The following is a 228,390-nucleotide window of genomic DNA, read 5'->3' on the forward strand; positions in this document are numbered from 1 at the left end:
CGGTCGGCGTACCCGGCCAGCCCGACCAGCTCCAGCAGCTCGGCCACCCGCGCTGCGACCGTCGCGGGGGGCACCCGCCGCAGCCGCAGCGCGTAGCCCACGTTGCGGGCCACCGACAGGTGGGAGAAGAGCTGCCCGTCCTGGAACATCAGCGCGAACCCCCGCCGGTGCGTGGGACGCCCGGCCAGGTCCTCGCCGTCGAAGCGGACCGTCCCGGCGCTGACCGGCTCCAGCCCGGCGATGCTGCGCAGCAGGGTGGACTTGCCGCAGCCCGAGGGACCGAGCACGGCCAGCACCTCGCCCCCCGGCAGGTCCAGGGAGACGGAGTCGACGGCGACCAGGTCGCCGTAGCGCACGGAGACGTCGCGGAGCGAGAGGAGGGCAGCCATGTCGCTAGAAGGCTCCCACGGCCGGCACCCGCAGGCGCTCCACGGCGAGCATCACCACGGCCGTGACGCCGGCCAGCACCACCGACGCGGCCAGCGCCATGCCGTAGTTCATCTCGCCGGGGTTGCCGATCAGGCGGAAGATCACCACCGGCACGGTCGGGTTCTCCTCCCGGGCCAGGAAGGAGGTGGCCCCGAACTCCCCCAGCGACGCCGCGAACGCGAAGCCGGTGGCGGCGAGCAGCGGCTTCCAGACCGCGGGGACGTCCACGGTGAGGAAGGAGCGCAGCGCGCCGGCCCCGAGCGAGGCTGCGGCCTGGCGCTGACGGTCGTCCAGGCCGGCCAGCACCGGGACCAGGGTGCGGACCACCAGCGGCAGCGCCACCAGCGCCTGGGCGATCGGCACCAGCAGCGCCGAGTCCCGCAGGTCCACCGGCGGCCGGTCCAGGGCGATCAGGAAGCCGAAGCCGAGGGTGACCGCGGAGACTCCCAGGGGGAGCATGAACAGGCCGTCGAGCCAGGACCGCAGCCGGCGCTCGGCCCGGGTGTGGGAGCGGCGCGTGACCATCACGGCCAGGACCAGCCCTAGGACCAGCGCCATCGTGGTCGCGTCGGCCGCGGTGCGCAGCGAGGTGGCCAGCGCCTGGGTCACCGGGACCAGCAGCGCCCGGTCCTCGCCGGTCCCCGAGAGGGCCCGGTAGTTGCCCAGGCCCCACTCGCCCCCGACCCGCAGCGAGCCCACCACGAGGGTGACCAGCGGCGTCGCCACGAACACCACCAGCACTCCGGTCATCGCCATCGCCGGGAGGTCGTGCCGGGTCGGGCGTCTCGGCGCCACGGCGCGACGCGACACGGTCGTGGCACCGTTGCGGGTGCGGCCGGTGAGCACCAGCAGTGCGGTGATCAGCACCAGCTGCAGCACCGAGAGCGCGGCGGCCGCCTGCAGGTCGAACAGGGTGGTGGTGAGCAGGTAGATCTCGGTCTCCACCGTGGCGTAGCGCACCCCGCCGAGCACCAGCACGATCCCGAAGGCGGTGGCGCAGAACAGGAACACCACCGAGGCGGCGGAGACGATCGCCGGTCTCAGGGCCGGGAGGGTGACGGTGCGCAGCACCTGCCACGGCGAGGCCCCGAGCGCCGCCGCCGCCTCGCCCGGCCGCGGGTCCAGCCCCTCCCAGGCCGCCCCCACGGAGCGGATCACCACGGCTGCGTTGAAGAACGCCAGGCCCGCGACGATCGCGACCGGGGTGCCGTCCAGGCCCAGGAAGCCCAGGGGCCCGGACTCGCCGAGCAGCTGTCGGAAGGCGACCCCCACCACGACCGTGGGCAGCACGAACGGCACCAGCAGCGCAGCTCGCAGCACGGCGCGTCCGGGCAGCGCGAGCCGGCTCAGCGCGTACGCGGCCGGCAGTCCCAGGAGCAGCGAGAGCGCGGTACCGGCCAGCGCGGAGCCCAGGGTGAAGGCCAGCACCCGCCCCACCCGGGGCCGGGCCAGGACCTGGAGCACCCCTGGGACGTCGAGGTGTCCGTCGACGACGAAGCCGCGGCCCACCATCGCGGCGACGGGCAGCACGAAGAAGACGCCGAGGACCAGCAGCGGCCCCGTTGCCAGGGCGCCCAGGACCAGCAGCCGCCGGGGCGGCCGCACCCCGCTCGCCGGGTGAGGAGTCACTCGGTGGTGAGGTCGGTCCACTGCTGGAGCCACTTGTCCCGGTTGGTCGCGATGTCGGCGGGGTCGACCGTGTAGGGGTCCTCGGGGCGGGCGGCGTACCGGGCCCAGTCCTCGGGCAGGTCCACGCCCGTGACCACCGGGAAGACGTACATGCTCTCCGGCAGCGCCGCCTGGGTCTTCGGCTCCTGCAGGAACGCGACCAGGTCCCTCGCACCCTCGGGGTTGGCCGCACCCTTGAGCACCCCGGCGTACTCCACCTGCTGGAAGCAGGTCTCCAGCAGCGCGCTGGTCGTGGACTTCTCCGCCCCCTCGGGCACGGTGAACGCGGGTGAGGAGTCGTAGGAGACCACGATGGGCCGCTCCCCGCCCTCGCCGCCCTGGGTGAAGTCGGTGTAGTAGGCGTCCGACCAGCCGTCGACGACCTTGAGGCCGTTGTCCAGCAGCTCCGACCAGTACGCCGGCCACTCCTCGCCGAAGGCGGCGACCGTGGTCAGCAGGAAGGCCATGCCCGGCGATGAGGTCGACGCGGCCGGGGTCACCATCAGGTCCCGGTACGCCGGCTTCGTCAGGTCCGCCAGCGTCCGCGGCGGGGCCACGTCCTGCTCGGCGAACCAGGTGTCGTCGATGTTGACGCAGACGGCCGCCACGTCGACCGGGGTGAGCCGGTCGGAGCCCTCGGGGAGCTCGTAGCGACCGGCGCCGGGGGCTCGCGGCGGGTCGTAGGGGGCGAAGACCCCTTCGTCCAGGACCCGGGAGGCGAAGGTGTTGTCGACCCCGAACGCCACGTCGCCGGTGGGGTTCTCCTTGGTCAGCGCCAGCTTGGCGCTCAGCGCGCCGGCGTCGCCGGAGGAGCGCACCACCACCTCGTGGCCGTACTCCTCGCGGAACTCCGCGAGCAGCTCCTCGGGCAGCGAGAAGGAGTCGTGGGTGACCAGCACCACCTCGCTCGCCCCGCCGGCCTCGGCGGCCTTGTCCTCACCCCCGAGCAGGCTGCAGGCGCCGAGCAGCGCACCGGTCAGTGCCAGTGCCGTCGCCCGGTGGAACGTGGTGAGCCTCGGGCTCGTGCAGGCGTGCGTGTTCACGTGATGACTCCCTTCGCCGGTGCTAACCGGAGCAGGTTCTTAGGGTCTGCGGCGGATCCGCACTCTCAGCACCCGAGTCCTCGCGGACGAAGTGCTCCCCTGTCTTGTGCCGGCCAGCCTACAGATAGCCGAACCGCTTCAGCAGCGGCCACGCGATCGCGGTCACCACAGCCCGGTCCGAGCGCGACATCCGGGTGCGCCACGCGTCGTCGGCGCGCAGCTCGGTGATCCCGGTGCGGAACCGCATCGGGTTGCCCGCCACCGAGTGGCTCGGGTGCAGCTCGATGCTGTGGTCGTCCACCATCGGCAGCTCCGGCCGGCCCGGCAGCCCGAGCGCGTCCCAGGCCCCGGCAACGGCCTCGGCCGGGGAGGCCACCAGGTCCTCGTAGCGCAGCCGGGTCACCGGGACGCCGCGCCAGGCCAGCCCCTGGACCGTCAGGTTGCCCGACATCCACAGGGCGGTGCTGCGGGCCGGGGAAAAGCGCGGCATCGGCTCGCCGTCCGCCTCGGGGCGGGCCACCACCTTGGCCCAGGAGTGCGCCACCCCGCGGGCGTCGCGCACGATGTGCAGCACCCGCAGGTCCAGGTCCTCAAGGTGGCTCAGGGTCACGGCCGTGGGGATCTCCTTGCTGGAGTCGACCAGGATCCGGGCGCCGCTGACCTGCTGGGCCGCGGCGTAGACGGCGCGGAACCAGCCGGCGTACTCCTCGATGGCGGCGCGAGTGGCGGCGTCCGGTCGGCGCCGTACCGTGCGCGGCAGCCGGCGCTGGCGGTCCACCTGCGACTTGAGCTCGGCGATCCGGTCCACCTCGACCCGCTCCCACCCATCGAAGGCGAGGCGCCCCACCTCGCTCCAGAAGGGGCACTGGTGGAACGGGCACTGGCACGCGCACAGCTGGTCCTCGCGCACGCCCCGCTCCCACAGGTGCACGACCTCCCCGAGCAGGGTGACGCCGTCGATCTCGGCGAGCAGCCGCTCCGCCAGGGTGGACCCGCTGCGTCCCCAGCCGGCGATGTAGAGGACCAGCGGGTCGCCGGGCTGGCCGCCCATCTCAGGCCTGGCTGACGCGCCGGTAGACGTCCACGCCGTCCACGTCGGCGACGGTGACGTCGCCGCGGGCCACCAGCAGCACCAGGTGGGCCCGGGTCTCCATCGTGGCCAGGGCGGTGTTGAACACGTCCAGGCTCTCCAGCCGGCGCTCGTGCCGGGTCCAGCCCAGTCCACCCGCCACCTCGTACGCCGTCCGCTCGCCCGAGCCCACGATCTCCAGGCACTGCGCCAGCCGGTGCTCGTGGTGGGCCAGCAGCTCCTCGGCCCTGGCGTGCGAGGAGGGCGCCAGGGGTCCGTGGGCCGGGAGCAGGCGCAGGTCGGGCAGGGCGCGGACCTTGGCGAGCGAGGTCATGAAGTCACCCAGCGGCTGCTCCGGGGTCCCGCCCTCGAAGCCGATGGAGGGGGTGATGGTGGGCAGCACGTGGTCGCCGGAGAAGAGCAGCCCGGCCGCGGTGTCGGCGAAGACGAAGTGGCCCTGGGTGTGACCCGGCGTGGCGACCGCGTCCAGCCGGCGCCCTCCCACGGCGATCTGGTGGTCGCCGTCCAGCCAGGTGTCGGGGTAGCCCCAGACCGAGGGGTCCGGCTCGGCCTCCCCGGCGTGGTTGCCCCAGATCTTGGCGATGTCGGTGGCACCGGCGCGCAGCAGCATCGCCATGTGCGGGTCCCCGCCGCTGAAGCCGTCCTGGATCTCGTCGAGCGACCCCTTGTCGCCGATCCCGAGGCTGACGTGGGCGCCGTGCTCGGTGCGCAGCGCGACCGCCTGGGTGTAGTGGTCGCGGTGGGCGTGGGTGACCAGGAAGGAGCGGATGTCGGCCGGGGTGTGCCCCAGCAGCGCCAGCGACCGCTCGAGCACCGCGCGGGCGGCCTCGATGGCCCAGCCGCCGTCGATCAGGGTGAGGCCGTCGTCGGTCTCCACGGTGTAGACGTTGATGGCGCGCAGGCCGTCCATCGGCAGCGGGAGCGGGATCCGGTGGACGCCGGGCGCCACCGGCCAGGCGCCCTCCTCGGTCCAGGCGGCGCCCGAGTCCGGCGACACCGCACCGGCGGTCGAGGTGGACGGGGCGGCAGGGGTGGTCTCAGTCATAGCAGCGCCACTGTAAGCGGTGCCAGACCGATCGGTCTCAACGCTCGGCTGCGGCCGGCACCCAGGGTCCGGTTGAGGCAGGCTGTCGCGGATGACGGTGCTGGCGAGGCAGAGCGGGACGGTGGCCCGGAGGCGGCCACCGGCCCTGTGGCGTCGCGCGCCCCTGGTCGCCGGAGCCGGCCTGGCCGCCACCACCGGGGCGGCACTGGTGATCGCGCTCCTGGTGCGCGCGGAGTCGATGTCGCTCGCCGAGGTGCTGACGATCACCACCCTGCTGGTGGGCGGCGCTTTCGGCGCCCAGCTCGTCGGCGACGTCAGCGGCGATGCCTTCGTGGTCTCGGGCGAGGTCTCCGGCGTCGCGCACGCCGCTCCGCTCACCCTGCTCCTGGTCGCGGCGCTGACCCTGGGCAGCGTTTTCCGGCGGGCCACCCGGTACCACGACCGGGGCCGAGCCGTAGCGGGCGACGCCCTGGCCACTGCCCTGCTCCTGGCGCTCGCCGTGCTGGCCATGAGCCTGGCCTTCCGCTCGGGTTCCGGGCCCTTCCTGGTGGCCACCGACAACCTCGAGCCGCGCGACGCCGGCAACGTGGGCGGCGAGGTGGGCGTCGCGCCGGTGAGCGGGTTCCTCGCCACCTTCGCGGTGACGCTCGCGGTCCTGGCCCTCGCCTCGGTGCGCCGCGCGGACTGGCACGGGGAGCGGATGTCCCGGTGGGCCGAGCTCTGGCGTGCCCCGCTGCGGGGCGCGCTCACCCTGCTGCTGGTCCTGCCGGTCGCCGGCGTGCTGGGCGCGCTGATGCTCGCCGGCGGTCAGGAGACCTCGCTGCCGGCCGACCCGGACCCGGCCACCGGGGTGGGCCTCGGCCTTGCCGCGGTGGCCACCTGGGGGTACGCCGTGCTGGCCCTGGGCGCCTTCGCGCGGGTCGGCTACTCGGTGGACGGGACCGCCAGCGGCGGCTTCGACGAGGTGACCCCGCTGTCGTCGTACGAACGCCTGGGCCACTGGACGGCCACCGAGCCCGGTCTGTGGGGGTCGGTCGCGGTCACCTGCGCGGTGCTGCTGCTGTGCGCCGCCGTGGTGGCGCGGCACTCCCGGGGACCGGCCCGCCTGGCCGGCGACCTGGGACGGTGGCTGCTCCTGCTGGCCCTCGGCCTGCCGGTCCTGGGCCTGGCCGCCCGGCTCCGCGGCACCGGCCAGGCGCGGGGGCAGGCCTGGGGCGAGCCCGGCGCCTCGGAGTTCTCCGGGACCCTCGGCGTCTCCGTGCTGGAGTCGGCGGGCCTGCTGCTGGTCGTCGCGGCGGCCGCCGCGCTGGTGGTCGCCGCCCTCGCCCGGCGCCGCGCGCGCCCGCCCGGATAGCTACCGGTCAGTCAGTCTTGTCCGCCGCGGATCCGCGGCTCACACTTGAACCCTCGGACGGATGAGGGCCATGGAAAGACTGCTTGCCGAACTCTCAGCATCGCGCCGGGCCCTGACACACAGGCTCGGTGAGGCGATGGTGGCGGAGCCTGATCGGGAGACCGGGTCGCACCCGAGCATCGACGCCTTCTTCTCCGCGATCAGCCGGCACGCCGCCGCCGTCATCGTGGTGCTGCTCCCGGCGGCACGCGTCCGGCTCCCCGACGGCCGGGCCCGGGCGCGGGCGTTCGTCCAGGAGACCCGCCGGATGGACCTGGCTCTGGGTCAGGTGCAGTCAAAGCTGGGAGGCCTGGCCCCGGCATCGCGCCGGAGCTGGGACTCCATCTGGGCCGACGTACGCCGGGAGCTCTACACGCTGTGTCGCCTGGAGCGCCGGATGGCCCGCGACATGGCCGACGTCTCCCGCGAGGACGACCCGGACTGGCGGGAGCTGATCCGGGAGGCGGAGTCCCAGGTGCCGACGAACCGCCGCCCGCGGCCGCCCCGGCAGCGCCTCGACCGCGTGCTGTGGCGGCCGAGCTAGCCGCGGTCGGGCTCCATCGCCCAGTTGATCTCCGAGTACGGGTCGTGGCGCTCGTTGATCTGGACCGGATCGGGCACTCCGGCGGTGATCCGGGTGCCGTCGGCACGGATCCCTCCGCTGTGCGGCTTGTCCCCGAGCAGGCCGTCGAAGCGCGGACCCTGGTCGGGCAGCGGGATCTTCAGGGTCCGGTCCGAGGTCAGCGTGTACTGCACGCCCCGGACGGTCAGCGTCACCGGACCGTCGCCCTTGACGAGCCGCAGCGAGAGAGCGTCCTGGACAACCTCGACCCCTAGCCTCGACCCCTGCCAGGCGAGCGAGAAGGCGATCGAGTCCCAGGTGCTGGGCAGCCGCGGGTCGAAGGAGAGCTGGCCGCCGTGGTCCCGCATCCCGGCGAAGCCGAAGACCAGCGCCTCCCACACCCCGCCCGAGGACGCCACGTGCATCCCGTCGACGGTGTTGTGGTGCAGGTCCCCCAGGTCGGTGTACAGGGCGCGCTGGAAGTAGTCCATCGCGACGTCGTGGTAGCCGACCTCGGCCGCCATGATCGACTGCACGACTGCCGAGAGGGTCGAGTCACCGGTGGTGATCGGATCGTAGTACTCGAAATCGGCCTTCTTCTCCTCCGGCGTGAACCGGTTGCCGTGCAGGAACATCGCCAGCACCACGTCGGCCTGCTTGAGCACCTGGAACCGGTAGATCACCAGCGGGTGGTAGTGCAGCATCAGGGGCCGCAGGTCCGCGGGCGTGCGCGAGAGGTCCCAGACCTCACGGTCGAGGAAGAAGTCGTCCTGGGGATGGATCCCCAGCCCCTCGTCGAAGGGCACGGTCATGCCGTCGGCGCAGCGCTGCCACTCCTCGACCTCCTCCTTGCGGAGCCCGAGGCGCCCGACCAGCTTGTCGTGCGCGACCGGGTCGACCTCGAGCAGCCGGCTGGTGGTGCGAGCCGCGGCTTCCAGGTTGAACCGGGCCATCAGGTTGGTGAAGAGGTTGTTGTTGACCACCGTCGTGTACTCGTCGGGACCGGTGACGCCGTGGATGTGGAACGTCGGGGCCCCGCCGTTGGTGCGCCAGAAGCCGAGGTCGCTCCACATCCGGGCGGTCTCCACCAGCAGGTCGACGCCGTCGAGGCGGAGGAAGTCGTGGTCCCCGCTCCCGGTGACGTACTGCATCAGCGCGTAGACGATGTCGCCGTTGATGTGCATCTGGGCGCTGCCGGCGGCGTAGTAGGCCGAGGCCTCCTCGCCGTTGATGGTGCGCCACGGGAAGAGTGCGCCGCTCTGGGCCATCTCCTGGGCACGGATGCGCGCGGCCGGCAGCATCCGGCGACGGAAGTGCAGGGCGTTGCGGGCCAGCTGGGGCTGGGTGTAGGTCAGGAACGGCATCACGTAGATCTCGGTGTCCCAGAAGTAGTGACCCTCGTAGCCCGAGCCCGTCACCCCCTTGGCGGCGATGCCCAGGCCGTCCGCGCGGGCGCTGGCCTGCGCCAGGGTGAAGAGGTTGAAGCGCACCGCCTGCTGGACCTCGGCGCTGGCACCGACCTCGACGTCGGCGGCCTCCCAGAACCCGTCGTACCACTCGCGCTGCTTGTCGCGGTAGTGCTGGAGCGAGTGGCGGGCCACCCGGTCCAGGGTCCGGTCACAACGGTCCCTCAGCTCGCGCGGGCGGACCCCGCGCGAGGTGTGGTAGGTGACGACCTTCTCCAGCCGGACCGGGGTGCCCTCGGTGGCCTCCACCCGGAACACCGCCTTGGCCAGGTCGTCGCTGCTGCGCATCACCACCTCGTGCCCGTCGGTGGTCTCGAAGCGGTGCTGGACCGCGACGCCGAGGGTCATCCCGGAGTGCGCGCACTGGTAGCCCAGCGAGAGCCGGTCGTCGCTCGCGTCGTGGTACCTGGGCAGCAGCACCCGACCCTCGAAGTCGGAGGCCTTGCGCGGGTCGGCCGGGCCCGAGCCGCCGCCCTCGCGGCGGTAGCCGTCCTGCCCGTCCTGGCGGTTGAGCAGCTGGGAGGAGATCACCAGCGGGGCGTCCCCGGTCAGCATCGTCACCTCCAAGGTCATGCAGGCCAGGTGCCGCTCGACCATGGAGACCATCCGCGTGGACTCGACCTTGACCCGCTTGCCCGCCGGCGTGCGCCAGATGAGGCTGCGGCACAGCATCCCGGAGCGGAAGTCCAGGCGTCGCTCGTAGTGCTCGAGCTCCGAGGTGCCCAGCATCAGCGGCTCGTCGTCGACGTAGATCTTGATCAGCTTGGCGTCCGGCACGTTCACGATGGTCTGTCCGGTGCGGGCGAACCCGAAGGCCGCCTCGGCGTGCTGGATCGGCCAGGTCTCGTGGAAGCCGTTGATGAAGGTGCCGTGCTCGACGGCCTCGCGCCCCTCCTCGGGGTTGCCGCGCATGCCGAGGTAGCCGTTGCCGACGCTGAACAGCGTCTCGCAGGCGCCCAGGTCGCCGCCCGAGTACGACGTCTCCACCAGCTGCCACGGGTCCGCCGGGAACCGGCGCCGGTCCATGGGGTCGGAGAACCCCGCGGTCGGGTGGCTCACCGGTCCTGCCCTCCGTCCTCGACGAGCGCGGCCAGGTCGCTGACGACGAGGTCGGCACCGGCGTCGGTGAGCACCTGCTCGCCGGCCCCGCGGTCCACGCCGATCACCAGGGCGAAGCCGCCTGCGGCACCCGCACGGACCCCGGAGACGGCGTCCTCGAGCACCACGGACCGGTCCACCGCGGCACCGAGCTCGTGGGCGGCGTGCACGAACGTGTCCGGGGCGGGCTTGCCCGGGAGGCCCAGCTCCTCGGCCACCGCGCCGGAGACGACCGTCCGGAAGCGCTCCGACAGGCCGGCGGCCTCCAGCACCGCGGGGGCGTTCTGCGAGGAGGAGACCACCGCGAGCGGCAGCCCCAGGTCACGCAGGTGGTCCAGCAGCAGCACGGAGCCGGCGTAGGCCTTGACGCCGTCGCGCTCCAGCACGGCGTTGAAGGCGTCGTTCTTGCGGTTGCCCAGGCCCTTGACCGTCAGCGCGTCCGGGGCGTCGTCGGCAGAGCCCTCGGGGAGCTCGATGCCGCGGGAGGCGAGGAAGTCGCGCACCCCGTCGTACCGGGGCTTGCCGTCGACGTGGTCGAAGTAGTCCTGATCGGTGTACGGCGACCGGTCGCCGCCGCCGGGGGCGTCGGGATCGGCGAGGAAGCCGTTGAACATCTCCGACCACGCTCGCATGTGCACCTCAGCCGTCGGGGTGACCACCCCGTCGAGGTCGAAGAGCACTGCGTCGAAGTCGGTCCAGGTCACGAGTGGCAGAGGGCTGGGCACTCAGCCAGCGTACGCGGCGCAGGCCCCGAAGGGCTCAGCTAGTGAGGAACGCCTCCAGCAGCGGTCCGGCGGTCCCCGAGCCCGACTCGCCGCGCTCCACGAACACGGCGACGGCGAGGTCGTCGCGGAAGGCGACCATCCAGGTGTGGGTGGGCAGCTCCTGGTCCGGTCCCGGCGTGCCCCACTCGGCGGTCCCGGTCTTGGCACCCACGTCCCCGGGCAGGTCGGAGAGGAACGAGCCGGACCCCTCGCTGACCACCGCGCGCATCAGGGTGCGCAGCTGCTCCACCTCGCCGCCGGCCAGCTCGCGGGCCGGGGCGCCGCCGGTGACCTGGTGCTCGGGGACCAGCACGGGGGTCACCGTGCGACCGGCCACCACCGAGGCCACCGCGGAGGCCATGCCCAGCGGGCTGGCCAGCACCCTGCCCTGGCCGATCTGGGACGCGGCCTGCTCGGTCTCGCCCTCGGGCGCCGGCACCTGTCCGAAGTACGCCGGGTAGCCGACGTCGCGGTCGAAGCCCAGGCCCAGCGAGCCGGCGGCGTCGGCGAGCGCCCCTTCGTCCAGGCGCGTCCCGGCGTCGATGAACGCGGTGTTGCAGCTCTGGGCGAACGCGGTCCGCAGGCTCACCGGACCGAGCTGGGACGCCGGGTAGTCGTCGTAGTTCTTGAAGGTGCGCCCGTCGACCACGGTGGTGGCCGGGCACGGCACCACGTCGGTGAGCCGGGTGCCGGCGCGCAGCAGCGCCAGCGCGGTCGCCAGCTTGAACGTGGAGCCGGGCGCGTACTGCCCGGCGGTGGCCACGTTGAGGCCATCGGTGCCGGGACCGGTGGCCGCGGCCAGCACGTGGCCGTCGGAGGGGCGCACCGCCACCAGGGCGGAGGCGGTGCCGGAGACCGACGCCAGGACCTCCTCGGCTCGCATCTGCTGGGCCGGGTCGAGGGTCAGCGCCAGGTCGCGCCCGGGGGTGCCGCCGACGGTGACCAGGCTGCGGGACTCCCCCTCCTGGCCGGTCGCCACGACGGTGGTGCTGCGGGCTCCGGCCAGCTGGTCGTCGTACCGCGCCTGGAGGCCGGAGAGCCCGGTGGTGTCACCTTCGGCCAGCCGCCCCTGCGACTCCTCGATCAGCTCCGCCGTCGCGGGACCGACCCGGCCCAGCAGCTCCAGCGCGAAGTCGCGGGTGGGCGCCAGCGGCAGCTCGGCGTCGATCGCCACCGCGCCGGGTACGTCGGCGAACGCCGGGGGCACGTCGACGGCCTCCTCGGCCCGCAGCACCACCGCCTCCACGAACGCCTTCGGCCCGTAGGCCTTCACCCGGTCGACGAACGGCTTGCGGTCCACGCCTAGGAGCACCGCCACCCGGCGGGCGCTGACCACCGCCTGACGGGGGGCGAGCTGCGCCTTGTCGAGGCCGTAGCGCACCACGGGCCGGTCGGCGACGATCGGCTCACCGCCCGCACCCAGGACCCGCCCCCGGGCACCGCGGCCGTTGCTCAGCGACACCGTGTCACCCGGGACCAGGTCCGGGTGGACCACGGCCGGCTCCCAGGACAGCGCCCACTCGTCGTCCTGGTGGACCAGCGTGGCCGACGAGGAGTACTCCCAGGTGCCGCCGGGCAGCTCCCAGGTCCAGTCCAGCAGGGCACTGGCCCGGTCCTCACCGGCCCCCTCGCCCTCGCCCTCGGGCACCTCGGTCACCTGCGCCAGGGACACCGCCACCGGGGCGTCGGCGAAGGGCTCGAGGAGGGCGGCGAGCTCGTCGGCCGCCTCGGGGCTCGACCCGGGCGCCAGTGGCACTTCGGCGAGGGTCTTCTCGGACAGGCTGGCGGCCACCTCGGCGGCCAGCGTGTCGGGACCTGCCTCGTCCCCCTGCCCGCTGCAGCCCGTCAGGGCGAGCAGCGCACCGCTGAGCACGGCGAGCAGGGGGCGCAGTCGTTGCCGGGGGTGTCGCATGACAGGTGATCCTCCCCTGTCGTCCCCAGCCTCGGGCTCAGGCCTCGGTAGCGTGGACCACGTCGCGCTCCTCGGCGAAGTGGCAGGCGCTGGGGTGGGGGTGCCCCGGACGCGGGATCAGCAGCGGCACCTCTTCGGCGCAGATGTCCTGCGCCTTCCAGCACCGGGTGCGGAACCGGCAGCCCGACGGCGGGTCGGCGGGCGAGGGCACGTCCCCCTCCAGCACGATCTCGTCGCGCATGCCGCGCAACGTGGGGTCAGGCACGGGCACGGCCGAGAGCAGCGCCTGGGTGTAGGGGTGGGTGGGGTGGTCGTAGATCTCGGAGTCGGTGCCGACCTCCATCACCTTGCCCAGGTACATCACGCCCACCCGGTCGGCGATGTGACGCACCACCGAGAGGTCGTGGGCGATGAAGATGTAGGACAGGTCGAACTCGCCCTGGAGCCGCTCGAGCAGGTTCATCACCTGCGCCTGCACCGAGACGTCGAGCGCGCTCACGGGCTCGTCGCAGACGATGATGGCGGGCCGCAGCGCCAGCGCCCGGGCGATGCCGATCCGCTGCCGCTGACCGCCGGAGAACTGGTGGGGGTAGCGGTTGATGTGGTCGGGGTTGAGGCCGACCAGGTCGACGAGCTCGCGGACCTTCGCGCGCCGATCGCCCTTGGGCGCGACGTCGGTGTGGATCTCGAAGGGCTCGCCGATGATGTCGCCGACGGTCATCCGGGGGTTCAGGGACGTGTAGGGGTCCTGCATCACCATCTGGATGTCGCGACGCGCCTTGCGCACCTGCTCCTGGGAGAGGGTCGACAGGTCCGTGCCGTTGACCACGATGGAGCCCGAGGTGGGCGTCTCCAGGCCGGTGAGCAGCTTGGCCAGGGTCGACTTGCCGCAGCCGGACTCGCCGACGATGCCGAGGGTCTCGCCGCGGCGGAGCTCGATGTTGACTCCGTCGACGGCCTGCACGGCCCCGACCTGCCGCTTGAACATGATCCCCTGGGTCAGCGGGAAGTGCTTGACCAGGTCGTGGGTCTCGAGGACGATTTCACTCACCTTCGCGGACCTCCTTCCAGAAGTGGCAGGCACTCGTGTGCTGCGCGGCGACGGCGTACTCCGGCGGCGGCGGGTCCTGACGGCAGACGTCGCGGGCATAGCGGCAGCGGGGGTTGAACGGGCACCCCTGCGGGATGTCCGTCAGCGCCGGGGGCAGGCCCCCGATGACCGCCAGGTCCTGGCCCTTGCGGTCCAGGCGCGGGATCGACTCCAGCAGGGCCTTGGTGTAGGGGTGCGAGGGCCGGGCGTAGATGTCGAGGACCGGAGCCCGCTCCACGACACGGCCGGCGTACATCACCGAGATCCGGTCCGCCACGTCCGCGACCACGCCCATGTCATGGGTGATCAGCACCAGCGACATCTTGCGCTCCTCGCGGAGCTCGGCCAGCAGCTTCATGATCTGGGCCTGCACGGTGACGTCCAGGGCCGTGGTCGGCTCGTCGGCGATCAGCACGTCGGGGTCCAGCGCCAGGGCCATCGCGATCATCACGCGCTGACGCATGCCGCCGGAGAACTGGTGCGGGAAGTCCGAGACCCGCTGCTTGGCTGCAGGGATCTTGACCAGGTCCAGCATCTCGATGGCGCGGGCCTTGGCGTCCTTGCGCGACATCCCCCGGTGGACCCGGAAGAGCTCGCCGAGCTGGTAGCCCACGGTGAACACCGGGTTCAGCGCGGAGAGCGCGTCCTGGAAGATCATCGCGATGTTGTTGGCCCGGTACTGACGGCGCTCCGCCTCGGGCAGGGCCAGCAGGTCGGTGCCGCGGTAGAGGATCTGGCCGCCGGTGATGGCCGCCGGAGGCGACTCCAGGATGCCCATGACGGCCTGGGCCGTCACGCTCTTGCCGCAGCCGGACTCGCCCAGGATCGCCAGGGTCTCGCCCTGGTCGACCCGGAAGCTCACGCCGTTGACGGCGTTCGCGACACCGGCCCGGGTGCGGAACTCCACGTGCAGGTCCTTGACCTCCAGCGGTGCCGCTGTCTGGTCGAGCGCCTGCCCGCCTGGGGAGATCGAGCCGTCGGCGCTCAGCACCTCTTTGTTGTGATCAGTCATCGGTCCCTCACTGGAGCTTCGGGTCGAGGGCGTCGCGAAGTGCGTCGCCCGCGAGGATGAACGACAGGACCGTTCCCACCAGCAGGCCGACGGGGAACAGCAGCAGCCAGGGGTCGGTGTCGAAGTACTGCTGGTGCATGTTGATCATCACGCCCCACGACGCCGAGGGCGGCTGGAGGCCGACCCCGAGGAACGTCAGCGTGGCCTCGGCGCTGACGAAGCCGCCGAGCATGATGGTGGCGTAGACGACGACCGGGGCGAGCGTGTTGGGCAGGATGTGCTTGAACATGATCCGGGAGTTGGTCGCGCCCAGCGCTCTCGCCGCCTGCACGTAGTCCAGGTTGCGCGCCTCGATCACGCTGCCGCGCAGGATCCGCGCGATGACCGTCCAGCCCAGCACGGTCAGCACCATGGCCACCGTCCAGATGTTGCGCGAGCTCACCATGGCGAGCACGACCAGGGCGCCGAGCAGGAACGGCAGCGCCAGGAAGATGTCGGTGATCCGGGACAGGATCGCGTCCAGCCAGCCGCCGAAGAACCCGGACAGCAGCCCGATGGCACCGCCGATCACGATCACAGCGGCGGTGGCCACCACGGCGATCGCGAGCGAGGGGCGGGCCCCGTAGATCGCGTGCGCGTAGTAGTCGCAGCCCAGCAGGTTGAACCCGAAGGGGTGACCGGAGGTGGGTGGCTGCCGCGACTGGCTAATGGAGCAGTTGAACGGGTCCTGGCTGGTCCAGAGCTTGGGGAACACCGCCATGGAGGTCACCACGAGCAGGTAGAGCAGCGACAGCATGAAGATCGGGCTGCGCACCAGCTGGCGGCGAGCGTCTCCCCACAGGCTGCTGGGCTTGCCCTCCTGCGACGCGCGCGTCGCGTCTTCCGGCCCCGTGCCCATCGCGGGCGACCCCGGCGTGGACGCACCCATCATGGGCGACTCCAGCGCGGGCGACGTGGTCGGAGGGTTCAGGGACGGGTCAGTCATAGCGGATCCTCGGATCGAGAACGGCGTACAGGATGTCGACCAGCAGGTTCACCACCAGGAAGACCAGGACCAGCACGGTGACGATGCCCAGGACGACCGACGGTTGGTGCTGGGTGACGGCACGGAAGATCTCTCGTCCGATCCCCGGCACGCCGAAGATCCCTTCCGTAATGATGGCACCACCCATCAAGGTCCCGAAGTCGACGCCGACGTAGGTGACGACCGGGATCAGCGAGTTGCGCAGCGTGTGGACGCCGATGACCCGCTTCTCCGGCAGACCCTTGGCCCGCGCGGTCCGGACGTAGTCGGCCCGGATGTTCTCCAGGATGCTGGTCCGGGTGAGCCGGGCGGTGGCGGCGAGCGAGACAGCGCCCAGCACCAGGCCGGGGATGATCAGGCTGGCCCAGGGGTAGTCGGGCTTGTAGACGGGGCTCAGCACTCCGAAGGCGAACCAATCTGGCCAGTCCCCGCTGTCGCGGAACCAGTTGCCCACCTTGACCAGGAACAGGTCGCGGATCACGAAGCCCAGGACGAAGACGGGCACGGAGATCACCAGCACGGTGCTGATCTTGACCAGGTAGTCGAAGAAGCCGCCGGACCGGAGGCCGGCCAGGACACCGGCGGCGACGCCGACGACGACCTCGAAGACGATCGCGATGACCACGACCTTCACGGTGTAGCTGAGGCCGTCGGCGATGATGTCGGTGACCGGGCGCCTGGTGAAGTTCGTGCCCAGGTCGAAGTGCAGGAAGATGTTGTTGAGGCGCTCGAAGTAGAGGCCGATGCATGGGTCCCCGACCCGCGTCAGGCACTCGTCGCCGAGGCCGAGCGAGTCGGCCATGGCGCTCATCTGCGCCTCACTGGGGCGACGATCGCCGAAGAGGGCCCGGACCGGGTTGCCGGTGAGCTGGATGCTCAACGACGTCAGGTAGTGCAGCAGAAAGATGGCGCCCAGCACAGTCGGGATGAACTGGAGCAGGCGCCGTATGACGTAACGTCCCACGCGGGGATCCTCCTCGAGAGCGGCCAGCGGTGGCGACGACCCCCGCGAGGGGGGCCGCCGCCACCAACTAGACCAGCCGGATGTTGAGAACTAGCTTCAGCTGCTCATCGAGAGCTGGCCGTAGTCCACGTCCGTGATCGGGTTGTGCACCATCTCGGTCACGTTGTCGCTCCACACCACGGTGGTCAGACCCCACCACATGGGGATGACCGGCATGTCCTCGGCGAGGAGGTCCTCCGCCTGCTGGTAGAACGGGATCGCGTCCTGGAGGGAGTCGGCGCCGTCGCCCTGCTTGAGCAGGTCGTCGAACGTCGGGTTGGCGTAGCCGGAGTTGTTGCTGCTCGCTCCGGTGGTGTACAGCGGCGCCAGGTAGGTCTCCATGACCGGGTAGTCCGGGCCCCAACCGAGGCGGTACGGACCGGTGAACTTCTTGTCGTCGGCGATCTTGAGGTACGCGCCGAAGTCGTTCACGTCGACCTTGAGCTTGTAGTCGATGCCCAGCGCGCTCTTCCAGCCATCACCGATGGCCTGCAGCCACTCCTCGTGACCGGCGCCACCGTTGGCCCACAGCTCCACGGGACCCGTGATGCCCTCGGACTCGTCGTAGAGAGCCTTCGCGGCGTCGGGGTCGTACTCGCAGAACTCGCAGATGCCCTCGCGAGCACCGTCGAAGTTCGGCGCGACGAAGCCGCTGGCCGGGGAGAGGGCGCCGTCGAAGATGGCGTTGATGATCGACTCACGGTCGATCGCCATGGAGAGCGCCTGACGGAGCTTCTTGTCCTGGAAGCGCTTGTCGTAGGTCGGGAGACCCAGGTAGGTGAAGCTGGAGCTCGGCTCCTTGAGCAGGGTGTCGCCGTAGTTCTGCTCGACCTCGGCCAGCTTGTTCGGCGGGACGGTGTACATCACGTCGAGCTCGCCGCCCTCGAACGCCGCGTACGCGGTGTCGACGTCGTCGAAGATGCGGTAGATGAGGTTGTCAGGCTTGCCCTTGTCCTCGCCCGCGTAGTCCTCGTTGCGGGTGAGCTTGATCTGGACGTTGTTCTCCCACTCGCCGTCGATCTTGTAGGGACCGTTGCCGATGGGGGCCTTGTTGCAGGCGTCCCAGTCGTCGAGGCACTCCTGCGCCACCGGGAAGAACCCGGAGTAGCCGAGCACGGAGACGAAGCCCGAGAAGGGGCTGGACAGCTCGATGGTGAAGGAGGAGTCGTCGACCTTCTTCAGACCGGAGAAGGTGGCGTCCTTCTTGGCGCCCTCCTTCTGCATCTCGTCGAAACCGGCGATGCGGTTCATGAAGTAGGAGTTGTTCTGCGCGTTGTTCACGTTGCCCGCGTAGTTCCAGGCGCGCAGGAAGGAGTCAGCGTCAACGGGCTCGCCGTTGGTGAAGGTGTAGCCATCCTTCAGCGTGACGGTCCAGGTCTTGTTGTCATCGGACTCGATCGACTCGGCGATGTCCATCTCGGGCTCGCCGTCCTGGTTGTACTTCACCAGGCCGCGGTACATCTGGCGGACCACGAAGATCGACGGCTCGTCGTCTGCCGCGGTGGGAACCAGGAAGGCCGGCTCCGAGCTGTAGATGCGCAGATCGCCGCCGGTCGCCGCAGCTGAGTCGCCGTTGTCGTCGTCCGAATCCGATCCCCCACAGGCCGCAGTGAGCATTCCGAGTGCCGCGACTGCTGCCGCGAGCCTCACGCTTGCTGTCCTTCGCATATTGCCTCCATCTGGAACGCCGTTCCCGGCGCACGGTCAGGACGTGTTCGTCCCGGTGGTCACCATGTCACCGAAAGGCAAAAAGAACGAGAGGGTGTTATCGACTTGTGACTGCACCGATGCCGGAGCGACGCGCCGGGCCCTCCCGGGTCCGCCAGGCGCCTTGCGCCGGTCAGGTGGGGGCGAGGTGGTGGTTGATGAGGTGGAGCTCGGCGGTGGTGGCGTGGTGGTAGCGCTGGCCTTGGTGGTTGGTGAGGGGTCGGGTGCCGTGGGGTCCGACGAGGTAGTGGTGGCCGTGGGGGGTGGTCCAGGCGTAGGTCGCGGGGGCGATCTGGCGTGAGTGGAACCCGGCGTGGGTCTTCCACTGGTGGTGGCGTCGGGACAGGGGTGCGCTGTTGTGGGTGCCGGTCTGGGGTGGGTGGCCCGGTGGTGCGCCGTGGCGGTAGGGGGTGGGGTGGTCGTGGTCGAGGCGTCTGCTGCCTCCGGTGGCGTAGGGGAAGGTGTCGCGGGCGCCGACCAGGAGCCGGATGCGTTCCTTCAGGCCTGGGGAGTGTTCGTAGGCGGTGGTGGTGATGGTCTCGGCGAGGTCGATGACGGGTTTGACGGTGAGGTGGGTGTGGGTCAGCCAGCCGGTGAGCTGGGTGGCCAGGACGGGGCCGTGGCCCTCGACGCGGGCCACCCCGGTCTCGGGGTGGGTCAGGGTGTGGTCGGTGAGGTGGAGGTAGAGCACCGCGGCGGGGCGCAGCCGGGTGGGGTCGATGCTGCGTAGCGCGGTGAGCAGGTCGGCGGGGAACGCCAACGCCCGGCTCAGCACGGGGCCGTCCTGAGGGTCGGCAGCGTCCTGGGGGTCGGTGGGTTCGGCGGGGTCCTGGGGGTCGGTGGGCTCGGTGGGTTGGTCTGGTTGGTCTGGTTGGTCGGGGGTGGTGTGTTCCAGGAGGAGCTGGAGCAGCTCCGCAGGACGGGCCAGCCATCCCAGGGCCTCGGCCCGGAGCTCGTCCCGGCTGGGCCGCGGCGCAGCCCCAGCTGTCCCTGTCTGGGCGGCTGCCTGGTCGGCTGAATGGTTGGCTGTCTGGGCGTGCTGGGTGGCCAGGATCTCTGCGACCCGTGCCACCATCGCCTCCACGTAGACCGCGTCTCCGGCCTCGACCCGGGCCACCAGGTGCCGCAGGCCGTGCTCATCGGTACGCGAAAGGGAGACGAACCGGCGCCGCCGCTGCTCCTCGACCCGGGCCGCGTGCCCGGCCGGGTCGGCCGCGATGACCGCAGCCTCGGCGACCTCCAGCACCCGCGCGGGCGCCTCCCCGCCGATGCACGCCGCGACCGCGGCATCGACCACGCCGACCTCGACCAGCCCCAACCGCCGCGACAACGACGCCACCCGCCGCGCCAGCCACGGCTCGCACCCCAACCCCAGCACCACCGCCCAGGTCCGCGGCAACCGCCACTGCAGATCCAGCACATCAGCCATCGCCGAGCGCACCGAGAGCCCGTGCACCCGACGTACCACCGCCAGCTCTCCCAGGCACAGGTCCCGCACCCGCGGCGTGCCCTCACCACCGATGTCGACCAACCGGTCCCACCCCGACGCCCCGGGGTCATCACGCGGGTCACTGCCGTGCAGCAGCGCCCACTGGGCCACCAGCCGCAGGTCCTCCACCTCCACCGACCGCCGCGCCACCAACGCACACTCAGCCCGCTCCAACACCCCCGCAGCATCCAGCTCGTCGAGAGGGAACACATCTCCCTCGATCGACCCGCAGGCACTCGGCAACGTCATGGACCCAAGCATAATCGAACAGGTGTTCGAGCGACATCGCCCAGACTGGGGATCCGATGTGTCATGTGGCAGGACAGACCTGCGCGGCTGTCAGGTCACATGGGGCGTTTCGCGCCGCTTTCGCCGGAACCCGCCACGCCGCGGGCCCGATCGGGCCAGCCTCGAAGCATGAACGGGAACCTCAGCGACGACCAGCTGGAGTCTTGGTGCCGCAACGCGGCGTACGCCGTGGCGGCAGGCTTCACCACCTTCACCCTCGCCATGTGGGGACGCACCGGCGAGGTGGACCCGGCCTTCCTGGTCGCCGCCGTGCTGCTGTGGACCGTGCTGCTCGTGGTCGGCGACCCGCCCTCCCACGAGCCCTCCTGAGGCTGTCGCGGACCGCGCCGGACATGCAACCTCTGCTCCCCCACCCGCGTCTGGGGATGCGCAACCATGAGTGGAGGTGGACGGTGGTCAGCACCCTGGTCAGCTCGGGAGGAACGGTGGGCCGTGGCGCACGCGAAGCTGCCCGGGACGCGGACTTCTCGGCGTACATGGCTGCCCGGCAGCCGTCACTGCTGCGCACGGCGTACCTGCTGACGGGCGAGCGGGCCCAAGCCGAGGACCTCGTCCAGACCGCCTTCGCCAAGCTCTACCTGTCGTGGGACCGGATCCGGGACCGGGAGTCCCTCGACGGCTACGTGCGTCGGATCCTCGTGAACGAGCACAACTCCCTGTGGCGCCGTCCCTGGCGGCGCTCGGAGCGCCCCAGCGAGACCCTGCCGGACTCCCCCGTGGTCGAGCAGTACGACGATGGGCACGGCGCCGCCGTATGGTCCTTCGTGCAGACACTTCCCCCAAGCAACGCGCCGTCATCGTGCTCCGCTACTACGAGGACCTGTCCGAGGCCGAGATCGCCACCGTGCTGGGCATCAGCTCCGGGACCGTCAAGTCACAGGCGAGCCGGGCGCTGGCAGGCCTGCGGCAGCGGGCGCCGCGGTCCCTGGACCCTCGCGAGGACGAGGAGCAGTCATGACCGACCTCGAGCACGACCTGTCCACCTCGCTCCACGACCGGGCCGAGGCAGTGCCGGCCGCTCCGCTCACCTTCGACGGGGTTCGCGGCCGTGCCCGGCGGATCCGCCGGAAGCGCCAGGGGCTGGTGGCCGCCGGGCTCGCCGCGGTCGTGGCGGTCGTGGTGCCAACGGCGCTCCTGTTCGCCCCGCGCAGCAGCGACGACGCACCCTCCCCGGCGACTCCCCCCACCGGGCAGGTCATCCCCGACCACGCGCTCGCCGGCAACCAGACGCTCGACGTCACGGGGCTGCCGTTGGGAACCCGTCCGCTGGTCGGCTACCTCGACCTCACCGGAGACCGCCCGGTGGCCGTCTCCGCGGACGGCGACGAGGTGGCCCTGACCACCGATGGCCGGCCCCTGTCGTGGACCCGGCTCGGCGACGGGAGGTACGTGGTGGAGACCACGGAGCAGGGCGCCATCTCGGTCGAGGTGCTGGCCGCCACCGGGGCCCTGGAGGGCAGCTACCCGGCCACCGGGTCACTGGTCGTCGACCAGGACCACCGACAGGTGGCCTGGCCCGAGGGCCCCGCGGTGATGGTCCTGCAGTCCGGCGCCGAGCGGCCCCGACCCCTGGGCTCCGTGGCGGACGGGCAGGAGATCCGGCTGGTGGACCTGACCGGGTCGGACTGCTTCGCCGAGCTGGTGCCGGGCGCGCCGAGCGGGGGATGCACGGCCTTCGGCACGGTCACTCGGCCGGACGGGGCGAGCGAGGGCTGGCTGGTGGGGACCGGCGGCGACGACGCCGCCAGCAGCGAGGGCCACTTCCGCAGCCTGGCGGACTGGGTGGACGCCGGCGACCCGCAGGAGACCAGCTGGGTGAGCTACCAGGCCGGCATCCGGGAGGTCCGCGAGGACCTGAGCACCTGCTCCGGCATCTTCGGCGTCGACGAGCGGTCCCGCCGGAGCCGCTGGCTCATCGAGACCTGCGAGCACCGCTTCGACTCCTTCTCCCCCGACCACGGATCGTTGCTGGCCTGGGAGTCCTACGGCGACGGCGTCGGCCACTACGAGATCGCGATGTACGACATGGAGACCCGGTCGCTGCGCTGGAGCCGCTCGGCCACCGGGCCGGGCATGGCGCACGTGAGCTCCGCCGCCTGGGAGGACGACGACCACGTGCTGGCACCGGCGTACCAGGACGGGCAGTGGCTGCTGGTCCGCTTCGGACCCGACGGCGCGATGGAGCGCGTCACGGAACCGGCCCCGGCGAGGACGTGGAGCCCGCGTACCTGCCGGAGACCCAGCACTGACGGTCAAGGACGAGACAGCTGCCAGCGCACCAGACCGCTCAGCAGGTCGACCGCGACGATGAGGACCAGCACCATCAGGATGTAGGTCATCATCTCGTCGAACCGGAAGAGCGACATGGCCTGGTTGATCGAGAACCCGATGCCTCCGGCCCCGACGAGCCCCAGCACCAGCGACGAGCGCACGTTGACGTCGAACCGGTACAGGAGCAGGCCCATCAGCTGCGGGACCACGGTCGGGAACACCGCGTGGGAGGCGATCTGCAGGTTCGACGCCCCAGCGGAGCGCAGCGCCTGGACCGGACCGTCGTCGGCCTCCTCCATCGCCTCGGCCCACAGCTTCGACATCACGCCGCTGTTGTGGCAGATGATCGCCAGCACGCCCGCGAACGGGCCGAGCCCCACCGCGGTGACGAAGACCAACGCGAACACGATGTCGGGGACCGCCCGGAAGAACGACATCAGGACGCGGGCCAGGCCGTAGACCAGCCACAGCCGCGAGGTCGTGCGCGATCCCAGGATCGCCAGCGCCAGGGAGAACGGAACCGAGAGGGTCGTGCCGAGGAGGCCGATCGCCAGGGTGGTGCCACAGCCCTTGAACCCCTGACTCACCACGTCTGCGCTCAGGTCCGGGGGGAGCGCGGAGCCGATGAAGTCGGCCATCCCCGCCCAGCCGCGCACGAGCGCGTCGAGCGCAAAGTCGGTCTGCCGCCAGGCGACGACGTGCGCCACGACCAGGACCGCCAGGACCGCGATCGTCCACGCAAGCGCAACCGACCTTCGCTGGCTGGGGGGCACCGGTAGTCGGGCGCTAGAGACCCCCACACTCCTCACAGCAGACTCGCCGCGAGGTCTGGCTCGTAGAGCTCCGCCACCAGACTGTCGTCAAGGTGCTGGGGCGAGGAGGTGAACGCGATCCGGCCCTGTCGCAGACCGACTACGCGGTCGGCGTGTCGCCGAGCCAGGTCTGGCTGGTGCAGGACTGCCGCGACGGCCATCCCCTCATCGGCCAGGGAGCGGAGCAGACGCATCACCTGCTCTGCCGCTGCCGGGTCGAGCGCGGAGACCGGCTCGTCGGCGAGCAGCACCCGCGCGCGCTGACACAGCGCACGCGCGACCGCCACCCGCTGCTGCTGGCCGCCAGACAGGCGACCCGCGCGCGTGTGCGGCCGATCAGCGAGTCCCACCCGCTCCAGACAGGCCATCGCCTCCTCCCGGATCTCGGACGGAATCGCCCACGGCGACCAGGAGCGGCTGAGCGGTATCCGAGCAAGCGCCCCGGCACACACGTTGTCGAGCACGGTGCGACGCGGCACCAGGTGGATTCGCTGGAACACCATCGCGACCGCGCGCACCGGGCGGCCCGGTAGGACGACCTGGTCGCCGACGGTGATGGTCCCGGCCGACGGCTCGGTGAGCCCGACGACGCACCGCAGGGCCGTCGACTTCCCCGAGCCGTTCGCGCCGAGCAGCGTCACCAGCTCCCCGCTTCGCACGTCTAGGTCGAAGCCGGACAGGACGGTCGTGGCGCCGTACGACTTGTCGAGCCCACGGATCGACAGGTTCAGTCCTGCCCGAGGCACCATGGTGTCGATCTCGGTCACAGGTCGTCCTCGGTCAGGCCGAGCGTCTCGGCCAGGTCCACGACCGGCTGGTAGGTCTTCTCGTCGACCTCGACCATCGGGTTCTCACCGGGGGTGAAGTCCAGGTACTCGCCGATGGGCGCCACCGTCTCCGGGTCCAGGTTGAGCAGCGCCTCCTGCACCGCCGCACGGAACTCCTCGCTGGTGTGCGGCGCGACCGTGATCGGGTCGTTGGCGATCGGCTCGGACTCCCAGATCTGGACGAAGTCCGCCGGGTCGAACATGCCTTCGGCCTCCGCGGCCGCCAGTGTCTGGGAGTTGATCTCCGCAGCCTCGACCTTGCCGTGAGTCAGGGCCAGGAGCGCCTCGGTGTGCCCCCCGGCGTAGTCCACCGTCACCTCGCCATCCACGCCGGCGTCGATCAGCGCCTTGCGGGGCACGGCATCCCCGGAGGTGGAGCCCGGCTCGGAGAGCGCCAACGTGTGGCCCGCGAGACCCTCGATGTCGGTGATCTCGGAGCCCTTCGGGACCCAGAGTCCACCGGTGTAGGAGGAGAGCGAACCGTCCTCGGCTGCGAACGACACCACAGGGATCGCACCGGCCTGCTCGTGGGCGAACACGTAGCCCAGGGGCCCGAACTGACCGATCTCCAGCTGCTCGTTCTTCATGGCGAGGATCTCGGCGACGTAGCTGTCGGCGACGCTGAGCTCGACGGGACAGTCGAGCTTCTCCTCGAGCGCCTTGCCGAGCTCCTCATAGATCGGGATCAGCGTGGCGGGGTCCTCGTAGGGCTCGATGCCGAAGCGCACCTTGCCACCGGGGCAGATGTCGGCGGCGGCGGCCTCGGCGTCGTCGCCCCCGCCGCAGGCGGTGAGCCCCAACGTGAGTGCGGCGAGACCAGCGACGAGGGCGAGCTTGCGGGACTGGAACATGACTTCTCCTTGGAATAGGGCGAGAGGGTGACGTGGGCAGGTCAGAACAGCTGGTCGATCACGGCCTGGGCGAGACCGAACGCGGTGGTCATGCCGATGCCCGAGGTGACCGACACGACCCGGACGCCGGGTTCCGGCGAGGCAGTGACGAAATCGGTGCTCGGCGAGTGCGCGTAGACGCCGCGCCAACGGCGGAGCACGGCGAGCTCGGCACCGAACAGCCGGCCGGCCTCGCGCAGCACGAGCGCGCTCACCGCCTCGTCCTCGAAGGGGGTCGACGTGCGCTCGTAGTGATGGGTGTCGCCGAGCACGATCGCGCCGTCCGGACGCTGCGTCAGCATCAGGTTCATCTCGACGTCGAGCAGCTCCGGCGTGCGCTCGACCAGCTCGGCCCGGACCGCAGCTGCGGAAGGACAGGAGGCGAGGCCGCCGTACCGCAGCATCGCGGTGCCGGTGAGCACCGCCGGGTCGATCCGGACACCGCCCGGCGGCGCGACCTCGAACATGTGCAGGCGGCACCGACGCACCTCGTGCTCGGCGGCGACCGCGGGGAACAGCCGGTCGAGATCATGGCCGGTGGCATGCACGATCCGGGACGCCCGCAGGTCACCCTGCGACGTGCGGACGAGCCCTGGCTCGATGGCTCCGACGTGAGTCCCCCAGCGGATGTCCACGCCCTCCTTCTCGAGCCAGCGCGTGAGGGCAGGGACCGCGACACGTGGGTCCACCCGCAGGTCGAGGCGCAGATGCGCACCGCCGAGGACGCCGGTGGCGAGGCCCGGGACCACGGACCCGACCCCGGAGGCGTCCAGCAGGCGGACCTGGTCCTCACCGCGTTCGGCCGCGAACTCCTCCAGCACGGCGAGCTCGGCCGCACTGCGGGCCACCACCACCGTCCCGCACTCGGTCACCGGGAAGCTCGCCTTCTCCCCGAGCCGCAGCCAGTGGTCGCGAGCCTCCCATGCGTACTCCAGCGCGGTCCCGGTCTGAGCCGTCGTGCAGACGTGGCCGAAGTTGCGCAGGGAGGCGCCGACCGCGCGCTGGTCCCGCTCGAGCACGGTGACGCGGAGGCCGCGTTCGGTGGCGGCGACGGCGTGGGCGAGCCCGACGATGCCGGCGCCGACGACGGCCAGGTCGGTGGGAGCGGAGATGGTCATGACGGCAACGCTGACCGGACGAGCCAGCCCTCGTCAATGAGGTACACCGACCTGTATGAACAAGTTCACCAGGGGTTTCCTTTGCAATCCCCGCCGTTTGGCTAGCGTCCATCACACTCGTGCCGCCACTTGTCTGTTCAAGATGTACGGTCGGGTGACATCGAGCCGAGCACGAGGAGAACGCCGGATGCCCACCCCGCTGCACTCACAGGTCGCGGCCCAGCTGCGCGATCTGATCCTCACCAGCGAGCTGCCCCCGGGGACCTCGCTCCCGTCCGAGGCAAGGCTGGGCGAGCAGTTCGGCGCCTCTCGCGGCACGATCCGCAGCGCCCTGGCAGCCCTGCGGCACGAGGGTCTGATCGGCGGTGGCCAGGGCCGTCCGCCGGTGGTCCGCGACACCGCTGTCGGCCAGCCGTTCGAGAACCTGCTCTCGTTCACCGCGTGGGCCCACCAGGTCGGGCGGACCCCCGGCCAGCGGACGCTCGAGATCGCCCGGCGAGGGGCATCCGCGGTGGCGGCCAGCGCGCTCGACGTCCCCGACGGCACCCCGGTGATCGAGGTCCTTCGACTCCGCCTCCTCGACGGCGAGCCGGCGATGCTCGAGCGCGCCACCTTCGTCGAGGCCGTCGGCCGACTGCTGTTCGACTTCGATCCCGACCAGGGCTCCATCTACGCGCACCTGGCCACACACGGTGTCGACCTCTACTCGGCCAGACACACGATGGACGCCGTCGCCGCCGACGAGATCGACGCCGACCAGCTCGAGGTCGAGGTCGGGGCGCCGCTGCTGCGCGAACGACGACGGACCACGTCCTCCGACGGCACCCCGCTGGAGTACGGCGACGACCGCTACCGGCCCGACCGGGTCACCTTCACCATCGACAACGCCCGCCCGGCATCGACCGGGGTGAACCACGACCTTCGAATCATCAAGGAGACCTCATGACCACGCCTGCGCTCGACCTCGTCGCCCTCGACATGGCCGGCACCACCGTCGACGAGGGGGGCCTGGTCTACGAAGTGCTCGCGGCGACCGTCGCCGATGCCGTCGGTGAGGCGGTGCCGGGGCCGCTGCTCGCCTCGTGGAAGGGAACCTCCAAGAGCGAGGCCATCGCCGGGCTGCTGGCCGACCTGGGCGCCGATGCCTCCGAGGGACACGTCCGCGTGGTGCACGACGCCTTCACCGAGCGGCTGATCGCGACCTACCGGGCCACGCCGCCGACTCCGTTCGCCGGGATCGTGGAGATGTTCGAGGTCCTGCGCGAGACCGGGGTCAAGGTCTGTCTCCAGACCGGCTACACGGCCGAGATCGCCGCGTCGATCCTCGATGGCCTGGACTGGCCGACCAGCGGGGACTCCGCGCTGATCGACGCCGTCGTCACATCCGACCTGGTCCCGACGTCCAGGCCTGCGCCCTACCTCGTCTTCAGGTGCCTGGAGGCGACCGGCGTCACCGACATCCGGAGGGTCCTGGTCGCAGGTGACACACCCAATGACCTGCTTGCAGGCACCAACGCGGGTGCCGGCTACGTGCTCGGCGTCGGCACCGGTTCGTTCTCGCTCGACCAGCTGGCCGAGCACCCGCACACCCACCTGCTCCACTCGGCGGCGGAGCTCACGACCCTGGCATGAGCCTTGCCTCCGGTCCGTGCGCGGCCGCTGAGGATTGTCCACATAGGTCCGGCGATCGCGTGCCCCACTCTGCCCGGGAACGGGACAACACCTTCGTAAACGGCAGTAGAACTTGTGCATACAAGTTGTTCGGAACCGTTGACCACCCGCCGCCCGCAGAGCAGGTTCACCGGTGGCGCGACCGCCTGGTCGGGCCACTCGAACCCGCATGGAGGCAAGCACATGAAACTCAATCCACGGCTCCGGGCCACAGGCGCGGCGGTCGCCACGGCTGCGGTCCTGCCCCTCGTCGTCGCGGGAGTCAGCGCTCCCGCGACGGGCGCGGAAAACGAGGGACTGCCTGGGGGCGTCCTCGTCGAGAAGTCCCTCGTCATCGGCGTCGACGGCGCGATGTTCAACAAGTGGGACGCGCTCGACCTCCCCACGTTCGAGGGCCTGGTGGCCCAGGGCACCTCATCGACCTTCAACCTGTACGCCGAGCCGTTGGCGCCCACCGTCTCCGGTCCCGCTTGGACGTCGATCGCGACCGGCGTCTGGCCCGACAAGCACAAGGTGGTCGACAACGCCTTCGCCGAGCGCGACGCGGCGGGCTTCCCCGACTACCTGACCAGGCTCGAGGCGGCGAACCCCGCGATCTCGACCCTCGTCGTCGGCACCTGGGGGCCGGTCCCCCAGCAGATCTTCACCGGTGCCGACGTGCGGATCTCGGGTGCCGACGACGCCGGCACGACCGAACAGGCCAGCGACTACCTGGCCCACGGCAACCCCGACGCGACGTTCGTCCACCTCGACGAGGTCGACGGGGCGGGCCACTCCTTCGGCAACGCCAGCCCTCAGTACGCCACGCAGCTGGCCGAGGTCGACCAGCAGATCCGGACCCTCCTCGATGCGGTGGAGGGCCGTGCGAGCTACGCCCAGGAGCGCTGGCAAGTGATCCTGACCGCCGATCACGGCCACACCAGCACCGGTGGTCACGGTGGCAGCTCCCGGGACGAGCGCAGCTCGTTCGTCATCGCGACCGGTCCCGGCACGGAGCCGGGGGTCCGGCGCCACGACGTCAAGCTGGTCGACATCGCACCGACCGTCCTCGACCACCTCGGCGTCGAGGTCGACCCCGAATGGCGCCTGGACGGTCGGCCGCTGCCCGCGCTGGAGCCGGACGCGTTCGACGCGCTGCGGCCTGCGCTGCGGACCCAGGTCGACGAGACCCGCCCCGGCGCCGACACACTGGGCTGGACCCACGAGGCTCCAGCTGGCTGGTCGATCGACAACTCCGCGATGCCCGAAGGCGGCGTCACCGAGCTGCGGGGCTGGACCTTCGTCACCGACGACTTCTGGACGAACATCGAGCTGAATCAGAAGCGCGAGACGTCGGTGCGCAACCGCGACGTGTTCGCCGTCGCGGACTCCGACGAGTGGGACGACAAGGCGCACGCACCCGGTGCCTTCGACTCCACGCTGGTCAGCCCGGCGTACCCGATCGAGGGCGGGGGCAAGGTCAAGCTGTCGTACGCGACGAACTACCAGTGGGACGGCAGCACCCAGCGCGGCGAGATCTACGCGGTCTGGGACGGCGGGGAGCCCCAGCTGGTCAAGACCTACGGCGACAGTGCCGCGAGCAACACCAACGCCAACGAGATCGTCGACATCGCGGTTCCCCGCGGCGCCTCCGAGCTGCGGCTGCGCTTCCGCTACTACGGCACCAACAGCTACTTCTGGACGATCGACCAGATCGACGTGGCCCAGCTGCCCGAGTCGGAGCTGGCGGTGTCCGCCATCGACACCTCCGTCACCTCCCTGGACGTGCCGGGACCGGCCACCCCGTGGCAGGTCGACGCCGCGGTGTCGGTCACCACGACCGCCGGCGCGCCCGTCAAGGGCGCGACCGTCTCCGCGCGTCTGCGGTTCGACGGTCGGACCACCCCGCTCGAGCAGGTCACGGACGCGGCCGGCGTGGCCAGGTTCCGCGCCTACGCCCAGTACGCGGACCAGGCGACCTTCGAAGTCGTCGACGTCAGTCAGGGGGACCTGGAGTACTTCGGGGAGAAGGACGCGGTCAGCTCCGTCACCGTCGCACGTCCGACCAAGCTGGGCACCCTCACCGCCGCGCCGCCGACGATCGTGGGTCGGCCACACCCCCGTGAGCTTCTCGTGGCCGTCCCGGGCAGGTGGTCGCCAACCGGGGTCGAACTCCACTATCAGTGGTACGCCGGTCGACGGGCGCTGGCCGGCGCGACCAGCCAGGTGCTGGAGCTGACCAAGCGGCACCGCGGTGAGCGGATCCGGGTCGAGGTGACGGGCACCAAGCCCGGCTTCGCGACGTTGACCCGGGCCTCGAAGTCCACCTCAGTGGTGCGCTGAGGCGCCGGCCGGGGCGGGGTCAGCCCAAGTCGCGCAGGGCGGAACGCGCGGCGTTCCAGCCGCACATGCCGTGCGCCCCCGCTCCGGGCGGCGTAGCCGCCGAGCAGAGATAGACCCCCGGCACTCCGAGCCGGTAGGGGTCCAGCGCCAGGCGCGGGCGGAAGACCAGCTGCCACGGGTCGTTGGCGCCGGTGACCACGTCACCCCCGACGTAGTTGGGGTTGTGCTGCTCCATCTGCACCGCGGAGCGCACGTGCCGGGCCAGCACCCGGTCACGAAACCCGGGCGCGAACCGCTCGATCTGCGCCTCGATCGCCGCCGTCGCGTCCCCGGTCCACCCGGCCGGCACGTGGGCATACGCATACACGGGTACGACGTCCCCGACGGCGCGGGCGGGGTCGGCGAGGAACTGCTGCCCGACCAGCACGAAGGGCCGCTCCGGCATCCGGCCCAGGTGCACCTCGCGCTCCGCGGCGGCGATCTCCTCGAGGGTGCCGCCGAGGTGGACGGTGCCGGCGAGGCGGGACTCCCGGTGCGTCCACGGCACCCCTTCGTCCACCGCCAGCTCGACCTTGAAGACACCGGGGCCGTGCCGGTAGCGGGTCAGCGCCCGGGAGATCCTGCGTGGCATGGCGTCCCCGACGATGCGGGCCGCGGCGGCCGGGGCGACGTCGAGCAGCACCACGTCGGCGGCGCCGAGCTCGGCCAGGGAGGTGACCTCCACCCCGGTGCGCACGGTGCCGCCCAGCGAGCCGAGCAGCGAGGTCATCGCGGCCGCGATGGCACCCGAACCGCCTTCCGCGACCGGCCAGCCGTGGCGGTGGGCGGCGGTGCCGAGCGCGATCCCGATCGCCGCGGAGACCGGGCTGCCGAAGGGACGCAGGGCGTGCGCGGCGACTCCGGCGAAGAGTGCCCGGGCCTCCTCGCCCTGCCAGCGCCTGGCCAGCACGGCGGTCGGCAGCACCGACAGCGCACCGAACCTCATCAGCGGCACCGGGTGCCTCGGCACGTGCAGCATCGGCCGCAGGAAGTCCTCGGCGATGTCGTCGAAGCGATCCGTCAGGGGGCCGAAGACCTGCTCCCAGCCCCTGCCGTCGACGCCCAGGCCGTCAGCCGTCTCGGAGACCGAGCGCCGGGCGGCGGCACCGCGGCCACCGTCGAGCGGGTGTGAGTACTGCACCTCGGGCCAGCGCCAGGTCAGGCCGTGCGCGCCGAGGTCGAAGCGCCGGGCGAGCGGGGTGTCCACGGCAAGAGGGTGGAAGCCCGAGCACTCGTCGTGCAGCAGCCCGGGCAGCGTCAGCTCACTGCTGCGGGTGCCGCCGCCGACGGTGTCGGCAGCCTCGAGCACCTCCACCTCGAGTCCCTCGGCGGCCAGGGTGAGAGCGGCAGCGAGCCCGTTGGGCCCGCTGCCGACCACGACCGCACGGTTGCTGCGCCGGTGCCCGCGGGAAGTCACGTCGCTGACCCTCCCACGCCCGGCCTCAGTCCAGCGGCAGCAGCACCGCACCCGCGTGCGCCGGCAGCTCGACGCCACCGGGCACGACCGTCGCGCCCGCCGGAGTCGCCCAGCGCAGCGTGTGGTCCTCGCCCAGGTCGACCGTCTGGGCCTCGTCGGCGAGGTTGACCACCACCGCGACCCGGCCCCGGCGCATCACGAACCAGCGCGCCTCCTCGTCGTAGGAGCAGACGGTGCTGCGCATGTCCGGGTCGGTGATCTCGAGCAGCTCCCGGCGCAACCCCGCCAGCTCCCGGTAGACCGCCAGCAGCCGGGCGTGACGCCCCTGTGCCTGCTCGTCCCAGTCCAGCTTGGAGGAGGTGAACGTCTGCGGGTCCTGGGGGTCCGGGACGGTGCTCGGGTCCCAGTCCATCCGCACGAACTCCTCGAGCCGGCCCTCGCTGACGATCCGGCCGAGCTCGGTCTCCGGGTGGGAGGTGAAGAAGACGAACGGCGTCGAGGCCGCCCACTCCTCCCCCTGGAAGAGCATCGGGGTGAACGGACCGGTCAACGTGAGCAACGCCGCCACGGCCAGCTGGTCCTCGTCCAGGTGGGCCGTGAGCCGGTCGCCCGCCGCACGGTTCCCGATCTGGTCGTGGTTCTGGTTGGCCACCACCAGCCGCCACGCGGGCATCGTCGCGGTGTCGATCGGCTTGCCGTGCTCGCGGTCCCGGAACGAGGAGAACGTGCCGTCGTGGAAGAACCCGCGCTCGCAGACCTTCGCCAGTGCCGCGAGCGGCTCGAAGTCGGCGTAGTAGCCGGTCGTCTCACCGGTCAGCGCCACGTGCACCGCGTGGTGGAAGTCGTCGCTCCACTGCGCGTCCAGCCCGTAGCCGCCACCCTCGCGGGGAGTGATCAGCGTGGGGTCGTTGAGGTCGGACTCCGCGATCAGCGTCAGCGGTCGGCGCTGGTGCGCCGAGAGCCGGGCCGCCAGCACCGCCATCTCCTCCAGCAGGTGGGTCTGGGAGGTGTCCTGCAGGGCGTGCACGGCGTCGAGCCGCAGCCCGTCGACGTGGTAGTCGGTGAACCACATCGCCAGGTTGTCCAGGATGTAGGCCCGCACCTCGTCGCTGCCCTCACGGTCCAGGTTGACCAGGTCGCCCCAGGTGTTGCGCCCCTCGGTCAGGTACGGCGCGAACTGCGGCAGGTAGTTCCCCGAGGGCCCGAGGTGGTTGTAGACCACGTCCTGGATGACGCCGATGCCGGCCGCGTGGCAGGCGTCGACGAACCGCTGGTAGGCCGCGGGACCGCCGTACGCCTCGTGGACGGTGAACCAGGCGACACCGTCGTACCCCCAGTTGTGGACGCCGTTGAAGCCGTTGACCGGGAGCAGCTCGACGAAGTCGACGCCGATCTCCTTCAGGTGCGGCAGCCGGGTGGTGGCCGCGTCCAGGGTGCCCTCGGGCGTGAAGGTGCCCAGGTGCAGCTCGTAGATGACCGAGCCGGCGAGCTGCCGACCCGTCCACCCCGCGTCGTCCCAGCGGTACGTCGTGGGGTCGAAGGTGCGCGAGAGCGCGTGCACCCCGTGCGGCAGCCGCCGCGACCTCGGGTCGGGCAGCACCTGGTCGGCGCCGTCGATCCGGTAGCCGTAGTCGGTCTCGCCCAGCGGCTCGGGTCCGACCGGGGCCCACCAGTCGTCCTCGCCCCGCTCCATCGGCACGGTCCGGGTGTGCTCGGCGTTGCCGGCATCGCCGAGCGCGACCACCAGCTCCAGGGTCTCGGCGCGCGGGGCCCAGACGTCGAAGCGTCCGCGACCCTGCTCGCCCTCGGGCACCAGCAGCGCGACCGGGTAGTCGGCCAGCAGGTGGGCCACCTCGACCTGCCCGTCGCTGTCGGGGCGGACCCGGCGGCCGGTGAGCAGGTCGCGCCACTGACCCGGCGGCACCGCGAGCGTGGTCTCGCCCCAGCCACCGCGCCGCACCAGGCCCACCGGGAGCCGGGTGGCCACGGTGATCGCGCCGCCACCCTCGGTGCCACCCTCGCTGCCTCGGTCGAAGGCGAGCACGTGGTCCTCCGCGGGGCCGCTCGCGGTCAGCGCGGTGTAGCCGTCGAACCACTCCGGGTGGTCCCGCCTGGCGGTGAGCGCCAGGTGGGTGAGCAGCAGCTTGACCGCACCGTCGTCGTCCGCGTGGGCCCGGACGTGGGGCCGCACCCCGGCACGCAGCTCCTTGAGCCGGGCGATCCGCTCCTCGAAGTCCACGGGGCGACGGTTGTCGGGGTCGACCAGGCTCTGCTCCCACAGCTCGCTGCCCTGGTAGACGTCGGGCGCGCCGGGGATGGTCAGCCCGATCAGCTTGGCGCTCAGCGAGTTGATCCAGCCGGCGGCCGCGACCGCCTCGAGCAGCTCGGAGAGGACCTGGCGGACCTGCTCGTCGTCGAAGGCGGCGTCGACGCAGGCGTGCACGGCCGCCTCGAACTCGGCCTCCGGGGCGGTCCAGGTGGTGTTGTCCCCGGCCTCCCGCATCGCCTTCTCGGCGTAGCCGTGCAGCCGGGCGCGGTAGGTGTCCTCGACGGAGCCTTCGACCATCGCTGGCCAGGCGCCGAGCACCGCCTGCCACAGCAGGCTGGCGAAGCCGGCGTCCGGCACCGGGACCAGCTCGAGCAGCCGGGTCAGGGCGGCGTCCCAGACCTCGGGGATCTCGGCGAGCACGCTGATCCGGGCGCGGACGTCCTCACCGCGCTTGGTGTCGTGGGTGGAGGCGGCCGTCATCGCGTGCGGCCAGTGCTCGGCGCGCATCGCCATCGCCTCGTGGAACGACGACGGCGCGAGCGCGAACACGCTCGGGTCGCCGCCCACCTCGTTGAGCGAGGTCAGCCGCGACCAGCGGTAGAAGGCGCAGTCCTCCACGCCCTTGGCCATCACCATGCCGCTGGTCTGCTGGAACCGCTTGGTCGGGTCGGCGGCACCGTCGGAGAGCACCGGGGTGAGCACGTCCAGCACCTCGGCCAGGTCGGGCCGGTGCGTCCGGGCACCGGCCAGGGCGTGGTCCAGGTGCTCGTGTCCCTCGGGGAGGTAGGAGCGGTAGACGGGGAAACAGGCGATGACCTCGGCGATCGCGTCCTCGACCCGGTCCAGCGCCGGGGCGGCGTGGCCCTGGGTGGTCAGCACGTGCACCGCCTCGCGGCTGATCCGCGCGACCTCGGACCCCAGGATGCCGTCGGCGACCTCGCGCTTGGTGCCGTGGATCAGCGCCGGCCAGTCCACGGCCTGGCCCCGCAGGCGGGTCTCCAGCGCGTCCAGCGGGGCTTCTCCGGCCGGGTCCACCAGCACCCGGTCGACGAGTGCCATCGCGTCGTAGCCGGTGGTGCCGGCGGTCGCCCAGGAGCGCGGCAGCTCCTCACCGGGCTCGGTGATCTTCTCCACCAGCACGTAGGCGCCGCCGGTGAGCTCGGCCAGGTCGTCGAGGTACTTCGCCGGGTCGCGCAGGCCGTCCGGGTGGTCCACGCGCAGACCATCGACCAGTCCCTCGTCGAACCAGCGCCTGATCTCGGCGTGGCTCCGCTCGAACCACTCCGGCTCCTCGACCCGGATCGCGGCGAGGGTGTTGACGGCGAAGAAGCGGCGGTAGTTGAGCTCGGCGTCGGCCCGCTTCCAGTGCACCAGCTCGTAGTGCTGGCGGGAGTGGACGTCGTTCGCGTCCTCGCCCTCCAGGCCGGTGTCGTGGGCGGTTCCGGGCGCCAGCGGGAACCGCTGGTCGTGGTAGTGCAGCTCGCCGCCCAGGACGCGCAGGTTCTCGATCCGGGTCTCGCCCGCCTCGGTCTCGGTGAGGTCGTCGTCGCCGATGACGGGGATCCGCAGCCGGCCCCCGCCGGCGTCCCAGTCGATGTCGAAGGCCCCGGCGTACGGCGACTCCGGGCCGTGGGTGAGCACGTGCCACCACCACTCGTTCTCCCACGGGCGGGCCACCCCCACGTGGTTGGGCACGATGTCGACGAGCACGCCCATGCCCAGGCGCCGGGCCTCGGCGGAGAGGGCGCTCAGGCCCGAGGCGCGACCCCGCGAGGGGTCGATCGCCCGGTGGTCGGCCACGTCGTACCCGTGGTTGCTGCCGGACTCCGAGGCCAGCAGCGGCGACAGGTAGACCCAGTCGACCCCGAGCTCGTGGAGGTAGGCCAGGGTCCGGGCGGCCTGCAGGAGGTCGAACTCCTCGGTGATCTGCAGCCGGTAGGTGCTCGTCGGCACCCGGGGCGAGCCGGCCATCACGGACGCAGTCCCGTGCGCGAGGGGACGAGGCCGCGGCGGCGGGGTCCGCCAGCGCGACCAGGGACGCCGCGACCGAGGTCTCCGGCTCGGTCTCCGGCTCGGAGTACTCGCACAGCACCACGAGGCTGCGCCCCTCGACCGTCAGCGTGGACTCGGGCCACAGCTCCTCGTTGTCGATCCGAGCGGCGGCGGTGTCCACGACCACCTCCCAGCCGGCGGCGTACTCCTCGCTGGGCAGGGTCACCTCGATCTCCTCGGCCCCCGCGTTGAAGTAGAGCAGGAAGTGGTCGTCGACCACCGGGTTGCCGGTGGCGTCCATGCCTGCGATCCCGTGGCCGTTGAGGTACATGCCGATCGCCTTGGCACCCTCCGCGGTCCAGTCGCCCTCGGCCATCGGCTCGCCGTTGGGGTGGAGCCAGATGATGTCGTTGAGCCGTTCCCCGTCGCCGGTGCGCACGGTGTTGCCGGTGAAGAACCTCTTGCGGCGGAACGTCGGGTGGTTGGCGCGCAGCTTGGCCACCGCCGCGGTGAACTCGGCCAGCGGCCAGTCCGCGTGGTCCCAGTGCACCCAGCTGATCTCGGAGTCCTGGGCGTAGGTGTTGTTGTTGCCGTCCTGGGTGCGACCGATCTCGTCGCCGTGCAGGATCATCGGCACGCCCTGGCTGAGCAGCAGCGTGGCGATCAGGTTGCGCTGCACCCGCGCGCGCAGGGCGAGCACCTCGATGTCGTCGGTCGGTCCCTCGACACCGAAGTTCTGCGACCGGTTGTGGCTCTCGCCGTCGTTGTTGTCCTCGCCGTTGGCCTCGTTGTGCTTCTCGTTGTAGGAGACGAGATCGCGCATCGTGAAGCCGTCGTGCGCGGTCACGAAGTTGATGCTGGCGAACGGACGGCGGCCGGAGTGCTCGTAGAGGTCGGAGGAGCCGGAGATCCGGCTCGCGAACTCGCCGAGGGTCGGCTCGCCGCGCCAGAAGTCGCGCACCGTGTCGCGGTACTTGCCGTTCCACTCGGTCCACTGGGGCGGGAAGTTGCCGACCTGGTAGCCGCCGGGGCCGACGTCCCAGGGCTCCGCGATCAGCTTGACCTGGCTGACCACCGGGTCCTGCTGCACCAGCTCGAAGAACGTCGCCAGCTTGTCGACGTCGTAGAACTCCCGGGCCAGCGCGGAGGCCAGGTCGAACCGGAAGCCGTCGACGTGCATCTCGGTGACCCAGTAGCGCAGCGAGTCCATGATCAGCTGCAGCGAGTGCGGGTTGCCGGCGTTGAGCGAGTTCCCGGTGCCGGTGTAGTCCATGTAGTAGTTCTGCTGGTCGTCGACGAGCCGGTAGTAGGCAGCGTTGTCGATGCCCTTCATGCTCAGCGTCGGGCCCAGGTGGTTGCCCTCGGCGGTGTGGTTGTAGACCACGTCGAGGATCACCTCGATGCCGGCGGCGTGCATGGTCTTGACCATGCCCTTGAACTCCTGGACCTGCTGACCGGCGTGGTGGTTGGCGGCGTAGTCCGCGTGCGGGGCGAAGAAGCCGAGGGTGTTGTAGCCCCAGTAGTTGCGCAGTCCCTTGTCCAGGAGTGTGGAGTCCTGGACGAACTGGTGCACCGGCATCAGCTCGATGGCGGTCACCCCGAGCTTGGTGAGGTGGTCGGTCACGGCCGGGTGCGCGAGACCGGCGTAGGTGCCGCGCTGCTCCTCGGGCACCTCGGGGTGGAGCTGGGTCAGGCCCTTGACGTGCGCCTCGTAGATCACGGACTCGTTGTAGGGCACCGCGAGCCGCCGGTCGCCCTCCCAGTCGAAGAAGGGGTTCACCACGACGCCGAGCGTCATGTGCGCGGCGGAGTCCTCGTCGTTGCGGCTGTCCTCGTCACCGAAGTTGTAGCCGAAGAGCGACTGGTCCCACTCGATCTCGCCGTACGTCGCCTTGGCGTAGGGGTCGAGCAGCAGCTTGTTGGGGTTGCAGCGCAGGCCCCGCTCGGGCTCGTAGGGCCCGTGCACCCGGTAGCCGTAGCGCTGCCCGGGCTGGACCTGTGGCAGGAAGCAGTGCCACACGTGCGCGTCGACCTCGGTGAGCTCGATGCGCGTCTCGTTGCGGTCCTCGTCGAACAGACACAGCTCGACGCGCTCGGCCACCTCGCTGAACAGCGCGAAGTTGGTGCCGCTGCCGTCGAACGTCGCACCGAGCGGGTAAGCGGATCCTGGCCAGACGTGCACTGTGGGCTCTCCTCGGAGACTCGGCTGCAGGGCACCTGGGGGCGACCTGTTGAACGTTCCAAGTTACCCAGAGGGTGATTCCGCAAACCTCGCCCCGCGGGATCTGCAGTAGGGTCTGCGGCCGTGAGCAACAACGAGGGTGGACAGCTGCGCAGGGACGCCCAGGACGCCGGGGGCATGCTCTGGGACGACGCCAAGCACATGCTGGCGATGGCGCTTCCCGTGGTGCTGGGCGCGGTGATCGGCTACCTGGTGGCCGAGGTCACAGGGCTCTTCATCGGCGCCGGCATCGGCGTGCTGCTGGTCGGCCTCTACCTGCTGTGGGGCGCGGTCGGTCTGCTCCGGGACCTCGTGCGCTGGATCCGGGGTCGGCGCTCGGCCTGAGCCCGGCCGGCTCGGCTAGACCCGTCCGCCGTCGATCGGGGCAGGCATGTTCTTGTCGAAGTGGATCTCCCCCAGGTCGAACAACGGGTCCCGCCACTTGGCGTCCAGCCCGGTGACCGCCTTGACCAGCGGCGTCTGCACAGTCGCCTTGAACGCGAAGGCCTTCTTGAAGCCCAGGGCCTTGACCCACGCCTGGTAGGACTTGATCATCGCGGCGATGTTCTTCAGCGCCGTGGCCACCTTGGTCAGCAGGGTGGCGATCTTGGCGCCGGTGACGCCGGCCTTGGCGGCGGCAGCAGCGGCACCCGCCGCGGCACTGGCGCCGAAGGTGAAGATGGCACCGGCCGCACCCACCGCCAGCGAGATCGCCGCCCACTCGATGAGCTCGAAGATGAGCTCCTTGACCAGCTGCTCGACGTTGCGCACCTCCGTGGCGGCGGAGTCGAGGAAGCCGGCGACGCCCTTCACCTGGCCGGCCATCGAGGAGATCGCCTCGGCCACCTCCTGGACCTTCGCGAGGTAGGCCTCCTGCGCCTCGCCCTGCCAGCCCCCGTCGAGGGCGGCGACGGACTGCCGCTGGTAGGACGCCAGGTTGCTCAGCGACTCCGACATGCCGCGCCACTGGGCCGCCACGTCGTTGACCGCCTCCGGCTGGCCCACCACCGAGTCCCACTTCTCCACCAGCGGGTTGACCAGCGGCTTCATGACGCCGTAGATCTCGCTCAGGAGACCCGACATCCAGCCCTCGGCCTCGTCCCATGCCCCCATGCTCAGGCCCCCAGCATCTGGTTGAAGTGGTCTGCCACAGCCTCGTCGACCTGGCTGAAGTGGCCCTTGACCATCTCCAGGGTCTCCGAGAGCGCCTCACAGGTCTGCTGCAGGGCCGCGAGGCTGACCCGGGTGGCCTCCGTGGCGTCGGCGAACCCGGTGACGATCTCCTCGGACGGCAGGATCTTGCCCAGCGTGCCGGGGACGAGGACCGCCTCCTGTCGCACCTGCTCGATCTTGCCGGTGTACGTCGCGGCCTGGGCCTGCGCCTCGGCCGCCTGCTCCATCACGGAGTAGCGCACCAGGAACACGCCGGCCATCAGCGCTGCCCCCGCAGCACGTCGATCTGCTCGCGCACGTCGGCGACGTCGGTGGCCGAGGCGGTGCCGCGCATCATCGCGTCCAGCTGCTCCTCGCCGATGACCGGTCCCACGATGGCCTTCAGCTGCTCCGACGCGCGCACGGTCGCGGTGGCCACCGCGCTCATCACCAGGGCGGCGAGCTCGCTCCCGGACAGGGACATCGCACTGTCGCTGATCTGGAGGTCGGTGGGCATCCCGGCCGGGGTGACCCGCACCCGGACGCGGCCCTGGCCGGACTCGGCCTCGCCCGACACCGCAGCCAGCCGCTGCTGCATCTCCGCGATGTTCTCCAGCTGGCGCAGGCTCTCGGCCCGGGCCTGCTCGACCCAGCCGTCGGATCCCTGTGTCATGGCGTGTCTCGTCTCCGTCCGGGTGGGCTGCTGCGGTCCCAGCCGCGTCTACCCACCCGCGAGCCGGCCGAAACGCGACCCGGCGCGGCCGGTCGGGATCAGCCGCCGTTGGGGTGCCGGTCCACGACCTCGCGGGCCACGTCGACGAGCTTGCGGTTGAGGTCCTGGGAGGCACGCTTGAGCAGGTCCAGGGCAGCGTCCTCGGACAGGTCGTGGGTGGCCATCAGCAAGCCGATCGCCTTGCCGATCTCGCGGTTGCTGTGCAGGCCGTTGAGCAGGGTGTCGGCGCGATGGTTCTGGGCCGCCGCGCTCAGGGCGACCGACGCGAACGAGGCCAGCACCACGCCGAGGTCGGCGGAGGCTCCGGCGAACCCTCCGGGAGTGTCGGAGAACAGGTTCAGCGAGCCCGCCTTCCGCGGGCCGACCAGCACCCGGTAGCCGATCATCCCGCGGACCGGGGTGTGCGCCAGGACCAGACGACTGAGCTCGGGCCAGGTCGGATTGACCGTGAGGTCCGCGTCGACCTGGTAGGAGTCGGTGACGATGGCGTCGTAGCAGGGACCGTCGCGCAGGGCGCTCTCGAAGCCGTCGATCTGCTCCGCGTACTGGTCGGTGGCGCCGTGCGGCGTCAGGGTGCCGCCGGCGGTGAGCGTGCTGATGGAGGCGTGGTCGCAGTTGGGGATGACCTGCACCGCGGTCTTGCAGATCGCGGCGTACACGCCCTCGTAGTCCGGGCTCACGTAGACGACCTCGGCCAGGGCCGCCAGGGCCGCCGCGGCGTCCGGGGGTAGTTGCTGGTTCACGCAGGCAAGTGTGCCTGATCGAGCCTGATCGGTCAGCACTCGCGCGGTGGGGGGCGGCGTAGGCGGGCACAGCGTCGCGTGAGACGATTGCCCAGTGACCTTCGGGACGAGGCGGTCGCACGACTGAGTAGCGCGCCCCCGCGGAGGATTGTTGAACCCCGAATTCACCCGACGAACGACACCGCCGGTGCTGGGGCGTGCGGGCTCGACCACCGTCCCGGGTGGCGTCGTCGACGAGCAGGCGCGGGCGGAGCACGCCCGCCGGATGGCCGGTGACCACCTCGACACCACCAGGCTCAACCGGCTCTGCGAGCTGACCGCCCGACTGCTCTCGACCGGCTCCGCCCAGATCTCCATCGTCTCCGACGTCCTGACGGTCGTGGGAGGCGCCGGCGCGTCCCTTCCGCTGGTCGGCACGAGTTCGCCTGCCTCGGACTCCCTGTGCGCGGTCACCATGCGCTCCGGCACCGGTCTGGTGGTCCGGGACGCGCCAGTCGATCCCCTGGTCAGCGGACTGCCGCCGGTGGTCTCCGGCACCGTCCGCTCCTACCTGGGAGTGCCGCTCGCCTCGGGCGGCCACGTGGTGGGGGCCCTGTGCGCCTACGGCACCGACGCACGGGACTGGGACGAGGCCGAGCTGTCCCTGCTGTCCCTGCTCGCCGAGGCCGTCACCTCCGAGCTCCACCTGGCCGTGCTGGAGGCCAGCTATGCCGAGGACCGGCGGATCTGGCAGCTCGCGGTCGACGCGGGTGGGGTCGGCGCGTTCGACTGGGACCTGACGACCGGCGAGCTGCGCTGGGACGAGCGACTGCTCGCCCTGTTCGGCATCGCCCGGGAGAGCTTCGGCGGCACCATCGAGGCCTTCAACGAGTTCGTGCACCCCGAGGACCGGGATCGGGTGGCGCAGGCGCTGCGCGGCGCGGTCGACACGGTGGGCGCCTTCACCGCGGAGTACCGGATCGTCCTGCCCGACCGCAGGGTTCGCTGGGTCTCGGCCCGGGGACAGGCCTACGGCGAGGGCGGCACCGCCACCCAGCTGGTGGGCGCGGCGTTCGACACCACCCTGGTGCAGGAGGGCGAGGCCCGGGTCGCCCGGATCCTGGAGGCGATGCCGAGCGCCTTCTTCCAGCTCGACGACGAGTGGCGCTTCACCTACGCCAACGCGGAGGCCGACAAGATCCTGGCCCCCATCGGGTCGGGGGTGGTCGGGGAGATCATCTGGGAGCTCTTCCCGGACGCCGTCGGCTCCCCGTTCGAGGACAACTACCGGCACGCCGTCCAGACCGGTCAGCCGGTCCAGTTCGAGGCCTACTACCCGCCGCCGCTGGACTCCTGGTACGAGATCAGGGCCTGGCCCACACCGGACGAGCTGTCGGTCTACTTCCTCGACGTCACCGAGCGTCGCCGCGCCCAGGCCTCGCTGGCGCGCAGCATGGAGCGCGCCGCCCTGCTGGCGCAGGTCTCGGACTCGCTGTCCGACTCCTTCGACACCATGCAGGCGGTGGGACGACTCGCCCAGCTGATGGTGCCCCGCCTCGCGCAGTGGTGCCTGATCACGCTGGTCGACGACGCCGACCCCCTCTCGGACCGCAACTGGCGCCGCCACCTGCGCGACATCGGCTACTGGCACGCCACCGAGGAGGGACGGGCGGTGGTCCAGGCCTACGGCCAGGACCGGATCGCCGCCCTGACCGACGACTCCTTCGTCGCCCAGGTGCTGCGGACCAACGCTCCCGTCCACGTCGCGGCGAACGCCACTCCCCTGGTGGCCGCGGTGCTCGTCGAGGGCGCGGCCCGGGACCACTACCTGACCCTGGCGCCGGAGTCGGTGCTGATACTGCCGGTGCGGGGCCGCGGCCGCACGGTGGGCATCCTCACCCTGGGCCGCGATGCCGAGCAGGGTCCCTTCACCGCCGAGGAGATCGGGACGCTGGAGGAGGCCGCCGCCCGCGCCGGCCTCGCGCTGGACAACGCCCGCCTCTACGCCGAGCAGCGGGAGCTGGCCGAGGGACTGCAGCGCAGCCTCCTGACCGCGCCGCCGGTCCAGGAGGGCCTGCAGGTGGCGGTGCGCTACGAGCCGGCCGCGGAGATCGCCCAGGTCGGTGGCGACTGGTACGACGCCTTCCACCAGGCGGACGGCTCCACCGTCGTGGTCATCGGGGACGTCGTCGGGCACGACACCGACGCCGCGGCCGCCATGGGACAGCTGCGGGCGATGCTGCGGGGCATCGCCGTCACCACCGGAGACGGGCCCGCGGAGGTGCTGCGCCGGCTCGACCACGCCATGCCGGTGCTGGAGCTGGACACCACCGCGACCTGCGTGATGGCCCGCTTCGACGCGACTCCGCAGGCCCCGGGCGCGGCCACCACCCGGATGCGCTGGTCCAACGCGGGCCACCCGCCGCCGATGGTCGCACTGACCGGCCCCGACGGGGAGGTCAGCGTCGAGCCCCTGTGGTCGTCCTCGCCGGACCTGCTCCTGGGCCTGGACCTGGAGACCGAGCGCTCCGAGACCGTCGTCACGCTGCCCCCGGGCGCCATCGTGCTGCTCTACTCCGACGGCCTGGTGGAGCGGCGCGGCCAGTCCCTCGGTGACGGCATCGAGGAGCTGCGACGCAGCCTGCGGGACCTGGTCTCCTCGGGTCTGGACCTCGAGGCGATGTGCGACGCGCTGCTGGACCACCTGCTGCCGCTGCGGCGCGAGGACGACGTGGCCATGGTCGCCGTACAGCTCGATCGTTGACACCAGCGCCGCCCGGCGCTTCCATGAGCCATGCCATCTCATGTGACCTACGACACGATCATCCGCGGCGCCCGCTGGTTCGACGGCACGGGAGGTCCCTCCGCGGTGCGTGACCTGGGACTGCGCGGCGGACGGGTCGCCGCGGTCTCGGCCGAGCCGCTCGACGCCACGGGCTGCCCCGAGGTGGTGCCCGCCCACGGCCTGTGGGTGCTGCCCGGGCTCATCGACATCCACACCCACTACGACATCGAGGTGCTCGCCGGACCGTCGCTGAGCGAGTCCCTGCGGCACGGCGTCACCTGCGTCTTCGTCGGCTCCTGCTCCCTGTCCACCGTGCACGTCGGGGCGGTCGAGGCCGGCGACCTGTTCAGCCGGGTTGAGGCGATCCCGCGCCACCACGTGATCGACCACGTGGAGCGGGGGAAGACCTGGCACGACGCCTCCTCCTACGTCGAGGCGCTGGAGCAGCTGGCGCTCGGCCCCAACCTGGCCGCGTTCCTGGGCCACTCCGACGTGCGCACCGCGGTGATGGGGCTGGACCGGGCCACCCGCCCGGAGGTGCGGGCCACCCCTGCGGAGCGTGGCCGGATGCAGCAGCTGCTGACCGACGCCCTGGACGCGGGCTTCCTGGGGATGTCGGCGCAGCAGCTGCTCTTCGACAAGCTGGACGGAGAGGTGTGCCGGTCCCGGACCCTGCCCTCGACCTACGCCGCAGGCGCGGAGATGCGCGGCCTGCGGCGGATCCTGCGGCGCCGGGGCCGGGCCCTGCAGGCCGGTCCGGACGCCACGCACCCGCACACCATCGTGCTCGAGGCGCTGCGCTCCATCGGCCTGCCGGGCCGGGCGGCGCTGAAGACCAGCCTGCTCTCGGCCGCGGACATCAAGGCGATCCCGTTCGTCATCCACCTGATGCGCGGCCTGGCGGCGGTGGTGAACCGCCTCGGTGCGGACTTCCGCTGGCAGCACCTCCCGGTGCCCTTCGAGGTGTACGCCGACGGCATCGACCTGGTGATCTTCGAGGAGCTCGGCGCCGGCGCCGCCGCGCTGCACCTGAGCGAGAAGGTGGCCCGCGACGAACTGATGCGCGACCCGGCGTACCGGGCGGCGTTCCGCAAGGAGTACGAGACCAAGTACACCCCGCGGGTCTGGCACCGGGACTTCTTCGACGCCGAGATCGTGGCCTGCCCCGACGAGAGCGTCATCGGCCGGTCGTTCGGCCAGGTCGGGGTGGAGCGCGGGGGCCAGCACCCGGTGGACGCGTTCCTCGACCTGGTCGTCGAGCACGGCACCGACCTGCGCTGGCGGACCACGATCTCCGGGCACCGGCCGCAGGTGCTGCGCCGGCTCGCGGCCGAGCGCGGCGTCCAGATGGGGTTCTCCGACGCCGGCGCCCACCTGCGCAACATGGCCTTCTACAACTTCGGGCTGCGGCTGCTCAAGCACGTCCGGGACGCGGAGCAGGAAGGGACGCCCTTCCTGACCCCCGAACGGGCGGTGCACCGGCTCACCGGCGAGCTCGCCGACTGGTACGACATCGACGCCGGGCACCTGCGGGTCGGCGACCGTGCCGACCTCTTCCTGCTCGACCCCACCCGGCTCGACGCGCGCGTGGAGGAGTACGCCGAAGAGCCGTGCGAGCAGTACGGCGACCTGTCCCGGATGGTCAACCGCAACGACGAGTGCGTCCCGCTGGTGATGGTCGGCGGCAGGGCGGTGTGGCGCGACGGCGCCCCGGCCGGACCGCTGGGACGCGAGCGCACCGGACAGTTCCTGCGCGCCGGGCAGGGGCCGGTGCCCCCGGTCCCGGCGTCCACTCCGTCGGCCGCTCCCGCCCCGGCGGTGCGCGCGGGCTGAGGCGGTCAGCCGCTGGTGAGCGCTCCCTTGATGGCGTCGAGCAGGAACTCGATGTCCTCCCGTGAGGCCACCAGCGGCGGGGCCAGCCGGATCGTGGAGCCGTGGGTGTCCTTGGCCAGCACCTGGCGGGCGAGCAGCCGCTCGCACATGTCGCGGCCGGTCATCAGCCTCGGGTCCAGGTCGAGCCCGGCCCACAGCCCGCGGCTGCGCACGCGCAGCAGGCCCAAGCCGACCAGGTCGGCCAGACCGGTGGCCAGCTGCTCGCCGCGCTCGCGCGCCCGCTCCTGGAACTCGCCGGTCTCCAGCATCGCCACCACCTCGCGGCCGATGGCGGCGGCCAGCGGGTTGCCGCCGAAGGTCGAGCCGTGGGAGCCAGGGGTGATGACGCCGAGCACGGAGCGGTCCGCGGTGATCGCGGAGACCGGGTAGAGGCCGGCGCCCAGGGCCTTGCCGAGCACGTAGATGTCGGGCACCACGCCCTCGTGGTCGCAGGCGAACGTCTCGCCGGTGCGGGCCAGGCCGGACTGGATCTCGTCGGCGACCATCAGGACCTGGTGGGTGTCGCAGATCGTGCGCACCTGGGACAGGAACCCCTCGGGCGGGATCACCACCCCGCTCTCGCCCTGGATCGGCTCCAGCAGGACCGCGACCACCGAGTCGTCGATGGCGGCCTCGAGGGCGGTTGCGTCGCCGTACGGCACCACCCGGAACCCGGGCGTGAACGGCGCGTAGCCGGTGCGGGCGTCCTCGTCGGTGGAGAAGCTGACGATGGTGGTGGTGCGGCCGTGGAAGTTGCCGTCCATCACCACGATCGTGGCCTGGTTCTCCGGCACCCCCTTGACCTGGTACCCCCAGCGTCGGCTGACCTTCAGCGCCGTCTCCACGGCCTCGGCGCCACTGTTCATCGGCAGCACCATCTCCTTGCCGGTGAGCCGCGCCAGGTCGCGGGCGAAGAGCCCCAGCTGGTCGTTGTAGTAGGCCCGGCTGGTCAGGGTGAGCCGGTCGAGCTGGGCGTGCGCCACGGCCAGCACCCGCGGGTGTCCGTGGCCGAAGTTCAGTGCCGAGTAGCCGGCCAGGCAGTCGAGGTAGCGGCGGCCCTCCACGTCGGTGACCCAGGCGCCCTCGCCGGAGCTGACGACCACCTCGAGGGGGTGGTAGTTGTGCGCGGCCCAGTCCTCGGTGATCGAGATGTGGTCTCGGCTGGAGAGGCCCCGGCCGTGCTCGGCGGTGGCTGCGGAAGGCTGTGGCACGCTCATGTGGCCATGGTGCCACCCGGCCGCCGAAAACCGGGGCTCGGCGAAATGCGAATTGCTGGGCCTTTTGGCGTCCCGGGCCTTGTGGTGGAGCCACGGGGCGCGGTTAGCGTGCTTCATGCAGATCCTCTCGGTTCGCGGCGCCCTGCCGCCCCACCGTCACGACCAGGCCGAGATCACCGACACCTTCGCGTCTGTGGTCGCCAGGGGCGCCGTCGACGAGCGGCTGCTGCGCACCTTCCACGCCAACGCCGGGGTGGCCCAGCGCCACCTGGTGCTGCCGCTGGACCAGTACGCCGCCCTCGACTCGTTCGGGGAGTCCAACGACCTGTTCCTCACCCATGCGGTCACCCTCGGCGCCCAGGCGCTGGAGGACGCCCTCAAGGCCGCCGACCTGGTGCCCAGCGACGTCGACCTGATCATCTCCACCACCGTCACCGGGGTGGCCGTGCCGTCGCTGGAGGCCCGCATCGCCTCGGTGGTGGGGCTGCGCCCCGACGTCAAGCGACTCCCGCTGTTCGGGCTCGGCTGCGTGGCCGGCGCCGCCGGCGTGGCCCGGCTGCACGACTACCTGCTGGGCCACCCCGAGCAGGTCGCGGTGCTCGTCGCGGTCGAGCTGTGCTCGCTGACCGTGCAGCGCGACGACATCTCCCCCGCGAACCTGGTGGCCAGCGGGCTGTTCGGGGACGGCGCCGCCGCGGTCGTCGCCGCCGGCGGTGGTCGGGGCGGACCGGTCACGGTGCTGGACAGCCGGAGCCGGCTGTACCCCGACTCCATGCGCACCATGGGGTTCGACGTCGGCGGCACCGGGCTGCGCATCGTGCTGGACGCCCAGGTGCCCGCCATCGTGGGCCGCTACGTCCGCGAGGACGTCGACGGCTTCCTGGCCGACGCCGGGCTCAGCCGGGCGGACATCGGCTGGTGGGTCTGCCATCCCGGCGGCCCCAAGGTGATCGACGCCCTGCGGGATGCCCTGGAGCTGACCGAGCACGACCTGGCGCTGACCAGGCAGTCGCTGTCGAGCATCGGCAACCTGTCCTCGGCCTCGGTGCTCCACGTCTTCGCCGACACCCTGGCCCAGCGCCCGCCGCGACCCGGCTCCTACGGGCTGCTGATGGCGATGGGCCCGGGGTTCTGCTCCGAGCTGGTGCTGCTCCGGGCCGAGCCGGTCCCGGCATGACCTCGCTGACCGCCTTCGTCGTCCTGGTCGCGCTGGTCGGGGTGGAGCGGCTCGCCGAGCTGGTGGTCTCCCGGCGCAACACCGCCTGGAGCCTGGCTCGGGGTGGCCAGGAGACCGGGCAGGGCCACTACCGGGTGATGGTGCTGCTGCACTCGGGCTTCCTGGTCGCCATGCTGGCCGAGGCGTTCCTCCGCCGCCCCGTGGTCCCGGCAGGGCTGGCCTGGTCGATGCTGGCGCTGGTCGTCGCCGCCCAGGCCCTGCGCTGGTGGTGCATCGCCACGCTGGGACGGCGGTGGAACACCCGGGTGATCGTGGTGCCGGGGATGCCGCCGGTGCGCTCGGGTCCCTACCGGCTCCTCGCCCACCCCAACTACGTCGCGGTGGTCGTGGAGGGAGTGGCGCTGCCGCTGGTGCACGCGTGCTGGTGGACCGCCCTTGGCTTCACCGTGCTCAACGCAGGCCTGCTCGCCGTGCGGCTGCGGGTGGAGGGCGCTGCCCTGGCCTCGCTGCCCGACGGGCGCCCGAGCCAGCCGGACGTCGCCGCCGATGCGTGACCTGGTGGTGGCGGGCGGTGGACCGGTCGGGCTGGCCGCTGCCCTGTACGCCGCCCGGGCCGGGCTCGACGTGGTGGTGCGCGAGCCGCGCCCCGGCGTGCTGGACAAGGCCTGCGGGGAAGGACTGATGCCCGGTGCCGTCGACCGGCTGGCGCTGCTCGGGGTGCGTCCGACGGGTCACCGGCTCGCCGGCATCCGCTACCTCGACGCCAGGCACGAGGTGGAGGCGCCCTTCCGCCACGGCACCGGGCTCGGCGTACGGCGCACCACGTTGCACGCGGCGCTGCGGGCGGCGGTCTCGGCGGCCGGTGTCGAGGTGACGGGTCCCGCGGTGCACGAGGTGACCCAGCACGGCGACCACCTGGTGGTCGACGGCGAGCCGGCCCGTCACCTCATCGCCGCCGACGGCCTGCACTCCCCGGTACGACGGTTGGTCGGGCTGGAGTCCGTCCCGGTCCGGCTGCGCCGCTACGGCCAGCGCGTGCACCTGGACCTGCCGCCGTGGACGCCGTACGTCGAGGTGCACTGGGGCGGCTGCGCGGAGGCCTACGTGACCCCGGTGGCGCCGGACCAGGTCGGGCTGGCGATCCTCACCACGCAGCGCCGCCCCTTCCTCGACCTGCTCGCGGAGTTCCCCGTCCTGGCGGCCCGGGTGGCCGGTCGCCCGACGAGCCGGGTCCGCGGTGCGGGGCCGCTGCGGCAGCGGGTGCGGCGCCGGGTCAGCGGCCGGGTGCTGCTGGTCGGCGACGCCGCCGGCTACGTCGACGCGCTCACCGGGGACGGCCTGGCAGTGGGACTGGCGCAGGCCGAGGCCGCGGTCGCCGCGGTCGCGGCCGGCCGGCCGGCGGACTACGAGACGGTGGCGCGGCGTCTCGGGCGCCGGCACGACCTGCTCACCCTGGGTCTGGTCTCCGCCACCCGGGCCCCGGTGGTGCGCAGGCGGATCGTGGGGGCGGCGCACCGGCTGCCCGGCCTCTTCGGCGCCGCGGTGGACCAGCTGGCGAGGCCGGTGTGAGCGGCCGGACCAGCACCCGGGCCAGCACCCGGACCGGCGCGCCAGGCTCTGCCGGGGCCGGGGCCGGGGCCGGGGCCGAGGCGCTGGCCCTGGTCCGCGCGACCCACCCGGGACCGGCGCTCGCCGTCACCGTGCTCGCCGCCGCGCTGGCGCTGGCGACCGAGATGCCCCCGAGCCGGGTGGTGCTGGTGACCGCCGCGGTGCTCGCCGGCCAGCTGAGCGTGGGCTGGTGCAACGACCTGGTGGACGCCGCCCGCGACCGTCAGGTGGGCCGCAGCGACAAGCCGCTGGCCACCGGCGAGCTGCGCACCGGCCTGGTGCGGGGCGCGTGCGTCGCCGCGGTCCTGGCCTGCGTCGGGCTCTCCCTGGCCTGCGGCGCGGTGCCGGGACTGGTGCACCTGGGCTGCGTCGCCGCCGCCTGGGCCTACAACCTGCGGCTCAAGGCGACGGCGTGGTCGTGGCTGCCCTATGCGCTGGCCTTCGGCGGACTGACCGTCTTCGTGAGCCTGGCCGCGCCGACGCACCAGCTGCCCGCCGCCTGGGTCCCGGTCTCGGCGGCGCTGCTGGGCGTCGGCGCCCACCTGGTCAACGCCCTGCCCGACCTGGCCGACGACGAGGCGACCGGCATCCGCGGCCTGCCGCACCGCATCGGCGCCCGGTGGACGCCCGTGGTCGCGGTGACCGTCCTGGTCACCGCCTCGGTGGTCATCGCGCTCAGCACCGCGGCCGTGCCCGGCGTCCTGCTGGCGGGGGCGGCGGTCACGGTGACGGCGCTCGCGGTCACCGCCCTGGTGGGGCGCGGCCGTGGCCCCTTCGCCGCCGCCGTGGGGATCGCACTGGTGGACGTGGTGCTGCTGGTGGCCGCCCGGTGAGCGCCCCTCCCGCCGCCGGGTGGGACGTGGTGATCTGCGGCGCCGGCCCGGCCGGCTCCGCCGCGGCCCTCGCGGCCCTGGACCGCGGCCCCGACCTGCGGGTGCTGCTGGTGGACCGGGCCACCTTCCCCCGGGACAAGTGCTGCGGCGACGGGATCGCTCCGCACGTCCTGGACGTCCTCGGCGGGCTGGGCGTCCGCGGCCTGGTGGACGGGTGGACGCCGCTGCGCCGGCTGGACCTGTCCCACGGCGACCAGGGGGTCGAGGGGCGGCTGGCCCGGCCGGTGTGGGTGGTCCCGCGGGAGGTCTTCGACGCGCGCCTGCTGGGGCGCGCCGTCCTGGCCGGTGCCGACGTGACCCGGCACCGGGTGCGGCGGCTGCGCACCACCGAGGACGCCGTGGTGCTCGACGACGACATCACCGCCCGGGTGGTGATCGGCGCGGACGGCGCGCACTCCGCGGTCCGGGACGAGCTCGGGACGGCCGGCACACCCCGGCACGGCGCGCACGCACTGGCGCTGCGCGGCTACGCACCCACTGCGGCGGCGCGCGCCGGGCAGCAGGTGATCCGCTTCGGCGACCGCCCCCAGCCGTCGTACGCCTGGGCGTTCGACCGCGGCGACGGGCTCTCCAACGTCGGGTACGGCGAGCTCGCCGCCGCCCCCGACGGGGCGGCGGGGCTGAGCCGCGAGCTGCTGCTCTCGGAGCTGGAGCGGCTGCTGCCCGGGAGCACCCGGGACGGCACGGCGTGGCGGGCCCACCACCTGCCGCTGTCGGGCTGGGGCTGGGGGCCCAGCAGCCCGACGGCCCGGTGCTGCTCGCCGGCGACGCGGCCGGGCTGGTCAACCCGATGACCGGGGAGGGGATCTTCTACGCCGTCGCCACCGGGGCGCTCGCCGGCCGCGCCGCGGCCAACGCGGTGATCGCCGGTCGACCCCAGGACGCGGGCGCCCGGCACCGCGGCGCGGTGCGCGGACTGCTGCAGCGGCACCTGAGGCACACCTGGTCGGCTTCGCGGCTGATCCGCGTGCCGCGGGTGGTGGACGCCGGCATCCGGGCGGCGCGGCGCGACCAGCGGGTCTTCGACGACCTCGTCGAGCTGGGCCTGGGCGACGGGCTGATCACGCCGCGGCTGGTGGCTCAGCTGGTGCGCTCCCTGGGCTGAGCAGCCCCGCGGGGGCGGCGGCCTCAGAGGTGGTCGGGCACGATCAGGGCGTCGGGGTCCTGCCGCGGCGGCAGGTGGTCCAGGGCGGCGCGGACCAGCGCGGCCCGGCTGGCCACGACCACCTTGCGCTTCATCCGGCCCACGTCGTCGCCCACCTGCTCCTCCACGCAGGCCAGCACCTGCTGGGTGCTGAACTCGGGGCGGGTGCCGGGCTGCACCTCGACGTCGGGCAGCGCGACGAGCACCGGGAGGATCTGGGACCCGATGGCCTCCAGCATCTGGTAGCGCTGGTAGCGGTCCATCTCGTCCCAGACCGTGTCCACGCTGGTGCGGCCCTTGCGGACGTCCTTGTTGCCCGCCGCGACCATGGTCTTGGCCGCCCCGGTCAGGGCCACGGTCAGCTCGTGCTCGGTGAAGCGCATGAGGCAAGTATCCCTCAGCGCTGCCGGGCGACGGCCAAGGCGAGCTCGGCAGGACCGTGCCCCGTGCCGACGAACCGGGGCGCGCCGCCCTATGGTCGAGTAATGAACCAGCGCTTCGACTTCGCCTTCTCACCGGCCTACCGGCTGCCCGCCCGCGCCTTCGGCATCAACCCGGACACGGCATGGGTGCAGGTCGCCGGCGGCTACCTGACGGCCCGCTTCGGGCCCTGGCGGCTGCGTACGTCGGTCGACAACGTGGTCTCCACCGACGTGACCGGGGACTACTGGTGGCTCAAGACCGTCGGTCCCCCGCACCTGTCGCTGAGGGACCGCGGCGTCAGCATGGCGACCAACCGGGACCGGGGCCTGTGCGTTCGGTTCGAGCTGCCGGTGCGGGCGCTGGACCCCACGGGCACGATCCGGCACCCGGGCGCCACCTTCACCGTCGCCGACCCCGAGGGGCTGGCGGCGGCCATCGCCGACGAGCAGGACCGCAGCGACTGAGCTCGACGGTGCGAGCCGGCTGCGGCGCCGCTCAGACCTCTTCGGTCGGCGCCACGGCCGGCGGCCGACGGACCAGGAGCGCGACCAGGGCCGCGACGGTGGAGATGACCGCGCCCGCGAGCAGCGCGGTGTGCACCCCGTCGGCGGTCGCGGCTGCGGCGGTCGCCGAGGCGTCCGCATCGGCGACGCTGCGCGACAGCAGGGTGATGAACAGCGCGGTCCCCACCGCACCGGCCAGCTGCTGGACGGTGCTGACGATCGCGCTGCCGTGGGAGTAGAGCTGCGGCGCCAGGGCACCGAGGCCGGAGCTGAACAGCGGCGTGAAGGTGAGGCCGAGACCGATGCTGAGCAGGATGTGCGCCGCCTGGACGTAGGAACGGGTGGTGTCGACGTCGACCTGCGCCAGCGTCCACATCGCGGCACTCACCACGACGGAGCCGGCGATCACCAGGGCCCGCGGACCGACCCGGTCGTACGCCCGGCCCACGAACGGGGCCATCAGCCCCATCACCAGGCCGCCGGGCAGCAGCAGCAGCCCGGTGTCGAGGACGTCGAACCCCAGCACGACCTGCAGGTAGATGGGGATGAGGATCAGGGTGCCGAAGAGCGCCATCATGCTGACCGCGACCAGCAGCACCGCGATCGAGAAGTGGCTGCTGCGGAAGGTCCGCAGGTCCAGCAGCGCGCGCTCGGTCCGCTGCAGCACCAGCTGGCGCCACACGAACAGCGCCAGGGCGACGGCGCCCACCGGCACCGTGAGCCACGGGCTGACCGGCACGTCCCCCGAGGCGGCCTCGCCGATGCTGCTCAGCCCGTAGACCAGACCACCGAAGGCCAGGGCCGAGAGCACCACCGAGACGATGTCGATCGGGACCTTGACCGGGGTGGTGACGTTGTCCAGCTTCGCGGCTCCCACGGCCAGCGACAGCAGCGCGATCGGCAGCACCAGCCAGAACAGCCAGCGCCAGTCGAGCGAGTCGAGCACCAGGCCCGACAGCGTCGGCCCGAGCGCGGGCGCCACGGAGATGACGATGGAGATCGTGCCCATCGTGCGGCCGCGCCGCTCGGCCGGCACCAGGTTCAGCACCGTGGTGAACAGCAGCGGGATCATGATCGCCGTACCGGAGGCCTGGACCACCCGCCCGGCGAGCAGGACGCTGAAGCCGGGCGCGATCGCGGCCACCAGGGTCCCGACGCTGAAGAGCGCCATCGCGGTCATGAAGAGCGGTCGCACGTGGAAGCGCTGGAGCAGGAACCCGGTGACCGGGATGACCACGGCCATGGTGAGCAGGAAGCCGGTGGTGAGCCACTGCGCCGTCGCCGTGGTGACCCCCAGGTCCCGGGTCAGCTCCGGGATGGCCACGCTCATCACGGTCTCGTTGAGGATGACCACGAAGGCCGAGGCCAGCAGCAGCCCGATCACCAGGTTGTGGGATCCGGTGGATCCGGTGGCGGGCGGTGCGGCGGGAGGTGGAGCGGTCTGCTCGGTCGTCTGGGTCACGAAGGGCGGCAACCCCGCGGGGGACGTCCGCATTCCCCGCCTCGCACGAGGGAAAGGTCACCTCAGGCCAGCAGCGAGGCCACCACCACCATCGGCAGCGAGATGACCGAGGCCAGTGCGGTGCCCAGGGTCAGCGTCTTGAGCGTGCCCTTGGTGGAGAGGCCGAGCAGGGCCTTGAACATCCAGAAGAAGTTGCTGTTGACCTGCAGCGCGAACATGGCGCCGGAGGCGATGGCGAGCCCGATCACCACCGGGGAGACGCTGAGCGAGTCGAGGATCGGCGCGATGATGCCGGCGGCGGTGATGGCCGCCACCGACACCGAGCCGATCGCCAGGTGCAGCAGGGCGGCGATGAACCAGGCCAGGCCGATGCTCAGGATCACCGGGGCGCCGGAGTCGGCGGAGAAGAAGTCCGCCAGCGTGCGGTCCAGGGTGGTCTGGGTGATCACCGCGCCCAGGGAGCCTCCGACGCCGGTGATCAGCAGGATCTCGCCGGTGGTGTGGAACCCCTGGTCCATGGAGTCGCGGGTGGCCTCCAGCCCGGCGGTCACCCGGGACAGCAGGTAGGCGCCCAGCAGGCCGACGAAGAGCGCGAAGTTGGCGTTGCCGAGGAAGGCGATGAAGGGCGTGGAGAAGTCCAGCAGGTCGGCGAAGGCACCGAAGGCGATCATCACCAGCGGCACCAGGATGGGCAGCAGCAGCACCACCAGCGGCAGGGCGCGGCTCTTGGCTGTGCCCGCCTGGTCGGGCTCGCTGGCCTCCTGGGCGGCCAGGGCGTCGTCGACCTCCTCGTCGGAGTCGGGCTTCCAGAAGCCGGTGCGCAGCAGCAGGCGCATCACGATGCTGGTGACGATGGCGGTGGCCGGGCCGATCACGATGCCGAAGAGCAGCCACGTGCCGAGGGAGACGTCGAGCAATCCGGCGATGGAGATGGCCGCCAGGCCGGGCACCACGAAGACGTAGCCGGCGAAGATCCCCGCGCCCAGGGCCGAGGCCATCAGGGGCAGCCCGTTGCGGCCGAGCCGGGCCGCCGCGGAGCGGGCCACCGGCGCTGCCAGCACCACCTGGACGTCGACGTAGATCGCCGGGAGCACGGTGGAGAGCAGCGTCGACAGCGTGTAGGGAAGCCGGGTCGCGCCCACCACGCGCACCAGCACCTCCACGAGGCGGCGGAAGGCGCCGCCGGCGTGCAGCATCGCCCCGATGAGCACGCCGAACCCGATCAGCAGGCCGACCTCGGCCATGATCTCGCCGAAGCCGGTGGCGATCGCCTCGATCGTCCCGGTGAACCCCACACCGGCGGCCAGGCCGAGGTAGAGGGAGGCGAGGATCAGCGAGATCACCGGGTCGACCTTGAGCCGGATGATCAGTCCGATGGCCAGGACGATCGCGACGACGGTGTGTACGACGACCACGTGGGCTCCTCGGTTCCGAGTTCCGCGGATGCGTCCCGGCGAGCGGGCGCCCGCCCAGTGTGCCCTAGATCACCTCCGATCAGGCGACAGCGACCGGGTGTCGCGCCACGGCTCCGAAGAGGTAGCCCTGCTCGTTGAACGGGACCTGGTCCGGCTGCACGTTGCCCCGGTCGTCGCGGGCCCGGAACCGGATCTCGTGGGCCCCCGGTCCGGCGTGGAACAGGAACGACCACTGCCGTCAGGCCCGCTCCGCGTCGTAGTCGGCCTCCGCATCAGTCCACGTTCCATGACGAGCCTCCGTCCCTAAGTCTAGTAGTTAATTAGAGAATAGGGCTCCGGAGGCGCCGGGCAACCCTCTGAGCGACGCGAATTCGCCAGAAGTTCTCACTGTGCTTACTGGCGGGTTACCGTCGAGGGCGTGGACTTCGTTAAGAGACCGTCCACCCAACCGGCTCCCCGGAGCACAGAGACGTAGGCCACTCGCATATGCCCGAGCTCACCGCAGTCCCCCAGACGGATCACTCCGATGCCCCGACCACCGCTGAGGAGGTAGGACCGGAGGCCGCCCGGGAGGCGTGGGCCGAGGCCGGACGGGCCGTGCTGCTCGACGTCGCCCAGCGCTACCAGGCCGTGATCAGCCACAAGCAGCTCGCGCAGGAGGTCCAGGAGCGGACCGGGATCACCACCACCCGCCTGGTCCACTACTGGATCGGCGACGTGCTCGGTCCGATCGCGACCGAGTGCGCCTCGCGTGAGGAGCCGCTGCTGGTCTCCCTGTGCGTCAACGCCCAGGACAGCGTCGGGGCGGCCTACGCCAACGCCGTGCAGGCCGCCCGGGGCGAGACCCCGGAGGACCCCGAGGCCCACGCCGCCAAGGAGCGCCTCGCCTGCTACCGCCACTTCGAGGCCGAGGACCTGCCCGCCGACGGCGGCCGGGCCGCCCTGACCCCGCGGGTGGCGGCCACCCGGGACCGGGCCCGCAAGGTCCGGTTCGCCGAGCGTCCCATCGCGGTGTGCCCGACGTGCCACCAGGCGCCCGCGGCCACCGGCGTGTGCGACAACTGCGACTGAGTCGCGACGCCCGCAGTGCGGGCTGAGACCACCAAGGGTGGCACCGTCTCGCGACGGTGCCGCCCTTTTTGGTGTCGTGGTCCGCCGTTGTCGCTCAGGGCAGGGGCACTGGTGCCTGGACCACCAGGGACCCGGTGGCGCGGCGCGGCACGTCGGTCACGCAGCCGGTCTGACGGCCCTGCTGGTTGAGGCCGTTGAGGTCGGCCACGCCGAGGTGAGCGATGTTGCCGTCACCGGAGGGGCCCATCACCTGGCTCGCGTCGGGCGAGTGACCCAGCCCCAGGGCGTGGGTGATCTCGTGCACGAACACGAACCTCATCAGCTGCGGCGTCCAGCCCGGCATCGGGGTGGGGTCGAGGTCGAGGAAGGCGCTGGCGCTGCGGGTGCGGTACACCGCCCCCAGGGCGTCCTGCGCCCGGACGCCGCCGTCCGGGCCACCACGTCCCATCACGTTGCCGCTGTAGTCGTTACCGGTCCACTCGTCGCGCAGGAACCCGACCAGCAGGTCCGTGTCCGCCGGGATCCCCGGGTAGCCCGCCTGAGGCTTCTGGATCCCGTCGCTGTCACCGAGGTGCACGAACTCGTACCCCGTGGCCTGGGCCACCTCGGTGAGCGCCGAGGCGAGCGCCTCACGAGCACCGGCCGGGGCACCGGTCAGGTTGGTGCGGTACTCGATGGTCTCGCACGGGTTGAAGCGCCAGCGGGATCCCGACTCGATGTGCGTCCAGGCGCTGGCATCGCTCCCCTGAGGCACCCAGCTGGGCGTGACCGCGACGCCGGTGGTGGCACCGGTGGCACCCAGGGCGGTCGGGGTCTCGGCCACGACCACCCGCACAGGGGTGCTGTGCAACCAGGTGGTCGGCAGCGCGGCGACGAACCAGCCGTCGGCCCCGGAGGCCACCGAGGTGACCGGGAACCACTCGGTGCCCAGCTGCTGCTGCACCACGACCGAGCGGCCCGCGACCTCGGAGCCGGTGACCTGGCCGGTCACCGTGGGGCCCTGCCCGCCCAGGACTGCGGGCGTGCCGGACCAGGTCTCGGAGACCCCGGTCGCGCTCCTGGGCGCCACGGGGGCGAGCACCCGCACGCTGAAGCGCCGGGAGAACGCCTTCATCCCACGGTGGCGCGGAGCGACCAGCCGGAGCTTGATCTTGCGCACCTTGCTGCCCGCGGCGGCCCTGAGCCGGAAGGTGCCCTTCTTCGTCGCCCTGGTCTTGGCGACGACCTTCCACTTCTTGCCCTTCTTGATGGTGAGACGAACCGGGCGCTTGACCCCTGCGCGGGTGGCGACCTTGCCCTTGACGGCGATCTTGGACCCGGCCACCACGGTGCGCGGGGCCTGCACCCGCTGCCCGGCCCGGGCCGCGCCGTCCGCCGGCTCGGTTGCGCCGGAGACCGGAGCGAGCAGGGACAGGGCCAGCGCGCCGCTGCCGAGTCCCGTGGTGGCCAGGCGCCGCAAAGGACGTCGCGTCATCGGTGTATCCCCCTGTAGGCCGTGTTCGAGCGATGTCGAGCGATGTCGAGCGCAGCCTAAGTCCTCAGGACCCCTCGAACAGCCCTTGACCCACATAGGCACCGGCGACCGCTCCCGGGGTACGGCGAACAGCGCCGACCCCGTCACCTTGAGGTACTCCATCAGGGCGTCGGAGCGTGCCATCGCGTTCTGCACCGGGATGAAACCGGTGTCGGGGTCGCGCACGAAGGCGATGAAGAACAGGCCGGCGTTCAGGCCGCCGAGCGGATCCGAGCCGTCGACGAAGTTGTAGCCGCGGCGCAGCATCCGGGCGCCGCCGTGGGAGTCGGGGTGGACCACGCGGATGTGGGCGTCCTGAGCGATCACCGGACCGGCGGAGCCCGGCATGGCGAGGTCGGGCTCGGTGAACTCGGTGCCGCCCGACAGGGGTGCACCCGAGCCCTTGGTCCGGCCGACGAACGCCTCCTGGTCGCCCAGCGTCTGCCGGTCCCAGACCTCGATGGCCATGTTGATCCGCCGGGCCACCAGGTAGGAGCCGCCCGCCAGCCAGCCGCCGCGCGGGTCGTCGTCGGGCCCGACCCACAGGTGCTCGTCCACCGCGGAGCGCTCCTCGGCCTTGAGGTTGGCGGTGCCGTCCTTGAAGCCGAACAGGTTGCGCGGGGTGGCCTGCGCCGTCGACGTCGACGAGGTGCGTCCGAAGCCGAGCTGCGACCAGCGGACCGCCACGGTGCCGAAGCCGATGCGAGCCAGGTTGCGGACCGCGTGCACGGCCACCTGGGGATCGTCGGCACAGGCCTGGACGCACAGGTCGCCGTACGACTTGTCCGGGTCGAGGGCGTCGAAGGGGAAGTGCGGGAGGGTGCGCAGCGCGTCCGGCTGCTGGTCGGCGAGGCCGAACCGGTCCCGCCCCTGGGCGTCACGGAACAGCGAGGGCCCGAACCCGAAGGTGATGGTGAGACCGCTGGCCGGCAGGCCGATGGCCTCCCCGGTGTCGTCGGGCGGCAGGTTGAAGGCGCCGTCGGCGGGTCCGACCTCACCGGCACCCAGGCCGCGGGTCATCCGGTCCGCCGCCTCGGTCCAGGCCGCCAGGAGCGCGATCAGCTGGGCCCGGGACCCGGTGGTGACGTCGAACGCGGCGAAGTGCAGCCGGTCCTGGGCTGGGGTGACGATGCCGGCCTGGTGCTCGCCGCGGAAGGCGTACGCCGCGCCGGCGCTGCCGAGGTGGGCCCTGTCCCCGGCACTGTCCCCGGCACTGTCCCCGGCGCTGGCCTCCGCGCTGGCTCGGCCGGTCGCGAAGGCGCCGGCCGCCAGACCGGCCGCCGCGACCGAGCCGCCGACCAGTCCTCGCCGCGAGATCCCGCGGGCCGGGCGCTCCTCGGTCAGGACAACACCGCCGCGGTGAGCCTGGAGAGCGGCTCGGACAGCGCGTTCACCGCGTTGGACAGCTCGCGCACCTCCGACTTGGTCAGGTCGTCGTAGAAGGTGAAGCCGTCAGAGGTGCGCTGTGCCTCGAGCAGCTCCTGCAGGGCCGCGAAGCGCTCGGTCAGGGTGGTCGCCAGCTCGGGGTCCTTGGCCTCCACGATCGGCTGCACCCCCTCGTAGGCCACACGAGCGCCGTCGACGTTGGCCGCGAAGTCCCACAGGTCGGTGTGCGACCAGATCTCCTCCTCGCCGGTGACCTTGCCGGTGGCCACCTCCTCCAGGAGTCCCCGGGAGCCGTTGGCGATCTGGTCGACGGTGTAGGTGAGCTCCTGCACGCGCCCGTCCAGGGTCTCGGTGTTCTTCATCAGGTCAGAGGCGAAGTCGGCCCGCTCGGCGGCCGTGAGCGCGGTGTAGTCGGCCGGCGGCCACAGGTCCTTCTCGATGCGGTGCCAGCCGGTCCACCTCTGGCCGGGCTCGAGGTCGGCCTCCCGGGCGTCCATCATCGGGTCGAGGTCGCCGAAGGACTCGGCCACGGTCTCGATCCGCTCCCAGTGCACGCGGGCCTCGGGTAGAGCGCGCGGGCCTCGGCGTCCTTGCCGGACTGGTAGAGGTCCACGAACTGCTGCGTCTTGGTCAGGAGCTGGTCGGACTGGTCCTGCACGTACGCCGCGTAGTTGGCCAGCGCGGCCTCGACCAGCTGCTGGTCGTTGGCCGAGACGGCCGGGGCCTCGTCGGACTCGGTGACGGTGAAGTCGGCGCGGATGCCCTCGCCCTTCATGCCGGGCTTGCAGGCGGTGACGTAGGAGCCGTCGGCCGCGTTCACGACCAGCTCGCGGGTGAGCTGCGGACCGACGTTCTCCACCTCGCCGAGGATGCGCAGGCCGTCGTCCCCCAGCAGGTAGAACTCGGTGACCTGGGACCCCTGGTTGGCCACCTCGAAGGTGATGGTCCCCGCCGGCACCTCGGTGGTGGAGAGCTCGCAGCCGTCCTCGGTCGAGGTCACCGACACGGTGCGCGGGTCGCCGTCCTCGGTGTCGCTGCTCGCGTTCTCGGTGCAGGCGCCGAGCAGTGGCACGGCCAGGATCAGGGCCATCGCGGTGGTCTTGCGCATCGGTGTGTCGTCCTTTGAGAAGGGGTGGCGTTCGAGAACGCGTCAGCTGACGGAGGCGGGGCTGGGTGCTGGGCTGGGGTCGGCGCTCCGGGGCGTGGGGCGGTCGCGTCGCCCCGAGAGCAGGAAGAGGGCCATCACCGGGAGGACGTAGCAGAACCAGGCCACGGCCTCGGCGACCGTGGTGGCCGGGGAGAAGTTGAAGATGCCCTTGAGCAGGGTGGCGTACCACGACGTGGGGTCGATGGTGTCCGAGACGTCCCACGCCAGGTTGCCCAGGCCGGGCAGGATGCCGGCCTCCTGGAGGTCGTGGACGCCGTAGGAGAGCACGCCACCGGCGACCAGGATCAGGAACCCCCCGGTCCAGGTGAAGAACTTGCTCAGGTTGATCGAGATGGCACCCCGGTAGATCAGGTAGCCCAGGACGACGGCGGTGGCCAGCCCCAGGGCGGCGCCGGTCAGCGGCTGCCAGGTCGCGTTGGTGTCGCGGGAGACGGCCTCGGTGGCGGACCACAGGAAGAGCGCGGTCTCCAGGCCCTCACGCCCCACCGCCAGCATCGCGACCAGGACCAGCGCGAACCAGGAGCCCTCGGCCGCGGAGTCGATCTGACCGCGCAGCTCGCCGCTGAGCGAGCGGGCGGCCCGGGCCATCCAGAAGATCATCGCCGTGACCAGGCCGACCGCCACGATCGACAGGGTGCCGCCGATCGCCTCCTGAGCCTCGAAGGTCAGACCCCGGGGGCCGAAGAAGAGGGCGAAGCCGAAGGCCAGCGAGACCGCGACCGCGATGCCCACCCCGAGCCAGATCCGAGGCAGCAGCCTGCGCCGGTCGGTCTTGACCAGGTAGGCGACCAGGATGCTGACGACGAGAGCCGCCTCCAGCCCTTCGCGCAGCCCGATCAGGTAGTTGGCGAGCACGAAGAACGATGCTACACCCGAAGACTTAGGTGAGGCTTACCGTATATGGGCCAAAGACAACGCGCTGGGGACCCAGAACGCCCCGGGGTCTCGGGTCCCCGGGGCGTGGAGCCGCCTGTCAGAATCGAACTGACGACCTAGTCATTACGAGTGACTCGCTCTACCGACTGAGCTAAGGCGGCGCGATGCCCGAGGAGCTCCTCGGGCAACCCGGGGAAGTATACGGACACCTTCGGCCGGGAAGCGAAATCCCCCGCACCGTGGTCCGACTCAGCGATTGCGACGCCAGAGCTCGGCGTTGAGGGCGGTGGCGAAACCGGTCCAGGCGGCGTACGGGACCAGTGCGGCTGCGCCCACCTTGTCGTGCTTGGCGGTCTCGGAGACCAGCGCCACGTTGAGCACGTCCAGGGCCAGGATCACCGCCAGCCCGCCCGCTGGTGACTGCCGGGTGAAGAACGCCCAGTTCCAGCCCGCGTTCAGGGCCAGGTTGCCCACGGTCAGCGCCAGCAGGCGCTTGTCGTCCCCTGTGTCCCGGGCCTTGTCGAGCCCGCGGCCGGTGCCCCACGCGATCAGTGAGTAGAGCGGGGTCCAGGCCACCGGGAAGACAGCCGGGGGCGGCTGCCAGGACGGCTTGTCCAGCTTGGCGTACCAGCGGCTGTCGGTCTTCACCCCGAGGCTGCCGACGCCGGCGGCCGCTGCGGACAGGACGGAGGAGACGAGGAAGGAGCGCATGGGCTCCGGTGCCCGCCGCGGGCACCGGTCAAACTCAGCAGGTGACCTCGCCCTGGGGCACCACGTCGTCGAGCAGGTAGTCCTCGACCACCTCGTCCACGCACGAGTTGCCGGCGTTGTACCCGGTGTGGCCGTCACCGTCGCGCCGCACCAGGACGCCGGACTCGAGCTGGTCGGCGAGCGTCTCGGCCCACTCCATCGGGGTGGCCGGGTCCCGCGTCGTGCCGATCACCAGGATCGGTGCCGCCCCGGACCCGTCGATCTCCAGCGGCTCGGCCGGCTCGCCGACGAACCCCTCGCAGCCGATCAGGCCCCAGGCGAAGACCCGCCCGAAGGTCGGCGAGACCTTGTCGAAGGCGGCGTACTCCTGGGGGATCTGGTCCGCGGGCACGGAGGAGGGGTCGTCGAGGCAGTTGATGGCGTAGATCGCCTCGGAGGAGTTGTCGGTGTAGCCGTCGGGCCCGCGCGAGGAGTAGAGGTCCGAGAGCTCCATCAGCGCGTCGCCCCGGCCCTCGATGGCCTGCCGCAGCGCGGAGGAGAGCAGCGGCCAGTAGCTGCGGTTGTAGAGCGGCGCGACGATGCCGTAGAAGGCGTTGCCCACGGTCAGCTCCCGGTCACCGGAGGTGGGCAGCGGCTTGCGGTCGATCTCCGCGAGCAGCTTCTTGATCCGGGCCAGTCCCTCCTCGACGGTGTCGCCGAGGAAGCAGTCGCCGCTCTGGACGCAGTCGCTGACGTAGGACCGGATCGCCAGCTCGAAGCCGCCGGCCTGCCCCAGGCTCAGCTCGCGGCTGGTGGCGGAGACGTCCACCGCCCCGTCGAGCACCATCCGGCCCACCCGCTCGGGGAACAGCTCGGCGTAGGTGGCGCCCAGCTTGGTGCCGTAGGAGGCGCCGAAGTAGTCCAGCTCGGACTCCCCCAGGGCTGCCCGGAGCACGTCCATGTCGCGGGCGGCCTCCACGGTGCTCAGGTGGTTGGCCAGGTCGCCGGACCGCTTGGCGCAGCCCTGGCCGAGCCTGTCGGCCCAGTCCAGGAACTCCTGCTCCTCGTCCGGCTCGTCGGGGTCCGGGTCGCTGGCCAGGTAGGCGTCCAGCTCGGAGTCGCTGAGGCAGTCCACCGGGTTGCTGCGGCCGGTGCCGCGGGGTCGAAGCCGACGATGTCGAAGTAACGGCGCAGCGGCTCGCGGAAGGCCAGACTCGCCTGCGCGGCGTACTCGGTGCCGGGAGCCCCGGGGCCGCCCGGGTTGACCACCAGCGACCCGACCCGGCGCTCCTGGTCTCCGGCAAGCACCTTGAGCAGCGCGATGTCGAGCTCCTTGCCGCCGGGCTCGTCGTAGTCCATCGGCACCTTCAGCCAGCCGCACTCGAAGCCCTGGCCGCACCCGGACCACTCCACCTGCTGGGTGTAGTACGGCGCGAGGTCCGGCTCGGGTGCGTCGGTGGCCCCGGCGGAGTCCGCCTCCGAGGCCGGAGGACGTTGCGGGGCTGCGATCGTCTCGGCCTGCTGGTCGTCCTCGGTCAGCAGGTAGAGGCTGACCAGGACGGTGCCGAGCACCAGGGCCAGAACGCAGACCAGGGCGACGATGCGCTTCACGAGGCCCTGCTCCCGTCCAGTCGCAGTGCGACCATCATCGACTCCAATGCCATCACGGGTGGGACGTTGAACTCCAGCATCTGCTCACGCGCGGTGAAGATGGCCTCGATGCGCCGCAGGTGGTCCTCCGGGCTCGACTTGCGGGCCAGCAGCGCGATGTCGGCGCGGATCTCCTCGTTGACCAGAGCGCCCGGTGCCCCGACCTTCATGGCGATCGCGTCCCGGTAGACCGAGACCAGGTCCATCAGGCCGCGGTCGACCACGTCGAGCACGCGGCGCTTGGCGCGGGTCTTCTGCGCCTTCTCCAGGTCCCGCAGGGCGGGGGCGTACTCCTTGGGGCGCTTGCCGCGCCCCTCCACCCCGTAGGAACGGTCGAGCTCGGACTTCTCACGCGCGTCCAGCACCGAGCAGAGGTCCTCCGCCTCGGCCTTGGCCAGCTCGTGCAGGTTACTGGCGGCGTTCATGGCCGAGCCGAGCGAGGTCAGCCGGGCCGGCCAGCGGACCATCTCGTTGCGCCGGTTGCGGGTCGCCTCGTCGCGTGCCAGCGCCCGGGCGCGACCGATGTGTCCCTGGCTGGCGCGCGCGGCGTGGGCCGCGAGCGGCTCGGGCACCCCTTCGGTGCGGACCAGGAACGCCGCCACGTCGGCGGCCACGGGAGTGGTCAGGGTGACCAGCCGGCAACGGGAGCGGATGGTGACCAGCACGTCCTCGGCCGTGGGGGCGCACAGCAGCCACATGGTGCGGGGGTTGGGCTCCTCGATGGCCTTCAGCAGCGCGTTGCAGGCCTGGTCGGTGAGCCGGTCGGCGTCCTCGATGATCATGATCTGCCAGCGCCGACCGTTGGGCGAGAGCGCGGACTTGCGGACCAGGTCGCGCACCTGGGCGACCCCGATGGAGAGCTGCTCGGTCTGCACCAGCGTCACGTCGGCATGGGTCTTGCTCAGCACCGTGTGGCAGGCGTGGCAGGCGCCGCACCCGCCGCGCTCGCACTGCAGCGCGCCGGCGAAAGCCAGGGCAGCGTTGGACCGACCCGACCCCGGCGGGCCGGTGAAGAGCCAGGCGTGGGTCATGCCGTCGCCTGCGGCGGCGCGGCTCAGCAGCTCGATCACGTGGCGCTGCCCCACCAGGGTGTCCCACACCGCGGTGGCGCCGGGCGCCGGGACGGTCGTGGTGCTCACGGCCTGCTCCCGGTCGCCTGGGCCGTCTGGGTCTGGGTCTGGGTCGTCTGGGTCTGGGTCGCCTGGTCCAGCAGGGGCGCCAGCCGCTCCAGGATCGCGGCGCCGATGTCGGCCACCGGGAGCCGGGCGTCGAGCACCAGGTAGTGCTCGGGGTCGGCGTGCGCCATCTCCAGGAAAGCCGCACGCACCCGCTGGTGGAACTCCAGCGACTGACCCTCGATGCGGTCCCGCCCGGTGAACCGGCCCAGGCCCACCTGGGGCGCCAGGTCCAGCACGACCGTCAGGTGCGGCCGCAGCCCGTGGGTGGCCCAGCGCATCACCGGCTCGACCTCGACGGCGCTCAGGGCGCGCCCGGCGCCCTGGTAGGCCAGGGCGGAGTCGACGTAGCGGTCGGTGATGACCACCTCGCCCCGGGCCAGGGCCGGGAGGACCACGGTGTCGACGTGCTCGGCCTTGTCGGCGGCGTAGATGAGCGCCTCCGTCCGGTCGGACAGGTCGCCGGTGGCCGGATCGAGCACGATCCGGCGCAGCTGCCCGCCCACGGCGGTGTCGCCCGGCTCGAAGGTCAGCACCACGGCGTACCCCTGGGCGGTCAGCCAGTCACGCAGGGCGCGGGACTGGGTGGACTTGCCGGCGCCCTCCCCGCCCTCGAAGCAGACGAAGACCCCGCTCTCGGCGAAGACGGGCAGCGCGGGTGAGGTCACAGGCACAGCCTACGGTCGGCCGGGGACAGCCGGGCCGACCGTAGGCGAGATCAGCGGCGTCGGGCCGTTTCAACCCGCCGGCGGAAGGGTAGGGCCGGGGGTACTCACCTCGTCGCCGAAAGGGCTCCCATGCCTCGTTTGCTGCGCCCCTCCACCGTCCTGATCGCCGGAGTGCTCGGCCTGGGGGCGCTCGGCGTCCCCGCGCAGGCAGACCCCACGTCCGCCAGTGCGAGCGCGGCTCCGGGCGTGCTCTACGACGGCTGCACGGATCACCCGATCAACTACTCGGTAGCGCCGCCGCTGAACGCCTACACCTGGTCCCTCCAGCTGGTCTTCCAGGCCCCGGACGGCACCAGCGCCGGCACCGCCTACATCAGCAAGGGCGACCCCACCACCGGGGTGGAGACCAAGCAGTTCTGCCCCGGGGAGGACCTCCCGGGCAGCTACTCGGTGACCGGGACGTACTCGGTCATGGTGCCGGGCACGGGATCCAACTCGACCACCACCGCCACCGCGATCACCCCCTTCTCCTTCGACCTCCGGCTGCCCAGCAACCAGGTCACGGCCAAGCCGGCGGCGAAGAAGGTGAAGGTCGGCAAGCAGGTCAAGGTGCGCGTCACCGTGGCCGACGAGCGCCCCTCGGGTGGCCTCTTCGGCACCAGCAGCGCCAAGGTCCAGCTGCAGCGCAAGAAGGGCGCCAAGTGGGTCTCGGTCGCCGGGGCCAACGGCTACACCAAGAGCTCCGGCAAGGCGCTGCTGAAGTTCAAGCAGAAGTGGAAGGGCAAGACCACCTTCCGGGTCGTCGCGGACCTGGGTGACCTGGGCAAGGGCACCTCCGCCAGCTTCAAGGTGCGCGGCCGCTGACGCCGCCGGGCCCGGGCCCTCGCGAGGAGGGTCCGGACCCAGGGTCGCGTCAGGCCTGGTCGGCGGCTGCCGCCGTGGTCTTCTTCGCCGCGGCTTTCGTGGTCTTCTTGGCGGCCGTCTTCGCCGTGGTCTTCTTGGCAGCCGTCTTCTTGGCGGCGGCCTTCTTCGCGGGCGCCTTCTTGGCCGGCGCCTTCTTCGCACCCTTCTTGGCCGCCTTCTTCGCGGGCCCGCGCTCGCGGCGCTCGGCGAGCAGCTCCGCGGCCCGCTCCAGGGTGATCGCGTCCACCGTGTCCTCCTTGCGGAGGGTGGCGTTGTACTCCCCGTCGGTCACGTACTCGCCGAAGCGACCGGCCTTGACCACCACCGGCTGTCCCGAGACCGGGTCGTTGCCCAGCTCCTTCAGCGGCGGCGTCGCCGCGCCGCGGCCCCTGGCCTTGGGCTGGGCGTAGATCGCCTCGGCCTCCTCCAGGGTGATGGTGAACAGCTTCTCCTCCGACTCGATGGTGCGGGAGTCGGTGCCCTTCTTCAGGTAGGGCCCGTAGCGACCGTTCTGCGCGGTGATCTCCACGCCGTCGGCGTCGGTGCCCACCACGCGGGGCAGGGACAGCAGCTTCACTGCGTCGTCGAGGGTGACGGTGTCCAGCGACATCGACTTGAACAGCGACCCGGTGCGCGGCTTGGCCGACTTCGGGGCGTCCTCTCCCAGCAGCTCGGTGACGTAGGGCCCGTAGCGGCCGTTCTTGGCCACCACCTTCAACCCGGTCTCCGGGTGCACGCCCAGCTCGATCTCCTCGCCCGCGGGGTTGGCCAGGAGCTCCTGGGCCTTCTCCATGGTCAGCTCGTCGGGCGGCAGGTCGTCGGGCACGTTGGCCCGCTTGCCGGCCGGCGCACCGTCGTCTCCCGGGCCCTCGATGTAGGGCCCGTAACGGCCCACCCGCAGGTTGACCCCGGAGTCGGGTCCGCCGATCGGGAAGGTCGCCAGCTCGCGGGCGTCGATGTCGCCCAGCCCGGTGACCAGCGGGTGCAGCCCGTCGACGCGGTCCGAGCCGTAGTAGAACTCGGCCAGCTCGCTGACCCGGTCCTTGCGGCCCGCGGCGATCTCGTCGAGGCGGTCCTCCATGTCGGCGGTGAACTCGTAGGAGATGTGGCGCGGGAAGTGCTCCTCCAGCAGCCGGATCACCGAGAAGGCGATCCAGGCAGGCACCAGGGCGGTGCCCTTCTTGTAGACGTAGCCGCGATCGATGATCGTCTTGATGATCGAGGCGTAAGTCGAGGGGCGGCCGATCTCGCGGTCCTCGAGCTCCTTGATCAGCGTCGCCTCGGTGTAGCGCGAGGGAGGCTTGGTCTCGTGGCCGTTGGCGGTCACCGACGCGGCGCTGACACCGGCGCCCTCGACCAGGGCGGGCAGCCGCGTCTCCTGGTCGTCGCGCTTGGCGTCGGAGTCGTCCAGGCCCTCGACGTAGGCCTTGAGGAAGCCGTGGAAGGTGATGACCCGGCCACTGGCGGCGAAGACCACGTCCTCGCCGGTCGAGGCGGCGCCACCCAGGCGCACCGAGACGGACTGGCCGACCGCGTCCTTCATCTGCGAGGCCACGGTGCGCATCCAGATCAGCTCGTAGAGCCGGAACTGGTCGCCGGTGAGCCCGGTCTGGGCGGGGGTGCGGAAGGACTCGCCGGCGGGGCGGATCGCCTCGTGCGCCTCCTGGGCGTTCTTCACCTTGGTGGTGTAGGTGCGGGGCGCGTCGGGGAGGTACTCCGCGCCGTACAGCTCGCGGACCTGGTCCCGGGCCGCGCCGATGGCACCGGCCGACAGCGTGGTGGAGTCGGTACGCATGTAGGTGATGAAGCCGTTCTCGTACAGCCGCTGCGCCACCGACATCGCCACCGAGGCGGTCATCCCGAGCTTGCGCCCCGCCTCCTGCTGGAGGGTGGTGGTGCGGAACGGGGCGTACGGCGAGCGCTTGTAGGGCTTGGACTCCACCGAGCGCACGGTGTACGCGGTGTCGTACAGGCCGGCGACGAGCGTCTCGGCCGCCTTGCGGTCCAGGTGGACGACGGAGTCGGCGGACTTGAGCACGCCGTCGGGGCCGAAGTCGGAGCCGCGGGCGACCCGCTTGGCGTCGATGGAGTGCAACCGGGCGGGGAACATCCGCTGCGCGTGCTCCGCACCGGCGTCGAAGGTGCCCTCGAGGTCCCAGTAGGAGGCCTGCTTGAACTGCATCCGCAGCCGCTCGCGGTCCACGACCAGCCGGGTGGCCACCGACTGCACCCGACCGGCGGAGAGGCCGGACATGACCTTCTTCCACAGCACCGGGGAGACCTCGTAGCCGTAGAGGCGGTCCAGGATCCGCCGCGCCTCCTGGGCCTCCACGAGGTCCATGTCGATCTCGCGGGGGTTGTCGGCCGCAGCCAGGATCGCCGGCTTGGTGATCTCGTGGAAGACCATCCGCTTGACCGGGATGCCCTTGGGCTTGAGCTCGTCGAGGAGGTGCCACGCGATGGCCTCGCCCTCGCGGTCCTCATCGGTGGCCAGGAAGAGCTCGTCGGCGTCCTTGAGCAGGCCCTTGAGCTTGCTGATGTGGCTCTTCTTGTCGCGGGGCACGACGTAGTAGGGCTCGAAGCCGTTCTCCACGTCGACGCCCAGGCGTCCCCAGGACTTGTCCTTGATCTTGGCCGGGGTGTCGGCGGCACTCTGGGGCAGGTCCCGGATGTGACCGATGGAGGACTCGACCACGTATCCGGAGCCGAGGTACCCACCGATGGTGCGTGCCTTGGCGGGGGACTCCACGATGACCAGCTTGTGTACCACTTGTTTCCTAGCTCCTCAGTTCGCCCCAGACGGGACTCAGCGCCGACACGGTAGCGCGCCCTGGCCGGGTTTCCGTCAGGAGCGTCCGCAGGCAGGCACCCCTTGGTCCTGATAGGGGCTATGCCGATTTGGTGATTCAGGCTCCGCTTACCCCCAGCCTGACATAGACCCGTCTGGCCCGCTCGGGTGATATTGGGACCGGCACCTTCTCCCGGGCGCGCCACGGTACGTACCGTGGCTGGGCGTTCTGGAGATGTGGGGGCATCAGGACGCCGCACCAGGGCCGGGGGTGAGGATGGCGGTCCGCACTCCCGGCCGCGGCCCTCCGCTCAGACCTCCAGGAACCCCTGCGCCACCATCTCGGTCAGGGCCGGCAGGTAGGTCCGGCGCAGCTCGCGGGGGTCGGCCTCCAGCAGCGCGCCGACGGCGTCCAGGATCTGCCGCACGGTGAGGTCGCCGTCGCAGGCGCCGACGACCGCCGCCTCGACGGTGTCGACCTGTCGGGCCCGGCGCAGCCCACGCTGCTGACGCAGCACGATCGTCTCCGGGTCCTCGGCCCCCGGCTGGCCCTGGGTCTCCTGCCGTACGTCGGTGCGCAGCCTCAGGCGGACCTCGGCCAGGTCGCCGTGGGCCGCGAGCCGCTCCTGCGCCCGGGCCCACTCCCCGATCGCCGGGGCGATCGGCTGCTCCACCTCGTAGGGCCACTCGAGCAGCTCCCGCACCCCGGCCACGCTCGCCGACCGATGAAGGTTGATCCAGCCGAAGCCCACACCCTCGATGCCCTGGTCGTCGAACCACGACAGCCAGGTGTCGTAGCGGCGGGCGTAGTCCGCCGCCCCGTGCAGCCCGGCGTCCTTGAGCCACAGCTCGACGTACGAGGCGGGGTCCAGCACCTCCCGCTGGACCACCAGCGCCGCGCAGTCCTCGCTGAGCCACTCAGCCAGGCGCTCGTCCCAGGTGCGGTCGCGGGTGATGACCCAGTTGGCCAGCACCTGGCACCAGCCGCCGTCGTTGAGCAGCTCCGGCGCCCGGCGCACGATGTCCTCGACCACGCGGTCCCCGGGCAGCCCGGAGTCGCGGTAGACCAGCCGCTCACCGGTCGCCGGCGAGATCACGAACGGCGGGTTGGTGGCGATCAGGTCGAAGCGCTCGCCGGCCACCGGCTCGAAGAACGAGCCCTCCCGTACGTCGATCCGGTCCGCACCGCTCGCGCTGGGAGGGACGTCGTTGAGCTCGGCGTTGAACCGGGTCATCCACAGCGCCCGGGTGTTCACGTCGGTGGCGACCACGGTGTCGCTGTGCCGGGCCAGGTGCAGCGCCTGGACCCCGCACCCGGTGCCGAGGTCCAGGGATCGGCCCACCGGCTCGCGCACGGTCAGCTGGGCCAGCGAGGTGGACGCGGAGCTGATGCCCAGCACGTGGTCGGTGCCGACCCGGTTGGGGCTGCCGTCCAGACCGGGGGTCAGGTCGCTGACGACCCAGAGGTCGCCGTCGTCGGTGGCGTAGGGGCGTACGTCGAGCCGCGCCGCCACCTCGCCGACCGACTGCTCGACGATGCCTGCCACCGCCATCCGGTCGACCAGCCCGCCCAGGGCCCGCTCGGCCTGCTCCCGGGAGACCGGCACCTGCAGCAGGAAGAGCCGGGTCAGCGTCTCCAGGGGGGAGCCGCCACGGGTGACCCGCAGCCCCGGGGTGGTCTCGTTGCGCCCCAGGGCCGCGTGCGCCTGTTCCCCGAGGAGCTCGGCGACCGCGTCGTAGGTGAAGCCGGCCGCGAGCACGGCTGAGCGGAGGTCCCTGGCCAGGGACGTGGCCTTGTTCTGCATGTGCGCATCCTCGCAGAGCCCCCCGCTGTGGCTACTCGGTGTCGGGCTGGGGGGTCGCGCTGTCCATGCCGCTCATCACGCACGCGGTCAGCTCGCTGAACAGCCCGCCCTCGCCGCCGGCCATGGCCTCCTCGCCCTCGACCATCACGGTGACGAAGAACTCGCGCAGGTTGTCCTCGGTCATGGCGTCGGAGACACAGGTCTTGGTCTCCTCGTCCATCGACTCGTCGTCGGCGAAGTCGGCGAGCATCTGCTCACGGAGGTCCACGCCGCACTTCTCGAAGTTGTCGTAGATCTCCCCGCCCTCGTCCTTGCTGAGCTTCAGCTCGGTGAACTCCAAGCCCTCGGACTCCTTGGCCCACTCCTCGGCGGTGCCGATCTTCTCGAGCCGGTCCACCCCGATCACGTCGACGAACCCCTCGCTGAAGCAGGTGGCCTGCTTCTTGTCCATCGGGGAGTCCTCGCCCTCCGAGAGCGAGGTCGCCATCGCCTCGACGTACGGCTGGGCGCTGTCGCTGGTGCCGTTGCCACCGCTGAAGTCGGGCGACTTGTCGTCGTCGTCGCCACCACAGGCGGAGAGCACCAGGGCCAGGGCGGGCACGAGCAGCAGCAAGCGGGGGCGAGACTTCATCGAGTGTCCTTGGAATGAGGGATGGGACAGGGCATCGTGCGCGCCCGGCTTCGCCGATCATAGGGACTGGGTCGAGCCGATGGCAGCCCCTGGGCGATTGTCCGCCGCATCGGCTCAGGCGGTGTGGTGCGGGGCGAAGGCCGAGGATCCGGTGTCGTCCCCGTCGTCGCTGATGGCGATCTCGCGACGTCCCGAGATCACCACCGCGACCGCGATGACGGCGACGGCGACCAGGGCGATGGCGATGCGGGCGACGTCGTTCTGGTCCTCCCCCACGCTCAGGGAGACCACGGCGCTGGCGATCAGCAGCGAGACCAGGTTCATCACCTTGATCAGCGGGTTGATGGCCGGACCGGCGGTGTCCTTGAACGGGTCGCCGACGGTGTCGCCGATGACGGTCGCCTCGTGGGCCGGGGAGCCCTTGCCGCCGTGGTGACCGTCCTCGACCAGCTTCTTGGCGTTGTCCCAGGCGCCGCCGGCGTTGGCCAGGAAGACCGCCATCAGCGTGCCCGTGCCGATCGCGCCGGCCAGGAACCCGGCGAGCGCGGTGACGCCGAGCCCGAAGCCCACCGCCACCGGGGCAAGCACCGCGAGGAGACCAGGGGTGACCAGCTCCCGCAGGGAGTCGCGGGTCACGATGTCCACGACCTTGCCGTACTCCGGGCGGGCGGTGCCCTCCATGATCCCGGGGATCTCGCGGAACTGGCGGCGCACCTCGTAGACCACCGCGCCGGCGGCCCGGCCGACGGCGTTGATCGCCAGCCCGGAGAACAGGAAGACCACCGCGGCTCCCAGCAGCACCCCGACCAGGACCGCCGGGTTGTACACCGCGAAGCTGAGCAGGTTCTGCTCGTCCAGCGTCGGCCTGGCCTCGACCAGCGCGTCGGCCACCGAGGTGGCGTAGGAGCCGAACAGCGCGGTCGCCGCCAGCACCGCGGTGGCGATGGCGATCCCCTTGGTGATGGCCTTGGTGGTGTTGCCCACCGCGTCCAGCTCGGTGAGGATCTGGGCGCCCTCGGGGCTGACGTCGCCCGACATCTCCGCGATGCCCTGGGCGTTGTCGGAGACGGGACCGAAGGTGTCCATCGCGACGATCACCCCGACCGTGGTGAGGAGTCCGCAGCCGGCCAGTGCGACCGCGAACAGCGAGACGGTCAGGGTGGCCCCACCGAGGAGGTAGGCCCCGAAGACGGCCGTGCCGATCACCAGGGTGGTGTAGACCGCGGACTCGAAGCCCACCGAGAGGCCGGACAGGATGACGGTGGCCGCGCCGGTCATCGAGGTCTTGCCGACGTCCTTGACGGGACGGTGCTCGGTGCCGGTGTAGTAGCCGGTGAGGGCCAGGATGCCGGCCGCCATCACGATGCCGATGACCACCGCCGCGGAGGCGATCAGCCGAGGGTCGCCCGAGGCCCCGGCGATGTCCGTGCCGGTGGCGTTGCTCAGCTCGCCGAAGCTGCTGGGCAGGTAGAGGTAGGACAGGACCACCGACGCGACCGCGCCCACGGAGGCGGAGACGTAGAAGGCGCGGTTGATGGTGGCGAGGCCGTTCTCGCCGGCGCGGGGGCGGGTGATGTAGACACCGAGCACCGCGGTCAGCGCACCGATCGCGGGGATCAGCAGCGGGTAGACCAGGCCCTGGTCACCGAACGCCTGGGACCCCAGGATGAGCGCGGCCACCAGGGTCACGGCGTACGACTCGAAGAGGTCGGCGGCCATGCCGGCGCAGTCACCGACGTTGTCGCCCACGTTGTCGGCGATCGTGGCGGCGTTGCGCGGGTCGTCCTCGGGAATGCCCTGCTCGACCTTGCCGACCAGGTCTGCCCCGACGTCGGCGGCCTTGGTGAAGATGCCGCCGCCGACCCTCATGAACATCGCCAGCAGGGCGGCACCGAAGCCGAACCCCTCCAGCACGTGGGGCGCCTCGTCACGGAAGATCAGCACCACCGAGCTGGCGCCGAGCAGGCCGAGGCCCACCGTGGCCATGCCCACGAATGCGCCGGTCCGGAAGCCGATGGTCATCGCGGTCTCGCGACCCTCGTTGTCGGCGGCCGCAGCGACCCGGAGGTTGGCGCGGACCGCGAGCGACATGCCGAGATACCCGATGGCTGCTGAGAACCCCGCACCCAGCAGGAAGAAGATCGACCTGCCCACCCGCACCGACATGTCGTCCGCGGGCAGGGCGAGCAGGGCCAGGAAGGCGATGACGGCGAAGACCGCCAGGGTCCGGAACTGCCGGGTCAGGTAGGCGTTCGCGCCCTCCTGGACCGCCTGGGCGATCGCGCGCATCGCGGCGGTGCCCTCGCCGGCGGACAGCACCTGCCTGCGGAACACCGCGGCCATGGCGAGCGCGGCCAGTGCGATCGCGAGCACCACGACGACCAGGGTGAGGTTGCCGCCGGAGAGCTCCGGCTCAGCGAGGAAAGGAACGGTCCCGAGCATGCGCGTCCTCCATCGGTTCGCGGTCAGCGATCGAGGCGGAGTCTACGCAGATGTGAGCGCTCTCACGCGACCTGATGTGACGTGGGTCACATCAGTTGGGCGATAGTCGAGCACAACGACCGAACCGCCCGTCCCAACGGGACAGGCGGCGAGGTACGGCGCGGTACGGCGAGGTGAGGCGCGGGCAGGTCAGCCGGCGAGGGCGCTCTGCTGGTCGTCGTGGATCGCGAAGACCTTGGCCAGGCCGGTGATCCGGAAGATCTTCAGCAGTCGGTCCTGGTGGCACACCAGCGCCAGCGAGCCGTCGTGGGCACGGACCTTCTTCAGGCCGCCCACCAGCACACCGAGACCGGTGGAGTCCAGGAACTCCACGTCTGCCAGGTCGATGACGATGTCGTAGACACCGGCCGCGACGAGCTCGGTGATCTTGTCCCGCAGCTTGGGGGCGGTGTAGACGTCGATCTCGCCCCCGACCGCGACGACGGTCTTGCCGTCCACATCGCGCGTCACAAGAGTCAGGTCCACGTCGCTTACTCCTCGACCTTCCCGGGGGTTCATGCCGGGGACGGTACGTCCCCATGCCTGGTGCGCAAGATATCAAACCACGGCTGGCACCTATGTCGGCGCCACTTGTCACACTTGTGGACGTGACAGTCACAACCACCGGCCTCGCGTCGACCGCGGCCTCGCACATGGGCGAGGTCGTCTCGCGCCTTGGGCACGTGCCGGGCCGGGAGGACAGGCTGCGCCACGTGCAGGCGCTGCCCCGGCGGGAGGCCGTCTTCGAGGAGTGGCCCGACTGGACTCACCCGGTGGTTCGGGCGGCCTACGAGCGTCGCGGGATCACCACTCCCTGGCGTCACCAGGTGGCCGCCGCCGACGCGGTGTGGACCGGACAGCACGTCGTGCTTGCGACGGGCACCGCCTCGGGCAAGTCGCTGGCCTACCAGCTGCCCGCGCTCTCCCGGGTGCTGGCGCGGCGCGGCTCCCGCGACGAACGGGGCGCCGGGGTGCTCTACCTCTCCCCCACCAAGGCCCTGGCCAACGACCAGCTGACCGGGATTCTCGCCCTCGACACCGGGGTCCGCGCCACCACGCACGACGGCGACAGCACCCGGGAGATGCGCGACTGGGCCCGCGACCACGCCGAGTACGTCCTGACCAACCCGGACATGCTGCACCGCTCGCTGCTTCCTGCTCACCAGCGCTGGGCCCGGTTCCTGGCCAAGCTGGAGATCGTGGTGATCGACGAGTGCCACCACTACCGGGGGGTGTTCGGGGCGCACGTCGCCCACGTGCTGCGCCGGCTCCGCCGCGTGTGCGCGCTGTACGGCGCGTCGCCGACCTTCGTGCTGCTCTCCGCGACGGTGGCCGAGCCGGAGGAGGCTGCCCGACGGCTGACCGGTCTGGACGTGCTGCCGATGACCGCGGACCACTCCCCGCGCGGCGAGGTGTCGGTGGCGCTGTGGGAGCCGCCGCTGACCTCCTTCACCGGCGAGAACGGCGCCCCGGTACGCCGTGCCGCGTCCTCGGAGACCGCCGACCTGCTCGCCGACCTGGTGGCGGAGGGAGTGCGCACCCTGGCGTTCATCCGGTCCCGGCGCGGCGCCGAGCAGGTGGCGGTGCGGACCGCGGACCTCCTGGCCAAGGTGGACCCGTCGCTCCCCAGCCGGGTGGCCGCCTATCGCGGCGGCTACCTGCCCGAGGAGCGCCGGGCACTGGAGTCGTCGCTGCGCCGGGGCGACCTGATCGGTCTCGCCGCCACGAACGCCCTGGAGCTGGGGATCGACATCCGCGGGCTGGACGCGGTGCTGCTGGCGGGGTTCCCCGGGACCCGTGCCGCGATGTGGCAGCAGATCGGCCGGGCCGGGCGCGACGGGCAGGACGCGCTCGCGGTGCTGGTCGCCCGTGACGACCCCCTGGACACCTACCTCGTCTCGCACCCGCAGATGCTGCTCGGCGCACCGGTGGAGGCGACGGTCTTCGACCCCGACAACCACTACGTGCTGGCGCCCCACCTGTGCGCGGCGGCCCACGAGTCGCCGCTGACCGAGGCCGACCTGCCCCTCTTCGGGCCGCAGGCCCGGATCGCGGTCGACGGGCTGACCGCTGCCGGCATGCTCCGGCGCCGGCCCCACGGCTGGTTCTGGACCGACCGGAGGAGACCCAGCGACCTCACCGACATCCGATCGACCGGGGGCCAGGCCTTCCAGCTGGTCGAGGAGGAGAGCGGGCGGGTGGTCGGCACGGTGGACGCGAGCAGCGCGCACGGCACGGCGCACCCCGGCGCCGTCTACCTGCACCGGGGCGAGACCTGGTTGGTCTCCGAGCTGGACCTGGACGAGCACGTCGCGATGATCGGACGGGCCCACGTCGACTACTCCACCTCCGCCCGGGAGACGACCGAGATCAGCGTCGTCTCGGAACGGGAGCACCAGCGCTGGGGCGACTGCCGCCTGGTCCTGGGCGAGGTGGACGTCACCCACCAGGTGGTCTCGTTCCTCAAACGACGCCAACCCAGCGGCGAGGTGATGGCGGAGGAGCCGCTGGACCTGCCCCCACGGAGCTTGCGCACCACCGCGGTGTGGTGGAGCGTGCCCGACCACGCGCTGGAGGCCGCGGGACTGGCGACCGCCGAGCTGCCCGGTGCGGCCCACGCCGCCGAGCACTGCTCCATCGGCCTGCTCCCGCTCTTCGCCACCTGCGACCGGTGGGACATCGGCGGCGTCTCCACCGCACGCCACCCCGACACCGGGGTGCTCACCGTCTTCGTGCACGACGGCCACCCCGGCGGCGCCGGTTTCGCTGAGCGAGGGTTCCACGCCGCCCGCGCCTGGCTGACCGCGACCCGCGACACAATCGCGGCCTGCGAGTGCCTCGAGGGGTGCCCCTCGTGCATCCAGTCCCCAAGTGCGGCAACCAGAACAACCCCCTGGACAAGGCCGGTGCCCTGCGGCTGCTGGAGCTCCTTCTCGGAGAGCCGCACCGCGAGTAGGTTCTACTCATGGTGCTTCTCGGTCTGGTCTTCGTCGCCGTCGGTGTCCTGGCCATCCTGTCCGCCACCTTCGTCAGCGAGGGCAACGCAGAGCTGCTCGGCATGGACCTCAGCGCCCTGGCCATCTTCCTGGTGGGCGTCGCCGCAGGCGCCTGCGTGATCTGGGGCCTCAGCATCCTGAAGTGGGGGACCAAGCGCGGGCTCGCCAGCCGGCGCGAGCAGAAGGAGCTGCGCGAGCTCCACGCCAAGCTCGAGCGCGTGGAGGGTGAGCGCCACGGGGAGCAGCCCACCACCGAGAGCTGAACCTGGATCCAGGAGGATCCGCACCGGCACCGGAGCCGCTGGGCCCAGCACGGGCGCGAGCCGTCAGGTCACCGCCGTGACCGCGCATCCGCGGCCCCTGGACCGAGACCTGGACCGCCAGCTCCTGTCCCGAGACGCTGCAGCCCTGCATCGTGGCGCCGTTGGCGACCACCACCTCCGCGGCTGCGGCGCAGCCGTCCCCACCCTGCTGGAGGACGGCCGCGCCGGCGAGCGCGCCGAGGTCGGCAGCGGACTGGGCGATCCGGTGCCGGTGCACCATGGTTGCGGCCGTGCTCAGCGCGACGGCCACCAGCACCAGCACCGAGACCATGGTGAGGACCAGCATGGACGCCGCACCCCGCGCGTCACGGCTCCGCTCGCGCCCCGGCTCGACCGTGCTCACGGCGCCTCGGTCAAGGTGACCGCCTCCGCCTCCAGCCGGGCTCCGGGCAGTCGGGCGAACAGACCCCCGGGGCCCGCCAGGCGTCCCTGGACCCGGACCACCACGTGGCTGTCGCTGCGCGAGACGACGATCCGGGACCCGCCCGGAGCCACGGCGTGACCGGCCGCCACCGCGGCGGCCTCGGAGTCGCCGCGCGCCATCGCGCGCGCGGTCTCCCGGGCGGCATCCACGGTGCGGACCTGGGCCATGGCCACCGCCAGCAACCAGACCAGACCGACCGTGAGCGCCGTCAGGAGAGGCAGCCCCAGGGCGAGCTCGGCGGTGACCGCGCCACGTTCGCAGCGCCGTCTCACCCGATGCCCAGCAACGACAGGACGTGGTCGAAGAGGGTCTTGAGGAGCTTGTCACCGAACCCGCCGGTGACCAGCTTGTAGAGCACCCCCGCGAGCCCGGCGCCCGCCGCCGTGCCGACGGCGTACTCCGCCGTGGTGATGCCCTGCTCGTCGGTGCTGCCCTGCTCGTCGTGGAACCTGTTCATGCGACCTCCCGATGTCGAGCCACGTGGTGTGGCCTGGTGACACCAGCCTCGGGGCGCACCGGGCCCCCGAGCAGGGCCGGCGCTGCGGCCTGTGGACAGGCGGGCAGGGAGCCCCCCTGTGGAGGACTGGGCGACGATTCCGCCTCTCCACCCGGCCCACAAAGAGGCCGGTGCGGTTCAGTCCGGGCGGTCCACGGCGATGACCGTGGTGGGCTGGAGCACCGCCTCGCTCAGCGCCCGGGACCGCAGTTGGGCGACCTCGGCGTACGCCTCGTCCTCGGCCATCGCGCAGAACGCCGCGGGCGAGGGGTACCAGACCAGCATCACCGCGTCCCAGGACCTCTCCCGGTCCGGGACGAGGGCCGGCAGGCCCTTGCCGAAGAACAGCACCCGCGCTCCCGCCGCCTCGACGAAAGACTCGGCACGGCGGAGGTAGTCGGTGTAGAGCTCCCGTCCGCCCTCGGCGTACCGGAGGAGGTTGAGCATCGCGAAGGGCCGGTCGGGCGCCTCGTCCAGGAACTGCTGCAGGTCGTGCGGGGTGGGGTCAACCATCCGGGCTCCTCGGTGTCGCGCCACGGGCCGGGCGCCCAGGTGCGCCGCGTCAGCCCGTGGCCTGCTCGGAGGAGAGCGTCGCAGGTCGTGGGTCGAGCGCGGCCAGAACCCCTCGGCGCACCCCCACCGCCACCGTCGCCATCCAGGCCGAGCAGGTGGGCGTGTCCGGGTGCCGGGCCTCCAGCAGCGCGCCGGAGGACAGGCAGCTGATCGCGGCGTGCACCTGGGCGCTGGCCGGGACGTGGCCCAGGAACCCGTGCGCCTTGCTGGCCCGCCAGCCCTGTCGCGGCACCGCGCGGTGGTCGGCGACCGCCAGCACGAGCTCCGGCTCGACGGGCCGGTCCAGCAAGGACCGCACCACCGGCAGCGGCAGCTGCGCCGCCTCGGTCATCCGGTCGAGGACCGCGGTCGTGCGCGCCAGCACGGTGGCAAGCTCGAGCCCCGGCTCCAGGTCGAGGACGAGGGGCCCGAGCTTGGCGAACCAGCCCACGGCTCCCTCCTGACCGGGCGGCCTCCCCGGCACCGCCACCAGGGCACGTAGCCGGTTGGGTCCCGGCTCCAGGCCCGCGATGGAGGAGACGAGGAGCGCGAGGAAGATCTGCTCCAGGCTGCTGCCCCAGGAGCGGCCCAGCTCGTCCAGCTCCCGGACCTCGCCGGGGGTGGCCACCGGCATCGTGGTCAGCTCGTGCCCCCACCGTTCACCGCTCCTGACCCCCGAGCTCGGCGGAGCCGGCACAGCCGACCCGTCCTCCAGCAGGGCGCGCCAGTCCGCCAGCCGCGGGTCGTCCGGGCCCACCTCCCGCAGGCGGTCCGCCTCCTCCTGCGCGTGGTCCAGGTGACTGCCCGGCCGCGCCAGGCAGGGGTCGGGGGCGTCTGCGGCGGAGTAGGCGTGGTGCAGCAGCGGCAGCTCGTCGGCCGCCGCGTACATCGACTGCACGTCGAACGTCACGTGGTCGAACGCCGCGTAGAGCGTCAGCCCCACCTCGCTCTCGACGGTCACGAACCCGGCGCGCGGCCACACGTGCGGCTGCGCGTGCGAGGCGAGATGCTCGACCACGGCGGCGTGCGTCTCCTGGACTCCGCCGTAGTGCCCGACCGGCAGCGGCTCGAACTCGACCGTGCCGGGCGACGCCAGCCTCCTGCGGTGCCGCACGCCGTCAGGCACGTAGTCGCAGCGCAGGCTCTCGTGCCGGTCGAAGAAGCTGGCCAGGGCCGCGGCCACCGACGTGCTGGTCGGTGCTGTCAGGACGACGGAGAAGCCGATCCACGGCGCCTCGGCCGGATCCAGAGACGAGGCTCCGGCACTGGCCAGGAGATGACTCTCCTGGTCCTCGGTCAGGGGCCGCGCGTCCGGCGGTGCCCCTCGTACGGCGCGTACGCAACCAGGTGTCGGCACCCATGCGGTGACGACACCGGGGCGCACGTGAGCCGCGCCTAGATGTGTGGTGCGCATAACCCTGCCTCCCAACCGGGTTCCCCGAACACGGACGTCTTGCGGACACCGGGAACGGGCCCCTCACTGTCGGGCACCCGGACAAGAGGTGTCAATGGTCTAGTCCGCCGACCGCCGTTCAACGACTCACTCCCACGCCAGCTGGGAGACCAGGCCGGCCACCAGCGGGACGATGCCGAGGAGCAGGAACGCAGGGAGCAGGCACAGCCCCAGCGGCAGCGCGGCCCGCACCCCCACGGCACGCGCCCGGTCCTCGGTCCCGGCCCGCTCCTCCTCCGCCAGCGCCGTCGCCAGCGCCTCCACGGCCACCAGCACCGAGGCTCCCGTCTGGTGGGCCCGGGCCAGCGCCCGGCCCAGTGGCCCCACCCCGGGATCCTGGCCCAGGTCTGCCCACACCAAGGCCGGGTCGACGCCCAGCTGGAGCCGCGACCGGGTGGCGGCGAAGGCGTCCGCCGCGGCGCCGGGCAGGGCCGTGCAGGCGGCGCCGAGTGCGGCGCCGGGCGGCGCACCGGACCGCAGTCCCGCCGCGAGCAGGCCGACGAGGTGCGGCAGGTCCCGTGCGGTCTGCTCCCGCGCCCGGCGTACGGCGGCCGGCTCGACGGCGCGCAGCACCCGCCAGCAGCCGATCGCCGCGGCGACGCCCAGCACCGTGCCGGCCGGACCGCCCACGAACAGCTGGACACCGAGTCCGGCCAGCGCGGAGCCGACCGTGATCGCGGCCCTGCGCCCGGACGGGCGGGCACCGGTCTGCGACGGGCGACCTGGCACCCGGGACCCGAGCTCCGGGCCCGGACCGACGAGCAGCGCCGCGGTCAGACCGGCGAGCAGCGCGGCGGTGATCATGCGTGCCGCTCCACGCCCTCGGCGATGGCCTCGATCCACCACGTGCCCAGGAACGCCAGGCCCAGACCGCCGACCAGGCAGCCGCCCCCGACCGGGGTCCCCAGGAGGAACGTCCACGGCGCGGTGCCGGCACCCGAGCCGGCCAGGAGCGCCAGCCCGGGCAACGCCACCAGCAGCCGCGCGGTCGCCCGGGCCGAGGCCAGCTCTGAGGCCACCACCCGTCGGGTCGAGCGGACCGCGCGCAGCCCGGCCGCAACCTTGGCCAACGCCTCACCGAGTCCCTCGCCACTGCGGTGGGCCACCTGCCACGCCGCAGCGACCAGCCGCAGGTCCGGATGTCCCGCACCCCGCAACGCCGCCGGTACGTCGGCGCCGAACCGGCTCGCCCGCACGGCGGGCGTGAGCTCGGGACAGGCCCGGGCCGCGAGCTCCAGTGCGGACTCCGGGGTCCGCCCGGCGGCGAGCTCGTCGGCCAGCACGGTGCAGCCCTCGAGCACCCGGTCCGCCGCGGACAGCGCCGCGGCGCGGGCCCGGCGCTGGCGAACCAGGACCAGGACCCCTCGACCGACGGCGGTCAGCACGGCGGGCACCAGGATGCCGCCCGGGCCCCACACCGCCAGCAGCACCAGGGCCGCGGCGACCACCGCCACCATGCTCGCCACCGGCACCCGGCGCCCGTCCGAGTCGGCGCCGGCCACCGCGGGGCGAGGAGGCAGCAGCAGCGCGGCCGCGCAACCCGCCGACACCGCGGTCGAGGCCACCGTCAGAGCGACGGTCATCCCAGCCTCCGGGCGAGGTCGTCGGCGGCCGGGCCCTCCACGAGCCGGCCGTCGGCGGTGAACTCCAGGGCGCAGCGGATCCGATCCCCCTCGCTCGTCGGCGAGGGCAGCGCCACCTGGGCGAGTCGGCGTACCCCGTCGCGGCCTCGGACCACGTGCAGCACCAGGTCCACGGCGGCGGCGAGCTGGCTCGCCGCGGCTGCCCGGCCCAGTCCGGCCGTGGCGGCGAGCGCCTCGATCCGTGCCGGCACCTGGGTGGCGGAGTTGGCGTGCAGCGTGCCCGCGCCGCCCTCGTGCCCGGTGTTCATCGCGGCCAGCAGGTCGACCACCTCGGCACCGCGGACCTCGCCGACGACCAGCCGGTCAGGACGCATCCGCAGTGCCTGGCGCACCAGGGTGCGCAGGTCGAGTCCCCCCTTGCCCTCGATGTTGGGAGGACGCGCCTCCAGAGCCACGACGTGGGGATGCACCGGTCGCAGCTCGGAGGAGTCCTCGACCAGCACGATCCGCTCCTGCGGCGGCACCAGTCCGAGCATCGTGGCCAGCAGGGTCGTCTTGCCGGAGCCCGTGCCCCCGCTGATCAGGTAGGCCAGCCGTCCCGTCACCACGTCTCGCAGCAGTCGAGCGCCAGGTCCGGTCAGGGTGCCGGCGGCCACCAGGTCCTCGAGCCCGAACGCACGCGCCCGCGGCACGCGCAGGGAGACCAGGGTGCCGGGACGGGCCACCGGTGCGAGCACCGCGTGGAACCGGGTGCCGTCGGGCAGGCGCACGTCGCAGCACGGAGTCGCGTCGTCGAGGCGTCGGCCGCCCAGGCCGGCCAGCCGCTGCGCCAGCCGGCGTACCTCCTCCTCGCTGCCCAGCACCACCTCGGTCTGCTCCAGGCCGTCGCCGCGGTCCACCCAGACCGGGCCCGGCCCGTTCACCAGCACGTCGGTCACCTCCCGGTCCCCCATCAGCGGCTCCAGGACCCCGACACCGAACGCGGTGCTGCGCAGCACCGCGTGCACGGCCCGCACCTCCTCGGCGCCCAGGGGCAGGCCCCGACTGCGCAGCACCTCCGCCACCCGGTGAGGGGTGACCTCCCCGTGCTCCCGGGCCAGCTGGTCGCGCACCGCCTCGACCAGCTCCGGGGGCGGTCCCGGCGTCTGGGCGACGCCCCCCGTGATCATGCCGCCCACCCCCGGTCGACCGTGCTCAGCAGCCGCGCCGCGGCCCGTCCCAGGGCGCCTCTGCCGCCGCGCACCGGGCCCAGGCCCAGGTCCACCGACTCCTCCATCCCGCGCTGCTCGGGCACCTCCGCCAGCACCTCGGCACCCACGGCTCGTGCCACCGTCTCCGGCGACAGGCCCCGGCCGCGGACCACCAGGGCGCCTCGCCCCTCGAGCGCGGCCACCTGACGGGTCGCCGCAGCCACCCCGGTCAGCGTCGGTCGCACCACCACCAGCAGCCGGTCGCACCTGGTCAGCAGCTCGGAGGTCGCGGGACCCGCTCGGCGCGGGAGGTCGACCACCACCAGGTCGTGGGCGCGCCGGGCGGCCTCCAGGGTCTCGCGCAGCACCCCGGCCGACGGCTCGACCTCGAGCGGACCTCCCCAGGTGAGGACCCCGAGCTGGCCGCGCCGCGGGACGGAGTCCCGCAGCGACGCCCCGCTGAGGCGGCCGGAGGTGCCCGCCAGGGCGTCCCAGCGCAGACCGGGCACGCCGTCCAGCCCCAGGACCCGATCGGCACCCGGGCCCAACGGGTCGGTGTCCATCAGGAGCACCGGTCCGTGGGCGGACCCGACCTGAGCGAGGGCGCAGGCCAGCGTGGTGGCGCCGGCGCCCCCGGAGCCAGGCATCACCGCCAGCACCCGGCCGGGCGGCCTGGGATCGCCGAGCTCGGAGAAGAGCTGTCCCAGCCAGTCTGCCGCCGCCCCCAGCTCCAGCACGGACTCGGCCCCGAGCACCACGGCGCTGCGGAACAGCCACCCCTGCGCCTCGCCGCGGCTCACCACGTGCACCCCCGCCCGACGGGGCGGCCGGAGCAGGGCCAGGCCGTCGGCCAGGTCCGCCCCCACCAGGACCACCTCGGCCCGGCCCCACGCCCGCAGCGCCACCGCCTCCTGTCCCGCCACCTCGGGCACCACCCCCGCCGCTGCGGCGAGCCGCTGCACCTCGTCGAGCAGCCCGTCGTCCCGCGAGACCAGCAACACCGTGAACCCTGGATCCGTCATGGCACGACGCTCCCGCACCCGGCCGCCCGGCGCCGGCGAGGACGGCGCCCCTGTGGACAACCCCGCTGCCGGTCAGTGGCACGCCCCGGCTGTGGAGGATTCGCGGCCGGGAAGGTGCAGGCTCGACGTTCTGTCCCCACCCGGGAGTGGCCGACCTACGATGGGGACATGTCCCGCCCGTCCGCGGCCTTCTTCGACCTCGACAAGACGATCATCGCCCGATCGAGCACCCTGGCCTTCTCGCGCCCGTTCCAGGCGGGTGGACTGATCACGCGCCGGGCGATGCTGCGATCGGCGTACGCACAGTTCGTCTACGCGGTCGGCGGGGCCGACCACGACCAGATGGAGAAGATGCGGCAGTTCATGTCCCAGCTGTGCGCCGGCTGGGACGTGGCCACGGTCCGCGAGATCGTCGCCGACACCCTGCACAACGTCGTCGACCCGCTGGTCTACGCCGAGGCGGTCAGCCTCATCGACGAGCACAAGCGCGAGGGCCGCGACGTCGTCATCGTCTCCACCAGCGGCTCCGAGGTGGTCGAGCCGATCGGCGCCATGCTGGGCGCAGACCGGGTGGTCGCCACCCGGCTGAAGATCGTGGACGGGAAGTACTCCGGCGAGATCGAGTACTACGCCTACGCCGAGGAGAAGGCCAACGCGATCCGTCGGCTCGCCGAGGAGATGGGCTACGACCTGGACGAGTCGTTCGCCTACAGCGACTCCGTGACCGACGTCCACATGCTCGAGGCCGTGGGGCACCCCTACGCGGTGAACCCGGACAAGCAGCTGCGTCGCACGGCCGTCGAGCGGGGCTGGCCGGTGCTGGTCTTCAACCGTCCGGTGGCGCTGCGCAGCCGGGCCAGCCTGCCGCAGGGTCCCACGCTGGCCGCGCTCGCGGTGGGCGGCGCCTTCGCCGTCGGCGGGTACGTCTGGGCCAACGCGCGCAAGCGTCCGCACTCCGGCTGAGGGTCCCGCGGGGCACGCCCGACTCACCGGTCACCGAACCCGTCGAGCGCGGGTGTCCGCCCGTCAGATCGGGTGCCCAAAGTCAACCCTTGAAGGGGGTGACCGGGGAGCGTAGACAGGAGTGCAGAACTCCACAGAGCAGCACGTGATCCAGGCACCCACGCGGCGATCAACCCTTCGAAAGGGCCGATGGTGGGGCGGATTCAGTTCCGCCCACCACAACCTGGTGCACGCTTGGTAACCGGGAGTCACGTGTCAGCGGCGGCATCCGCACCCTCCGGGGTCGGGTGCCGCTCGCATGCGGCGGCTCAGTCGGCGGGACGGCGCAGCGGGCTGGCCTCGGCCCCGGCGGTGTAGGCCTCCGCGGCGTACAGCGCCCAGGACTGCACCCCACGCTCGCCACCGTCGCGGTAGGCGCGCAGGTTGGACTCGTACTGCGGACGCAGCGCCAGGTGGCCGGCCTCGGGGACCACCAGCGACTTGGCGTCCACCCCTCGGGAGACCAGGACCAGCCGCTCCGCTGCCCGGGCCACGATCCCGTTGTGGGAGGCGAACGGCAGGGCGGTGGCGAGGTCGGCGTGGACCATCGCTGCCACCAGGAGCGCCGGCGCGCCGGTGTCGGCGAGCAGCAGGTCGGTGACGCCGCGGAGCCGCTGGGCCGAGGCGCCGTCCCGGGGGCGGCCGAGCTCCTCGGCGGGCAGTGACGTCGCCGCCACGACGCTGTGCAGCCGGGCGAGTGCCTGCATCGGCGCCTGCTTCATCAGCGGGGCCAGGGAGAGCTCGACGGCCGAGAGCCGTACGGCGTCCTCCGCGATCGCGTCGCCCTCGCCCGCACGGACCTGGGCCAGGGTCGACCCAGATCCCTCGAGCACGGCGCTGGCGTGCGCTCCCCGGAGCAGCGACTCGGCCGTCATCTCCGGCGACGTGCGGCGCAGGCCCCGGTCGCGCAGCATCACGTCGATGCCGTCCCGGGTAGCGGCGTAGGCCGAGGACACACCCTCCAGGCCGGACAACCACGCCAGGGGATCCGTCATCACGACAGCAACGCTAGTAGCCTCGGACCGATGACCGACGAGCAGCCCCCGGACCCGACCCGATCGCCGGACCACTCCCCCGTCGTCGGGGCAGGCGTCGGGGCGCGCGTCGGCACCCGCGTCCTGGCCCGGGCGCACGAGCGGGGCCGTCCCGAGTTCCCAAGAGCCGCAGCGGACTGGCTGGCGGCCGGCGAGGCCCGCACCGTCCTGGAGCTCGGCGCCGGCACCGGCAAGCTGACCCGGGTGCTGCTGGCCGCCGGTCACGACGTGCACGCCTGCGACCCCGACGAGGCGATGCTGGAGGTGCTGCGCGACACCCTCCCCGGAGTCCGCGCCAGCACCTGGTCCGGCGGGGACCTCCCCGCTGCGGACCGCTCGGTCGACGTGGTCGTCTGCGTGGACACCTTCGAGTCGCTGGACCACGAGCGGGCGCTGCCGGAGATCGCCCGGGTGCTCAAGCCCGGCGGACACCTCGCGGTGGTCCACCACGAGCGGGACGAGCGCATCCCCTGGGTACGCCGGCTGGGCCGGCTGCTGGGCACCACCGCGCGGCGCGCGGTCGACGAGCCCGGCTCCACCCACGAGGTGCTGGTGCACTCCACGCTGTTCAGCTTCGTGGAGGAGAGCTCCTTCAAGTCCTGGCAGGACGTCAACCGCGAGACCGTGGTGGACCTGGCCCGGTCCCACCTGGGCGGCCGCGACGAGGACGAGCTGGACCAGGCGCTCGCCGAGGTCGTCGCCTTCTACGACGAGTTCGGCCGCGGCATGGACGGCATGCAGCTGCCGTACGTGGTGCGCGGCCACCGCACCCAGGTGGTCCACCAGCCCGGCCTCTTCGCCGACGGCGGAGCGCTGGGCGAGCTGCCGGAGCCCGAGGACGCCGCCGTCGCCGGCAGCTTCCTGTCCGACGGCACGGACACCGACATGCTGCTGATCGACTTCCGCTAGCCGCCGGGCGCGACGTCCCGGACGAGCGCCGGAGACGTGAGTAGCGTGCGGCCATGGCGTCCTGGCGTCCCTGGCGGCGTACCCACCTCGGCACGGAGGCGGACCGGGCGACCTTCCACACCCTGCACACCGCGTCCCTGGCCTCCCCGGCGCTGCGGGAGGGGCTGACCACCGCCAGCGCCCAGCGGTCCGTCAAGCACCTGCGGGCCCTGCTGGGCGTCCCGGCGGTGGCGCTGACCGACACCGCCGGGGTCCTGGCCTGGGACGGTGTCGGCAGCCACCACGTCCCCCAGGTTCCCGACCTGGTCGCCTCCGCCCTCGAGCACGACACCACTCGCGCCACCGAGGCCGCCGACCTGCCCTGCATCGACCCGGGCTGCCCGGTGCGGCACGCGATCGCCACCCCCCTGGTGGTGGAGGAGCGCACCGTCGGGATGCTGCTCGCCTTCGCCCCGCAACCGGCCGCGGGGCTGGTGCTGGCCACCCACGAGGTCGCCCGCTGGGTCAGCGGCCAGCTCGAGCTCGCCGAGCTCGACGCCCAGCGCACCCGCGCGATGGAGGCCGAGGTGCGGGCGCTGCGGGCCCAGATCAGCCCGCACTTCATCTACAACTCCCTGGGCGCCATCGCCAGCTTCGTGCGCACCGACCCCGACCGGGCCCGCGAGCTGCTGCTGGAGTTCGCCGACTTCACCCGCTACTCCTTCCGCAGCCACGGCGAGTTCACCACGCTGGCCGAGGAGCTGCGCTCCATCGAGCGCTACCTGATGCTGGAGCAGGCCCGGTTCGGCGACCGGCTGCGGGTCACCCTGCAGGTGGCGCCGGAGGTGCTCGCGGTGACGGTGCCCTTCCTGTGCGTGCAGCCCCTGGTGGAGAACGCCGTACGCCACGGGCTGGAGGCCGTCGAGGGGGTGGGCCACCTGCGGATCGTGGCCCGCGACCTGGACCAGGAGTGCCTGATCGAGGTCGAGGACAACGGGGTCGGGGAGGACCCGGAGCGGGTGCGGCGGGCGCTGGCGGGCGACGACTCCGGGGACTCGGTCGGTCTCGGGAACGTCGACGCACGGCTGCGCAACGCGTTCGGGGACGGCTACGGTCTCGTGGTCGAGACCGCACCGGGCGCCGGCACGAAGGTGATCGTGCGCGTGCCCAAGTTCGCCCCGGGAGTGCACCCATGAGCCAGACCGCCACCGGGCTGAGGGTGCTCGTCGTCGACGACGAGCGGCCCGCCCTCGACGAGCTCTCCTGGCTGCTGGCCCGCGACGCCCGGGTGGGCGAGGTGCTGACCTGCGACTCGGCCACCGAGGCCCTGCGGCTGCTGCGGGAGCACGAGGTGGACGCGGTCTTCCTCGACGTCTCCATGCCGGGCCTGACCGGGCTGGAGATGGCGCAGGTGCTGGCCCGGTTCAAGATCCCTCCCCCCGTCGTCTTCGTCACCGCGCACGAGCAGCACGCCGTGGAGGCCTTCGAGCTGCGGGCGGTCGACTACGTGCTCAAGCCGGTGCGCGAGGAGCGCCTGGCCGAGGCGGTACGCCGGGTGGTCGAGGGCGGCGGCTCCGCCGCGGCGGCGGCGCGGGAGCAGATCCCGGTGGAGCGGGCCGGGGTGACCCGGTTCATCAGCCGCGCCGACATCAGCCACGTGGAGGCCCAGGGCGACTACGCCCGGCTGCACACCGCCGCCGGGTCGCACCTGGTCCGCACCCCGCTGTCCACCCTGGAGGCCGAGTGGGCCGGAGCCGGGTTCGTGCGGATCCACCGGTCCCTGCTGGTCTCGGTGGCCCACATCGACCAGGTCCGGATGGAGGGGGGCCGGTGCACGGTGGTGGTCGCCGGCCGCGACCTCGCGGTGAGCCGCCGCCACACCCGGGAGCTGCGGGACCTGTTGACCCGCCGTACGTCCTGACCCACACTCGGCGTCCATGGAGCAGCCCGAGCCGCAGCGGGTCCGGGTGACCGGACCGCCGCGGCGGCACGGGCGGGCCCTGCGCCCGGGCACCGGCGACATCGACGCCGGCACCCGCGTCGGGGCGATCCTGATGGGCAGCCTGCTGGCCGAGCAGCGGCGGCTCGCGGGCTGGGTGCTCGCCACGCTGGTGCTCACCGTCTGCTCCTGGCCCCTGGTCTTCCACCTGTTCCCCGGTCTCTCGGACCTGCGGGTGCTGGGCATGCCCGTGCCCTGGCTGCTGCTCGGGTTCGTGGTCTACCCGCTGTTCGGGGGCCTGGGCTGGGTGTTCGTACGCCGTGCGGAGGCCAACGAGCGCGCCTTCTCCGAGCTGCTCGCCGAGGCGCTGCCCGAGGGCGAGGAGCCGTGACCGACTCCCTGGCCGGGGTGGTCGGGGTGGTGCTGGTGGTGGCCGCGACCCTGGCGATCGGCACCTGGGGGCTGCGCATCTCCCGCACCACCAGCGACTTCATGGTGGCCTCGCGCACCGTGCGACCGCGGCTCAACGCCTCGGCGATCGGCGGCGAGTACCTCTCCGCGGCGTCCTTCCTCGGGGTGGCCGGCCTGGTGCTCACCTTCGGCGCCGACATGCTCTGGTACCCGGTGGGCTGGACCGCGGGCTACCTGGTGCTGCTGGTGCTGGTGGCGGCGCCGCTGCGTCGTTCGGGGGCCTACACGCTGCCCGACTTCGCCGAGGCCCGGCTCCGCTCGCGCGGGGTGCGGGCGGTGTGCTCGGTGCTGGTGGTGGCCATCGGCTGGCTCTACCTGCTGCCCCAGTTCCAGGGCGCGGGCCTCACCCTGCGCACCGCCATCGGCGCCCCCGCCTGGGTCGGCACCGTGGTGGTGACCCTGGTGGTGCTGGCCAACGTCACCTCCGGCGGCATGCGCTCCATCACCTTCGTCCAGGCCTTCCAGTACTGGCTCAAGCTGTTCGCCATGCTGGTGCCCGCGGCGGTGCTGCTGGTGGTCTGGCTCGGTGACGGCGCCGCCAACCCCGCCGACGCCAGCTCCCCGCACGGCGCAGGCGGCTGGTCCATCCCGCTGGGCGAGGGCGGAGGGCAGGGCCTGTACGTCACCTACTCGCTGATCGTGGCCACCTTCCTGGGCACGATGGGCCTGCCGCACGTGGTGGTCCGCTTCTACACCAACCCCGACGGCCGGGCGGCGCGGCGCACCACGCTGGTGGTGCTGGCGCTGCTCGGCGCCTTCTACCTGCTGCCGCCGGTCTACGGCGCCCTGGGCCGGGTGTACGCCGCGGACCTGGCCGCGAGCGACCAGGCCGACTCCCTGGTGCTGGCGCTGCCCCGGGTGATGGTCCCGGGGGTGGGGGCGAGGTGCTCACCGGCCTGCTGACCGCCGGCGCGTTCGCCGCCTTCCTGTCCACCGCCTCGGGCCTGACCATCGCGGTGGCCGGGGTGCTGGCCCAGGACCTGACCGGGCGGCGCTTCGGCGCCAGGCGGCTGGCCGGAGTGGCGGCCTTCCGGGTGGGCGCGGCGCTCGCGGTGGTGCTGCCGGGGGCGCTGGCCCTGACCTCGATGGACGTCGGGATCGCCCGGGTGGTGGGACTGGCGTTCGCGGTGGCGGCCTCCACCTTCTGCCCGCTGCTGGTGCTGGGGATCTGGTGGCACGGCCTGACCGCGCCCGGGGCGATCGCCGGGCTGGTCGTCGGCGGCGTGGGCTCGGGGTTCGCCGTGGCGTGGACGCTGTTCACCTCCGCGACCACCGGGTGGACCGCCGTACTGCTGGGACAGCCGGCGGCGTGGAGCGTGCCGGCGGCCTTCCTCACCATGGTGCTGGTCAGCCGGGCCACGCGGGCCCGGGCACCGGTGGACGCGCGCCGCTTCATGGTGCGGCTGCACACCCCGGAGGCGCTCCCGCTGGACCGCGGCTGACCGTTCGTCGCGCCAGGACGACCGCTGGACGAGTCGCGGGCCCCGCTGGGCGACGTACCCGGGGCACCCTCTCGCCCGCCGGGTGTGACCTGCGCCACTTTGGTCTCGACCGACCTGCCGAGAAGAGGGACCCGCCGTGACCCAGACGCCGCACGACCAGGCCGCCAGGCACGATCCGATCTACGACCACCTCGCCGCGAAGCCGGAGTTCGCCCTGCTCCGCCGCCAGTACCGACGCTTCATCATCCCCGCCACGGCCGTCTTCCTCGGCTGGTACGGCCTGTACGTCGTGATGTCGATGTTCGCCCCCGGCTTCATGAACCACGTGCTGTTCGGTCGGATCAACGTGGCCCTGGTGTTCGGACTGCTGCAGTTCGTGACCACGTTCGGCATCGCCTACCTCTACAGCCAGTACTCCAACAAACACCTGGACCCGCTGGCCAAGCTGCTCAACGACGAGTACGACGCCGACCGCACCGGCCGGAAGGACCGCTGACATGGACGGCAACCAGATCCTCACCGCCGGCCTCTTCCTCGCCGTCGTCGCGCTCACCGTGGCCATCACCTTCTGGGCCAGCCGCCAGACCCGCGGGGCGGCCGACTACTACGCCGGCGGCCGCGGGTTCTCCGGCTTCCAGAACGGCCTCGCCATCGGCGGCGACTACATGTCGGCCGCCTCGTTCCTGGGCATCTCGGGTGCTATCGCGCTCTACGGCTACGACGGCTTCCTCTACTCCATCGGCTTCCTGGTGGCCTGGCTGGTGGCCCTGCTGCTGGTCGCCGAGGTGCTGCGCAACTCCGGCCGCTACACGATGGCCGACCAGCTCGCCTACCGGATGCGGCAGCGCCCGGTCCGCACCGCGGCCGCGATCAGCACGGTGGCGGTGTCGATCTTCTACCTGCTGGCCCAGATGGTGGGCGCCGGCGCCCTGGTCGCGCTGCTGCTCGACGTGGAGTCCGGCACGGTCAAGAACGTCACCATCTTCGCGGTCGGGGCGCTGATGATCTTCTACGTCACCGTCGGCGGGATGAAGGGCACCACCTGGGTCCAGATCATCAAGGCCGTGATGCTGATGGCCGGCTCGGCGCTGATCGTGGTGCTGGTGCTGGCCAAGTTCGACTTCAACCTCTCCGAGCTGCTCGGGGCGGCCTCCAGCAACAGCGGCGCGGGCCAGGCCTTCCTGGAGCCGGGGCTGCGCTACGGCGCCGACCTGACCAGCAAACTGGACTTCATCTCCCTGGCCATCGCCCTGGTCTTCGGCACCGCGGGCCTGCCGCACATCCTGATCCGGTTCTACACCGTCCCGACCTCTCGGGACGCCCGCAAGTCGGTGCTCTGGGCGATCGGCCTGATCGGCACCTTCTACCTGTTCACACTGGTGCTGGGCTTCGGTGCCGCGGCGCTGATCAACCCCGGGGACCTCGACGCGGCCGGCAACCTGGCCGCGCCCAAGCTCGCCGAGGTGGTCGGCGGCGGGGTCGACTCCACCGGCGGCGCGATCCTGCTGGCGCTCATCGCGGCGGTCGCCTTCGCCACCATCCTCGCGGTGGTCGCCGGGCTGACGCTGACGTCGTCGATGTCGGTGGCCCACGACGTGTGGAACCCGGTGGTCAAGAAGGGCCAGGCCACGGAGGCGGAGGAGATGAAGGTCTCCCGGATCGCAGCCGGGGTCATCGGACTGGTCGCCATCCTGCTGGCCATCCCGGCCCAGTCCCTCAACATCGCCTTCCTGGTCGCCCTGGCCTTCGCGGTGGCCGCCTCGGCGAACCTGCCGGCGATCCTGTTCAACATGTTCTGGCGCGGCTTCAACACCCGGGGCGCGGTGTGGAGCATCTACGGCGGACTGGTCTCCGCGGTGGGGCTCGTCATCTTCTCCCCGGTCTTCTCCGGCAGCGAGACGGCGTTGTTCCCCGACGCCGACTTCGCCTGGTTCCCGCTGCAGAACCCGGGCATCGTCTCCATCCCGATCGGCTTCCTGCTCGGCTTCATCGGGTCGATCACGTCCAAGGAGCCTGACGCCGCCGAGCGCTACACCGAGCTGGAGGTCCGGGCCCTGACCGGGGCCGGCGCGGAGGGGGCGGTGCAGCACTGAGCGGCGTACCGGCGGGGCGGACGCCACCGAGGCAGTAGATTTACGTCACACTCGACAACCCCAGGAGCCTTCTTCCATGGCCGACGAAACACTGTCCAACCTGTTGCACGAGACCCGGACGTTCGCCCCGCCCGCCGACCTGGCCGAGCACGCCAACGTCACCGCCGAGGCCTATGCGCGGGCCGACGCCGACCGCGAGGGCTTCTGGGCCGAGGCGGCCGACCGGCTCGAGTGGGGTCAGCGCTGGGACCAGGTGCTCGACTGGAGCAACCCGCCGTTCGCGAAGTGGTTCACCGGCGGCACGCTCAACGCGGCCGTCAACTGCGTGGACCGGCACGTGGCGGCGGGCAACGGCGACAAGGTGGCCATCCACTGGGTCGGCGAGCCCGCGGACGACACCCGGGACCTGACGTACGCCGACCTGGCCGAGGAGGTCTGCCGGGCGGCCAACGCGCTGACCGACCTGGGCGTCCGGAAGGGCGACCGGGTGGCGATCTACATGCCGATGATCCCCGAGACGGTGGTCGCGATGCTGGCCTGTGCTCGGCTCGGGGCCCCGCACACCGTGGTCTTCGGCGGCTTCTCCGCCGACGCGCTGGCCTCCCGGGTCACCGACTGCGAGGCGAAGGTGATCATCACCGCCGACGGCGGCTACCGGCGTGGCTCGGCGTCCGCCCTCAAGCCGGCCGTCGACGAGGCCTGCGAGAAGGCCGCCCACAACGGGCAGACCGTGGAGAAGGTGCTGGTGGTGCGGCGTACCGGCCAGGACGTGGCCTGGGACCCCGACCGCGACGTCTGGTGGCACGAGGCCGTGGACAGCGCCTCCAGCGAGCACACCGCCGAGATGCACGACGCCGAGCACCCGCTCTACGTGATGTACACCTCCGGCACCACCGGCAAGCCCAAGGGCATCCTGCACACCACCGGCGGCTACCTGACCGGTACGTCGTACACCCACTGGTCGGTCTTCGACCTCAAGCCCGACACCGACGTCTACTGGTGCACCGCGGACGTGGGCTGGGTGACGGGCCACTCCTACCTGGTCTACGGACCGCTCGCCAACGGTGCCACCCAGGTGATGTACGAGGGCACGCCCGACTCCCCGCACAAGGGTCGCTGGTGGGAGATCATCGAGAAGTACGGCGTGACGATCTTCTACACCGCGCCCACCGCGATCCGGACCTTCATGAAGCAGGGCGACGACATCCCCGCGAAGTTCGACCTCTCCTCGATCCGGCTGCTCGGGTCGGTCGGTGAGTCGATCAACCCCGAGGCCTACATGTGGTACCGGGAGCACATCGGCGCGAGCAGCGCACCGATCGTCGACACCTGGTGGCAGACCGAGACCGGCCAGATCATGATCTCGCCGCTGCCCGGGGTGACCGCCGGCAAGCCGGGCTCGGCGATGAAGGCCCTGCCCGGCATCTCCGCCGACGTGGTGGACGACGAGGCGCGCTCGGTGCCCAACGGCTCGGGCGGCTACCTGGTGATCAAGGAGCCGTGGCCGGCGATGCTGCGCACCATCTGGGGCGACGACCAGCGGTTCAAGGACACCTACTGGTCGCGCTGGGAGGGGCTGTACTTCGCCGGTGACGGCGCGAAGAAGGACGAGGACGGCGACATCTGGCTGCTCGGGCGGGTGGACGACGTGATGAACGTGTCCGGCCACCGCCTGTCCACCACCGAGATCGAGTCGGCGCTGGTCTCCCACCCCAAGGTCGCCGAGGCGGCGGTGGTCGGCGCGGCCGACGACACCACCGGCCAGGCGGTCTGCGCCTTCGTGATCCTGCGCGACGCCGCCGGCGACGGTGGCGAGGACATCGTGGCCGAGCTGCGCAACCACGTGGCCCACGAGATCGGCGCCATCGCCAAGCCCCGGCAGATCATGATCGTGCCGGAGCTGCCGAAGACCCGCTCGGGCAAGATCATGCGGCGCCTGCTCAAGGACGTGGCCGAGAACCGCGAGGTCGGCGACGTCACCACCCTCGCCGACTCCACGGTGATGGACATGATCAAGCAGAAGGAGTCCGGCTCCGCCGGCGACGACGCCTGAGCCCGCGTTACCTGCGTTCGACGGGCTCGGGCTCGGGCTTGGTGCCCGAGTCCGGGTCGGAGTCGGAGTCCTGGTCCCCGGCAGGGGCCTTGGCGCTCACCAGCAGTACGACGACTCCCAGGGCCGCCGCGATGACCGAGGCACCGAGGATGCCGACCTTGGCCTCCTCGGTCAGCAGCTCGGCACCCGGGAACGACAGGCCGGCGATGAACAGGCTGACGGTGAAGCCGATGCCCGCCACGGCGCCCAGCCCGCCGATCATCGCCCACGTGGTGCCCTCGGGCAGCCGGCCCAGCCCCAGCCTGATGGCGATGAAGCAGGCCAGCAGGATGCCCACTGGCTTGCCGATCACCAGGCCCGCGGCGATCCCCAGTGCGATGCTCGATTCGAGCGCCTCGCCCAGCACCCCGCCACCGAGGTGGACCCCGGCGTTGGCGAGCGCGAAGACCGGGAGCACCAGGTAGGCCGAGAGCGGGTGCAGCCGGGTCTGCAGCCGCTCCACCACCGGCACGGACTCGTTGATCAGGAAGCGCAGCTTCTCGATCTCGTCCGGGTCCAGCTGGCGATCGGTGAGCGCCTGAGAGGCGTAGGAGCGCGCCACGTCCTCCTTGAGCAGCGCCACGGCGGGGGTCAGCAGGCCGATGGCGACGCCGGCGAGCGTGGCGTGCACGCCGGACTGGAGCAAAGCGAACCAGAGCAGCACCCCGACCACGATGTAGGCCCACATGGTCCAGATCTTCAGCACCCGCATCACCACGATCAGCGCCAGCAGGCCGAAGGCGGCTGCCAGCCACCACAGAGACAGGTCGTCGGTGTAGAAGACCGCGATCACGACGATGGCGCCGATGTCGTCCACGATCGCCAGGGTCAGCAGGAACAGCCGGGCCGCCGAGGGGATGCGCCGCCCGAGCAGACCCAGCACCCCGACCGCGAAGGCGATGTCGGTGGCCATCGGGATCCCCCAGCCCGAGGCACCCTCTCCCCCACCGGCGATCAGGAAGTAGATGCCGGCGGGCACGACCATGCCGCCGAAGGCGGCCACGATGGGCAGCGCCGCCGTCTTGGGGTCCCGCAGGTCGCCCTTGACCAGCTCGTACTTGATCTCCAGGCCGACGACGAAGAAGAAGATCACCATCAGGGCGTCGTTCACCCAGTGCTGGAGGCTCTCGGAGAGCTCGACCACGCCCAGGTCGAGACTGATCTCGGTGTGCCAGAACGAGTCGTAGGACCCCGACCACGCCGAGTTCGCCCAGATCAGCGCGGCGGCGGTGGCCAGCAGCAGCAGCAGCGAGCCGGCAGCCTCGATGCGCAGGAACTCCCGCACCGGTCGCGCGACCAGGCGCGCCAGCGCTCGGTCACTGACCAGGTAGGTGGGCCCGGTGGTCCACAGCCTGTCCAACGCAGTCCGGGCGCGACGAGCTGCGCCGGGGTCTTGGGGATTCTTCGCAGTCAAGGGGAGGCCCTTCATCGGAGTCGCCCTGCGCTCATCGTCGGCGCAGGCGCATCTCGAACACCGTCGCTGGTCCAGCGACGAGCCGACCAGACTTCCCGGCACACCAGGTATCACCCTAGCAACGGCCCCGCGACGTACCGGGCGCCACTTGTGTAGGGTCGCTGCATGGCAACCGAACCGGTCAAGGACACAGATCCGACCATCGGCCGACTGGTCACCGATGCGACGCGTGACATCTCCACGCTGATCCACAAGGAGATCCAGCTCGCCAAGTCCGAGCTGAAGGTCAGCGTGAAGGCCGGGGGCACCGGTCTGGGACTGTTCGCCGGCGCGGGATTCATGGCACTGCTCGCCGTGATCATGGGCTCGGTGGGCATCGCCTACCTGATCCACTGGAACGGCAGCGGTCTCGACCTGCACTGGGCGTTCCTGATCGTGATGCTGGCGTACCTCCTGGTCGCCGCGCTGCTCGGGTTCATCGGCTACCGCAAGGTCCGTCAGGTGCGCGCCCCGCAGCGGGCCATCCACCAGGCGCAGGAGACCTCGCACCTGCTCAAGCGGGGCTGACCCCAGCGCCGCAGGCGCCGGGGCACGGGGACGGGGCTGCGCGCGCTCAGCCGGCGCAGTCGCCGGTGTCCACCGCGCGGCTGACCCGCTGCCCCACAGCCGCGCTCTCGGCCACCTGCTCGGCGGTCAGCGCGTAGCCGGTCTCCTCGTCGGTGACCGAGGCGGCGAAGACCAGGCCCACCACGCGGCCCTCGGAGGAGACCACCGGCCCGCCGGAGTTGCCCGGGCGGACCAGCGCGCGCAGCGAGAACACCTCGCGGATCACCGTGCCCTGGCCGTAGATGTCGGGCGAGCGGAGCCGCTGCTCGGCGCGGATGCGCCCGGACTGTACGTCGTAGGGCCCGTCCAGCGGATAGCCGAGCACCGCGACGGCCTCCTTGGGCTGCGCGTCCTCGTCGAAGCCGAGCGAGGGCAGCCCCCCGGCGTCCAGGGACAGCACCGCCACGTCCAGGTCGGGGTCGTAGAGCACCACCTTGGCCGGGACCGCCCCGTCCGCGAGCTGCACCTCTGGCTCGTCCATCCCCGCGACCACGTGGGCGTTCGTCATGACCCGGTCGGGGGCGAACAGGAAACCCGTGCCCTCGACGCCGCGGCCGCAGTCGTTGGAGCCGGTGATCTTCAGGACGCTGGTCTGCGCCGCCGTCACGTCGGGGTCGGTGAGCATCCGCTCGTCCCCGGGGTCGACCTCCACGATCCGCTCGGGGGCGAAGGGCTCGAGGTAGCGCGGGAAGAAGGTCGAGCCGACGACGTTGTTGAACGCCTGCAGCACCTGGTCGGCGCGTCCCGGCAGGCGCTCGTCCACCGCCGCCAGCACCGCCGAGCTGCGCACCAGCGAGGTGATGCCGTTGATCCGGGACCCCGAGATGGCCACCCCGAGCGCCCAGGCGACCAGCAGCACCGCGACCGCGCTGAGCGCCGCGCCGCCGAGGGCGTCCACCGCGCGGGCCGGCTGCCAGGTGATGTGGTCCCGGATCCGGGCGCCGACGTACTGCAGGAGCGCCTGGCCCAGCGAGGCGGAGACGATGACGATGAACAGGGCCCCCAGCGAGACCAGCAGGGACGGCTCGGCGTCCCCGAGCGCGGTGGGCGCCAGCCAGACCCCGACCAGCCCGCCGATCAGCAGCCCAGCGGTCGCGAAGGCACCGGTCACGAAGCCCTGCCAGTAGCCGGACAGGGCGTAGATCCCGGCGACGGCCACGAGCGCCCAGTCGAGCAGGTTCACCGGATGTCTACTCCCGCAGCTTGGTGTTGGGCGCGAGGTCCGCGCGCGTGTGCTCACCCTGCAGCATGTGGGCGGGCAGATCGCGCACCTCGCCCGGTTCCCGCTCCGTGCCCCAGCCGAGGTAGTCGAAGAGCCGGGAGATGATGCCGGCGGTGAAGCCCCACAGGATCAGGTCGTGGTCCTCGCCGATCAGGAAGCCCGGGCCCAGCCATCCCGAGGGGTGCCGCACCGTGATCCGGTTGGCCGGGTCCAGCAGCTCGGCGAGCGCGACGTGGTGGATGGCGTGCACCTCGGCGGGACTGGCACGCACCTCGCCGCGGCGCTGCCAGTAGCCCAGCACCGGGGTGACCGCCATGTTGGTCGGCGGCAGCCACAGCTCGGGGAGCTCTCCGAAGACCTCGATCTCGTCGGAGACCAGCCCGATCTCCTCCCACGCCTCGCGCAGCGCCGCCTGGAGCACGCTCTCCCCGGGATCGATGTGGCCGCCGGGGAAGGAGACCTGGCCGGGGTGGGAGCGCATGTGGTGCGCGCGCTCGGTGAGCAGCAGCTCGGGGTCACCGGTCGAGGACTCCGCGAAGAGCATCAGCACCGCACCCTTGCGGGTCTGGGCGTCCGGCGGAGGGACGAAGCGGGTGAGGTGGTCGGCGGTGATCGTCCGGGCCCCTTCGGCCACCGGCTGCAGCCACTCGGGGAGCTCGCTCACTCAGACCCCCAGGTGCTTGTGCACCAGGGCCTCGAGCTCGGCGACGTCCTCGATGACGGCGAACTCCCAGGCGACGACCTGGCCGTCGGCGTCAACGAAGGCCAGGAAGGGCAGTCCCCGCAGGTGCGGGAAGGGGCCGAGCCGGTCCAGCTCGCCGTCGGGGTCGCTCAGCAGCGCGTAGGTCACCCCGGTCTGACGCACCAGCGTGCGCGCCTCGTCGACCTGGGGGTCCTGGTAGTCCACCCCGACCACCTCGACCCGACCGTCGTAGGCGGCGGCGAACTTCTCCAGCACCGGCATCTCCTGGCGGCACGGGCCGCACCACGATGCCCAGAGATTGACCACCATGGGCCCGCGGAGCGTGGCCAGGTCGACCGGCTCCCCGCCGGTGAACGAGGCCAGCTCCACCGAGGGCAGCGGCGCGGGCAGCGCGACCGCCCCTGGCTTGGCGTCCGAGTCACCCCCGCGACATCCGGTGAGCACCACCGCGGCCAGCAGCAGCACCACCAGCGCCCGCCTCATGCCGGACCCTGGGTCTTGACCAGCGCGGCCGCGACCACGGGGTCGGTGGGCCCCGCGCCGTACGACGGGCACCACTGCGCGACCGGGCACGCGCCGCAAGCCGGCTTCTTGGCGTGGCAGCGCCTACGCCCGTGCCAGATGACGTGGTGGCTGAGCATCGTCCAGTCCTTCTTGGGGAACAGCGCGCCGATCTCGTGCTCGACCTTGACCGGATCGGTCTCCTCGGTCCAGCCGAAGCGGCGCACCAGCCGGCCGAAGTGCGTGTCGACGGTGATCCCGGGGACGCCGAAGGCGTTGCCGAGCACCACGTTGGCCGTCTTGCGCCCCACCCCGGGCAGGGTCACCAGGTCCTCCAGCCGGCCCGGCACCTGGCCGTCGTACCGCTCGACCAGCGCGGCGCTCAGCTTGAGCAGCGACTCGGTCTTGGCCCGGAAGAACCCCAGCGGTCCGACGATCTGCTCCAGGCTCTCCCGCGGTGCCGCGGCCATCGCCGCGGGGTCCGGGTACGCCGCGAACAGCCTCGGGCGCACCGCGTTGACCCGCCGGTCGGTGGTCTGGGCGCTGAGGACGGTGACCACGAGCAGCTGGAACGGGTCGTCGAAGTCCAGCTCGCAGCGCGCGTCGGGATAGGTCTCGGCGAGCACCCGGTTGATCTTGCGGGCACGGCGCACCAGCGAGGTGTCGGGCGGCGCGGGGACGACCACGCGGCTGGGACGGGGGGCTACAGGCACCGGGCCAGCCTACGGTGGAGCACCCACCGCTCCGCCCAGGGTGCAGGGTGCGGAAGGCGCCGAACTGCCTTGTTTGACCCCGAAATGTCATTGTGAGCAAAGCCACTGGTTAAGATCAGAGTGTTCCCGTCTGTCTCGGGGGCTTTGCGACGACTGGAGGACATGTGGACACCGACGTGCTTCGGCAGGCACCGCTCTTCAGCGCACTCGACGACGAGGCCGCCGCCGCCCTGCGCAACTCGATGGCCGAGACGAAGCTGCGACGCGGCGAGGTCCTCTTCCACGAGGGCGACTCCGGCGACCGGCTCTACATCGTGACCGACGGCAAGGTGAAGCTCGGCCGCTCGGCCGCCGACGGCCGGGAGAACCTGCTCGCGGTGATGGGACCCGGACAGATGTTCGGCGAGCTCTCCCTCTTCGACCCGGGCCCGCGCTCGGCCACCGTCACCGCGGTCACCGACGCGGGGTTCGCCTCGCTCTCCCACGACGACCTGCTGCTCTGGCTGGAGGGCCGCCCGATGGTGGCCCGCAGCCTGCTCTCGCAGCTGGCCGCCCGGCTGCGCAAGTCCAACGACGTGGTCTCCGACCTGGTCTTCTCCGACGTCCCCGGGCGCGTGGCCAAGGCCCTGCTCGACCTGGCCGAGCGCTTCGGCCGCACCGCCGACGACGGGGTGCACGTGCACCACGACCTCACCCAGGAGGAGCTCGCCCAGCTGGTCGGCGCCTCGCGGGAGACCGTCAACAAGGCGCTGGCCGACTTCGCCTCGCGCGGCTGGATCCGCCTGGAGCCCCGCTCCGTGGTGATTATGGACGTCGACCGCCTGGGGCGCCGCGCCCGCTGACGCCACTCTCGGCGCGTGGCTCACATGCGCCCGGTGTCCAGGTACCTCTGGTGCCAGCTGAGCGCCTCGCCCAGCAGGTGCGGGGTGTGGCGCGCGGTGGGCCGCGCGGCGATCGCCCGGTCCAGGTAGTCGGTCAGCCGGTCGGCGTACGACGGGTGCGCGCAGCTGGCGATCACCCTGCGCGCCCGGTCGTGCGGCGAGAGCCCGCGCAGGTCGGCGAGCCCCCGCTCGGTCACGAGCACGTGCACGTCGTGCTCGGTGTGGTCGACGTGACTGGCCATCGGCACGATCGAGGAGATGGCGCCGTTCTTGGCCGTCGAGGGTGAGACGAAGAAGTTCAGGTAGGCGTTGCGGGCGAAGTCGCCGCTGCCGCCGATCCCGTTCATCACCGCCGAGCCCATCACGTGGGTGGAGTTCACGTGGCCGTAGATGTCGGCCTCGATCATCCCGTTCATCGCGATCACGCCGAGCCGGCGCACCAGCTCGGGGTGGTTGGAGATCTCCTCGCTGCGCAGCAGGATCCGGCCCTTGTAGCCGTCGATGCCGTCCATGAACCGCTTCACCCCGGCGCTGGAGAGGCCGAAGGAGGTGGCGGAGGCGAAGCGCAGGGTGCCGCTGTCGAGCAGGTCGAGCATGCCGTCCTGGATCACCTCGGTGAAGGCCACCAGATCGGTGAACTCGCTGCTCCCGAGCCCCGCGAGCACCGCGTTGGCGACGTTGCCGACCCCGGACTGGATGGGGAGCAGCTCCGGGGGCATCCGCCCGGCCGCGACCTCGTGGCGCAGGAAGTCCAGCACGTGCCCGGCGATGGCCTCGGAGACCGCGTCGGGGGCGGTGAAGTCGCTGTTGCGGTCCGGCGCCCGGGTCTCCACGACGGCGACCACCTTGGCGGGGTCCACCCTCAGGTAGGGCTCGCCGATGCGGTCGGTGGGGTCGTCCAGCGGGATCGGCACCCGGTGGGGCGGCAGCGCGGTCTTGTAGTAGACGTCGTGGAAGCCCTCGAACTCCCGGGGCTGCCAGTGGTTGACCTCGAGGATCACCTTGTCGGCCTGGTCGAGCCAGGTCTTGTTGTTGCCGACGGAGCTGCTGGGCACCAGCATCCCGCCCGGCAGCACGGCGGTCACCTCCACCACGGCGACGTTGAGGCGGCCGTAGAAGCCGAACCACATGTGCGGGGCGGAGTGGCTCAGGTGCGCGTCGACGTAGTCGACCTCACCGGCGTTGATCAGGGCCCGCAGCGTGGGGTCGGAGTTGTAGGGCATCCGGCTGGAGATGGCGCGCGCCTCGGCGAGCACGCCGTCGGCATCGGGTGCGGTCGAGGCCCCGGTCCACAGCCCGATCTGGAACTCCTCGCCACGCTGGTGCGCCGCCACCACCCGCTGGCCCAGCGCGGTCGGCACCTCCTTGGGGTAGCCGGCGCCGGTGAAGCCGCTCATCCCGACGTTGTCGCCCGGCTGGATGTGCTGCACCGCGTCCGCCGCGCTCATCACGCGGGACAGCAGCAAGGGGTCGGTGATCCGAGAGTTCACCACGCGATCATCCCAGGACCCGGCGCGCCCCGGCGAGGTGCGCCAGCTGGGCCCGGACCGAGAGCTCCGCGGCACCCCACAGCACCGGGTCGACGTCGGCGTAGACGCGCTCCACGACGGTGTGCGGGGTGAGCGTGGCTCCGCTGCCCGGCGCGAGGTCCAGCTCGGTCAGGGCGGCCGCGAGGGTGGGCTGGTCGGACAGGTCCAGCACCGCCTGCTCGACCTGGGCCAGCCGCTCGCGCCGGTGGGCGATGTAGAAGTCCAGAGCGCCCAGCGCGTCCTCGATCACCGGGCCGTGACCGGGCCAGACGGTCTGCGCCTCCCGGGCCTCGGCCAGCGCGTGCAGCCGGTCCAGGGAGTCCAGGTAGGCGCCGAGCTGACCGTCGGGATGGGCGACCACGGTGGTGCCGCGACCCAGCACGGTGTCGCCGGTGAGGATCGCCTGCTCGGCCGGCAGCAGGAAGGAGAGCGAGTCGGCGGTGTGGCCAGGGGTCGCCACCACGTGCACCTCCAGGCCGTCGACCTCCACCACGTCGCCGTCGCCGAGCCCCTCGCCCCCGAGCTGGTGGGCGGGATCCAGGGCGCGCACCCCGCAGCCCATCCGCTGCGCGAACTCCGCCGCCGCCTCGGAGTGGTCGAGGTGGTGGTGGGTGAGCAGCACCACCGCGACCTCCTCGGCGTGCGCGGCGACGGAGTCGAGGTGGCTCAGGATCGACGGACCGGGGTCCACCACCACGGAGCGTCGCGCGCCGGGCTCGCGGAGCACCCAGGTGTTGGTGCCGTCCAGCGTCATCAGGTTCGCGTTGGGCGCGAGCACGCACCGCGCCCGGTCCCCGAAGGTCCCGCCCCGCCAGGTGGTCACGACCCCTCGCGCTCCCGCAGCAGCTCGACGTACGCCGGAGGCGTGGACAGCAGGTGCCCGTCGGCGTCCTCGACCACCTCGGGCATGAACATCTCCACCCTGCGGTCCGCGGCTGCTGCCAGCACCGAGTCGGGGTGCTCGAAGCCGGAGATCTCCAGGCAGGTGAGCCAGGTCGGCGGCAGCATCCCGATCTCCTGCGCCTCCACCCGGCGTACCGCCTCGGCGGCGGGCACCCAGCGCACCGAGGAGGCCTCGGTGCCCACGTGCCGGGTGACCTGCCCCTGGGGCATGGCGGCCACGAAGAACCAGGTCCGGTAGCGGCGCGGCTCGAAGATCGGCGTCAGCCAACCCGACCACGCGCCCAGCAGGTCGGTGCGCAGCACCAGGCCCCGGCGCACCAGGAAGTCGCTGAAGTGCAGCTCCCGCGACTCCAGGGCGACCCGGTCGGCCTCCCAGTCGTCGCCCGAGGTGTCCTCGACCACGGTGGACGCGGACGGGCCGGCCAGCAGCACCCCGGACTCCTCGAAGGTCTCGCGCACCGCGGCGCAGACCAGGGCGCGGGCCTTGTCCTCGTCGGTGCCCAGGCGCTCGGCCCACTCGGTGGGCGACGGCCCGGCCCAGGCCACCGCGGGGTCGTCGTCGCGGGGGTCGACCCCGCCGCCGGGGAAGACGCACATGCCGCCGGCGAAGGCCATCGACGTCTGCCGGCGCAGGAGGTAGAGGTCGGGCTCGCCCGCTCCGGGACGCATCAGCACTACGGTGGCCGCGTCCCGCGGCTCGGCCGGCTCGGCGTGACCGTCGGCGAACGCGCGGGCGGCCTCGATCAGGTGGTGGGGCAGTGGCAGCCGTTGCACACTCACACCTCCACGACGAGCTCGACCTCGACGGGGGCGTCCAGCGGCAGCACGCTCACTCCGACGGCCGAGCGGGCGTGCGCCCCGGCCTCGCCGAAGATCTCGCCGAGCAGCTCCGAGACCCCGTTGGCGACCTGAGGCTGGCCGGTGAAGTCGGGGGTGCTCGCCACGAAGCACACCACCTTGACCACCCGTCGGATCGCGGCGAGGTCGTCGATCTGGGCCTTCACCGCGGCGAGGGCGTTGAGGGCGCACTGACGCGCGCACTCCACCGCCTCCTCCAGGGACACCTCGCCACCGACCTTGCCGGTCAGCATCAGCTCGCCGCCGCGCATCGGCAGCTGGCCGGAGGTGAACACGTGGTTCCCCGAGCGCACCGCGGGCACGTAGGCCGCCACCGGAGCGGCGACCTCCGGCACGCTCAGCCCGAGCTCGGCGAGCCTCTCCTCGGGGTGCATCAGCCCGCCAGCGGCCGCTTGAAGAAGCCGACGTAGTTGTCGGGGGTCTGTCCGGGCATCAGCTGGATCAGCTCCCACCCGTCGTGACCGAAGTTGTCCAGGATCTGCTTGGCGGCGTGGTTGAGGATCGGTGCCGTGAAGTACTCCCATTTCGTCATGGGGGGACCCTACTCCGGCGCAGATCCTCCCCTGGTCGGACGTCTGCCGGCTCGGCGCGGACTACCTTGTCGGCCATGACCGGTCCCCGCGTTGCAGCCCAGGCGTCGGTGCCGTGGCAGCTGGGGCCGCGTTGGCGCCGGCGGTTCGACCTGCTCCTGGTCGCCGGCCTGATGCTCCCGGTGCTCGCCATCCTCCTCTCCGGGGCCGACCCCTGGTGGACGATCCTGGCCAGCGCCCAGATCCTCCCGCTGCTCTGGCGGCGCGGGCATCCCACGGCCGTCTTCGCGGCGGTCGCGGTGGCCTCGGCCGCCCAGGTGCTGCTGCTCGACTCCCCCATCTGGGGACAGCTGGCGTTTCCCGTCGCCGTCTACTCGGTGGCCCGCTTCGGCACCGGCGTCCGCGCCGGGGTGGCGCTCGGCGTGGGCATCCTCGCCGCCGCGGTGGCCACCGTCGACTGGTCGAACGCGTTCGGGCTCACCTGGTCCCAGCTGGTGCCCAACTTCGGCAGCATCAGCGCCATCGTGGTCACCTCCTGGGCCCTGGGCACGATGGGCCGGGTCCGGGAGGCACACATCGGCACCCTGGTGGACCGGGCCGAGCAGGCCGAGCGGATCGCCCAGCGCGAGGTCGAGCTCGCTGCCCAGGACGAGCGGGCCCGGATCGCCCGCGAGATGCACGACGTGGTCGCCCACGGCCTGTCGGTGATCGTGGTGCAGGCCGACGGCGCCCGCTACGCCGCGGTCAAGGACGCCGACATCGCCGTACGCACGCTGGAGACCATCGGTGCCACCGGGCGAGAGGCGCTGCAGGAGATGCGTCGCATGCTGGGCCTGCTGCGCACCGGCGACACCGGCGTACGCCCGCAGCCGACGCTGGCCGACCTGCCGCACCTGGTGGCGGAGGCGAGGGCGGCGGGGACCGAGGTGGCCGCCGAGCTGCCGGACCCTGGGGCCGTGGTCCCCGAGGGCGTCGGGCTGGCGGCGTACCGGATCGTGCAGGAGGCGCTGACCAACGTGCGCAAGCACGCCGGACCCCAGGCCGGCGTCCGGCTGGCGGTCCGGGTCGGGGCGGAGGTCGAGATCGAGGTGGCCGACGACGGCCGGGGCGCGACGGCCGTCGACGACGGTCGCGGTCACGGACTGGTCGGCATGCGGGAGCGGGCCGCGGTGCACGGCGGCACGGTGCGGGCGGGGCCGGCGCCCGGTGGCGGGTACGTCGTCTCTGCGAGGATCCCCCGGTGACCGACGAGCAACCAGCCGCGACCCCGATCCGGGTCTTCCTGGTCGACGACCAGCAGATGGTCCGCGCCGGGTTCCGGATGCTGGTGGAGTCCCAGGACGACATGGTGGTGGTCGGGGACGCCGGTGACGGCGGCGAGGCGCTGCAGCAGCTCGCGGTGACCGCCGCCGACGTGGTGCTGATGGACGTCCGGATGCCGCGGATGGACGGCGTCGAGGCGACGCGGCGGCTCCAGGCCACCAGCACGCCGCCCCGGGTCATCGTGCTGACCACCTTCGACCTCGACGAGTACGCGTTCGAGGCGATCCGGGCCGGCGCCTCGGCCTTCCTCCTCAAGGACGCCACCCCACCGGACCTGCTCGGCGCCATCCGGTCCGTGCACGCCGGCGACTCGGTGGTCGCCCCCAGCACCACCCGGCGCCTGCTGGACCACTTCGCAGCCCTCCCTGCCCCCGGGGCAGCACCCACGGACGGCCGGCTCTCGGTGCTCACCGAGCGCGAGCGCGAGGTGCTCACCCTGGTCGCCCGCGGTCGCACCAACCCCGAGATCGCCGCGGACCTGGTGGTCGCCGAGACGACCGTGAAGACCCACGTCGGCCGGATCCTGGCCAAGACCGGCTCCCGGGACCGGGTCCAGCTGGTGGTGCTGGCCTACGAGACGGGGCTGGTCAGCGCGTGACGGCGTCGCTCTTCTCCTGCCGCTTCTCCAGGGCGTTCATCGCGAGGGTGAGCACGGCACCGCCGACCGCCAGCACGACGCGGGGGTGCTTCACCCCGTGCCGCGTCAGCCAGTGGAAGGAGGCGGCGTCCAGCCGTTCGCCCAACCGGACGCTGCCGTAGACCGTCGCGGCCACCCCGGCGGCGATCGCTCCCCGGGCGACGGGGGGCAGCGGCACCTCACCGCCGTCCTCGTCCTTCTGCGGCTGCGCGGCGATCTGGTAGGCCCCGGCGGCGCTCAGCGCGGTGAGACCGAGTCGGTAGCCACGGCGCGTCCGCGGGGAGAGACGCCGGGGGTCCACCAGGGTGGCGGCTCCGGCGCCGAGGGCCATGACGAGATCTGAACGGCTCAACATGGAGCCGAGACTAACGAGCCGGACCAGTGCGGGCCGTCCTCCCCAGGTCGTACGTCGAGCGCCCGGCTCCACCCCACGTCGTACGACGGGTGGGTGCTGCGGGCGGACGGAAACCGGGCCCGGCATCGCCAGGGTTGTCACCATGACCACCACTCCTGACCTCGCCGGGACCACCCGGACCGACGTCGCCGCCAGCGCTCGCGGCCTGACCAAGACCTACGGCCACGACGACAACGTGGTGCACGCGCTGCGCGGCGTCGACCTCGACGTCCCCGCCGGCCGCTTCACCGCCATCATGGGGCCCTCGGGCTCCGGCAAGTCCACGCTGATGCACTGCCTGGCCGGGCTGGACGCCGCGACCAGCGGCAGCATCTCGGTGGCCGGACGGGACCTCGCGGGGATGGACGACACCGCCCTGACGCTGTTCCGGCGCGAGCACATCGGCTTCGTCTTCCAGGCCTTCAACCTGCTGCCGATGCTCACCGCGGGGCAGAACATCCTGCTGCCGCTGGAGCTGGCCGGCCGCCCGGTCGACCGGGAGCGCTACGACTCGGTGGTCGCCGTCCTCGGCCTCGCCGACCGCCTCGGCCACCTGCCCAGCCAGCTCTCCGGCGGCCAGCAGCAGCGGGTGGCGATCGCCCGCGCGCTGGTCACCCAGCCCGCCATCGTCTTCGCCGACGAGCCCACCGGCAACCTGGACAGCGAGGCCAGCGCCGAGGTGCTGGGCCACCTGCGGCGCTCGGTGCGCGAGCTCGGGATGACCGTGGTGATGGTGACCCACGAGCTGGACGCCGCGGCGTACGCCGACGACGTGGTGGTCATCCACGACGGCGCGATCAGTGCCCACCTGACCGAGCCCACCCACGACGAGCTGGTCGTCGCCCTGCGCCGCAAGGTGGCCACGTCGTGAGAGGCATGCGGACGGTGCTGCTGGCCTCGCTGCGGCGCAACACCCGGCGCTACGTCGCCTCCACGATCGCGGTGGTCATCGGCGTGGCCTTCGTGATGGTCACCAACGGCCTCTCCAACGCCACCCGGGACGGGCTCACCCGCGACGCCGGTGCGCCGTACCAGGCGGTGGACCTGGTGCTGGAGCAGCCGACCGAGGACGAAGCGGTGGACCTGATGGCGCGGGCCGCCGAGGACGGCTTCCCGGCCGGCATCAGCGGCTACGCGATGGCGCCCGTCTCGCGGGACGGGATCGAGCTCAGCTCCTCCGCCGACGTCGGCGAGGTCGCCACCGACCCGGCGATGCAGTGGCAGACGCTGACCGCGGGCCGGCTCCCGACCGGGCCGGGCGAAGCGGTCGTCGACCACAACGCGGCCAAGAGCAACGGTGCCGAGATCGGCGACCGACTGGTGATCGGCACCGGCGCGGACGCCGTCGAGGTCGAGCTGGTCGGCCTGGTGGACAGCCCCCCGTCCAGCGGCAGCTCGGTCTACCTCACCTGGCCCGACCTGCGCTGCCTGAAGGACTCGCTGTGGGTCGAGGCCGTGGCCTGGGGCGGCGGCGCCGACCTGGCCCGGGCGCTCGCGCCCGAGGCGACGCTCACCGACACCGAAACGTACGTCGCCCAGCGCCAGGCCGACATCGCCCGCGGGGTGGACTACCTGGCGATCATGGCGCTCATCTTCGTGGCGATCGCCCTGTTCGTGGCGGTGATGGTCATCGCCAACACCTTCTCCATCCTCTTCGCCCAGCGGATGCGCGACTTCGCGCTGCTGCGCTGCGTGGGCGTCACCCGGCGCCAGCTGCGCAGGTCGGTGCGGCTGGAGGCGCTGCTCCTCGGGCTGGTCTCCTCGGCGCTCGGTGTGCTGGTGGGGATGCTCGGCGGGCTCGGGCTGACCCGGCTGGTGGGGGTCTGGTTCGACGACATCGGCGAGGTCTCCTTCGGCGCCTCCTGGATCGTCGGCGCGGTGGTGCTGGGCACCCTGGTGACCGTGGCGGCGGCCTGGCTGCCGACCCGTGCGGTGACCCGGGTGACTCCGCTGGCCGCGCTGCGCCCGGACACCGGGGTGGAGGTCCGCTCGGCCGCGGGACGCCTGCGGATCGGGTCCGCGGTGACCCTGCTCGTGCTCGGCACCGGGCTGCTCGCCGCGGCCGTCGCCGGCGACGAGGTCGGCGCCACCATGCTGCTGATGGTGGCTGGCGGCATCACGGTCTTCGGGGGGTGCTGCTGCTGGGGCCGCTGCTGGTGCCGGCGCTGATCCGCGTGGCCGGACGGCTGCTGGGCGACGGTCCGGTACGACGGCTGGCGACCGGCAACGCGGTGCGCAACCCACGGCGTACCGCCACCACGGCCGCCTCGCTGCTGGTGGGCGTCACCCTGACCACCGCGGTGCTCACCGGCCTGGCGACCTCGCGCTCGGCGCTGTCGGCCGAGATGGACGAGTCCAACCCCCTCGACGCCTACCTCACCGCGCTCGAGGAGCCGCTCCCGTCCGACCTGGTCACCCGGGTCCGCGCCGCCGAGGGCGTGGCGGACGCGGTCGCACTGGACGGCGCCCTGGCCCGGATCGGTGACCAGGTCGTGCCGCTGATCGGGGTCGGGGAGCGTCCCGCGGTGGTGCGTGGTCCCGACGACCTGACCCCCGCCGACGGGGTGGTCCGACTGCCGTGGCGCGTGACCAACGCCCTGGACCGCGAAGCCGGCCGCCAGCTGGCCGACGACGGCACCCTGGAGGTCGTGGTGGGCGACCGGGTGCGGACCCTGCAGGTGCAGGAGGGCGGCGGCTGGGGCACCGCCGGACTGGTCTCGGCGCAGACCCTGGCAGCCCTGACCACCGACCCGGTCCCGACCGCGGTCTGGGTGCGGGCCACCGACGACGCCGACCCCGAGGACCTGCGTGGCGACCTCGCGGCGCTCGCCGGACCTGCCGGCGCAGCGATCGCCGGCGGCCACCAGGAACGCGCCTGGGTCGAGCTGCAGGTCGACATCCTCACCGGCTCGGTCGTGGGGCTGCTGGGCATCGCCGTGGTGATCGCCCTGATCGGCATCGCCAACACTCTGGGCCTCTCGGTGCTGGAGCGGAGCCGGGAGAACGCTTTGCTGCGGGCGATGGGGCTGACCCGCACCCAGCTGCGCCGGGCGATGGCGATCGAGGGACTGCTGCTCTCCCTGGTCGCGACTCTGGTCGGCACCGCCCTAGGCGTCGCCTTCGCCTGGGTCGGGGTCAAAGTGATGGTCTCGGACGTCGTCGGCGGGACGGCGATGACGCTGCCGCTGGGCCAGCTGGTGCTGGTGGTGCTGGTGGCCGCGCTCGCCGGGCTGGCGGCCTCCGTGCTGCCCGCGCGCCGGGCGGCGCGGGTGGCGCCGGCCGCGGGGCTCGCCCTGCAGTAGGAGCGTGCGGCAGCACGACGCTGCAGGCATGGCCGGATGGCGGGTGCGGGGCCTATCGTCGCCAAGATGTGGACCGCACTCGTCACCGACCTCTTCGACCGCACCCACGACTCCTGGCACGACCTGCTGGACGGCCTCGACGCGGCCCACCTGGAGCGGCGCCCCACCCCGGACGCCAACTCACCCGGCTGGATCACCTGGCACGCGCTGCGGGTCCAGGACGACCACCTCGCCGACCTGGCCGGCCGGTCGCAGGTGTGGCACGAGGGGTGGGCCGACCAGCTGGGGCTCCCCTACGACGCCGACGCCACCGGCTACGGCATGAGCAGTGCCGAGGTGGGCGCCTTCACCGCGGAGCCCGCCCTGCTCCTGGGGTACGCCGACGCCGTGCAGGAACGTACGACGGCCATCGTGCGCGGGCTGGCGGACGACAGCCTGGACCGGGTGGTCGACGAGAGCTGGGACCCGCCGGTGACCCTGGGGGTGCGGCTGGTCAGCGTGGTCAACGACGTCACCCAGCACGTCGGCCAGGTCGGCTACGCCCTCGGTCTCACCGCCGACTGATCTCCCTGCCGACCGAGGCTGCTGGCTACCCTTCGGCCATGGCGAAGAAGGCTGGCGGCGGCACCCCGGCGACCGACGCGCTGCAGGCGGCCGGTGTGCCCTTCGCGCTGCGGGCCTACGAGCACGACCCGCGGGTGACGTCGTACGGGATGGAGGCGGCTCAGGCGCTGGGGGTGGACCCGGACCGGGTGTTCAAGACCCTGCTGGTCGACATCGGGAGCACCTCGCCCCAGCTGGCCGTCGGGGTGGTGCCCGTGACTGGCCGGCTCGACCTCAAGGCTCTGGCCGGCGCGCTGGGCGCCAAGAAGGCGGTGATGGCCGACCCTGCCGCGGCCGCCCGCGCCACCGGGTACGTCGTGGGCGGGATCTCCCCGATCGGCCAGCGGACGCTGCTGCCCACGGTGGTCGACGAGACCGCCGTGCTGCACGAGACGATCCTGGTCTCCGGCGGCAAGCGGGGTCTCGACGTCGAGCTCGCTCCCGACGACCTGGTCGCGCTGCTGTCTGCCTCGTATGCCGACATCGCCCGCTGAAACCCGCTCGCCTACCCTCCTGCGGTGAGCAACCGTCCCCCCGCCGAGTCCGGGGGATCCTCTCCCCGGCCTACTTCGCCACCACCGCCGCCGCCTTCTCGCTGATCGCGATCGTGGCGTTCGAGTCGCTCGCGGTGACCACGGTGATGCCGGGCGTGGCCGAGGAGCTGGGCGGCGTCGGCCTCTACGCCCTGGCTTTCGCCGCCCCCCTGGCCAGCGGCGTGGTCGGCATGGTGCTCGCCGGGATGTGGAGCGACCGGAGCGGCCCGGCGCTGCCGCTGGTCGCGGCGCTGGTCGCCCTCTCCGCCGGCCTCGTGGTCTGCGGCACGGCGCCGTCGATGGAGGTGCTGGTCGCCGGCCGGGTGCTCCAGGGACTGGGCGGTGGCGGGGCCACCGTCGTCCTCTACGTGATCGTCGGGCTGGTCTACCCGACCCGGCTGCAGCCCTCGATCCTGGCCAGCTTCGCCGCGGCCTGGGTGCTGCCGGCGCTGTTCGGTCCCTACCTCGCGGCCCTGGTGGCCGACGCGTTCGGCTGGCGCTGGGTCTTCCTCAGCGTGGTCGCCCTGATCGCCCTGTCCCTGATCGTCCTGGCCCCGACGCTGCGGACTGCCCCCAAGGGTGTCGAGGACGCCGACCCGCCCCAGCTGTCGCGGCTGTGGTGGGCGGTCGCAGCCGGCGCCGGCGCGCTGGGCGTGAAGCTGCTCGACTCCTCGCTGTGGCTGGCCTGCGGCTGCCTGGTCGTCGTGCTGTTCGGCCTCTCGCGGCTGATGCCCACCGGCACCATGCGGCTAGGTCGCGGCCTGCCCTCGGTGATTGCTACCCGCGGCCTGTTGAGCGCGGGGTTCTTCTGCGCCGAGGCCTACATCGTCTTCGTGCTCCAGGAGAAGTGGGGCATCGCTGCCGCCACCGCCGGGCTCGCGCTGACCGCCGTCGGCGTGGTGTGGGCCTTGGGCAGCCAGGCCCAGGCCCGGCTGCCCAAGGTCTCCCACACCCGGGTCCTGGTCACCGGCACCTCCGTGGTGCTCCTCGGCGTCACCCTGCTGACGCTGGTGGTCTGGCTCGAGGCGCCGGCACCGGTGGCGATGGCGGCGTACGTGCTGGCCGGGGCAGGCATGGGGTTCGCCTTCCCGCGGCTCGGAGTGGCCATGCTCCAGCACTCCTCCGACCGGGACCGCGGCGCCAACTCCTCGGCGCTGGCCGCCGCGGACTCGCTCAGCGCCGCGCTGGCGCTCGCGATCACCGGCGTGGTCTTCGCCCGCACCGAGGCGGCCGGGGCGGACGCCTTCGTCGCGGTCTACCTGGTCGCGATCGTCTGCTCGGCGGGTGCGGTGGTCGCCGCCGCCCGGACCGCCTCTCCCGGCGCCGTACGCCGCTGAGGCCTCAGGAGGTGCGCCGGCACTCCACCCCGGAGCAGGCCACCACGACGCTGCGCCAGTCCTCGTCATCGATGCCGAGCAGCACCCGCCCGTCGGTGTCCCACTCGGCGTACTCGAGCGCGTCGGGGTAGCGCACCCCGTAGCGGACCACCCGGTCGCCGCGCACGGTGCGCACCCTCGCGGACGATCCGCCGTTGCCCATCGTGAGCACCGACCGGCCGTCGGCCGAGAAAGCCTCCACCGACTCACCGCAGGTGCGCCACAGCGTCTTCCCGGAGCCGATCCTGGCGATCACCGTGCAGCCGCCGGTGTACTGGTCGGCGTCGTCGGTGTTGCGCGCGTACAGGCCCCGCTCGAGGTTGGCGGCGTACGCGCTCTGGCCGCTGAGCCGCTTGATCCGGCCGGCCCGGTGGTTCCACAGGTGGGTCCCCCCGCTGGCCCCGCCGACGCCCCCGAGCAGCACACGCCGTTCGTCGACGCCGATCGCCCAGACCCCCTCGTTCACCGTGCGGCTCGCCTGCAGCCGGCCGGTGCGCGCCTGCCGCACCCGCACCTCGGTGCGGAAGCGGACCAGCCGGCTGGTGGCCAGGAGGGTGCCGTCGGCGGAGAGCTGCGAGCCGTCGACGTCGCTGGCCAGCGCCCGGAGCCGCCCGTCGCGGGTGACCCGCAGGACGTCGACGAGGTTGTTGCGCTTGTACTCCTCCACGACGTACGCCCGCCCCGTGCGGCCGACGATCCGGACGTCGGCCGGGACCCGGATCCGCACGTCGCCGTCGACCAGGGTACGCCGGTTTTCCAGGTGCGGCCCGGCGATCGGGTCACCGAGCGGCAGTGCCCCGACCGGCGAGACCACCACGAGGGGCTCCGGCGGCGGTGCCGCCGCGGGGACCGGGGCGGCCAGCGCGCCGGCGAGCAGCGCGGGCGGGGCGAGCAGGGCGACGGCACGCAGGAGTTGGCTCATGCCTTGCACGCTAGGCCAGGACGAGGGGCTCCGTCTTCCCCCCCTTCTCGCCGTAGGCGGTGCAGGACGCCAGCACTCCTCGAGCCCACCAGCGCGGCCAGGGCGCCCAGCGCCAGACAGGTCGACGCGGTCGCCAGCAGGGGCAGCCACGGGATCGTCAGCGGTACGGAGACTCCGGTGCCCGCCAGGTCGGCGGTCGTGGCCGTCCGGATCAGCCAGCCCAGGCTGACCGTGATCGTCCCGCCCAGCAGCAGCCCGGTGGCGCTGACCAGGCCGGCCTGCCAGATCGACGCGCGGCGCACCTGGTCGCGGGTGGCGCCGAGGAGGGCCAGCAGCCGGCGCTGACGGCGCTGCTGGGAGGCGCCGATCACGGTGGCGTTGATGATCGCGATCCCGGCGTAGAGCGCTGCCGGTCCGAGGAGGACGACGAGTCCGACGTCGTTCGAGCGCCGGGTCCGGGCATCGGTGGCCTCGATCCACTCCTGGGCCGACAGCAGCCGCGCGGGCGTCCCCATCAGGCCCTCGGCGAGGTTCTCGGTCAGCGCCGTCGGTCCCACGCCCGGCCGCGGTGTCACGAAGACCGTGCCGGTCGGACGACCCGCCACGCCCGGCACCACGTCGGGGGCGACCAGGAGGTCGGCGTACAGGTCCGGGGCCTCCGGCACCACGGCGACCACACGCAGGCCGATCCGCTCCCCCTCGATCCGGACCCGGACCGTGCCCCCCAGTCCGGTCCCGGAGTCACTCGTCCAGCCCTCGGTGACGGCGATCGCGCGACCGCGCAGCGCAGCGAGGTCGCCGCTGGTGGCGCGAAGCCCTCGGGTGGCAGCCGCGCTGACCGGGTCGACGACCTCGACCTGCTCGAGGTAGCCCGCCCCGCCCTCCTCGACGAGCTGCCAGCTGACCTGCCGCCGTACGTCGGCCACCGCGACCTGCGGGTCCACCGTCAGGGAGGCTGCTTGGGACGGCTCGACCCCTTCCACGACGAGCGGCGCTCGGAGCTGGGCGGTGTTGAGCGCGCTCGTCCAGTCCGCGGTGAAGCTGAGCGCGAGCATCAAGGAGCCGGCGATCGCGGAGATCGCGACGGTCGGCGCGGCCACGGCGGACGTCGTCCGGGCAGCCGCCCGGAGGTCGTCGCGCGCCATCCGGGCGCCGACGTCACGGGTGACGAACGGCCGGGCCAGCAGTGCGGCGAGCCGCGGCACCAGGGCTGGGCCGATCGCCAGGATGCCGACCACGGCGACCTCCGGCAGCAGGATCGAGGCGATCAGGGCGAAGAGCGGCGGCAGCTCGGAGGCGAGCAGGAACGGGACGAGCACGGTTACGAAGCAGGTCAGCGCCACGACGAGCGCCCCGAGCGAGGGACGGGTCGGGACGACCGCCGCCTCCCGCAGCGCCGAGGTGGGCGAGGTCCGCGACGCCCTCCGCGCGGAGCGCCTGGCGCCGAGCAGGGCGACCGCCACCCCGCTGGGAGCCGCCACCGCCAAGGCGATCCAGGGGCTGGGCGCCTGCAGGTGGAGGTCGGTGACACCGATGGCCCGGACGAGCCCGAAGGCCACCGGCACCGCGAGGAGTCCGAGCAGACCGCCCACGACCGTGGCGGCCGCAGCGACCACGACGGACTCGCCCAGGAGCAGGCGCCGGACCTGCCGCGGGGTCGCCCCGATCAGTCTGAGCAGGCCGAGCTCGCGCTGACGGTCGGCGACCACGAACCCGAAGGTGCTGCCCACCACGAAGACCGCCATGAACATCGAGACGGCCGCCATGATGCCGAACATGCTGGCCAGCCCGTCGAGCTGGCCACGTTGGGCATCGGTGAGGCCCTTCTGACGGGCGGTGGTGTCGGTCGCCCCGACCAGTGCGGTGCTCAGCGAGAGGAGGGTGACCCCCAGGGCCAGCGCCACGAACGCGCCCAGGTAGCCCCGCCAGGTGGCGCGCGCGCTCTGCCAGGCCAGGGGGAGGATCACCGCTCGAGTCCGTTCATGGTGGTCGCGATCGCGTCCGCGCTCGCGTGCTGGCGGTGGCCGACGACGCGACCGTCGGCCAGGAAGAGGACGGCGTCAGCGTAGGAGGCGGCCACCGGGTCGTGAGTGACCATGACGACCGTCTGCCCGGCATCGGCCACTGCCCGCAGGAGGGCGAGCACGTCCCGCCCGGTCCTGCGGTCCAGGGCCCCGGTGGGCTCGTCGGCGAAGAGCACCTCGGGCCTGGTGTGCAGGGCACGGGCGATCGCGACGCGCTGCTGCTGGCCACCCGACAGCTGTGCGGGGCGGCGGCCGGCCAGGTCGGCCAGGCCCACCGCCGCGAGCGCCTGGAGTACCGCGGCCCGCTGCACCCTGACCCCTGCCAGCCGGGCCGGGAGGGCGACGTTGTCGAACGCGGTGAGAGCGTCGAGCAGGTTGTAGGCCTGGAAGACGAACCCCATCGACGTCCGGCGCAGGCGAGTCAGCTCGGTCTCCTTGAGCCGGCCGAGCGGAGTCGGACCCAGGATCACCTCGCCGTCGGTGGGCCGCTCCAGGCCGGCGGCGACCTGGAGCAGGGTCGACTTGCCGGACCCCGACGGGCCCATGATCGCGGTGAAGGTGCCGCGGCGGAACACGTGCGTCACGCCGTGCAGCGCCCGCACGCCCCCCGCCCGGGAGCCGTAGGTGTGGGCGATGCCGTCGAGCGTCACCGCGGGGGGCGCGGTGGTGAGGGTGCTGGTCATGGCTCCCACTGCACCAGCGCACGGGCCGCGACACCTGGGCCTGCACGCCACACATGGGTAGCGCCCGCGCTACCCCACGCGGGGGCACGGCTCTCTAGGGTTGGGGCGTGACGAGGTATCCGGACGCGTGGACGGCCGTGCGCGGGCGGCCGTGGCGCTTCCTGCTCTCGGCGTGGCCGTGGCGGGCGCTTGCCTACGTCGTCGGCTCAGTCGTGGTCGGGCTGGCCTGGCTGCTGCTGCTCACCCTGGTCCTCGGGATCGGCCTGCCGACGGTGGTCCTGGTGGTGGGGCTCTACGTCCTCGCCGCCGTGCCGGGGCTCGCCCACCTGGCCGCCGAGGTGGAACGGCGGCGGCTGCGCCTGGTCCTCCCCACGGCCGACGACGGGACCGGTGGGTGGGTGGGATGGCGCGCGGTCCTGCGGGGGAGCCAGGGCGCCCGGTGGCGTGGGCCGAGATCGGTCACCTGGCCCTGCTCGCCACGGTGGGCTGGCTGGTCGGGCTCGTCGCCATCGCCTTCGCCTCGGTGCCGGTCATCCTGCTCCTTGCCCCCTGGCTCGTGGGCGCCGGCGCCGACGTGATCGACGTCGCCGGCTGGCGGATCGACTCACCCCGCGAGGCCTGGGTGGCGCCGGTCCTCGGGGTCGTGCTGCTCGCCGTCGCGGCGTACGTCGTGACCTGGGCCGCCTGCGGCCACGCCGCGCTCACCCGGCTGCTGCTCGACCCGCCCGACGCGCGGCAGGCGGAGGCGGTCGCCGCCGTGCGCCGCTCGCGCAGCGGGCTGGTCGACGCCTTCGAGGCCGAGCGCCGGCGGATCGAGCGCGACCTGCACGACGGCGTCCAGCAACGGCTCCTCGCGCTCACCATGACCTTGGGGTCCGCGGAGCTCGAGGCCGAGGGGCAGACCCTCGCCCTGGTCCAGCAGGCGCACGAGCAGGCCGAGCAGGCGCTGGCCGAGCTGCGCACCACCGTCCGCGGCATCCACCCGCGGGTGCTCACCGACCATGGGCTGACCGCGGCGGTCCACGAGATCGCCGACCGCTCGCCCGTCCCGGTCCACGTCGACCTCGCGCTCGGGGAGCGGCTGCCCGGGCCGGTGGAGGCGGCCGCCTACTTCTTCGTCAGCGAGGCGCTGACCAACGTCGTCCGCCACTCCGGCGCCGGGTCGGCGCAGGTCCACGCCTGGACGGAGGCGGGCGCGCTGGTGCTCAGCGTCAGCGACGACGGGAAGGGTGGTGCCGAGGCGAGGCCGGGCTCCGGGCTGGAAGGGCTCCGGCTGCGGGTCGAGGCGATGGACGGCTCGCTGCGGATCACCAGCCCGCCCGCAGGCCCGACGACGGTGAGGATGACATGTCCGCTCCCGTAGTGCGCCCGCTGACGGTCGTGGTGGCCGAGGACGAGGTCCTGCTCCGCGAAGGACTGGTGCGGATCCTGGAGCGCGCGGGCCACCAGGTGCTGGCCGACGTCGCCGACGCCGACGCCCTGCTCGCCTTCGTGCAGCGCACCGCCCCCGACCTGGTGGTCACCGACATCCGGATGCCCCCGACGCACACCGACGAGGGGCTGCGGGCCGCGATGGCGATCCGGGCGGAGCACCCGGGCACCGCCGTCATGGTGCTCTCGGCCTACATCGCCGATGCCTACGTCGCCGACCTGCTCGACTCGGCTCCCGGCGGCGGGATCGGCTACCTGCTGAAAGACCGGGTCGGTCACGTCCGGGACTTCCTCGACAGCCTCGACCGGGTGGCGGACGGCGGCACGGTCGTCGACCCCGAGGTGGTCCGTCAGCTCCTGCGCCGCGCCCGCACCGCCGGGCCGCTGGCCGCCCTGACCGCACGCGAGCTCGAGGTACTGGCCCTGATGGCCGAGGGCCACACCAACCAGGCCATCGCGGCGGCGCTCTTCGTCAGCGAGGCGGCCGTGCGCAAGCACATCGGCAACATCTTCGCCAAGCTCCCGGTCGATCCGGGCAGCGACCGGCGGGTGGCCGTCGTCCTCACCTATCTGCGCGGGTCGTGACGCGCCCGTGCCGCTCACAGGACGGGCGGCTCGGTCTTCTCCCGCACCTCGTCCATGGACACTCCCGGCGCGAGCTCCACCAGCCGCAGGCCCTCGGGGGTGACGTCGAGCACGCAGAGGTCGGTGATGATCCGCTCGACCACCGCCCGGCCGGTGTAGGGCAGCGAGCACTCCTCGACGATCTTGTAGGCGCCGTCGCGAGCCACGTGCTCCATCAGCACGATCACCCGCTTCGCCCCGTGCACCAGGTCCATCGCCCCGCCCATGCCCTTGACCATCTTGCCCGGGATCATCCAGTTGGCGATGTCGCCACCGGCCGAGACCTGCATGGCACCCAGGATGGCGGCGTCGATCTTGCCGCCCCGGATCATCCCGAACGACGTCGCGGAGTCGAAGAACGACGCCCCGCGCCGCACGGTGACGGTCTCCTTGCCGGCGTTGATCAGGTCGGGGTCCTCCTCGCCCTCGAGCGGGTAGGCGCCGACCCCGAGGATGCCGTTCTCGGACTGCAGCACCAGCTCCACGTCGTCGGGGACGTAGTTGGGCACCAGGGTCGGCAGGCCGATGCCGAGGTTGACGTAGGAGCCGTCGGTCAGCTCCGCGGCCGCCCGGGCGGCCATCTGCTCACGGGTCCAGCTCATCTCAGGCTCCCTCTCCACGCGGCGTGACCGTGCGCTTCTCGATCCGCTTGTCGCTCGCCTGCGCCGGCGTCAGCGCCACCACGCGCTGCACGTAGACGCCGGGGGTGTGAACGTCGTCCGGCGCGATCTCGCCGGGCTCCACCAGGTGCTCCACCTCGGCGATGGTGAGCCGGCCGCACATCGCGGCCAGCGGGTTGAAGTTGCGCGCGGAGTCGCGGTAAACGAGGTTGCCGTGCCGGTCGCCCTTCCAGGCGCGGACCAGCCCGAAGTCGGCGACGATGGCCTCCTCCAGCACGTACTCGCGGGAGTCGCCGTGCATGGCGAACTGGCGCGTCTCCTTGGCCGGGGACGCGACCACCACGTTGCCGGAGTCGTCGTACCGCCACGGCAGTCCGCCCTCGGCGACCTGGGTGCCGCCCCGGTGGCGGTGAAGAACGCCGGGATGCCCGAGCCGCCGGCCCGCATCCGCTCCGCGAGCGTGCCCTGGGGGGTGAGCTCGACCTCGAGCTCCCCGGAGAGGTACTGCCGGGCGAACTCCTTGTTCTCCCCCACGTAGGAGGAGACCATCCGCCGCAGCCGCTTGGCCATCAGCAGCCTGCCCAGGCCCCAGTCGTCGACGCCGCAGTTGTTCGAGACCGCCTCGAGGTCGTCCACGCCGGCCTCGAGCAGGGCGTCGATCAGCACCGAGGGGATGCCGCACAACCCGAAGCCGCCGACCGCCAGCGTGGCTCCGCTGGGGATGTCAGCCACGGCCTCCGCGGCGCTGGCAACGACCTTGTCCATCGGGCTCCTTTCGCCGGGCGCGAGGGGTCGCACCGCAGGGGCGGCCGAGGTGTGGCGGCCGTCACGCGGATCCTATTCCAGCGCCTCCCTGCCGACGATCCCGGCCAGTGCGCCGGTCGAGGAGGCGACGTGTCGCGGGTCACGGGCGCGGGCCTGCCGGGCTGTGGCCGGTGTGCCTATCCTGCGAAGGTGACTTCTCAGACCTCAGCAGCGGACTGGTCGGGTGTGGAGCTGCACGTCGTCACCGGCAAGGGCGGCACGGGCAAGTCCACGGTCGCCGCGGCCCTGGCCCTGGCGCTCGCCTCCTCGGGACGCAACGTGCTCCTGTGCGAGGTGGAGGGTCGCCAAGGCATCGCCCGTATGTTCGACGTCGACCCGCTGCCCTACGCCGAGACCCGGATCGCCCGCGGACTGGCCGACGCCCAGGGCCGGGCCGGGACCGTCTACGCGCTGCACGTGGACCCTGAGTCCGCGCTGCTGGAGTACCTGGCGATGTACTACAAGCTGGGCCGGGCCGGGAAGGCCCTGGACCGCTTTGGGGTGGTGGAGTTCGCCACCACGATCGCCCCGGGCGTGCGGGACGTGCTGCTGACCGGCAAGGTCTACGAGGCGGTGCAGCGCAACGCCCGCAACAAGAAGGCCCGGCACTACGACGCGGTCGTGCTGGACGCCCCGCCCACGGGCCGGATCACCCAGTTCCTCAACGTCAACGGCGAGCTGGCCGGCCTGGCCAAGGTCGGCCCGATCAAGACCCAGGCCGACACGGTGATGACCCTGTTCCGCTCCGCGCGCACCGCGGTGCACCTGGTGACCCTGCTGGAGGAGATGCCGGTGCAGGAGACCGCCGACGGCATCGTCGAGCTGGGGAAGGCCGACCTCCCCGTCGGCGGGGTCGTGGTGAACCTGGTCCGGCCGCACGACCTGGACCAGCAGGCGCTCGATGCCGCCTGCGGCGGCGGGCTGGACCACGCCGCCATCGAGGCCGACCTGGAGTCCGTGGGGATCGAGGTCAGCGACGCCCTGGTCGAGGAGCTGGTGACCGAGGGCTGCGAGCACGCCGCGCGGCGCGACCTCGAGGACACCCAGCGGGCGTTGGTCGCCGACCTGGACCGACCGACGTACGAGCTGCCGCTGCTGGCCGGCGGCGTGGACCTCGGCGGGCTCTACGAGCTGGCCGCCGCACTCAAGGAACAGGGGCTGGGACGATGAGCAGGACCCGGGTCGGGCCGTTGGCCGCCGAGCCGGTGGAGGCGCCGGCGCTCAACCTCGACGAGCTGATCGACGACCGCCGCATCGGCATCGTGGTGTGCTGCGGCTCCGGGGGCGTGGGCAAGACCACGACGGCGGCGGCACTGGCGCTGCGCGCCGCCGAGCGCGGACGCAACGTGGTGGTGCTGACCATCGACCCCGCCCGGCGCCTGGCGCAGGCCATGGGCATCGAGCGGCTCGACAACGTGCCCCGCCCGGTCTCCGGCCTGGTCCCCGCGGACCCCGACGGCACCGGCTCGCTGGACGCGATGATGCTGGACATGAAGCGCACCTTCGACGAGGTGGTCACCAGCCAGGCCACCCCGGAGAAGGCGAAGCAGATCCTGGAGAACCCCTTCTACATCACCCTGTCCAGCTCGTTCGCGGGCACCCAGGAGTACATGGCGATGGAGAAGCTGGGCCAGATCCACCGCCAGGCCCGCCAGGACGGGTCCTACGACCTGATCGTGGTGGACACCCCGCCCTCGCGCTCGGCGCTGGACTTCCTGGACGCACCCGAGCGGCTCTCCAGCTTCCTCGACGGCCGGTTCATCCGGATCCTGCTGGCTCCGGCCCGCGGGCCGGCCCGCCTGATGTCAGCCGGGCTCGGCATCGTCACCGGCGCGCTGACCAAGGTCCTGGGGACCCAGGTGCTGCGCGACATGCAGCTCTTCGTCGCCGCGTTCGACACCCTCTTCGGGGGCTTCCGGGCACGCGCGGAGAAGACGTTCGCGCTGCTCCAGGACGACCAGACCGCATTCGTGGTGGTCGCGGCCCCGGAGGAGGACGCCCTGCGCGAGGCGGCGTACTTCGTGGAGCGCCTCAACGAGGACGACATGCCCCTGGCCGGCCTGGTGGTCAACCGGGCGAGCCCGGAGACCGAGGGCGACCTCAGCTCCGACGAGGCCGCTGCCGCAGCCGAGCGGCTGCAGCGCGCGAGCGCCGACTCGGTGACCGGGGGGCTGTTGCGGCTGCACGCGGACCGGGTGCGCATGGCGTCTCGGGAACACCGGTTGCGCAGCAGGTTCGCCGCAGCTCACCCCAGCGTGCCGACGGTGGTGGTGCGAGCGCTGCCCACCGACGTGCACGACCTGGACGGGCTCCGGCAGATCGGCGCCCTGCTCGCGGGCGACGCCTGAGGCTCGGCGTACGAGGCCTCAGGCGCCGACGGCGGGGGGTCAGTTCAGGACCGGGGCGGTCTCGCTCGGAACCTCGACCGGGATGGCGCTGCGGGTGTGCTCCTCGCGGGCGGTCTCCAGGACGGTGCGCCAGCTGGCGCCGGGGCGACGACGGAGCAGCGCCCGGCGCTCACGCTCGGTCATCCCACCCCAGACTCCCCACTCGATCTGGTTGTCGAGGGCCTCCGCGAGGCACTCGGTACGGACCGGGCAGCCGCTGCACAGCTGCTTGGCCTTGTTCTGCTCGGCGCCGCGCACGAACAGCTGGTCGGGTGCTGATTCCCGACAGGCCGCCTTCGACGTCCACTCCTCGACCCACATGGTTACTCCCAAGATCCTCAAAATGCGGGTGGACATCCCCATGATTTCCACTCCACGTTCACGCATTACCAAATGTAGGTATGGATCCGGGATGCCGACAGACACCTTTAGCCCACTTCAACTAGTCATAGGTGACTAGTCGGTAGGGACTACCCGACCCACTCCCGGAGGGACTAACGCTCCGCGGCCAGAGGAGTAACGCCACTTTCTCGCTCTCCCGTACATTGGTCAGCATGTCCACGCCAGCCGACGAGCGCTCTCGGTCTCGTGTTGTCCTGACCCACCTGGGCGTGATGGCTGCGGTCGCCATGGTCCTGGGCCTCCTCACCGCCGGCCTCGCCCTCCCGTTCGTCGCCGTCGTCGGTGCCGCCGTCAAGGACGTCTCCCAGGGCATGGACGACCTGCCGGCCGAGCTGGAGACCCGCCCGCTGGCCGAGAAGACCTCCATCGTCGACGGCCAGGGCAACCTCATCGCCTCGCTGTACGACGAGAACCGGATCAGCGTCGGCCTGGACCAGATCTCCCGCACGATGGTGCAGTCCATCGTGTCCATCGAGGACTACCGCTTCTACCGCCACGGTGCGCTGGACCTCAAGGGCACCATGCGCGCCCTGGTCACCAACCAGGCCAACTCGGGCATGGTCCAGGGTGGCTCCTCGATCACCCAGCAGATGGTCAAGCTCACCCTGCTGGACCAGGCGAAGACCAAGAAGGAGAAGATCGCCGCCACCGACGACACCTACGCGCGCAAGCTGCGCGAGCTGCGGTACGCGATCGCCTTCGAGCAGAACTACTCCAAGGACTGGATCCTGGAGCGCTACCTCAACATCGCCTACTTCGGCGACGGCACCTACGGCATCCAGTCCGCGGCCAAGCACTTCTTCAACAAGAACGCCAGCCGCCTCAACCTCAAGCAGTCGGCGCTGCTCGCCGGCCTGGTGAAGAACCCCACCGGCTACGACCCGACGAACTACCCCGAGCGGGCCCTGGCCCGGCGCAACGTGGTGCTGGACCGGATGGCCGAGCTCAACGTGATCACCCGCGAGAAGGCCGAGGAAGTGAAGGCCAAGGGGCTGGGACTCGACGTCCAGGCCGCCGCCAACGGCTGCGTGAACTCCCCCGCGCCGTTCTTCTGCGACTACGTCTACAACTACCTGCTCGAGGACCGCGCCCTGGGCGAGACCAAGGCAGAGCGCAAGCGCCTGCTGCGCTCCGGCGGCCTGACCGTGCGCACCTCCATCGACCTGGACTACCAGAAGGCGGCCGACGAGTCGGTCCAGTCCCACGTCTACCCGACCGACCAGGCGATCGGCGGGCTGGCCATGGTGGAGCCCCGCACCGGCAACGTGAAGGCGCTGTCCCAGTCGCGGCCGATGGGCGCCAAGAAGAACGAGGGCCAGACCTACCTCAACTACGTCGTCCCCGAGAAGTACGGCGACTCCAAGGGGTTCCAGGCCGGCTCCACGTTCAAGGCGTTCGTGCTGGCCGCGGCGCTGAAGCAGGGCAAGGTCTCGATGACCCAGAACATCTACTCCCCGCCGTCGCTGACCCTGCGCAAAGAGGACTACATCGACTGCGACGGGAAGCCCTACGACTACGGCCCGTGGCCGGTGAGCAACTCCACCACGTCGGGCAACAAGAACATGTACACCGGGACCCGGGAGTCGGTGAACACCTTCTACGCCCAGCTGATCCGCGAGACCGGCCTGTGCGAGCCCTACAACCTGGCCAAGAAGATGGGCATCCAGCTCGACAACCCCGAGGGCGACGAGTACGGCCGCGGCGCCGAGCGGGTCGCCTCCTTCACCCTCGGCGTCCCCGACACCAGCCCGCTGGAGATGGCCGAGGCCTACGCCACCTTCGCCGGCCGTGGCCTGCACTGCGACTCGCGCCCGGTCACCGCGATCGAGGACGCGCAGGGCAACCTGCTCAAGAGCTACCCCGAGAAGTGCCAGCAGGTCATCCCCGGTGCCGTCGCCGACGCCGTCAACGACGTGCTGCGCGGCGTGATGGAGCCCGGAGGGTTCGGCCAGTACATCGCCCCCTCCACCCGGGTCTCGGCGGGCAAGACCGGGACCACGCAGAGCGGTCGAGCGGTCTGGTTCGTCGGCTACACCCCCACACTGGCGGCCGCGTCGATGATCGCCGGGGCCAACTCGTTCGGGCAGCCGATCGAGCTCGGCGGGCAGACCGTCGGCGGCACCTACATCAGCGCCGCCTCGGGCTCCGGGGTCGCGGGACCGATGTGGGGCGACGCCATGGACGTCATCACGCCCACCCTGCCCGAGGAGGACTTCCAGCGGCCCAACGGCACCGAGATCTCCGGCGTGCTCACCACCGTGCCCAGCGTGAGCGGCATGCCGCTGGAGCAGGCGCAGCAGGTGCTCACCGACGCCGGCTTCACGCCGTCGGTGGGCAGCTACGTCAACTCCGAGGTGACCTCGGGCGCCATCGCCTACAGCTCGCCGGGCGCCGGCGCCTCGCTGAGCAGCGGCGACACGGTCGTGCTCTACCTCTCCACCGGCTACGTCCCGGCCGAACCCCGCAAGGGCAATGGCAAGAAGGGCCGGGGCCGGGGCCGCGGTGGCCGCGGACGGGGCTGAGCCCAGGCTCAGGCCAGCTGGCGGCGCACCTCGGCCGCCACGGCCCCGCCGTCGGCGCGGCCCTTGACCTGCGGCGTCACCACGCCCATGACCTTGCCCATGGCCTTCATGCCCTCACCCGCGGCGCCGGTCTGCTCGATCGCGGCGGTGACCAGGGCGGCGATCTCGACGTCGGTCAGCGGGGTGGGCAGGTAGGTCGCGATCACGGCCGCCTCGTCGGTCTCCTTCTGGGCCATCTCGGTCCGGCCGGCCTCGAAGAAGGCGGCCGCGGCCTCGCGGCGCTTCTTCGCCTCCGAGGACAGCACGCCGAGGATGTCGTCGTCGGTGAGCTCGCGCTGCACCTTGCCGGCCACCTCGGCGTTGGTGATGGCGGTGAGCACCATCCGCAGGGTCGAGGAGCGCAGCTCGTCCCGGGCCTTCATCGAGGTGGTCAGGTCGGTGCGGAGTCGGTCCTTGAGGCTGCTCATGGGCTCCAGTGTGGCAGCCTTGCCGCGTGACCCCCACCCGGATCCTCCCCCGCCTCGCCGGCGCCGGCCTCGGCGCGGGCGTGGGCGCGGGCCTCGGACTGGCCGCGTACGGCGTCTGGGAGGCCCGCGCCTACACCCTGCGCGAGGTGACGGTGCCGGTGCTTCCCGCCGGCAGCCCCGCCCTGCGGGTGCTCCACCTCTCCGACATCCACATGACGCCGGACCAGCGGGCCAAGCAGGAGTGGCTGGCCGGCCTGGCCGCCCTGGAGCCGGACCTGGTGATCAACACCGGGGACAACCTCGCCCACCGGCGCTCGGTGCCGGTGGTGCTGGAGGCCCTCTCCGGCCTGCTGGGCGTCCCCGGCGCCTACGTGCTGGGCTCCAACGACTACTACTCCCCCAGCCTGCGCAACCCGCTGCGCTACCTCCTGCCCGATGACGGCCGTCGGCACACCGACGTCCCACAGCTGCCCTGGCCCGACCTCAAGGCCGGGTTCGACGAGGCCGGCTGGCTGGACCTGACCAACGGGTTCGGGTCGCTGGTGGTCAACGGCACCAGGATCAGCTTCGCCGGCGTCGACGACCCGCACCTGGAGTACGACGACCTGTCCCGGGTGGCCGGTCCCGCCGACCCCGACGCCGACCTGCGGCTCGCGGTCTGCCACGCGCCGTACCTGCGGGTCCTGGACCAGTTCGCCCGGGACGGCTACGACGCGATCATCGCCGGGCACACCCACGGCGGCCAGGTCTGCCTGCCCGGCGGCCGCGCGCTGACCACCAACTGCGACCTCGACCCCGCCCGCGCCCGGGGTCTGCACCGGCACCCGGCGGACTCCTCCCCCGGCGACCCCGGATCGTCCTGGCTGCACGTCTCCGCCGGGCTGGGCACCAACCCCTATGTCCGGGTCCGGGTCGCGTGCCGTCCCGAGGCGACCCTGCTGACCCTGGTCGCCCGCACCTGAGCCCGCTCGGCCACCGTCGGTCCCACCACGCGGGGCGATTTCGGGGCGCTCAACCTGCTCGGGTATGCTCGCGGTGCTCGTGAGGATCTCGATCCTTGCGATCGTCGGGCTGTGGCGCAGCTTGGTAGCGCGCCTCGTTCGGGACGAGGAGGCCGCAGGTTCAAATCCTGTCAGCCCGACAGTGTGATCTCGCAAGAGATAGGAAAGATCCGAACCCTCAGTGGGGGTTCGGATCTTTCGCGTTTCGGGGTTGGTAGTCCTTGCTGGTGTCGATGGTGAGCTCGCGTAGGAGTTCGCCGGTGATGGCGTTGATGACGCGGACGTCGAGGTCCTGGACGAGCAGGATGACGTGGGTTCGGTTGTGGGTTCGGCCGACGCCGATGTGTCTGAGTTGGCCGGCCACGCGCAGGGTGACGGTGCCGGACTTGTCGACGCGGTCGTGCCGGATCCGGTCGTGGGTCTGTGCGTCGCGGCTGGGGCCTGGGACGGCTTTGGGCATGGTGTCGTAGAGCGCTGCTGGGGTGGCGCGGTGGGGCAGGGATCGGTGCGGCCGGTGCTGGTTGTATTCGGCGGCGAATCGGTCGAGCAGGGTCTGGAGCTGGTCGATGGTGGCGGGTTGGTCGGGTTGGGCGCGGAGCCACTTCTTCATGGTCTGCTGGAACCGCTCGACCTTGCCGCAGGTGGTGGGATGGTTGGGCCGGGAGTTCTTCTGGACCACGTGCCAGTCGCGTAGTTGCTGCTCGAAGCCGTTGCGGCCGCCTTGGCGGCCGTGGCCGGCCAGGCGGACGGTGTAGACCATCCCGTTGTCGGTCAGGGTGGATCCGGGTATGCCGTGCTGACCTGCGGCTTTGCGGAACGTGTTGAGGACGATCGGGGTGGTGATCGCCCGGTGCGCGGACACGTGGAGGGCGTAGCGGGTGCAGTCGTCGAGCCAAGTGATGATCTCGATGCCCTTGGGGAAGGTCGTGGTGTCGGTCAACGGGTAGTGGGTGAAGTCGGACTGCCAGGTCTCGTTGGGCATGGCGGCCTGGAACCGGATGTAGGAGGCCTTCGGTTTCTTCTTGGGTTCGGGGGTGACGAGGCCGGCACGGGTCAGGTAGCGGCTGATCGTGGCCACGGACACGGTTGTGTGGTGGTGCTGGGTCAGGTGCCAGGCGATGGTGTCGGGTCCGGCGTCGTGGCCGGCTGTGGTGAGCTTGTCGCGTAGCTCGAGGATCAGGTCCGCGGTCTGGGTGGGGATCGCGGTCGGGTTGGTGTGCGGGCGCCGGGAGCGGGGTTCGAAGGCGGCATCGCTCTCGGTTCGGTAGCGGGCCACGAGTTTGCTGACCCAGCTGGGTGAGACGTCGTAGCTGCGGGCGACGTCGGCTTGTGGGCGTCCCTCGAGGACGACCGCGGTGATGATCAGTCTGGCTTTCGACACCACCGGAGGGTCTCGGTCCGGTGTTTCCTATGTCTTGAGAGATGTGTTTCCTATGTCCTGAACCAGCACACTGTCAGCCCGACAGTGTGATGTCTTAGGACATCGAGAGGCCCGAACCCACGGAAGTGGGTTCGGGCCTCGAGTCATTTCCTCACCCTGCGCTGGCGATCGCCGGGTTGTCGGTGAAGACCCCGTCAACGCCCGCCCGGACGAACGCCGCGATCTCGCCGGCGAGGTCGCCGGGGGCGGTGGGCTCCGTCCCCCGCCGGAACTGCGTCGGCAGGTACTGGTTCTCCACCCGGAACGTGTACGGGTGGACCACCAGCCCGGCGGCATGGGCGTCGCCGATCACGGCCGTGGGCTGCAGGAGGCTGCCGTCGGCGCCTCGCGGGATCAGCTGGTCCTTGCAGGCCCCGAGCCCGTCGGCGTACTCGGCGACGCCGCGCAGCCCGTCCGCGGAGACCAGGTCAGCGTAGCTGCGCGGATCGCCCGCGGCGACCAGGTCGTACGGCGCCCCGCTGCAGCCGGTGAGCTGGGTCAGCCGGAAGTCGCTGCGCCGGTCCAGCTCGGCGAGGTTGGACGTCTCGAAGCTCTGCAGGTAGACCGGGTCCCGGCCGTCGTAGCCGTTGGCGGCCAGGGTGGCCAGCAGCGGCTCCTCCAGGGAGAGCCCGATCCCGTCGAAGTACGTCGGGTGCTTGGTCTCGGGGTAGACCCCCACAGGTCCGCCCGCGCAGGTGCGGGAGTGCCGGGCCAGGTCGAGCACCTCGTCGAGCGTGGGCACGGCGTACTTGCCGTCGTAGGCGGTGTTGCCGGGGCGCACGCCGGGGATGCGCTCGACCGCGCGCAGCGTCTTGAGCTCCGCGAGGGTGAAGTCCTCGGTGAACCAACCGGTGAGCGCGACCCCGTCCACGGTCCGGGTGGTGCGCCGGGCGGCGAACTGGGGCCTGGCTGCGACGTCGGTGGTGCCACCGATCTCGTTCTCGTGCCGCGCGACCAGGACGCCGTCGGCGGTGGAGACCAGGTCGGGCTCGATGTAGTCCGCGCACCCCAGGATCGCCTGCTCGTAGGAGGCGAGCGTGTGCTCGGGACGGGTGCCGCTGGAGCCGCGGTGCCCGATCACGAGCGTGTCGTGGGGACGTGGCGCACGGGTCCGGCGCAGGTCCAGCACGATCATCTCGGTGTCGTCCGGGGTGCCGGGGACCCGGGCGTCGTCGCCGGGGTAGTTGTTGTCGTTGCCCACCAGGATGCGGCCGTCCCTGAGCTCGACGACGACCTCGACCGAGACCATCGGGAAGCTGAACCGCTCGCCGACGCCGTAGGCGCCCGGGTCGGTGTCCGTCCCGATGCCGTCCGGGTTGGCGATGCCGAGCAGGTCGACCACCAGCTCCTTCTCCACGAACCCCTCCGCATCGGTGCGCCGCAGGTCGATCTCGTAGAGCCGCTTGGTGACCGCGGCCGGGCCGTCGAGGTTGTCGCGCTCGATGAGCAGCATCCGTCCGTCGCGCACGGTGAACGCGTCACCGACCACGTTGGCGGCCTCGTCCACCTGGTACTGCCAGGTCCTCCCGGTGTAGGCCCGCCGCCGGGTGTCGAACTCGTGGACGTAACGCCGTCGCTGGTCGGGGTCGTCGAGGTAGGCCCCCTCCACGACCGGGTAGAGGTAGCGGCCGTTGGCCGAGGAGCCCATGGCCTCGAACCCCCGACTGGCCGGCACCCGGGGCTGCTCGTCTCCGAGGGTGGGGTTCTGGGGCGACTTGCCCCCGGCGAACGGCACGGGCGCCTCGAGCACGGTGCCGTCGCTGCTCACGTGCAGCAGGTAGGGGCCGAACTCCTCCCCGATCCAGAAGGATCCGTCCCGGGCGCGGACCAGGGACTCGATGTCGAAGTCCGCGCCGGTGAGCAGCCGTTCCCGGGTGTCCTCGCGGACGATCGGGAACGGGATGCGGTGCAGCGGGTCCCGCAGGGAGATGAAGCGTCCCACCTCGATGCGACCGGCGCCGCCGCGGGCGGTCTCCCAGCGGGGGCGGATCCGGTAGGTGCGCAGCAGGAAGTCGGCCGAGTTGGCCTTGGTGCCGAAGCCGTTGTCGGGCTGCGCCCAGAAGGTGCCGTCGGCGTTCTCCACCATCGCGGAGAAGCCGGGGATGACCTGGCCGGGGAACGGGCCGGTACGGCCGTTGCCCGGGGAGGCGAGTGCTCCGGACGGCGGCCCGGGGGCCAGGAAGTCCGCCGGCAGTGTGGCCCGCCCCTCCAGGGTGGGCTCCACCCTGGTCTGGACGTGCCGCCCGGGCCCCGTTGGGGAGGCGGAAGCCGCGACCCCGGGCGCTGCGGTGACGGTGGCGATGGTGGACGTGGTGGCGGCGAGGAGGGCGAGACCGATCAGTCGGTGCACCCGAGTGCGCGTTGAGGTCATGCCAGCAGGCTGGCGCCTCCGGGCGAACTGCGCAGTCCGGCCAGGCGACGAACCGGTGAGCGGTGGACGAACGCCGGGCGCGACGCCCGTCCCCGCTCGCTGAGGCTCAGCGTGCGGCGATGATCTCCGCGAGCTGCACCGTGTTGAGGGCCGCGCCCTTGCGCAGGTTGTCGTTGCTGATGAACAGCGCCAGGCCGCGGTCCCCGTCGACCCCCGGGTCCTGCCGGATCCGCCCGACGTACGACGGGTCCTTGCCGGCGGCGGCCAACGGGTTGGGGATCTCGGCGAGCTCGACGCCCGGCGCCCCGGCCAGCAGCTCGGCGGCGCGCTCCGGGGTCAGGGCGGAGGCGAACTCGGCGTTGATCGCCAGCGAGTGGCCCGTGAACACCGGCACCCGCACGCAGATCCCGGAGACCCGCAGGTCGGGGATGCCGAGGATCTTGCGCGACTCGTTGCGCAGCTTCTGCTCCTCGTCGGTCTCGTTGAGCCCGTCGTCGACGATGGCGCCCGCGAGCGGGACCACGTTGTAGGCGATGTTGCGGGCGTACTTGACCGGCTCGGGGAAGGTCACGGCCTCGCCGTCGTAAGCCAACTCGCGGGCCTTGTCGCCAGCCGCCTCGACCTGAGTGGCCAGCTCGTCGACGCCAGCGATGCCGGACCCGGAGACCGCCTGGTAGGTGGAGGCGATGAGCCGGACCAGCCCGGCCTCGTCGTGCAGCGGCTTGAGGACGGGCATCGCGGCCATGGTGGTGCAGTTGGGGTTGGCCACGATGCCGCGCCCGGCGGCGATCACGGCGTCCATCGCCTCGGGGTTGACCTCGGAGACGACCAGCGGGATCGCGGGGTCCTTGCGGAAGGCCGAGGAGTTGTCGATCACGATCACCCCGGCGTCCACGAACTTCTGCGCGAGCGCGCGGGAGGTTGTGGCTCCGGCGGAGAAGAGCGCGATGTCCAGGCCCGCCGGGTCGGCGGTGGCGGCGTCCTCGACGGTGATCTCGCGGCCCGCGAAGGGCAGCACGGTGCCGGCGGAGCGGGCGGAGGCGAAGAACCGCACCTCGGTCGCGGGGAAGTCGCGCTCCTCGAGGATCTGCCGCATCGCGACGCCCACCTGACCGGTGGCGCCCACGATCCCGACGCGGGTCATCGGCCGGTCCCGCCGTAGACCACGGCCTCGACCTCGGCGGCGTCCAGGTCGAACGCGGTGTGGGTGGCCTGGACGGCGGTGTCGACCTGCGACTCGTCCACGATCACCGAGATTCGGATCTCGGAGGTGGAGATCATCTCGATGTTGACCCCGGCGGAGGCCAGCGCGGCGAAGAACTTGGCGGTGATGCCGGGGTGCGAGCGCATGCCGGCACCGATCAGCGAGACCTTGCCGATGCGGTCGTCGAAGAGCAGCTTGTCGTAGCCGACCTCGTCCTGGAGCCGGGCCAGTGCCGACATCGCAGCCTGGCCGTCCTCGCGGGGCAGCGTGAAGGAGATGTCGGTGCGGCTCGTGGTCGCGGCCGAGACGTTCTGCACCACCATGTCGAGGTTGACCTCGCTGGTCGCGAGCGCCTCGAAGATCCGGGCGGCTTCGCCGATCTTGTCGGGCACGCCGACGACGGTGATCTTGGCTTCGCTGCGGTCGTGCGCGACGCCGGCGATGATGGCCTGTTCCATTGCGAATCCCTCGGGGCTGTCGGGGCTGGGGGCATCCAGGACCCACGTCCCCTCCTTCTGGGAGAAGGAGGAACGGACGTGGACGGGCATGTTGTAGCGGCGCGCGTACTCGACGCAGCGCAGGTGCAGGATCTTGGCGCCGGAGGCGGCCATCTCGAGCATCTCCTCGTGAGAGATGCGGTCGAGCTTGCGGGCGGTCGGCACGATCCGCGGGTCGGCGGTGAAGACGCCGTCGACGTCGCTGTAGATCTCGCAGACCTCGGCGCCCAGCGCTGCGGCCAGGGCCACCGCAGTGGTGTCCGAGGCGCCGCGCCCCAGGGTGGTCACGTCCTTGGTGTCCTGGGAGACGCCCTGGAAGCCGGCCACGATGGCGATCGCACCACCGGCGATGGCCTGCTCGATCCGGCCGGGAGTGATGTCGATGATCTTGGCCCTGCCGTGCACGGAGTCGGTGATGACCCCGGCCTGCGAGCCGGTGAAGGACTGGGCCTTGTGCCCCAGCGCGGCGATCGCCATGGCGACCAGCGCCATGGAGATCCGCTCGCCGGCGGTGAGCAGCATGTCCAGCTCGCGCGGCGGCGGGAGCGGCGTGACCTGCTCGGCGAGGTCACGCAGGTCGTCGGTGGCGTCCCCCATCGCGGAGACCACCACGACCACGTCGTGCCCTGCCTTCTTGGTCGCCACGATCCGCTGGGCGACCCGCTTGATGCCGTCCGCGTCGGCGACCGACGAGCCGCCGTACTTCTGCACGACAATGCCCACGCCTGAAACCACCTGACTTGCTCGCTGAATGCTGTCACTCCCTGCAACGCAGGGGGCCGACGTCGACGTCGGCTCAGCGATCGAGTCTAACTGTGGCTCTGAACGGCCACGCCCAACATCTCATTCGCCGCCGCCACCTGGGCCTCCTCGCTGGTGAAGTCGGTGTCCAGCCGGTCGTGGTGCACCACCGACCACAGTGCGTTGAGGGCGGCCCCGGCCAGGTTGCCCCAGGATGAGACGTAGGAGAACTGCCACCACCACAGCGCCTCGGCGTAGTTGCCGTAGCTGTAGTGGCGCAGACCGTTCTCCAGGTCGCTGGCGATGCTGGTCAGGTCGTCGGAGAGCTGGCTCTCCACCACCTCGGGGACGTAGGGGTCGAAGACGAAGCTGTAGGTGTCGATCGGGCCGAGGATGTCGGCCAGCCGCAGCCGCAGCTCGTCGATGTCGGCCTCCGGACCGACGTCGGGCTGGTACTCCCCGCCGGGGTGGAAGTCGACCTGGGCGCCCAGACGGGCGCCGGCCAGCGAGATCTGGCTCACCTCGAGCAGCAGCAGCGAGATGGCGCGACCCGCGTCCGCCTCCTGCGCGACGGCCTTGAGGGCCACCAGGAAGGACTCGACCTGGTCGCAGATCTGCCCCGCGAACTCCTCGAGCTCGTTGCTCCTGGGGTTAGTCATCTGCCGACCGCCTTCCTGCGAACGCCCTGCCCAAGGTGACCTCGTCGGCGTACTCGAGGTCGCCACCTACCGGAAGTCCACTCGCCAGGCGGGTCACGCGCAACCCCAAGGGCTTGAGCATCCGTGTGAGGTACGTCGCTGTCGCCTCGCCCTCGAGGTTGGGGTCGGTGGCCAGGATCACCTCGGTGACGGTGCCGTCGGCCAGCCGCATCATCAGCTCGCGGATCCGCAGCTGGTCCGGGCCGATGCCGTCGATCGGGGAGATGGCGCCGCCGAGCACGTGGTAGCGCCCGCGGAACTCACGGGTTCGCTCGATGGCGACCACGTCCTTGTACTCCTCCACGCAGCACAGCACCGTGGGGTCGCGCCGCGGGTCGCGGCAGATCCGGCACTTGTCGTCCTCGGAGACGTTGAAGCAGACCGAGCAGAACTTCACCTTGGCCTTGACCTCGATCAGCACGTCGGCCAGTCGTCGTACCTCGGCGGGCTCGGCCTGCAGCAGGTGGAACGCGATGCGCTGCGCACCCTTGGGACCGACTCCCGGCAGCCGACCGAGCTCGTCGATCAGGTCTTGGACAACGCCCTCGTACAAGGTCGCGTCAGCCCAGTCCGGGCAGGCCGCCGCCACCGGCCAGCGGCCCGAGGGCCTCACCGGCCAGCGCGTCGGCCTTGGCCTTGGCGTCGCGGAACGCGGCCACGATCATGTCGCCGAGGTCCTCGAGCTCGTCCGGCTCGTTGCCGTCGAACTCGCCGGCCTTGATGGAGACCTGGACCAGGTCGCCGGTGCCGGTCACGGTCACGTTGACCGAGCCGCCGGCCACCGTGCCCTCGACCCGGGTCTCGGCGAGCTGGGCCTGGGCGGACTCCAGCTGCTGCTGCATCTGCTGCGCCTGCTCCAGCAGGGCGTTCATGTCGAAGCCGCCGGCGCCACCGAGGGCGTCAAAGGGGTTCTGGGTCATCGTGGGCTCCTTGGTCGGTGCACGGTGGTGGTGACGGGACTGGGTGGGACGGTCACGAGTGGTTGATCTCCTCGATGATCTGGGCGCCCAGCGTGCGCTTCAGCAGCTCGGCGCTGTCCAGGCCCTGGGACTCCGCGTCCGGGTCGTCGCGGCTGGCCGCGGCGTCGGCGAGCGCGCCGTGGTCGACCTGCGGCGGCATGTCGCCGGTGCGGGTCTGCTGGATCGCGCCGCGGGCCGCGGCGAGGGCCTGGGGGTCGGTGCCGCGGGACGCCTCGGGCGGCGGCTGCTGCTCGTCGTCCTGCGGGGCGGACTGGTCCTGTGCCCAGTCCGGCGGGCCGTCCGGTGCGCCCGGGGCCGACGGCGCCGCGCCCGGTTCCGGGGACGAGCTCGTCGCCGGCGCGGTCACCGTGTGGGAGGCGGCCGCCGACGCGGTCGGGATGGCGCCCGGGTCGACGACGCACTCCACGCGCCAGTCGGCACCGACGGCGTCGATGGCCGCCTGGCGCAGGATCTCGTCGTTGCCGCCGCTGACGAAGGACTCACGCGCGCCGGCGTTGCTGAACCCCAGCGTCAGGGTCTTCGCGTCAACCCCGGTGACCTGGGCGTTCTGGGTGAGCAGGATCCAGGCGAGCCGACGCCGACTCTTGACCGCCTCGACGACGTCCGGCCAGAGCCGTCGTACGTCGACCAGCGAGAGCCCCCCGACGGGAGCGCCTGGCGGGTCCACGGGCACGTCGCTGGGCCGGTCCGGCTGCCGGGCCTCCGGGGAGGGGTGCGCGGGTGCCGGGGTAGCCCAACCTGCGGGCTCGACCGGAGCGGGCGGGGCCGGCGGGGCCGCCTCGACGGGGGTCGGGGCGGAGGTGCTCGGAGCGGGTGCCGGGGTCGGGGGCTCCACCGGTGCGGCCTGGGCGGGGGCCTGGGCGGGGCCTGGACCGGCGGCTGGACCGGTGCGGCCTGGGTGGGGGCCGGGGTCGGGGGCTGGACCGGTGCTGCCTGGGCGGGGGCCTGGACCGGCGGCTGGACCGGTGCGGCCTGGGCGGGGGCCGCCGCCGGGGGCCCGACGATCGCGAACCGCTTCTCCATCCGGTCCAGGCGAGCCTGGACGCCGTCGGTGGAGTGGTCGGCCCCGGGCAGCAGCACCCGGGCGCAGATGAGCTCCAGCAGCAGCCGGGGCGAGATCGCGCCCTTCATGTCCATCAGGCCACCGGCCACCAGGTCCGCGGCCCGGGAGAGGTCCGCGGCACCGAACCGGGCGGCCTGCGCCACCAGACGCTCGCCCTGGTCCTGGGAGCAGTCGATCAGTCCGGTCGCGGGGGCGTCCGGCACCGCCGCGACGATCACCAGGTCGCGCAGCCGGCGGAGCAGGTCCTCGGCGAACCGGCGCGGGTCCTGGCCGGACTCGATCACCTTGTCAACCACGCCGAAGACCGCAGCCCCGTCGGAGGCCGCGAAGGCGTCGACGACCTCGTCGAGCAGCGAGTCGGGGGTGAACCCGAGCAGCGCCACCGCGAGCTGGTGGGTGACGCCCTCGGGGCCGGAGCCGCCGATCAGCTGGTCGAGCACCGAGAGGGTGTCGCGGGCCGAGCCGGCGCCGGCCCGGACCACCAGCGGGACGGCAGCAGCCTCGATCGCCACGCCCTCGCGGCCGCAGAGCTCGACGACGTAGTCGCTGAGCATCCGCGGCGGGATCAGCCGGAAGGGGTAGTGGTGGGTGCGCGAGCGGATGGTCGGGATGACCTTCTCGGGCTCGGTGGTGGCGAAGATGAACCGCAGGTGCGGCGGCGGCTCCTCCACCAGCTTGAGCAGGGCGTTGAAGCCCTGGTTGGAGACCATGTGGGCCTCGTCGATGATGTAGATCTTGTAGCGGTCGCGGACCGGGGCGAAGAAGGCCTTCTCCCGCAGGTCGCGGGCGTCGTCGACACCGCCGTGCGAGGCCGCGTCGATCTCGATCACGTCGATCGACCCGCTGCCGCCGGTGGCCAGGTCCACGCAGCTGTCGCACACCCCGCACGGCTCGGCCACCGGCGCGGCCGCGCAGTTCAGGGTGCGGGCCAGGATCCGGGCCGACGTCGTCTTGCCGCAGCCGCGGGGACCGGAGAAGAGGTAGGCGTGGTTGACCCGGTCGTTCGCCAGCGCGTTGCGCAGCGGGTCGGTGACGTGGTCCTGGCCGATGACCTGGGCGAACGTCTCCGGCCGGTAGCGGCGATAGAGAGCGAGGGGTGAGTCCACGTGTGAACCCTAACCACCGGTTCCGACAGGGACCACTGCCGGAGCCCACCACCAGCGTGGTGGGACGAAAAGGCCCCCGTGCACCCGACAGAGCTCATCTGCCCTTGCTGCCTTCCGGCCCTGGGGGATTCGACGAGATGCCGCCGCACGGGGGGTTGCCGCAGAGTCTAGGGGAGGTGCGGGCAGGGTCACAAAGCGGGGAAGCGCACGGCTGGAAGGGAGGGCGATTTCTCACCGCGGCCGGGCTACAGGTAGCCTCCTCGGCGGAGGATTCGCCTAGTGGCCTATGGCGCTCGCTTGGAAAGCGGGTTGGGTGTGAAAGCCCTCAGGGGTTCGAATCCCCTATCCTCCGCCGGGTACAGGTCCATGACCTGCAAGAACGCCGGTCCGAGCCCCAGCGGCTCGGACCGGCGTTCTTTTTCGGGCTGACAGTCACTTGGTGCAGAGGACCTCGACGTTCGCCGCGGTCGGGATGGCGCCGGGGGTGGAGCTGGACGTCTGGTCGAAACGGATCCGGAAGCCGTCGGACACGTCGGTGACCAGCTTCTTGAGGGTGCCGATGGCGAGCGACTCGTTGACCTTGACGACCCCGTCCACGGTCAGCGACACCGTGCCAGTGGCGCCCGTCTCGGAGCCGTCGGTGAGCGCGTAGGTGGCCGAGAGGCTCTTGCACTTCCTGCCGAGGGTGTACTCGACGTACGCGGGCGTGCCGGGCGTCATGGTGGTCAGGCTCGCCGAGTAGTAGTCAGCACCGACCATCGCGCCTGTGTTGTCGTCGATGTTCACCTTGGAACCGGAAGTCCGCTGGATGAGCTTCTCCCAGCGGTAGACGGTGACCTCGAACTCCTTGCTGGTTCCTGCCTTGATCTTGCCGGAGGCCGGCTTCAGCACGCGATAGAAGCGGAGACCCGGGGTCCCCGGGTCGTCGGAGAGCACGAAGCGCCCGTTCTTCTTGACCTTGGCGTCGTCCGTCTTCTTCCAGGTGGTCCTGCCGTCCAGACGCTGCTGAAGAACGATCTTCTGGCCGGCGGCCTTCGGGGTGACCTTGCCCGAGACCGTGATGACGTCCTCCTTGGCGACGGCGGTCGAGGAGCTGGCCGAGGCCTTCACCTTGTAGGTGGCTGCGGCGCGGGGCGCGACCTCCGCGCCGGCGGTGGGAAGCGTGGCTGCCACGGACAGTGGCATTGCAGCCACGACGAGCGCGGCCAGCGTGGTGGTGAGTTTCATGAGACTTCCTCCGTTTGTGTCGTTCGATGCGGCCCTGTGGGCCCCTGCGACGTGAGACGCGCAGCACGTCTGGAAAGTTGTGTCCCGTCTCGGCCCGGTCTCACCGGGCGAAGACGATCGCCGATCAGCGAAGCTGGATCCTCCGAGTCTCCGTCTGCTTGTTGCCGGCGACGTCGGTGATGACCAGCTGTACGACGGCCTTGACCTCGAGCTTCTTGCGCTGGGCCTTGGGAGCCTTGCGGTAGCGCTTGAGAGCCTTCTTCACCTTGGCGGCCAGCTTCTTGGAGACCACCAGGTCGAGAATGCCCAGCTGGCCGATCGTGCTGGTGGCCTTCGCCGGCTTCAGCGCGACCCCCTTGAGTCCCTTGGCCGTGATCTTGCCGGTGGCAGTGGTCGTGACGGTCTCGGCGGCGCGGGCCTTGACGCTGATCTTCAGCTTCTTGCCCTGCCTCTGCTTGGTCTTGCCGAGCACGGTCACGCCGACGACCCGCGTGTCGGGCGGTGCGACCTGAGGAACCGGTGCGGGAGGCGCGGGCGTCGGGGGAGCCGGCGCCGACGGCGGAGCCGGTGTCGTGACCGGCGGGGCGGGCAGGACTCCCGGGGTGCCGGGCGGCAGGGAGCCGTCGGGCCGGACAGCCCACAGCTCGTGGCCGTGCACCCCGTCGTTCGCGGTGAAGAAGAGGGTGCCGCCGGCGGCGACCAGGTTGTCGGGATCGCTGTAGTCGGCCCCCGGCCACAGGTCGAAGACGCCGGTGCCGCCGAGCGTGCCGTCCGACATCCACAGCTCGCGGCCGCGGGTTCCGTCGTACGCCGAGAAGAACAGGGTGCCGCCCACGTCGGTGAGGTAGCGGGGAGAGCTGGAGTTCGGGTACGAGTACGAGTAGCCGTCACCCACATAGGTGTAGGCGCCCAGGCGCAGGTCGACCGCCATCCGGGTCCCGGCGGTGGTGCCGTCGGAGGTCCAGAGCTCCCGCCCGGCGTCGTCCGCCCACCCGTTGAAGAACAGGGTGCCACCCACCGGAGTCAGGCTCCCCGGGTCGACCGCGGCCACCCTCGTGGTCCCGGCCGCCGTGCCGTCGGACCGCCACAGACCGGGTCCGCGGCTGTCCCAGGCGCCGAAGTAGAGATCTCCGCCCACGTCGGTCAGGCCGGAGGGGCTACTGGAGTTGGCGTAGGTCTCCCCGTCGTAGACGTGCGCGCCGGGATAGAGGTCGACGACGAGTCGGGTGCCCGCCGCGGTGCCGTCGGAGGTCCAGAGCTCCTGGCCACGGGGGTCGTCGGCATCGGTGAAGTAGAGGGTGCCCCCGACGTCGGTGAGCTCCGCCAGCTCGTAGTCGTACGCGCCGATTCCCGGGCGGTCGGTGAGCCGCCTGGTGCCGGCAGCGGTGCCGTCGGAGGCCCACAGCTCCCGGCCGCGGGTGCCGTCGTTGGCAGAGAAGAAGAGGGTGCCGCCAACCGCGGTGAGGGAGTAGGGATCACTCGACTCTCCGTAGGCACCCTGGGTGAGCGGGTTGATGTCGGCCACCATCCGCGTGCCGGCGGTGGTGCCGTCGGAGGCCCACAGCTCCCGGCCGCGGGTGCCGTCGGCGGAGGTGAAGAAGAGCGTGCCTCCGACCACCGTGACGTCCCGGGGCGATGACGGCGTGGCGGCGACCAGCGTGGTGCCGGCGGCGGTGCCGTCGGACTTCCACAGACCCGAACCGCTCGTGCTGTCGGCGCGGAAGTAGAGGGTGCCGCCCATGACGGCCAAGTCGTCCACGTAGCCGCCGACGCCGGGGTAGATGTCCTTGACCAGCCGGGTGCCGCCGGGCGTGCCGTCGGAGGTCCACAGCTCGCGGCCGTGGGACCCGTCCCGCGCGGAGAAGAAGACGCGTGCCCCGAGGGCGACGACGTCCTCGACACCGCTGCTGGAGCGGCCCTCGGAGATGTCGGCGACCAGGGACGGGACGGTGCCCGGGGCGGCGTGCGCGGCAGGCGCGGGAACCACGAGTGCCGCGGCCCCCAGCACGCTCCCGGTGACCAGGGCGCGCCCACGGGTCCTGTTCCGGGTGGACGCCGCGCGTCTCCGGCGAAGCAGTCGCTGGCGCTGTCGAGTCGTCATGGCGGTCCCCCCGCAATCGTTGCCCCGGAGGGCGGCCAACCGGAGAGTAACCACAGTCCGAGCCCGGGGGAAGCGCTAGCGCCTTTTCGAGACCGCGTTCTCAGCCGGGCGCCGGCACGAACCAGGAGGTACGGACCAGGTCGCTGCCGGGCTCCCCGATCTCCGGGAACCGGATGCCGGGCAGTGCGGCGACGTCGAAAACCTCCTGGATCCGGTCCTCGAACCGGACCGAGCCGACGACCTCCCCGCTGCGCAGGTCGATCGCCCACACGCCGCACTCGCGGCGAGGCAGCGCGGAGATCGGGAGGCCGCCGAAGGTGGCGGTCTCGCGCACCTGCGAGGTCCCCACGAAGGCGACCTGGCCGACGAAGGAGAGACCGCGGGTGAACCCGGGAAGCTCCGCCACCACGCGGGTCGTGCCGGTGGCGGGGTCGCACTCGAGCAGGCGACCGCGCCCGGACTCCAGCACGTAGAGGCGTCCGTCGTGCCACCGCGGCGAGTGCGGCATCGACAGGCCCTCGAGCACCACCCTGCCGCTGGGCACCTCCAGCAGGACGCCGCCCGTCGCCTTCTCCGCACGCCACCCGCCGGCGGAGTCGGAGACCCCCAGGGCGGTGACGTAGCGCGGTACCCCGTCGACCAGGGCGAGGCCGTTGAGGTGGCACCGGTCCTGCGGTGCCAGGGCGGTGACGAAGGGCGGCTGCCAGCGAGGCACGAAGCTGTGGGCGGCATCCAGGGTCGCCAGGCAGCTGAAGCTGGTCGCCACCAGCCACAGGCCGTCGCGTCCCATCGCCAGGTCGTGCACCGCGATGTCCCCCGTCACGTGGGAGTTGCGTGGCAGGAAGCAGGCGTCGTGCTTCCCCTGGGGCTCCAGGTTCTGCGCGGCGGCAGGGAAGTCCCGGAAGTCCAGGACCTCCGAGCGGACCCCCAGCGCCAGGCCGTCCGGGGTGGTGGCGATGCCCATCGGACGGTCGAAGGCGCGCAGGTGCACCCCGAGCCGCCCGCCGTCGTCGCGCAGCACCACCAGCCGGTTGGACTGGTACGTCGAGACCGCCAGCGAGCACCCGAGCGAGCGCAGCACCCGGCCGAGCCCGTGGTCGACCGCGCTCAGGCTTCCCGGGGTGGTGGTCGGCGCGAGGCTCGGGTCGACGGTGGCCAGGTGCCGGCGCACCCGCTCCACGAGCGGGGCCACCGCGGCTTCCGGTACGGCGCCCGCCGCTGCTGCCGGCGTACCCACGGAGGTGCGGGCAGCCAGCTCGTGCCACGGCCAGGAGCACCGGGAGTGCCAGCCCAGCCCCAGGTGGTCGAAGAGTCGCTGGACCCCGTTCTCCGGCTCGGCGAGCAGGTCGTCTTGGTCGACCACCAGCCACGCCCCGGTCGGGAGCCGCTCCAGCAGGTCCAACGCGGCGGTGGTCGCGGCCGCCCACTCGGCCAGCTCCGCGTCGTCCAGCCCGTGGGGGGTGTGGTGCAGCAGGACGTAGTCGGCCTCGTCCGGCAGCCCGTCCGGCAGCGCGTCGAGGTCACCCGGGCCCACGGTGGTCACCGCACGCGCGGGGACTCCGGCGGGTACCTCCGCGGGGGGCGGGGCGTCGGCCAGCTCCTTCAGCGGTGTGTTGGTCGCGTCCCAGGTGCCAGGGGCGGCCAGCAGGCTCTGCGCCAGGGTGTCCAGCGCGGCGGCGCCGGATCCCAGGAGCAGGACGGGACGGCCCCGGTTCACCACGACTGCCTCCTGAGCGCTCGGCGGCCACGCGCGTGTCCGGCCGTCAGAGGCTAGCGACTCCGGTGCCGAGAGGTGGGAAATCCACCCCGGTCCTCGGCCACAGTCCCCAGAGGCCACCGACGTATCGGTGAATTATTTGTTCTAGTACGATGCAAACTATGTTGATCCGTCTCGACCCGCACAGCAGTGCGGGCCTCGCCGACCAGATCGCGGGGCAGGTACGCCGCGCCATCGCCACCGGCGGACTCGCACCGGGTGAGAAGCTGCCACCGGCCCGGGAGCTGGCCGCCGGACTCGACGTCAACATGCACACCGTGCTGCGGGCCTACGCCGTCCTGCGGGACGAGGGGCTGCTGGAGGTACGACGGGGCCGTGGGGTTCACGTCCGCACCGACGCCGGGCCCACCGGGAGCACGACCCCCGGCAGCCACCCCGGCGTCCAGCTCGGCGCCCAGCTGCTGGAGCAGGTGCACGAGCTGGTGCGCAGCGCCGCTCGCATGGGCCTGTCCCGCGAGCAGCTCATCGACGAGATCCGAAAGGTCCAACCATGACCAAGACCCCGCGCGTCGCGGTGGCGGCGACGATCCTCCTGGCCGCCCCCCTCGCCGTCCTGCTCCTGTGGATCCGGTACGCGAACGCGGTGCCGGACCCGGTGCCCACGCACTGGGACGGCGCCGACGAGGTCGACGGCACCATGTCCCTGACGACGTTCACCCTGGTGGTGGGCGGAGTCGCAGCGATCGGCTCGTTGATCGGTCTGGCCGTGCTCGCAGCCCGCGCCCACCTGCGGATCACCGAGGTCGTCGTGGGCGCCGGCTGGCTGGCCTGGCTGCTGCCGAGCGTCTACCTCACGGTGATGGTCAACGCCCGCGGCGCGACCTCGGCGGGCGAGGTGGACCTGGGCTACCAGTGGGTGGCTGTGGTGCTGGTCCTGCCGGTGGCGGCCGCGGCCGCGCTCTGGTGGCTCCTCCCCCGCCAGAGCGGTGAGGTCCCGGTCGGACCTCCGCACTCGAGCCTCGCCCTGGGCGAGGACGAGCTGGTCGTCTGGGTCGGGCAGGCGCGCTCGCGGGTGCTGCTCGGTCTCGCCTCGGTGGCCGCGACCGCTGGCGCCGTCCTGACGATCTGGTCCTCCTCCGCCGGCCTGACCACTCTCGGCGTGGCACTGCTGCTCTCGCTCATGCACTACCTGACGGTGCGCGTGGACCGCGAGGCGGTGACCGTGACCTGGGGCCCCCTCCGCTTCCTGCGCCACCGACTGCCGCTGGACACCCTTGCCGGGGCGCGGGTCGAGCAGATCGAGCCACTGCGCTGGGGTGGCTGGGGCTACCGGATCAGCACCCGCGGCCGCGCCGCCGTGGTCCGGCGCGGACCTGGCCTGGTGCTCTCGCTGCGCACCGGCTCGGAGTTCGCGGTGACGGTGGAGCGGCCCGAGGAGGCGGTCGAGCTGGTCAACGCGTTGCTGGCGGACCGGCGGACCGTCGGCTAGACCAGCCGTCCCTGGGCTCGCTACCGGTCGGCGTACACCGGCGTGGCTGCAAACAGTCGGGTGTCCGCGTCGGCGGAAGCCAGGAACTCGCCCTCGAGCGTCCACACGGCGATCTCCCGCTCCCGGGTCACCAGCAGGGCGGAGGAGTCCGCGGACCAGGCCAGGGCGTCCCAGCCGGCGGGAACCGTCACCCGGTCCCGACCCCGTAGGTCCACCACGTAGGACCAGTCGCAGCCCGGGTTTCGACGCACTCGTTCCAGCGACGAGCTCTGGGTCAGCAGCAGCTCTCCACTCGGTGCGGGCACCACGCCGTAGGAGCAGTGGATCGGCCCCAACCGGCGGATTCCGCGGCTCCCGGACAGCCTGACCAGCCGAGCGGCTCGGCTGGCGGGCCGGGTCACCGTGAAGAGCTGACCCGAGGGCGCCGCGGCCACCGGCCCGATGTCCTCGCGCAGCAGCCGTGGGTCCCTCTGCCACCTCTCCGCGCGTGGGGGCAGCCGCCAGAAGCCTCTCTCCGCAGCGATGGCGAAGATCGCTCCGTCGGCGGCGACGGTGGGGGCGAACAGCCGTCGCGGGGCGACGGGAAGAGGCACCAGGGACTTGCCGTCGACCAGGCGGTACGAGCTGTCGGTGGCGAACCCGGCGTCATCAGAGGACGTGGCGGCGCCCGCGAGGACGACGTCCTTCCCGTTGCCGGACAGGTTGGACAGCAGCCTTAGCCCACGTCCCCTCAGCTCCGGTGGCGCCACCCGCCCGTCGGCGACCACGCCGAGGTCGGCGCGCATCACGTCCTCTCCGACCATGGCGTAGACCCGGTCGGCTCCCAGGGCGGCAAGCACCCGGTCTACGGACTCGTGGGACGACTGCTGCCCGGCCCACGGTGCTGGGTCGGGCACCGTGCCGCCACCGTCGTCCGCGCGATCCCCGATGACGCCCAGCGTCACGGCGAGGGCCACGCAGAGCGCGGCGCCCGAGAGGATCCACCGGTCGGCATGCTGTCTCTCCACTCGGTCCCCTGCGTCTCGTCGTGCTGGGCACGCATGCCCCCCCCGGGGCCGGAGCCTAGTGCCGCCCGGGCCGCGAACACCGCCTACTGCCAGGGTCGGGACGCCTGGGGAATAGGCTCCCAGAATGGCTGGAACAAATTCCCCGAAGCTCGCGGTGCTCATCGATGCCGACAACACCACCCCCGCGATCGTCGCCGACCTGTTGGCGGAGATCGCGAAGTACGGCACTGCGACCGTCAAGCGGGCGTACGGCGACTGGACGACGCCGCGGCTGTCCGGGTGGAAGGACGCCAACAACTCCCACGCGATCCAGCCGATGCAGCAGTTCAGCTACACCACCGGCAAGAACGCCACCGACAGCGCGCTGATCATCGACGCGATGGACCTGCTCTACACCGGCAACCTCGACGGCTTCTGCCTGGTCTCCTCCGACAGCGACTTCACCAAGCTCGCCTCCCGGCTGCGCGAGTCCGGGATGACCGTCTACGGCTTCGGCGAGCCCAAGACCCCCAAGCCCCTGGTGGCCGCCTGCGACAAGTTCGTCTACCTCGACGTCCTGCGCACCAAGGAGAAGGCTCAGCAGCCCGAGGCCGACTCGTCCTCCTCCCCCGCCGCCCCCAAGCGACGCAGCCCGAACGAGCTGCACAAGGACCGCAAGCTCGTGCAGCTGCTGCGCGACGGCATCGACGCCAACTCCGACGACGACGGCTGGGCCGCGCTGGGCGGCGTGGGCTCGCACGTGGCCAAGCAGGCACCGGACTTCGACTCCCGCAACTGGGGCTACAGCAAGCTCGTCGACCTGATCAGCGAGATCGGCCTCTTCGAGGTGCAGCGCGTCGCCGGCCAGCAGGTCCGGGTCCGGGAGCGTCAGGCCGACAGGTCGGACAAGCAGGACCGGTCCGAGAAGCACGAGCCCCAGGCAGAGCGGGCGAGCGAGAAGCCCGCCACCCGGTCGAGCCGGTCGTCGCGACGCGGGCACGCCGAGGACGCACCTGCGGCACCTGCCAGCGAGTCCACCAGTGCCCCGGAGCAGGCCCCGGAGCAGGCCCCGAGCACTCCCGCCAGCACCCCGGTCGTGGCCCCGGCCGAGGTGTCGGCCCCCGAGGCCGACTCCGCCCCGACGACGCCCGCCCGCAAGACCCGCACCCGCAAGTCGGCCAGCCGCCAGGCAGGGGCGCCGTCCGCCGAGACGGCACCCGTGACCGCTCCGGAGGCCACGCCCGAGGCCCCGGCACAGGCAGAGGCACCGGAGGCAACGGCACCGCCGGCCAAGAAGACCACGCGCAAGCGCGCCGCCTCCAGCCGCACGACCAAGAAGGCCGCAGCCAAGCCCGACGTCAGCGCCGAGCCCAGCACGGCCCCGGCTGCTCCCGCCGCAGCCGAGGCCGGCGAGCAGGCGCCCGCCAAGCAGGTCGCCCGGAAGAAGACCGTGACCCGCAACGCCGTGAAGACGGTTCAGGCCTCGACTCCCGCCGAGTGACCGCCGGGGTCACTTCGAGGGCTGCGGCAGCTTCACGTCGTCGCACTTGATCTTGGGGTTGGCACCCAGGTAGTTCAGTGGCCCCGCCACAATCGTGAGGGCGGTGTCGCCCGCGGACTTGCAGCTCACGTCGCGGTCGTCGCCGAAGTAGCCGCGCTGGAATGCGGCGACGCAGCCGATGATGAGCCACACGACGACGATGATCCCGATGATGCTTCTCATGGTGCCTGCTTCCTGTAAGGGGTGACCCCGCCCAGGACAGTTACCCCCAAGTACCGGAGGTCGAAACCCCGCGTCTCAGGACAGCCGGCGCAGCAGGGGACGCGTCACGAATGCCAGGGCGACCACGGCACCCAGCACCAGGGCGAACCAGAGCAGCATGTGGCGCGACGGGCCGTGCACGTCCTCCCGCACCGGCGCGGGAGGAGCCGTGGCGTCGGACCGCGGCTCCGCCTCGCTCCGGGAGAGCTGTCCGTTGCGGCGGGGCGCCAGCTGGTGGGTCAGGGCATCGGCTGCCTGGACCACCCCCGCCCCGGTCCACGGGTTGGGTCGCAGGTCGGATCCCTCGGCGGTGCGGACCAGGCGCGCCACCACCTGCTTGGCGGTCTCCCGCGGGAAGCGGGCGCGCAGCAGGGCGACCACGCCGCTGACCTGCGCGGCGGCGTACGAGGTGGCGATCTCCTCGCTGACCTGGCACTTCTGGCCGTTGAGGTTCACCGAGAGGGCACCGAGGGTGGGTGCGGCCACGTCGGTCTGCTTGTTGGGGCGCACGTAGGGGCGCAGGTCGGTGTCGCCGCCGGGACCGACCGCGCTGACTCCCAGCACGCCCGGGTAGTCGGCGGGATAGACCTCCGCGTCGCTGTCGGGAGTCCCCGGATACGCGCTGCTCTCCTCGGCCGGCGCGTTCCCGGCCGCTGCCACCACCACGACGTCCCTCTGCTGCAGGCGCTTGACCGCCGCCTTCAGCACCGGGTCCGGCAGGGGCATGGTGAGCGAGATGTTGACGACCCCGAACGGGATCCGCCCGTGCAGGTCGGCGAGCCGGTTGAGGCCGGCGGCCAGGGAGGTGGAGGTGACCGGGCGCTCGCCCTCCTCGACGTCGGGGTCGTTCTTGTCCAGCACCCGCATCGACAGGATGCGCGCGTCGGGGGCGACACCGTGCTCGCCGGCGATCAGCCCCGCCACGATGGAGCCGTGCCCCGACAGCAGCGGACCGCCGAAGCCCGGGACGGACTCCTGCACCACGTCCATCCCCAACCCGGCCCCCACGCCGCTGTCCACCACCGCGACGGTGACGCCGGCGCCCCGGGTGATGCGGTGGGCCTGCGCCACGTGCATCCGCACCGCCGGCGCGCTCTGCTCTGCCAAGGTGTCGATGCTCCGCGGTGTCGCCATCACGATCTGCGGGTCGCACGGGTTCTCGCCCTCGTCGGTGGCCGACGCGGCCGGCGCGAGCCAGACGGGCCCCAGCCCGGCCAGCACCAGGGCCGCCGAGCCCGCCACCCAGCGCCTGGGGGCCGGAGACATCACTGGACCGCCGCGTCGTCGCTGGCGTCCTCGGGCAGCCGCCGCGCCGCGTTGACCGAGAGCTCGACACCGTCGGAGAAGAAGCTCATCCACGAGTCCGGGACCACGGGGGCGTCCACCTCGCCGTAGCCGATGAACTCGGCGACCGAGGGCCCGACGAGGGCGTACTTGGCGCCCTTGGCGTCCACCACGAACGGCGACCCGGAGTCCGTGGTCAGGTCCGAGCCGGAGAGGACGTAGGCGCCACCCGAGGGCTCCACGTCCACGTCCTTGCTGCCCGGCCGCAGGCTCTCGGCGCTGGCGTCCTCGCCGGGCTGGTCTGCCAGCACCACGAAGCTGGCGCCGTCATCCTCCTGGAGCAGGCCGCACATCTCGCCGTCCGTCACCGGCGTCGGGCGCAGGCTCGGCCACTCGACCGGGTGGTCGGGCGGGTCGAAGTTGGCCGAGAGCGCGGAGGAGAGCTCCTTGGGGGGTGCCACCAGGGCTGAGTAGACCAGCGCGGGGAACTCGCTCAGGCGCTGCGGGGAGTCGTCCCCGAGCAGGTAGTAGCCGCCCTCGGGGGTCTGCACCAGGTCGCCGACGAGGAACCCGGTGAGGTCGGTGCGCAGGCCGGGGTAGGTCGCCGCCCGGCCGGTATCGGCGACGCCGAAGGCCTGCCGGGTCAGCGCCGGGCCCAGCGGGAAGAGGTTGAGCCACTCGTCGCTGACCTCGGGCGCCAGGGAGCTGGCCCCGAACCCCAGGGCGTCGAGCAGCGTCGACTGCGCGGTCGGGTTGGCGGGCAGCTCGAACCGGTACGCCGGGCCGCCGGGGCTCTGGGCGATCAGCCAGGTGAGCCGGCCGCCGGTGCGCACCACGAACGCTCCGCCGCTGCGCTCGGTGACGTCCGGCTGGGCAGCGACGTTGATCTTCACCCCGCGCCCCTCGGCGGTGCAGGCGGTCCAGCCGGTCTGGATCAAGGCGTCCCCGGGGGGCAGCCCGGCCGGCGCGCTCTCGATCCCGAGGTCGGAGCCGAGCGCGACCGAGCGGATGTACTTGTCCTTGACCGAGAAGACCTCGGGCTCGGCGGTGCCCAGGAGCAGCTGGCCGGAGATGAAGTTGGGGACGCGCTGGATCGCGGCGTCGTCACCGCCGCTGAGCACGACGTACTGGTCGCCGGTGTCCTTGGAGATGATGAAGCTGCCCTCGGACTTCCAGTTGGAGTCCGGACGCCCGCCCAGGAACCCGGCCACTCCGCCGCCGGCGCACAGCAGCACGGCCAGCGCGACCCCGCCGACCAGGCTCTTGGTGGGCTTCGTCGGCTCGACCTCGCGCCCGCCCGGGGCGCCACTGAGGAAGGCGGTGACCAGCCGGCGCCGGCTGAACTGGTAGGCCTCGACGAGCTCCTTCTTCGTGGCCACGAGTCAGCCCCTGATCCGCTCGAAGAGGCCCACGGCCAGCACCAGCAACGGCAGCAGCGAGAGCAGCGCGACGCTCTCCACCACGTCGCCGATCCGGCCGCGGCGCACCGAGGCGGACGGCGGGGCCAGGGTCATCACCAGCAGCACCGCACCCACCACTGCCAGCACGATGGCCGAGGCGGCCCGCCAGTCGGAGTGCAGGAACAGCACCGAGACCGCGACCGCGACCAGGCCCGCGATGCCCGAGACCAGACCGGCCAGCACCTCGGAGCCGGTGCGGTACTGACGGGTGCGGAGCATCACGGCCACCGAGCTCATCACCACCAGGAGGGTCCCGGAGACCCCCAGGCCGACCGCCAGCGGCGCCACCAGCACCAGCAGGGCGCCCACGGTGGCGGCGACGGCCAGCAGGATCTCGTGCGCGACCCGGGCGTCGGCGGCGACCCGGTCGCGGTCGATCTCGTCGGGGTCCGCGGTCACGTCGGCGAGGGTGTAGATCTGCTCCACCTTGGTGCCGGTGGCGCCCAGCGCCAGCCAGGGGAAGACGTTGCCCAGGACCACCACGACGGTGAGCATCACGGTCATGACCACGGCCGGGTCGGCGTCCAGCAGCATGATCACCGTGCCGGCGGCCGCGACGAGCGCGCCGAGCACCACGGCCGGGATGATCAGCACACGACCCTCGTCCAGGCCGACCGCGGCGACCGCACCCGTGGCCAGCACGGCGATGCCGGCGCACACCAGGGGCAGGCCGAGGAGGCCGTCCGGCAGCGGCCACTGCCACGACCCGAGGTCGTCGGGCGCGAGCACCAGACCGGCCACCGCGGCGTACACGCACGCGAGCAGCGCGACCGTGACGGCCGCCTGGGGCTCGTCCTGGGCACGGGCCAGGACGACCGCGCCGGTGACCATCAGGCCGGCGATCACGGCTGCCGCGACCCCGCCCAGCAGGGTGTCGCCCTGCATGAGCAGTGCGACCGCGCCCAGCACCAGGAGCAGCGAGGCCGCCCACAGGGCGGTACGGCGGCCAGCGGTGGGCTCCCACGGGCTCAGCTCGTGCTCCACGACGTCCGCCATCGCCTCGACCACGTCGTCGTAGACGCGCTGCGGCTCGTCGCGGTAGCCGGCGGCCACCGCCAGCACCCCGCCGTCCTCCACGCCCTGGATGGAGAGGCCCGCGTCGTTGCTGAGCTGGCGCCCGTCCTGGGTGACCAGGCGGTATCCGCCGTAGACGGTGGAGGCGTCCAGCAGGCCGACGCTGCGGGCCAGCTCCGGCACCAGCTCGGCCACCGGGACGGCCGAGGGCAGCACCAGGTCGACCCGCCTGGACCCCGAGGTCACCGTCACGCGCACCAGTCCTGAGGTGCTGGCTGCCGTCTGGCTCATCTCGTCATCCCCACTCGTCGATCCACAACCCGCTGACGTTCGGGCCAACCATAAGGGCACCTACGGACACAAGGAGGCCGACCGCCCCTACGGACGGTCGGCCTCCTTTGTGTGGCTGATCAGGCGAAGCGACCGGCGCCTCGGGCGTCGGCGTTCTTGTACTCGGTGTTGGACTCGCCCACGGCGACCGAGACCTGCTCGAGGAGCTGGATCATCTCGGCGATCGCCTTGTCCCACTGGGTCTTCGCCACGTGGTAGGACTCCTTGGCCGAACCGGTCCAGTCCGACTGCAGGGGCTTGAGCTGGCCCTCGAGGTCGTTGAGCCGGTTGTCGATCTTGCCGGCGTAGGTCTTGAGGTCGGCCGCAGCCTGCTCGAGGACGCCGTGGTTGACGCGGATGCCGTCGAAAGACATGTCTGTTCTCCCTGGTCTCTCGGCGTCAGCCGAGGCGGTTCATGAGGTTGGAGGAAGCCTGGGCCTGGGCCTCGTCAGTGGCCTTGTTGTCCTTGTCCGTCTGCTGCAGGGACTGCTCGAAGTTGTCGAGTGCGCTGACGATCTTGTTCTGCTTCTCCTGCCAGGCGGTGTGCAGCTGGTGGAACGCGGTGGCTCCCTGGCCGCCCCACTGCTGGCCCATCCCGGCGATGCGGTCGCTGAGACCCTTGCAGAGCTGCGTGACCTCGCTGCGCGCCGAGTTCACGGCGGTCGCTGCGTCGATCAAGGACCTTTCGCGGGCTGAGAGCCCCGAAGATTCAGACATGACTTTCCTTCCCCCTCTGCGGTTCTCGCCGCAAAGCTTCTTGTGGATGGCAGGCCTTGTGGCCTCCCGCCTGGTTCTCGGGGAGACGTCCCGACCCCCGGACAACGCTGATCTACCCCGGGGCAGACGCGGTAAACATCAAGAGTTCATTTCCCAGAAGAATCGGAAGAGGCCCGAGGCGACGACCACGGCGGCGATCCCGAAGGAACCGCACAGCGTCTCGGCCACCTCGGCCTTGCGCGCCCACCACACCGAGCGCCACCCACGGCCGGTCGCCACCGCGGCGGTCAGGATGATCGCCCCGAGCAGCACGCTGAGGACCACCACGGTCACCAGCCAGCCCGGGCTCGCGGCACCGAGCACCTCGACCGCGAACAGGCCCAGGCACCACAGGCCGGCCAGCCGCAGCAGCGCCTGCGCCGTGCGGTGCCGGTAGCTGCGGGCGGCGAAGAGGATCGCCCCGCCGGCGCACAGCAGCAGCACCCGGGCACCGATCAGGTCGACGTCGACCACCGCGGTCTGGAGCAGCTGGGGCGCCGCGACCACCAGCACCACCAGCACGGCGGCCGCCGCCGCGGTCACGGTGCGGGTACCCCGGCCGACCAGCACCTTGACCGCCGAGTCCGGCACCACCATGCGGCCGCGGCGACCCTTGCCGCCCCGGTCCCGGGCGGACCAGGCGGTCACCGCGAGCTTGTCCAGGTCCAGCAGCGCCTGGTCCGGTACGTCGATCGCGAACGACGGCGCCGCGCGGGCGGCCAGCATGGCCAGCACCACCAGGACCGCCCAGGCCACCCGGGCGTCCAGCTCCAGCAGCGGTACGGCGCCGCACACGCACGTCACCATCACCCCGGCCACCATCCAGACCACCAGCTCCTGGTCCTCGTCCTCGCCCAGGGTCCGGGAGACGGCGGCCAGCGCGACGGCCGCCAGCGCGCACGCCGCGAGCACCGCCGGCGCCTGGTAGATGCCCTCGCCGGCCAGCAGCGCCCAGGCAGCCCCGGCCCCGAACGCCGGCGCGGCGACCTGGCGGTGACGCGCCCTCCGGCCGCCGGGGAACGAGGCGAGCAGCCCGGAGACGAGCAGCACCGCGGCGACGGCGTACCGCAGGTCCTCCGACTCGGCGTAGCCGCCGAACCACCCGGCCAGGACGGCCGCGAGTGCTGCGGCGACCGCTCCGGCCACCGCACCCGGGCCCGGCCGGTCGGAGTCGGACGGCGACCGCTCGCCCTGGGCCGCCCGCCCCCGGTGGAACCCGGTGACGGCGATGACCACGTCGCCGGACTCCAGCCCGACGTCGGCCAGCGGCCGGTCCGCGACCACCAGCTCGCCCAGGGCGGTCTGGATCAGCGGGATGGCCGGCAGCCGGGCCTGGGTCGCGTAGGCGCGAGCGACGTCGTGCGCGGTGGCACCCGAGGGCACGACCAGGTCGAGCACGCCGACGGGGCCGTGGACGCTCAGCAGGATCGTGCGCGCCTGGTCCAGGCCCGCCCTGGTCTCGCTCATCTGGCCCCCTCGCCTCGTCCGCACCGCAGGGTAGTCGCTCACCGGCCTTGCCGCAGGTGGCACGGGGGTCGTCAAGTCCGCCTATCATCATCGCGACCACGACACGGGTCGACGAGGGGGACGCTTGAGCACCGCACTGCGCAACGGGCACCGACTGGAGGCCCCGGAGATGCCCGGCGGCCAGATCGTGCTGCAGCCGCCCCCGGAGCTGCAGGTCAACGAGGGGGCCTCGGGCGTCCTGATGAACGCCATCCCGATGCTCGGCAGCCTCGGCTCGATCGTGCTCGTGGCCACCATGGGCGGCGGCGGTGCGGGCCGGGGACGCAGCTTCCTGGCCGCCGGCATGTTCCTCTTCGCCACCCTGGGGTTCATCGTCGTCCAGATCGACCGGCAGCGGAAGCAGCGGGCCCAGCAGGTCACCGGCTCGCGCACCGAGTACCTGCGCTACCTCTCCGGGATCCGCAAGGTGGCCCGCGACGCCGCGGCCCAGCAGCGCCGGGCGCTGACCTGGAACCACCCCGAGCCCACCGCACTGCCCTCGCTGGCCGAGGAGCGCACCCGGGTCTGGGAGCACGGTCCCGGAGACCCGCACTTCCTGCACGTGCGCTACGGGCTCTGCGCCCAGCCGTTGTCGCTGGAGCTGATCCCGCCGGAGAGCGCCCCGGTCGACCAGGTCGACCCGGCCGCCGCCTCCGCGCTGCACCGGCTGCTGGTGGTGCACCGCACCCAGCCCAACCTCCCGGCCTCCCTGGACCTGCGCGCCTTCGACCGCGTGGAGGTCTGCGGCCCCGAGGACGAGGCCCGGTCCGCGGCACGGGCGATGATCTGCTCCGCCACCGCCTTCCACAACCCCGAGCAGCTGATCGTGGCGGTGCTGTGCTCCGAGGCCAACCTGACCCACTGGGACTGGGTCAAGTGGCTGCCGCACGCCCAGAGCGCCCAGGAGTCCGACGCGGTCGGACCGATGCGCATGGTCAGCACCTCCCTGGAGGACCTCGGCGCGCTGCTGCCGCCGGACCTCAACGACCGCCCCCGCTTCGGCGCCGACGAGCGCCCGGCGACCCCGCACATCCTGCTGGTCATCGACGGCGGCCACCTCCCGCCCGGCAACCACGTGGTGCCGCCCGACGGGCTGCACGGCGTGACGCTGCTCGACCTGCCCGCGCGCTGGGACGAGCTCGAGGACGCCAGCCGGCTGCGGCTGGAGTTCACCGACGCCCCGACCTCCCAGGACAAGTGCCCGGTGCTGGCCCTGCGGCTGCGCGAGGAGCCGGTCAAGGCGCTGGTCGACCAGTGCGACCTGGCGACCGCCGAGGCGTTCGCCCGTCGTCTCTCCCCCCTGCACGTGGTCTCCACCGGCTCGGACGAGGGCAGCACCGACATCAGCGGGCCGTCGGACTTCATGGAGCTGCTCGGGATGGGCGACGTCCACACCTTCGACCCCACCACGTCGTGGCGCCCCCGCCCGGCCCGCGACCGGCTACGGGTGCCGATCGGCCTGGGCGACGGTGGCTCGCTGATCCACATGGACATCAAGGAGTCCGCCCAGCAGGGCATGGGGCCGCACGGGCTGGTGATCGGCGCCACCGGGTCCGGCAAGTCGGAGTTCCTGCGCACCCTGGTGCTCGGCCTCGCCATGACGCACCCGCCGGAGCAGCTCAACATGGTGCTCGTCGACTTCAAGGGCGGGGCGACCTTCGCGGGGATGTCGGAGATGCCGCACGTCTCCGCGGTGATCACCAACCTCTCCGAGGAGCTCACCCTCGTCGACCGCATGCAGGACGCCCTGTCCGGTGAGATGGTGCGCCGCCAGGAGCTGCTCCGCGCCGCCGGCAACTACGCCTCGATCCGCGACTACGAGAAGGCCCGCGCCGCCGGCGAGGACCTCGCCCCCTGCCGTCGCTCTTCATCTGCGTCGACGAGTTCTCCGAGATGCTCACCGCCAAGCCGGAGTTCATCGACCTGTTCGTGGCCATCGGCCGCCTGGGCCGCTCCATGGGCATCCACCTGCTCCTGGCCTCCCAGCGCCTGGAGGAGGGACGGCTGCGGGGCCTGGAGTCCCACCTGTCCTACCGGGTGGGTCTGCGCACCTTCTCCGCCGGGGAGTCGCGCACCGTCCTGGGCGTCCCCGACGCCTACGAGCTGCCGGCGGTGCCGGGACTGGGCTTCCTCAAGCCCGACCAGTCCACGCTGCTGCGCTTCAAGGCCGCCTACGTCTCCGGCCCGCCGGCCGGGCGCACCCGGGTGATCCGGGACGAGGGCGGCCACGTCCGCGGGATCCTGCCCTTCTCGATCGCCGAGGTGCAGGCCCTGGAGCCCCTGGAGGCCGACGTCGAGGAGGCCCCGGCACCCAAGAGCCAGCAGGGCGAGGCGCCGTCGCTGCTCGACATCGCGGTCGAGCGGATGGTGGGCCACGGCTCCCCGGCCCACCAGGTGTGGCTGCCGCCGCTGGACGTGCCCGACACCCTCGACGACCTGATGCCCGACCTGGTCGAGGACCCGCAGCTGGGGCTGGTCTCGCCGCACTGGCGGGGCATCAAGGGCCTCGTGGTGCCGCTGGGCACGGTCGACCGGCCGCGCGAGCAGCGCCGCGACACCCTGACCCTGAACCTCACCGGCGCCGCCGGTCACGTGGCTGTGGTCGGTGGACCGCGCACGGGCAAGAGCACGATGCTGCGCTCGATCGTGACCAGCCTGTCGCTGACCACCACTCCCCTGGAGTCGCAGTTCTTCGTCCTCGACTTCGGTGGCGGCACGTTCGCCCCGCTGGCCCGGCTGCCCCACGTCTCCGGGGTCGGCACGCGCGCCGAGCCGGACGTCGTACGCCGGATCATGGCCGAGGTCAGCGGCATCGTGGACCGACGCGAGGCCTACTTCCGCGAGCAGGGCATCGACTCGATCGAGACCTACCGCGACCGACGGGCCCAGGGCGCAGCGGACGACGGCTACGGCGACGTCTACCTGGTCATCGACGGCTGGGGCACGCTGCGTGCCGAGTTCGACGACCTGGAGATGGAGATCCAGCAGCTGGCCGGTCGCGGGCTGACCTTCGGCCTGCACCTGGTCACCGCCGCCAGCCGGTGGGCGGACTTCCGCGCCGCGATGCGCGACATCCTCGGCTCACGGCTGGAGCTGCGCCTCGGCGACCCGCTCGACTCCGAGATCGACCGCAAGGTCGCCGCCCTGGTGCCGGCCGGACGTCCCGGCCGCGGCCTGGTGCCGGGCAAGCTGCACTTCCTGGGCGCGTTGCCCAGGATCGACGGCAAGCCGTCCCCGGACTCCCTGGGCCCCGGGGTCGACCACCTGATCGAGCGCGTCACCGCCGCCTGGCACGGCCCGGCCGGACCCAAGCTGCGTCTGCTCCCCGAGCGCATCACCCTGCACCAGATCCGCGAGGACGCCGCCCGGCGCGGCCAGGTGGGCCGCGAGCTCATCCTGGGCATCAACGAGAAGGAGCTGGCCCCGGTCACCCTGGACACCGACGCCGAGCAGCACCTGCTCATCTTCGGCGACGGCCAGTCCGGCAAGAGCGCGCTGCTGCGCAACTACCTGCAGGAGGTCATGCGCACCCGGACCCCCAAGGAGGCGCAGATCGTCGTCGTGGACTACCGGCGAGCGCTGCTGGGCGAGGTTCCCGAGGAGTACCTGCTCAACTACCTCACCAGCGCCACCCAGGCGGCGCCCGCGCTGACGGACCTGGCGGCGTACCTGCAGAACCGGCTCCCCGGCCCCGACGTCACCCCGGAGCAGCTGCGCACCCGCACCTGGTGGACCGGCGCCGAGGTCTTCGTGGTGATCGACGACTACGACCTGGTCGCCACCTCGCAGAACTCCCCCGCCCAGGTGCTGCAGCCCCTGCTGGCCCAAGCGCGGGACACCGGGCTGCACGTGGTCGTGGCTCGACGCGCGGGTGGCGCGTCCCGCGCGCTGTACGAGCCGGTGATCCAGTCGCTCCGGGACCTGGCGATGCCGGGCATCATGCTCTCGGGTCCCCGTGACGAGGGCGTGCTGATCGGCAACGTGCGCCCGCAGCAGGCCGAGCCCGGGCGAGCCCGGATGGTCACCCGGGACCGGGGCACCGAGGTCGTCCAGCTCGCGTGGACCGAGCCGACGATGTGAGTCCGACCGGCTCGTAGCGGCGGCTGCGGCGGCCAGACCTCAGCGATCTGGCAGCCGTTGCCGCGGACGTCGATATAGTCGCCGGGTGATCTTCAAGCGGGTAGGCGAGGGACGTCCCTACCCTGCCCACCACCTTTCCTCCCGGTCCTGGGCGGAGATCCCGCCCAGCCAGGTGCGCCTGGACCAGCTGGTGACCACCAAGGACACCCTGCACCTGATGGCGCTGCTCGACGAGGACTCCACGTTCTTCGGCGACCTGTTCGCCCACGTGGTGCGGTGGCGCGGTGAGCTCTACCTGGAGGACGGGCTGCACCGGGCGCTGCGGGCCGCGCTGCACCAGCGCAACGTGCTCCATGCCCGGGTCTACGACATGCCCGACGACGCCGCGGACGGCGAGACCGACGGCTCGGGAGACGAGTCCTCGTCCGGCCCGACCGCTGGCAAGGAGACCCGGTGACGCTGACTCCACGACTCCGCTCGGCCCTGACCCTGGGCACCCTGTGCCTGCTTCTGGTCCTGGCCGCCCTGGTCGGGTGGAGGTCGGCGACCGCGCCGCTCCCCCAGATCATCACCACCGAGCTGTGCGTGGACACCGACCTGGTCTCCGGGGAGATCCTGTTCCCGGACCAGGTCGCGGTGAGCGTGTTCAACGCCAGCTCCCGCAACGGGCTGGCCAGCAAGACCCTGAACCAGCTGGAGCGGCGCGGCTTCGTGCCCGCCGACACCGGCAACGCCCCCGACGGCACCCAGGTGCGGGGGGTGGAGATCTGGGGAGACGCCGCCAACCCGGCGGTCTCCCTGGTCAAGCAGCACTTCCGCAGCGCAGCGGTCAGGACCGGGCCGCAGCTGGGGCTGGGCGTCGTGGTCGTCGTGGGGGACGGCTACCAGTCGCTGCGGCCGGCCAAGGCCGCGCCGCCCTCGGTCGACGTACAGGCGGCAGCCACGGTGTGCAGCCCGCCGGGCAGCTGACCCGCCCTCACCCGGGGCTCACCCCTCGGCCCACTGGGCCAGACGTCCGTGGGACGAGACGGCCCGTAGCCGCTGCTCGGTCGCGTCGCGCTGCCGACGTGGGGTGACCACCAGCAGCTCGTCGCCGTTGCGCAGCACGGTACGTCGTTCCGGCACCACGGCCTCGCCGTCCCGGATGACCAGCGACACCGAGGCTCCACGTGGCAACCGCAGCTCCCCCACCTCGACCCCGTGCATCCTCGACCCGGGGCTGATCGCCACCTGGAGCAGGTCCGCGGCCACCTTCTCCAGCGGCGCCGCCTCGACGTCCAGCCCCCGCGGCTCGGAGCGCCGGGCGACCCGGAGCAGCCGGGCCACCAGCGGCAGGGTGGGGCCGGTCAGCACGGTGTAGATGACCACCATCACGAAGACGATGTCGAACAGGTCCTCCGAGGACTCCACGCCCTCGGCCAGCGGGATGGTGGTCAGCACGATGGGCACCGCGCCCCGCAGGCCCGCCCAGGAGATGAAGGTGAGCTCGCGCAGCTTCAGCCTCGGCCGCCCCTGCATCAGCGAGCTGATCAGCACCGAGACCGGTCGCGCCGCGAAGGTGAGGATCAGCCCCGCGGTCACCGCCAGGAAGACGGTCTCCCCGGTGATCCGCTCCGGGGAGAGCAGCAGCCCGAGCATCACGAAGAGGCCGATCTGCGCCAGCCAGGCGACGCCCTCGGCGAAGGACCGGGTGGCGACCCGGTGCGGCAGCTCGGAGTTCCCCAGGATCAGCGCGGCGACGTACACCGCGGCGAAGCCGGAGGCGTGCACGTAGGAGGCGGCGCCGTAGGCCAGGAACGCCAGGCTGATCACGGCCAGCGGATAGAGCCCCGACGACGGCAGTGCGGCGCGACGCATCACCCAGGCGCCGCCGGCGCCGAAGATGAAGCCCGACAGCACGCCGATGGCCAGCTCGAAGGAGATGATCCCGAGCACGGCCAGCGGGCCGTCGTCCAGAGCGGCTCCGCTGGAGACCAGGGTGACGAGCACGACCGTCGGTGCGTCGTTGAGGCCGGACTCGGCCTCCAGCACCCCGGTCAGTCGCTTGGGCAGCGGCACCACCCGCAGCACCGAGAACACCGCCGCGGCGTCGGTGGGCGAGCAGACCGCTCCCAGCAGGACGGCCAGCTCCCAGGGCAGGCCGAGCAGGTAGTGCGCACCCACGGCCATCAGCGCCACCGAGATGGTGACCCCCACGGTCGCCAGGGCCACGCCGAACCGCATCGCGGGCCGTACGGCGCTCCAGCTGGTGGTGAGTCCACCCTCGGCGAGGATGATGGCCAGGGCCCCGAAGCCCAGGGCGTGGGCCAGGGAGGCGTCCTCGAACTGGATCCCGAGGCCGGCGCTGCCCAGGGCGACGCCCATCAGCAGGTAGATCAGCAGGCTCGGCAGCCCCAGACCCGCGGAGAACCGCACCGCGAGGATGGCCAGCAGGGTCACCCCGGATCCGACCAGCAGGAAGGTGTCGAGCTGGTGGACGTCGAAGGTCACCTGTCTCCTCGGGTTGGGTTGCTGGGCGAATCGTATCGGTGACCCCCACGCGATCGGCGTACGCAATGATTGGCGTCGAGGTTTCGGCCTGCAGACACGGGGTATGCCACTCACGCAGCGAAGGGCGGTGCGATGTACGGCGAGACGGCGATGATGCGACGACGCGTCAGCCAGCTGAGGGAGCAGGGATCAGAGATCCGCCGGGTGGCGGACCGACTGGTGGCCCAGGCTGAGAGCGTGCCGTGGCACGGTCGCGCCGCCGAGTCGATGCGCCTGCGCATCCAGGACCGCGCCTCCCACCTGCGCGACGCCGCCGGCCTGCACGAGAGTGCCGCGGACTCCCTGGACCACCACGTGCACGAGGTGGACCGCCTGCAGGACGCCATCGCGACCATCGAGCGCAAGGTCGCCTCCCTCGTCGCGGACGCCCGGGCCCGCCGGGCCCGACTCGCCGACTCTCCCCAGGGCGGCGACGTGGACGACGAGGACGCCGCGTTGCTGGCCTTCGCGATGCCCCCGCCCGGTCACAAGGACTGGCTCGACGTCGAGCTGCCGGGACTCTGACGTGGCGACGATCGACCTGACCGCGGCGCCGCCGCCGCGCACCGCCAAGGTGCTCGACGGGGTGCCCCGACGTCTCGCCCTGACCCTGCCGGAGCTGCGCCTGGTGGCCCAGCACGCAGGTGACGCCCCGCTGCCGTTCGACGTCTCGGTGGCGGACGTGCCGAGCCCGCTCGACGCCCGTCTGGGCACCACGAGCGTGTCGGGCGAGGAGGCGGCCTACGCCGCCGCCCTGGCCTCCCTGCACGGGGCGGAGGACTCGCTGACCCGCCGCGGCCTGCTGGACGGCGACGTCGTGGAGCCCGGCCTGCTCGGAGCCGTGGGGCTGCTGGCCGTCCCCGAGCTGGCCCTGGAGATCGACATCGCGACGGCCACCACTCACGTCAAGGCGTGGCACCGGGAGTCGGCGGGCGCGGTGGCCACGCTGGCCACCGTGGACGGCCTGGTCTTCGAGCTGGCCTGGTTCGGCGCCGACCAGTGGGCGGGCGAGCTGGCCCGGGTGGCGGTGGTGCCCGAGGAGGTCACCCTGCACGACTCCGCGGTGCCGGTCGCGTTCACCATGCCCTACTCACTCGCGGACTCGGTCGGGGAGGCGCTGCGCTCGCATCGGTCCGACCTGGTCCAGGTGCTGGTGGACCAGGCCGACGGCTCCGTCGTCGACGGCGACGGGAACCCGATCGAGGACGCCGCGGCCGGCGCGGCCGTGGCCGCCCTGCACCAGGAGGCGCAGGGCAGGCTGCGCCTGCTCGCCGCCCGGATCGAGGAGACGGGGTCCACGGCGGTCGGCGTCGTCTCGTGGACCCTGCTGGCCGACGGCTGGCACGCTCTGCTGCCGCACCACGACGTCGCCGCCCCCCGCCTCGAGGTCCGGCGCGTCACCCCGCAGGACCTGCCCGCCACCCTCGCTCCGGTGCTCGCGGAGGTGAACGCATGAGCGACCTCGGTGCCCAGATCGCGGCCGCCGGCAGCGCCCCGCCCCGCACGGAGGCGGCGATGGCGGCCGACAAGTACCACGAGATGCTGGCCCTGGCCGACCTGTTCGACTCCTCCGGGGAGGAGATGCGCGGCCGGGCCCGGCTGGGGGTTGCCGTGCTCTCGGACCCGGAGGTCGTCGCCTCCGCGGCGCTCTCCCCGGCCACGTACGCCGAGGCCGAGAGCGACATCCGGGCCGCCACCACCGGCAAGAACGGCCTGCTGACACGCTCCGTCGAGCTCGACGCCGACGGGCTGGTCGTGCGCGCCACCGTGCTGACCTACCGCTGGATCGACGAGCTGCAGAACGCCGCGTACCAGACGCTGGGCTCGATAGCGGGCCGGGCGATCGGATACCTGGCGCCGGAGGTGGCGCTGGGCGGTGCCATCGTCTCGGCCGGCCTGATCGAGACCGACAGCCTGGACCGCGACGGGGTGACGGCGTACCTGAACGACCTCGCCGAGAACAACCCGGAGCTGATGGACCACATCTCCGGCGGCGGCGGACTGCTGGACGGTCTGCAGATGCGCTCCCTGCTCACTGCCGGCGTGCTGGCCGGGGAACCGGGGAAGTCGGTGGCGCGCGGTGGCCTCCGGGCCCTCGGCGTGCAGCCGTTCGGGCTGGACGCGGCGTCCGCGCTCCGCGACTCCATCGGGGCCTTCATCTCCGAGGCGACCGGCCCCGACACCGAGCTGTCGGTGGACCCGGTCTCCGGCACGGCGCCCCGCGGGCTCGGCGAGCTGATGGACACCCTGACCAGCACCGGCTCGGGCGTCGCGGTGCAGGAGGTCGGCCCCGACCGCTTCATCGCCTACCTCCCCGGCCCCACCGGCGCCCGGGAGAACGTCACCACGCCCCGGGTGCGTCTGGTCAGCGGTGACCACTCGATGTATGCCCGCCAGGTGGTCAAGGCCATCGAGAAGTCCGTGGGCGAGAGCAGCCAGGCCCGGGTGATGCTCGTCGGCAGCGCCCAGGGTGGCGCGACGGCCGCGGAGATCGCTGCCGGGTCCCGGTCCGCCAAGTTCGTCATCGACCAGGTGGTCACCGCCGACTCGCCCGCGTCCCACGTCCCGGTGATCCCCGAGGCCTGTCAGGTGCTGTCCCTGGAGGAGCGCAGCGACCCGGTGGCCATGCTGGGCTCCCTGATCAACCACGGGGTGCCCAACCGCCTCACGGTCGCCTACGACGGGCAGGGGGCTGACGGTGCGGAGGCCTTCGTGCAAGGCGCCCGCGCCGCGGACGCCTCCTCCCACCCGGAGCTGGTGGCCGCGGTGTCCCGGATGCGGTCGCTGGGGTTCCTCTCCGGCTGAACCGGCACGGAGGCGCACCTCAGACGAGGTCGTGCACGAACTCCCCCAGCTGGTTCAGGTTCCGGCACTCGAACATCGGCACGATCTCGCCGTAGACCTGCGCGGCAGAGTCGCCGGTGCCCCAGTTGCGACGGTGCTCGGGGTTGAGCCACCAGCCCTGGCGGGCCGCCTGGGCGAGCCCGCGCAGCGCGTCCTCGCCCAGGTCGCTGTAGTTCGAGCGGGCATCGCCCAGGATCAGCAGCGACGCCTTGGGTCCCAGGGCGTCGGAGTGCAGCTCGGCGAAGCGCGCGAACGCCTGGCCGTAGTTGGTCCGGCCGAAGCGTGAGGCGTGAGCGGCGCGAGCGGCCAGCTGGGCCATCACCTCGCCCGGGTCGGCGCCGGGGCGGAACGCGTCGGTCACCTCGTGCACGTCGTCGACGAAGGTGAAGGCGCGCACCTTGGTGAACTGCTCGCGCAGCGCGAAGACCAGCATCAGGGTGAACTGGGCGAAGTTGGCGACCGAGCCGCTGACGTCGCACAGCACCACCAGCTCGGTGCGGTGCGGCCGCTTGGGCCGGTGGTGGGTGGTGAGCGGGACACCACCGGTGGACATAGAGGCCCGGACCGTGCGCCGGAAGTCGAGCGTGCCCCGGCGCTGGGCATGGCGCTCCTTGGTGAGCCGGGCCGCCAATCGCCGCGAGAGCGGGTAGAGCTGGCGCCGCATCTCCTCCAGGTCGGCCCGTCGGGCGGAGGTGAACTCGAGGCGGTCGACCGTGGGTCGCACGGTGAGGCGCGCGATGTCGGCCGGGTCGCGCTGGGCGGCGATGCGGCGCCGGGCATCCTCCTCGACCATCCGGCTGAAGGCGCCGATCCGGCGGGCGGCCCCCCGCTCCGCCTCATCCTTGCTGCGCCCGCGAGCCTGGAGCGCCGTGACGATCCGGGCCACCAGGTCCTGCGGCGTGACCCGGCGCAACGTCGTGTACGCCGACCATCCGGACTGCCCCGGTGACCGGCCCGGCATCTCACCGAACCTCGCCACGGCTTCCACGGCCAGGTCGAGCAGCGCCGACGGCTCCTGGCCGGACCCGGCGTCGGGCTCACCGTCCGCCGGGCCGGGCTCGGTCCCTTCCGCCGCGCCCGCCAGAGCAGCGGCGAGACGCTCTCGGAACTCGGCCAGGGCGTCGGCGGAGTCACGCAGGCCGTGCTCGTCCTCCCAGTCGCCGGCATCCACGCCGTCGCCGAGCAGGCGCGGGAAGTACAGGTCGAACAGCGCCTCGAACGTCGGGCGCTGGGACTGCCGCTTCACCAGGGTCGCGGCGTACCCGGTGCGGAAGAGCTCCCGGGACTCCCAGCCCAGCACCGAGGCGGCCGAGACGGCGTCGAGACCTTCGGCGAGGGAGACGCTGAGCCCCGCCTCACGCAGCGCCTCCAGGAAGCCGATGTGCCTGGCGAGCAGGCCCGAGCCGGTGCCGGGCGGCTGCTCGCTCATGCCCGGGTCACCGCCTCAGCTTGAGCTCGCGGACGGCACGGGCGTGGTCGGAGGCGTGCTTGAGCACCACGCCCAGCGTCGACTCCACGGCCGCCTCGTCGAGGTCGTTGATCTCCAGGGCGATCAGGGTGCGCGCCCAGTCGATGGTCTCGGCGATCGAGGGGGACTTCTTCAGGTCCAGGTCGCGCATCCGGCCCACCATGTCGACCAACTGGCCGGCGATCCGGTCGTCGATGCCGGGCACCTGGCTGAGCACGATGTCCCGCTCCCGCTCGGCGTCGGGATAGTCGAGGTAGAGGTAGAGGCAGCGACGCTTGACCGCCTCGGAGAGCTCCCGGGTGGCGTTCGAGGTGAGCACCACGAACGGCCGGCGTACGGCGGCCAGCGTGCCGAGCTCGGGGATGGTGACCTGGAAGTCCGAGAGCACCTCCAGCAGCAGGCCCTCCACCTCGACGTCGGTCTTGTCGACCTCGTCGATCAGCAGCACCGTTGGCTCCGCGCGGCGGATGGCGGTGAGCAGCGGACGGGTGAGGAGGAACTCCTCGGTGAAGATGTCGTCGTGGGTGCTGCTCCACTCCTGGCTCCCCGCGGCCTGGATGCGCAGCAGCTGCTTCTTGTAGTTCCACTCGTACAGCGCGCGCGCCTCGTCGAGGCCCTCGTAGCACTGGAGTCGCACCAGCTCGGCGCCGGTGGCCTTGGCGACGGCCTTGGCCAGCTCGGTCTTGCCCACTCCGGCCGGGCCCTCGATCAGCAGCGGCTTCTCCAGCGCTCCCGCGAGGTGGGCGGTGGTGGCGGTCGTCCGGTCGGTGAGATAGCCGGTCGCCTCCAGCCTGGTCGCGGCGTCTGCGGGCGAGCTGAACCAGGCATGGGGCGTGGCGCGGGGCATGACGCGAACTCTAGGCGCTGCCGGGCTAGGCTCGTGGCCACCAGACGACAGGGAGAACCCATGAGCACCGAAGAGGACGCGACCCTCAGCGTCGCCGCGCAGCTGATCGCCGACCCCGAGATCACCCACGACGCCACGATCAGCGGCGACCGTCCGGGGATCCACCTGGAGCTGGTCGACCTGACCGACGCTCCCGAGGACGACGAGTGGGAGCTGGACACCACCGCCGACATGGGGCTGAAGATCATGATCGCCGGCCTGGACCCGGAGGTCGCGGGCCAGCTGCTCCGCGTCGCCGCGGACTTCCTGGACGAGGCCTCGGTCGAGGAGGACTAGGCGACATCGGCCCGGCCCGGCTCAGCCGGTGCCGGGCCGGTGCCCGACCGCCCGGCGGTCCAGCTCCGTGCGGCCGCCCTGCGGCCCGGAGCTGTTGCAGAAGATTCGGCTCTTGCAGGAGATTGGCAGAGGGGGCGGGATTCGAACCCGCGGTAGGTCTCCCTACGACCGCTTTCAAGGCGGTTCCGATCGGCCGCTCCGGCACCCCTCCACGCGCGACACGCGCGCGTGGGAGGCAGTCTAGGAGGTCCCGCACCCGCCGTCACGACCGGGACCGGACGGCCGCGGCCGCCGGCTCAGTCGGATCCGCCCGTCTCGCCCTCAACCTCGTCGTAGGCGATGTCGTTGAGGCGCTGCAGGTGGTGGCGCAGGTCGACCATCAACCGCCGCAGCTCGTAGTTCGCGCGGTCCACGTCGCAGTCGGCGAGCACCCGGAACCTGAGCACCGTCATCCGGTCCAGCAGAGTGTTGCGCTCCCGCAGGGCCGAGGAGCGGCGCGCCTGAAGCAGGTCCGGAGGGACCTCGGTCTCGCTGACCAGCAGCTCGCGCACCGCGTTCATCCGTTGCAGCACCGCCCAGCGCCACACGCTGAGCGGGGTGCTGTGCGCATAGTGCTCGAGCACGTGCTCCAGTCGGAGCACGGCGGTGTGAGCCACCTCGTCGGCGGCGGTAACGGCGGGCGTCATAGGGCGTCCTCCCCGGGGAGTGGGAGATGATTCGGCTCTGAGTGTGACGCCCCTCACGACTTGTGACAAGGGCTGATTGGCGTCGGGTCGCGACGTTGTGTTCAATCGGGGGGTGCCAGCCCCCACCCCCGCCGACTACCGGTTCGCCCCCGCACTGACCGCCCGCCTCCTCGGCCTGACCCTGGTGGCCTCGGCCGTGGTGGTCCTGGTGGCCACGGTGGCCGTGGCCTACTGGGACCTGCACACCGTGGTGCTGCTGGTCCCCGCACTGCTGGTGCTCGCGGTGCTGGTCTCGATGATGGCCTGGAGCAACGGGTACGTCGTCCGGCTCACCGAGGACGGCTACCAGGTCCGCCGGATCCGCGGGGCCGGCGTACCGGCGGCGCACTGGAAGGACGTGGAGGACGCGGTCACCACCCACGTCCACGGATCCCCGTGCGTGGTGCTGCGCCTGCGCGACGGCCGGACCACGACCATCCCGGTGGAGACGCTGAACGTCGACCGCGAGGCCTTCGCCCGGGAGCTGCAGGAGCGCCTGACCCACGGTCAGGGACACCGGCGCCTGTGACCCGCGTGGCCATTCCGGGGGTGATTCGGCAGTTGCGGCTCCCGCCTTGTAGCCTGTCCTCGCTGTCGGGAGGCGTCGCCTAGTCCGGTCTATGGCGCCCGCCTGCTAAGCGGGTTTGGGGCTAAAACCCCATCGAGGGTTCAAATCCCTCCGCCTCCGCAGTGTGTCCGGCCCCCGTTGCACGCAACGGGGGCCGGACCTTTCTCCCGCCGAGCGCGGCCTGGCGGCCCCGCCACGGCCAAGTTTCTGCAGCAATCTGCAACGCAACAACCTGCAGGTCCATATCGGTGACATACGCCCGGTATGCGGTTGAGAATGAACTCCGAGGGCTTTCCCGAAGCCCCAGACCTGAAGGTGGCCAGCATGAAGTTTGTCCGACCCGTTGCCGTTGTCGTAGCCACGACCCTGCTCAGCCTCGGTGTCCTCTCGACGGCTCCCGCCCAGGCGCGGGACACCAGCTGGGGATACAGCGTCGGGCGCTGACCGCTCACAACCCTGACCCGCGAGACACGGGAACGTTCGGACCCCCCGCCGACCGGATCTCGGAAGCCTCCGCCAAGGCGAGTCTCGCAAGACGAAGGCAGCGACCATCTGGTCGCTGTCTTCGTCGTTCCAGACGATTGTCCCGAGCCGGTCTCCAGACCTGGTTCTCGGGAGCAGGACTAGTCCTCCGGCTGGTCCTTCAACACTTCTTGACCGGTCACTCCACGGCGACCCATGGCGTAGCCGAGCTGGAAGCGGGTCTGCGCCTCGAACTCTTCCTTCAGGTCCGAGACGTAGCCGGCATACGTCCTGGGACTAACCCCCAGACGCTTGGCGCTCGCGGGGTCGGCGTACCCCTCGATCAGCATCCTGATCGTCATCGCGCGCTGCTCCGCGGCGACGTAGCGGGTCATGGAGGTCTCGCGGTTGGAGTAGGGACGGCCGCGCTCCCAGACGCGTTCGAACATGTCGACCAGGTAGGCCACCAGCGACGGCTCCCGGATCGCCAGCGCCACGGCCAGCCCCTCGTGCCCGGGGATCAACGCGACCCGGCGGTCCACCACGATGATCCGGTTGAAGAACTCGTCCAGGGTCCTGACCTCGGCGCCGCGCGCCACCACCTGGGCGACGTACTTGTGGGTGTGCGTGCTGCGCCGCGCCGAGTGCTGGTAGAGGGTCCGCATCCGTACGCCGCGGTCCAGCGCCGCCAGGTCGCGCTGGGTGGCGGCCTCGAGGCTCGGTGAGTTGCGCCCGGCCTGGGGCTGAGCGGTGAGCAGCTCGTACTCGGCGTCCGCGACCATCGAGGCGATGAACGGGTTGATCGCCTCCGACCGGACCTCGGTGAACGCCCCGCTGACCACCCCGGGAGACTTGCGCCAGGTGTGGGCCAGCCCGTTGAAGGCCTGGGCCCAGCTCGCGGACTCCGAGATCAGCTCGGCGCCGCGCTGGCCCATCGGTGAGACCACGAGCGAGGACACGGTGCTCGGATCGACCGCCACGAAGCGCGGGCCGTCACGCACCAGCAACCCGACCCGCAGCAGCAGGTCGAACCCCCGTCGGGTGTCCTCGTCCTCGAGGCGGGCGTCCTCGGCGAAGATGCCGCCCGAGGAGACGATGTCGTCGTAGAGCGGAGTCGACACCCGTTCGAACAGTTCCCGGTCCCCTGGTCCGTACTGCGCCACGCCGCCCTCCTGAAAAATGCGAGAGGCCCCGGCCAGGCCCGCGCAGGCATGATCTTCGCACAGCGCGGACCTGGTCCGGGGCCTTGTCGCCCGGAGCGCAGTCGGGGCTCGGGCTCACGCCTCCAGGCGGGCCCGCAGCGTCTCCAGCTCGTCGCGCAGCACGCTCGGCAGGTCGTCGCCGAACTTGGCGAACCACTCCTCGATCTGCGGGATCTCGGCCTTCCACTCCTCCACGTCGACCGCCAGCGCCTGCGCGATCGCCTCCGGGGTCATGTCCAGCCCCTCGACGTCCAGGGAGCCCGGCGCCGGCACGTGACCGATGGGGGTCTCCACGGCCGCGGCCTGACCCTCGAGCCGGTCGATGACCCACTTGAGCACCCGGCTGTTCTCGCCGAAGCCGGGCCACAGGAAGCCGCCCTCGTCGTCGCGCCGGAACCAGTTGACGTAGAAGATCCGGGGCAGCTTGGACTCGTCGTTGTCCTTGCCCATGCTGATCCAGTGGGCGAAGTAGTCGCCGGTGTTGTAGCCGATGAACGGCAGCATCGCCATCGGGTCGCGGCGCACCACCCCGACCGCGCCAACCGCGGCCGCGGTGGTCTCGGAGGAGAGGGTGGCGCCCATGAAGGTGCCGTGGGCCCAGTCGCGCGCCTCGGTGACGAGCGGGATCGTGGTCTTGCGACGGCCACCGAACAGGATGGCGTCGATCGGCACGCCACGGGGGTCGTCGTACTCCGGGGCCAGGATGTCGCACTGCTTGATCGGGGTGCAGTAGCGGCTGTTGGGGTGGCTGGAGAGCGCTCCCCCGTTGGCAGAGCCGTCCGGCGTCCAGGGCTCGCCCTTCCAGGAGGTGGCCCGGGCCGGCGGGTTCTCCAGGCCCTCCCACCAGACGTCGCCGTCCTCGGTGAGCGCGACGTTGGTGAAGACGGAGTTGCCCTTGTTGATGGTCCTCATCGCGTTGGGGTTGGTGTGCTCGTTGGTGCCGGGCGCGACGCCGAAGAAGCCGAACTCCGGGTTGACCGCCCACAGTCGCCCGTCCTCGCCGATGCGCATCCAGGCGATGTCGTCACCGATCGCCTCGACCTTCCAGCCCGGGATGGTCGGCTGGAGCATGGCCAGGTTGGTCTTGCCGCAGGCGCTGGGGAAGGCCGCGGCGACGTACTTGGTGACCTGGGCGGGACTGGTGAGCTTGAGAATCAGCATGTGCTCGGCCATCCAGCCCTCGTCGCGGGCCATCACGCTGGCGATGCGCAGGGCGTAGCACTTCTTGCCGAGCAGGGCGTTGCCGCCGTAGCCGGAGCCGAAGCTCCAGATCATCCGCTCCTCGGGGAACTGCACGATGTACTTGGTGTCGTTGCACGGCCACGCGACGTCGGCCTGGCCCTCGGCCAGCGGCATCCCGACCGAGTGCAGCGCCGGGACCCAGCTGACGTGCTGGCCGGCGGCGTCCAGCTCCTCCATGCGGCGCAGCACGTCGGTGCCCATCCGCGCCATCACGCGCATGCTGACCGTGACGTAGGCGGAGTCGGTGATCTCGATGCCGAACATCGGCCGCTCGGCGTCGAGGTGGCCCATCACGAAGGGGACGACGTACATGGTGCGCCCCGCCATGCACCCGGCGTAGAGCCCGCGCATGAGCTCCTTCATCTGCTTCGGGTCCATCCAGTTGTTGGTGGGTCCTGCGTCGCGCTCGGCGACGGAGCAGATGTAGGTGCGGTCCTCGACCCGGGCGACGTCGCTGGGGTCGGAGGCGGCGTGGAAGGAGTTGGGCTTGATCTCTGGGTTGAGCCGGGTGAAGGTGCCCGTGGCCTCCAGGGCGCGGGTCAGCTGCTCCCACTCCTCGTCGGAGCCGGTGCACCAGTGGATGTCGGCCGGCTGCGTCAGCGCGGCGATCTCGGTGACCCAGTCCAGGATGCCCTGGTGGCTGGTGGGCGGCTGGTTCGCGGACGTGGTGGGTGCTGGGGTGACGGCAGTCATGACTGTCCCTCTCGCGCGTGCGGGGTGGTTCGCCCGGCACCTTTGCCCGGCGGGATGGGTGCGGCGAGGCTAGCGCGGCGCGGGAGGGTCACCTATTGGATCGATCAAGGCTGGAACGCGACGACGGCCCCCGTGCTCGCGTGCGAGCTCGGGGCCGTCGAGGGCGGTGCTATGGACTGGGTGAGGGTCAGCTCTCGTCGCTGTCCAGCTCGGACGCGACCCGGCGGTGGGCCTCCCAGATCGCCTCAGGCATGTTGTCGAACTGCTTGAGATGCTCCTCGCGGTAGCCCATCTCCTGCTGCCAGCGGGCCTTGTCGATCGTGAGGATCGTCTTCAGGTCCTTGGCGCTGATGTCCATGCCCTCGAGGTCGAGCTCCTCCTCGGTCGGGATGATCCCGACCGGGGTGCGGTTGCCCTTGACCTCGCCGTTCTTGAGCTTGAGCAGCCACAGCAGCGGGCGCAGGTTGTCGCGGTATCCGGGCCACAGGAAGTGGCCGTCCTCCGGGTCCTTCTGGAACCAGTTGACGTGGGCGAAGATCGGCTGGTCCTTGGCGGCCCCGACGATGTCGAGGTAGTGCTGGGCGTAGTCGCCCTCGCCGTAGGCCATGAACGGGCGGTTGGACATGGGGTCGTAGCGGAGCACGCCCTCCTTGCCCTCGGCCGCGGCGGTCGCCTCGGCACCCAGCGTCAGGCCGTCGTAGACGCCCTCGGCGAGGTCGTGGATCGCGCGGATCAGCGGCTCACGGTCGCGGGTACGGCCACCGAAGATGATCGCGTCGATCGGGACGCCGGCAGCGGCGTCGTAGTCCTTGGCGATGTTGGGGACGTTGTCCAGCGTGGTGGTGAACCGGCTGTTCGGGTGCGCCCACGGGTCGTTCTGCTCGGCCTCGGAGCGCTCCGAGATCGGGTTGCCCTTCCAGTCCAGCCAGCCGGTGTTGTCGGCGGGCGGCTGCGGGGTGCGGCCCTCCCACCAGACCTCCTGGGTGGTGGGGTTGTAGGCGATGTTGGTGAAGATCGCCTTCGTGCCCTCGGCGATGGAGGCCAGAGCGGTGGGGTTGGTGCCCTCGTTGGTGTCCTTGGCGACACCGAAGACGCCGTACTCCGGGTTCATGCCGTAGAGCTTGCCGTCGGCCTCGTTGACCCAGAGCCACGCGATGTCGTCGCCGTAGAAGGAGACGTGGTAGCGGTCGCCCAGGGCGTCGGGGGCCAGCATCATCGCGAGGTTGGTCTTGCCCGAGGCACTCGGGAAGCCACCGCAGATGTGGTAGTCCTTGCCGGTCTCCTTGTCGTGGATCCCGATGAGCATGTACTGCTCGGCGAGGAACTTCTTCGACGCCCAGCCGTCGTACGCACCCTGGCGCAGGCCGTGCGCGATCTTGCCGAGCAGCGCGTTGCCGCCGTACGACGACCCGAAGTGCAGGATCGTGCGCTCGTCGGCGACGGTGACGAAGTAGCGCTGGTCCTCGGGGGTGCCCTGGCCCAGGTTCTCCAGGTCGCCGGTCACGTGGACCGCGCGGACGAACTGGTTGGGGTCCTCGAGGTCGTTGAGGAACTGCGCGCCCACCCGGGACATGCGGATCATGTGCAGCACCACGGTGCGGGCGTCCGTCAGCTCGACACCGGCCGCCCACGGGGCGAGGTCGTTGCCGGGAGGCGACATCAGGTAGGGGATGACGTACATCGTCTTGCCCTGCGACGCGCCGCGCATCCGGTCGTGGAGCAGCGGCTTCATCTCGTCGGCGGGGCGCCAGTTGTTGTAGACGCCCTTGTCCTTGGGGTCGTTCGTGGCCACGATCGTGCGCTCCTCGGAGCGCGCGGTGTCCTTGTAGTAGCTGCGGGAGTAGTAGAGACCCTCGCCCGCCGGGTCGAGCTCGCCCGCGTCCAGGGCCTCCTGGATGAGCCGAGCGTCGTCGGCGGCGGAGACCACCTCGATGCGCTCGGCGCCCGTCAGTTCCGCGTAGTAACGAACGTACTCGAGAACGTGCGGGTTCTTCAGCCCAGCGGCGTCCAGTGCTGCCTCAACGTCTGCCATCGTGCCTTGCTCCCTCAGTCATGGAAGTTCCGGTGCCCGGACCTCTTCGTCCGCCTGCCGTGCCCTCGTACCCACAAAACTCTAATTGAAGAGTTTCGCAACTACGCTAGTCTGCACATGTCGTGAGACTAACCTGAGAGGCAGGGTGGGGGCATCATGGCAGTACCCGTCTACGAGGCCAAAGCCGACCTCTTCCGGACGCTCGGTCACCCGGTGCGGGTCCGCGTCCTGGAGCTCCTCTGCGAGAAGCCGATGCCGGTGAGGGACCTGCTGGCCGAGATCTCGGTGGAGTCCTCCAACCTCTCCCAGCAGCTCGCCGTGCTGCGCCGCTCCGGCCTGGTCACCTCCACCCGGCACGGCACCACCGTCGAGTACGCCGTCGCCAGTCCCGGGATCGCGGCCCTCCTCGCCGCCGGCCGGGAGATCCTCGCCTCGGTCTGGAGCGACGCCGAGGACCGGCTGCACGAGCTGCGCGAGACCTCCTGATTTCACGCCCGGGCAGCCCATCGGCTACTCTCTTCCAGTCCTCGCCTTGGCGGGACGGGCGCCTGTAGCTCAACGGATAGAGCATCTGACTACGGATCAGAAGGTTTGGGGTTCGAATCCCTACAGGCGCACAAGACAGAGGCTCCTGACCTGCAGCGATGCAGGTCAGGGGCCGTTTACGTTGTGGGGATCAGGGTGCGATCCATCGCTTACCCACCGCTTACCTCCTCCGGGGCCACTAGAGCCGAGAGGAGATCACGAGCATCTGGACCCTGATGCGTGCGCTCGATGTAGTGCCGCTCGGTAATCGCCGAGGATGAATGCCCCAGTTGTGCCGAGGCCGTCAGGGCGTCGAACTCGCGCGAGATCACTGTTGCCACCGTCTTGCGGAACGTGTGCGACGTCACAGCCGACCATTCGGGATGGCGGCGCTGGAAGGCCCGCCACTGCTTCGCCACGTTTCGGTGATCGCGGAGAGTGCCAGTGGAAGACGCGAACACGACGCCGTGATCGTTGCCTTCCTTCTCTACCCGACGACGAAGCAGCATCTCGACGGCAAACGGTGGGAGTTTCAAAAGACGCTGGCCGGCTGCAGTCTTCGCATGCTCTTGAAGCATGACAGGGCCTCCCTTCTGCCTGATGAGTGTGGCCGCGATCTTCACGGTGGGCGTGGCTCCCAAGTCCACGTGACTCCACCGCAGAGCCAGAGCCTCGTTGATCCGACACCCTGTGGCGAGAAGTAGGTCAATTAAGTCCGGGAAGTCAGCGCGAGAAGCCGCCTGGTCGGCCCTGATGCCCTTCCTCAGGGTCACGACTTCATCCGGACTCAAAGCCACCACTGTTTTCAACTTCACCGCGATAGGTAGCGTCTGCTTCGCTGGGTTCGACTGGAGCGCATCGTGACGCACGGCCACGCCGACAATCCCAATCAGCACAGTCCTCACCCCCTTCGCCGCAGTGGCACCGGAGCGTTCCCGAACGGTGGCCAAATGACTGTCCAGGCGGCCCACTCGGAGTTCCTGAACCATGACGGCGCCAAGAGCTCGACGCACGTGCCGGTCCACCACCTCTCGGTAGTGGGCCTTCGTCCCGGCGGCTCGATCTGAGTCGTCAATCTCCTTCAGCCACAGATCCGCGACGTCGTTGATGCGCGTGGTACCAGTGACGATGTCGCCAGACGGCCTGGATCGCGCCATCAACCGCGACAAGAGCTCGTTCTCTGCCCTTGACCGGCTCGTACCCGACGCCTCCACCAGGCGTGTCTGACCATCGAAGTCGCGAAACCTCGCGCGTGCGCGGTAATGACCTTTGCGGATGAGCACCGTGGAGATCCGCCCCCACCGCCCCAACTGCAGCGAGGGCCTAGCCACGAGGAACCTGAGGCGGGAGTGGGGGCGCGGGATCAAAAGCCTGCCTCGCCCACCCCTCATCGTCGTCTGGATCAAGTGTGCGGAGCTGTTCGATGTCGGCGTTGTGGTACTCGGACTCCCCCTTGCCGTCCTTGCGGTCCTCGTCACTCCAACCCGCGCACTGCTCTTCCCACTCAAGCAACTTCACACGGGTCCATGTCTTGCGCCTGTCAAAGCGCTCTTCGTCATTGAGGACTTCGCGCGGCCTGACGCGTTCATGAAATCGCCTGCCTGCCTCGCTACTCATCCGCTGGGTCAATGACCGAAGGCCGTTTCCCCACTGCCAGACCATCCGAGTGTCGAGCCAACTCTCGGGGTAGCCCGTCAGCGCGCACCCAACCGAGGACCCCAACTCGCGAGGGAACAGCAACGCACTTGGATTGACATCGAGCACCAGGGCTAAGGCGACGAGATCGTCTACGTCAACGCGGCGCTCGCCGGCTTCGATCCTGCGAAGACCAAGTGGCGGGATTTTGTGGCCCCGCCGCGCTAGCTCTCGGGACACCTCCGCGTACGACAGACCCAGTTCGAGCCTGAAGTGCTCGATGTTGGTGCGCACCGTGCTTGAGGTCGGTCCCGACGTCAATTGCTTACCTGCCATGGGCAGAGCATAGACGATCAAAGATGAAGATCAATGATTCATGTCCCACAACTCATGAAAAACCATGAGAGAGTTTTCCTCGTTCTAAGATCAGAACGATCTATGACTAGAAAGAAGGGATCAAACATGGACATGCGCCTTGAGTGCTACCTCTCGCCCCAGAAGCTTGCCGAGCTGATGGACATCCCCGTCGCGACTATCTATCGGTGGCGATCAGCCGGTGGCGGGCCGCGCGGGCATCGCGTCGGCAAGCACGTTCGCTACCGCATGTCGGACGTGCACCTGTGGCTCGATGCCTGCGCAGACAAGGCCCCGTGACGTTCCGCCTACTAACAGGGGGCGGAGAGTGCAAGAAGGTCACGACCTTGGGCGATTCGGGGTTGACACCATCAGGTTGAGAGGACGCGTCGCGCCGGACACCCAAGGCCCCGAGGCCCAGAGAATCCGCCGTCGCCTGAATCAAGCGACTGGCGAGGTAGAGGACTCTGTGACGAGTGAACTGTTGGTCGGAAACGGGTCGCCCGTCCAGATCGAGTTTTGGCGGACCGGCACGCCTGAGGTCACCATGGAACTCTCGCTCCCCACAGTGCTGCGGGGCAACAACTTCCAGCCTGCGGCGCCTGCCGAGGTCATTGGGGCGGTTCAAGACGCCTACGACCACGTGAATCGACTTGCGCCTTGGCTGTGCCCGATCGAGGAGCTGACGGTCGCGCGAATCGACCTTGCGCGGGACTTCAGCCAGGTGGCGGATGCACCCGGCCACCTGGCTCGTCTTGCCGAACGACCTGGAAAGCGGATGCGGACGGTGGCCTACTACTCCAACACCGGAGTCGGCGTGGAGACCGTGATCCGTTACACCGATCGACACGTGGGCCGGCTGTACGACCGGGCTGCCATGTACGCCGCGGGTGTCTCTACGGCGCAGGGTCAACGTACGGCTGACGACCTGCGCGATCTTGCTCGTGCCGAGCGTGGCGTGGTGCGCTTCGAGCTCCAACTTCGCTCGAAGGCCGCGGAAGGCCATGGGATCAAGACACTGCACGACGTCTGTGTCGCCCCGCTTCCGGATATCGCGCACAACTACTTCCAAGACCGCTGCCGGTTCGACGCTGTAGTCGCTGGCGGGGAGTGGAAAATCAAGGAGGCCGTGGCCCAAGCAAGGAGGCACGGCATCAAGATCACTGCCCCGCTAGGGCAACTGATGCTCGACGCCCTCAACGAGCCGCCAGAGTGCAGTGCTGGCACCTTGAAGAAGTACCGAGCACTGGCCAATAAGCTCGGAGTCGCGCCGGTGGATCTTCTAAACACCGAGCCCCGACCTCCCATGCGGCTCGACTTCAACCACGGCCTTCTGGTCCCCGGGGCCGCGGAAGCCGCCTGAACGGGCTTGACTCCGCATCATCACCGCGCGGCTACGGGGGGCCTGCCAGTGGTCTGCGGCATGGTGTCCCTATGACACGCGGACCTACCGTGGCTGGTATCAGTCGAGTGAGCGCTCTCCGGGCAGTTGTGGAAGGAGCGCAGGGGAGCGATTCATGAGCGTCTTCTGGGAGAAGGGATGGTCTGCTGAACACCTGGAGGCGTGACCTCCTGGGGGCGAGGTCCAGATTCCTGTACAGCAAACGACCGGTTGCCGTACACCTTCAGCCATGAGTCGCAAGAAGAAGCAGGCCGGGGACCCGGCCGTCGTCGTCGCCTACCTCCGCGTGTCCACCGATGAGCAAGCCGCATCCGGCGCCGGAATCGAAGCCCAGCGGGCGGCGATCGACGCCGCAGTGGAGCATCGAGGATGGGTCCTCCTAGATACCTTCACAGACGCTGGGGTGTCGGGGAAGAGCATCATCGGGCGCCCGGCGCTTGCGGACGCGCTGGCAACGGTTGAGTCAGGCGCCGCCGGCACCCTCATGGTCGCCAAACTCGATCGGTTGTCGCGCTCCCTGCTGGACTTCGCCTCGCTCATGAAGCGGGCACAAGACCGCGGTTGGAACCTCGTCGCGCTCGACCTCGGGATCGACCTCTCAACGCCGGCGGGCGAGTTCCTTGCTTCCGTCATGGCGTCGGCTGCGCAGTGGGAGCGCCGCATCATCAGCCAGCGCACCAAGGACGCTCTCGCCGCCAAGCGTGCCTCCGGAACGCGGCTGGGCCGCCCGTCCACTCTGCCAGCCCCGGTCAGGCAGCGGATACGCCTAGAACGAGCGAAGGGCAGATCGCTTCGCCAGATTGCCCGAGGCCTGAACGACGACAGGGTCGCAACGGGGCAGGGCGGGCGGATGTGGCACGCATCCAGCGTCCGTGCGGTGCTCCCGCCGCAAGGATCAGTCGAGGTGGTCGCGAGCTCTAGCCAGTGCTGAGGGTCCAGGTGTCGCTAAACCTTGATCCAGGCTCGTCAGTCACCTGCACCAGCGACCAACCCGACGCTGCGACATCCCGCTGCAAGCTCAGGGCCGGGAGAGGCCATCCTTTGAAGCCCGGAACCCCTGGGACCACGACGTTTGCGCCAGCTCCAAGCCATCGTCGAAGGTCGGGCGACCAGTTCCCTCCTGAGCCGTGGTGCGGGGCCTGAAGAGTGCCGAGAGAGCCCAGCCAGGACCCGTAATGAGCAGTTACTTCGTCTCGGATGCTCGATTGCCCGAGGCAGGCGTCGCCAGTGTGTAGCCAATCAGCATGTGAGCCCCAAGGAGAGCCTTCGCGAAGATCGGCCAGGGTGCTGTCGTCCCAAAGATCGTGCCACCACCGCGAGCGCCACCTTCGCTGTGACCCGTACGGCCCGCTGTAGAGCAGCAGTGATGTCCAGTTCTGGTCAGAGGGCAGGCCAGCGGCACGAAGAGCAGCGAGATAGGCCTGCCGAATATCTGTTCGCTGCTTGCGCGTGCCTACAAGGGACGTGAACTCCTGCGGATCCGCCAACCGCTTCTCCACAGCGTCTTCGCTGACCTGCCAGAGCTTCGCCAGCTCGGTGACGAACCTCGGTCGTTCATCCCGCAGGACGGCAGGAACGTAGGGGGCGAGGATCCAGATGGGCCTTCCTCCGGAGAGCAGTTTGACGGTGGCGTCTGCTCCAGACTTCTCGTGCACGCCCGCGCCGAACTCCGGCGCAATGCCGGGGAGGTCGTCCACCGTTTCGACCGGCGCCTCTGGTGGGGGAACGAGCGGGTCCCCGCCCGGCTCCACCAGAATGACGGTGCCAGCCAACCCGCTCAATACCGTAGCCGGATCTGCGGCGAGGCTCACGGCGAAGTAGCTCGGGCTCGGATGCGTGACCAGTTGCGCTAGGCGCTCCCAAGGTTCGAGGAGGGGTGCCACGATCCGACGCACCTCGAACACGTTCGCCAGGGTTGGGAGCCCTTTGACGTGATCCTCGTGGAAGTGGCTGATGTAGTGCACGTCCAGCCTGGGTGGCACGCTGATAGTCGCGAGCCGTGTAGCAGCTTCGCCGATCTCCTCATCGATGAGACGGCGTGCCCGATAGGTACCGCTGTCGTAGGACCAAGCAAACGCGGGCGTTCCCTCGACTGCAATCCGACCCACGTGGAAGCCTCCATGCCCGGCAGCGAACTGGGTCTGCTGGACTCGGTACTTCACTAAGCCTCGCCGATCGTGAGTTTGGGCAAGTCGTCCACGATCCTCATCGTCAGCACAGACACTTGGACCACACGCGCGAGCAAGTCGAGGATGTAGCGGGGGTCGCCGATCTCGCGGGACCAGTCATTAGGGTCGTTGAGGATGCCAGATGCTTTGTCGGTCTTGATCACGTAGCGGTCGATGATCCACTCGAGTGCCGACCGGGAACCGAGCTGGTAGCGATACGCCTCTGCGGGAATCGCACCCACGGTCAGTCGGTCGTTGTAGTGCAGGACCGTCCTGTCCTTGCCCTTGTCACCGAACCGCATCTTCTTGGTGCCTACGGCGAAGTATGCGAACGGGTCGCCGGCCGGCTCGACGTCCGCCAGCGGGACGTGCGCCTGGCCGGTCGAGACGACCAATGGGTACGGCGCCACCGACTCGTAGCCGATGTGCAACTCGCTCAGCGCCCGGCCCGCGTCGGCGAACGCGCGCGCATCTGAGGCCGTAGAAACCAGCGGCACGCGGGGCAACATCTTCTTCAGGTCCGCGGCGTATCGCTCGCGATAGTCGGCGGAGTGCAGCAGGCCGTAGACGTAGAAGAACACGTCATCCTTCGTCCACTCGGCCCCATACGCTGTACGCCATTTCATGAGGGCGGCATCGTCGATGTTGTCGATACGGCGATAGCCGTCGATCACCTCGCCGTCCTTCGAGCCCAGGTCAAGGGTGCCTTCCTGGGCGAGCGGTTCCCAGCTCCAGCGGGGGAAGAAGCGACCCCCGGAGCCCGCCCCAGTCACGTGCAGGTCCGGAATGACGTCGAGCATCAGAACACTGAATGGGTGTGCGGAACTCGCGCCCACGCTATAGAACCCGACGTTGCGGTGCTTGTGCGTGGGGAACAGAGCAGGCACGGACGCCACTCGGTTGTTCAGCACGTGGTCGAGGTAAAGGTATTGGCGAGCGAAAGGCCGGTACTGAGCCAGACGGACTGAGGAGCTCGCCCATTCGAGCTGTCTTCCTCGTTCCATGTGCTTGCGGATATCGCCCCCCCCAACTTCCACGAGCCAAATCGACGGCTGCGTCCCATGACTTAGAGCGTCGCGTCTCTTCGTAGTAGTCGATGTGCCGTGCAACTCTGCTCCGCAGAGCGTCACGTGAGCTCGCGTACACCCATGCATCTCGGTTAGTCCCGACCCCGAGTGTGCTTTCGCGGAACACGCCGCCACTGAGAGCGAGATAGGACTCGAAGTCGGCTCCACGCTGCTGAAGCCAGTCACCGTGCTCGTTGGGTGTGATGCTAACGGCTTCGAGACTCAGTATCCCGTGAGCGTCGGCGACTTTGGCTAGCTTCTCGTCGCGGGTGAGGGAGTCGCCAATGTCGATGTAACGCACGATGGCGGGGCCGTGGCTGTGCGGATTCTTGACTAGGACGGTGATCGCCACCGTGGCCCTAGACCCGCCACCAAAGACCTTGCCTCCCTCCCGGCGGCTCTGCTCACCAGCGGTGCGCTGGTTGCCACGCAGGTTGAACACGTGGATGGTCGAGAACTCATCGGCGAGAGCGAGCCGCATACCGTCGGCCGTGTTGGCGTCAAGCCAGCCGCCGTTGGTGACGAACGCGATCACCCCGCGGTCCTTAATCCGCAGGGAGGCCCACTTGATAGCGCGGATGTAGGAGTCATAAAGCTTGTAGAGCATGTTGGCGCTCGATCGGGCGGCGTACGTCTCGCGGATGGCGGCGTCGATGGTCGGGTAGGAGGCGTTCGCGTTGTCGTCGTTCGCGCTGTCCTGGCCGACGGAGTAGGGAGGGTTGCCGACGATTACTGTGATCGGGAGTGCGCGCTGGCGGGTTATGCGTTCGTTGTTCTCGGGAAAGATGTCCAGGTCGTCGCGGTCGCCGTCCTCGTAGGACTGGAAGGTGTCCGTAAGCACGAGCCCCGGGAAAGGTTCATAGACGCCCGGTGCGGCGCCGTCGTCGTTAGCGAGGGCGGCGTACGTGGTCTCGATGTTGACGGCCGCGATGTAGTAGGCCAGGAGCAGCATCTCATTCGCGTGCAGTTCCGAGGCGTACTTGCGAGCCAGGTCGTGCGGCTCGATCAGGCCGGACGCGAGTAGGCGGGTGATGAAGGTGCCGGTGCCGGTGAACCCGTCGAGGACGTGCACGCCCTCGTCGGTGAGGCCCTGTCCGAACTCGGCGCGCAACACTTCGTCAGCGGAGCGAAGGATGAAGTCCACGATCTCGACCGGGGTGTAGACGATCCCGAGGCGGTCGACGGTGCGCTTGAACGCGGTGGCGAAGAACTTGTCGTAGAGCTCCACGATGATTCGCTGCTTGCCCTCCGCGTCCTGGACGCCCTCAACACGGCGGCGAACAGACGCATAGAAGGAGTCGAGCGACGCCTGCTCGGAGGTGAGGTTGTGCCCCTCGAGCGAGGCGAGCATCAGTTCCATGGTGTGGGCGACGGGATTGTGGGCTCTGAAGTCGTAGCCGTCGAAGAGCGCCTCGAAGACGGGTGCAGTGATGAGGTGCTGAGCGAGCATCTCGATCGCCTCGGCGCGGGTAATCGACTCGTTGAGGTTGCCGCGCAGGCCGGCGAGGAACGCCTCGAACTCCTTGGCCGGGGCCGAGTCCGGATCGGACAGGAGTCCGTTGATGCGGATGATGTGGGCGTGCGCGATGTCCGCGACGTCCTTGGCCCAGGTCTCCCAGTACTTCCGCTCGCCGACCTTCTGCACAATCTTGGCGTACATCGCGTCGCGGAAGCCGTCGAACCGGTAGTCCAGGGCCAGCTGCTCGGACTCGGGCCCGTCGTCTGAGTCCGGCTTGTCGCGGCCGGGGGTGACGTCGATGATCCGGAGCCGGTCGGGCTTGCGCCTATTGAGCTCGATCTGGTTGATCATCGCGTGGAACCGCTCGTCGTGTGAGCGCAGTGCCTGCAGCACCTGCCACACGACCTTGTAGCGGTCGTTGTCCCGCAGCGCGTCCTCGGGCGACAGTCCGGAGGGGACCACGATTGGCAGCACGATGTAGCCCAACTGCTTGCCGGGCGCCTTGCGCATTACCCGGCCCACGGACTGCACCACGTCTACCTGGGAGCCGCGCGGGGTCAGGAACAGCACGGCATCCAAGGCGGGGACGTCCACGCCCTCTGAGAGGCAGCGGGCGTTGGTCAGGACCCGGCAGGTGTCGTCCGGTGTTTTGGCCTTGAGCCAGGCGAGGTGAGTGTTGCGTTCGTGGATGCCCATGGTCCCGTCCACGTGGGCGGCCTCCACCCGCAGTTCGCCGTGCGCGTCGTCCTCGTCCTGCCGGGCGCGGTCCACCATGACCGGGAACGACTCGGACGCCTGCTTGGAAGCCTTGATGTCCTTCGCGAACGCCACCGCGCGGCGCATCGGCTGACCGTCGTCGCCGTCAAGGTCGTCGGTGCCGAAGTTCTTGCGCAGTCCGTTCCAACATCCGATTAGCTTGGCGGCGTCGCCGAGAGCGATCTCACCCGACTGGGCCATCGCGGACTGGAAGTTCTCGGCCACGTAGGTCTCGTCCACAGACAGTACGAGCACCTTATAGTCGGTGAGCAGATCGGCCTCGACCGCGTCGCCGAACCCGAGGCGGTGCAGCTCCCGGCCGTAGATGTCGGCGTTGCCCATGTCCGCCAGCACGGCTTCGGCGTCGGTGGCCTTGCGGCGGACGTCGTCACCGAACACCCGTGGGGTGGCCGTCATATACAGGCGCCGGTCGGCCTTGAGGTATTCGCCGTCGTGGACCTTCACGAAGTGCGACTCGTCCTGTCCCGCGAGCGTCACGCCGGTCGTGCGGTGCGCCTCGTCGCAGATCACCAGGTCGAACGCACCCACGCCGAGCTTCTGCGCGTTCACGACCACATCGATGGACTGGTAGGTCGCGAAGACAACCGTCATCCGAGGGGAGGCGTACTTTCCGGTCGCTATGCGGGCCGCGAGAGTCGCGGCGTCGGTGGTCGCCGGCTCCGTGAGGTCCACCGTGGACAGGTCCGTGTCGTCGGAGTTCTTGCGGCCTACCCGGACATCGGAGCAGACCGCAAACGGGCGAATCTCCACCTCGCGGTTGACCATCCACTCCCGCAGCGACTGCGACATCAGCTGGATGGACGGGACCAGAAACAGCACGCTGCCGCCCTCGCCGACGAGGTCCTCCGCGATCCGCAACGAGGTGAAGGTCTTGCCGGTGCCACACGCCATGATCAGTTTGCCGCGGTCGGTGTCGGCGAGACCGGCGCGCACGTCCTCGAGTGCTGCGTTCTGGTGCGGACGGAGCTTCTTCGGCCCGGTCGTCGGTAGCACGTCGGGGGTGGACCACGAGTAGTCCGACCAGTCGATGCCGGCGTCCTCGAAGTAGCCCATGCCTACTCGCTGCACCGGAACCAGTTGGCCCTCGAGTGTGTCGTCAGCGTTCTTCGACCACCCCTTAGCGGTGTCGAAGATGTAGCGGGCACTGAACTCCGCCTTCGACGATGCTGATAGGAAGGAGTCGATGTCGCCCTTCGCGACCGTGCCGCCCGCGCCGTAGAACTTGCACTGGATCGCGGCGTAGGTGTCGGACTCGCGCACCTTAGCGACCAGGTCGATGCCCGTGTCAGGTCGGTTACCGCGCAACGGCCAGTCCGTCCACGTCCAGACGTCCTCGAACTTCGCCGTCCACTCGGGGTCCGTGCGTAGGAACGACTGCACCAATCGCTCGAACTTGTCCCCCTTGTCACGCTGATCGAGGGCAGAGGCCCGGAGCTCCCCAAGGACTTCATGGATCGTCACGGACATGGGATGCATCTTGCCCTGCTGGCGTTGCCCAGCGCAGCAGAGCCCAGGACTTGCGCACGCAAGCCCCGGTCTGCCGGACTGCCGGACTGCGGTGACTGGGTAGCGGCCACAACCTGGGTCATCAGAGGATGCCTACCGAAGCGGCGGCGCCCACCGGCCCGTCTGTGTCACTCGTACTGTGCTCCTTAGGGCTAGAGCGCGTAACTCCTTACGAGTGCATCTCGATAGTTGGTGCGACCTAACGTCGGTACGCGATCCTTAGGACTTGGGACGTAGGACCTTCTAACTCTTGGGTCGATGTAAGGCCCGTCCGAAGATGACAAGAGTGTAAGTTAGGTCAACCTGCGATACTCTTAACGAGTGGACGTGGATGCGCTTCGATCAAGCCCAGTAGGCCGGCTGGTGCCGATCAACGGGCATGACGAGCAAGGCAAGGAGTTCTCCTATTTTGCGTTCCTCCCCGACCCCCTACCCAGCGAGATTGTGCTGTCGTCCGCAACATGGACGAAGGTGGCTGAGGCGTCGGAAGCACTGGGGCGGCTGCATCAGGCCTGTGCTCCGTTGCCGAACCCCGGCCTCCTCATCGCTCCAGCGCTGGTGAAGGAAGCAGTCGATACGTCAGCCCTCGAAGGTACCTACGGGGCCGTGGCGGACGTATTGGAGGCGCGCCTGTCCGATACGCGTCCACGATCTGCAGAAATCGCGGAGATTCGTGCCTACGAGCGCGCCGCCTACTTGGCTTTCGACTGGGTCCGCGAGCGACCGATTACAGTGAGCCTGCTGGCTGACTTGCAGGGCATCTTGGCTGCCGAATCCAAGGAGCCCCAGCGCGATCCCGGCCAAGTGCGCCAACACCAGGTTGTGATTGGGCCTAAGCACGGGACTGTCTACGAGGCTAGATACATCCCGCCACCGCCCGACGACCGATTGCAAGCGGGTCTTGACCAATGGGAGCAGTGGCTAGAGCAGGACTTGCCCCTTCCGCCTGCCCTACGTGCTGCACTGGCGCACTACCAGTTCGAATCCCTCCACCCGTTTGGTGACGGCAACGGTCGCCTTGGGCGACTCGTGATCGTGTTGCAGTTGCTTCGTGCCGGGACCATCTCTGAGCCTGCCATCACCATCTCCCCCTGGCTGCGAAAGCGGCGCGACCAGTATCAAGCCCACCTACTCGACGTGAGTCGAACGGGCGATTGGGACCCTTGGGTGACATTCTTTTGCCAGGCTCTGTGTGAACAGGCGCGGGCGCATGTGGCTGTTGTCGAGACTCTGATGGGTTGGCTCGTCGAGACACGTCAGACTCTCTCGGAACGACACTGGACTGGAACAGTCGTCAGTATCGTGGAGGACTTGGTGGACTGGCCCGTCATCACCTCGCCGTTCGTGCAACGGAAGTATGGCGTCAGCGCGCCCACGGCGAAGTCCGCGATCGACCGACTGTGCGAGATCGGAGTGCTCCACGAGTTGACCGGTCGCACATACAACCGAAGCTTCGGAGCGCGGGCCGTGATGGACGCGGTCGAACGGCTGTAGCAGTAGGTTGGCGGACTCACCTGATGACCGAAGCAATGAACCTGGCTGCTGCCAATGATCGCTATGGCCGTCCCCTTGGTGTCGGCTCACCGCCTTCCCTCGGCCACGCCGTGGAAAGCGCGTGCCAACTGCGACGACCTATTGAGCGATCTCTCTAACTTCCGCCAACGCCCCGGTGTTGCGTGCCCAGCGACGCCGATGCAGGCAATCCAGGGGCTCCACGAGTGCCCCGTCGAGGGCCCTTGGAACGATCGCCGGTCAGACCCAGATCGGCAGACACCCGGGCAGCGACTGTAGATACAGGGTCGTGTTGGAAGTTGCATACACGGCGCCGTCGAACTGCTCGTGTGGGACGCAAGCCAGAAAGAGCGACTCTCCTTGCTCGCCGTTCCGGCGCGTGGCGCTCTTTGGGTTCTTTGGGTAGCTACGCGCGCGGGCGGGGCAGATCCATCACCTACTCACCGCAAATGACGATAGACGACGGGAATCAACGAAGCCAGAGATGCGGCATCCCGGCTCGCAAAGCGGGGCTGACCTGCAAGGACGACGCCGAACGCAAAGTTTCGAAAAGCAGGCCTACGGATCAGAAGGTTTGGGGTTCGAATCCCTACAGGCGCACAGATCAAGACCGCATGACCTGCTCAAACGTTTCATCCAGGGTCGCTCTCCATCCGGGGAGCGGCCCTTCTCCGTCTCAAGAACCGGCCCAAGTTCTCTTCGCGCGCCGGCGGTCTGGTCCCGGTGATCGCACACCATCCGCGCTGTGCACCGCGTGCTGCGATCCGCGATGAACGAAGCGGTACGCCGCCGCCGGCTCGCTGCGAACCCCGCCCTCATCGCCCGCCCACCGCGGGCGAGCAGCGTTCAGCGCGGAGTGGGGTGGGGCATCAGTGGTCGCGACCGTCGGTCTCGAGCAGGCGGAGCCAGATCTCGCTGATGGTCGGGTACGCCGGTACGGCGTGCCACAGCCGCTCGAGCGGGATCTCGGCGGTGACGGCGATCGTGGCCGCGTGCAGCAGCGCGGCGACGTCGGGGCCTACCGCGGTGAAGCCGACCAGGACGTTTCGCTCGGCGTCGATGACCATCCGGGCCTGGCCGCGGTAGCTGTCTGCGTGCAGCGAGGCGCCGGCGACGGCCCCCAGGTCGTAGTCGGCGACCCGTACCTCGATGCCGGCGGCTGCCGCGGTCTCGGCGGACAAGCCGACGGCCGCGACCTCGGGATCGGTGAAGACCACCTGCGTGACAGCACGTTCGTCCGCGGTGACCGCGTGCCGTCCCCAGGCGCTCAGGTCGGGACGGTCGCCGCGCGCCCGTGCGGCGATGGCGTCGCCCAGGGCACGCGCCTGGTACTTGCCGTGGTGGGTCAGCAGCACCCGCGCGTTGACGTCGCCCGCGGCGTACAGCCATCCGCCGTCGACCGGCATTCCAGCCTCGTCGACCACAGCGAGGGACTCGTCGACGGCGAGCCAGCCGCCCGCGGCAAGGCCGAGGTGGTCGAGGCCGAGGTCCTTGGTGTTGGGCGTGCGTCCGGTCGCGACCAGGACCTCGTCGGCCGTGACGACCCCACCGTCGCCCATGGTGAGGTGCACAGCGCCCTCGGCGTCACGACGGGCCGCGGTGGCCTCGGCCTCCAGGTGAAGGGTGACTCCAGCGGCCTCGAGAGCTGTCGCCACGTGCTCGCCGGCGAACGTCTCGACGCCCGGGAGCATCCGGGTCCGGGATATCACCGTCACCCGAGAGCCGAGCGCGCTGAACGCGGTGGCCATCTCTGAGCCGACGACACCACCCCCGATGATCGCCAGCCGCTCCGGGACCGTCCGGACGGCAGCGGCGTCCCGGCTGGTCCACGGCTTCACCTCGGCCAGACCCGGTATCGGGGGCACCTGGGCCGAGGTGCCGGTGGCGATCACGACCGCCTGTCGCGCCGCGAGCACGGTGGTCGTGCCGTCGGCGTGGGTCACCGTGACGCTTCGGCTGCCGGTGATGCGCCCGTTGCCGCGGACCAGCGTGATCCCCACCCCTTCGAGCCAGCCGACCTGACCGGCGTCGTTCCAGTCCGAGGCGAACCGGTCGCGGCGACGCAGTACGGCGTCGACGTCCAGCTCGCCACTGACGGCCCGACCGGCGGCCGGGAGCGCTCGGGCGGCTCGGACGGCGGCGGCGTCGCGCAGCAGCGCCTTGGTGGGCATGCAGGCCCAGTAGGAGCACTCCCCGCCGACGAGCTCGCGCTCGACGATCGCTGCGGTCAGGCCGCCTTGCACCACCCGGTCGGCGACGTTCTCGCCGGCCGGGCCGGCGCCGATGATGACCACGTCGTACGTCTCGGGGGCCCCTGCCGCACCGGTGGCGGAACCCGGAGTCGTGGCGGTCATCGCTCAACGCTCACGTTGCTGCGGTGCAGCCGGAACGCGGAGACCCCGAAGAAGATGCCGCCGAGGGTCGCATATCCGGCGAGACTGGCCAGCGAGGCGTTGCCGTCCGAGGCCATGGCGACGAAGCTGCCGCCGGCGAGGACCGAGATCCCGCCGCTGAGGATCATCGGCCATTGACCGCTGAGGCCGCGGCGCTGGACCGCGACGACCAGCTGCACGACGCCGGCGGTAATCGCCCAGGCGCCCCACACCCGCAGGACGTCGGGGATCCCAGAATCGATCGCGACGCCCAGCCCGATGGCGGCGGCCAGGCTCAGGGCCATGTTGACGAGGAGCGGGACCCGCTGTCGCGTGGCGCCCGACGAGCGGAGGTCGTAGACGGCGGCGCCGAGGTCGACGAGCGGATAGAGGACGAGGAGCGTGACGGTGAACGGGTTCAGCTCGGAGGCGCTGGTGGCGAGCAGGCCTGCCCAGGCGATCGCGAACACGAACCGGGCGGCGTAGAGGTTGCGCAACGCCGAGGTGCTGGTGGCGGGCGCGGGCCGGGCGGTGACTGCCTCGGCCTCGGTGAGCTGGGACATCGGATCCTCTTTCTCGGGGTGAAGTAGGCGGATAGACCGATCGGTCTCCTTCAGAGTGGGGCACGACGACGCTGGATGTCAATACCGACCGTTCTATCTGCTAACGTCGGATCCCTACCAACGAGAAGGAAATGGATGTCCGAGGCACGCGCACGACTGCTCAGCACGGCGAGCCGGCTGTTCTACGCCGAGGGGCTGCACTCCGTCGGCATCGACCGGATCATTGCCACAGCGGGGGTGACCCGAGCGACGCTCTATCGGCACTTCGCCAGCAAGGACGACCTCCTCGTTGCCTACCTGACGCAGAGCGACGAGATGCTTCGCTCACGTGTTGACGGCTTGCGAGGCTCGGGCGAGCCGACCGAGGACGTGATCCGAGCCGTGGCCGAAGCGATCGCCGAGGACATCCAGCGGCCGGGTTTCCGCGGCTGCGCGTTCCTCAACGCAGCGGCCGAGTACCCGGACCCCGCCCACCCGGTGCACCGCGCGGTGATCGAGCACCGCGACTGGTTCCTGGCCACGGTCGAAGAGCTGTTCGCCGAGACCGGCAAGCCTGACGCGGGGCCTGCCGCCCGCCACTTCGTCATGCTGCGCGACGGAGCCATGGCCGCCGGCTGCCTCGCCGACCCCCAGGTCGTCTGCGAGACCTTCCTGCGCGGCGTCGAGGGGCTGCTCGTCTACCGGAGTCGAGACGATCTGAAAGAAGCTCTACGGCAGCAGGCATAGCTGTGCACCCGCGATCGCATCGAGCACCACGCGTCTAGGCAGCCGCACAGGCGAAGCGTCGACCGTTGGCGACGGCTGGTCGCTGCGGTTCTTGCATCTCCGGCCCACGTGGCGGGACGTGAAAGCACCGATCGAGCCGACGAAACGGCGCTCTCGCTTCCCGCGAGCAATCAGCTACAACCGCCCGGTGAGCCGGGTGGCCCCCTCGACGACGAAGCGGAGCAGGCCGGGGTCCTCGGGCCGGACCCGCTCGTCAGAGCCCTGCAGGTAGAGGCCGCCCACCACGAAGGCGGACGAGTCGCGGATGGGGACGGCGAGGGCTGCCCGTCCCAGTCGGGTCTCCTGCCGCTCGTAGGCGTACCCGGACCGGACCACGCTGCGCAGCTCCTCCTCGAGTCGGCCGTGGTCCACGATCGTGTGCTCGGTGAGGCGGCGCAGCTCGCACTCCGGCCGGTGCTGCGGGTGGTGCGCCAGCATCACCTTGCCCAGGGCGTTGGCGTGCGGCGCCTGGGCGAGCAGGTCGACGCCGACAATCTCGTGCTCGGGTCCTGGTCCACCAGGCGCAGCCGGCCCCGGGCGAACGACGCGACGTGTATGCCGAAGCGGGTCTGGCTCCGCAGCTCCTCGGCCACGTCGTGCAGCTCAGTGCCGGTCCCGCCTCCCGCAGGCTGGACGAGCTCGGTGATCCGGCGCCCGAGGGCGAACCCGGACAGGTCGGGAACCCGCACCAGGTAGCCGTCGGCGACGAGCTGGTTGAGCATCCGGTACGCCGTCGCCGGGGGCACCCCCGCCAATGTCGCGATCTCCTTCGCGCTGGTGCCGGGGCCGAGCTGGGCGACGGCCTCGAGCATGCCCAGCGCCTTGCGCACCGCACCGGGCTGACGACCGGTGAACCCGGTCTCGTCCTTCGCCGCGTCGCGCGACGGGCTCACGCCGACTCCCGAGGCCAGCGGGTGGCACGGTCGGCGACGATGCGGTGCCGGCCGTCGTCGCCGAGGACGAGCACTCCCGCTCCCGGCAGGATGTCAGTGGTCTCCACGGTGTCGAAGACGCCGAGAGTGGCCAGGCTGGCGGGCCGCAGCCGGTGCAGCACGGCGTACCAGACGGTGCCGGCACAGGCGGTGAACAGGACGGTCGCGGGCGCCACCCAGAGTCGGTGCAGGACGGCGTCGACCGTGATCGCGACCAGCAGTCCGGCTCCGATCGTGGCCACGGTGATCGCGGCCAGCCGGGTGGCCATCGTCAGCTCGCCGATCCGGGCCAGGAACCGCCACGACGCGAGCGCGACGAGCGTGTAGGCCACCACCAGAGCGACCTCCACGACGGCGTCGAAGGTGCCGGAGTCGACGCCGAGGAACGCGCCGTGCAGCGCGCTGCCGCAGAGCCCCACCACGGTGAACACCCCGACCGCGACGTACGGCGTCCGGAACCGCACATGCACCCGGGACAGGGCGTGGGGCAGGACCCGTTCCACACCCATCGAGTACAGCAGCCGCGAGCCGGCCTGGGCGCACCCGACGGTGCAGGCGAACCACGAGCAAGCGATGCCGATCTTGACCGCCAGCACCACGCCCCACGCGACGCCGGCGTCGACCCCGCCGAAGTAGGCGTCGACGATGACGGAGCCACGACCGAGCAGCGCGGCGCCGGCGGCGAACACGAACAGCAGGCCGACGATCACCGGTGCCACGAGCACCGTGCGGGTGACGGTCACCAGTGGCCGCTTCGCCTCGGGCCCGAAGAACGCAGCGCTCTCGAACCCCGCCATGGACAGCACGGTGACCATGGCCAGGAACGGCATCAGGCTCAGCGGGGCCTCCGGCACCGAGACGCTCGCGCTCGCGGTGGCGCCCGGGGTGCCGACCATGATCGCGACCACGAGCAGCAGCGAGCAGGTCTCGGTGATGAGGATGGCCCGGGTGGCGAAGCGGACGCCCCGGACGGTGATCACCATGCCGGCCGCGGCGACCAGGACGATTGCCGCCAGCCACGCGCCGTACCCGTCGACGCCGTGCCCGAGCAGCCCGGCGATGTCGAGCAGGGTCCCGCCCGCCTGGATCAGCACCGAGACCGAGATGCCCAGGTAGCAGAGCAGCAGGGTCGCGCCGGCCGTCAGCGTGGTCCGCGGGCCCAGTCCCTGGAAGACGAAGCTGTAGAGCGAGCCGGCTGCCGCGCACCGGCGGGTGAACTGGCTGATGCAGAACGCCACCAGGCCGACGACGGCCGTGGTGGCCGCGATGGTCACCAGACCGGCGACTCCCGGACGGCGGGTGACCATCCACAGCGCGATGTAGACCATCCCGGTGGCGGGCGCGATGGTCGACAGCGACTGCCCGATCAGGTCGATCGGCGAGAGCTGGTGGCGACCCAGCGCGCGCAACGGGCTGAGCACCGGCCGTCCCGTCCGTTCGGTACGCCGCGCTCGGTCGATCGCATCCCGCAGTGCCGTCGCCACGTCCCATCCCATCCCCGTCGGATCCGACGGTCCTCGACGCTAGGGCACCGGGATTTCCCCTGTGTAACGCCTGAGAACGCAGCCGACACGCCAAGTGGGAATTGCGGTCCAGGGCTTCCCAGTCGCTAGGCGCACGATCGTTTCTCAGCCGACATCGTGCCGACCAGATCGTTCTCCACGCTGGTGCTCCGACATCAGTGAGGAACGGGCAGGAGGTGGGACCCATGGTCTGGGTGGTGACGTCGTCGGTGATCGGTGGACTGCTCCTGGTCGCCGGTGCGCCCAAGCTGCGCGACCGAGCCGGGATGCTCCGCGTGGTGCAGGGCTACCGGCTGCTGCCGCCCGCGCTGGAGCGGCACATGGCGCTGGCGCTGCCGTACGCCGAGATCCTGGTCGGTGCGGTGCTGGTCACCGGGTTCCTGACCACCGGGGCGGCCGTCGCCGCGACCACCCTGTTCCTGGTCTTCTGCGCCGGGCTCTCCATCAACCTGCTCCGCGGACGACGCGACCTCGACTGCGGCTGCTTCTCGTTCACCGACCACGACCACTCTCCGCGCATCAGCTGGTGGCACGCCGGTAGAGCCCTCGCGCTGGCCCTGGCGAGCCTCGCCCTCGCCGCGGCTCCGGTCATCTTCGGCGCCAGCTCCGTCGGGCCCGCCGAGCGGGCCGCGGGAACCGCCCTGGCCGGCCTCCTCCTGGCGGCCGCCTTCGCCGTCGGCGCCCTCCGCTCCGTCGTCCACCTGGGACGGCGGCCGGTGGACGACCACCTGGCCCGCGCCGCGTACGAGCTGCGCACGCCCGCCACACCCGTCCGCTGACCCTTCGAAAGGACTCCCATGACCGCCTTCCTGCTGACCGCCGTCACCGTGCTGACCCTGGCGGTGGCGTTCCTCTTCCTGATGAACCTCGCGCTGGCCCGGGAGATCGGCCGGGTCCAGGTCCGGCTCGGTCCCCTCGGCGCCCGGATGATGGACTCCGGCCCCAAGGTCGCCGAGTCCGGCCCCTCGTTCCAGGGGCTCACCGACCACCGTGGGCGCGACGTCAGCGTGGGCGGCCACCGCACCAAGCCCCAGCTGCTGATGTTCACCGGGCCGAAGTGCTCGACCTGCAAGGGCCTGCTGCCCGGCATCAAGGCGATGGCCCGGGCGGAGAAGGACCTCGAGGTCGTGCTCGTCTCCGACGGCTCGCCCGAGGAGCATGCCGCCTTCCTTGCCGGCAGCGGCATCACCGACGAGCTCAGCTACGTCGACGCCCGCGACGTCGGGATCGCCTACCAGGTGGGCACCACGCCGTACGGCGTGATCCTCGACGAGCACGGGAAGATCCGCGGCAAGGGACTGTGCAACCACATGGCCCAGGTCGAGAGCCTGCTCAACGCCCTCGAGACCGGCACCCCCTCGCTCCAGCACCTGCACGAGCAGTCCCGGGCACGGGCCGCGTCGCGCCCGGTCGACATCGAGCTGACCCGCGTCGGCTGACGGCGCTCCCCCGCACTCCCACGAGATAGGACACCGATGAGCGAGAACAGATACCCGGTCGACGAAGAGACGGTGCAGGCGCAGGCGGACTGGATGGCCGGCGAGGGCGGCAGCATGATGAGCCGCACCAGTCGGCGGATGTCCGAGCGCACCTCGCGCCGCTCCGTGCTGGGCAAGATCGGCAAGTGGAGCCTCGGCCTCTCCGGCGTCGCCGTGATCGGCTCGTTGCCGGTCACCCGCGCCGGCGCCCTCTCGCCGGGTGGTGGGGACACCAGCGCGGACGAGCCCAGGGTGCTCACCTACGACAAGACCGACAACGCCGGCGAGTGCGAGTACTGGCGCTGGTGCAACATGGACGGCACGCCCTGCACGTCGTGCCAGGGCGGTGGTCTGACGACCTGCGCGCCGGGCTCCAAGCCGGGGGCCGAGTTCTGGGTCGGGTGCTGCACCAACCCCGAGGACGGGAAGACCTACCTCATCGCGTACTACGACTGCTGCGGCGCACCCGGCTGTTCCAACACCTTCTGCGCCGACCCCGAGGCGCAGGCGATCATGTACAACCCGGTGGCCGGCTCGTTCGACCAGGAGATCATCTGGTGCGTCTCGGACGAGTCGCAGGCCTACACCTGCACGATGGCGCCGATCATCGGCGAGGACTGCCAGGTCCGGCCGAGCGCCCGCCCGAAGGTGGGGGCCGGCTCATGAGGCTCTCCCGTGCGGCCGTCACCTGCCTGCTGCTGCCCGCCGCGCTCGCCCTCTCCGCCTGCACCGGCGCTGCGGGCGAGGACGAGGAGCCGGAGCCGGAGGGCCCCGGCGCGGTGGAGTTCACGCCCCCGCCGTACACCGAGCCGGGACCGGACGTCGTCCTCGGCACCGCGCACCCCAGCGCGCTGCCCACCGAGATCCCGGAGAAGCTGCACGTGTCGAAGATCGACCCGATCAGCGCCGACGAGATCGTCATCCTCGACGGGGACGGGCGCTTGGAGGTGCCCCTGCACGTGGTCGACCCGGCGACCGGCGAGTCGACCGCGCGCATGGTGGTCGGTCCGGGGATCTGGGACGCGGTGATCCACCCGTTCGTCGGCGAGAGCCCGGACGACCCGGCCCTGCTGGCCGCCGAGGTGTGGCGGCCGCGCGGCTCCCGCGGCGCGGCCGACTTCACCGTCTCGACGTACGCCGGCGATCTGCTGGAGCCGGACGAGATCCTGATGCCGGACTACACCCGAGCCCACTCGCGCCCCGGTTCCAGCGCCGTCTCGACCGACGGGCGGTACTTCGTGTTCTGGGACGACGGCCTCTTCGGGCCCCGCGTGTACGACCTCGACCAGAACGTGGAGACCGGTGCGCTCCAGACGGTGGGCTGCGGCCCGTTCACCTGGCTCAACGGCCGCGACCTCTACTCCGTGTGCGAGGAGAGCCGCGAGCTGGTCCACCTGCAGATCCAGGACGACGGCTCGCTGGAGGAGGTCGCCCGGGCGGCGGTGCTCCCCGAGGACTTCGTGAGCAACCGCAAGGCCACCTACGCCGAGGACGCCGACAAGGCGCTGCTGGTGAGCGCCAACGGTGACGTGTTCGTGTTCGACTTCTCCGCCGGCCTCCCCAGCGAGCCCGTGGAGCCGGTCGGGAACGCCGGTCAGCGCAGTGGGCGCTTCGACCAGAACGCCATCGACAACACCGGCACCCGGATCGCGATCACCTACACCGACAGCAAGATCCACCCGCACTCGATGCGCGCCGGTGACGTCGACAAGATCATCGTGTCCGACGCCACCACCCTCGACCCGGTCGCCACCCTGACCCGCCGGTCGATGAAGCTGTCCGAGATCCACTCGATCGCCTTCTCGACCGACGGCTCGCGGCTGCTCGTCAACGGGGCCAGCACCGAGGACAAGGACGGCGAGACCAAGCCGATGATCCTGACCTTCGACGCGAAGACCGGCAAGCGGGTCGCGGCGAAGGAGATCAAGGGCTTCGCCGGATCGCCGGACCGGATGATCACCCCGCAGGAGATCGGATGACCCACGCCGCCTCCGGGGTCGGCTCGGCAGTGCTGGACCGCCGCCGGTTCCTCCGCCTCGGCTCCATCGGAGCCGGGGCGGTGGGCCTGGGCACCCTGGGGCTGTCGGCGTGCAGCCAGGGTTCCTCGGCCCCCGACGGTGGTGCGACCCCCGCCCGCGACTTCATCCTCCCCGGCGACGCGGAGGTGGCCGCGGCGGAGGCGGAGCGCTACTCGTCGGGTCGAAGTGCCGCGTTCACGCTGGCCGCGGCAGCCACCACGGTCGACCTCGGCGGACGCCGGGTCGCCACCTGGGCGTACGGCGGCAAGGCGGTCGCCCCCGTGCTGCGCGCCACCAAGGGCGACCTGATGAAGGTCGCGGTCACCAACCACCTGGACGCCGAGACCACGCTGCACTGGCACGGCATCCGGATCCGCAACGACATGGACGGCGCAGCGCCCATCACCCAGGAGCCGATCGCGGCGGGTGGCGGGACCTTCGACTACCAGTTCCTGGCGCCCGACCCCGGCACGTACTGGTACCACTCGCACAGCGGGCTCCAGGCCGACCGTGGGCTCTTCGGCGCGCTCGTGATCGAGGACCCCGACGACCGGACCGGGGCGGACGCTGACGCTGTGCTCGTGCTCGACGACTGGGTCGACGGTCTCGGCACCACCCCGGACGCCGTGCTGATGGCCCTCAACTCCGATCTCGCCGGCGGGCACGGCGCCCACTCCGGGCACGGCGACGACGCCCCCACACCGAGCCACACCGGTGCCGAGATGCGGCTGGCCAAGCAGCTGGTCGGCGGGGGTCACGGCCGCTCGCCGGCCCTGGGCGGGATGACCCAGCACATCGGCTACCCCCTCAACCTGATCAACGGCCGACCCCCGAACGACCCGGAGCCGGTGGTGGCGAGAGCCGGGCAGCGGCTACGGCTGCGGCTCGTCAACGCGGCCGCCGAGACGCCGTACCGCTTCGCGGTGGCGGGGCACGAGCTCACCGTCGTGGCCGTCGACGGCTACGACACCGAGCCCGCAACGGCCGACGCCGTGATCCTCGGGATGGCGCAGCGCGTCGACGTGCTGCTCACGGTGCGCTCGGGCAGCTGGCCCGTGGTCGCGAAGGTCGAGGGACGCGCCGGCTACGCCTCCACCGTGCTGCGCACCACGGACGCCGTCCCGATGCGCGACCCCGACGTCGCCGGACGGATCCCCGAGCTCCGGGGCCGGTTGCTGCTCGAGAGCGAGCTGCGGCCCGCCGAGGCGGTCCGTCTCGAGCCTCGGGAGCCGGACCGGGACTACCAGGTCGAGCTGATCCAGGCCGGCGACCGCTACGCGTGGGGCATGGGCGGTCGCGACGCCGGGGGCCTCTTCATGAAGCCGGGCGAACGGATCCGGATCACGATGAGGAACACCTCGCCGATGTGGCACCCGATGCACACGCACGGCCACACCTTCGCCGTGCCGGCGTACGACGGGTTGCGCCGCGACACCGTGAACGTGCTGCCCGGCACCGAGCTGGCCATCGAGTTCGACGCCGACAACCCCGGCGAGTGGATGTTCCACTGCCACAACGCCTACCACTTCGAAGCCGGCATGACCGCGAACCTGCGGTACGTGCGATGAGAGGAACCCCGATGAAGAAGCTGGCCAGCGCCCTGCTCGTCCCGATGCTGGTGGTCTCGCTGACCGCCTGCGGAGGCGACAGCGACGCCTCCGACGGGTCCGCCGAGTCCAGCGGACCCGCGGCGGTGGTCGACGTGACGGGCATGGCCTACACCCCCGCCGAGGTCACGATCGAGGTCGGCGAGACGGTCGAGTGGCACTTCGACGACGGCGGCATCCCGCACGACGTCGCCGGCGACGGTGCGCTCGCGGGCCGGCTGCAGAGCGACCTCCTCACCGAGGGCACCTACTCCTACACCTTCGAGGAGGCCGGCACGTTCACCTATCACTGCACTCCGCATCCACAGATGGTCGGAACCGTGGTCGTCGAGGGCTGAGGTCGTCCGATGGGTCCCAGGGGTGCCAGCGCCGGCGCTGTGCTGGTCAGCGCACTGGCGTTCGCCGGCTGCGGCGCCCCCGACTCCTCGACTGCCGACTCCCCGGCGGCTCCCGACGCCGTGGTCGTCGTGCGGGACCTGCACTTCACCCCGGCCGAGGTCACCGTGCCCGTCGGCGGGACCGTCGAGTGGAGGTTCGACGACGACGGGCTGCTCCACCAGGCCCGCTCCAAGGGGCTCTTCGACAGCGGAGCCCTCGACGAGCTGGCCTGGTCCTTCACCTTCGACGAGCCCGGCGTCTACGAGTACGACTGCGTGATCCACCCCTACATGCTCGGCACCGTCACGGTCGTCGACTCCTGATTCCCCGCACCAGTGCAGCAACCCACCGAGGATCCGACCGGATCCCATCACCCCCGGAGGAAGACATGACACAGATGCTCATTCGCGAGTCCCTCACCCACGAGCCGCTGGCCACCGACGTGCCCGCCATCCGGCCCACGCTCCAGCAGGCTGTGCCCACTCCGACCAGGGCCGGGCTGGTGGCGGGCGCCGCAGCCGTCGGGGCGGCCGTCGCCGCGGTCGCCGCACCGACCGGGGCCGCCGCCCTGACCACGGTCGTCGCGGGAGCCGGCGTGCTCACCGCCGTGGCGGCCAACTGGTCGACCTGCGGGATGTCCGTGGCGGGCGTCGTCGCCGCGCCCAAGCAGCCGGGACGCGCCGGCTCCTCCACGCCGGTACGCCGCCTCGGCTGGCACGCCCTCGGCTCGCTCCTCACCGGCGTACCCACCGGGGCGCTGCTGGGGGCACTCGGCGCGCTGGTCGCCGGGGCTCTCTCCCTGGGCTGGGCCCTCGCGCTGTGGGCGGTGGTCGCGCTGGCGTACGGACTGCACGAGCTCGGCCTGGTCCGGATGTCGACGCCGATGCGCCGCCGGCAGCTGCCGCGACAGCTGCGGCGCACGATGGCGCCGTGGAAGGTGTCGTTCCTGTTCGGCACGCTGATCGGACCGGGCTTCATGATCTTCATCCGGTCGAGCGCGTACTACCTGCTGGTGCTCGGCGTGCTCGCCGCCGGCTCTCCGGCCCTCGGTGCGGCCCTCTTCGCGCTCGTCTCCCTCAGTCGCTGCCTGCCGAGCCTGTTCGCCATCGCGCACACCCGCAACGGCGGCTCCATGCCGGGGTTCCTCTCGGCGATGTGCCTGGTCGATCGCCGGGTCCAGACCGTCACCGGTGCGGGTCTGGTCGCGTTGGCGACGTTCGCCGGGGTGAGCGTGCTCTGACCGTTGCGGCCGCCACTCCTTCGCCTCTCCCCCTAGGCTGGCGGCAACCAGTCGGGAGGACTGACGATGAGCCACCAAGCACTGCAGGACCGGGTACGGCGCCAGCGGGAGCAGCTGCCCGACATGTACGCCGCCTTCGGCCCCGAGCACCTGCCGGAACGGCTCGCCCTGACCCTGGACGACCCCAGCGACCTCGACGACGTCAAGGGCGTGGACCGGGGCGAGCTGCTCGCCGACACCGAGCTGATGGACCTGATGGTGACTGCCACCCGGCTGGGGGACGCGGTGGCGGACGCCTACGCCCTGCTCCTGCCGGAGCACGGGATGCGTGGCCTGATCGACATGCTGCAGACCGCGTGCCGCGACGGCATCGAGGCGGTGCCGGACGCCCCGCCGGAGCTGCGGGCCTTCCTGGCCGCGATGGAGGACCGGCCGGACTGGATCGATCTGGAGCAGGTCGAGGAGGGTGCCCGGTGGGAGCGCATCAACGCCGCACTGCTCACCCCGTTCGTGATCCGGGGCGCGTTCCTGGCCACCTTCCTCAACGCCTACGCCGCGCTGCCGATGGCGATCACCGGCGCCCTCACCGGCGAGACCTCGGCACGGCGGGTCAAGGAGACGGCCGCGTTCTTCGCCGCCACCGTGCTGCCAGGCGGCACCGCGCGCAACGGTCCCGGTTTCGAGGCCGCGGCCATGGTGCGGTTGATGCACTCGGCCGTGCGGGTGCACGCCACCCGCTCGGGACGGTGGAACCACGATACGCACGGTTCGCCGATCCCTCAGGTGGACCAGATGCCGGCGGGGCTGATCAGCAGCTTCCTGATGTCGGTGGCGACCGTGAAGGACGGGCGCGACGACTTCAACACGCGTGAGCGGGCGATGATCGAGCTGGCCCGTTACCGCTGCTTCCTGCTCGGCCTGCCCGTCGAGCTGCTGCCCGAGGACCCGCACGGAGTGATCCGCGTCTTCAAGGCGCGCGCCGCGACGCTGCGCAGCTCGTTCGACGACGACACCTGCGGGGCGCTGGTCCGCGCCACCCTGGCAGCCCGGCTCCATCCGGACGCCGGCGCGTGGGGCCGGGCCGCGGAGCGGTTCGAGCGCAGCTTCGCCACGATCACCTTCGTCAAGGCCTTCCTGCAAGGCGACTACGAGCGCGCCGAGCGGATGGGCGTGCACGTCAGCCGGGCAGACCAGCTGCGCGCCGCCCCGATGCTGCCGTTCCTGATCGGGCGGGTGCTGGTGGTCCGCAAGCTCGCCGGGGTCCCGGGACTGGGCCGGGTCACCGACCGCTACGTCGTGGCCACCCTGCGCCGCAGGCTCCGCGGCTACGGCCACCCGGAGTACGTCGCCCGGGTCGGCTGATCGGTCGGCTCCGGGCAGCGGCGGCATCGCTGCGCCGCTGCCCGCAGGTAGCCGTCAGTGCAGCTGTCGGCTCCGGGTGACCGCCTCGTAGTAGCGGCTGGACTCCGGCCGCCAGAGGAAGAACAGGATGACGACGGCCAGGACCACCGAGACCAGGTTGAAGACCAGGGTGGTCGTCGTGCTGCCCGGCTGGTTGAGGGTCAGGAGGGTGGAGAGCACGTTGAGCACCCCCAGCACGGTCGCGGTGATCCGCGCCCAGGACCGGCCCTGGCCGTTCTTCCAGGCGAGCCACGCCCACAGCGCCACCCCGACCAGGCCGAACAGGCCGATCATGGTGAGCGAGACCGCGTAGGCGGCGTCGATCGTGCTCTGGGTCGCGTTGGGGTCGGACTCGCGCACCGACTCCTCGACGGTGTCCTTGAGCCCGCCCAGGGTGAAGAGCGAGATGATCAGGGACAGCAGGCCCAGGCCGGCGCCGACGTACATCAGCTTCACGGCGTTGGAGATGCTGGCGGGGCGCTCGGGCAGCTGCGCCGGTCCCTTGCCCTCACCCTGCGGGTACTGCGGGTACTGCGGATACTGCGGGTACTGCTCGGACATCCATCCCCCTACGGTCTCAAGCGGACGAGCTCTGATGGGTCCGACTCTTCCATGCGCGTGGCCGGCCTAAACGTGGCGGGCGCTGCGCAGGAGCCGGAAGCCGAAGACCACAGGCACCCAGGCCAGGGTCATCAGCATGCAAGGGTGTCCCAGGCACTCCCCATGGTCCCTCCCCGTCGCCGATCTGCGAGTGGTCAGCGTCCCGAGGACGGTCCTCGGTGTCAAGGGTCCTCAGCGTCAGCCCAGGGCGACCGGAGCGGCGGGCAGCGCCCGCTTGTGCGCCGTCCTGGAGTACGCCGTCTCGATCACCCGACGCGCCTCGTCGGAGACCTGCTCGCCGACCAGGTAGCCGTCGATCTCGGCGTAGGTGATGCCGTAGGCGGTCTCGTCGGGCAGCTGCGGGCGGGCCTCCTCCAGGTCGGCGGTCGGGACCTTCGCCACCAGCGCGTCCGGGGCGCGGAGGTGCCGGCCCAGCTGGCGCACCTGCCCCTTGGTCAGGCCGGCGAGCGGAGTGATGTCGGCGGCCCCGTCACCGTGCTTGGTGAAGAAGCCCATCACCGCCTCGGCGGCGTGGTCGGTGCCGACCACCAGCGCTCCCAGCCGCCCGGCGACGGCGTACTGGGCGGTCATCCTGATCCTGGCCTTGATGTTGCCCTTCACGAAGTCGGCCCTGGCCGCGTCCTGGTAGCCGCCGGCCGGCGAGGTGGCGGCGTGCAGCGGGTCCACCGAGGGCTTGATGTCCACGGTGACCACCTCGTCGGCGGCGATGAACCGCAGCGCCTGCTGCGCGTCGGCCTCGTCGGCCTGGACGCCGTACGGCAGGCGCACCGCGGTGAACCGCTTGCCCGCCCGCTCGCAGGCGAGCTGGGTCAGCCGCCCGGTCACCGTGGAGTCGACGCCCCCGGAGATGCCGAGCACGTAGCCGCTCGCGCCGGACCCGGTCAGGTAGTCGGCGAGGAACGAGACCCGACGCTCCGCCTCGGCTGCCGCCTCGATCTCCGCCACCACACCGAGCGCCGAGGCGATCCGCTGCTGGACGGGGGTGGGGTCGGTCATCTGGCGCCTTTCGTCCGAGGCCGCCGGTGTGCGGCCCGGGACCATCCTGCCAAGGTGCTCACCGCCGCCGTCCTGCCGGACCTCAGCCAGTCGGGGCCGAGGCGGTGGGCAGTGTGAACGCGAGCGAGACGTCGGTGCCGTGACCCAGCGCCGAGGTCAGGGAGAGCTCGCCGTCCATCAGGTCCACCAGCTCTCGGCAGATCGCCAGCCCCAGCCCCGCGCCCTCGTGGCGCCGGGTCGCCGAGGGGTCGGCCTGGGAGAACGGGTCGAAGATGCTCTGGCACAGCTCGGACGGCACGCCCACCCCGGAGTCGCGCACCCCGATGTGCAGCGTCGTGGCCCCTGGGGCTGCGGCAGCCGAGCGGGCGCTGAGCTCGACGAACCCGTGCTCGGTGAACTTGACCGCGTTGTCCAGCAGGTTGGTCAGGATCTGCTGCAGCCTGAGGGTGTCGCCCACCAGCCCTCGGCACAGCCCCGGGTCCACGACGAGGTCGAAGCGCAGTCCCTTGCGGGTCGCCTGCTCTCGCGCCCAGGAGCAGACGTCGTACAGCAGCAGGTGCGGGTCGAAGGGTGCCGGCTGCAGCGTCAGCACCCCGGCCTCGATCCGGGAGATGTCCAGGATGTCCTCGATCAGCCGGGCCAGACGCTTGCCGCCGCGCAGCATGCCCTGGACGAACCGCGCCTGCAGCTCGGTGAGCCCGGTGTCCTCCAAGAGCTCCGCCGTCGCCACGATGGTGGTCAGCGGGGTGCGGAGCTCGTGGCTCATGTTGGCCACGAACAGGGACTTGGCGACGTTCGCGGCATCCGCGGCCTCACGCGCCTCGAGCAGCTCGCGACTGGTCCGGGTCCGCAGCGAGATGTCCTCCGCCAACCCGTGCACGCCCACCACGTCGCCCTCGATGACCACCGGCAGTCCGACCAGGGCGATCTCGACCAGTGCCCCGTCCTTGTGCCGGATGCAGGTCTCCAGCCGCCGCGGCTCGCCCGCCAACACGGCCGCGAACTCGGCCGCGACCCGCTCGACCTCGCCGGGGGCGATGACGTCGCGATAGCTCATCCCGCGCATCTCGGCGGGGGTGTAGCCGGTCATCTCCTGGGTGGCGAGGTTGACGTCGGTGTAGGAGCCCTGGAGGTCGAGGGAGAAGACCGCGTGCGGGTTGTGGGTGAACAGCGAGCGGTAGCGCTCCGCGCCCTCCATCAGGGACCGGACCACCACCGGGGTGAGCGGCTCGGGTTCGTCCACGCGCACCTCCCATCTGCCGAGTCTGCGGGGCCACGGAACGGACTTTCTCACCCTACGCGTTTCAGCCTGCGCCACGGCGCCCGGCTTGGTCCAGCGAGCGCGCACTAGAGTCGTGAATCCTGCTGGAACCGAGGAGAGGGACCCCATGACTGAGGAACTGCACGCGAGCAGCGAGCCGAAGACCGCCGAGCTGTTGCGGCTGCACAGCGATCCCACGCTGCTGACGGTGGTGAACGTCTGGGACTCGATCTCCGCGCAGGTCGTCGCCGACGTGCCCGGCACCTCGGCGCTGGCCACCGCGAGCCACTCGATCGCCGCCTCCCGCGGCTACGAGGACGGCGAGAAGATCCCGCTGGCGGAGATGCTCGAGGAGGTCGGGCGGATCGCCTCGGCGACCACCCTGCCGGTCTCCGCCGACCTCGAGGGCGGGTACGGCGACGCCGCGGAGACCATCCGCCGGGCGATCGGTGTCGGGGTGGTGGGGGCCAACCTGGAGGACCAGATGAAGCCCCTGGACGAAGCCGTGCGCCAGGTCGAGGCGGCCATGGACGCCGCCGAGCGCGAGGGGCTGCGTGACTTCGTGCTGAACGCCCGTACCGACGCCTTCGTCAAGGCCGGGGACCGCGACCCCGGCGAGGTGATGGCCGAGGCGATCCAGCGCGGCCAGGCCTACCTGGCGGCGGGCGCGCCCGTGGTCTTCGTGCCGGGCCTGTTCGACGAGAAGCAGGTGACCGAGATGGTGGAGGCCTTCGGCCCGCAGCGGCTCACGCTGATCGGGCTCCCCGGCTCGCTGCCGTTGGAGCGGCTGGAGCAGCTGGGCGTGGCCCGGGTCTCCTACGGCCCGCTGTCGCAGCGGGTGGCGCTGACCGCCCTGGCGGAGCTGACCGAGGAGGTGCTCCGCGGAGGCGGCGTACCGGACAACGTGCGTCCGCTGAACTAGCGGGACAGGTCGCCGGTACGCCGCCCAGGTCGGTCAGACCCGCGTGCCGGCGACCGCGTCGTCGACGCCGAGATCCGCCGGACCGGAGGCGCCGCGCGCGCTCCGCGGGATCAGCAGCACCACGATCGCGCCGAGCGCGGCCGCCGCCGCAGCGATGATGAAGCAGATGCGGAACGCATCGTGGCTGGGGATCGTCACGCCAGGTGCCAGGTCCACCGTCTGCGCGGTGAGCACGGCGGCCATCACCGCGCCGGCGACCGTCGTACCCATGGAGCGCATCAGGCCGTTGAGGCCCACGCTGGAGCCTGCCTCGTGCATCGGCACGTTCTCCAGGATCAGCGTCGGCATGGCCGCATAGCCGATGCCCACGCCCGCGCAGATCACGCAGGTGGCCAGCAGCAGCTGCCAGGGAGCAGCGGTCAGGAAGACCGCGACCAGGTAGCCCCCGGCGATCACGAACGCGCCCACCGAGAGCGTGATGCGGGCGCCGAAGCGGGTGAGCATCTTGCTGGAGACAGGTGCGAACAGCATCATCATGATGCCGCCCGGTGCCATCCAGAGTCCGGCCTGCAGGATCGACTGGCCCAGGCCGAAGCCGGTGGCTTCGGGCAGCTGCAGCAGCTGGGGCACGGCGATGGACTGGGCCATCATGCCGAAGCCGATCAGCACCGCGGCGATGTTGGTCAGCAGCACCGGGCGCTTGGCCGTGGTGCGCAGGTCGACCAGCGGGTCGTGGTGCCGCAGCTCGTAGACGCCCCACAGGACCAGGACCACGAGGCCGAAGACGATGGAGCCGATGGTCTTGCCGTCCGTCCAGCCCCAGCCGGTGCCCTTGGAGATGCCGACCAGGACCGAGACCAGGCCGATGGCCAGGCCGATCGCGCCGACGTAGTCCATCCGGGCGGGGTGCTCGTCCTTGACGTGCGGCAGCAGCAGCACCGAGAGCACGGCCATCAGCAGCGCCAGGCCGGCAGCCATCCAGAAGAGACCGTGCCAGTCGAAGTTCTGCGCGACCCAGGCGGACAGCGGGAGACCGAGCGCGCCCCCGACACCCATCGTCGCGCTGACGGCGGCGGTGGCGGTGTTGACCATCTCCTTGGGCGCCACCTCGCGGACCAGGCTGATGGCGACCGGGATGAAGCCCATCGCCAGGCCCTGGAAGACCCGACCGGTGAGCACCACCGGCAGTGAGCTGGAGATGGCGCAGAGCAGGGAGCCGACCACCAGGATCGAGGCGGAGACGACCAGCACGGGCTTCTTGCCGACGATGTCGGCGACGCGGCCGGTCACGGGCATCGCCACGGCCCCGGCGAGCAGGGTCGCGGTGAGCACCCACGAGGCATTGCTGGCCGAGGTGTTGAGCAGCTGTGGCAGCTCGCCCTGGATGGGGATCACCAGGGTCTGGGTCAGGGCGGCACTGAGGCTGCCCAGGCACAGCACCAGGACGACCAGCTTGGCGCCGGTCGCGGAGAGGGCGGAGTCCGTGGCGGACCCCGGTCGAGGCGTGTTCATGAGGTCCTTCCGACCAAAATGTGTAACTTACATAAGCCTCGGTATGCTACCGACACCCGGAGCAGAGCGCGAAAGGGCACCATGGAGAGCCGTCGCACCCCTCGTCCCCGCACCCCCGCGGCGAGGCTGACCAAGCTGATCGTCCTGCTGGACCGGCACCGCCGCATCGTGGAGCACTGCTCCAGCCTGCGTGCCGCCGACCAGCGGCTGCTGTGGCTCTTCACCGACGGCAGGGCGCGCACCCTGCGGGAGATCGCGGAGGCGCTGGCCCTGGAGCAGTCCACGGTCAACCGGCAGGTGAACGCCGCCATCAGCGCCGGCCTGCTCCAGCGCTACCGCGCGCCGGGTCGCTCCGCCCAGCTGGTCGAGCTCACCACCGAGGGTCTGGAACGGTTCGAGAACGACGTCTCCCTGATGCTGGACACCGTGGGCACCGCCCTGGCCACGCTCGGCGACCACGACTCCGAACAGCTGCTGGTCCTGATGGAACGCTTCGTGGAGTCCTACGGCGACACCGTCACCGAGTAGTGGCCACCTCCCCGGCCACGCCGGGACCGGGTGCGAGCATGTCGCCATGACGACGTACCGCAGCTCGACCGCGACCGCCCGCGCCCGACGACGTACGTCGGCGCTCGCCCTGCTCCTGGTCGGCGGCCTCGCCCTGACCGGGTGCGGCGACGACGAGCCGGAGGAGGCGAGCGACCCCACGCCCTCGGCCAGCACCAGCGCCCCGGCGACGCCGACGCCCACGCCGAGCCCCAGCGTCAGCGAGGAGGCGGGCCCCGAGCACAGCTTCTCCGACATCACGCCGGTCTACTACGCGGTCGAGAGCCGCACCGGGCTGCTGCTGGCCAGGGAGCCGCGCGAGACCGGCGAGGCGGGCGTCGGCGCCGTGGCGGCGATGATCAGCGGACCGGAGGACCCCGACTACTCCTCGACCTGGAACCCCGCCACCAAGGTACTGGGCATCACCGAGGCCGACGGCGTGATCAACGTCGACCTCTCCGCCGAGGCCCGGGACGCCGACGTGGGCGCCCCGGGTGCGGAGCTGATGGTCCAACAGCTGGTGTGGACCGTCACCCAGCTCTACGGCGACGAGCTCGGCGTGCAGCTGCTGATCGACGGCGAGCCCGCCGGCGAGCTGTGGAACGCCGTCACCTGGGACGCCCCGGTCACCCGCACCCCGGCCGACGAGATCCGCGCCTTCGTCGGTATCGACACGCCCGCCGAGGGCACCACCACCAGCAGCCCGCTCACCGTCTCGGGCGAGGCCAACGCCTTCGAGGCCACGGTGCCGTGGCGAGTGCTGGACGCGCAGGGCAAGGAGGTGAAGTCCGGCTTCACCACCGCCGAGGAGGGCATGACGCTCTCGCCCTACAGCTTCAACCTCAGGCTCCCCGCCGGCGACTACACGATCGAGGTCGCCGAGGACGACCCGTCCGGCGGCGAGGGCGGCGAGCCGCTCACCGACACCAGGAGCATCACCGTCAAGTAGCCGCTCACCCCAGCGGCGCCACGCTGGCCGGGTCTCCGGTCCGGACCAGCGCGGGCGCCACGACCTCGGCGTACAGGCCGAGGTCCACCCCGCCGGTCTCAGCCCGCAGGGCCGCGAGCGCCTTCAGCACCGGCAGGTCCCGGACGCCGGAGGCGGGGTCGAGATCGATGACCGCGCAGCGGCCCACCAGGCCGGTGACCTCGACCTCGGCCGCGCCCAGCCGCAGCCGGCGGCCAACCCACTCGTCCTCGGCGAACGGCCGGGCACCGGCGTCGTCGAGCTGGAAGGTGGCGCGCAGGCGGGCGCCGTCGACCGGGGCGCCCACCTCCCGGGCGAGCCGCGCCAACGACCCGTCCGTCACGATCGTCACCGACGCCCCGAAGACCACCTGTCCCGGGGCTGCGCGCCCGAGCACCACCTCGCGCCCCAGGTGCGCCGAGTACGCCGCGGCCCACGGCCCGTGCACCAGCTCGACCGTGGCGGTCCGTCCCCAGTAGTCGACCTCGCGGACGTCCCCGGTCGCCACGGGCTCGCCGACCACGGTGCGCCCGGGCAGCTCGGCACGGAGCACGGTCCCGTCCCACAGCGCCCGGGTCGCGAGCAGCGTCGGGTGCTCGACCGTGCGCAGGCACCGGTCCACCGCCGGGTCGAGGAGGCAGAAGGCCCGGTCGCCCACGGGTCCCTCGGCACTCAGCGTCACCGACTCGTGGTCGACGTGCCGTCCGCCCTTGAGGGGGTGAACCCGATCCTGGTGACCCGCATGGGACAACCCTGTCACGCCCAGTTCCGAGGCCCCTGGCGCAATCCGGCCTGATCGCTAGAGTGTCGAACAGCATCCTCTCGGGAGGAACCCATGGACGTCCGTCTCTTCCTGGCACTCGCGGTGACTCCCCTGGCCCTGCTGGCCGCGTGCGGCGACGACGACGCCTCCGCCGGCGGCGACCAGCCGGCGCTGGTGATCAGCGCCATCCCGGACCAGGAGCCGTCCGAGCTGGCGGCGCGGGAGGAGGGACTGGCCGACTACCTCGCGAACGAGCTCGACGTCGAGGTGCAGTACGCGCCCGTCACCGACTACGCCGCCTCGGTCAGCCTGTTCCGGGCCGGAGACCTCGACCTGGTCTTCTACGGCGGCCTCACCGGCGTGCAGGCTCGGCTCCAGACCCCGGGCGCGGTGCTGCTCGGTCAGCGGGACATCGACGCGGAGTTCCGCAGCGTCTTCATCGCCGGGAGGGACGCCGGCATCGAGCCCCTCGACGACGTACAAGGGCTGTCGGCGCTGAAGGGCTCCCGCTTCACCTTCGGCAGCGAGTCGTCCACGTCCGGGCGGCTGATGCCGGAGTACATGCTGGCCGAGGCCGGGCTGGACAGTGCCGAGGACTTCGCCGGCGAGCCCGGGTTCTCCGGGTCCCACGACAAGACGATCGACCTCGTCGAGGCCGGCTCCTACGACGCCGGCGTGCTCAACTCCCAGGTGTGGGAGGCCCGGACCGCGGCCGGCACGGTGGACCTGGACGAGGTGCAGGTGGTCTTCACCACCCCGACGTACCACGACTACCACTGGATCGCCGGTCCCGACCTGGACGATCAGTTCGGTGCGGGCTTCACCGACGAGCTCGGTGCGGCACTCCTCGCCCTGGACGGCTCGTCCGCGGAGGAGAAGGAGGTGCTCCTGCGGTACGGCGCGACGTCGGTGATCCCCACCGAGGCGAGCAACTACGACCAGATCGAGGAGATCGCCCGCGAGCTGGGACTCGTCTCCTGATGCCCGAGGTCGTCGTCTCCCTGCGCGGGGCCACGGTGACCTACGACGGTCGACCGGCTCTTGATCGCGTCGACCTGGAGGTGCGCAGCGGGGAGCGGATGGCCCTCGTGGGCCCCAGCGGGGCGGGCAAGTCGACGCTGCTCGGACTGTGCGCCGGGCGGGTGCTGCCCACCAGCGGGGAGGTGGAGGTGCTGGGCCAGCCGCTGAACCGGGTCAGCGGCGCGACGCTGGCGCAGGTACGGCGTCGGATCGGCACCATCCACCAGGGCTTGAACCTGGTCGGTCGCCTGGCGGTGGTCCACAACGTCAACGGTGGAAACCTGGGCCGGTGGAGCACCTGGCGCGCGCTGACCTCCCTGGTCCGGCCCCGGGAGGTCGAGCAGGCGCGCGCCGCCCTGGAGCGCGCCGGGATCGGCGACCTGCTGATGGCTCGGACCGAGGACCTGTCCGGCGGGCAGCAGCAGCGCGTCGCCCTGGCCCGGGTGCTGGTGCAGGACCCGGACCTGGTGCTGGCCGACGAACCCGTCTCCAGCCTCGACCCCGCCCGGGCCGACGACGTGATGCGGCTGCTCTGCGAGACCGTGGCCACCCCGGACCGGACGCTGCTGGTCAGCCTGCACGACTTCGAGCTGGCCGTGCGCCGCGCCGACCGGGTGGTGGGGCTGCGCGAGGGCAGGGTGCTCTTCGACCTGCCGGCGGCGGCCGTGGACCGCGGCCTGCGCGACCGGCTCTACGACCTCGCGGCCGATGCCTGACCGCACCCTGGTCGACCTGGGTGCCGTCTCGGCGCTCGAAGCGACCGCGGGTCCGGGACGGCCGGCCCGCCCCGGGCGCTCCGCCGCCGCACGGCGACGCCGGGTCCGCCTGGCGTGGCTCTGTCTCTGGGTGCTGTCGGTGCTCTGGTCGGTGCGCTCCTTCGTCTCGGACCGGGACGGGGTGCTCAACTCCGGTGGGCTCGCCGCGCTGATCGAGTTCTGGGCACATGCCCTCACCCCGGAGACCTCTCCGGACTTCCTGCGCGCCACCTGGGACGCGACGCTGACCACGCTCGCCTTCGCCGTGCTCGGCACCCTGCTGTCGGTGGCCGTGGGCCTGGCGCTGGCACCGGCGCTGAGCCAGACCTGGTGGCGGCCGGCCGGTGCCTCGACCCCGGAGCGGGTGCTGCGCCGCGCCGGGCTGCTGCTGACCCGCGTGACCCTGGCCCTGCCCCGCGGGGTGCACGAGGCGGTGTGGGGTCTGCTGCTGCTCATCGTGCTGGGCCGCGACCCGCTGGTGGGGGTCCTGGCCATCGCCATCCCGTTCGGGGCGATCACCGCGAAGGTGTACGCCGAGATGCTCGACGAGGCCGACCACGCGCCGTACGACCTGCTGCGCGCCGCCGGCGCCGGGCGCGTCACGGCCATGGCCTACGGCCTGGCGCCCGGCCTGGTCCCCGGCCTGACGTCGTACGCCTTCTACCGGTTCGAGTGCTCCATCCGCTCGGCGGTGATCCTGGGGATGATCGGCGCCGGGGGGCTCGGACTGCAGCTGAGCCTCAGCTTCGCCGGCCTCCAGTACGGCGAGATGTGGACCTCGATCCTCGCCCTGGTCGTCCTGGGTGGGCTGGTGGACCGGTGGGGAGCGCTGCTGCGCCGCTCCTGGGGCGGTCGCGCCTGGCGGCTCTCCGGGGTGGGCTTCGGGCTGCTCGCGGTCGCCTCCTGGTGGAGCCTGGCGCCCGATCCCGGGTCGCTGGCCACCGAGCGGACCCGAGTCCTCTTCGCCCGGCTGGCCGAGGAGATGCTCCCCCCGCAGCTGCCAGCCGGTGGCTGGTCGGAGCTGGCTTCCCGGTCCGTGGAGACCGTGCAGATGTCCGTGGTGGCCATCTCCCTGGCGGTGGCGCTGGGGGTGGCCGTCTCGCTCGTCGCGGCGCGGACCAGCAGGTCGCCGGCCGGCCGGGTCCTGGGCTGGGTGGCCCGGCAGCTGCTGCTCCTGACCCGCGCCATCCCCCCGCCGGTGTGGGCGCTGCTGGTGCTCTTCGTGGTGTTCCCCGGTCCGCTGCCCGGGGCGCTGGCGCTCGGCATCTACACGTTCGGGATCCTGGGCCGGCTCTTCGCGGAGGTGGTCGAGGACCTCGACGGCCGTCCCCGCGAGGCGCTCAGCGCCCTCGGCGCCTCCGCGCCGGTCTCGTTCGCCTACGCCACGGTGCCCGCGGCGGCCGGCCAGATGATCGCCTACAGCCTCTACCGCTGGGAGGTGACGGTGCGCGAGACGGTCGTCGTCGGGATCGTCGGGGCCGGCGGGCTGGGGCGGCTGCTGGAGCAGCAGCGGGCGGGGTTCGACTACCCGGGCATGGCGAGCACCATCCTCGCCCTGATCGCGGTGTGCGTCGCGGTGGACCTGCTGAGCATGACGGTGCGTACGACGCTGCGCTGAGCGGTGCGTCGGGGCAGGGCGGGACGTCAGGCGGTGACCACGATCCGGGCCTCGACGGCCTGGACCACCTCCGGCGTCAGCACGGTGATCTGGTGGTCGGCCGCCGCGTGCGCGGCGACGTCGGCGAGCAGCACCTCGCGGGAGGTGTTCTCGAAGCGGGCGGCGCAGCCGGGCATCACGTCACCGCAGGCGAGCTTGAAGGTCATCTGGTCTCTCCATCGTCGTCGAACATCATCGGATCACGTCTGGGGTCTGCGGCCGCCCGGTCGGCGGCGCTGGGGACCCGCACCCAGAAGGCGGCTCCGGCCTCGTCCTGGTCGACCCCGAGCGTGCCGCCCTGCGCGACCACCAGGGCGCGGGCCAGGTAGAGCCCGATGGTCACGCCGGTGGCGTCGTCGTTGACGTCGAACGGGTCGAACAGGGCCTGCAGCACCGGCGGCGCGATCGGGTCGGCGTCCCGGACGACCCGCACCTCGACCCAGCCCGGCACCGCCAGCGCCTCCAGCCGCACCGACCGGGGTGCGGGCGGCAGGCGGGCTGAGGTCAGGAGGTCGCGCAGCACCAGGGAGAGCAGAGCCGGGTCGGCGTGCACCTCGGTGTCCGGGCCGAGGCCCAGCACGTCGTGGGCATCCAGGCCCGGGAGACCGATCAGGCAGTCGGCGAGCGCGACCCGGCGGGGCGACGTACGCAGCCGTCCCAGGGAGGCGGCACCCAGCAGCTCCATGTCGAGGACGCGCTGAGCCAGGCGCTTCAGGGCGTCGGCCAACCGGGCCACCGTGCGCTCGGTGCCTGCCGGCAGGTCCTCGTCGGCCAGCAGCGCCACCCATCCCTGGGCCACGGTCAACGGCGTGCGCAGCTCGTGGGCGAAGGCGGTGAGGAACCGGTCGCGCTGGGCCGCGACGTCGGGAGCGGGACGGTTGGTGACCGCGGCGGTGCCGGCGTCCACGAAGGCGTGCAGCCAGCGGTGCAGCACCGCGACGTCCACACCCGCTCGCTGGGCGACGTCGCCGGCGGGCGAGCCGGCGAGCACCTCGAGCACGGCAGCCACCCGCGGATCGGTCGTCTCGGCGTCGATCGACTCCGGGACGAGCGTCAGTCCGGACCCCTTCACGCCCCTCCCATCGGCCAGGCGTCACCGGACCTGAGGATCGCCTGCGATCGGTGATGGACACCACAGATTTCGTGACGCAAGATCAGCACCTGTCACACGAACCCTGGGAGAACACATGAGGATCCACCCCCGCGTCAGCAGCGCGCTGGCCGTACTGCTGCTGGCACCGCTCGGCGCCGCCGCCGTCGCCCCGGCCCACTCGGCCGAGCCGACGCAGCGAGCCGCCAAGCCCGCCCAGCCCGCCAAGGCCAAGGGCGACAAGCCGGTCACGGTGATGACCCGCAACATCTACCTCGGGGGCGACATCTTCCGCCCGGTGCAGGCCGCCAACGAGGCGCTCGCCGCCGGCAAGGACCTCCCCGGGGTGCTCAACGCCGTCGCGGTCTCCGCGGACTCGACCTGGGCGACCGTGGAGGCGACGAACTTCCCGCTGCGCGCCAAGCTGCTGGCCAAGGAGATCAAGCGCGCCAAGCCCGACCTGGTCGGCCTCCAGGAGGTCGCCCTGTGGCGCACCGGCCCGGTGGAGACCGGCTTCGGCACCACGCTGGCGGTGCCCAACTCCACCACCGTCAGCTACGACTTCCTGGCCCTGCTCAAGGCCGAGCTCAAGGCCTCGGGCGCGAAGTACCGCGTCGCGGTGGTCGGGGAGCGCGCCGACGTGGAGGCACCCGCCTGGGACGCCGCGCAGCAGAACAAGCGCGACATCCGGCTGACCATGCGCGACGTGATCCTGCGCCGCGTGGGTTCGGGCAAGGTGCTCAAGTCCGACGACGGGATCTACACCTCCAACCTGGAGGTCAAGCTCGGTGGCGTGCTGCCGATGAACTTCGACCGCGGCTGGCAGTACGTCGACTTCAAGTCCGGCAAGCGCCAGTTCCGGTTCATCAACACCCACCTGGAGTCGGCCGGCTCGGACCTGGCCCTCGCCCAGGCGACCGAGCTCAACACCACGCTGGTGAAGCCGAAGAAGACCACCATCATGGTCTGCGACTGCAACTCCGACCCGCGCAACGACAAGGTCTCGACCGGTGACACCGTCGCGAACAGCGCGCCGTACGACTACCTCACCAAGGACGCCGGCCTGACCGACCAGTGGCTGGAGTGGGCACCGGCGCGCAAGGGCTGGACGTTCGGCCTCTCCGAGCTGGTCAACGACGCCACCGCGGCCGGCTTCGACCACCGCATCGACCTGGTGCTCTCCCGCACCCCCGACGGCAAGCCGCTGACGGTGAAGAAGGGCGACGTCACCGGCGACGAGCTCAAGGACCGGGACGCGGCCACCGGCCTGTGGCCCTCGGACCACGCCGGTGTGGTGCTCAAGCTGAAGGGGCTGCCGAAGAAGAAGGGCTGACCTTCCTCCCGCTGCTCCCTCGCGCCCCTCGTCAGGATTGCCCGACGGGGGCGCGGGTACGTCCCGTGCATGCGATTCGGATACTTCCTGTCCACCGAGGAGTTCACTCCCGCCGAGCTGGTCGAGCAGGCCAGGCTGGCCGAGGAGGCCGGCTTCGACGCCCTGTGGATCTCCGACCACTTCCACCCCTGGAACGACGAGCAGGGTGAGGCGCCGTTCGTCTGGTCGTTGATCGGCGCCATCTCGCAGGTGTGCTCGCTGCCGGTCACCACGGCCGTCACCTGTCCGACGTACCGGATCAGTCCGGTGGTGATGGCCCAGGCGGCGGCGACCAGCGCGGTGCTGCTCGAGGGCCGCTTCATCTTCGGCGTCGGCTCCGGGGAGGCGCTCAACGAGCACATCCACGGGGAGGCCTGGCCCAGCGCCGACGTGCGGCTGGAGCGGCTCGAGGAGGCCGTGGAGCTGATTCGCGAGCTGTGGAAGGGCGAGTTCACCAACCACCAGGGCAAGTACTACACGAGCGACACCGCCCGGATCTACACCCTTCCCGACTCCCCGCCGCCGATCTACGTCTCCGGGTTCGGCCCCAAGGCGGTCGACCTGGCAGCCCGCATCGGGGACGGCTACATCACCACCTCCCCGAGGCAGGGCCGCTGAAGGAGTTCAAGGAGAAGTCGGGCGGCAAGCCCGCGCAGGTGGGGGTGAAGGTGTGCTGGGCCGACTCGGAGGAGGAGGGCGTCGAGGAGGCGCACCGGCTGTGGGCCAACTCCGGGCTCCCGGGTGAGCTGGCGCAGGTGCTGCCCTCGCCGCGGCACTTCGAGCAGGCCTCCGAGCTGGTCACCAAGGAGTCCACCGCCGAGAGCCTGGCCTGCGGCCCCGACGTCGACGCCCACGTCGACTACCTGCGCCCGGCCGTGGAGGCCGGCTTCGACGAGCTGTACGTCGGCAACATCGGACGGCACTACCGGGACATGCTCGCCGCGTACGGCGCCGAGGTGCTGCCCCGGCTGCGCGAGCTCGCCGCACAGCGCTGAGCCGCCGATGGTTAGCAACGTCGTACTGCTGGGTACCGGGCCCGCATGAGCTCGCCACTGGAGGATCCCGACCGGGTCGACCCGACGAAGTCTTCGGGTCGCCCCTTGATCATCACCGCGATGCTCGGCGTCGGGGTGCTGGTGCTGCTGGTGATGCTGGCGATCGGCATCTTCGTGCTCTAGTCCGCCCCACGACCACCGCCCACCCCCGTCGATCCCAGCCGCGTCCAGGAAGGAGTCCCCATGCCCAGCGCCAAGAAGTCCGCCTCCGGACCCGGTCCCAGCGTCAAGGACCCCGACCTGTACGAGGAGCTCCGCGATGACGGGGCCAGCAAGGAGAAAGCGGCCAGGATCGCCAACGCGGCGGCCAACAGCTCCCGCTCGGCGGTGGGCCGCAAGGGTGGCGAGGCAGGCGACTACGAGGACTGGACCGTGGCCGACCTGCGTCGTCGGGCGGCCGAGGTCGGCATCGAGGGCCGGTCCTCGATGAGGAAGTCCGAGCTCATCAAGGCGTTGCGCAACCACTGAGGTTGCGCACGAGGCCGTCGAACGGCGGCCTCAATGAAGAAGGAGTGCTGATGGAATTTCTACTGTGGATTATCGCTGTCATCCTGGTGATCAGCGGGATCGTCACCCTGATCCGTGGGTCCGTGATGTACGGGATCCTGCTGATCGTCGCGGGTCTGCTCGTCGGCCCCGGTGGCGTCAGCCTCTTCACGTAAGACCCGCAACATCCCTTGCTCGCCACGGCTCGCCGACCCTTTGTCGGCGGGCCGTGGCATGCTCGGCGCCGTGCCGCTCCACGTCCACCGCGCCACGCGCACCGATCTGCTCGCCGACGACCTGGCGAGCATGCTGGCCACCCCGCTGCCGGACCCGTTCCTGCAGGAGGTCGTGGTGGTGCCGGCCCGAGGCGTGGAGCGGTGGCTGACCCAGCGACTCTCCCACCGCCTGGGCACCGGGGGCCGCGGCGGCGACGGCGTGTGCGCCGGAGTGCGGTTCCTTGCTCCGAGCTCCCTGGCCTCGATGCTGCTGGGCCGGGAGCAGGACGACCCGTGGTCCCCCGACCAGCTGGCCTGGCCACTGCTCGAGGTCATCGATGCCTCGCTCGGCGACCCGGGCTTCGAGGCCCTCTCGGCCCACCTCGGCCACGGTGACACCGACGACCAGCGCCGGGCCCGCCGGTTCTCGGTGGCGCGCCGGCTCGCCGGCCTCTTCGCCTCGTACGCCGTGCAGCGGCCTGCGCTGATCACCGACTGGCGCGCCGGGCACGACACCGACGGCAGCGGAGACCCGCTGGACCGCGACCTGCTCTGGCAGGCCGAGCTGTGGCGACGACTGCTGGCCCGGGTGGACGCGCCGCCGCCGGACGTGCGGCACGCCACCACGCTCGAGCGGCTGCGGGCCGGGGGGACGGACCTGGACCTCCCGCCCCGGCTCTCGCTGTTCGGACACACCCGGCTCCCCGCCACCGAGGTGGAGCTGCTCGCCGCCCTGAGCGAGGTGCGCGAGGTGCACCTGTGGCTGCCCCAGGTCTCCCCCGCACTGTGGGAGGCACTCGCCCCCAGCGCCGCCGAAGGACCGGTCCCGCGGGCCCTCGACACCAGCGTCACCCTGGTCGGGCACCCGCTGCTCGCGTCCCTGGGGCGGGACTCCCGGGAGCTGCGGCGGACCCTGGGGCAGGTCCCGACGGAGGGCGGCCCCACCACGCCACACGCGGGTCCACCTGCCTCCGGGCAGCCGGCGGCGCCCACCAGCCTGCTGGGCTGGCTGCAGCACGACCTCGGCGCCAACGGGGCCCCCGACCCCGCCGAGCGACAGGCCCGGGTGCTGGCCCCGGGCGACCACTCGGTCCAGGTGCACGCCTGTCACGGCTCGGCGCGGCAGGTCGACGTGCTCCGCGAGGTGCTGGTCGGGTTGCTGGAGGACGACCCCTCCCTCGAGCCCCGGGACATCCTGGTGATGTGCCCGGACATCGAGAGCTATGCCCCGCTGGTCTCGGCCGGGTTCGGGCTCGCCGACGTCACCGTGCCCGGCGCCGGCCACCCGGCCCACCAGCTGCGGGTGCGGCTGGCCGACCGCTCGCTGGGGGCCACGAACCCGCTGCTCGCCGTGGCCGCCTCGATCGTGGAGCTCTCCGCGGGACGGCTCAGCGCCACCCAGGTGCTCGACCTGGCCGCCTCGGAGCCCGTCCGGGCCCGCTTCGGCTTCGGCGACGACCAGCTCGAGCGCATCTCCACCTGGGTCCGCGACGCCGGGATCCGGTGGGGCTTCGACCGTGGCCACCGCGAGGAGTTCGGGCTGGCGCTGGAGGCCAACACCTGGGTCGCCGGTCTGCGCCGGGTCCTGCTGGGCGCCGCGATGTCGGGGCAGGGGCACCGCGCCGTGGTCGGCACCCTCCCGCTCGACGACGTGGGGGACAGCGACCTGGAGCTGGCCGGCAGGCTCGCCGAGTTCCTCGACCGGCTGCACTCCTTCACCGTGCGCGCCCACGCCGCCACCACCGTGGCGCAGTGGATGTCGGCGCTGAGCCGGGGGGTGCACGAGCTGACCACCACCGACCTCGAGGACGCCTGGCAGGTCGCCCAGTTCGACCGCGAGCTGGCCCGCATCGCCGCCGGCGTCGGCGACGGCGAGACCCGGCTGCGGCACGCCGACGTGCGGGCCCTGCTGGCGCAGCGGCTGCGCGGGCGGCCCACCCGGTCCAACTTCCGCACCGGCACCCTCACGGTGTGCACGATGGTGCCGATGCGGTCGGTGCCGCACCGGGTGGTGTGCCTGGTCGGCCTGGACGACGGGGTCTTCCCGCGCATCGCAGGAGTCGACGGCGACGACGTGCTGGCCCGGCGACCGCGCACCGGCGAGCGGGACATCCGCTCCGAGGACCGACAGCTGCTGCTCGACGCGATCGGTGCCGCCACCGAGACCCTGGTCATCACCTACACCGGCCGTGGCGAGCACACCGGCGCGGAGCGGCCTCCCGCGGTCCCGCTCGGCGAGCTGATCGACGCCCTGGACCGCACCGCCACCGCCACCGCCCCGGGCCGGGTGCGGGACCGGGTGCTGGTCCAGCACCCCCTCCAGCCCTTCGACGAGGCCAACCTGGTGCCGGGTCGGCTGAGCGTCGAGCCGCGCCCGTTCACCTTCGACCGGGCCGCGCTGGCCGGTGCCGTCGCGGCACGGGGCGAGCGGAGCACCGAGCGAGCGCTGGTGCCCGAGCCCTTGCCGGCGGACCGCGACCCCGCCACCGAGGTCTCGCTGGCCGACCTGCACGACTTCTTCCGCCACCCGGTCAAGGCGTTCTTCCGCAGCAGGCTGCACGTCTCCACGCCGTACGACGCCGACGACCCCAAGGACTCGATCCCGATCACCCTGGACGCTCTGGAGCAGTGGGACGTCGGCGACCGCCTGGTCCGCGACGTGCTGGCCGGGGCCGATGCGCACGCCGCCGAGGAGGCCGAGCGGCTGCGCGGGCTGCTGCCTCCCGACGAGCTCGGCGCGGGCGTGCTGGCGGGCGTGGTCGAGCGGGTCAAGCCCCTGGTCCGGCACGCCCTGTCGCTGCGCACCGGCACGCCCCGCACCCTGGACGTCGACGTCGACCTGGGCGGCCGTCGCCTCTCGGGCACCGTGGGCGACGTGTTCGGCAACAACCTGGTCCGGGTGAGCTACTCCAGCCTGGGCGCCAAGCACCGGCTCGCCGCCTGGCTCGACGCGCTGGCACTCGCGGCCAGCCGGCCGGACGAGAACTGGACCGCCCACACCATCGGCAAGTTCCGCAACGGCGGCAAGGTCTCGATCATCGCTCCCCTGCCCCAGTACGAGGCCATCGCCTGGCTCCGCGAGCTGGTCGCGGTCTACGACCGCGGGATGCGCGAGCCGCTGCCGCTGCCGATCAAGACCTCGCTGGCCTACGCCGAGGAGGAGCTGCACCGGCGGCGGGGCCGCGACGCCGACCCGGACGCCAAGGCCCGGCGCGAGTGGGAGACGCCGTTGTTCAACGACTCCGGCTTCCCCCGGGAGGACGCCGACCCGTGGCACGTCCGCGCGTTCGGCGAGCACGCGCCGTACGCCGACCTCGCGGCGCCGCTGGGGCGCTATGCCTGGCAGGTGTGGGGCCCGCTGCTCTCTGACGACCGCGAACAGGTGCGGGGGATCTGATGGCCGCCCTGGAACGCTTCGACATCGCCGGCGACCTGCCGGTCGGCACCACGCTGCTGGAGGCGAGCGCCGGCACCGGCAAGACCTGGACCATCGCGGCCCTGGTCACCCGGTACGTCGCCGAGGGGGTCGCCACCCTCGACGAGCTGCTGGTGGTCACCTTCACCCGGGCTGCCAGCCAGGAGCTGCGGGAGCGGGTGCGGGCCCAGCTCGACGAGGCCGCCCGGGTGCTCGCGGACCCGGCGACCGCCGACCCCGACAACGCCCTGCACCGCCGGCTCTGCGACGCCGACCCGACCGAGCTGACCCGCCGCCACGGCCGGTTGACGGCAGCGCTGACCTCCTTCGACGCCGCCACCATCGCCACCATCCACCAGTTCTGCCAGCTGGTGCTGCGCAGCCTGGGCGTGGCCGGCGACACCGATCCCGGCGCCACCCTGGTCGAGGACCTCGAGCAGCTCACCGACGAGGTCGTCGACGACCTCTACCTCGCCCGGTTCGCCGGGGTGCAGCACCCGCCGTGGAGCCGGGACGTGGCGCGCTCCCTGGCCCGGGAGGCGGTCGGGGACCCGCGAGCCCAGGTGGAGCCCGTCGCCGCCCTGGACGAGGCGCCGGACTCCGAGGCCGCCGCCCGGGTGCGCTTCGCCCTCGACGCCCTCGCCGAGATCGAGCGCCGCAAGCGGATGCTGGGCATCCTCAGCTACGACGACCTGCTGGGACAGCTCGCCGACGCCCTGGCCGATCCCGCCGCCCCGGCCCGGTCCCGGATGCGCCACCGCTGGAAGATCGCCCTGATCGACGAGTTCCAGGACACCGACCCGGTGCAGTGGCAGGTCTTCGAGCGGGCCTTCGACCAGGTCGCCACCCTGGTGCTGGTCGGCGACCCCAAGCAGGCGATCTACGCCTTCCGCGGCGGGGACATCGTCACCTACCTGAACGCCGCGGAGCGCGCCACCACCCGTCAGACCCTGGGGGTCAACTGGCGGGCCGACAAGCCCCTGCTGGACTCGCTGCACGCGGTGCTGGAGGGAGCCGAGCTGGGCGACCCCGAGATCGTGGTGCACCCGGTCGAGGCGCACCACCAGACCTCACGGCTGCAGGGTGCGGGCCCGGCGTTCCGGATGCGCCTGGTTCGCCGCACCGAGCTCGGGGCCGGTCCGCGGGCCAAGCCCGGCGTGGACGCCTGGCGCAGCCACGTCATCACCGACATGGCGCGCGACATCAAGCTGCTGCTCACCGGAGACGCGACCTTCGAGGGCCGGCCGGTGCGCCCCGGCGACGTGGCCGTGCTCGCGGCCCGGCGCGCCGACCTGCAGGCCGCCCAGCTCGCCCTCGCCGAGGTCGGGGTGCCGGCGGTGATCAACGCCGGCGGCTCGGTCTTCCACACCCCCGCGGCCACCGAGTGGCTGACCTTCCTGGAGGCCCTCGAGCAGCCGCACCGCACCGACCGGGTGCGCGCCGCCGCCCTGACCTGCTTCCTCGGGGTCTCCGCGACCCAGCTGGACGCCGACGGCGACGCCGGCACCGACCGGCTCAGCGACCAGGTGCGCACGCTGGCCGACCTGCTCAACACCCGCGGCGTGGCCGCCGTGCTGGAGTACGCCGTGGTCGGCGGGCTCACCGCGCGGGTGCTCGGCACCCTGGGCGGCGAGCGCACCCTGACCGACATCCGTCACATCGGCGAGGCGCTGCACAAGATCTCGGTGGAGCAGCGCCTGGGCGCGGTCGGGCTGCTGGGCTGGCTGCGCAGCCAGGTGGCCGACGACAAGATCGAGGTCGCCTCCGAGCGGACCCGGCGCCTGGACTCCGACGCGGCCGCGGTGCAGCTGGTCACCATCCACGGCAGCAAGGGGCTGGAGTACCCGATCGTCTACGCCCCCACCTTGTGGAACCGCTACACCGGCCGGGACCCCGAGGTGCCCCTGTTCCACGACGAGCAGGGCGCCCGGTGCCGCGACGTGGGCGGCCCCAGTCCCTACCGCGCCGAGCACGTGAGCCGGCACTGGAGCGAGGACGCCGGGGAGTCGCTGCGGCTGCTCTACGTCACGCTGACCCGCGCCCGGTCCCAGGTGGTGGCCTGGTACGCCCCCACCGGCAAGAACACTACCGGCTCGCCGCTGCACCGGATGCTGTTCGGCCGCCGACCCGGCATGGCCGCGGTGCCGGCGGAGCAGGCGCTCGTGGAGGACGACCGGGCGATGGAGATCTTCGGGCACTGGCGCGACGCGGGCGGCTTCTGGCCCGAGCTGGCCGCGCACGCCGCGCCCGACCCGACGCCGCTGCAGCCCTCGCGCGACCCGCTCTCGGTGCGTCGCTTCACCCGGGAGGTCGACACCAGCTGGCGGCGTACGTCGTACTCCGCCCTGTCGGCGGCGGCGCTCCAGCACGCCGGCGCCGAGCGCAGCCTCTCCGAGCCCGAGGACGTGCCGGAGACCGGGGACGAGGCGGTGCCGGTGCTGAGCACCGAGCCCGACCACCTGGAGCTGACCGCCGTGGCCTCCCCGATGGCCGGCCTGCCGGTGGGCGCCACCTTCGGCTCCCTGGTGCACGCGGTCCTCGAGCACGCCGACCCTGCCGCGCCCGACTTCCGCGCCGAGCTCCTGGGACACATCGAGGAGCAGCAGGTGTGGTGGCCGGTCGAGGTGGACTCCGAGGCCCTGGCCGACGCCCTGGTGACCGTGTGCGCCAGCCCCCTGGGCCCCCTGGCCGGCGAGGCGACGCTGATGGACGTGGCGGTCGCGGACCGCCTCACCGAGCTCGACTTCGAGCTGCCGCTGGCCGGTGGCGACGACGCCTCCTACGACGCCGGCGCGGTGCGGCTCGGCGACCTGGCGCCGTTGCTGCGCCGGCACCTGGGCGCGGGCGACCCGCTGCGGGGCTACGCCGAGACCCTGGACTCCGACCCCGAGCTCGCGCGCCAGCTGCTGCGCGGCTACCTCGCGGGGTCCATCGACGTGGTGGTGCGGGTCCCGGTCGAGGGCCGTCAGCGCTTCCTCACCATCGACTACAAGACCAACTGGCTCGGCGAGATGGGCGGGCCGCTGACCGCGCACGACTACCGTCCGGCCATGCTCGACCAGGCGATGGGCCACTCCGACTATCCGCTCCAGGCGCTGCTCTACACCGTGGTGCTGCACCGCTACCTGCGGTGGCGGATGCCCGGCTACGACCCGCACCAGCACCTCGGCGGGGTCCTCTACCTCTACCTCCGCGGCATGTGCGGACCCCAGACGCCCCGGGTCGACGGCCTCCCCTGCGGGATCTTCTCCTGGGCACCCCCGGTCGCGCTGGTCGAGGAGCTCTCGGCCCTGCTGGACGGAGAGAAGGCATGAGCGACCTCTTCGAGACCGGCGACCCCCGCGACGCCCACCTGGCGCTGCGCGCCACCGGCCTGCTGGCGACCTTCAACCAGGCCGGCGTCATCACCTCCGGCGACGTCCACGTGGCCCGCACCCTGGGCGAGCTGGGCCAGGAGTCGGACGAGTCGGTGCTGCTGGCCATCGCCCTGACCTGCCGCGCGGTGCGCGCCGGGTCGGTCTGCCTCGAGCTCGACCGGGTGCGCGACACCCCCGTGGAGGTGGACCTGCCCTGGCCCGACCCCACCGCCTGGGACGAGGCGCTGACCGCCAGCCCGCTGCTGCGCCTCGGGGTGCTGCACTGGGTCGACGGCCTGCTCTACCTGGACCGCTACCACGAGCAGGAGAGCCAGGTCCTGGCCGACCTGGGCCACCGGGCCACGAGCACCCCGCCGCACGATCGGGCCCTGATGGCCGCCTCGCTGGACCGGGTCTTCGCCGCCGCCGGCTACGACGAGCAGCGCGAGGCCTGCCTGCGGGCGGCCGGGCAGTGGACCACCGTCATCACCGGCGGTCCGGGCACCGGCAAGACCACCGCGGTGGCCGGGCTCCTGGTGGGTCTCCACGAGCAGTTCGCGGCCCGCGGGGAGACGGTCCGGATCGCGCTGGCCGCGCCCACCGGCAAGGCCGCGGCCCGGCTGCAGCAGTCGGTGCACCGGGAGGCGGGCACGTTCTCGGCCCACGACCGGGACCGGCTGGCCGGGCTGCAGGCCTCCACCCTGCACCGGCTGCTGCGCCCGCACCCGGGCAACCGCACCCGGTTCCGCCACGACCGCGGCAACCGGCTGCCGCACGACGTGGTCGTGGTCGACGAGACCTCGATGGTGTCGCTGACCATGATGGCCAGGCTGCTCGAGGCGGTGCGCCCCGACGCCCGGCTGATCCTGGTGGGCGACCCCTTCCAGCTCTCCTCCATCGAGGCGGGCGCGGTGCTGAGCGACCTGGTGCGCGGCTACGCCGGGCGCAGCGACTCCCCGGTGGTCGCCCTGAGCACCACCCACCGGTTCGGCCAGGAGATCGCCGAGCTCGCCGAGGCGCTGCGCACCGGCGACGCGGACGCAGCGGTCGCCGTGCTGTCCGCCGGGCACGACGAGGTCGAGTGGGTGCGCGAGGAGGACCCGTCCGCCCGGATCCGGGACACCGCGCTGCCCGCGGCGCTCGCGGTGCGCGACGCCGCGGCCGCCAACCGGCCCGACGCGGCGCTCGCGGCGCTCGAGCAGCACCGGCTGCTCTGCGCGCACCGCGAGGGGCCGTACGGCGTACGGCACTGGAACCGCCGGGTGGAGGCGTGGATCACCGCCGAGACGGGCGACCCGCTGTACGAGTCGGCGTACGTCGGGCGGCCGCTGCTGGTGACCGCCAACGACTACGCCCTGGGCGTCTACAACGGTGACACCGCGGTGGTGGTCGACACCGGCCAGGCCCGCCGGGTCGTGGTGGACGCGAGCACCGGTCCGCTCGACCTCGCCCCCTCCCGCCTGGGGGACGTGGAGACGATGCACGCGATGACGATCCACAAGAGCCAGGGCAGCCAGGCCGACGTGGTCACGGTGCTGCTGCCCCCGAGGACTCCCGGCTGCTCTCGCGCGAGCTCTTCTACACCGCGGTCACCCGGGCCCGGTCCCGGGTGCGGGTGGTGGGCTCGGAGGCGGAGGTACGGGCCGCGATCACCCGACGCGCCCAGCGCGCCACCGGGCTCGCCGTCCGCCTCGCCGGCTCCTGAGGCCGCTGTGGCCGTTCACCGGGGGCGCCCCCGGAGCCGGCCCGACCCGCCCGGGACGGGAGTCGGGGAAACGCAGCCGTCACAACTTTTCGTTACTGTCATGGGTCAGAACGCCTACAGGCTCGCGCACGAGGCGAGCCGGACATCTGGAGTTTGCCGAATGCCCTTCCTGCTGCGTGTGGAGCTGCCCGACGTGCCCGGATCACTGGGTCGCGTCGCCAGCACGATCGGTGAGGCCGGTGGCGACATCGAGGCGATCGAGATCGTGGAGAAGACCGGCCACGGCACCGCGGTCGACGACGTGCTCCTCGAGCTCGCCCCTGGGATGATGCCCGACTCCATCGTCTCGGCGTGCAGCTCGCTGCCCGGGGTGCACGTGCTGTGGGTCAGCCGGTACGCCGGCGGCGGCAACCTCTTCCTCGACCTCGAGGCCGTCGAGGACCTCACCGAGCACCCGGGCGAGGCGCACCAGCGGCTGCTCGCCCTGATGCCGTTGACCTTCCGGCTCGACTGGGCGGTGCGCGCCACGCAGGACGGGCTGGGCGCCCGGATCCTGGAGCGCACCGAAGCCGCACCGGAGAGCGTGGAGTGGGCAGACATCGGCACCCCCAGCAGGCTGGTCAGCACCGACGACAACCTGGTGCTGTGCGGGGTGCCGGTCGGCAACGACGTCTATCTCCTGGCACGCCGCGGCGGACCGGAGTTCCTGGACTCCGAGCTGGCACGGATGGGTCACCTGGTGGGGCTGGCCACCAGCATCGCCCAGGCGCAGGCCCTGACCCAGGCGCAGGCCGGGGTGCTCGGAGAGGCGGCCCTGCCCCAGTCGCCCGACCTGCCGCCCAGCGCCTCGCTCGACCCGCTCCCTCACCCGCCTGCGGGCTCCGCGGAGTGACCCTGTCCCAGTGGCGGTGCACTGGCGCAGCCACTCGACCGATCGCCTGTGGAGCAATGTCGGTCGTCAAGCCGCTTCACCGGCACATGAGCAGCCGAGCCGGGCTGGGTGACGGCCTCGTCACGACAGGGCGACCAGCAGTGCCGCGGCGATGAAGAGGCACTGCAGGATCGTGCGGGGCAGCAGCGCGGTGGTGGGTGCCGTGGCGGACCGCCTGGCACCCGCGGCGTACACGTTCGCTGGGAACATGGCCACCAGCAGAGCCGTCACCCCCCATGCCGCGACGGCTCGGTAGGGGCCGTGCGGATACGGGACGAGCAAGGCCGCTGCGCCGACCAGCTCGAGTAGTCCGGTCAGGGTCACCAGGACGGCAGGACGAGGTAGAACCGGGGGCACGATCGCTATCAGCCCGTTCCGGCGCCCCGGGACGAAGTGGCTGATGCCGGTGAGGACGAACATGGCTGCCAGGCCGAGGGCCGTCGCGTCGGGCCACGAGTCCAGGTAGGCGATGCCGAGCCACCCGATGCCGCGGGCGGTGAGCGTCACTGCGCTCAGGACGATGAGCGGCGCCACGGCGCCTCCTTATCTAGTCAATGTCAAGATCACCCTAGCGACTGAATCTAGTCATTGGCTAGATGGCTCTTAGGATGAGGCCATGAGCGACGGATATCACCACGGCGACCTACGACGGGCGCTGCTCGACGAGGCCGCGAGCCTGATCACCGATGAGGGCCCGCAAGCAGCGTCGCTGCGCGAGCTCGCGCGACGGGTCGGGGTGTCGCACGCCGCACCCACGCATCACTTCGGGGACCGGCGCGGTCTGCTGACGGCTCTGGCCGCCGAGGGTCTGGGCCTCCTGACCGAGGCACTGCGCAGTGCCACCCCCGAAGGGTTCGACCAAGCGGCTGTCGCGTACGTCCAGTTCGCGCGATCACACCCTGGGCACTACACCGTGATGCACCGGCCGGAGCTCCTGGACAGTAGCGACCCGGCATTGCACGCAGCCCGCGCGACAGCAGCACAGGCCTTGGCTGGCGGAGTCGCCACGATCCCGCAGAACAAGCGCGCTCACCTCAGCCTCGACCAGGGCGCCCAGACGGCCTGGGCCCTCGTGCACGGACTGGCGTCGCTCACCGCGGAAGGAGCGATCCCGCCTGACACCATCGACACCCTGACGCGGCAAGCCGCTCACCAACTCTTCGGCTGAGTCCGATCGCCGGCGGTCAGCACACCCAGGCGGCCGTCACACCTAGGCGGTGGTCGCCAGCGCGGCGTGCTCGTCGGCCAGAGCCACCAGCTCGGCGTAGCTCTCTCCGATCGCCGTGCACAGCCCCGAGGGGTCAGTGAGCGCGTCGGCGAAGGCCAGGATGCCCAGCAGCATCCGGTCTCCGTAGCTCCAGAGCATCACGTTGCAGCCCACCCCGTTGCTCGGCGGACCGTCGACGTAGAGGTCCTCCACGGTGCGGCCCAGCAGGCGCAGCGGGCGCGCCGGTCCGCGGACGTTGGAGATCAGGATGTTGGCATCCACGTCCGTGGTCGCCTCGCGCAGCCGCTCGGGGAGCTTGCGCGCCCCCGGCTCGGCGAGCAGCGGCGGCACCACGTCCAGCCAGGACGGCATCAGGTCCACGCCGAACAGGTCGAGCTGCCGCTTGCCCTCCCCGGCGTACGCACTGATCCGGGCCAGGCGCTCCCACGGGTCGGCGACGTCGGTGGCCAGCGACGTGGTGAAGCTCCAGAACCGGTTGTGCGCCTGGCGCACCGGGGCGTCGGGAGGCTCGGAGGAGACCGGCACCGTGGTCAGCAGGGGGCGCTCCGGGACCTCGGAGACCCGGGCCAGGTAGCGCACCAGCGCCCCGGCCATCACGCCGAGCACCACGTCGTTGACGGTGACCCCGGCGACCTCCTTGATCCGCTTGATCCCGGCCAGTGGCAGCGCGGCCCGGGCGTAGGTGCGGGCCGGGGTGAAGGCGTCGTTCAGCACCGTCCGCGGGGCCGCCCCGCTGAACGCGGGCAGCTGCACCGGCGACACCCGGCGTCGGGCCCGCACCCGGGCGGCGCCGCGCACGGTGCCCAGCACCAGCCCGACGACGGTGACCAGGGCGCGCAGGTGGGCCAGCAGCGCCGCCCCCACCAGGCGCGACTTCCCGGGGATCCGCTCGGCCACGTTGGGCTCGGCGTCAGGCAGCGGCTCGAACTCCTCGTCGCTGTAGATGCGCGCGAACGTGGTCAGTCCGGCGACGCCGTCGGCCAGGGCGTGGTGGTACTTGGTGATCAGCGCCTGACGCCCGTCGTCGAGGCCGTCGACCAGGGTCACCTGCCACAGCGGACGGTCCGGGTCGAGGTGCTCCTCGGCCAGGGACGCGAACGCCGCGTCCAGGCCGGCGTCCCCCTCGATGGTGATCGCCTGCAGGTGCTGGTCCAGGTCGAAGTGGGGATCGCGGACCGCGACCGGGTGGTGCAGGCCCAGTGGCACCCGGACGATGCGCCAGCGCCACGACGGCAGCTGGTCCAGTCGCGCCTCGACGTGCCGGCGTACGTCGGCCAGGGACAGCGGGGGCCCGTCGCCGCCCAGCACCCCCAGCGCCATCGAGCACATCGCCTGCTGGGGCAGGTCCATGTAGAGGAACCCGGCGTCCTCGCCGTTGAGCCGGCGCATCAGGCCACCACGTCCGGTCGCGCCGCCGCTGGGTCCGTGTACGCCGCCAGCAGCTCGCCGAGGGAGGCGCGCAGGCGGTCGGCCAGCTCCTCGGGGGCGTCGATCGCGCTGGGGTTCGCCACGATGGCCAGCCCGAGCCGGTCGGCGTACCCGGTGAGGGTGATGTTGAGCCCGGCGCCGTCTGCGGCCGGGCCCGACATCACGACCGTCTCCACCGTGCGGCCCGCCATCGTCCAGGGGCTGCCGGGCAGCCGCATGTTGGAGACCAGCACGTTGAAGTCGGGCTCGGCCTCGCCGCTGCGCTGCTTGGCCGCCATCCGGGCCGCGGCCGGCCGGGCCAGGGCCGGCGGGATCCGGTCCAGCCAGGCGGTCAGGGTGTCCCGGCCCAGCACGTCGAGCTGGGTGCGGGCGGCGGCGTTGGCGGCGGCCACCGCGGCCAGCCGGCGCCGGGGGTCGGGCTCGTCGGTGGCCAGGTGCGCCAGGTAGTTGGCGAAGACGTTGCCGGTGGTGCGCGAGACCTCACCGGGGGCGTCGTTGCCGATCGGCACGTTGACCACCAGCGGGGTGTCCGGCAGCGCGTCGCGCTGGGCGAGGTAGCCCCGCAGGGCGCCGGCGACGACCGCCAGCACCACCTCGCTCAGCGTGGTGCCCGCGGCGGCGCGCACCCGTCGTACGTCGGCCAGGGGGAGGTCGGTGCGGGCGTAGACGCGCCGGGCGTCGGCGGACCGGTTGAGCAGGGTGCGGGGAGCGCCGCCCATGGCCGGGGGCGGGGCGATCTCCTGGCTCGCACGGTGCCGGTCGACGGCACGGAACCGGCGCAACGTCCGGACCACGAGCAGCGGGAAGGCACACCAGGCGAGCAGCTGGCGGCCGAGGGTGCCGGCGAACAGCGCGGCGCGGCGCGGCGCGGGGGCCGGGGCAGCCCGGGGCGCGGGGTGCTCGGCGTGCATCCGGTCGTCGATGAGCTGGGCGAGGGTGTTGGCCAGTCCGGCACCGTCGGCCAGGGCGTGGTGGAAGGCGAAGACCAGCGCCTGCCGGTCCCCGGCCAGTCCGTCGACCAGCACCACCCGCCACAGCGGGCGGCCCTGGTCCAGCCGCGTCGGCAGCACGTCGGCGACCGCGGCGTTCAGCTGCTCGTCCCCGCCGGGAGCCGGGAGCCGGACCTGGCTCAGGTGGGCGTCGAGGTCGAATTCCGGGTCGTCGACCAGGAGCGGGTGACCGATGCCCAGCGGCACCTGCGCCAGGCGTCGGCGCAGCGCGGGCGTGCGGGAGAGCCGGGCGCTCAGGTGACGCCGCAGGTCCGCCAGCGACCAGGGCGCGCGTCCCTGCGGTGGGGGACCCAGCACCACCAGGTCGACGCAGGTCGAGGTCTGGGTCTCGCTCTCGATGAACAGGAACCCGGCGTCGCTGCCGACGAGTCGATGCATGGGTGCGCCCCCTCCAGGCGTTGCGCCGGATCGCCGGCGGCGGGTGACAGACCGGCGCTCCCCACGCCGGACTGGCGGCGAGCATGTCACGGCCCCCGAGGTCGAGTCACCGGATTCGTCCCGTCAATCGGACACTCCGGAGTCCGCTGTCCAGACATGAGATGTGACCTACGTCACACTTACTGTGGCGTAGGTTGCGAGCGACTTAAGGTTCCGGGACATCGAAAGGTGACTGGCTGGTAACAACACCGGAGCTGCCAGCGCAACGTCCTGGGAGGGGCGGTCACCAGCCGAGTCGAGGGAGCGACGACGATGCTGCATGCAGCCCAGAAGCACGATGCCGAGCAGATCATCGCGGCAGATCCGTGCGGTGTCGAGAACCCTGCGCTGGTCGCTGCGGCCGGGCGCGCCGGAGGCACCGGACTGCTCGACGTCCGCGACTCCGGCCAGCTCGACCGGCTCCGCGTGGACCTCGGCCGCCGTGACGCCCTCGGCTGCTGGCTGCGCCCGGGGCCGCAGCTCGACGCTGCCGACCTGGGGTCCGACGCCGGGTTCCCGGTGGTGGTGCTGGCCCTGTCGATGCGCCCCGGCGTGGACCTCCCGGCCCTGGTGGCCGCCTGGTCGGCAGGGGGGTCGCGACGCGTGGTGGCGCAGGTGACCTCGCGGGCCGAGGCCGAGGCGGCCGTCGCGGCCGGGGTGCACGGGCTCCTCGCCTCCGGCTCCGAGGCCGGCGGCGCCGTCGGGCCCACCGAGGCCTTCGTGCTCTTCCAGCAGGTCGTGGACCTGGGCGTGCCGGTCTGGCTCCGGGGCGGCATCGGGCTGCACACCGCCGCCGCGGTGATCGCCGGCGGCGGCGCCGGCGTCCTCCTGGACACCCAGCTGGGCCTGCTGCGCGAGTCCTCCCTGGACCACGACGCCCGCCAGGCGCTGGCCGCGATGGACGGCAGCGAGACCCGCGTCGTGGCCGGCATCCGCTTCTTCACCCGTCCCGACCTCCCGGCGCACTCCCTGGCGCCGGACACCGACCGGGCCGCCGTGGCGGCGCTGCTCGGCCCCGACCTGCGCACCCAGCTGGTCCCTTTCGGTCAGGACAGCGGCTTCGCCGCCGGGCTCGCCGAGCGCCACCACACCGTCGGCGGCGTGGTCCAGGCGCTGCGCGCCGCCATCACCGACCACCTCGCCGCGGCCGCCGCCGCCCCGCCGTTGGCTCCCGGCGCCGGCGTCAGCACCGCCCACGGCACCCGCTACCCGATCGCTCAGGGCCCGATGACCCGGGTCAGCGACCGCGCCGCGTTCGCCGCCTCGGTCGCCGAGGGCGGCGGCCTGCCGTTCCTGGCGCTCGCCCTGATGCCCGGCGAGGAGGTCCGGGCGCTGCTCACCGAGACCCGGGACCTGCTCGGCGACCGCCCCTGGGGCGTCGGCATCCTCGGCTTCGTCCCCGCCGAGCTGCGCGCCGAGCAGCTGGCGGTGGTCCACGAGATCGCTCCGCCGGTGGCGCTG

The 228,390-nt window shown here is 71.7% G+C and carries 205 protein-coding genes, 6 tRNA genes, 1 other RNA gene, 6 pseudogenes and 1 riboswitch (2 of these 219 only partly in view); of the genes and pseudogenes, 98 read left to right on the forward strand and 120 right to left on the reverse strand.

Features of this window, described 5'->3' with window-relative positions; genetic code table 11:
• The 5 genes from C0R66_RS16045 to C0R66_RS16065 form a co-directional block, all read right to left on the reverse strand.
• Window positions 1–389 carry the start of an ABC transporter ATP-binding protein gene (locus tag C0R66_RS16045; RefSeq protein ID WP_101525550.1) on the reverse strand. Its footprint begins 619 nt before the window's first position, so 389 of the gene's 1,008 nt are visible here — the first part of the coding sequence; its start codon is at window positions 387–389; its stop codon lies beyond the left edge, outside the window.
• Between the two features lie 4 nt (window positions 390–393).
• Entirely contained in the window at window positions 394–2,058 is a 1,665-nt protein-coding gene (locus tag C0R66_RS16050) for an ABC transporter permease (RefSeq protein ID WP_241901481.1), read from the reverse strand.
• Window positions 2,055–3,140, reverse strand: coding sequence for a thiamine ABC transporter substrate-binding protein (locus C0R66_RS16055; protein WP_241901482.1), 1,086 nt, complete (start codon window positions 3,138–3,140; stop codon window positions 2,055–2,057). The genes C0R66_RS16050 and C0R66_RS16055 overlap by 4 nt, the downstream gene beginning before the upstream one ends.
• Window positions 3,132–3,251, reverse strand: a riboswitch (TPP riboswitch). (Overlaps the previous gene by 9 nt.)
• A 7-nt stretch (window positions 3,252–3,258) precedes the next feature.
• Window positions 3,259–4,191, reverse strand: a complete 933-nt coding sequence (locus tag C0R66_RS16060; RefSeq protein WP_101525551.1) for a sulfotransferase — start codon at window positions 4,189–4,191, stop codon at window positions 3,259–3,261.
• Window position 4,192: 1 nt separating this feature from the next.
• Entirely contained in the window at window positions 4,193–5,275 is a 1,083-nt protein-coding gene (locus tag C0R66_RS16065; protein ID WP_101525552.1) for an MBL fold metallo-hydrolase, read from the reverse strand.
• Between the two features lie 91 nt (window positions 5,276–5,366).
• Here C0R66_RS16065 and C0R66_RS16070 point away from each other — a divergent pair, with 91 nt between their 5' ends.
• Window positions 5,367–6,629 carry a hypothetical protein gene (locus C0R66_RS16070; RefSeq protein WP_101525553.1) on the forward strand — a complete coding sequence of 421 codons (1,263 nt, stop codon included), beginning with the start codon at window positions 5,367–5,369 and terminating at the stop codon, window positions 6,627–6,629.
• A gap of 136 nt (window positions 6,630–6,765) precedes the next feature.
• The gene (locus C0R66_RS16075) at window positions 6,766–7,212 is read left to right on the forward strand and encodes a hypothetical protein (RefSeq protein ID WP_101525554.1); all 447 of its coding nucleotides are present in this window, start codon (window positions 6,766–6,768) and stop codon (window positions 7,210–7,212) included.
• Here the strand turns inward: C0R66_RS16075 and C0R66_RS16080 are convergent.
• The 9 genes from C0R66_RS16080 to C0R66_RS18765 form a co-directional block, all read right to left on the reverse strand.
• Window positions 7,209–9,722 (reverse strand): glycoside hydrolase family 65 protein, encoded by a 2,514-nt coding sequence (locus C0R66_RS16080; protein ID WP_101526318.1) that lies wholly within the window; start codon window positions 9,720–9,722, stop codon window positions 7,209–7,211. The two genes, C0R66_RS16075 and C0R66_RS16080, sit on opposite strands and share 4 nt — an antisense overlap.
• A gap of 29 nt (window positions 9,723–9,751) precedes the next feature.
• Window positions 9,752–10,519, reverse strand: a complete 768-nt coding sequence (locus tag C0R66_RS16085; protein ID WP_240311832.1) for an HAD family hydrolase — start codon at window positions 10,517–10,519, stop codon at window positions 9,752–9,754.
• A 34-nt stretch (window positions 10,520–10,553) separates the two neighbouring features.
• Complete coding sequence (locus tag C0R66_RS16090; protein WP_101525556.1) at window positions 10,554–12,470, reverse strand: penicillin-binding transpeptidase domain-containing protein; 1,917 nt, start codon at window positions 12,468–12,470, stop codon at window positions 10,554–10,556.
• A 37-nt stretch (window positions 12,471–12,507) separates the two neighbouring features.
• Window positions 12,508–13,521 carry an ABC transporter ATP-binding protein gene (locus C0R66_RS16095; protein ID WP_101525557.1) on the reverse strand — a complete coding sequence of 338 codons (1,014 nt, stop codon included), beginning with the start codon at window positions 13,519–13,521 and terminating at the stop codon, window positions 12,508–12,510.
• A complete protein-coding gene (locus tag C0R66_RS16100) occupies window positions 13,514–14,572 on the reverse strand; it encodes an oligopeptide/dipeptide ABC transporter ATP-binding protein (protein WP_101525558.1) in 1,059 nt (352 codons plus the stop codon). Before C0R66_RS16100 ends, C0R66_RS16095 begins: the two co-directional genes overlap by 8 nt.
• Window positions 14,573–14,579: 7 nt before the next feature.
• Complete coding sequence (locus tag C0R66_RS16105) at window positions 14,580–15,557, reverse strand: ABC transporter permease (RefSeq protein ID WP_199286713.1); 978 nt, start codon at window positions 15,555–15,557, stop codon at window positions 14,580–14,582.
• A complete protein-coding gene (locus C0R66_RS16110; protein WP_101525559.1) occupies window positions 15,550–16,560 on the reverse strand; it encodes an ABC transporter permease in 1,011 nt (336 codons plus the stop codon). The genes C0R66_RS16105 and C0R66_RS16110 overlap by 8 nt, the downstream gene beginning before the upstream one ends.
• A 96-nt stretch (window positions 16,561–16,656) precedes the next feature.
• Entirely contained in the window at window positions 16,657–18,249 is a 1,593-nt protein-coding gene (locus tag C0R66_RS16115; RefSeq protein ID WP_199286714.1) for a peptide ABC transporter substrate-binding protein, read from the reverse strand.
• Window positions 18,250–18,439: 190 nt separating this feature from the next.
• Entirely contained in the window at window positions 18,440–20,044 is a 1,605-nt protein-coding gene (locus C0R66_RS18765; RefSeq protein WP_158648078.1) for a hypothetical protein, read from the reverse strand.
• Between the two features lie 168 nt (window positions 20,045–20,212).
• Here C0R66_RS18765 and C0R66_RS16125 point away from each other — a divergent pair, with 168 nt between their 5' ends.
• The 4 genes and pseudogenes from C0R66_RS16125 to C0R66_RS16135 all read left to right on the forward strand — a co-directional run bounded on the left by C0R66_RS16125 (window position 20,213) and on the right by C0R66_RS16135 (window position 22,438).
• Window positions 20,213–20,413, forward strand: coding sequence for a hypothetical protein (locus tag C0R66_RS16125; protein WP_101525562.1), 201 nt, complete (start codon window positions 20,213–20,215; stop codon window positions 20,411–20,413).
• A gap of 167 nt (window positions 20,414–20,580) precedes the next feature.
• A pseudogene (locus C0R66_RS19655) lies at window positions 20,581–20,721 on the forward strand (sigma factor); the annotation flags it as partial.
• Window positions 20,722–20,858: 137 nt separating this feature from the next.
• Window positions 20,859–21,062, forward strand: coding sequence for a sigma factor-like helix-turn-helix DNA-binding protein (locus C0R66_RS19660; protein ID WP_241901483.1), 204 nt, complete (start codon window positions 20,859–20,861; stop codon window positions 21,060–21,062).
• Window positions 21,059–22,438 (forward strand): hypothetical protein, encoded by a 1,380-nt coding sequence (locus tag C0R66_RS16135; RefSeq protein ID WP_101525563.1) that lies wholly within the window; start codon window positions 21,059–21,061, stop codon window positions 22,436–22,438. Before C0R66_RS19660 ends, C0R66_RS16135 begins: the two co-directional genes overlap by 4 nt.
• On the opposite strand, the gene phnE is transcribed toward C0R66_RS16135, so the two are convergent.
• Genes phnE through C0R66_RS16155 form a run of 4 tightly spaced genes read right to left on the reverse strand, consistent with a single transcriptional unit; the run spans window position 22,357 to window position 26,022 of the window.
• Window positions 22,357–23,148 carry a phosphonate ABC transporter, permease protein PhnE gene (phnE, locus tag C0R66_RS16140; protein ID WP_241901484.1) on the reverse strand — a complete coding sequence of 264 codons (792 nt, stop codon included), beginning with the start codon at window positions 23,146–23,148 and terminating at the stop codon, window positions 22,357–22,359. The genes C0R66_RS16135 and phnE overlap by 82 nt on opposite strands.
• Before the next feature lie 32 nt (window positions 23,149–23,180).
• Window positions 23,181–23,954, reverse strand: a complete 774-nt coding sequence (locus tag C0R66_RS16145) for a phosphonate ABC transporter ATP-binding protein (RefSeq protein ID WP_241901485.1) — start codon at window positions 23,952–23,954, stop codon at window positions 23,181–23,183.
• On the reverse strand, window positions 23,951–24,865 hold the full coding sequence (locus C0R66_RS16150) for a phosphate/phosphite/phosphonate ABC transporter substrate-binding protein (protein ID WP_101525565.1): 915 nt from the start codon (window positions 24,863–24,865) through the stop codon (window positions 23,951–23,953). The genes C0R66_RS16145 and C0R66_RS16150 overlap by 4 nt, the downstream gene beginning before the upstream one ends.
• Before the next feature lie 41 nt (window positions 24,866–24,906).
• Window positions 24,907–26,022 carry a TIGR03364 family FAD-dependent oxidoreductase gene (locus C0R66_RS16155; RefSeq protein WP_101525566.1) on the reverse strand — a complete coding sequence of 372 codons (1,116 nt, stop codon included), beginning with the start codon at window positions 26,020–26,022 and terminating at the stop codon, window positions 24,907–24,909.
• Between the two features lie 187 nt (window positions 26,023–26,209).
• Here C0R66_RS16155 and C0R66_RS16160 point away from each other — a divergent pair, with 187 nt between their 5' ends.
• From C0R66_RS16160 to C0R66_RS16170, 3 genes are all read left to right on the forward strand, one after another.
• Window positions 26,210–26,968 (forward strand): GntR family transcriptional regulator, encoded by a 759-nt coding sequence (locus C0R66_RS16160; RefSeq protein WP_101525567.1) that lies wholly within the window; start codon window positions 26,210–26,212, stop codon window positions 26,966–26,968.
• Window positions 26,965–27,654 carry a phosphonatase-like hydrolase gene (locus C0R66_RS16165; RefSeq protein WP_101525568.1) on the forward strand — a complete coding sequence of 230 codons (690 nt, stop codon included), beginning with the start codon at window positions 26,965–26,967 and terminating at the stop codon, window positions 27,652–27,654. Before C0R66_RS16160 ends, C0R66_RS16165 begins: the two co-directional genes overlap by 4 nt.
• A 222-nt stretch (window positions 27,655–27,876) precedes the next feature.
• Window positions 27,877–30,015: an alkaline phosphatase family protein gene (locus tag C0R66_RS16170; protein ID WP_101525569.1), complete on the forward strand. Its 2,139-nt coding sequence runs from the start codon at window positions 27,877–27,879 to the stop codon at window positions 30,013–30,015.
• Between the two features lie 19 nt (window positions 30,016–30,034).
• Here C0R66_RS16170 and C0R66_RS16175 read toward each other — a convergent pair whose 3' ends face one another.
• The 3 genes and pseudogenes from C0R66_RS16175 to glgX form a co-directional block, all read right to left on the reverse strand.
• Complete coding sequence (locus C0R66_RS16175) at window positions 30,035–31,471, reverse strand: phytoene desaturase family protein (RefSeq protein ID WP_101525570.1); 1,437 nt, start codon at window positions 31,469–31,471, stop codon at window positions 30,035–30,037.
• A gap of 25 nt (window positions 31,472–31,496) precedes the next feature.
• Window positions 31,497–35,693 carry a malto-oligosyltrehalose synthase gene (treY, locus tag C0R66_RS19665; protein WP_241901486.1) on the reverse strand — a complete coding sequence of 1,399 codons (4,197 nt, stop codon included), beginning with the start codon at window positions 35,691–35,693 and terminating at the stop codon, window positions 31,497–31,499.
• A 112-nt stretch (window positions 35,694–35,805) separates the two neighbouring features.
• A pseudogene (gene glgX / locus C0R66_RS16190) lies at window positions 35,806–37,914 on the reverse strand (glycogen debranching protein GlgX); the annotation flags it as partial.
• Window positions 37,915–38,037: 123 nt separating this feature from the next.
• Here glgX and C0R66_RS16195 point away from each other — a divergent pair.
• Window positions 38,038–38,298, forward strand: coding sequence for a hypothetical protein (locus tag C0R66_RS16195; protein WP_101525572.1), 261 nt, complete (start codon window positions 38,038–38,040; stop codon window positions 38,296–38,298).
• 15 nt (window positions 38,299–38,313) lie between these two features.
• Here the strand turns inward: C0R66_RS16195 and C0R66_RS16200 are convergent, their stop codons facing one another.
• The 4 genes from C0R66_RS16200 to C0R66_RS16215 form a co-directional block, all read right to left on the reverse strand.
• Window positions 38,314–39,066: a WXG100 family type VII secretion target gene (locus C0R66_RS16200; protein WP_101525573.1), complete on the reverse strand. Its 753-nt coding sequence runs from the start codon at window positions 39,064–39,066 to the stop codon at window positions 38,314–38,316.
• Window positions 39,067–39,068: 2 nt separating this feature from the next.
• Window positions 39,069–39,386 carry a hypothetical protein gene (locus C0R66_RS16205; protein ID WP_101525574.1) on the reverse strand — a complete coding sequence of 106 codons (318 nt, stop codon included), beginning with the start codon at window positions 39,384–39,386 and terminating at the stop codon, window positions 39,069–39,071.
• Window positions 39,386–39,778 carry a YbaB/EbfC family nucleoid-associated protein gene (locus C0R66_RS16210; protein WP_101525575.1) on the reverse strand — a complete coding sequence of 131 codons (393 nt, stop codon included), beginning with the start codon at window positions 39,776–39,778 and terminating at the stop codon, window positions 39,386–39,388. Before C0R66_RS16210 ends, C0R66_RS16205 begins: the two co-directional genes overlap by 1 nt.
• A 98-nt stretch (window positions 39,779–39,876) precedes the next feature.
• Window positions 39,877–40,581, reverse strand: coding sequence for a GAF and ANTAR domain-containing protein (locus C0R66_RS16215; protein ID WP_199286715.1), 705 nt, complete (start codon window positions 40,579–40,581; stop codon window positions 39,877–39,879).
• 187 nt (window positions 40,582–40,768) lie between these two features.
• On the opposite strand from C0R66_RS16215, the gene C0R66_RS16220 reads away from it, so the two are divergent.
• Window positions 40,769–43,324: a SpoIIE family protein phosphatase gene (locus C0R66_RS16220; RefSeq protein ID WP_101525576.1), complete on the forward strand. Its 2,556-nt coding sequence runs from the start codon at window positions 40,769–40,771 to the stop codon at window positions 43,322–43,324.
• 30 nt (window positions 43,325–43,354) lie between these two features.
• The gene (locus tag C0R66_RS16225) at window positions 43,355–45,178 is read left to right on the forward strand and encodes an N-acyl-D-amino-acid deacylase family protein (protein ID WP_101525577.1); all 1,824 of its coding nucleotides are present in this window, start codon (window positions 43,355–43,357) and stop codon (window positions 45,176–45,178) included.
• Between the two features lie 5 nt (window positions 45,179–45,183).
• Here the strand turns inward: C0R66_RS16225 and rocD are convergent, their stop codons facing one another.
• Entirely contained in the window at window positions 45,184–46,434 is a 1,251-nt protein-coding gene (rocD, locus tag C0R66_RS16230) for an ornithine--oxo-acid transaminase (RefSeq protein WP_101525578.1), read from the reverse strand.
• Between the two features lie 115 nt (window positions 46,435–46,549).
• Between rocD and C0R66_RS16235 the strand changes: the two genes are divergently transcribed.
• From C0R66_RS16235 to C0R66_RS19670, 6 genes are read left to right on the forward strand one after another with little or no spacing between them, the layout of a single operon-like run.
• On the forward strand, window positions 46,550–47,611 hold the full coding sequence (locus C0R66_RS16235; protein ID WP_101525579.1) for a type III polyketide synthase: 1,062 nt from the start codon (window positions 46,550–46,552) through the stop codon (window positions 47,609–47,611).
• Window positions 47,608–48,165: an isoprenylcysteine carboxyl methyltransferase family protein gene (locus C0R66_RS16240; protein WP_101525580.1), complete on the forward strand. Its 558-nt coding sequence runs from the start codon at window positions 47,608–47,610 to the stop codon at window positions 48,163–48,165. The genes C0R66_RS16235 and C0R66_RS16240 overlap by 4 nt, the downstream gene beginning before the upstream one ends.
• Window positions 48,158–49,180, forward strand: coding sequence for an NAD(P)/FAD-dependent oxidoreductase (locus C0R66_RS16245; protein ID WP_101525581.1), 1,023 nt, complete (start codon window positions 48,158–48,160; stop codon window positions 49,178–49,180). Before C0R66_RS16240 ends, C0R66_RS16245 begins: the two co-directional genes overlap by 8 nt.
• Window positions 49,177–50,052: a UbiA family prenyltransferase gene (locus C0R66_RS16250; RefSeq protein ID WP_199286716.1), complete on the forward strand. Its 876-nt coding sequence runs from the start codon at window positions 49,177–49,179 to the stop codon at window positions 50,050–50,052. Before C0R66_RS16245 ends, C0R66_RS16250 begins: the two co-directional genes overlap by 4 nt.
• Window positions 50,049–50,906 carry an NAD(P)/FAD-dependent oxidoreductase gene (locus C0R66_RS16255; protein ID WP_241901487.1) on the forward strand — a complete coding sequence of 286 codons (858 nt, stop codon included), beginning with the start codon at window positions 50,049–50,051 and terminating at the stop codon, window positions 50,904–50,906. Before C0R66_RS16250 ends, C0R66_RS16255 begins: the two co-directional genes overlap by 4 nt.
• Window positions 50,864–51,217, forward strand: a complete 354-nt coding sequence (locus tag C0R66_RS19670; protein WP_241901488.1) for a hypothetical protein — start codon at window positions 50,864–50,866, stop codon at window positions 51,215–51,217. The genes C0R66_RS16255 and C0R66_RS19670 overlap by 43 nt, the downstream gene beginning before the upstream one ends.
• A 23-nt stretch (window positions 51,218–51,240) precedes the next feature.
• Here the strand turns inward: C0R66_RS19670 and C0R66_RS16260 are convergent, their stop codons facing one another.
• Window positions 51,241–51,639, reverse strand: a complete 399-nt coding sequence (locus tag C0R66_RS16260) for a hypothetical protein (RefSeq protein WP_101525582.1) — start codon at window positions 51,637–51,639, stop codon at window positions 51,241–51,243.
• 102 nt (window positions 51,640–51,741) lie between these two features.
• On the opposite strand from C0R66_RS16260, the gene C0R66_RS16265 reads away from it, so the two are divergent.
• Window positions 51,742–52,143 (forward strand): hypothetical protein, encoded by a 402-nt coding sequence (locus tag C0R66_RS16265; protein WP_101525583.1) that lies wholly within the window; start codon window positions 51,742–51,744, stop codon window positions 52,141–52,143.
• 31 nt (window positions 52,144–52,174) lie between these two features.
• Here the strand turns inward: C0R66_RS16265 and C0R66_RS16270 are convergent, their stop codons facing one another.
• Both C0R66_RS16270 and C0R66_RS16275 read right to left on the reverse strand, forming a co-directional pair.
• Window positions 52,175–53,644, reverse strand: a complete 1,470-nt coding sequence (locus tag C0R66_RS16270) for an MDR family MFS transporter (protein WP_240311829.1) — start codon at window positions 53,642–53,644, stop codon at window positions 52,175–52,177.
• Between the two features lie 62 nt (window positions 53,645–53,706).
• On the reverse strand, window positions 53,707–55,059 hold the full coding sequence (locus C0R66_RS16275; RefSeq protein WP_101525585.1) for a GntP family permease: 1,353 nt from the start codon (window positions 55,057–55,059) through the stop codon (window positions 53,707–53,709).
• 486 nt (window positions 55,060–55,545) lie between these two features.
• Between C0R66_RS16275 and C0R66_RS16280 the strand changes: the two genes are divergently transcribed.
• Complete coding sequence (locus tag C0R66_RS16280; RefSeq protein WP_101525586.1) at window positions 55,546–56,130, forward strand: hypothetical protein; 585 nt, start codon at window positions 55,546–55,548, stop codon at window positions 56,128–56,130.
• Window positions 56,131–56,224: 94 nt separating this feature from the next.
• On the opposite strand, the gene efeB is transcribed toward C0R66_RS16280, so the two are convergent.
• From efeB to tmk, 10 genes are all read right to left on the reverse strand, one after another.
• Complete coding sequence (gene efeB / locus C0R66_RS16285) at window positions 56,225–58,987, reverse strand: iron uptake transporter deferrochelatase/peroxidase subunit (protein WP_101525587.1); 2,763 nt, start codon at window positions 58,985–58,987, stop codon at window positions 56,225–56,227.
• Window positions 58,984–59,559, reverse strand: a complete 576-nt coding sequence (locus C0R66_RS19095; protein WP_199286717.1) for an EfeM/EfeO family lipoprotein — start codon at window positions 59,557–59,559, stop codon at window positions 58,984–58,986. Before C0R66_RS19095 ends, efeB begins: the two co-directional genes overlap by 4 nt.
• The gene (locus tag C0R66_RS19100; protein WP_199286718.1) at window positions 59,526–60,137 is read right to left on the reverse strand and encodes a cupredoxin domain-containing protein; all 612 of its coding nucleotides are present in this window, start codon (window positions 60,135–60,137) and stop codon (window positions 59,526–59,528) included. Before C0R66_RS19100 ends, C0R66_RS19095 begins: the two co-directional genes overlap by 34 nt.
• Window positions 60,138–60,179: 42 nt before the next feature.
• Window positions 60,180–61,052 (reverse strand): iron uptake transporter permease EfeU, encoded by an 873-nt coding sequence (efeU, locus tag C0R66_RS16295; RefSeq protein WP_101525588.1) that lies wholly within the window; start codon window positions 61,050–61,052, stop codon window positions 60,180–60,182.
• A gap of 106 nt (window positions 61,053–61,158) precedes the next feature.
• A tRNA-Thr gene (locus C0R66_RS16300) sits at window positions 61,159–61,234 on the reverse strand.
• Window positions 61,235–61,322: 88 nt separating this feature from the next.
• Entirely contained in the window at window positions 61,323–61,784 is a 462-nt protein-coding gene (locus C0R66_RS16305) for a TspO/MBR family protein (protein ID WP_101525589.1), read from the reverse strand.
• 34 nt (window positions 61,785–61,818) lie between these two features.
• Complete coding sequence (locus C0R66_RS16310) at window positions 61,819–62,742, reverse strand: alpha/beta hydrolase (RefSeq protein ID WP_241901680.1); 924 nt, start codon at window positions 62,740–62,742, stop codon at window positions 61,819–61,821.
• Window positions 62,743–62,747: 5 nt separating this feature from the next.
• A complete protein-coding gene (locus tag C0R66_RS19675; protein WP_241901489.1) occupies window positions 62,748–63,374 on the reverse strand; it encodes a hypothetical protein in 627 nt (208 codons plus the stop codon).
• The gene (locus tag C0R66_RS16315; protein ID WP_240311828.1) at window positions 63,371–64,552 is read right to left on the reverse strand and encodes a DNA polymerase III subunit delta'; all 1,182 of its coding nucleotides are present in this window, start codon (window positions 64,550–64,552) and stop codon (window positions 63,371–63,373) included. The genes C0R66_RS19675 and C0R66_RS16315 overlap by 4 nt, the downstream gene beginning before the upstream one ends.
• Window positions 64,549–65,256, reverse strand: a complete 708-nt coding sequence (gene tmk / locus C0R66_RS16320; protein ID WP_241901490.1) for a dTMP kinase — start codon at window positions 65,254–65,256, stop codon at window positions 64,549–64,551. Before tmk ends, C0R66_RS16315 begins: the two co-directional genes overlap by 4 nt.
• 129 nt (window positions 65,257–65,385) lie before the next feature.
• Between tmk and C0R66_RS16325 the strand changes: the two genes are divergently transcribed.
• Window positions 65,386–66,120 (forward strand): hypothetical protein, encoded by a 735-nt coding sequence (locus C0R66_RS16325; protein WP_158648082.1) that lies wholly within the window; start codon window positions 65,386–65,388, stop codon window positions 66,118–66,120.
• Between the two features lie 49 nt (window positions 66,121–66,169).
• Here C0R66_RS16325 and topA read toward each other — a convergent pair whose 3' ends face one another.
• From topA to C0R66_RS16350, 5 genes are all read right to left on the reverse strand, one after another.
• The gene (gene topA / locus C0R66_RS16330; protein ID WP_101525592.1) at window positions 66,170–68,929 is read right to left on the reverse strand and encodes a type I DNA topoisomerase; all 2,760 of its coding nucleotides are present in this window, start codon (window positions 68,927–68,929) and stop codon (window positions 66,170–66,172) included.
• A gap of 329 nt (window positions 68,930–69,258) precedes the next feature.
• Window positions 69,259–70,752: a DUF7059 domain-containing protein gene (locus C0R66_RS16335; RefSeq protein ID WP_101525593.1), complete on the reverse strand. Its 1,494-nt coding sequence runs from the start codon at window positions 70,750–70,752 to the stop codon at window positions 69,259–69,261.
• 31 nt (window positions 70,753–70,783) lie between these two features.
• Complete coding sequence (locus C0R66_RS16340) at window positions 70,784–71,383, reverse strand: hypothetical protein (RefSeq protein WP_101525594.1); 600 nt, start codon at window positions 71,381–71,383, stop codon at window positions 70,784–70,786.
• Between the two features lie 114 nt (window positions 71,384–71,497).
• Window positions 71,498–73,825, reverse strand: coding sequence for a sodium-translocating pyrophosphatase (locus C0R66_RS16345; RefSeq protein WP_101525595.1), 2,328 nt, complete (start codon window positions 73,823–73,825; stop codon window positions 71,498–71,500).
• Window positions 73,826–74,014: 189 nt separating this feature from the next.
• The gene (locus C0R66_RS16350; protein ID WP_101525596.1) at window positions 74,015–74,350 is read right to left on the reverse strand and encodes an STAS domain-containing protein; all 336 of its coding nucleotides are present in this window, start codon (window positions 74,348–74,350) and stop codon (window positions 74,015–74,017) included.
• Between the two features lie 122 nt (window positions 74,351–74,472).
• On the opposite strand from C0R66_RS16350, the gene C0R66_RS16355 reads away from it, so the two are divergent.
• Both C0R66_RS16355 and C0R66_RS19680 read left to right on the forward strand, forming a co-directional pair.
• Window positions 74,473–76,980 carry a DEAD/DEAH box helicase gene (locus tag C0R66_RS16355; protein ID WP_338418201.1) on the forward strand — a complete coding sequence of 836 codons (2,508 nt, stop codon included), beginning with the start codon at window positions 74,473–74,475 and terminating at the stop codon, window positions 76,978–76,980.
• Complete coding sequence (locus tag C0R66_RS19680; protein ID WP_338418235.1) at window positions 76,923–77,123, forward strand: hypothetical protein; 201 nt, start codon at window positions 76,923–76,925, stop codon at window positions 77,121–77,123. The genes C0R66_RS16355 and C0R66_RS19680 overlap by 58 nt, the downstream gene beginning before the upstream one ends.
• Before the next feature lie 52 nt (window positions 77,124–77,175).
• On the opposite strand, the pseudogene C0R66_RS19685 reads toward C0R66_RS19680, so the two are convergent.
• From C0R66_RS19685 to ssd, 9 genes and pseudogenes are all read right to left on the reverse strand, one after another.
• Window positions 77,176–77,526 (reverse strand): annotated as a pseudogene (locus C0R66_RS19685) (Rv3654c family TadE-like protein); the annotation flags it as partial.
• Entirely contained in the window at window positions 77,523–77,879 is a 357-nt protein-coding gene (locus tag C0R66_RS16365; protein WP_101525597.1) for a TadE family protein, read from the reverse strand. The pseudogene C0R66_RS19685 and the gene C0R66_RS16365, both read right to left, overlap by 4 nt.
• A complete protein-coding gene (locus tag C0R66_RS16370) occupies window positions 77,876–78,064 on the reverse strand; it encodes a DUF4244 domain-containing protein (RefSeq protein ID WP_101525598.1) in 189 nt (62 codons plus the stop codon). The genes C0R66_RS16365 and C0R66_RS16370 overlap by 4 nt, the downstream gene beginning before the upstream one ends.
• A 177-nt stretch (window positions 78,065–78,241) precedes the next feature.
• A complete protein-coding gene (locus C0R66_RS16375; protein WP_101525599.1) occupies window positions 78,242–78,616 on the reverse strand; it encodes a DUF1330 domain-containing protein in 375 nt (124 codons plus the stop codon).
• Between the two features lie 49 nt (window positions 78,617–78,665).
• A complete protein-coding gene (locus tag C0R66_RS16380; protein WP_158648083.1) occupies window positions 78,666–80,039 on the reverse strand; it encodes a hypothetical protein in 1,374 nt (457 codons plus the stop codon).
• A 156-nt stretch (window positions 80,040–80,195) separates the two neighbouring features.
• Window positions 80,196–80,912 (reverse strand): type II secretion system F family protein, encoded by a 717-nt coding sequence (locus C0R66_RS16385; RefSeq protein WP_101525601.1) that lies wholly within the window; start codon window positions 80,910–80,912, stop codon window positions 80,196–80,198.
• The gene (locus C0R66_RS16390; protein ID WP_101525602.1) at window positions 80,909–81,691 is read right to left on the reverse strand and encodes a type II secretion system F family protein; all 783 of its coding nucleotides are present in this window, start codon (window positions 81,689–81,691) and stop codon (window positions 80,909–80,911) included. Before C0R66_RS16390 ends, C0R66_RS16385 begins: the two co-directional genes overlap by 4 nt.
• Window positions 81,688–82,860 (reverse strand): TadA family conjugal transfer-associated ATPase, encoded by a 1,173-nt coding sequence (locus tag C0R66_RS16395; protein ID WP_101526326.1) that lies wholly within the window; start codon window positions 82,858–82,860, stop codon window positions 81,688–81,690. Before C0R66_RS16395 ends, C0R66_RS16390 begins: the two co-directional genes overlap by 4 nt.
• A complete protein-coding gene (gene ssd, locus C0R66_RS16400; RefSeq protein ID WP_101525603.1) occupies window positions 82,857–83,903 on the reverse strand; it encodes a septum site-determining protein Ssd in 1,047 nt (348 codons plus the stop codon). Before ssd ends, C0R66_RS16395 begins: the two co-directional genes overlap by 4 nt.
• Before the next feature lie 168 nt (window positions 83,904–84,071).
• Between ssd and C0R66_RS16405 the strand changes: the two genes are divergently transcribed.
• Window positions 84,072–84,866 (forward strand): HAD family hydrolase, encoded by a 795-nt coding sequence (locus tag C0R66_RS16405; RefSeq protein ID WP_101525604.1) that lies wholly within the window; start codon window positions 84,072–84,074, stop codon window positions 84,864–84,866.
• 308 nt (window positions 84,867–85,174) lie between these two features.
• Here the strand turns inward: C0R66_RS16405 and C0R66_RS16410 are convergent, their stop codons facing one another.
• Entirely contained in the window at window positions 85,175–85,900 is a 726-nt protein-coding gene (locus C0R66_RS16410) for a Fic family protein (protein ID WP_101525605.1), read from the reverse strand.
• Window positions 85,901–85,930: 30 nt separating this feature from the next.
• On the opposite strand from C0R66_RS16410, the gene C0R66_RS16415 reads away from it, so the two are divergent.
• From C0R66_RS16415 to acs, 9 genes are all read left to right on the forward strand, one after another.
• Window positions 85,931–86,848 carry a class I SAM-dependent methyltransferase gene (locus C0R66_RS16415; protein ID WP_101525606.1) on the forward strand — a complete coding sequence of 306 codons (918 nt, stop codon included), beginning with the start codon at window positions 85,931–85,933 and terminating at the stop codon, window positions 86,846–86,848.
• Between the two features lie 53 nt (window positions 86,849–86,901).
• Window positions 86,902–88,023, forward strand: coding sequence for a sensor histidine kinase (locus tag C0R66_RS16420; protein WP_101525607.1), 1,122 nt, complete (start codon window positions 86,902–86,904; stop codon window positions 88,021–88,023).
• On the forward strand, window positions 88,020–88,748 hold the full coding sequence (locus tag C0R66_RS16425; protein WP_101525608.1) for a LytR/AlgR family response regulator transcription factor: 729 nt from the start codon (window positions 88,020–88,022) through the stop codon (window positions 88,746–88,748). The genes C0R66_RS16420 and C0R66_RS16425 overlap by 4 nt, the downstream gene beginning before the upstream one ends.
• Window positions 88,749–88,764: 16 nt before the next feature.
• Window positions 88,765–89,157, forward strand: coding sequence for a DUF485 domain-containing protein (locus C0R66_RS16430; protein ID WP_101525609.1), 393 nt, complete (start codon window positions 88,765–88,767; stop codon window positions 89,155–89,157).
• Window positions 89,154–90,140, forward strand: a complete 987-nt coding sequence (locus tag C0R66_RS20010) for a sodium/solute symporter (protein ID WP_277869132.1) — start codon at window positions 89,154–89,156, stop codon at window positions 90,138–90,140. The genes C0R66_RS16430 and C0R66_RS20010 overlap by 4 nt, the downstream gene beginning before the upstream one ends.
• A complete protein-coding gene (locus C0R66_RS20015) occupies window positions 90,122–90,679 on the forward strand; it encodes a sodium:solute symporter family transporter (RefSeq protein WP_277869133.1) in 558 nt (185 codons plus the stop codon). Before C0R66_RS20010 ends, C0R66_RS20015 begins: the two co-directional genes overlap by 19 nt.
• Before the next feature lie 136 nt (window positions 90,680–90,815).
• Complete coding sequence (locus C0R66_RS16440; protein WP_101525610.1) at window positions 90,816–91,175, forward strand: DUF485 domain-containing protein; 360 nt, start codon at window positions 90,816–90,818, stop codon at window positions 91,173–91,175.
• A gap of 1 nt (window position 91,176) precedes the next feature.
• Complete coding sequence (locus tag C0R66_RS16445; RefSeq protein ID WP_101525611.1) at window positions 91,177–92,772, forward strand: solute symporter family protein; 1,596 nt, start codon at window positions 91,177–91,179, stop codon at window positions 92,770–92,772.
• Window positions 92,773–92,848: 76 nt separating this feature from the next.
• Window positions 92,849–94,825, forward strand: a complete 1,977-nt coding sequence (acs, locus tag C0R66_RS16450) for an acetate--CoA ligase (protein WP_101525612.1) — start codon at window positions 92,849–92,851, stop codon at window positions 94,823–94,825.
• A gap of 7 nt (window positions 94,826–94,832) precedes the next feature.
• On the opposite strand, the gene nhaA is transcribed toward acs, so the two are convergent.
• Entirely contained in the window at window positions 94,833–96,278 is a 1,446-nt protein-coding gene (gene nhaA / locus C0R66_RS16455; RefSeq protein ID WP_158648084.1) for a Na+/H+ antiporter NhaA, read from the reverse strand.
• Window positions 96,279–96,443: 165 nt separating this feature from the next.
• On the opposite strand from nhaA, the gene C0R66_RS16460 reads away from it, so the two are divergent.
• On the forward strand, window positions 96,444–96,845 hold the full coding sequence (locus C0R66_RS16460) for a phage holin family protein (protein ID WP_101525614.1): 402 nt from the start codon (window positions 96,444–96,446) through the stop codon (window positions 96,843–96,845).
• Window positions 96,846–96,891: 46 nt separating this feature from the next.
• Here C0R66_RS16460 and C0R66_RS16465 read toward each other — a convergent pair whose 3' ends face one another.
• The 4 genes from C0R66_RS16465 to nth are packed head-to-tail and all read right to left on the reverse strand — an operon-like array spanning window position 96,892 to window position 100,023.
• On the reverse strand, window positions 96,892–98,067 hold the full coding sequence (locus C0R66_RS16465) for a MarP family serine protease (protein ID WP_101525615.1): 1,176 nt from the start codon (window positions 98,065–98,067) through the stop codon (window positions 96,892–96,894).
• A 7-nt stretch (window positions 98,068–98,074) separates the two neighbouring features.
• A complete protein-coding gene (locus tag C0R66_RS16470) occupies window positions 98,075–98,770 on the reverse strand; it encodes an NUDIX hydrolase (RefSeq protein ID WP_101525616.1) in 696 nt (231 codons plus the stop codon).
• Window positions 98,771–99,292, reverse strand: coding sequence for a TlpA family protein disulfide reductase (locus C0R66_RS16475; RefSeq protein WP_101525617.1), 522 nt, complete (start codon window positions 99,290–99,292; stop codon window positions 98,771–98,773).
• A complete protein-coding gene (gene nth, locus C0R66_RS16480; RefSeq protein WP_240311824.1) occupies window positions 99,289–100,023 on the reverse strand; it encodes an endonuclease III in 735 nt (244 codons plus the stop codon). The genes C0R66_RS16475 and nth overlap by 4 nt, the downstream gene beginning before the upstream one ends.
• Before the next feature lie 164 nt (window positions 100,024–100,187).
• Here nth and C0R66_RS16485 point away from each other — a divergent pair, with 164 nt between their 5' ends.
• Complete coding sequence (locus C0R66_RS16485) at window positions 100,188–100,865, forward strand: Crp/Fnr family transcriptional regulator (protein WP_101525618.1); 678 nt, start codon at window positions 100,188–100,190, stop codon at window positions 100,863–100,865.
• Window positions 100,866–100,885: 20 nt separating this feature from the next.
• Here the strand turns inward: C0R66_RS16485 and C0R66_RS16490 are convergent, their stop codons facing one another.
• The 5 genes from C0R66_RS16490 to C0R66_RS19105 are packed head-to-tail and all read right to left on the reverse strand — an operon-like array spanning window position 100,886 to window position 104,726.
• Window positions 100,886–102,394 (reverse strand): acetyl-CoA hydrolase/transferase family protein, encoded by a 1,509-nt coding sequence (locus C0R66_RS16490; RefSeq protein WP_199286719.1) that lies wholly within the window; start codon window positions 102,392–102,394, stop codon window positions 100,886–100,888.
• Between the two features lie 7 nt (window positions 102,395–102,401).
• On the reverse strand, window positions 102,402–103,256 hold the full coding sequence (locus C0R66_RS16495; protein ID WP_241901491.1) for an MBL fold metallo-hydrolase: 855 nt from the start codon (window positions 103,254–103,256) through the stop codon (window positions 102,402–102,404).
• Window positions 103,253–104,110, reverse strand: a complete 858-nt coding sequence (locus C0R66_RS16500; RefSeq protein WP_338418202.1) for an NUDIX hydrolase — start codon at window positions 104,108–104,110, stop codon at window positions 103,253–103,255. The genes C0R66_RS16495 and C0R66_RS16500 overlap by 4 nt, the downstream gene beginning before the upstream one ends.
• Before the next feature lie 2 nt (window positions 104,111–104,112).
• Window positions 104,113–104,571 carry a RidA family protein gene (locus C0R66_RS16505; protein ID WP_101526331.1) on the reverse strand — a complete coding sequence of 153 codons (459 nt, stop codon included), beginning with the start codon at window positions 104,569–104,571 and terminating at the stop codon, window positions 104,113–104,115.
• On the reverse strand, window positions 104,568–104,726 hold the full coding sequence (locus C0R66_RS19105; RefSeq protein WP_199286720.1) for a Sp36 family protein: 159 nt from the start codon (window positions 104,724–104,726) through the stop codon (window positions 104,568–104,570). The genes C0R66_RS16505 and C0R66_RS19105 overlap by 4 nt, the downstream gene beginning before the upstream one ends.
• Window positions 104,727–104,801: 75 nt before the next feature.
• On the opposite strand from C0R66_RS19105, the gene C0R66_RS16510 reads away from it, so the two are divergent.
• Window positions 104,802–105,968 (forward strand): sensor histidine kinase, encoded by a 1,167-nt coding sequence (locus C0R66_RS16510; protein ID WP_158648086.1) that lies wholly within the window; start codon window positions 104,802–104,804, stop codon window positions 105,966–105,968.
• Window positions 105,965–106,645 carry a response regulator gene (locus tag C0R66_RS16515; RefSeq protein WP_277869134.1) on the forward strand — a complete coding sequence of 227 codons (681 nt, stop codon included), beginning with the start codon at window positions 105,965–105,967 and terminating at the stop codon, window positions 106,643–106,645. Before C0R66_RS16510 ends, C0R66_RS16515 begins: the two co-directional genes overlap by 4 nt.
• On the opposite strand, the gene C0R66_RS16520 is transcribed toward C0R66_RS16515, so the two are convergent.
• Window positions 106,635–107,039, reverse strand: a complete 405-nt coding sequence (locus tag C0R66_RS16520) for a hypothetical protein (protein WP_158648087.1) — start codon at window positions 107,037–107,039, stop codon at window positions 106,635–106,637. The two genes, C0R66_RS16515 and C0R66_RS16520, sit on opposite strands and share 11 nt — an antisense overlap.
• 142 nt (window positions 107,040–107,181) lie before the next feature.
• On the opposite strand from C0R66_RS16520, the gene C0R66_RS16525 reads away from it, so the two are divergent.
• From C0R66_RS16525 to C0R66_RS16550, 6 genes are all read left to right on the forward strand, one after another.
• Window positions 107,182–107,949: an ABC transporter ATP-binding protein gene (locus tag C0R66_RS16525; RefSeq protein WP_101525621.1), complete on the forward strand. Its 768-nt coding sequence runs from the start codon at window positions 107,182–107,184 to the stop codon at window positions 107,947–107,949.
• 5 nt (window positions 107,950–107,954) lie between these two features.
• On the forward strand, window positions 107,955–109,247 hold the full coding sequence (locus C0R66_RS16530) for an FtsX-like permease family protein (RefSeq protein ID WP_101525622.1): 1,293 nt from the start codon (window positions 107,955–107,957) through the stop codon (window positions 109,245–109,247).
• A complete protein-coding gene (locus tag C0R66_RS16535; protein WP_101525623.1) occupies window positions 109,211–110,380 on the forward strand; it encodes an ABC transporter permease in 1,170 nt (389 codons plus the stop codon). The genes C0R66_RS16530 and C0R66_RS16535 overlap by 37 nt, the downstream gene beginning before the upstream one ends.
• 66 nt (window positions 110,381–110,446) lie before the next feature.
• Entirely contained in the window at window positions 110,447–110,944 is a 498-nt protein-coding gene (locus tag C0R66_RS16540) for a mycothiol transferase (protein ID WP_101526333.1), read from the forward strand.
• 38 nt (window positions 110,945–110,982) lie between these two features.
• Window positions 110,983–111,477, forward strand: a complete 495-nt coding sequence (gene ybaK, locus C0R66_RS16545) for a Cys-tRNA(Pro) deacylase (protein WP_101525624.1) — start codon at window positions 110,983–110,985, stop codon at window positions 111,475–111,477.
• Window positions 111,478–111,587: 110 nt separating this feature from the next.
• Entirely contained in the window at window positions 111,588–112,853 is a 1,266-nt protein-coding gene (locus C0R66_RS16550; protein ID WP_277869186.1) for an MFS transporter, read from the forward strand.
• Window positions 112,854–112,857: 4 nt separating this feature from the next.
• On the opposite strand, the gene C0R66_RS16555 is transcribed toward C0R66_RS16550, so the two are convergent.
• From C0R66_RS16555 to C0R66_RS16565, 3 genes are read right to left on the reverse strand one after another with little or no spacing between them, the layout of a single operon-like run.
• Window positions 112,858–113,814 (reverse strand): hypothetical protein, encoded by a 957-nt coding sequence (locus C0R66_RS16555; RefSeq protein WP_101525626.1) that lies wholly within the window; start codon window positions 113,812–113,814, stop codon window positions 112,858–112,860.
• Window positions 113,811–115,781, reverse strand: a complete 1,971-nt coding sequence (locus C0R66_RS16560) for an ABC transporter permease (protein WP_101525627.1) — start codon at window positions 115,779–115,781, stop codon at window positions 113,811–113,813. Before C0R66_RS16560 ends, C0R66_RS16555 begins: the two co-directional genes overlap by 4 nt.
• On the reverse strand, window positions 115,778–116,521 hold the full coding sequence (locus C0R66_RS16565; protein ID WP_101525628.1) for an ABC transporter ATP-binding protein: 744 nt from the start codon (window positions 116,519–116,521) through the stop codon (window positions 115,778–115,780). The genes C0R66_RS16560 and C0R66_RS16565 overlap by 4 nt, the downstream gene beginning before the upstream one ends.
• Window positions 116,522–116,628: 107 nt before the next feature.
• Between C0R66_RS16565 and C0R66_RS19690 the strand changes: the two genes are divergently transcribed.
• From C0R66_RS19690 to C0R66_RS16575, 3 genes are all read left to right on the forward strand, one after another.
• The gene (locus C0R66_RS19690) at window positions 116,629–117,099 is read left to right on the forward strand and encodes a sensor domain-containing protein (RefSeq protein ID WP_241901492.1); all 471 of its coding nucleotides are present in this window, start codon (window positions 116,629–116,631) and stop codon (window positions 117,097–117,099) included.
• Between the two features lie 179 nt (window positions 117,100–117,278).
• Window positions 117,279–117,884 (forward strand): sensor histidine kinase, encoded by a 606-nt coding sequence (locus C0R66_RS16570; protein WP_241901682.1) that lies wholly within the window; start codon window positions 117,279–117,281, stop codon window positions 117,882–117,884.
• Entirely contained in the window at window positions 117,869–118,537 is a 669-nt protein-coding gene (locus tag C0R66_RS16575; RefSeq protein ID WP_101525629.1) for a response regulator transcription factor, read from the forward strand. Before C0R66_RS16570 ends, C0R66_RS16575 begins: the two co-directional genes overlap by 16 nt.
• A 14-nt stretch (window positions 118,538–118,551) precedes the next feature.
• On the opposite strand, the gene C0R66_RS16580 is transcribed toward C0R66_RS16575, so the two are convergent.
• Entirely contained in the window at window positions 118,552–119,178 is a 627-nt protein-coding gene (locus tag C0R66_RS16580; RefSeq protein WP_101525630.1) for a CoA transferase subunit B, read from the reverse strand.
• Window position 119,179: 1 nt separating this feature from the next.
• A pseudogene (locus C0R66_RS16585) lies at window positions 119,180–119,961 on the reverse strand (CoA transferase subunit A).
• Between the two features lie 189 nt (window positions 119,962–120,150).
• Between C0R66_RS16585 and bagA the strand changes: the two are divergent.
• Window positions 120,151–121,170: an ATPase BagA gene (bagA, locus tag C0R66_RS16590; RefSeq protein ID WP_199286722.1), complete on the forward strand. Its 1,020-nt coding sequence runs from the start codon at window positions 120,151–120,153 to the stop codon at window positions 121,168–121,170.
• Window positions 121,167–122,348, forward strand: a complete 1,182-nt coding sequence (gene bagB / locus C0R66_RS16595; RefSeq protein ID WP_101525632.1) for an ArsA family ATPase — start codon at window positions 121,167–121,169, stop codon at window positions 122,346–122,348. The genes bagA and bagB overlap by 4 nt, the downstream gene beginning before the upstream one ends.
• 39 nt (window positions 122,349–122,387) lie before the next feature.
• On the opposite strand, the gene C0R66_RS16600 is transcribed toward bagB, so the two are convergent.
• Window positions 122,388–122,708, reverse strand: a complete 321-nt coding sequence (locus tag C0R66_RS16600; protein WP_101525633.1) for a WhiB family transcriptional regulator — start codon at window positions 122,706–122,708, stop codon at window positions 122,388–122,390.
• A gap of 233 nt (window positions 122,709–122,941) precedes the next feature.
• Here C0R66_RS16600 and C0R66_RS16605 point away from each other — a divergent pair, with 233 nt between their 5' ends.
• The gene (locus C0R66_RS16605; protein WP_101526334.1) at window positions 122,942–125,311 is read left to right on the forward strand and encodes a transglycosylase domain-containing protein; all 2,370 of its coding nucleotides are present in this window, start codon (window positions 122,942–122,944) and stop codon (window positions 125,309–125,311) included.
• Window positions 125,312–125,319: 8 nt separating this feature from the next.
• Here the strand turns inward: C0R66_RS16605 and C0R66_RS16610 are convergent, their stop codons facing one another.
• Window positions 125,320–125,778 (reverse strand): GatB/YqeY domain-containing protein, encoded by a 459-nt coding sequence (locus C0R66_RS16610; RefSeq protein WP_101525634.1) that lies wholly within the window; start codon window positions 125,776–125,778, stop codon window positions 125,320–125,322.
• Between the two features lie 26 nt (window positions 125,779–125,804).
• Here C0R66_RS16610 and C0R66_RS16615 point away from each other — a divergent pair, with 26 nt between their 5' ends.
• Both C0R66_RS16615 and C0R66_RS16620 read left to right on the forward strand, forming a co-directional pair.
• Window positions 125,805–126,740: a metallophosphoesterase gene (locus C0R66_RS16615; RefSeq protein WP_101525635.1), complete on the forward strand. Its 936-nt coding sequence runs from the start codon at window positions 125,805–125,807 to the stop codon at window positions 126,738–126,740.
• A 105-nt stretch (window positions 126,741–126,845) separates the two neighbouring features.
• Window positions 126,846–126,919 (forward strand) — tRNA-Pro (locus C0R66_RS16620).
• Window positions 126,920–126,957: 38 nt separating this feature from the next.
• Here the strand turns inward: C0R66_RS16620 and C0R66_RS16625 are convergent.
• The 9 genes and pseudogenes from C0R66_RS16625 to ffs form a co-directional block, all read right to left on the reverse strand.
• On the reverse strand, window positions 126,958–128,160 hold the full coding sequence (locus C0R66_RS16625) for an integrase core domain-containing protein (RefSeq protein ID WP_101526335.1): 1,203 nt from the start codon (window positions 128,158–128,160) through the stop codon (window positions 126,958–126,960).
• 151 nt (window positions 128,161–128,311) lie between these two features.
• Entirely contained in the window at window positions 128,312–130,570 is a 2,259-nt protein-coding gene (locus C0R66_RS16630) for an esterase-like activity of phytase family protein (RefSeq protein ID WP_101525636.1), read from the reverse strand.
• Window positions 130,571–130,676: 106 nt separating this feature from the next.
• Window positions 130,677–131,714 (reverse strand): aspartate-semialdehyde dehydrogenase, encoded by a 1,038-nt coding sequence (locus C0R66_RS16635; protein WP_101525637.1) that lies wholly within the window; start codon window positions 131,712–131,714, stop codon window positions 130,677–130,679.
• On the reverse strand, window positions 131,711–132,994 hold the full coding sequence (locus C0R66_RS16640) for an aspartate kinase (protein ID WP_101525638.1): 1,284 nt from the start codon (window positions 132,992–132,994) through the stop codon (window positions 131,711–131,713). The genes C0R66_RS16635 and C0R66_RS16640 overlap by 4 nt, the downstream gene beginning before the upstream one ends.
• Before the next feature lie 86 nt (window positions 132,995–133,080).
• A complete protein-coding gene (locus C0R66_RS16645; RefSeq protein WP_101525639.1) occupies window positions 133,081–133,671 on the reverse strand; it encodes a DUF5063 domain-containing protein in 591 nt (196 codons plus the stop codon).
• Complete coding sequence (gene recR / locus C0R66_RS16650; protein WP_101526336.1) at window positions 133,664–134,263, reverse strand: recombination mediator RecR; 600 nt, start codon at window positions 134,261–134,263, stop codon at window positions 133,664–133,666. Before recR ends, C0R66_RS16645 begins: the two co-directional genes overlap by 8 nt.
• A 7-nt stretch (window positions 134,264–134,270) precedes the next feature.
• Window positions 134,271–134,630 carry a YbaB/EbfC family nucleoid-associated protein gene (locus C0R66_RS16655; RefSeq protein ID WP_101525640.1) on the reverse strand — a complete coding sequence of 120 codons (360 nt, stop codon included), beginning with the start codon at window positions 134,628–134,630 and terminating at the stop codon, window positions 134,271–134,273.
• 586 nt (window positions 134,631–135,216) lie between these two features.
• Window positions 135,217–136,850, reverse strand: a pseudogene (locus tag C0R66_RS16660) (DNA polymerase III subunit gamma and tau); the annotation flags it as partial.
• 76 nt (window positions 136,851–136,926) lie between these two features.
• Window positions 136,927–137,016, reverse strand: an RNA gene (gene ffs, locus C0R66_RS16665) — signal recognition particle sRNA small type.
• Window positions 137,017–137,124: 108 nt separating this feature from the next.
• Here ffs and C0R66_RS16670 point away from each other — a divergent pair.
• A tRNA-Ser gene (locus tag C0R66_RS16670) sits at window positions 137,125–137,211 on the forward strand.
• An 80-nt stretch (window positions 137,212–137,291) separates the two neighbouring features.
• Here the strand turns inward: C0R66_RS16670 and C0R66_RS16675 are convergent.
• The 3 genes from C0R66_RS16675 to C0R66_RS19695 all read right to left on the reverse strand — a co-directional run bounded on the left by C0R66_RS16675 (window position 137,292) and on the right by C0R66_RS19695 (window position 141,907).
• The gene (locus C0R66_RS16675) at window positions 137,292–138,086 is read right to left on the reverse strand and encodes a DUF4369 domain-containing protein (protein WP_101525641.1); all 795 of its coding nucleotides are present in this window, start codon (window positions 138,084–138,086) and stop codon (window positions 137,292–137,294) included.
• Between the two features lie 124 nt (window positions 138,087–138,210).
• On the reverse strand, window positions 138,211–140,187 hold the full coding sequence (locus tag C0R66_RS16680; RefSeq protein ID WP_101525642.1) for an ELWxxDGT repeat protein: 1,977 nt from the start codon (window positions 140,185–140,187) through the stop codon (window positions 138,211–138,213).
• A 100-nt stretch (window positions 140,188–140,287) separates the two neighbouring features.
• On the reverse strand, window positions 140,288–141,907 hold the full coding sequence (locus C0R66_RS19695; RefSeq protein WP_241901494.1) for a TIGR03032 family protein: 1,620 nt from the start codon (window positions 141,905–141,907) through the stop codon (window positions 140,288–140,290).
• A gap of 158 nt (window positions 141,908–142,065) precedes the next feature.
• On the opposite strand from C0R66_RS19695, the gene C0R66_RS16690 reads away from it, so the two are divergent.
• Window positions 142,066–142,458: a GntR family transcriptional regulator gene (locus C0R66_RS16690; RefSeq protein WP_101525643.1), complete on the forward strand. Its 393-nt coding sequence runs from the start codon at window positions 142,066–142,068 to the stop codon at window positions 142,456–142,458.
• Window positions 142,455–143,393, forward strand: coding sequence for a hypothetical protein (locus C0R66_RS16695; RefSeq protein WP_101525644.1), 939 nt, complete (start codon window positions 142,455–142,457; stop codon window positions 143,391–143,393). The genes C0R66_RS16690 and C0R66_RS16695 overlap by 4 nt, the downstream gene beginning before the upstream one ends.
• Before the next feature lie 20 nt (window positions 143,394–143,413).
• On the opposite strand, the gene C0R66_RS16700 is transcribed toward C0R66_RS16695, so the two are convergent.
• Entirely contained in the window at window positions 143,414–144,400 is a 987-nt protein-coding gene (locus tag C0R66_RS16700) for a hypothetical protein (protein ID WP_101525645.1), read from the reverse strand.
• Window positions 144,401–144,524: 124 nt separating this feature from the next.
• Here C0R66_RS16700 and C0R66_RS16705 point away from each other — a divergent pair, with 124 nt between their 5' ends.
• On the forward strand, window positions 144,525–145,880 hold the full coding sequence (locus C0R66_RS16705) for an NYN domain-containing protein (RefSeq protein ID WP_101525646.1): 1,356 nt from the start codon (window positions 144,525–144,527) through the stop codon (window positions 145,878–145,880).
• A gap of 9 nt (window positions 145,881–145,889) precedes the next feature.
• Here C0R66_RS16705 and C0R66_RS16710 read toward each other — a convergent pair whose 3' ends face one another.
• The 7 genes from C0R66_RS16710 to C0R66_RS16740 all read right to left on the reverse strand — a co-directional run bounded on the left by C0R66_RS16710 (window position 145,890) and on the right by C0R66_RS16740 (window position 152,452).
• Window positions 145,890–146,102 carry a hypothetical protein gene (locus C0R66_RS16710; RefSeq protein ID WP_101525647.1) on the reverse strand — a complete coding sequence of 71 codons (213 nt, stop codon included), beginning with the start codon at window positions 146,100–146,102 and terminating at the stop codon, window positions 145,890–145,892.
• A gap of 75 nt (window positions 146,103–146,177) precedes the next feature.
• Window positions 146,178–147,407, reverse strand: a complete 1,230-nt coding sequence (locus tag C0R66_RS16715) for a S8 family serine peptidase (protein WP_101525648.1) — start codon at window positions 147,405–147,407, stop codon at window positions 146,178–146,180.
• A complete protein-coding gene (locus C0R66_RS16720; protein ID WP_101525649.1) occupies window positions 147,407–148,804 on the reverse strand; it encodes a type VII secretion protein EccB in 1,398 nt (465 codons plus the stop codon). The genes C0R66_RS16715 and C0R66_RS16720 overlap by 1 nt, the downstream gene beginning before the upstream one ends.
• Before the next feature lie 3 nt (window positions 148,805–148,807).
• Window positions 148,808–150,190, reverse strand: coding sequence for a type VII secretion integral membrane protein EccD (eccD, locus tag C0R66_RS16725; RefSeq protein WP_101525650.1), 1,383 nt, complete (start codon window positions 150,188–150,190; stop codon window positions 148,808–148,810).
• Window positions 150,191–150,309: 119 nt separating this feature from the next.
• Window positions 150,310–150,603 carry a WXG100 family type VII secretion target gene (locus C0R66_RS16730; RefSeq protein WP_101525651.1) on the reverse strand — a complete coding sequence of 98 codons (294 nt, stop codon included), beginning with the start codon at window positions 150,601–150,603 and terminating at the stop codon, window positions 150,310–150,312.
• Window positions 150,604–150,628: 25 nt separating this feature from the next.
• Entirely contained in the window at window positions 150,629–150,946 is a 318-nt protein-coding gene (locus C0R66_RS16735; protein ID WP_101525652.1) for a WXG100 family type VII secretion target, read from the reverse strand.
• Between the two features lie 138 nt (window positions 150,947–151,084).
• Complete coding sequence (locus tag C0R66_RS16740) at window positions 151,085–152,452, reverse strand: hypothetical protein (RefSeq protein WP_101525653.1); 1,368 nt, start codon at window positions 152,450–152,452, stop codon at window positions 151,085–151,087.
• A gap of 124 nt (window positions 152,453–152,576) precedes the next feature.
• Between C0R66_RS16740 and eccCa the strand changes: the two genes are divergently transcribed.
• The 4 genes from eccCa (at window position 152,577) to C0R66_RS16755 (ending at window position 157,540) form a co-directional block, all read left to right on the forward strand.
• Window positions 152,577–154,700, forward strand: coding sequence for a type VII secretion protein EccCa (eccCa, locus tag C0R66_RS19700; protein WP_241901495.1), 2,124 nt, complete (start codon window positions 152,577–152,579; stop codon window positions 154,698–154,700).
• A gap of 155 nt (window positions 154,701–154,855) precedes the next feature.
• Window positions 154,856–156,571, forward strand: coding sequence for a type VII secretion protein EccCb (gene eccCb / locus C0R66_RS19705; protein ID WP_241901683.1), 1,716 nt, complete (start codon window positions 154,856–154,858; stop codon window positions 156,569–156,571).
• Between the two features lie 85 nt (window positions 156,572–156,656).
• Window positions 156,657–157,028: a type II toxin-antitoxin system VapB family antitoxin gene (locus C0R66_RS16750; RefSeq protein ID WP_101525654.1), complete on the forward strand. Its 372-nt coding sequence runs from the start codon at window positions 156,657–156,659 to the stop codon at window positions 157,026–157,028.
• Window positions 157,025–157,540 (forward strand): LytR C-terminal domain-containing protein, encoded by a 516-nt coding sequence (locus tag C0R66_RS16755; RefSeq protein WP_101525655.1) that lies wholly within the window; start codon window positions 157,025–157,027, stop codon window positions 157,538–157,540. The genes C0R66_RS16750 and C0R66_RS16755 overlap by 4 nt, the downstream gene beginning before the upstream one ends.
• 18 nt (window positions 157,541–157,558) lie before the next feature.
• Here C0R66_RS16755 and C0R66_RS16760 read toward each other — a convergent pair whose 3' ends face one another.
• Window positions 157,559–159,061 (reverse strand): potassium/proton antiporter, encoded by a 1,503-nt coding sequence (locus C0R66_RS16760; protein ID WP_101525656.1) that lies wholly within the window; start codon window positions 159,059–159,061, stop codon window positions 157,559–157,561.
• Window positions 159,062–159,193: 132 nt separating this feature from the next.
• Here C0R66_RS16760 and C0R66_RS16765 point away from each other — a divergent pair, with 132 nt between their 5' ends.
• Genes C0R66_RS16765 through C0R66_RS16775 form a run of 3 tightly spaced genes read left to right on the forward strand, consistent with a single transcriptional unit; the run spans window position 159,194 to window position 161,905 of the window.
• Complete coding sequence (locus C0R66_RS16765) at window positions 159,194–159,625, forward strand: methyl-accepting chemotaxis domain-containing protein (RefSeq protein ID WP_101525657.1); 432 nt, start codon at window positions 159,194–159,196, stop codon at window positions 159,623–159,625.
• 1 nt (window position 159,626) lies between these two features.
• On the forward strand, window positions 159,627–160,556 hold the full coding sequence (locus C0R66_RS16770) for a hypothetical protein (RefSeq protein WP_101525658.1): 930 nt from the start codon (window positions 159,627–159,629) through the stop codon (window positions 160,554–160,556).
• Window positions 160,553–161,905, forward strand: coding sequence for a hypothetical protein (locus tag C0R66_RS16775; protein WP_101525659.1), 1,353 nt, complete (start codon window positions 160,553–160,555; stop codon window positions 161,903–161,905). The genes C0R66_RS16770 and C0R66_RS16775 overlap by 4 nt, the downstream gene beginning before the upstream one ends.
• A gap of 19 nt (window positions 161,906–161,924) precedes the next feature.
• Here C0R66_RS16775 and C0R66_RS16780 read toward each other — a convergent pair whose 3' ends face one another.
• On the reverse strand, window positions 161,925–163,373 hold the full coding sequence (locus C0R66_RS16780; RefSeq protein ID WP_101525660.1) for a VWA domain-containing protein: 1,449 nt from the start codon (window positions 163,371–163,373) through the stop codon (window positions 161,925–161,927).
• A gap of 7 nt (window positions 163,374–163,380) precedes the next feature.
• Complete coding sequence (locus C0R66_RS16785) at window positions 163,381–164,259, reverse strand: AAA family ATPase (RefSeq protein WP_101525661.1); 879 nt, start codon at window positions 164,257–164,259, stop codon at window positions 163,381–163,383.
• A gap of 60 nt (window positions 164,260–164,319) precedes the next feature.
• Between C0R66_RS16785 and C0R66_RS16790 the strand changes: the two genes are divergently transcribed.
• Window positions 164,320–164,595: a hypothetical protein gene (locus C0R66_RS16790; RefSeq protein WP_101525662.1), complete on the forward strand. Its 276-nt coding sequence runs from the start codon at window positions 164,320–164,322 to the stop codon at window positions 164,593–164,595.
• 123 nt (window positions 164,596–164,718) lie between these two features.
• On the opposite strand, the gene C0R66_RS16795 is transcribed toward C0R66_RS16790, so the two are convergent.
• Together C0R66_RS16795 and C0R66_RS16800 are read right to left on the reverse strand one after the other, a co-directional pair.
• Window positions 164,719–164,806 (reverse strand) — tRNA-Ser (locus tag C0R66_RS16795).
• Between the two features lie 85 nt (window positions 164,807–164,891).
• Window positions 164,892–165,281, reverse strand: a complete 390-nt coding sequence (locus tag C0R66_RS16800) for a hypothetical protein (protein WP_101525663.1) — start codon at window positions 165,279–165,281, stop codon at window positions 164,892–164,894.
• Between the two features lie 112 nt (window positions 165,282–165,393).
• On the opposite strand from C0R66_RS16800, the gene C0R66_RS16805 reads away from it, so the two are divergent.
• On the forward strand, window positions 165,394–165,849 hold the full coding sequence (locus C0R66_RS16805; protein ID WP_158648090.1) for a hypothetical protein: 456 nt from the start codon (window positions 165,394–165,396) through the stop codon (window positions 165,847–165,849).
• Window positions 165,850–165,917: 68 nt separating this feature from the next.
• A tRNA-Ser gene (locus C0R66_RS16810) sits at window positions 165,918–166,008 on the forward strand.
• A 503-nt stretch (window positions 166,009–166,511) separates the two neighbouring features.
• Here the strand turns inward: C0R66_RS16810 and C0R66_RS16820 are convergent.
• The 3 genes from C0R66_RS16820 to C0R66_RS16830 all read right to left on the reverse strand — a co-directional run bounded on the left by C0R66_RS16820 (window position 166,512) and on the right by C0R66_RS16830 (window position 171,519).
• Window positions 166,512–167,471 (reverse strand): phospholipase D-like domain-containing protein, encoded by a 960-nt coding sequence (locus C0R66_RS16820; RefSeq protein WP_240311736.1) that lies wholly within the window; start codon window positions 167,469–167,471, stop codon window positions 166,512–166,514.
• Between the two features lie 156 nt (window positions 167,472–167,627).
• The gene (locus tag C0R66_RS16825; RefSeq protein ID WP_101525667.1) at window positions 167,628–169,487 is read right to left on the reverse strand and encodes a phosphoenolpyruvate carboxykinase (GTP); all 1,860 of its coding nucleotides are present in this window, start codon (window positions 169,485–169,487) and stop codon (window positions 167,628–167,630) included.
• A 187-nt stretch (window positions 169,488–169,674) separates the two neighbouring features.
• Entirely contained in the window at window positions 169,675–171,519 is a 1,845-nt protein-coding gene (locus C0R66_RS16830; protein ID WP_101525668.1) for a phosphoenolpyruvate carboxykinase (GTP), read from the reverse strand.
• A gap of 156 nt (window positions 171,520–171,675) precedes the next feature.
• Between C0R66_RS16830 and C0R66_RS16835 the strand changes: the two genes are divergently transcribed.
• Window positions 171,676–172,005, forward strand: coding sequence for an ArsR/SmtB family transcription factor (locus tag C0R66_RS16835; protein WP_101525669.1), 330 nt, complete (start codon window positions 171,676–171,678; stop codon window positions 172,003–172,005).
• A 58-nt stretch (window positions 172,006–172,063) separates the two neighbouring features.
• Window positions 172,064–172,136, forward strand: a tRNA-Arg gene (locus C0R66_RS16840).
• Between the two features lie 78 nt (window positions 172,137–172,214).
• Here C0R66_RS16840 and C0R66_RS16845 read toward each other — a convergent pair.
• Both C0R66_RS16845 and C0R66_RS16850 read right to left on the reverse strand, forming a co-directional pair.
• A complete protein-coding gene (locus tag C0R66_RS16845) occupies window positions 172,215–173,327 on the reverse strand; it encodes a site-specific integrase (protein ID WP_158648091.1) in 1,113 nt (370 codons plus the stop codon).
• Window positions 173,328–173,367: 40 nt separating this feature from the next.
• Complete coding sequence (locus C0R66_RS16850) at window positions 173,368–173,973, reverse strand: helix-turn-helix domain-containing protein (RefSeq protein ID WP_199286723.1); 606 nt, start codon at window positions 173,971–173,973, stop codon at window positions 173,368–173,370.
• Window positions 173,974–174,141: 168 nt separating this feature from the next.
• On the opposite strand from C0R66_RS16850, the gene C0R66_RS16855 reads away from it, so the two are divergent.
• From C0R66_RS16855 to C0R66_RS16865, 3 genes are all read left to right on the forward strand, one after another.
• Window positions 174,142–174,333: a helix-turn-helix transcriptional regulator gene (locus C0R66_RS16855; protein WP_199286724.1), complete on the forward strand. Its 192-nt coding sequence runs from the start codon at window positions 174,142–174,144 to the stop codon at window positions 174,331–174,333.
• Window positions 174,334–174,502: 169 nt separating this feature from the next.
• Entirely contained in the window at window positions 174,503–175,396 is an 894-nt protein-coding gene (locus C0R66_RS16860) for a hypothetical protein (protein ID WP_101525671.1), read from the forward strand.
• A 268-nt stretch (window positions 175,397–175,664) separates the two neighbouring features.
• On the forward strand, window positions 175,665–176,366 hold the full coding sequence (locus tag C0R66_RS16865; RefSeq protein ID WP_101525672.1) for a recombinase family protein: 702 nt from the start codon (window positions 175,665–175,667) through the stop codon (window positions 176,364–176,366).
• Here the strand turns inward: C0R66_RS16865 and C0R66_RS18770 are convergent.
• The 3 genes and pseudogenes from C0R66_RS18770 to C0R66_RS16870 form a co-directional block, all read right to left on the reverse strand.
• Window positions 176,353–177,543 carry an MBL fold metallo-hydrolase gene (locus C0R66_RS18770; protein WP_158648092.1) on the reverse strand — a complete coding sequence of 397 codons (1,191 nt, stop codon included), beginning with the start codon at window positions 177,541–177,543 and terminating at the stop codon, window positions 176,353–176,355. The genes C0R66_RS16865 and C0R66_RS18770 overlap by 14 nt on opposite strands.
• Before the next feature lie 53 nt (window positions 177,544–177,596).
• Window positions 177,597–178,757: a type ISP restriction/modification enzyme gene (locus C0R66_RS20020; RefSeq protein ID WP_338418203.1), complete on the reverse strand. Its 1,161-nt coding sequence runs from the start codon at window positions 178,755–178,757 to the stop codon at window positions 177,597–177,599.
• Window positions 178,726–182,382 (reverse strand): annotated as a pseudogene (locus tag C0R66_RS16870) (DEAD/DEAH box helicase); the annotation flags it as partial. The gene C0R66_RS20020 and the pseudogene C0R66_RS16870, both read right to left, overlap by 32 nt.
• Window positions 182,383–182,733: 351 nt before the next feature.
• Between C0R66_RS16870 and C0R66_RS16875 the strand changes: the two are divergent.
• On the forward strand, window positions 182,734–183,906 hold the full coding sequence (locus tag C0R66_RS16875) for a Fic family protein (protein WP_101525673.1): 1,173 nt from the start codon (window positions 182,734–182,736) through the stop codon (window positions 183,904–183,906).
• 887 nt (window positions 183,907–184,793) lie between these two features.
• On the opposite strand, the gene C0R66_RS16880 is transcribed toward C0R66_RS16875, so the two are convergent.
• Complete coding sequence (locus C0R66_RS16880; protein ID WP_101525674.1) at window positions 184,794–186,278, reverse strand: dihydrolipoyl dehydrogenase family protein; 1,485 nt, start codon at window positions 186,276–186,278, stop codon at window positions 184,794–184,796.
• Complete coding sequence (locus C0R66_RS16885) at window positions 186,275–186,859, reverse strand: hypothetical protein (protein WP_101525675.1); 585 nt, start codon at window positions 186,857–186,859, stop codon at window positions 186,275–186,277. The genes C0R66_RS16880 and C0R66_RS16885 overlap by 4 nt, the downstream gene beginning before the upstream one ends.
• 135 nt (window positions 186,860–186,994) lie before the next feature.
• On the opposite strand from C0R66_RS16885, the gene C0R66_RS16890 reads away from it, so the two are divergent.
• Window positions 186,995–187,585: a TetR/AcrR family transcriptional regulator gene (locus tag C0R66_RS16890; RefSeq protein ID WP_101525676.1), complete on the forward strand. Its 591-nt coding sequence runs from the start codon at window positions 186,995–186,997 to the stop codon at window positions 187,583–187,585.
• A 174-nt stretch (window positions 187,586–187,759) separates the two neighbouring features.
• On the opposite strand, the gene C0R66_RS19115 is transcribed toward C0R66_RS16890, so the two are convergent.
• Genes C0R66_RS19115 through C0R66_RS16900 form a run of 3 tightly spaced genes read right to left on the reverse strand, consistent with a single transcriptional unit; the run spans window position 187,760 to window position 190,040 of the window.
• Window positions 187,760–188,062, reverse strand: coding sequence for an IclR family transcriptional regulator domain-containing protein (locus tag C0R66_RS19115; protein WP_199286726.1), 303 nt, complete (start codon window positions 188,060–188,062; stop codon window positions 187,760–187,762).
• A complete protein-coding gene (locus C0R66_RS19120; protein WP_199286727.1) occupies window positions 188,062–188,517 on the reverse strand; it encodes a helix-turn-helix domain-containing protein in 456 nt (151 codons plus the stop codon). Before C0R66_RS19120 ends, C0R66_RS19115 begins: the two co-directional genes overlap by 1 nt.
• On the reverse strand, window positions 188,514–190,040 hold the full coding sequence (locus tag C0R66_RS16900; RefSeq protein WP_199286728.1) for an APC family permease: 1,527 nt from the start codon (window positions 190,038–190,040) through the stop codon (window positions 188,514–188,516). The genes C0R66_RS19120 and C0R66_RS16900 overlap by 4 nt, the downstream gene beginning before the upstream one ends.
• Window positions 190,041–190,264: 224 nt before the next feature.
• Here C0R66_RS16900 and C0R66_RS16905 point away from each other — a divergent pair, with 224 nt between their 5' ends.
• The 9 genes from C0R66_RS16905 (at window position 190,265) to C0R66_RS16945 (ending at window position 198,162) form a co-directional block, all read left to right on the forward strand.
• Window positions 190,265–190,858 carry a MauE/DoxX family redox-associated membrane protein gene (locus tag C0R66_RS16905; protein ID WP_101525677.1) on the forward strand — a complete coding sequence of 198 codons (594 nt, stop codon included), beginning with the start codon at window positions 190,265–190,267 and terminating at the stop codon, window positions 190,856–190,858.
• Window positions 190,859–190,876: 18 nt separating this feature from the next.
• Window positions 190,877–191,518, forward strand: a complete 642-nt coding sequence (locus C0R66_RS16910) for a redoxin domain-containing protein (RefSeq protein WP_101525678.1) — start codon at window positions 190,877–190,879, stop codon at window positions 191,516–191,518.
• A 36-nt stretch (window positions 191,519–191,554) separates the two neighbouring features.
• Window positions 191,555–192,223, forward strand: coding sequence for a methylamine dehydrogenase light chain (locus tag C0R66_RS16915; RefSeq protein WP_101525679.1), 669 nt, complete (start codon window positions 191,555–191,557; stop codon window positions 192,221–192,223).
• Complete coding sequence (locus C0R66_RS16920; protein WP_101525680.1) at window positions 192,220–193,536, forward strand: lactonase family protein; 1,317 nt, start codon at window positions 192,220–192,222, stop codon at window positions 193,534–193,536. Before C0R66_RS16915 ends, C0R66_RS16920 begins: the two co-directional genes overlap by 4 nt.
• Window positions 193,533–195,143: a multicopper oxidase family protein gene (locus C0R66_RS16925; RefSeq protein ID WP_101525681.1), complete on the forward strand. Its 1,611-nt coding sequence runs from the start codon at window positions 193,533–193,535 to the stop codon at window positions 195,141–195,143. Before C0R66_RS16920 ends, C0R66_RS16925 begins: the two co-directional genes overlap by 4 nt.
• Window positions 195,144–195,154: 11 nt before the next feature.
• Window positions 195,155–195,520 carry a cupredoxin domain-containing protein gene (locus C0R66_RS16930; protein WP_101525682.1) on the forward strand — a complete coding sequence of 122 codons (366 nt, stop codon included), beginning with the start codon at window positions 195,155–195,157 and terminating at the stop codon, window positions 195,518–195,520.
• A 9-nt stretch (window positions 195,521–195,529) separates the two neighbouring features.
• A complete protein-coding gene (locus C0R66_RS16935) occupies window positions 195,530–195,883 on the forward strand; it encodes a cupredoxin domain-containing protein (protein WP_101525683.1) in 354 nt (117 codons plus the stop codon).
• 65 nt (window positions 195,884–195,948) lie between these two features.
• A complete protein-coding gene (locus C0R66_RS16940) occupies window positions 195,949–196,800 on the forward strand; it encodes a methylamine utilization protein (protein WP_101525684.1) in 852 nt (283 codons plus the stop codon).
• A 66-nt stretch (window positions 196,801–196,866) separates the two neighbouring features.
• Window positions 196,867–198,162 (forward strand): oxygenase MpaB family protein, encoded by a 1,296-nt coding sequence (locus C0R66_RS16945; RefSeq protein ID WP_101525685.1) that lies wholly within the window; start codon window positions 196,867–196,869, stop codon window positions 198,160–198,162.
• 54 nt (window positions 198,163–198,216) lie between these two features.
• Here the strand turns inward: C0R66_RS16945 and C0R66_RS16950 are convergent, their stop codons facing one another.
• The 3 genes from C0R66_RS16950 to C0R66_RS16960 form a co-directional block, all read right to left on the reverse strand.
• On the reverse strand, window positions 198,217–198,762 hold the full coding sequence (locus tag C0R66_RS16950) for a hypothetical protein (protein WP_101525686.1): 546 nt from the start codon (window positions 198,760–198,762) through the stop codon (window positions 198,217–198,219).
• A 237-nt stretch (window positions 198,763–198,999) separates the two neighbouring features.
• On the reverse strand, window positions 199,000–199,818 hold the full coding sequence (gene nadE, locus C0R66_RS16955; protein WP_101525687.1) for an ammonia-dependent NAD(+) synthetase: 819 nt from the start codon (window positions 199,816–199,818) through the stop codon (window positions 199,000–199,002).
• Between the two features lie 82 nt (window positions 199,819–199,900).
• Entirely contained in the window at window positions 199,901–201,061 is a 1,161-nt protein-coding gene (locus tag C0R66_RS16960) for a PAS domain-containing sensor histidine kinase (RefSeq protein WP_158648094.1), read from the reverse strand.
• A 145-nt stretch (window positions 201,062–201,206) separates the two neighbouring features.
• Between C0R66_RS16960 and C0R66_RS16965 the strand changes: the two genes are divergently transcribed.
• A complete protein-coding gene (locus C0R66_RS16965) occupies window positions 201,207–202,001 on the forward strand; it encodes an isocitrate lyase/PEP mutase family protein (protein WP_101525689.1) in 795 nt (264 codons plus the stop codon).
• A 33-nt stretch (window positions 202,002–202,034) separates the two neighbouring features.
• Here C0R66_RS16965 and C0R66_RS16970 read toward each other — a convergent pair whose 3' ends face one another.
• Complete coding sequence (locus C0R66_RS16970) at window positions 202,035–203,513, reverse strand: MFS transporter (RefSeq protein WP_101525690.1); 1,479 nt, start codon at window positions 203,511–203,513, stop codon at window positions 202,035–202,037.
• An 81-nt stretch (window positions 203,514–203,594) separates the two neighbouring features.
• Between C0R66_RS16970 and C0R66_RS16975 the strand changes: the two genes are divergently transcribed.
• Both C0R66_RS16975 and C0R66_RS16980 read left to right on the forward strand, forming a co-directional pair.
• The gene (locus C0R66_RS16975; protein ID WP_101525691.1) at window positions 203,595–204,041 is read left to right on the forward strand and encodes a MarR family winged helix-turn-helix transcriptional regulator; all 447 of its coding nucleotides are present in this window, start codon (window positions 203,595–203,597) and stop codon (window positions 204,039–204,041) included.
• 46 nt (window positions 204,042–204,087) lie between these two features.
• Window positions 204,088–205,008, forward strand: coding sequence for a Gmad2 immunoglobulin-like domain-containing protein (locus tag C0R66_RS16980; RefSeq protein ID WP_101525692.1), 921 nt, complete (start codon window positions 204,088–204,090; stop codon window positions 205,006–205,008).
• Window positions 205,009–205,012: 4 nt separating this feature from the next.
• Here the strand turns inward: C0R66_RS16980 and C0R66_RS16985 are convergent, their stop codons facing one another.
• Window positions 205,013–205,786 (reverse strand): MOSC domain-containing protein, encoded by a 774-nt coding sequence (locus C0R66_RS16985; protein ID WP_101525693.1) that lies wholly within the window; start codon window positions 205,784–205,786, stop codon window positions 205,013–205,015.
• A gap of 75 nt (window positions 205,787–205,861) precedes the next feature.
• Here C0R66_RS16985 and C0R66_RS16990 point away from each other — a divergent pair, with 75 nt between their 5' ends.
• The 3 genes from C0R66_RS16990 to C0R66_RS17000 are packed head-to-tail and all read left to right on the forward strand — an operon-like array spanning window position 205,862 to window position 209,182.
• The gene (locus C0R66_RS16990; protein ID WP_101525694.1) at window positions 205,862–206,770 is read left to right on the forward strand and encodes a putative selenate ABC transporter substrate-binding protein; all 909 of its coding nucleotides are present in this window, start codon (window positions 205,862–205,864) and stop codon (window positions 206,768–206,770) included.
• On the forward strand, window positions 206,770–207,525 hold the full coding sequence (locus C0R66_RS16995; RefSeq protein WP_101525695.1) for a phosphonate ABC transporter ATP-binding protein: 756 nt from the start codon (window positions 206,770–206,772) through the stop codon (window positions 207,523–207,525). The genes C0R66_RS16990 and C0R66_RS16995 overlap by 1 nt, the downstream gene beginning before the upstream one ends.
• Entirely contained in the window at window positions 207,518–209,182 is a 1,665-nt protein-coding gene (locus tag C0R66_RS17000) for a PhnE/PtxC family ABC transporter permease (protein WP_101525696.1), read from the forward strand. The genes C0R66_RS16995 and C0R66_RS17000 overlap by 8 nt, the downstream gene beginning before the upstream one ends.
• Window positions 209,183–209,208: 26 nt before the next feature.
• Here C0R66_RS17000 and C0R66_RS17005 read toward each other — a convergent pair whose 3' ends face one another.
• Window positions 209,209–209,388: a DUF1059 domain-containing protein gene (locus C0R66_RS17005; RefSeq protein WP_101525697.1), complete on the reverse strand. Its 180-nt coding sequence runs from the start codon at window positions 209,386–209,388 to the stop codon at window positions 209,209–209,211.
• The gene (locus C0R66_RS17010; RefSeq protein ID WP_101525698.1) at window positions 209,385–210,293 is read right to left on the reverse strand and encodes a sensor histidine kinase; all 909 of its coding nucleotides are present in this window, start codon (window positions 210,291–210,293) and stop codon (window positions 209,385–209,387) included. Before C0R66_RS17010 ends, C0R66_RS17005 begins: the two co-directional genes overlap by 4 nt.
• A 115-nt stretch (window positions 210,294–210,408) precedes the next feature.
• On the opposite strand from C0R66_RS17010, the gene C0R66_RS17015 reads away from it, so the two are divergent.
• The 9 genes from C0R66_RS17015 to recD all read left to right on the forward strand — a co-directional run bounded on the left by C0R66_RS17015 (window position 210,409) and on the right by recD (window position 222,807).
• A complete protein-coding gene (locus tag C0R66_RS17015; RefSeq protein ID WP_101525699.1) occupies window positions 210,409–211,644 on the forward strand; it encodes a hypothetical protein in 1,236 nt (411 codons plus the stop codon).
• Window positions 211,645–211,713: 69 nt separating this feature from the next.
• Window positions 211,714–212,301: a TIGR03557 family F420-dependent LLM class oxidoreductase gene (locus C0R66_RS19715; protein ID WP_241901497.1), complete on the forward strand. Its 588-nt coding sequence runs from the start codon at window positions 211,714–211,716 to the stop codon at window positions 212,299–212,301.
• Window positions 212,302–212,339: 38 nt separating this feature from the next.
• On the forward strand, window positions 212,340–212,678 hold the full coding sequence (locus C0R66_RS19720; protein WP_241901498.1) for an LLM class oxidoreductase: 339 nt from the start codon (window positions 212,340–212,342) through the stop codon (window positions 212,676–212,678).
• Window positions 212,679–212,723: 45 nt separating this feature from the next.
• A complete protein-coding gene (locus tag C0R66_RS18780; protein WP_158648095.1) occupies window positions 212,724–212,861 on the forward strand; it encodes a hypothetical protein in 138 nt (45 codons plus the stop codon).
• Window positions 212,862–212,921: 60 nt separating this feature from the next.
• A complete protein-coding gene (locus C0R66_RS17025; RefSeq protein WP_101525700.1) occupies window positions 212,922–213,206 on the forward strand; it encodes a DUF7218 family protein in 285 nt (94 codons plus the stop codon).
• A gap of 50 nt (window positions 213,207–213,256) precedes the next feature.
• Window positions 213,257–213,400 (forward strand): GPGG-motif small membrane protein, encoded by a 144-nt coding sequence (locus C0R66_RS19125; RefSeq protein WP_199286729.1) that lies wholly within the window; start codon window positions 213,257–213,259, stop codon window positions 213,398–213,400.
• 70 nt (window positions 213,401–213,470) lie between these two features.
• On the forward strand, window positions 213,471–216,836 hold the full coding sequence (gene recC, locus C0R66_RS17030) for an exodeoxyribonuclease V subunit gamma (protein WP_101526341.1): 3,366 nt from the start codon (window positions 213,471–213,473) through the stop codon (window positions 216,834–216,836).
• Window positions 216,836–220,168, forward strand: coding sequence for a UvrD-helicase domain-containing protein (locus C0R66_RS19130; protein ID WP_199286730.1), 3,333 nt, complete (start codon window positions 216,836–216,838; stop codon window positions 220,166–220,168). Before recC ends, C0R66_RS19130 begins: the two co-directional genes overlap by 1 nt.
• The gene (recD, locus tag C0R66_RS19135; RefSeq protein WP_241901499.1) at window positions 220,165–222,807 is read left to right on the forward strand and encodes an exodeoxyribonuclease V subunit alpha; all 2,643 of its coding nucleotides are present in this window, start codon (window positions 220,165–220,167) and stop codon (window positions 222,805–222,807) included. Before C0R66_RS19130 ends, recD begins: the two co-directional genes overlap by 4 nt.
• Window positions 222,808–222,927: 120 nt before the next feature.
• Here recD and C0R66_RS17045 read toward each other — a convergent pair whose 3' ends face one another.
• Window positions 222,928–223,380, reverse strand: coding sequence for a DoxX family protein (locus tag C0R66_RS17045; RefSeq protein WP_101525702.1), 453 nt, complete (start codon window positions 223,378–223,380; stop codon window positions 222,928–222,930).
• 82 nt (window positions 223,381–223,462) lie between these two features.
• On the opposite strand from C0R66_RS17045, the gene C0R66_RS17050 reads away from it, so the two are divergent.
• Window positions 223,463–224,014 carry a TetR/AcrR family transcriptional regulator gene (locus C0R66_RS17050; protein ID WP_101525703.1) on the forward strand — a complete coding sequence of 184 codons (552 nt, stop codon included), beginning with the start codon at window positions 223,463–223,465 and terminating at the stop codon, window positions 224,012–224,014.
• A gap of 42 nt (window positions 224,015–224,056) precedes the next feature.
• On the opposite strand, the gene C0R66_RS17055 is transcribed toward C0R66_RS17050, so the two are convergent.
• Window positions 224,057–225,463: a wax ester/triacylglycerol synthase family O-acyltransferase gene (locus tag C0R66_RS17055; protein ID WP_101525704.1), complete on the reverse strand. Its 1,407-nt coding sequence runs from the start codon at window positions 225,461–225,463 to the stop codon at window positions 224,057–224,059.
• Window positions 225,463–226,890, reverse strand: coding sequence for a wax ester/triacylglycerol synthase family O-acyltransferase (locus tag C0R66_RS17060; protein ID WP_101525705.1), 1,428 nt, complete (start codon window positions 226,888–226,890; stop codon window positions 225,463–225,465). Before C0R66_RS17060 ends, C0R66_RS17055 begins: the two co-directional genes overlap by 1 nt.
• Before the next feature lie 312 nt (window positions 226,891–227,202).
• Here C0R66_RS17060 and C0R66_RS17065 point away from each other — a divergent pair, with 312 nt between their 5' ends.
• On the forward strand, window positions 227,203–228,390 hold the 5' end (the start) of the coding sequence (locus C0R66_RS17065; RefSeq protein WP_101525706.1) for a type I polyketide synthase. The gene runs 6,555 nt beyond the window's last position; only the first 1,188 of its 7,743 coding nucleotides appear in the window; it begins with the start codon at window positions 227,203–227,205; its stop codon lies beyond the right edge, outside the window.

Source organism: Nocardioides houyundeii, assembly GCF_002865585.1.
GTDB classification, from domain to species: domain Bacteria; phylum Actinomycetota; class Actinomycetes; order Propionibacteriales; family Nocardioidaceae; genus Nocardioides; species Nocardioides houyundeii.

Coding starts and splice junctions, on each gene's coding strand:
- C0R66_RS16995 (WP_101525695.1), top strand. CDS start 206,770: ATGCCCGAGGTCGTCGTCTCCCTGCGCGGGGCCACGGTGACCTACGAC.
- C0R66_RS16345 (WP_101525595.1), bottom strand. CDS start 73,825: ATGCTCGGGACCGTTCCTTTCCTCGCTGAGCCGGAGCTCTCCGGCGGC.
- C0R66_RS16340 (WP_101525594.1), bottom strand. CDS start 71,383: ATGAAGTCTCGCCCCCGCTTGCTGCTGCTCGTGCCCGCCCTGGCCCTG.
- C0R66_RS16695 (WP_101525644.1), top strand. CDS start 142,455: ATGACCAAGACCCCGCGCGTCGCGGTGGCGGCGACGATCCTCCTGGCC.
- ybaK (WP_101525624.1), top strand. CDS start 110,983: ATGGCGAAGAAGGCTGGCGGCGGCACCCCGGCGACCGACGCGCTGCAG.
- C0R66_RS16510 (WP_158648086.1), top strand. CDS start 104,802: ATGACCGGTCCCCGCGTTGCAGCCCAGGCGTCGGTGCCGTGGCAGCTG.
- C0R66_RS16555 (WP_101525626.1), bottom strand. CDS start 113,814: ATGAGCCAACTCCTGCGTGCCGTCGCCCTGCTCGCCCCGCCCGCGCTG.
- C0R66_RS16425 (WP_101525608.1), top strand. CDS start 88,020: ATGAGCCAGACCGCCACCGGGCTGAGGGTGCTCGTCGTCGACGACGAG.
- C0R66_RS16265 (WP_101525583.1), top strand. CDS start 51,742: ATGAACCAGCGCTTCGACTTCGCCTTCTCACCGGCCTACCGGCTGCCC.
- C0R66_RS16705 (WP_101525646.1), top strand. CDS start 144,525: ATGGCTGGAACAAATTCCCCGAAGCTCGCGGTGCTCATCGATGCCGAC.
- C0R66_RS16945 (WP_101525685.1), top strand. CDS start 196,867: ATGAGCCACCAAGCACTGCAGGACCGGGTACGGCGCCAGCGGGAGCAG.
- C0R66_RS16855 (WP_199286724.1), top strand. CDS start 174,142: ATGGACATGCGCCTTGAGTGCTACCTCTCGCCCCAGAAGCTTGCCGAG.
- C0R66_RS16125 (WP_101525562.1), top strand. CDS start 20,213: ATGAACGGGAACCTCAGCGACGACCAGCTGGAGTCTTGGTGCCGCAAC.
- C0R66_RS17060 (WP_101525705.1), bottom strand. CDS start 226,890: ATGCATCGACTCGTCGGCAGCGACGCCGGGTTCCTGTTCATCGAGAGC.
- C0R66_RS16925 (WP_101525681.1), top strand. CDS start 193,533: ATGACCCACGCCGCCTCCGGGGTCGGCTCGGCAGTGCTGGACCGCCGC.
- C0R66_RS16715 (WP_101525648.1), bottom strand. CDS start 147,407: ATGTCTCCGGCCCCCAGGCGCTGGGTGGCGGGCTCGGCGGCCCTGGTG.
- C0R66_RS16605 (WP_101526334.1), top strand. CDS start 122,942: ATGTCCACGCCAGCCGACGAGCGCTCTCGGTCTCGTGTTGTCCTGACC.
- C0R66_RS16430 (WP_101525609.1), top strand. CDS start 88,765: ATGGAGCAGCCCGAGCCGCAGCGGGTCCGGGTGACCGGACCGCCGCGG.
- C0R66_RS16385 (WP_101525601.1), bottom strand. CDS start 80,912: ATGATCACCGCCGCGCTGCTCGCCGGTCTGACCGCGGCGCTGCTCGTC.
- C0R66_RS19105 (WP_199286720.1), bottom strand. CDS start 104,726: ATGACGAAATGGGAGTACTTCACGGCACCGATCCTCAACCACGCCGCC.
- C0R66_RS19125 (WP_199286729.1), top strand. CDS start 213,257: ATGGAATTTCTACTGTGGATTATCGCTGTCATCCTGGTGATCAGCGGG.
- C0R66_RS16090 (WP_101525556.1), bottom strand. CDS start 12,470: ATGCGACACCCCCGGCAACGACTGCGCCCCCTGCTCGCCGTGCTCAGC.
- C0R66_RS16070 (WP_101525553.1), top strand. CDS start 5,367: ATGACGGTGCTGGCGAGGCAGAGCGGGACGGTGGCCCGGAGGCGGCCA.
- C0R66_RS16575 (WP_101525629.1), top strand. CDS start 117,869: ATGTCCGCTCCCGTAGTGCGCCCGCTGACGGTCGTGGTGGCCGAGGAC.
- C0R66_RS16100 (WP_101525558.1), bottom strand. CDS start 14,572: ATGACTGATCACAACAAAGAGGTGCTGAGCGCCGACGGCTCGATCTCC.
- C0R66_RS16475 (WP_101525617.1), bottom strand. CDS start 99,292: ATGAGGCGGGCGCTGGTGGTGCTGCTGCTGGCCGCGGTGGTGCTCACC.
- C0R66_RS16525 (WP_101525621.1), top strand. CDS start 107,182: ATGACCACCACTCCTGACCTCGCCGGGACCACCCGGACCGACGTCGCC.
- C0R66_RS16880 (WP_101525674.1), bottom strand. CDS start 186,278: ATGACCGCCACGACTCCGGGTTCCGCCACCGGTGCGGCAGGGGCCCCC.
- C0R66_RS16690 (WP_101525643.1), top strand. CDS start 142,066: ATGTTGATCCGTCTCGACCCGCACAGCAGTGCGGGCCTCGCCGACCAG.
- C0R66_RS16565 (WP_101525628.1), bottom strand. CDS start 116,521: ATGACCAGCACCCTCACCACCGCGCCCCCCGCGGTGACGCTCGACGGC.
- C0R66_RS16865 (WP_101525672.1), top strand. CDS start 175,665: ATGAGTCGCAAGAAGAAGCAGGCCGGGGACCCGGCCGTCGTCGTCGCC.
- C0R66_RS16410 (WP_101525605.1), bottom strand. CDS start 85,900: ATGACGGATCCCCTGGCGTGGTTGTCCGGCCTGGAGGGTGTGTCCTCG.
- C0R66_RS16580 (WP_101525630.1), bottom strand. CDS start 119,178: ATGAGCTGGACCCGTGAGCAGATGGCCGCCCGGGCGGCCGCGGAGCTG.
- C0R66_RS18765 (WP_158648078.1), bottom strand. CDS start 20,044: ATGACGTTGCCGAGTGCCTGCGGGTCGATCGAGGGAGATGTGTTCCCT.
- C0R66_RS16735 (WP_101525652.1), bottom strand. CDS start 150,946: ATGTCTGAATCTTCGGGGCTCTCAGCCCGCGAAAGGTCCTTGATCGAC.
- C0R66_RS17055 (WP_101525704.1), bottom strand. CDS start 225,463: ATGCGCCGGCTCAACGGCGAGGACGCCGGGTTCCTCTACATGGACCTG.
- C0R66_RS16635 (WP_101525637.1), bottom strand. CDS start 131,714: ATGACCCGCGTCGGGATCGTGGGCGCCACCGGTCAGGTGGGCGTCGCG.
- C0R66_RS16790 (WP_101525662.1), top strand. CDS start 164,320: ATGAGCACCGAAGAGGACGCGACCCTCAGCGTCGCCGCGCAGCTGATC.
- C0R66_RS16065 (WP_101525552.1), bottom strand. CDS start 5,275: ATGACTGAGACCACCCCTGCCGCCCCGTCCACCTCGACCGCCGGTGCG.
- C0R66_RS16305 (WP_101525589.1), bottom strand. CDS start 61,784: ATGCGCTCCTTCCTCGTCTCCTCCGTCCTGTCCGCAGCGGCCGCCGGC.
- C0R66_RS16280 (WP_101525586.1), top strand. CDS start 55,546: ATGCCCGAGCTCACCGCAGTCCCCCAGACGGATCACTCCGATGCCCCG.
- C0R66_RS16890 (WP_101525676.1), top strand. CDS start 186,995: ATGTCCGAGGCACGCGCACGACTGCTCAGCACGGCGAGCCGGCTGTTC.
- C0R66_RS16165 (WP_101525568.1), top strand. CDS start 26,965: ATGACCACGCCTGCGCTCGACCTCGTCGCCCTCGACATGGCCGGCACC.
- C0R66_RS16680 (WP_101525642.1), bottom strand. CDS start 140,187: ATGACGACTCGACAGCGCCAGCGACTGCTTCGCCGGAGACGCGCGGCG.
- C0R66_RS16885 (WP_101525675.1), bottom strand. CDS start 186,859: ATGTCCCAGCTCACCGAGGCCGAGGCAGTCACCGCCCGGCCCGCGCCC.
- acs (WP_101525612.1), top strand. CDS start 92,849: ATGGCCGACGAAACACTGTCCAACCTGTTGCACGAGACCCGGACGTTC.
- C0R66_RS16210 (WP_101525575.1), bottom strand. CDS start 39,778: ATGACACAGGGATCCGACGGCTGGGTCGAGCAGGCCCGGGCCGAGAGC.
- C0R66_RS20020 (WP_338418203.1), bottom strand. CDS start 178,757: ATGCATGGGTGTACGCGAGCTCACGTGACGCTCTGCGGAGCAGAGTTG.
- C0R66_RS16950 (WP_101525686.1), bottom strand. CDS start 198,762: ATGTCCGAGCAGTACCCGCAGTATCCGCAGTACCCGCAGTACCCGCAG.
- C0R66_RS16915 (WP_101525679.1), top strand. CDS start 191,555: ATGAGCGAGAACAGATACCCGGTCGACGAAGAGACGGTGCAGGCGCAG.
- C0R66_RS16260 (WP_101525582.1), bottom strand. CDS start 51,639: ATGCGCTTCACCGAGCACGAGCTGACCGTGGCCCTGACCGGGGCGGCC.
- C0R66_RS16335 (WP_101525593.1), bottom strand. CDS start 70,752: ATGCAGAACAAGGCCACGTCCCTGGCCAGGGACCTCCGCTCAGCCGTG.
- C0R66_RS16630 (WP_101525636.1), bottom strand. CDS start 130,570: ATGACCTCAACGCGCACTCGGGTGCACCGACTGATCGGTCTCGCCCTC.
- C0R66_RS16235 (WP_101525579.1), top strand. CDS start 46,550: ATGCAGATCCTCTCGGTTCGCGGCGCCCTGCCGCCCCACCGTCACGAC.
- C0R66_RS19680 (WP_338418235.1), top strand. CDS start 76,923: ATGGACCTCAGCGCCCTGGCCATCTTCCTGGTGGGCGTCGCCGCAGGC.
- C0R66_RS16825 (WP_101525667.1), bottom strand. CDS start 169,487: ATGACTGCCGTCACCCCAGCACCCACCACGTCCGCGAACCAGCCGCCC.
- C0R66_RS18780 (WP_158648095.1), top strand. CDS start 212,724: ATGAGCTCGCCACTGGAGGATCCCGACCGGGTCGACCCGACGAAGTCT.
- C0R66_RS17015 (WP_101525699.1), top strand. CDS start 210,409: ATGAGGATCCACCCCCGCGTCAGCAGCGCGCTGGCCGTACTGCTGCTG.
- C0R66_RS16080 (WP_101526318.1), bottom strand. CDS start 9,722: ATGGACCGGCGCCGGTTCCCGGCGGACCCGTGGCAGCTGGTGGAGACG.
- C0R66_RS19715 (WP_241901497.1), top strand. CDS start 211,714: ATGCGATTCGGATACTTCCTGTCCACCGAGGAGTTCACTCCCGCCGAG.
- C0R66_RS16980 (WP_101525692.1), top strand. CDS start 204,088: ATGACGACGTACCGCAGCTCGACCGCGACCGCCCGCGCCCGACGACGT.
- C0R66_RS17025 (WP_101525700.1), top strand. CDS start 212,922: ATGCCCAGCGCCAAGAAGTCCGCCTCCGGACCCGGTCCCAGCGTCAAG.
- eccCb (WP_241901683.1), top strand. CDS start 154,856: ATGGTGGGCCACGGCTCCCCGGCCCACCAGGTGTGGCTGCCGCCGCTG.
- C0R66_RS16200 (WP_101525573.1), bottom strand. CDS start 39,066: ATGGGGGCATGGGACGAGGCCGAGGGCTGGATGTCGGGTCTCCTGAGC.
- C0R66_RS16800 (WP_101525663.1), bottom strand. CDS start 165,281: ATGACGCCCGCCGTTACCGCCGCCGACGAGGTGGCTCACACCGCCGTG.
- C0R66_RS16645 (WP_101525639.1), bottom strand. CDS start 133,671: ATGACTAACCCCAGGAGCAACGAGCTCGAGGAGTTCGCGGGGCAGATC.
- C0R66_RS16775 (WP_101525659.1), top strand. CDS start 160,553: ATGAGCGACCTCGGTGCCCAGATCGCGGCCGCCGGCAGCGCCCCGCCC.
- C0R66_RS16920 (WP_101525680.1), top strand. CDS start 192,220: ATGAGGCTCTCCCGTGCGGCCGTCACCTGCCTGCTGCTGCCCGCCGCG.
- C0R66_RS16830 (WP_101525668.1), bottom strand. CDS start 171,519: ATGGCAGACGTTGAGGCAGCACTGGACGCCGCTGGGCTGAAGAACCCG.
- C0R66_RS16325 (WP_158648082.1), top strand. CDS start 65,386: ATGCCTCGTTTGCTGCGCCCCTCCACCGTCCTGATCGCCGGAGTGCTC.
- C0R66_RS16970 (WP_101525690.1), bottom strand. CDS start 203,513: ATGAACACGCCTCGACCGGGGTCCGCCACGGACTCCGCCCTCTCCGCG.
- C0R66_RS17050 (WP_101525703.1), top strand. CDS start 223,463: ATGAGCGACGGATATCACCACGGCGACCTACGACGGGCGCTGCTCGAC.
- C0R66_RS16395 (WP_101526326.1), bottom strand. CDS start 82,860: ATGATCACGGGGGGCGTCGCCCAGACGCCGGGACCGCCCCCGGAGCTG.
- C0R66_RS16405 (WP_101525604.1), top strand. CDS start 84,072: ATGTCCCGCCCGTCCGCGGCCTTCTTCGACCTCGACAAGACGATCATC.
- C0R66_RS16530 (WP_101525622.1), top strand. CDS start 107,955: ATGCGGACGGTGCTGCTGGCCTCGCTGCGGCGCAACACCCGGCGCTAC.
- C0R66_RS16780 (WP_101525660.1), bottom strand. CDS start 163,373: ATGAGCGAGCAGCCGCCCGGCACCGGCTCGGGCCTGCTCGCCAGGCAC.
- C0R66_RS16835 (WP_101525669.1), top strand. CDS start 171,676: ATGGCAGTACCCGTCTACGAGGCCAAAGCCGACCTCTTCCGGACGCTC.
- C0R66_RS16240 (WP_101525580.1), top strand. CDS start 47,608: ATGACCTCGCTGACCGCCTTCGTCGTCCTGGTCGCGCTGGTCGGGGTG.
- C0R66_RS16205 (WP_101525574.1), bottom strand. CDS start 39,386: ATGGCCGGCGTGTTCCTGGTGCGCTACTCCGTGATGGAGCAGGCGGCC.
- C0R66_RS16105 (WP_199286713.1), bottom strand. CDS start 15,557: ATGACTGACCCGTCCCTGAACCCTCCGACCACGTCGCCCGCGCTGGAG.
- recD (WP_241901499.1), top strand. CDS start 220,165: ATGAGCGACCTCTTCGAGACCGGCGACCCCCGCGACGCCCACCTGGCG.
- C0R66_RS16675 (WP_101525641.1), bottom strand. CDS start 138,086: ATGAAACTCACCACCACGCTGGCCGCGCTCGTCGTGGCTGCAATGCCA.
- C0R66_RS16600 (WP_101525633.1), bottom strand. CDS start 122,708: ATGTGGGTCGAGGAGTGGACGTCGAAGGCGGCCTGTCGGGAATCAGCA.
- C0R66_RS16390 (WP_101525602.1), bottom strand. CDS start 81,691: ATGACCGTCGCTCTGACGGTGGCCTCGACCGCGGTGTCGGCGGGTTGC.
- bagB (WP_101525632.1), top strand. CDS start 121,167: ATGAGCAGGACCCGGGTCGGGCCGTTGGCCGCCGAGCCGGTGGAGGCG.
- C0R66_RS16540 (WP_101526333.1), top strand. CDS start 110,447: ATGTGGACCGCACTCGTCACCGACCTCTTCGACCGCACCCACGACTCC.
- C0R66_RS17000 (WP_101525696.1), top strand. CDS start 207,518: ATGCCTGACCGCACCCTGGTCGACCTGGGTGCCGTCTCGGCGCTCGAA.
- C0R66_RS19130 (WP_199286730.1), top strand. CDS start 216,836: ATGGCCGCCCTGGAACGCTTCGACATCGCCGGCGACCTGCCGGTCGGC.
- C0R66_RS16975 (WP_101525691.1), top strand. CDS start 203,595: ATGGAGAGCCGTCGCACCCCTCGTCCCCGCACCCCCGCGGCGAGGCTG.
- C0R66_RS16075 (WP_101525554.1), top strand. CDS start 6,766: ATGGTGGCGGAGCCTGATCGGGAGACCGGGTCGCACCCGAGCATCGAC.
- C0R66_RS16610 (WP_101525634.1), bottom strand. CDS start 125,778: ATGAGCAGCCTCAAGGACCGACTCCGCACCGACCTGACCACCTCGATG.
- C0R66_RS17005 (WP_101525697.1), bottom strand. CDS start 209,388: ATGACCTTCAAGCTCGCCTGCGGTGACGTGATGCCCGGCTGCGCCGCC.
- C0R66_RS16375 (WP_101525599.1), bottom strand. CDS start 78,616: ATGGTTGACCCCACCCCGCACGACCTGCAGCAGTTCCTGGACGAGGCG.
- C0R66_RS16420 (WP_101525607.1), top strand. CDS start 86,902: ATGGCGTCCTGGCGTCCCTGGCGGCGTACCCACCTCGGCACGGAGGCG.
- C0R66_RS16135 (WP_101525563.1), top strand. CDS start 21,059: ATGACCGACCTCGAGCACGACCTGTCCACCTCGCTCCACGACCGGGCC.
- C0R66_RS16245 (WP_101525581.1), top strand. CDS start 48,158: ATGCGTGACCTGGTGGTGGCGGGCGGTGGACCGGTCGGGCTGGCCGCT.
- C0R66_RS16160 (WP_101525567.1), top strand. CDS start 26,210: ATGCCCACCCCGCTGCACTCACAGGTCGCGGCCCAGCTGCGCGATCTG.
- C0R66_RS16905 (WP_101525677.1), top strand. CDS start 190,265: ATGGTCTGGGTGGTGACGTCGTCGGTGATCGGTGGACTGCTCCTGGTC.
- C0R66_RS19660 (WP_241901483.1), top strand. CDS start 20,859: ATGGTCCTTCGTGCAGACACTTCCCCCAAGCAACGCGCCGTCATCGTG.
- C0R66_RS16460 (WP_101525614.1), top strand. CDS start 96,444: ATGGCAACCGAACCGGTCAAGGACACAGATCCGACCATCGGCCGACTG.
- C0R66_RS19115 (WP_199286726.1), bottom strand. CDS start 188,062: ATGCTGGCGCACCACCCGCAGCACCGGCCGGAGTGCGAGCTGCGCCGC.
- C0R66_RS16935 (WP_101525683.1), top strand. CDS start 195,530: ATGGGTCCCAGGGGTGCCAGCGCCGGCGCTGTGCTGGTCAGCGCACTG.
- nadE (WP_101525687.1), bottom strand. CDS start 199,818: ATGACCGACCCCACCCCCGTCCAGCAGCGGATCGCCTCGGCGCTCGGT.
- C0R66_RS16930 (WP_101525682.1), top strand. CDS start 195,155: ATGAAGAAGCTGGCCAGCGCCCTGCTCGTCCCGATGCTGGTGGTCTCG.
- C0R66_RS19100 (WP_199286718.1), bottom strand. CDS start 60,137: ATGCGCAAGACCACCGCGATGGCCCTGATCCTGGCCGTGCCACTGCTC.
- C0R66_RS16520 (WP_158648087.1), bottom strand. CDS start 107,039: ATGTTGAGCCGTTCAGATCTCGTCATGGCCCTCGGCGCCGGAGCCGCC.
- eccD (WP_101525650.1), bottom strand. CDS start 150,190: ATGAGCCAGACGGCAGCCAGCACCTCAGGACTGGTGCGCGTGACGGTG.
- C0R66_RS16415 (WP_101525606.1), top strand. CDS start 85,931: ATGACCGACGAGCAGCCCCCGGACCCGACCCGATCGCCGGACCACTCC.
- C0R66_RS16150 (WP_101525565.1), bottom strand. CDS start 24,865: ATGTTCCAGTCCCGCAAGCTCGCCCTCGTCGCTGGTCTCGCCGCACTC.
- C0R66_RS16990 (WP_101525694.1), top strand. CDS start 205,862: ATGGACGTCCGTCTCTTCCTGGCACTCGCGGTGACTCCCCTGGCCCTG.
- C0R66_RS16155 (WP_101525566.1), bottom strand. CDS start 26,022: ATGACCATCTCCGCTCCCACCGACCTGGCCGTCGTCGGCGCCGGCATC.
- C0R66_RS16910 (WP_101525678.1), top strand. CDS start 190,877: ATGACCGCCTTCCTGCTGACCGCCGTCACCGTGCTGACCCTGGCGGTG.
- C0R66_RS16940 (WP_101525684.1), top strand. CDS start 195,949: ATGACACAGATGCTCATTCGCGAGTCCCTCACCCACGAGCCGCTGGCC.
- C0R66_RS16965 (WP_101525689.1), top strand. CDS start 201,207: ATGACTGAGGAACTGCACGCGAGCAGCGAGCCGAAGACCGCCGAGCTG.
- C0R66_RS16370 (WP_101525598.1), bottom strand. CDS start 78,064: ATGAACAGGTTCCACGACGAGCAGGGCAGCACCGACGAGCAGGGCATC.
- C0R66_RS16785 (WP_101525661.1), bottom strand. CDS start 164,259: ATGCCCCGCGCCACGCCCCATGCCTGGTTCAGCTCGCCCGCAGACGCC.
- C0R66_RS16225 (WP_101525577.1), top strand. CDS start 43,355: ATGCCATCTCATGTGACCTACGACACGATCATCCGCGGCGCCCGCTGG.
- rocD (WP_101525578.1), bottom strand. CDS start 46,434: ATGAGCGTGCCACAGCCTTCCGCAGCCACCGCCGAGCACGGCCGGGGC.
- C0R66_RS16170 (WP_101525569.1), top strand. CDS start 27,877: ATGAAACTCAATCCACGGCTCCGGGCCACAGGCGCGGCGGTCGCCACG.
- C0R66_RS16765 (WP_101525657.1), top strand. CDS start 159,194: ATGTACGGCGAGACGGCGATGATGCGACGACGCGTCAGCCAGCTGAGG.
- C0R66_RS16060 (WP_101525551.1), bottom strand. CDS start 4,191: ATGGGCGGCCAGCCCGGCGACCCGCTGGTCCTCTACATCGCCGGCTGG.
- ssd (WP_101525603.1), bottom strand. CDS start 83,903: ATGACGGATCCAGGGTTCACGGTGTTGCTGGTCTCGCGGGACGACGGG.
- C0R66_RS16740 (WP_101525653.1), bottom strand. CDS start 152,452: ATGAGCGAGACCAGGGCGGGCCTGGACCAGGCGCGCACGATCCTGCTG.
- C0R66_RS16730 (WP_101525651.1), bottom strand. CDS start 150,603: ATGTCTTTCGACGGCATCCGCGTCAACCACGGCGTCCTCGAGCAGGCT.
- C0R66_RS16445 (WP_101525611.1), top strand. CDS start 91,177: ATGGACGGCAACCAGATCCTCACCGCCGGCCTCTTCCTCGCCGTCGTC.
- C0R66_RS16655 (WP_101525640.1), bottom strand. CDS start 134,630: ATGACCCAGAACCCCTTTGACGCCCTCGGTGGCGCCGGCGGCTTCGAC.
- C0R66_RS16710 (WP_101525647.1), bottom strand. CDS start 146,102: ATGAGAAGCATCATCGGGATCATCGTCGTCGTGTGGCTCATCATCGGC.